General features: G+C 59.6%; 209 protein-coding genes, 2 tRNA genes, 2 other RNA genes, 3 pseudogenes and 2 riboswitches (1 of these 218 only partly in view). Of the genes and pseudogenes, 80 read left to right on the top strand and 136 right to left on the bottom strand.

All coding sequences use genetic code 11. The features are described from left to right. Window positions 1-56: 56 nt before the first annotated feature. The 3 genes from BLR72_RS03725 to BLR72_RS22180 form a co-directional block, all read right to left on the bottom strand. Window positions 57-320, bottom strand: a complete 264-nt coding sequence (locus BLR72_RS03725; protein ID WP_027231811.1) for a hypothetical protein — start codon at window positions 318-320, stop codon at window positions 57-59. Between the two features lie 119 nt (window positions 321-439). Then, the gene (locus tag BLR72_RS03720) at window positions 440-2842 is read right to left on the bottom strand and encodes a mechanosensitive ion channel family protein (protein ID WP_228019400.1); all 2403 of its coding nucleotides are present in this window, start codon (window positions 2840-2842) and stop codon (window positions 440-442) included. 44 nt (window positions 2843-2886) lie between these two features. Further along, window positions 2887-3219 carry a hypothetical protein gene (locus tag BLR72_RS22180; RefSeq protein ID WP_139202490.1) on the bottom strand — a complete coding sequence of 111 codons (333 nt, stop codon included), beginning with the start codon at window positions 3217-3219 and terminating at the stop codon, window positions 2887-2889. On the opposite strand from BLR72_RS22180, the gene BLR72_RS03715 reads away from it, so the two are divergent. The 3 genes from BLR72_RS03715 to BLR72_RS03705 are packed head-to-tail and all read left to right on the top strand — an operon-like array spanning window position 3212 to window position 7051. Beyond that, the gene (locus BLR72_RS03715; protein WP_091946545.1) at window positions 3212-3487 is read left to right on the top strand and encodes a sarcosine oxidase subunit delta; all 276 of its coding nucleotides are present in this window, start codon (window positions 3212-3214) and stop codon (window positions 3485-3487) included. The two genes, BLR72_RS22180 and BLR72_RS03715, sit on opposite strands and share 8 nt — an antisense overlap. Further along, window positions 3484-6471, top strand: a complete 2988-nt coding sequence (locus tag BLR72_RS03710; RefSeq protein WP_091945199.1) for a sarcosine oxidase subunit alpha family protein — start codon at window positions 3484-3486, stop codon at window positions 6469-6471. The genes BLR72_RS03715 and BLR72_RS03710 overlap by 4 nt, the downstream gene beginning before the upstream one ends. Continuing rightward, the gene (locus BLR72_RS03705) at window positions 6464-7051 is read left to right on the top strand and encodes a sarcosine oxidase subunit gamma (RefSeq protein WP_091945196.1); all 588 of its coding nucleotides are present in this window, start codon (window positions 6464-6466) and stop codon (window positions 7049-7051) included. The genes BLR72_RS03710 and BLR72_RS03705 overlap by 8 nt, the downstream gene beginning before the upstream one ends. Window positions 7052-7054: 3 nt before the next feature. On the opposite strand, the gene BLR72_RS03700 is transcribed toward BLR72_RS03705, so the two are convergent. From BLR72_RS03700 to BLR72_RS03685, 4 genes are all read right to left on the bottom strand, one after another. Beyond that, entirely contained in the window at window positions 7055-8266 is a 1212-nt protein-coding gene (locus tag BLR72_RS03700; RefSeq protein ID WP_091945192.1) for an NAD(P)/FAD-dependent oxidoreductase, read from the bottom strand. 62 nt (window positions 8267-8328) lie between these two features. Next, complete coding sequence (guaD, locus tag BLR72_RS03695; RefSeq protein WP_091945189.1) at window positions 8329-9639, bottom strand: guanine deaminase; 1311 nt, start codon at window positions 9637-9639, stop codon at window positions 8329-8331. Then, entirely contained in the window at window positions 9636-10865 is a 1230-nt protein-coding gene (locus BLR72_RS03690) for a urate hydroxylase PuuD (RefSeq protein ID WP_091945187.1), read from the bottom strand. Before BLR72_RS03690 ends, guaD begins: the two co-directional genes overlap by 4 nt. A 54-nt stretch (window positions 10866-10919) precedes the next feature. Further along, complete coding sequence (locus tag BLR72_RS03685; protein WP_091945184.1) at window positions 10920-11630, bottom strand: 2OG-Fe(II) oxygenase; 711 nt, start codon at window positions 11628-11630, stop codon at window positions 10920-10922. A gap of 202 nt (window positions 11631-11832) precedes the next feature. On the opposite strand from BLR72_RS03685, the gene BLR72_RS03680 reads away from it, so the two are divergent. The 5 genes from BLR72_RS03680 to BLR72_RS03660 all read left to right on the top strand — a co-directional run bounded on the left by BLR72_RS03680 (window position 11833) and on the right by BLR72_RS03660 (window position 18549). Continuing rightward, window positions 11833-12261 (top strand): hypothetical protein, encoded by a 429-nt coding sequence (locus tag BLR72_RS03680; RefSeq protein ID WP_091945182.1) that lies wholly within the window; start codon window positions 11833-11835, stop codon window positions 12259-12261. A 102-nt stretch (window positions 12262-12363) separates the two neighbouring features. Continuing rightward, window positions 12364-14892 carry a protein translocase subunit SecD gene (secD, locus tag BLR72_RS03675; RefSeq protein ID WP_091945179.1) on the top strand — a complete coding sequence of 843 codons (2529 nt, stop codon included), beginning with the start codon at window positions 12364-12366 and terminating at the stop codon, window positions 14890-14892. 185 nt (window positions 14893-15077) lie between these two features. Then, window positions 15078-16835 (top strand): YbaL family putative K(+) efflux transporter, encoded by a 1758-nt coding sequence (gene ybaL, locus BLR72_RS03670; protein ID WP_091945177.1) that lies wholly within the window; start codon window positions 15078-15080, stop codon window positions 16833-16835. 43 nt (window positions 16836-16878) lie between these two features. Beyond that, on the top strand, window positions 16879-17829 hold the full coding sequence (locus BLR72_RS03665; RefSeq protein WP_027231823.1) for a lysylphosphatidylglycerol synthase domain-containing protein: 951 nt from the start codon (window positions 16879-16881) through the stop codon (window positions 17827-17829). Window positions 17830-17988: 159 nt separating this feature from the next. Further along, complete coding sequence (locus BLR72_RS03660) at window positions 17989-18549, top strand: alpha/beta hydrolase (protein WP_091945175.1); 561 nt, start codon at window positions 17989-17991, stop codon at window positions 18547-18549. A gap of 11 nt (window positions 18550-18560) precedes the next feature. Here the strand turns inward: BLR72_RS03660 and cysW are convergent, their stop codons facing one another. The 4 genes from cysW to BLR72_RS03640 form a co-directional block, all read right to left on the bottom strand. Beyond that, entirely contained in the window at window positions 18561-19436 is an 876-nt protein-coding gene (gene cysW / locus BLR72_RS03655; RefSeq protein WP_091945172.1) for a sulfate ABC transporter permease subunit CysW, read from the bottom strand. Beyond that, the gene (cysT, locus tag BLR72_RS03650; protein ID WP_091945169.1) at window positions 19420-20262 is read right to left on the bottom strand and encodes a sulfate ABC transporter permease subunit CysT; all 843 of its coding nucleotides are present in this window, start codon (window positions 20260-20262) and stop codon (window positions 19420-19422) included. Before cysT ends, cysW begins: the two co-directional genes overlap by 17 nt. 99 nt (window positions 20263-20361) lie before the next feature. After that, window positions 20362-21369 (bottom strand): sulfate ABC transporter substrate-binding protein, encoded by a 1008-nt coding sequence (locus tag BLR72_RS03645; protein ID WP_091945166.1) that lies wholly within the window; start codon window positions 21367-21369, stop codon window positions 20362-20364. A gap of 214 nt (window positions 21370-21583) precedes the next feature. Next, window positions 21584-21775: a hypothetical protein gene (locus BLR72_RS03640; RefSeq protein WP_091945162.1), complete on the bottom strand. Its 192-nt coding sequence runs from the start codon at window positions 21773-21775 to the stop codon at window positions 21584-21586. A gap of 306 nt (window positions 21776-22081) precedes the next feature. Here BLR72_RS03640 and BLR72_RS03635 point away from each other — a divergent pair, with 306 nt between their 5' ends. Next, entirely contained in the window at window positions 22082-22531 is a 450-nt protein-coding gene (locus BLR72_RS03635; RefSeq protein ID WP_091945159.1) for an RrF2 family transcriptional regulator, read from the top strand. 16 nt (window positions 22532-22547) lie between these two features. On the opposite strand, the gene BLR72_RS03630 is transcribed toward BLR72_RS03635, so the two are convergent. From BLR72_RS03630 to BLR72_RS03580, 11 genes are all read right to left on the bottom strand, one after another. Then, on the bottom strand, window positions 22548-23321 hold the full coding sequence (locus tag BLR72_RS03630; protein ID WP_091945156.1) for a thiazole synthase: 774 nt from the start codon (window positions 23319-23321) through the stop codon (window positions 22548-22550). Window positions 23322-23323: 2 nt separating this feature from the next. Next, entirely contained in the window at window positions 23324-23521 is a 198-nt protein-coding gene (thiS, locus tag BLR72_RS03625) for a sulfur carrier protein ThiS (RefSeq protein ID WP_091945153.1), read from the bottom strand. Continuing rightward, the gene (thiO, locus tag BLR72_RS03620; protein ID WP_091945149.1) at window positions 23518-24477 is read right to left on the bottom strand and encodes a glycine oxidase ThiO; all 960 of its coding nucleotides are present in this window, start codon (window positions 24475-24477) and stop codon (window positions 23518-23520) included. Before thiO ends, thiS begins: the two co-directional genes overlap by 4 nt. Window positions 24478-24481: 4 nt before the next feature. Beyond that, window positions 24482-26284, bottom strand: a complete 1803-nt coding sequence (gene thiC / locus BLR72_RS03615; RefSeq protein ID WP_091946542.1) for a phosphomethylpyrimidine synthase ThiC — start codon at window positions 26282-26284, stop codon at window positions 24482-24484. A gap of 147 nt (window positions 26285-26431) precedes the next feature. Continuing rightward, a riboswitch (TPP riboswitch) is annotated at window positions 26432-26550 on the bottom strand. A gap of 50 nt (window positions 26551-26600) precedes the next feature. Beyond that, window positions 26601-27167 (bottom strand): NADPH-dependent FMN reductase, encoded by a 567-nt coding sequence (locus tag BLR72_RS03610; RefSeq protein ID WP_091945146.1) that lies wholly within the window; start codon window positions 27165-27167, stop codon window positions 26601-26603. 197 nt (window positions 27168-27364) lie between these two features. Continuing rightward, window positions 27365-27637 (bottom strand): 30S ribosomal protein S21, encoded by a 273-nt coding sequence (gene rpsU / locus BLR72_RS03605; protein ID WP_091945143.1) that lies wholly within the window; start codon window positions 27635-27637, stop codon window positions 27365-27367. 240 nt (window positions 27638-27877) lie between these two features. Next, a complete protein-coding gene (locus tag BLR72_RS03600) occupies window positions 27878-28222 on the bottom strand; it encodes a RidA family protein (protein WP_027231836.1) in 345 nt (114 codons plus the stop codon). A gap of 86 nt (window positions 28223-28308) precedes the next feature. Further along, window positions 28309-28384 (bottom strand) — tRNA-Lys (locus BLR72_RS03595). 115 nt (window positions 28385-28499) lie between these two features. Beyond that, window positions 28500-29417 (bottom strand): PhzF family phenazine biosynthesis protein, encoded by a 918-nt coding sequence (locus tag BLR72_RS03590; protein WP_091945140.1) that lies wholly within the window; start codon window positions 29415-29417, stop codon window positions 28500-28502. A 126-nt stretch (window positions 29418-29543) separates the two neighbouring features. Next, a complete protein-coding gene (locus BLR72_RS03585; protein ID WP_091945136.1) occupies window positions 29544-30257 on the bottom strand; it encodes an NUDIX hydrolase in 714 nt (237 codons plus the stop codon). A 3-nt stretch (window positions 30258-30260) separates the two neighbouring features. Further along, window positions 30261-31376, bottom strand: a complete 1116-nt coding sequence (locus BLR72_RS03580) for an endonuclease/exonuclease/phosphatase family protein (protein ID WP_091945133.1) — start codon at window positions 31374-31376, stop codon at window positions 30261-30263. Between the two features lie 352 nt (window positions 31377-31728). Here BLR72_RS03580 and BLR72_RS22660 point away from each other — a divergent pair. Continuing rightward, window positions 31729-31851, top strand: a pseudogene (locus tag BLR72_RS22660) (BA14K family protein); the annotation flags it as partial. Window positions 31852-32612: 761 nt separating this feature from the next. Next, entirely contained in the window at window positions 32613-36272 is a 3660-nt protein-coding gene (locus BLR72_RS03570) for an autotransporter domain-containing protein (protein WP_091945130.1), read from the top strand. A 72-nt stretch (window positions 36273-36344) separates the two neighbouring features. On the opposite strand, the gene ilvC is transcribed toward BLR72_RS03570, so the two are convergent. The 12 genes from ilvC to BLR72_RS03510 form a co-directional block, all read right to left on the bottom strand. Continuing rightward, window positions 36345-37364, bottom strand: a complete 1020-nt coding sequence (gene ilvC, locus BLR72_RS03565; RefSeq protein WP_091945127.1) for a ketol-acid reductoisomerase — start codon at window positions 37362-37364, stop codon at window positions 36345-36347. A 20-nt stretch (window positions 37365-37384) separates the two neighbouring features. Further along, window positions 37385-38044, bottom strand: coding sequence for a TetR/AcrR family transcriptional regulator (locus BLR72_RS03560; RefSeq protein WP_091945125.1), 660 nt, complete (start codon window positions 38042-38044; stop codon window positions 37385-37387). 178 nt (window positions 38045-38222) lie between these two features. Next, window positions 38223-40088, bottom strand: a complete 1866-nt coding sequence (locus tag BLR72_RS03555) for a potassium transporter Kup (RefSeq protein WP_228019398.1) — start codon at window positions 40086-40088, stop codon at window positions 38223-38225. A 205-nt stretch (window positions 40089-40293) separates the two neighbouring features. Further along, the gene (locus BLR72_RS03550) at window positions 40294-41034 is read right to left on the bottom strand and encodes a pyridoxine 5'-phosphate synthase (RefSeq protein ID WP_091945123.1); all 741 of its coding nucleotides are present in this window, start codon (window positions 41032-41034) and stop codon (window positions 40294-40296) included. Window positions 41035-41159: 125 nt separating this feature from the next. Further along, window positions 41160-42287, bottom strand: coding sequence for an ATP-dependent DNA helicase (locus tag BLR72_RS03545; protein WP_027231844.1), 1128 nt, complete (start codon window positions 42285-42287; stop codon window positions 41160-41162). Window positions 42288-42348: 61 nt separating this feature from the next. Beyond that, window positions 42349-42795, bottom strand: a complete 447-nt coding sequence (locus BLR72_RS03540; protein ID WP_091945120.1) for a hypothetical protein — start codon at window positions 42793-42795, stop codon at window positions 42349-42351. Window position 42796: 1 nt separating this feature from the next. Next, the gene (locus BLR72_RS03535) at window positions 42797-43153 is read right to left on the bottom strand and encodes a nitrile hydratase accessory protein (protein ID WP_280140116.1); all 357 of its coding nucleotides are present in this window, start codon (window positions 43151-43153) and stop codon (window positions 42797-42799) included. After that, a complete protein-coding gene (nthB, locus tag BLR72_RS03530; protein ID WP_091945115.1) occupies window positions 43146-43805 on the bottom strand; it encodes a nitrile hydratase subunit beta in 660 nt (219 codons plus the stop codon). The genes BLR72_RS03535 and nthB overlap by 8 nt, the downstream gene beginning before the upstream one ends. Further along, window positions 43802-44422, bottom strand: a complete 621-nt coding sequence (gene nthA, locus BLR72_RS03525) for a nitrile hydratase subunit alpha (protein WP_091945112.1) — start codon at window positions 44420-44422, stop codon at window positions 43802-43804. Before nthA ends, nthB begins: the two co-directional genes overlap by 4 nt. Window positions 44423-44460: 38 nt before the next feature. Next, entirely contained in the window at window positions 44461-45054 is a 594-nt protein-coding gene (locus BLR72_RS03520; RefSeq protein ID WP_027231849.1) for a LysE family translocator, read from the bottom strand. A 131-nt stretch (window positions 45055-45185) separates the two neighbouring features. Continuing rightward, window positions 45186-45758, bottom strand: coding sequence for an acetolactate synthase small subunit (ilvN, locus tag BLR72_RS03515; protein ID WP_027231850.1), 573 nt, complete (start codon window positions 45756-45758; stop codon window positions 45186-45188). A 22-nt stretch (window positions 45759-45780) separates the two neighbouring features. Then, entirely contained in the window at window positions 45781-47586 is a 1806-nt protein-coding gene (locus tag BLR72_RS03510; protein ID WP_091945109.1) for an acetolactate synthase 3 large subunit, read from the bottom strand. A 382-nt stretch (window positions 47587-47968) separates the two neighbouring features. On the opposite strand from BLR72_RS03510, the gene BLR72_RS03505 reads away from it, so the two are divergent. Next, window positions 47969-49867: an ATP-binding protein gene (locus tag BLR72_RS03505; protein ID WP_091945106.1), complete on the top strand. Its 1899-nt coding sequence runs from the start codon at window positions 47969-47971 to the stop codon at window positions 49865-49867. On the opposite strand, the gene miaA is transcribed toward BLR72_RS03505, so the two are convergent. Continuing rightward, window positions 49868-50749 (bottom strand): tRNA (adenosine(37)-N6)-dimethylallyltransferase MiaA, encoded by an 882-nt coding sequence (miaA, locus tag BLR72_RS03500; protein ID WP_091945103.1) that lies wholly within the window; start codon window positions 50747-50749, stop codon window positions 49868-49870. Between the two features lie 27 nt (window positions 50750-50776). Here miaA and serB point away from each other — a divergent pair, with 27 nt between their 5' ends. Next, window positions 50777-51664: a phosphoserine phosphatase SerB gene (gene serB / locus BLR72_RS03495; protein ID WP_091945100.1), complete on the top strand. Its 888-nt coding sequence runs from the start codon at window positions 50777-50779 to the stop codon at window positions 51662-51664. A gap of 27 nt (window positions 51665-51691) precedes the next feature. Here the strand turns inward: serB and BLR72_RS03490 are convergent, their stop codons facing one another. The 6 genes from BLR72_RS03490 to BLR72_RS03465 all read right to left on the bottom strand — a co-directional run bounded on the left by BLR72_RS03490 (window position 51692) and on the right by BLR72_RS03465 (window position 57126). Further along, complete coding sequence (locus BLR72_RS03490; RefSeq protein WP_091945097.1) at window positions 51692-53242, bottom strand: DegQ family serine endoprotease; 1551 nt, start codon at window positions 53240-53242, stop codon at window positions 51692-51694. 108 nt (window positions 53243-53350) lie between these two features. Then, a complete protein-coding gene (locus tag BLR72_RS03485; RefSeq protein ID WP_027231855.1) occupies window positions 53351-53536 on the bottom strand; it encodes a DUF2065 domain-containing protein in 186 nt (61 codons plus the stop codon). Between the two features lie 12 nt (window positions 53537-53548). After that, a complete protein-coding gene (locus BLR72_RS03480) occupies window positions 53549-54493 on the bottom strand; it encodes a protease modulator HflC (protein WP_091922229.1) in 945 nt (314 codons plus the stop codon). Further along, window positions 54490-55596 (bottom strand): FtsH protease activity modulator HflK, encoded by a 1107-nt coding sequence (gene hflK, locus BLR72_RS03475; protein ID WP_027231857.1) that lies wholly within the window; start codon window positions 55594-55596, stop codon window positions 54490-54492. The genes BLR72_RS03480 and hflK overlap by 4 nt, the downstream gene beginning before the upstream one ends. Before the next feature lie 191 nt (window positions 55597-55787). Beyond that, complete coding sequence (locus BLR72_RS03470) at window positions 55788-56288, bottom strand: dihydrofolate reductase (protein ID WP_091922233.1); 501 nt, start codon at window positions 56286-56288, stop codon at window positions 55788-55790. A 43-nt stretch (window positions 56289-56331) separates the two neighbouring features. Then, a complete protein-coding gene (locus BLR72_RS03465) occupies window positions 56332-57126 on the bottom strand; it encodes a thymidylate synthase (RefSeq protein WP_027231859.1) in 795 nt (264 codons plus the stop codon). A gap of 191 nt (window positions 57127-57317) precedes the next feature. Between BLR72_RS03465 and BLR72_RS22875 the strand changes: the two are divergent. Both BLR72_RS22875 and BLR72_RS03460 read left to right on the top strand, forming a co-directional pair. Then, window positions 57318-57461 (top strand): annotated as a pseudogene (locus BLR72_RS22875) (damage-inducible protein DinB); the annotation flags it as partial. Further along, a complete protein-coding gene (locus tag BLR72_RS03460; protein ID WP_091945095.1) occupies window positions 57458-58546 on the top strand; it encodes an NAD(P)/FAD-dependent oxidoreductase in 1089 nt (362 codons plus the stop codon). The pseudogene BLR72_RS22875 and the gene BLR72_RS03460, both read left to right, overlap by 4 nt. Before the next feature lie 54 nt (window positions 58547-58600). Here BLR72_RS03460 and BLR72_RS03455 read toward each other — a convergent pair whose 3' ends face one another. Continuing rightward, window positions 58601-58912, bottom strand: a complete 312-nt coding sequence (locus BLR72_RS03455) for a DUF2853 family protein (RefSeq protein WP_027231861.1) — start codon at window positions 58910-58912, stop codon at window positions 58601-58603. A 143-nt stretch (window positions 58913-59055) separates the two neighbouring features. On the opposite strand from BLR72_RS03455, the gene ssrA reads away from it, so the two are divergent. The 4 genes from ssrA (at window position 59056) to BLR72_RS03435 (ending at window position 61135) form a co-directional block, all read left to right on the top strand. Continuing rightward, window positions 59056-59412, top strand: a transfer-messenger RNA (tmRNA) gene (gene ssrA / locus BLR72_RS03450). Window positions 59413-59550: 138 nt separating this feature from the next. Further along, window positions 59551-59892 carry an ArsR/SmtB family transcription factor gene (locus BLR72_RS03445; RefSeq protein WP_027231862.1) on the top strand — a complete coding sequence of 114 codons (342 nt, stop codon included), beginning with the start codon at window positions 59551-59553 and terminating at the stop codon, window positions 59890-59892. Next, window positions 59885-60364 (top strand): SRPBCC family protein, encoded by a 480-nt coding sequence (locus BLR72_RS03440; protein WP_091945092.1) that lies wholly within the window; start codon window positions 59885-59887, stop codon window positions 60362-60364. Before BLR72_RS03445 ends, BLR72_RS03440 begins: the two co-directional genes overlap by 8 nt. 213 nt (window positions 60365-60577) lie before the next feature. Continuing rightward, entirely contained in the window at window positions 60578-61135 is a 558-nt protein-coding gene (locus tag BLR72_RS03435) for an AAA family ATPase (RefSeq protein ID WP_091945090.1), read from the top strand. A 63-nt stretch (window positions 61136-61198) separates the two neighbouring features. On the opposite strand, the gene BLR72_RS03430 is transcribed toward BLR72_RS03435, so the two are convergent. After that, the gene (locus BLR72_RS03430; RefSeq protein WP_091945088.1) at window positions 61199-62407 is read right to left on the bottom strand and encodes a multidrug effflux MFS transporter; all 1209 of its coding nucleotides are present in this window, start codon (window positions 62405-62407) and stop codon (window positions 61199-61201) included. Between the two features lie 199 nt (window positions 62408-62606). On the opposite strand from BLR72_RS03430, the gene BLR72_RS03425 reads away from it, so the two are divergent. The 5 genes from BLR72_RS03425 (at window position 62607) to BLR72_RS03405 (ending at window position 65094) form a co-directional block, all read left to right on the top strand. Next, on the top strand, window positions 62607-63305 hold the full coding sequence (locus tag BLR72_RS03425; RefSeq protein WP_091945085.1) for a TetR/AcrR family transcriptional regulator: 699 nt from the start codon (window positions 62607-62609) through the stop codon (window positions 63303-63305). Between the two features lie 184 nt (window positions 63306-63489). After that, entirely contained in the window at window positions 63490-64059 is a 570-nt protein-coding gene (locus BLR72_RS03420) for an SspB family protein (RefSeq protein WP_027231866.1), read from the top strand. A gap of 2 nt (window positions 64060-64061) precedes the next feature. After that, window positions 64062-64280 (top strand): DUF4169 family protein, encoded by a 219-nt coding sequence (locus BLR72_RS03415; RefSeq protein WP_036814435.1) that lies wholly within the window; start codon window positions 64062-64064, stop codon window positions 64278-64280. Then, window positions 64277-64507: a ribbon-helix-helix domain-containing protein gene (locus BLR72_RS03410; protein ID WP_091945084.1), complete on the top strand. Its 231-nt coding sequence runs from the start codon at window positions 64277-64279 to the stop codon at window positions 64505-64507. The genes BLR72_RS03415 and BLR72_RS03410 overlap by 4 nt, the downstream gene beginning before the upstream one ends. A gap of 101 nt (window positions 64508-64608) precedes the next feature. Beyond that, on the top strand, window positions 64609-65094 hold the full coding sequence (locus tag BLR72_RS03405) for a VOC family protein (RefSeq protein ID WP_091945082.1): 486 nt from the start codon (window positions 64609-64611) through the stop codon (window positions 65092-65094). Window positions 65095-65124: 30 nt separating this feature from the next. Here the strand turns inward: BLR72_RS03405 and BLR72_RS03400 are convergent, their stop codons facing one another. The 6 genes from BLR72_RS03400 to BLR72_RS03375 all read right to left on the bottom strand — a co-directional run bounded on the left by BLR72_RS03400 (window position 65125) and on the right by BLR72_RS03375 (window position 73923). Next, a complete protein-coding gene (locus BLR72_RS03400; RefSeq protein ID WP_280140115.1) occupies window positions 65125-68889 on the bottom strand; it encodes an AsmA family protein in 3765 nt (1254 codons plus the stop codon). A 145-nt stretch (window positions 68890-69034) separates the two neighbouring features. Next, window positions 69035-70444, bottom strand: a complete 1410-nt coding sequence (locus tag BLR72_RS03395; RefSeq protein ID WP_091945078.1) for an FAD-binding oxidoreductase — start codon at window positions 70442-70444, stop codon at window positions 69035-69037. Between the two features lie 223 nt (window positions 70445-70667). Further along, window positions 70668-71033: a DUF2185 domain-containing protein gene (locus BLR72_RS03390; protein WP_027231871.1), complete on the bottom strand. Its 366-nt coding sequence runs from the start codon at window positions 71031-71033 to the stop codon at window positions 70668-70670. Between the two features lie 8 nt (window positions 71034-71041). Then, window positions 71042-71995, bottom strand: coding sequence for a hypothetical protein (locus tag BLR72_RS03385; protein WP_027231872.1), 954 nt, complete (start codon window positions 71993-71995; stop codon window positions 71042-71044). 84 nt (window positions 71996-72079) lie between these two features. Next, window positions 72080-72967, bottom strand: a complete 888-nt coding sequence (locus BLR72_RS03380; RefSeq protein ID WP_027231873.1) for a dienelactone hydrolase family protein — start codon at window positions 72965-72967, stop codon at window positions 72080-72082. A 44-nt stretch (window positions 72968-73011) separates the two neighbouring features. Continuing rightward, window positions 73012-73923, bottom strand: a complete 912-nt coding sequence (locus BLR72_RS03375) for a DMT family transporter (protein ID WP_027231874.1) — start codon at window positions 73921-73923, stop codon at window positions 73012-73014. A gap of 146 nt (window positions 73924-74069) precedes the next feature. On the opposite strand from BLR72_RS03375, the gene BLR72_RS03370 reads away from it, so the two are divergent. Continuing rightward, the gene (locus BLR72_RS03370; protein WP_091945076.1) at window positions 74070-74540 is read left to right on the top strand and encodes an Lrp/AsnC family transcriptional regulator; all 471 of its coding nucleotides are present in this window, start codon (window positions 74070-74072) and stop codon (window positions 74538-74540) included. Between the two features lie 3 nt (window positions 74541-74543). Here BLR72_RS03370 and BLR72_RS03365 read toward each other — a convergent pair whose 3' ends face one another. Further along, complete coding sequence (locus tag BLR72_RS03365; RefSeq protein ID WP_091945074.1) at window positions 74544-76883, bottom strand: glucose/quinate/shikimate family membrane-bound PQQ-dependent dehydrogenase; 2340 nt, start codon at window positions 76881-76883, stop codon at window positions 74544-74546. Window positions 76884-77134: 251 nt separating this feature from the next. Between BLR72_RS03365 and BLR72_RS03360 the strand changes: the two genes are divergently transcribed. Then, the gene (locus BLR72_RS03360) at window positions 77135-79576 is read left to right on the top strand and encodes an ATP-dependent helicase (RefSeq protein ID WP_091945072.1); all 2442 of its coding nucleotides are present in this window, start codon (window positions 77135-77137) and stop codon (window positions 79574-79576) included. Window positions 79577-79585: 9 nt separating this feature from the next. Here BLR72_RS03360 and BLR72_RS03355 read toward each other — a convergent pair whose 3' ends face one another. The 3 genes from BLR72_RS03355 to BLR72_RS03345 all read right to left on the bottom strand — a co-directional run bounded on the left by BLR72_RS03355 (window position 79586) and on the right by BLR72_RS03345 (window position 81727). Continuing rightward, window positions 79586-80419 carry an N-acetylmuramoyl-L-alanine amidase gene (locus BLR72_RS03355; RefSeq protein ID WP_091945070.1) on the bottom strand — a complete coding sequence of 278 codons (834 nt, stop codon included), beginning with the start codon at window positions 80417-80419 and terminating at the stop codon, window positions 79586-79588. Between the two features lie 106 nt (window positions 80420-80525). Then, the gene (locus BLR72_RS03350; protein WP_091945069.1) at window positions 80526-81011 is read right to left on the bottom strand and encodes a CreA family protein; all 486 of its coding nucleotides are present in this window, start codon (window positions 81009-81011) and stop codon (window positions 80526-80528) included. A gap of 68 nt (window positions 81012-81079) precedes the next feature. Then, complete coding sequence (locus BLR72_RS03345; protein WP_091945067.1) at window positions 81080-81727, bottom strand: DapH/DapD/GlmU-related protein; 648 nt, start codon at window positions 81725-81727, stop codon at window positions 81080-81082. A 274-nt stretch (window positions 81728-82001) separates the two neighbouring features. Here BLR72_RS03345 and BLR72_RS03340 point away from each other — a divergent pair, with 274 nt between their 5' ends. Together BLR72_RS03340 and BLR72_RS03335 are read left to right on the top strand one after the other, a co-directional pair. Then, window positions 82002-82595 carry an SCO family protein gene (locus BLR72_RS03340; protein ID WP_091945065.1) on the top strand — a complete coding sequence of 198 codons (594 nt, stop codon included), beginning with the start codon at window positions 82002-82004 and terminating at the stop codon, window positions 82593-82595. 10 nt (window positions 82596-82605) lie between these two features. Next, window positions 82606-83490, top strand: a complete 885-nt coding sequence (locus BLR72_RS03335; RefSeq protein WP_091945063.1) for a 50S ribosomal protein L11 methyltransferase — start codon at window positions 82606-82608, stop codon at window positions 83488-83490. 4 nt (window positions 83491-83494) lie between these two features. Here the strand turns inward: BLR72_RS03335 and BLR72_RS22370 are convergent, their stop codons facing one another. Further along, on the bottom strand, window positions 83495-83635 hold the full coding sequence (locus BLR72_RS22370) for a hypothetical protein (RefSeq protein ID WP_153668675.1): 141 nt from the start codon (window positions 83633-83635) through the stop codon (window positions 83495-83497). Between the two features lie 249 nt (window positions 83636-83884). Between BLR72_RS22370 and BLR72_RS03330 the strand changes: the two genes are divergently transcribed. Further along, the gene (locus BLR72_RS03330) at window positions 83885-85729 is read left to right on the top strand and encodes an aminopeptidase P family protein (RefSeq protein WP_175492296.1); all 1845 of its coding nucleotides are present in this window, start codon (window positions 83885-83887) and stop codon (window positions 85727-85729) included. Between the two features lie 7 nt (window positions 85730-85736). Here the strand turns inward: BLR72_RS03330 and BLR72_RS03325 are convergent, their stop codons facing one another. From BLR72_RS03325 to BLR72_RS03285, 9 genes are all read right to left on the bottom strand, one after another. Beyond that, window positions 85737-86030 (bottom strand): AzlD family protein, encoded by a 294-nt coding sequence (locus tag BLR72_RS03325; RefSeq protein ID WP_027231884.1) that lies wholly within the window; start codon window positions 86028-86030, stop codon window positions 85737-85739. 1 nt (window position 86031) lies between these two features. Then, window positions 86032-86772: an AzlC family ABC transporter permease gene (locus tag BLR72_RS03320; RefSeq protein WP_091945060.1), complete on the bottom strand. Its 741-nt coding sequence runs from the start codon at window positions 86770-86772 to the stop codon at window positions 86032-86034. Between the two features lie 104 nt (window positions 86773-86876). After that, complete coding sequence (locus BLR72_RS03315; RefSeq protein ID WP_091945058.1) at window positions 86877-87596, bottom strand: DUF2461 domain-containing protein; 720 nt, start codon at window positions 87594-87596, stop codon at window positions 86877-86879. Further along, window positions 87593-89737 carry an NAD-dependent DNA ligase LigA gene (ligA, locus tag BLR72_RS03310; RefSeq protein ID WP_091945056.1) on the bottom strand — a complete coding sequence of 715 codons (2145 nt, stop codon included), beginning with the start codon at window positions 89735-89737 and terminating at the stop codon, window positions 87593-87595. Before ligA ends, BLR72_RS03315 begins: the two co-directional genes overlap by 4 nt. A 112-nt stretch (window positions 89738-89849) precedes the next feature. Beyond that, window positions 89850-91529 (bottom strand): DNA repair protein RecN, encoded by a 1680-nt coding sequence (recN, locus tag BLR72_RS03305; RefSeq protein WP_091945054.1) that lies wholly within the window; start codon window positions 91527-91529, stop codon window positions 89850-89852. Window positions 91530-91547: 18 nt separating this feature from the next. Continuing rightward, window positions 91548-92414 carry an outer membrane protein assembly factor BamD gene (locus tag BLR72_RS03300; RefSeq protein ID WP_091946539.1) on the bottom strand — a complete coding sequence of 289 codons (867 nt, stop codon included), beginning with the start codon at window positions 92412-92414 and terminating at the stop codon, window positions 91548-91550. A gap of 339 nt (window positions 92415-92753) precedes the next feature. Beyond that, on the bottom strand, window positions 92754-93959 hold the full coding sequence (locus BLR72_RS03295) for an MFS transporter (RefSeq protein ID WP_244506636.1): 1206 nt from the start codon (window positions 93957-93959) through the stop codon (window positions 92754-92756). A 149-nt stretch (window positions 93960-94108) separates the two neighbouring features. After that, window positions 94109-94672 (bottom strand): DUF4865 family protein, encoded by a 564-nt coding sequence (locus BLR72_RS03290; protein WP_091945052.1) that lies wholly within the window; start codon window positions 94670-94672, stop codon window positions 94109-94111. Continuing rightward, window positions 94669-95079, bottom strand: a complete 411-nt coding sequence (locus BLR72_RS03285) for a tautomerase family protein (protein WP_091945050.1) — start codon at window positions 95077-95079, stop codon at window positions 94669-94671. Before BLR72_RS03285 ends, BLR72_RS03290 begins: the two co-directional genes overlap by 4 nt. 118 nt (window positions 95080-95197) lie before the next feature. Here BLR72_RS03285 and BLR72_RS03280 point away from each other — a divergent pair, with 118 nt between their 5' ends. Continuing rightward, a complete protein-coding gene (locus tag BLR72_RS03280; protein WP_091945048.1) occupies window positions 95198-96091 on the top strand; it encodes a LysR substrate-binding domain-containing protein in 894 nt (297 codons plus the stop codon). A 137-nt stretch (window positions 96092-96228) separates the two neighbouring features. On the opposite strand, the gene lpxC is transcribed toward BLR72_RS03280, so the two are convergent. From lpxC to BLR72_RS03160, 24 genes are all read right to left on the bottom strand, one after another. Then, complete coding sequence (gene lpxC / locus BLR72_RS03275) at window positions 96229-97170, bottom strand: UDP-3-O-acyl-N-acetylglucosamine deacetylase (RefSeq protein WP_091946534.1); 942 nt, start codon at window positions 97168-97170, stop codon at window positions 96229-96231. 270 nt (window positions 97171-97440) lie between these two features. After that, the gene (gene ftsZ / locus BLR72_RS03270; RefSeq protein ID WP_091945045.1) at window positions 97441-99135 is read right to left on the bottom strand and encodes a cell division protein FtsZ; all 1695 of its coding nucleotides are present in this window, start codon (window positions 99133-99135) and stop codon (window positions 97441-97443) included. Between the two features lie 68 nt (window positions 99136-99203). Continuing rightward, entirely contained in the window at window positions 99204-100526 is a 1323-nt protein-coding gene (ftsA, locus tag BLR72_RS03265; protein WP_091945042.1) for a cell division protein FtsA, read from the bottom strand. After that, on the bottom strand, window positions 100523-101464 hold the full coding sequence (locus tag BLR72_RS03260) for a cell division protein FtsQ/DivIB (RefSeq protein ID WP_091945040.1): 942 nt from the start codon (window positions 101462-101464) through the stop codon (window positions 100523-100525). The genes ftsA and BLR72_RS03260 overlap by 4 nt, the downstream gene beginning before the upstream one ends. Further along, window positions 101452-102378 (bottom strand): D-alanine--D-alanine ligase, encoded by a 927-nt coding sequence (locus BLR72_RS03255; RefSeq protein ID WP_091945037.1) that lies wholly within the window; start codon window positions 102376-102378, stop codon window positions 101452-101454. Before BLR72_RS03255 ends, BLR72_RS03260 begins: the two co-directional genes overlap by 13 nt. A gap of 252 nt (window positions 102379-102630) precedes the next feature. Continuing rightward, window positions 102631-102936, bottom strand: a complete 306-nt coding sequence (locus BLR72_RS03250; RefSeq protein ID WP_091945035.1) for a type II toxin-antitoxin system RelE/ParE family toxin — start codon at window positions 102934-102936, stop codon at window positions 102631-102633. Then, entirely contained in the window at window positions 102933-103178 is a 246-nt protein-coding gene (locus BLR72_RS03245) for a type II toxin-antitoxin system ParD family antitoxin (protein WP_091945031.1), read from the bottom strand. Before BLR72_RS03245 ends, BLR72_RS03250 begins: the two co-directional genes overlap by 4 nt. A gap of 58 nt (window positions 103179-103236) precedes the next feature. Beyond that, on the bottom strand, window positions 103237-104211 hold the full coding sequence (gene murB / locus BLR72_RS03240; protein WP_091945028.1) for a UDP-N-acetylmuramate dehydrogenase: 975 nt from the start codon (window positions 104209-104211) through the stop codon (window positions 103237-103239). A gap of 58 nt (window positions 104212-104269) precedes the next feature. Further along, on the bottom strand, window positions 104270-105670 hold the full coding sequence (murC, locus tag BLR72_RS03235) for a UDP-N-acetylmuramate--L-alanine ligase (RefSeq protein WP_091945025.1): 1401 nt from the start codon (window positions 105668-105670) through the stop codon (window positions 104270-104272). Continuing rightward, window positions 105667-106794, bottom strand: coding sequence for an undecaprenyldiphospho-muramoylpentapeptide beta-N-acetylglucosaminyltransferase (gene murG / locus BLR72_RS03230; protein WP_091945022.1), 1128 nt, complete (start codon window positions 106792-106794; stop codon window positions 105667-105669). The genes murC and murG overlap by 4 nt, the downstream gene beginning before the upstream one ends. A 6-nt stretch (window positions 106795-106800) precedes the next feature. Beyond that, window positions 106801-107958: a putative lipid II flippase FtsW gene (gene ftsW / locus BLR72_RS03225; RefSeq protein ID WP_027231904.1), complete on the bottom strand. Its 1158-nt coding sequence runs from the start codon at window positions 107956-107958 to the stop codon at window positions 106801-106803. Further along, window positions 107951-109354, bottom strand: coding sequence for a UDP-N-acetylmuramoyl-L-alanine--D-glutamate ligase (gene murD, locus BLR72_RS03220; RefSeq protein ID WP_091945019.1), 1404 nt, complete (start codon window positions 109352-109354; stop codon window positions 107951-107953). The genes ftsW and murD overlap by 8 nt, the downstream gene beginning before the upstream one ends. Before the next feature lie 5 nt (window positions 109355-109359). Further along, window positions 109360-110442, bottom strand: coding sequence for a phospho-N-acetylmuramoyl-pentapeptide-transferase (gene mraY, locus BLR72_RS03215; protein ID WP_027231906.1), 1083 nt, complete (start codon window positions 110440-110442; stop codon window positions 109360-109362). A 31-nt stretch (window positions 110443-110473) separates the two neighbouring features. Further along, window positions 110474-111907, bottom strand: coding sequence for a UDP-N-acetylmuramoylalanyl-D-glutamyl-2,6-diaminopimelate--D-alanyl-D-alanine ligase (locus tag BLR72_RS03210; RefSeq protein ID WP_091945016.1), 1434 nt, complete (start codon window positions 111905-111907; stop codon window positions 110474-110476). Further along, on the bottom strand, window positions 111904-113373 hold the full coding sequence (locus tag BLR72_RS03205) for a UDP-N-acetylmuramoyl-L-alanyl-D-glutamate--2,6-diaminopimelate ligase (RefSeq protein WP_027231908.1): 1470 nt from the start codon (window positions 113371-113373) through the stop codon (window positions 111904-111906). The genes BLR72_RS03210 and BLR72_RS03205 overlap by 4 nt, the downstream gene beginning before the upstream one ends. A gap of 119 nt (window positions 113374-113492) precedes the next feature. Beyond that, window positions 113493-115235 (bottom strand): peptidoglycan D,D-transpeptidase FtsI family protein, encoded by a 1743-nt coding sequence (locus tag BLR72_RS03200; RefSeq protein ID WP_091945012.1) that lies wholly within the window; start codon window positions 115233-115235, stop codon window positions 113493-113495. Beyond that, window positions 115235-115663, bottom strand: a complete 429-nt coding sequence (locus tag BLR72_RS03195; protein ID WP_027231910.1) for a cell division protein FtsL — start codon at window positions 115661-115663, stop codon at window positions 115235-115237. Before BLR72_RS03195 ends, BLR72_RS03200 begins: the two co-directional genes overlap by 1 nt. Before the next feature lie 3 nt (window positions 115664-115666). Further along, on the bottom strand, window positions 115667-116665 hold the full coding sequence (rsmH, locus tag BLR72_RS03190; RefSeq protein ID WP_091945009.1) for a 16S rRNA (cytosine(1402)-N(4))-methyltransferase RsmH: 999 nt from the start codon (window positions 116663-116665) through the stop codon (window positions 115667-115669). Then, entirely contained in the window at window positions 116662-117120 is a 459-nt protein-coding gene (gene mraZ, locus BLR72_RS03185; protein WP_091945004.1) for a division/cell wall cluster transcriptional repressor MraZ, read from the bottom strand. The genes rsmH and mraZ overlap by 4 nt, the downstream gene beginning before the upstream one ends. 377 nt (window positions 117121-117497) lie before the next feature. Continuing rightward, window positions 117498-117935: RNase P RNA component class A (gene rnpB / locus BLR72_RS03180), an RNA gene on the bottom strand. A 100-nt stretch (window positions 117936-118035) separates the two neighbouring features. Continuing rightward, window positions 118036-118803: a lytic transglycosylase domain-containing protein gene (locus tag BLR72_RS22870; protein ID WP_091945001.1), complete on the bottom strand. Its 768-nt coding sequence runs from the start codon at window positions 118801-118803 to the stop codon at window positions 118036-118038. 211 nt (window positions 118804-119014) lie between these two features. Continuing rightward, window positions 119015-119779: a peptidoglycan recognition protein family protein gene (locus BLR72_RS03170; RefSeq protein ID WP_091944999.1), complete on the bottom strand. Its 765-nt coding sequence runs from the start codon at window positions 119777-119779 to the stop codon at window positions 119015-119017. After that, window positions 119766-120485: a J domain-containing protein gene (locus tag BLR72_RS03165; RefSeq protein WP_091944996.1), complete on the bottom strand. Its 720-nt coding sequence runs from the start codon at window positions 120483-120485 to the stop codon at window positions 119766-119768. The genes BLR72_RS03170 and BLR72_RS03165 overlap by 14 nt, the downstream gene beginning before the upstream one ends. A gap of 127 nt (window positions 120486-120612) precedes the next feature. After that, a complete protein-coding gene (locus BLR72_RS03160) occupies window positions 120613-121023 on the bottom strand; it encodes a hypothetical protein (RefSeq protein WP_139202489.1) in 411 nt (136 codons plus the stop codon). 233 nt (window positions 121024-121256) lie between these two features. On the opposite strand from BLR72_RS03160, the gene BLR72_RS03155 reads away from it, so the two are divergent. Together BLR72_RS03155 and BLR72_RS03150 are read left to right on the top strand one after the other, a co-directional pair. Continuing rightward, on the top strand, window positions 121257-124892 hold the full coding sequence (locus tag BLR72_RS03155) for a hydantoinase B/oxoprolinase family protein (protein ID WP_091944993.1): 3636 nt from the start codon (window positions 121257-121259) through the stop codon (window positions 124890-124892). Continuing rightward, a complete protein-coding gene (locus tag BLR72_RS03150) occupies window positions 124885-125397 on the top strand; it encodes a GNAT family N-acetyltransferase (RefSeq protein ID WP_175492262.1) in 513 nt (170 codons plus the stop codon). Before BLR72_RS03155 ends, BLR72_RS03150 begins: the two co-directional genes overlap by 8 nt. 390 nt (window positions 125398-125787) lie before the next feature. Here BLR72_RS03150 and aroA read toward each other — a convergent pair whose 3' ends face one another. Continuing rightward, a complete protein-coding gene (aroA, locus tag BLR72_RS03145; protein WP_091944987.1) occupies window positions 125788-127056 on the bottom strand; it encodes a 3-phosphoshikimate 1-carboxyvinyltransferase in 1269 nt (422 codons plus the stop codon). 383 nt (window positions 127057-127439) lie between these two features. On the opposite strand from aroA, the gene BLR72_RS03140 reads away from it, so the two are divergent. Further along, window positions 127440-128696, top strand: coding sequence for a BtaA family protein (locus tag BLR72_RS03140; RefSeq protein WP_091944983.1), 1257 nt, complete (start codon window positions 127440-127442; stop codon window positions 128694-128696). Next, on the top strand, window positions 128696-129352 hold the full coding sequence (locus tag BLR72_RS03135; protein WP_091944980.1) for a class I SAM-dependent methyltransferase: 657 nt from the start codon (window positions 128696-128698) through the stop codon (window positions 129350-129352). Before BLR72_RS03140 ends, BLR72_RS03135 begins: the two co-directional genes overlap by 1 nt. A gap of 1 nt (window position 129353) precedes the next feature. Here BLR72_RS03135 and BLR72_RS03130 read toward each other — a convergent pair whose 3' ends face one another. Next, window positions 129354-130373 carry a hypothetical protein gene (locus tag BLR72_RS03130; RefSeq protein ID WP_139202488.1) on the bottom strand — a complete coding sequence of 340 codons (1020 nt, stop codon included), beginning with the start codon at window positions 130371-130373 and terminating at the stop codon, window positions 129354-129356. A 191-nt stretch (window positions 130374-130564) separates the two neighbouring features. On the opposite strand from BLR72_RS03130, the gene BLR72_RS03125 reads away from it, so the two are divergent. Both BLR72_RS03125 and BLR72_RS03120 read left to right on the top strand, forming a co-directional pair. Next, on the top strand, window positions 130565-131383 hold the full coding sequence (locus tag BLR72_RS03125; RefSeq protein WP_027231922.1) for a glycoside hydrolase family 25 protein: 819 nt from the start codon (window positions 130565-130567) through the stop codon (window positions 131381-131383). Between the two features lie 114 nt (window positions 131384-131497). After that, window positions 131498-132715, top strand: a complete 1218-nt coding sequence (locus BLR72_RS03120; RefSeq protein WP_091944975.1) for a lytic murein transglycosylase — start codon at window positions 131498-131500, stop codon at window positions 132713-132715. 9 nt (window positions 132716-132724) lie between these two features. Here the strand turns inward: BLR72_RS03120 and BLR72_RS03115 are convergent, their stop codons facing one another. Beyond that, complete coding sequence (locus BLR72_RS03115) at window positions 132725-133951, bottom strand: alanine racemase (RefSeq protein ID WP_091946531.1); 1227 nt, start codon at window positions 133949-133951, stop codon at window positions 132725-132727. Window positions 133952-134131: 180 nt separating this feature from the next. On the opposite strand from BLR72_RS03115, the pseudogene BLR72_RS03110 reads away from it, so the two are divergent. Continuing rightward, window positions 134132-135021: pseudogene (locus tag BLR72_RS03110) on the top strand (DMT family transporter). A gap of 494 nt (window positions 135022-135515) precedes the next feature. Here the strand turns inward: BLR72_RS03110 and metF are convergent. After that, window positions 135516-136442 (bottom strand): methylenetetrahydrofolate reductase [NAD(P)H], encoded by a 927-nt coding sequence (gene metF / locus BLR72_RS03105; RefSeq protein ID WP_091944972.1) that lies wholly within the window; start codon window positions 136440-136442, stop codon window positions 135516-135518. Continuing rightward, complete coding sequence (locus tag BLR72_RS03100) at window positions 136442-137449, bottom strand: ArsR/SmtB family transcription factor (RefSeq protein WP_027231927.1); 1008 nt, start codon at window positions 137447-137449, stop codon at window positions 136442-136444. Before BLR72_RS03100 ends, metF begins: the two co-directional genes overlap by 1 nt. A gap of 127 nt (window positions 137450-137576) precedes the next feature. Here BLR72_RS03100 and BLR72_RS03095 point away from each other — a divergent pair, with 127 nt between their 5' ends. Beyond that, window positions 137577-137894, top strand: coding sequence for a DUF2293 domain-containing protein (locus tag BLR72_RS03095; protein WP_091944969.1), 318 nt, complete (start codon window positions 137577-137579; stop codon window positions 137892-137894). Here BLR72_RS03095 and bluB read toward each other — a convergent pair. Further along, entirely contained in the window at window positions 137827-138588 is a 762-nt protein-coding gene (gene bluB, locus BLR72_RS03090) for a 5,6-dimethylbenzimidazole synthase (protein ID WP_091944966.1), read from the bottom strand. The genes BLR72_RS03095 and bluB overlap by 68 nt on opposite strands. Before the next feature lie 45 nt (window positions 138589-138633). Further along, window positions 138634-138815: riboswitch (cobalamin riboswitch) on the bottom strand. 164 nt (window positions 138816-138979) lie between these two features. Between bluB and BLR72_RS22865 the strand changes: the two genes are divergently transcribed. Beyond that, window positions 138980-139342: a hypothetical protein gene (locus BLR72_RS22865; RefSeq protein ID WP_175492261.1), complete on the top strand. Its 363-nt coding sequence runs from the start codon at window positions 138980-138982 to the stop codon at window positions 139340-139342. Window positions 139343-139687: 345 nt separating this feature from the next. Beyond that, entirely contained in the window at window positions 139688-140332 is a 645-nt protein-coding gene (locus tag BLR72_RS03080) for an MT-A70 family methyltransferase (RefSeq protein ID WP_228017962.1), read from the top strand. Here BLR72_RS03080 and BLR72_RS03075 read toward each other — a convergent pair. Further along, a complete protein-coding gene (locus tag BLR72_RS03075) occupies window positions 140302-141084 on the bottom strand; it encodes a BglII/BstYI family type II restriction endonuclease (RefSeq protein WP_036814458.1) in 783 nt (260 codons plus the stop codon). The two genes, BLR72_RS03080 and BLR72_RS03075, sit on opposite strands and share 31 nt — an antisense overlap. A gap of 6 nt (window positions 141085-141090) precedes the next feature. Then, window positions 141091-142740: an energy-dependent translational throttle protein EttA gene (gene ettA, locus BLR72_RS03070; RefSeq protein ID WP_091944963.1), complete on the bottom strand. Its 1650-nt coding sequence runs from the start codon at window positions 142738-142740 to the stop codon at window positions 141091-141093. A gap of 484 nt (window positions 142741-143224) precedes the next feature. On the opposite strand from ettA, the gene BLR72_RS03060 reads away from it, so the two are divergent. The 9 genes from BLR72_RS03060 (at window position 143225) to BLR72_RS03020 (ending at window position 152427) form a co-directional block, all read left to right on the top strand. Beyond that, the gene (locus BLR72_RS03060) at window positions 143225-144181 is read left to right on the top strand and encodes an alpha/beta hydrolase (protein ID WP_091944960.1); all 957 of its coding nucleotides are present in this window, start codon (window positions 143225-143227) and stop codon (window positions 144179-144181) included. A gap of 2 nt (window positions 144182-144183) precedes the next feature. Next, complete coding sequence (locus BLR72_RS03055) at window positions 144184-145371, top strand: CaiB/BaiF CoA transferase family protein (RefSeq protein WP_091944957.1); 1188 nt, start codon at window positions 144184-144186, stop codon at window positions 145369-145371. Then, window positions 145355-147004, top strand: a complete 1650-nt coding sequence (locus BLR72_RS03050; RefSeq protein WP_091944955.1) for a thiamine pyrophosphate-binding protein — start codon at window positions 145355-145357, stop codon at window positions 147002-147004. The genes BLR72_RS03055 and BLR72_RS03050 overlap by 17 nt, the downstream gene beginning before the upstream one ends. A 92-nt stretch (window positions 147005-147096) precedes the next feature. After that, entirely contained in the window at window positions 147097-147828 is a 732-nt protein-coding gene (locus tag BLR72_RS03045) for a glycosyltransferase family 2 protein (RefSeq protein ID WP_091944953.1), read from the top strand. Next, on the top strand, window positions 147821-148141 hold the full coding sequence (locus BLR72_RS03040) for a lipid-A-disaccharide synthase N-terminal domain-containing protein (protein WP_027231938.1): 321 nt from the start codon (window positions 147821-147823) through the stop codon (window positions 148139-148141). The genes BLR72_RS03045 and BLR72_RS03040 overlap by 8 nt, the downstream gene beginning before the upstream one ends. Continuing rightward, the gene (locus BLR72_RS03035) at window positions 148138-149841 is read left to right on the top strand and encodes an ArnT family glycosyltransferase (RefSeq protein ID WP_244506608.1); all 1704 of its coding nucleotides are present in this window, start codon (window positions 148138-148140) and stop codon (window positions 149839-149841) included. The genes BLR72_RS03040 and BLR72_RS03035 overlap by 4 nt, the downstream gene beginning before the upstream one ends. A 121-nt stretch (window positions 149842-149962) precedes the next feature. Then, the gene (locus BLR72_RS03030) at window positions 149963-150619 is read left to right on the top strand and encodes a hypothetical protein (protein ID WP_091944950.1); all 657 of its coding nucleotides are present in this window, start codon (window positions 149963-149965) and stop codon (window positions 150617-150619) included. 357 nt (window positions 150620-150976) lie between these two features. Further along, window positions 150977-151759: a hypothetical protein gene (locus BLR72_RS03025; protein WP_027231941.1), complete on the top strand. Its 783-nt coding sequence runs from the start codon at window positions 150977-150979 to the stop codon at window positions 151757-151759. An 8-nt stretch (window positions 151760-151767) separates the two neighbouring features. Continuing rightward, window positions 151768-152427: a hypothetical protein gene (locus BLR72_RS03020; RefSeq protein ID WP_027231942.1), complete on the top strand. Its 660-nt coding sequence runs from the start codon at window positions 151768-151770 to the stop codon at window positions 152425-152427. Window positions 152428-152440: 13 nt separating this feature from the next. Here the strand turns inward: BLR72_RS03020 and BLR72_RS03015 are convergent, their stop codons facing one another. The 8 genes from BLR72_RS03015 to BLR72_RS02980 all read right to left on the bottom strand — a co-directional run bounded on the left by BLR72_RS03015 (window position 152441) and on the right by BLR72_RS02980 (window position 161336). Beyond that, entirely contained in the window at window positions 152441-153760 is a 1320-nt protein-coding gene (locus BLR72_RS03015; RefSeq protein WP_091944948.1) for a UDP-glucose dehydrogenase family protein, read from the bottom strand. Window positions 153761-153867: 107 nt separating this feature from the next. Then, entirely contained in the window at window positions 153868-154929 is a 1062-nt protein-coding gene (mgrA, locus tag BLR72_RS03010; protein WP_027231944.1) for an L-glyceraldehyde 3-phosphate reductase, read from the bottom strand. A gap of 147 nt (window positions 154930-155076) precedes the next feature. Continuing rightward, on the bottom strand, window positions 155077-156078 hold the full coding sequence (locus BLR72_RS03005; protein WP_091944946.1) for an ABC transporter ATP-binding protein: 1002 nt from the start codon (window positions 156076-156078) through the stop codon (window positions 155077-155079). Window positions 156079-156106: 28 nt separating this feature from the next. Further along, entirely contained in the window at window positions 156107-157168 is a 1062-nt protein-coding gene (locus BLR72_RS03000; protein ID WP_091944944.1) for a Gfo/Idh/MocA family protein, read from the bottom strand. Next, window positions 157165-158004 (bottom strand): carbohydrate ABC transporter permease, encoded by an 840-nt coding sequence (locus BLR72_RS02995; RefSeq protein WP_027231947.1) that lies wholly within the window; start codon window positions 158002-158004, stop codon window positions 157165-157167. The genes BLR72_RS03000 and BLR72_RS02995 overlap by 4 nt, the downstream gene beginning before the upstream one ends. 13 nt (window positions 158005-158017) lie before the next feature. Next, the gene (locus tag BLR72_RS02990; RefSeq protein WP_036814461.1) at window positions 158018-158968 is read right to left on the bottom strand and encodes a carbohydrate ABC transporter permease; all 951 of its coding nucleotides are present in this window, start codon (window positions 158966-158968) and stop codon (window positions 158018-158020) included. Between the two features lie 145 nt (window positions 158969-159113). Further along, the gene (locus BLR72_RS02985) at window positions 159114-160373 is read right to left on the bottom strand and encodes an ABC transporter substrate-binding protein (protein ID WP_027231949.1); all 1260 of its coding nucleotides are present in this window, start codon (window positions 160371-160373) and stop codon (window positions 159114-159116) included. Between the two features lie 36 nt (window positions 160374-160409). Beyond that, window positions 160410-161336 carry an N-acetylmuramic acid 6-phosphate etherase gene (locus tag BLR72_RS02980; protein WP_091944941.1) on the bottom strand — a complete coding sequence of 309 codons (927 nt, stop codon included), beginning with the start codon at window positions 161334-161336 and terminating at the stop codon, window positions 160410-160412. A gap of 198 nt (window positions 161337-161534) precedes the next feature. Between BLR72_RS02980 and BLR72_RS02975 the strand changes: the two genes are divergently transcribed. The 9 genes from BLR72_RS02975 (at window position 161535) to BLR72_RS02935 (ending at window position 170441) form a co-directional block, all read left to right on the top strand. Further along, on the top strand, window positions 161535-162422 hold the full coding sequence (locus tag BLR72_RS02975; protein WP_091944938.1) for a glucosamine kinase nucleotide-binding domain-containing protein: 888 nt from the start codon (window positions 161535-161537) through the stop codon (window positions 162420-162422). Then, window positions 162415-163200, top strand: coding sequence for a GntR family transcriptional regulator (locus tag BLR72_RS02970; protein WP_027231952.1), 786 nt, complete (start codon window positions 162415-162417; stop codon window positions 163198-163200). The genes BLR72_RS02975 and BLR72_RS02970 overlap by 8 nt, the downstream gene beginning before the upstream one ends. A gap of 20 nt (window positions 163201-163220) precedes the next feature. Further along, window positions 163221-164231: an SIS domain-containing protein gene (locus tag BLR72_RS02965; protein WP_091946525.1), complete on the top strand. Its 1011-nt coding sequence runs from the start codon at window positions 163221-163223 to the stop codon at window positions 164229-164231. Further along, the gene (gene nagA, locus BLR72_RS02960) at window positions 164228-165385 is read left to right on the top strand and encodes an N-acetylglucosamine-6-phosphate deacetylase (protein WP_091944935.1); all 1158 of its coding nucleotides are present in this window, start codon (window positions 164228-164230) and stop codon (window positions 165383-165385) included. Before BLR72_RS02965 ends, nagA begins: the two co-directional genes overlap by 4 nt. 54 nt (window positions 165386-165439) lie before the next feature. Continuing rightward, window positions 165440-166039, top strand: a complete 600-nt coding sequence (gene pncA / locus BLR72_RS02955; RefSeq protein WP_027231955.1) for a bifunctional nicotinamidase/pyrazinamidase — start codon at window positions 165440-165442, stop codon at window positions 166037-166039. Window positions 166040-166246: 207 nt separating this feature from the next. After that, the gene (gene ugpB, locus BLR72_RS02950; RefSeq protein WP_091944932.1) at window positions 166247-167557 is read left to right on the top strand and encodes a sn-glycerol-3-phosphate ABC transporter substrate-binding protein UgpB; all 1311 of its coding nucleotides are present in this window, start codon (window positions 166247-166249) and stop codon (window positions 167555-167557) included. A 65-nt stretch (window positions 167558-167622) separates the two neighbouring features. Next, window positions 167623-168513, top strand: coding sequence for a sn-glycerol-3-phosphate ABC transporter permease UgpA (ugpA, locus tag BLR72_RS02945; protein ID WP_027231957.1), 891 nt, complete (start codon window positions 167623-167625; stop codon window positions 168511-168513). 7 nt (window positions 168514-168520) lie between these two features. Further along, a complete protein-coding gene (gene ugpE, locus BLR72_RS02940) occupies window positions 168521-169369 on the top strand; it encodes a sn-glycerol-3-phosphate ABC transporter permease UgpE (protein WP_091944929.1) in 849 nt (282 codons plus the stop codon). 1 nt (window position 169370) lies between these two features. Then, window positions 169371-170441 (top strand): sn-glycerol-3-phosphate import ATP-binding protein UgpC, encoded by a 1071-nt coding sequence (locus BLR72_RS02935; protein WP_027231959.1) that lies wholly within the window; start codon window positions 169371-169373, stop codon window positions 170439-170441. Between the two features lie 41 nt (window positions 170442-170482). Here BLR72_RS02935 and BLR72_RS02930 read toward each other — a convergent pair whose 3' ends face one another. The 4 genes from BLR72_RS02930 to BLR72_RS02915 form a co-directional block, all read right to left on the bottom strand. Continuing rightward, window positions 170483-171265 (bottom strand): MetQ/NlpA family ABC transporter substrate-binding protein, encoded by a 783-nt coding sequence (locus BLR72_RS02930; RefSeq protein WP_091944926.1) that lies wholly within the window; start codon window positions 171263-171265, stop codon window positions 170483-170485. Between the two features lie 32 nt (window positions 171266-171297). After that, entirely contained in the window at window positions 171298-171963 is a 666-nt protein-coding gene (locus BLR72_RS02925) for a methionine ABC transporter permease (protein ID WP_091944923.1), read from the bottom strand. Next, entirely contained in the window at window positions 171953-172993 is a 1041-nt protein-coding gene (locus BLR72_RS02920) for a methionine ABC transporter ATP-binding protein (protein WP_175492295.1), read from the bottom strand. Before BLR72_RS02920 ends, BLR72_RS02925 begins: the two co-directional genes overlap by 11 nt. A gap of 592 nt (window positions 172994-173585) precedes the next feature. Further along, window positions 173586-174683, bottom strand: a complete 1098-nt coding sequence (locus BLR72_RS02915; protein ID WP_091944918.1) for an NADH:flavin oxidoreductase/NADH oxidase — start codon at window positions 174681-174683, stop codon at window positions 173586-173588. A gap of 95 nt (window positions 174684-174778) precedes the next feature. Here BLR72_RS02915 and BLR72_RS02910 point away from each other — a divergent pair, with 95 nt between their 5' ends. Continuing rightward, on the top strand, window positions 174779-175081 hold the full coding sequence (locus BLR72_RS02910) for an ArsR/SmtB family transcription factor (RefSeq protein ID WP_027231964.1): 303 nt from the start codon (window positions 174779-174781) through the stop codon (window positions 175079-175081). A 434-nt stretch (window positions 175082-175515) separates the two neighbouring features. Continuing rightward, a complete protein-coding gene (locus tag BLR72_RS02905) occupies window positions 175516-177855 on the top strand; it encodes a putative bifunctional diguanylate cyclase/phosphodiesterase (RefSeq protein ID WP_036814465.1) in 2340 nt (779 codons plus the stop codon). Between the two features lie 309 nt (window positions 177856-178164). Here BLR72_RS02905 and BLR72_RS02900 read toward each other — a convergent pair whose 3' ends face one another. From BLR72_RS02900 to BLR72_RS02880, 5 genes are all read right to left on the bottom strand, one after another. Further along, a complete protein-coding gene (locus BLR72_RS02900) occupies window positions 178165-179988 on the bottom strand; it encodes an acyl-CoA thioesterase (protein WP_091944915.1) in 1824 nt (607 codons plus the stop codon). A 259-nt stretch (window positions 179989-180247) separates the two neighbouring features. Beyond that, entirely contained in the window at window positions 180248-181048 is an 801-nt protein-coding gene (locus BLR72_RS02895) for an inositol monophosphatase family protein (protein ID WP_091944912.1), read from the bottom strand. 22 nt (window positions 181049-181070) lie between these two features. Beyond that, the gene (locus BLR72_RS02890; protein WP_027231968.1) at window positions 181071-182129 is read right to left on the bottom strand and encodes an ABC transporter ATP-binding protein; all 1059 of its coding nucleotides are present in this window, start codon (window positions 182127-182129) and stop codon (window positions 181071-181073) included. Continuing rightward, complete coding sequence (locus tag BLR72_RS02885) at window positions 182126-184354, bottom strand: ABC transporter permease (protein WP_091944909.1); 2229 nt, start codon at window positions 184352-184354, stop codon at window positions 182126-182128. Before BLR72_RS02885 ends, BLR72_RS02890 begins: the two co-directional genes overlap by 4 nt. 87 nt (window positions 184355-184441) lie before the next feature. Continuing rightward, window positions 184442-185470, bottom strand: a complete 1029-nt coding sequence (locus tag BLR72_RS02880) for an ABC transporter substrate-binding protein (RefSeq protein ID WP_091944906.1) — start codon at window positions 185468-185470, stop codon at window positions 184442-184444. Window positions 185471-185664: 194 nt separating this feature from the next. Between BLR72_RS02880 and BLR72_RS02875 the strand changes: the two genes are divergently transcribed. Next, on the top strand, window positions 185665-186678 hold the full coding sequence (locus BLR72_RS02875) for a LacI family DNA-binding transcriptional regulator (protein WP_091944903.1): 1014 nt from the start codon (window positions 185665-185667) through the stop codon (window positions 186676-186678). Between the two features lie 13 nt (window positions 186679-186691). Here BLR72_RS02875 and BLR72_RS02870 read toward each other — a convergent pair whose 3' ends face one another. Continuing rightward, window positions 186692-188086: a sensor domain-containing diguanylate cyclase gene (locus tag BLR72_RS02870; protein WP_091944900.1), complete on the bottom strand. Its 1395-nt coding sequence runs from the start codon at window positions 188084-188086 to the stop codon at window positions 186692-186694. A 171-nt stretch (window positions 188087-188257) separates the two neighbouring features. On the opposite strand from BLR72_RS02870, the gene BLR72_RS02865 reads away from it, so the two are divergent. Beyond that, window positions 188258-188740, top strand: coding sequence for a cupin domain-containing protein (locus BLR72_RS02865; protein WP_091944897.1), 483 nt, complete (start codon window positions 188258-188260; stop codon window positions 188738-188740). Window positions 188741-188749: 9 nt separating this feature from the next. Here BLR72_RS02865 and BLR72_RS02860 read toward each other — a convergent pair whose 3' ends face one another. Further along, complete coding sequence (locus tag BLR72_RS02860) at window positions 188750-189247, bottom strand: peptide deformylase (RefSeq protein ID WP_091944894.1); 498 nt, start codon at window positions 189245-189247, stop codon at window positions 188750-188752. Window positions 189248-189405: 158 nt separating this feature from the next. Between BLR72_RS02860 and BLR72_RS02855 the strand changes: the two genes are divergently transcribed. From BLR72_RS02855 to BLR72_RS02845, 4 genes are all read left to right on the top strand, one after another. After that, entirely contained in the window at window positions 189406-191595 is a 2190-nt protein-coding gene (locus BLR72_RS02855; RefSeq protein WP_091944891.1) for a sensor histidine kinase, read from the top strand. A 165-nt stretch (window positions 191596-191760) separates the two neighbouring features. Further along, the gene (locus BLR72_RS22175; RefSeq protein ID WP_139202487.1) at window positions 191761-191964 is read left to right on the top strand and encodes a hypothetical protein; all 204 of its coding nucleotides are present in this window, start codon (window positions 191761-191763) and stop codon (window positions 191962-191964) included. Window positions 191965-192250: 286 nt separating this feature from the next. Beyond that, a complete protein-coding gene (locus BLR72_RS02850; RefSeq protein WP_091944888.1) occupies window positions 192251-193648 on the top strand; it encodes a PAS domain S-box protein in 1398 nt (465 codons plus the stop codon). Window positions 193649-193751: 103 nt separating this feature from the next. Continuing rightward, window positions 193752-194147, top strand: a complete 396-nt coding sequence (locus BLR72_RS02845) for a hypothetical protein (RefSeq protein ID WP_091944885.1) — start codon at window positions 193752-193754, stop codon at window positions 194145-194147. A gap of 16 nt (window positions 194148-194163) precedes the next feature. Here BLR72_RS02845 and BLR72_RS02840 read toward each other — a convergent pair whose 3' ends face one another. Next, window positions 194164-194664: an arsenate-mycothiol transferase ArsC gene (locus BLR72_RS02840; protein WP_091944883.1), complete on the bottom strand. Its 501-nt coding sequence runs from the start codon at window positions 194662-194664 to the stop codon at window positions 194164-194166. A gap of 269 nt (window positions 194665-194933) precedes the next feature. Here BLR72_RS02840 and BLR72_RS02835 point away from each other — a divergent pair, with 269 nt between their 5' ends. The 10 genes from BLR72_RS02835 (at window position 194934) to BLR72_RS02795 (ending at window position 203574) form a co-directional block, all read left to right on the top strand. Beyond that, window positions 194934-196574: a phosphoethanolamine transferase gene (locus BLR72_RS02835; RefSeq protein ID WP_280140108.1), complete on the top strand. Its 1641-nt coding sequence runs from the start codon at window positions 194934-194936 to the stop codon at window positions 196572-196574. Between the two features lie 90 nt (window positions 196575-196664). Beyond that, complete coding sequence (locus tag BLR72_RS02830; protein ID WP_091946522.1) at window positions 196665-197327, top strand: response regulator; 663 nt, start codon at window positions 196665-196667, stop codon at window positions 197325-197327. Beyond that, window positions 197324-198673 carry a sensor histidine kinase gene (locus BLR72_RS02825; RefSeq protein WP_091944878.1) on the top strand — a complete coding sequence of 450 codons (1350 nt, stop codon included), beginning with the start codon at window positions 197324-197326 and terminating at the stop codon, window positions 198671-198673. The genes BLR72_RS02830 and BLR72_RS02825 overlap by 4 nt, the downstream gene beginning before the upstream one ends. A 124-nt stretch (window positions 198674-198797) precedes the next feature. Beyond that, window positions 198798-199382: a L,D-transpeptidase gene (locus BLR72_RS02820; RefSeq protein ID WP_091924000.1), complete on the top strand. Its 585-nt coding sequence runs from the start codon at window positions 198798-198800 to the stop codon at window positions 199380-199382. A 217-nt stretch (window positions 199383-199599) separates the two neighbouring features. Then, window positions 199600-199722 carry an ABC transporter gene (locus BLR72_RS22645; protein ID WP_113282376.1) on the top strand — a complete coding sequence of 41 codons (123 nt, stop codon included), beginning with the start codon at window positions 199600-199602 and terminating at the stop codon, window positions 199720-199722. Between the two features lie 159 nt (window positions 199723-199881). Further along, window positions 199882-200532 (top strand): hypothetical protein, encoded by a 651-nt coding sequence (locus tag BLR72_RS02815; protein ID WP_091944875.1) that lies wholly within the window; start codon window positions 199882-199884, stop codon window positions 200530-200532. Window positions 200533-200651: 119 nt separating this feature from the next. Further along, window positions 200652-201239, top strand: a complete 588-nt coding sequence (locus BLR72_RS02810) for a protein-S-isoprenylcysteine O-methyltransferase (protein ID WP_091944872.1) — start codon at window positions 200652-200654, stop codon at window positions 201237-201239. 10 nt (window positions 201240-201249) lie between these two features. Next, window positions 201250-202032, top strand: coding sequence for a lipoamide acyltransferase component of branched-chain alpha-keto acid dehydrogenase complex (locus tag BLR72_RS02805; protein WP_091944870.1), 783 nt, complete (start codon window positions 201250-201252; stop codon window positions 202030-202032). A 91-nt stretch (window positions 202033-202123) separates the two neighbouring features. Continuing rightward, the gene (locus tag BLR72_RS02800; protein WP_091944867.1) at window positions 202124-202981 is read left to right on the top strand and encodes an SDR family NAD(P)-dependent oxidoreductase; all 858 of its coding nucleotides are present in this window, start codon (window positions 202124-202126) and stop codon (window positions 202979-202981) included. A gap of 185 nt (window positions 202982-203166) precedes the next feature. Continuing rightward, the gene (locus BLR72_RS02795; RefSeq protein ID WP_244506607.1) at window positions 203167-203574 is read left to right on the top strand and encodes a DUF2147 domain-containing protein; all 408 of its coding nucleotides are present in this window, start codon (window positions 203167-203169) and stop codon (window positions 203572-203574) included. Window positions 203575-203588: 14 nt separating this feature from the next. On the opposite strand, the gene BLR72_RS02790 is transcribed toward BLR72_RS02795, so the two are convergent. The 3 genes from BLR72_RS02790 to BLR72_RS02780 form a co-directional block, all read right to left on the bottom strand. Then, window positions 203589-204545 (bottom strand): S1C family serine protease, encoded by a 957-nt coding sequence (locus BLR72_RS02790; RefSeq protein WP_027231986.1) that lies wholly within the window; start codon window positions 204543-204545, stop codon window positions 203589-203591. A 149-nt stretch (window positions 204546-204694) separates the two neighbouring features. Continuing rightward, window positions 204695-206197, bottom strand: a complete 1503-nt coding sequence (locus BLR72_RS02785) for a DUF1254 domain-containing protein (protein ID WP_244506606.1) — start codon at window positions 206195-206197, stop codon at window positions 204695-204697. A gap of 73 nt (window positions 206198-206270) precedes the next feature. Next, on the bottom strand, window positions 206271-207722 hold the full coding sequence (locus tag BLR72_RS02780; protein ID WP_244506605.1) for a DUF1254 domain-containing protein: 1452 nt from the start codon (window positions 207720-207722) through the stop codon (window positions 206271-206273). Between the two features lie 400 nt (window positions 207723-208122). Between BLR72_RS02780 and BLR72_RS02775 the strand changes: the two genes are divergently transcribed. Continuing rightward, complete coding sequence (locus BLR72_RS02775) at window positions 208123-208470, top strand: DUF1344 domain-containing protein (RefSeq protein WP_027231989.1); 348 nt, start codon at window positions 208123-208125, stop codon at window positions 208468-208470. Between the two features lie 83 nt (window positions 208471-208553). On the opposite strand, the gene BLR72_RS02770 is transcribed toward BLR72_RS02775, so the two are convergent. Both BLR72_RS02770 and BLR72_RS02765 read right to left on the bottom strand, forming a co-directional pair. After that, window positions 208554-208630, bottom strand: a tRNA-Ile gene (locus BLR72_RS02770). Between the two features lie 144 nt (window positions 208631-208774). After that, window positions 208775-209716, bottom strand: coding sequence for a sugar-binding transcriptional regulator (locus tag BLR72_RS02765; protein WP_091946519.1), 942 nt, complete (start codon window positions 209714-209716; stop codon window positions 208775-208777). 328 nt (window positions 209717-210044) lie between these two features. Here BLR72_RS02765 and BLR72_RS02760 point away from each other — a divergent pair, with 328 nt between their 5' ends. Further along, window positions 210045-210797: a hypothetical protein gene (locus BLR72_RS02760; RefSeq protein WP_027231991.1), complete on the top strand. Its 753-nt coding sequence runs from the start codon at window positions 210045-210047 to the stop codon at window positions 210795-210797. 24 nt (window positions 210798-210821) lie between these two features. Here the strand turns inward: BLR72_RS02760 and ptsP are convergent, their stop codons facing one another. Genes ptsP through BLR72_RS02735 form a run of 5 tightly spaced genes read right to left on the bottom strand, consistent with a single transcriptional unit; the run spans window position 210822 to window position 215538 of the window. Then, complete coding sequence (gene ptsP, locus BLR72_RS02755; RefSeq protein WP_091944857.1) at window positions 210822-212801, bottom strand: phosphoenolpyruvate--protein phosphotransferase; 1980 nt, start codon at window positions 212799-212801, stop codon at window positions 210822-210824. Between the two features lie 45 nt (window positions 212802-212846). Further along, the gene (locus BLR72_RS02750; RefSeq protein WP_091944854.1) at window positions 212847-213224 is read right to left on the bottom strand and encodes a PTS glucitol/sorbitol transporter subunit IIA; all 378 of its coding nucleotides are present in this window, start codon (window positions 213222-213224) and stop codon (window positions 212847-212849) included. Window positions 213225-213251: 27 nt separating this feature from the next. Continuing rightward, complete coding sequence (locus BLR72_RS02745) at window positions 213252-214283, bottom strand: PTS glucitol/sorbitol transporter subunit IIB (RefSeq protein WP_027231994.1); 1032 nt, start codon at window positions 214281-214283, stop codon at window positions 213252-213254. Between the two features lie 20 nt (window positions 214284-214303). Further along, on the bottom strand, window positions 214304-215062 hold the full coding sequence (locus BLR72_RS02740; RefSeq protein WP_027231995.1) for a PTS glucitol/sorbitol transporter subunit IIC: 759 nt from the start codon (window positions 215060-215062) through the stop codon (window positions 214304-214306). 41 nt (window positions 215063-215103) lie between these two features. After that, window positions 215104-215538, bottom strand: coding sequence for a transcriptional regulator GutM (locus BLR72_RS02735; protein ID WP_091944851.1), 435 nt, complete (start codon window positions 215536-215538; stop codon window positions 215104-215106). A gap of 172 nt (window positions 215539-215710) precedes the next feature. On the opposite strand from BLR72_RS02735, the gene BLR72_RS02730 reads away from it, so the two are divergent. Beyond that, a complete protein-coding gene (locus tag BLR72_RS02730; protein ID WP_027231997.1) occupies window positions 215711-216346 on the top strand; it encodes a hypothetical protein in 636 nt (211 codons plus the stop codon). Window positions 216347-216355: 9 nt separating this feature from the next. Here BLR72_RS02730 and BLR72_RS02725 read toward each other — a convergent pair whose 3' ends face one another. The 9 genes from BLR72_RS02725 to BLR72_RS02685 all read right to left on the bottom strand — a co-directional run bounded on the left by BLR72_RS02725 (window position 216356) and on the right by BLR72_RS02685 (window position 226779). Beyond that, the gene (locus BLR72_RS02725; RefSeq protein WP_091944848.1) at window positions 216356-217708 is read right to left on the bottom strand and encodes an acetoin dehydrogenase dihydrolipoyllysine-residue acetyltransferase subunit; all 1353 of its coding nucleotides are present in this window, start codon (window positions 217706-217708) and stop codon (window positions 216356-216358) included. Window positions 217709-217710: 2 nt separating this feature from the next. After that, a complete protein-coding gene (locus BLR72_RS02720) occupies window positions 217711-218709 on the bottom strand; it encodes an alpha-ketoacid dehydrogenase subunit beta (protein WP_091944846.1) in 999 nt (332 codons plus the stop codon). Then, window positions 218706-219746: a pyruvate dehydrogenase (acetyl-transferring) E1 component subunit alpha gene (gene pdhA / locus BLR72_RS02715; protein WP_027232000.1), complete on the bottom strand. Its 1041-nt coding sequence runs from the start codon at window positions 219744-219746 to the stop codon at window positions 218706-218708. Before pdhA ends, BLR72_RS02720 begins: the two co-directional genes overlap by 4 nt. Window positions 219747-219799: 53 nt before the next feature. After that, window positions 219800-221119 (bottom strand): NAD(P)H-dependent oxidoreductase, encoded by a 1320-nt coding sequence (locus BLR72_RS02710; protein WP_091944842.1) that lies wholly within the window; start codon window positions 221117-221119, stop codon window positions 219800-219802. 53 nt (window positions 221120-221172) lie between these two features. Next, on the bottom strand, window positions 221173-222192 hold the full coding sequence (locus BLR72_RS02705; protein WP_091944839.1) for an aldose epimerase family protein: 1020 nt from the start codon (window positions 222190-222192) through the stop codon (window positions 221173-221175). A gap of 2 nt (window positions 222193-222194) precedes the next feature. After that, window positions 222195-223172 (bottom strand): ABC transporter permease, encoded by a 978-nt coding sequence (locus BLR72_RS02700; RefSeq protein WP_091944835.1) that lies wholly within the window; start codon window positions 223170-223172, stop codon window positions 222195-222197. Then, complete coding sequence (locus tag BLR72_RS02695) at window positions 223169-224116, bottom strand: ABC transporter permease (protein WP_091946516.1); 948 nt, start codon at window positions 224114-224116, stop codon at window positions 223169-223171. The genes BLR72_RS02700 and BLR72_RS02695 overlap by 4 nt, the downstream gene beginning before the upstream one ends. A 44-nt stretch (window positions 224117-224160) precedes the next feature. After that, entirely contained in the window at window positions 224161-225699 is a 1539-nt protein-coding gene (locus BLR72_RS02690) for a sugar ABC transporter ATP-binding protein (protein WP_091944832.1), read from the bottom strand. Between the two features lie 99 nt (window positions 225700-225798). Beyond that, window positions 225799-226779 (bottom strand): ABC transporter substrate-binding protein, encoded by a 981-nt coding sequence (locus BLR72_RS02685; protein WP_027233156.1) that lies wholly within the window; start codon window positions 226777-226779, stop codon window positions 225799-225801. A 167-nt stretch (window positions 226780-226946) separates the two neighbouring features. Between BLR72_RS02685 and BLR72_RS02680 the strand changes: the two genes are divergently transcribed. Beyond that, the gene (locus BLR72_RS02680; RefSeq protein WP_036815189.1) at window positions 226947-228077 is read left to right on the top strand and encodes a LacI family DNA-binding transcriptional regulator; all 1131 of its coding nucleotides are present in this window, start codon (window positions 226947-226949) and stop codon (window positions 228075-228077) included. Here BLR72_RS02680 and BLR72_RS02675 read toward each other — a convergent pair. After that, window positions 228074-229432, bottom strand: coding sequence for a sigma-54-dependent transcriptional regulator (locus tag BLR72_RS02675; RefSeq protein ID WP_091944829.1), 1359 nt, complete (start codon window positions 229430-229432; stop codon window positions 228074-228076). The two genes, BLR72_RS02680 and BLR72_RS02675, sit on opposite strands and share 4 nt — an antisense overlap. Then, window positions 229429-230686: the 3' portion of a sensor histidine kinase gene (locus tag BLR72_RS02670; RefSeq protein WP_091944826.1), read on the bottom strand. The gene runs 593 nt beyond the window's last position; the window shows 1258 of its 1851 coding nt (coding positions 594-1851); its start codon lies off the right edge, out of view; it ends in the stop codon at window positions 229429-229431. The genes BLR72_RS02675 and BLR72_RS02670 overlap by 4 nt, the downstream gene beginning before the upstream one ends.

Here is a 230686-nt window from a genome sequence, read left to right as displayed (position 1 = left end):
ATGGCCGGCTGAAAATCAATCCAGCCAGCCACCGTTCCTTCAAGCTTTTCGTCAGGCTATTTGATCGAGATCTTGCCGCCGGTCATTTCGACGGTCTCGCCACCAGTCAGCGCCTCGCGGTCACCGTTCGGAAAGGTGACGAAGCAACCGCCGCTGCAGAACTCCACCGTCTCACCGGCGCCAACCTGCAATTGGGTCTTGGTCGAACCTTCGGTCACGACAAGCGTCTGCGCATTGGTGTCATTGTTCTTTACGCTCGCCGCATAAGCCGATCCGATCGAAATCGCACTCGCCACAACGGCAATCACAAACTTCTTCATTCCAAACCCGGTGGTAGCCACCGCCCCTGTTGCAAGGCCCCGCCAGGCCCTTTGTCACCCACATTTATAACGGCATCAACGTGAACGGCAACTGAACACTGGAGCCCGGGCGCAAGCGACTATTGTTTGAACTTCTTGCCATCTGCCGCAAGTTCGTCGCGCACGCGTTTGGTCAGGAGTTCGACGATCGAATCCGCATCCTCCAAATGCAGGTTCACGTCGCGCTGCGGATAGGGAATTTCAATTCCTTCTTCTGAGAAGCGATCGATGATGGCAAATCGGACATCGTTCTGGACCGAGCCGGAATTGGACAGATCGGCAAGGTGAACCCTTATTTCGAATTGCATGGTCGAATCGAGAATTGCCGAGAACGCCACGAAGGGTTCGGGGTTCTTGAGCACCAGAGGATGGCTGCGGGCGATCTCCATCAACAGGTCATGAACGCGACGAGGATCGACCTTGTGAGAAACGCCGATGGCAATATCAACGCGCCCAAGCTTGTTGCGATGCGTCCAATTGCCGACGCTGCCATTGATGAACGACGAGTTCGGAATGATGAGCGACTGGCGCTGGAAGGTTTCGACCTCCGTTGCGCGCACGCTGATTTTCTTGACGATGCCGCCGACGCCGCCGGTCTCGATCCAGTCGCCGACCTTGAATGGCCGTTCGGCGAGAAGAATGAGGCCAGAGACGAAGTTTGATACGATTGCCTGCATGCCGAAACCGATACCGAGCGAGAGACCGCCGGCAACGAGCGCAAGGCTGGAGAGGTTTATGCCCGCCGCGGAGACGCCGATGACGGCAGCAACGCCCAGGCCGAGATAACCGACGGCGGTTCTGATCGAGTTGCGCACGCCTGAATCGAGCTTGCCACGCGCCATGACGCGCGTGTCAAGCCAGCCCTGGAACCAGCGCGTGAAGAAATAGAACAGCGCGAACAGAAGGACGCCGGTGGCGATGGCGATCAGCGAAATGTTGAAGGAGCCAATCTGGAAGCCGGTGGCGATCGTCAGGAACCATGCCGACATCTCGCTCCACTGGAAGCCCCAGAGCAGCAGGATGACCGGGATGCCGAGGATGACGACAAAGACGTTGATGACGATGCTGGCAACGAGACCGAGCTGGTCCATTGTCGTCTCGTCAAGCCCGAACCGCTTCTGTATCGCCTGTCCGAGCTTGGTGCCTGCCAGCGCATTTTCGTCCGACACCGCCCGCGCCGTCAGGAAGCCGAGATACATCGTCACAAGGACGGCGCCGTTGATGATGATCTGCTGCGAAACGAAGCGGGCAAGCCCGATATAGCCGAAGAACGCCGCGATGATAGGAACGAGGCCAATCGTAAAAAGGAATATCCGCATGGCGCGCGGCCAAGGTTTGGTCGCCCCGCTCTCGGCGTCCTCGAGCGGCTTCAGGAAGGCCATTGCAATGATCAGCAGGCCGACAAGGACTGTGGCAAAGAGGCTCTTGGCAACGGTCAGCGACAGCGCCGATGCGGCGATCTGGTTGATCGTATCGGCAATGTAATCAAGTCCGGTGATCGTCGCCGTCGCCGTGATCAGCACCATGAGAATACGGCCGGGCCGCGGTGCGACCCGCACCAGCCGCCAGTTCGGCGCCCCGGGACAGATTACCGCCTGCGCCAGCGCATGCACAAAGAAGACGATGCCGATCACGCAGAAGAGCATGTAGATCAGCGACGCAATGTCCGGCCGCATCACATTGAAATAGCCCAGGAAAAGGTAAGTCGTCGCCAGGAACACGATCACGGTGAGCGAGCGCATCAGCGTCGACCAGAATGCCACCGCGAGGCGGCTGAGATAGGACGGCGCCTCGATGCCCGGATCGCGGAAATAGAGGTGGCCGATCGTACGCCGGCCGCCGATCAGCAGTACCAATGCGGCAATACCGGCAAAGAAGGTGGCAGCCAGCATCGATTGCCATTTGAAAGTGACAACAAACCTCCACCAGGACGAGACGAGCCGGTTCATCGTCTGAAGTTCCTGGCCATAGGCGGTGACGATCTCGCTGCCGAGCGAATAGTTGATATCGACCCGCTGCGACAAAGTGTTGGTGAAGAGCTCGCGCCGCGCCTCGCCAATGGCATCGATCATCCGGTTGACCTGGATCAGGAGATCCTCGGTCTCGCCGAGAACCGCATTGATTTCCGCCTTCTCCGTCGTCAGCCGTATACGCTCGTCGGTGACGATCTGGGCCTCGGGCGGTTGGCCCTGCGGCGGAGGAGGTCCGAGCTGATCGAGACGAGCGTTGATTTCGGTGATGCGCGGGCGAAACGACACGCCAATGTCGAGGAGTTTCTTCGATGTGCCTTCAAGGTTGAGGCGAAGGTCGGCGAGCGTGGCGTCCGTATCGGCCTTCAGCTTCTGCTGGTCGTAGTTCGAGATTTGCTTCTTCACGGCATCGATCGCAGGGCGCTGTTCGGCGACAACTGCCGACTCGACGTCCGGTACGGCGTCCGGCGCCTGCTGCGCGCTTGCATATGGAACCACGGCTGCCAGGAGCATTACCGCGACAATCATCGATACGAACTGCCGGATCATGCGGAAAATCACGATTTCATATCCACCTGTGAACTGTCTTCGTTGCGCATAAGCATACGGATCTCGGCACAATCAAGGCTGTTGTTGATTTCATTGCCTGAATGGTCGGCGCAGCGACAGTGCCCGCCGCAATCGTGGTGATCGAGCTTTGCTTCGGACAGTAGCATAATCTGGGGAATACCATGAAGAGCCGGAGCACAATTCGATCGTGCATTTTGCCCGAATAAAACCGGGCTCGTCTTGACCCGTCCCTTGAGTTTCTGCTGGATTGGGCTTCCCGATACCAACGCCGCCATCAACGTCCAAACGATTCGCCTTCGAGACAATGAGATCATGATCATCAAATGCCCCTATTGCGGACCGCGCGACGTCATCGAATTTACCTATCAGGGCGATGCGACGCGAAAGCGCCCGGAGCCCTTGTCCAACGATCCGGACGTCTGGAACGCCTATGTCTACGACCGCAGCAATCCATCGGGATTGCACCGTGAGTTCTGGCTGCACAGCGGCGGCTGCCGGCAGCATCTGGTCGTCACCCGCGACATGACCACCCATGCCATTTCATCCGTGGCTTTTGCGCGCGACATTGCGAGCGGTGGACAGGCATGACGAGTTCAAGGCTTCCCAGGGGTGGGCGCGTCGAGCGCTCGAAATCGGTTCGCTTCACCTTCGACGGCAAGGCCTACAGCTGCCATCCCGGCGATACGCTCGCTTCGGCGCTGCTTGCGAGCGGCATCACCCTGTTTGGCCGGTCGTTCAAGTATCACCGGCCGCGCGGCGTGTTTGCCGCGGGAAGCGACGAGCCGAATGCGCTTGTCACCGTGCTTTCCGGCGACGTCCGCGAACCGAACGTGCGCGCCACCGAGCTTGAGATCCATGACGGGCTGGTAACCCAGAGCCAGAACCGCTTCCCGTCGCTCGACCATGATTTCATGGCCATCAACCAGCTGGCCGGACCGCTGTTTTCCGCCGGATTTTACTACAAGACGTTCATGGGCCCGGCCATCGGCCCGCTGCGTGGCACGCGGTTCTGGATGTTCTGCGAAAAATTCATTCGCCGCGCAGCCGGCCTCGGCAAGGCCGGCACCGCGCCCGATCCGGATCGCTACGAACGCATGAACGCCTGGTGCGACGTGCTCGTCGTAGGCAGTGGTCCTGCTGGCCTCATTGCAGCGGAAGCAGCGGCCGGCACTGGCGCGCGCGTTATCATTGCCGAAGAAAGGCCGCTTCCGGGAGGTTCGCTGCTCGCCTCGGCCGAGACGATCGACGGCCGCGACCCGTCGGTTTGGGCACGTGAAAAGGCGGCGGCTCTGGCAGCCATGCCGAATGTGCGCTTTCTGACCCGGACGTCGGTTTGGGGCTATTACGACGGCAATGTGCTGACTGCAATCGAACACGTCTCCGACTTCAAGCCCAACCGCACCAAGGGACAGCCCCGCCAGCGCCACTGGATCATTCGTACCGGAAAGGTCATTCTTGCAACCGGTGCCTTCGAGCGGCCCATGGTCTTCCCGGGCAATGACTGTCCAGGCGTCATGCTCGCCGACGCAGTGCGCCGCTTTGCTTTGGAATATGGTGTCGCCGCCGGCAGCAACGTCACGCTCTTCACCAACAATGACAGCGCCTACGAAGCCGCGCGGGCGCTTTCCCTTGCGGGCGTCAACATCGCCGCCATCGTCGATGTTCGCGCAGATGTGTCGGGTGCCTGCCGCGATATCGCCACTGCGGCAAACGCCGAGCTTCTGACCGGCCATGCCGTGACTGGAACCCACGCCGGCAAGACGTTGAGTTCGATCACGGTCCAGCATTTCAATGCCGAAACAGGCCGGGTCTCAGGTGCGCCCCGCGAAATCCGCACCGACTGTCTTGGCGTTTCCGGCGGCTGGTCACCGGCCATTCACCTTGCGAGCCAGGCCGGCGGCAAGCCGGAATGGGACGAGGACCTGCAGGCATTCCTGCCGCCCGAACCGAACCAGAACTGGGTGGTGACGGGTGCTGCCGCCGGTTACATGGATACGATCAGCGTGCTCTCCGATGCGGCGACCAAGGGTTCGGCCAAGAGCCGGCTGATCTTGCCGCCGGTCGAAGCGCCCATGCTCGACGCCTCGCCTGCGCCTGTGTTCCAGATCGAGCCTTCGGCAAAATCGCAAAAGGCATTCGTCGACTTCCAGCATGATGTGACCGCCGACGATATTCGCCTCGCCTATCGGGAAGGCTTCCATTCCGTCGAGCATCTCAAGCGCTATACGACCCTCGGCATGGCGACGGATCAGGGCAAAACTTCGAATGTCCCCGGCCTCGCGATCATGGCGGATGCCCGCGGCATCTCGATACCGGAAGCTGGCACGACGCGATTCCGCCCACCGTTCACGCCGGTGTCGTTTGGCGCTCTTGCCGGCGAACGCTACGGCGACCTGCGTCCGCATCGGCTGACCCCGATGCATGACTGGCACCTCGCGAACGGCGCCAAGATGTACGAGGCCGGTCTTTGGCACCGTCCGATGATCTATGGCAGCCATGGCGAAACGGTCGAGCAGGCCTATGTGCGCGAGGCGCGCGCCGTGCGCCAGAGCGTCGGCATTGTCGATGTTTCAACACTTGGCAAGATCGATATTCAAGGCCCGGATGCGGCGGAGCTTCTCGACCGCGTCTACACCAACATGTTCTCGACCCTGCCGGTCGCCAAGGCGCGCTACGGCCTGATGTTGCGCGAGGACGGGCTTGCCTTCGACGACGGCACCACCTGGCGCCTCGGCGAGACGCAGTTCCTGATGACGACCACGACCGCGAATGCCGGCCCGGTGATGCAGCATCTGGAATATTACCTCGACTGCATCTGGCCGGAACTGCGCGTCCATCTGACCTCGGTCACCGACGTATGGGCGGGTACGGCCGTTGCCGGACCGAAGGCACGCGCGCTGCTGGAAGCCTGCGTCACCGGCACAAAGGTCGACAATGATACCCTGCCGTTCATGGGCATCGTCCATGGCAAGATCGAGGGCGTACCAGTCATGGTCTGCCGCCTCTCGTTCTCGGGCGAACTCGCCTATGAAGTCTACTGCGGTTCTGGCTACGGGACGAGAGTCTGGGAAGCCCTGCTCACGGCCGGTAAACCGTTCGACGTCATGCCCTACGGCCTTGAGGCGCTTGGAACGCTGCGCATCGAGAAGGGACACGTGACCGGCGCCGAGATCGACGGACGCGCCAGCGCCCATGATCTTCACCTCGACTGGATGCTGTCGAAGAAAAAGCCATTCATCGGCTCCGCCATGCTTGGCCGCGAGGGGCTCAAGGACGAGAACCGGCTTTCGCTCGTCGGCCTCGTCTCGCTCGACAATCAGGCGATCACCGGGGGCAGCCACATCGTCACCGATGCACGGCCGCGTGAGCCCGCCGACAGCTTCGGCCATGTCACCGCTGCCTGCTATTCGCCGGCGCTCGGCAAATATATCGCGCTGGCGCTGGTCAAGCACGGAACGTCGATGATCGGCAACCGCGCCTTCGCCACCGACCTTTTGCGCGGCAGGCACTGCCCGGTCGAGATCGTCAGCCACCATATGTATGATCCAGAAGGGAGCCGCATGCATGGCTGAGCTTCAATCGCCAATCGGCTCTGCCTACGTGACAGGCGATCATGGCAATGCCGCCGGCGGGGTCGGCGTGACGATCCGCGAGCGGACCGGACTTTCGATTATCCAGATCACCGCCTGGAGCGATACCATTCCCGAAGTACTGACCGCCATAGGCAGCGCGACGGGGCTCGTCTTGCAGAACAAGCCGGGGCTCGGCCGCGTTGCCGGCGAGAAGTCAGTGTTCGGCTTTGCGCCCGGACGCTATTTTGTCGTTGCCGCAACGCCGGAGCTCGAACTACGCCTGCGCTCCGTCATTTCCGCCGAGCTTGCGACGATCATCGACCTCACGCATGGGAGGACGGTGATCCGGGTCAGTGGCCCTCACGCCGAATGGGTGCTTTCCAAGCTCTTCGCCATCGATTTTTCGGAACACGCCTTTCCTATCGCCTATGGGCGGGCGACCCTGCATCACGACATCCACGCCAATATCCAGCGTATCGACGACGAGACCTTCGACCTTTATGTCTTCCGCACCTTTGCGCGGTCGTTCTGGAAGACGCTCGGCCATGCGGCAGAAGAGGTTGGGTACAAGGTCGAATGATCGCTATTTGAAGGCGAAGACGTCCGCGTCAGGATCACCAGTGCCGGTGATCTGTCCGCGAATGATCTGCGCGGCCACCATCGAGAACGTAATTCCGTTGCCGCCATAGCCGAGAACGGCATAACAGCGGTTCATGCCGGGTACCGGACCGATTGACGGCAGACCGGTCACACTCGCACCAAAGCTTCCGGTCCATGCATAGTCTGCCTCGGCGCTAACGTCGGGGAACAACTTCTTGAGCTTGGCGAGTATCGCTTTCGTTTTCGCCGGCAGCTTGCCGTCGCGTTTGTCCTCGTCCTCGAACTCCTCATCCTCGCCGCCGACGATGATGCGCCCGTCCGCCGTCGTGCGCATATAGAGGTAAGGGTCGGAGGCTTCCCAGATCAGGCAGCGTTGCGGCCACGGCGTCTGCTTTTGCGGAACCGTCGCAACGGCCCAGGTCGAGATGATCGAATGCCTCTTTTGCGGCACCTGCTTTGGTATTTCGTATCCGGTCGCGAAGATCAGGTGCTTGCAACGGATCGTCTGTCTGGTCGCAGTCATGGCCCGAACCGCGCGGTCGGCCGGTTCGACAGCCACGATGTCGGCGGGCGCGAAGACCTTCGCTCCGCGCCCTATCGCCGTTTTCAAATAGCCTGCTGCAAGCTTGCGCGGATTTGCCTCTATATTGTCGAAGCTCATCAATGCCGCTTCGCGGTCGATGTTGAACACCGTCTTCAGTTCTTCGCGGCCAAGCAACTGCGTTTCAAAACCGGCGCGGCGTCGCGCGGCAAGCTCCTTTTCCAGGCCGTCCTTGTCGAGGAGATTACCCGCGAGATAAAGCGAATCGCGATTTTCCATTTCGCAGTTTATCTGCAGTCGCCGCGTCCGCTCGCGCAGGGCATCGACGGCAAGCTTCGATCGGCGCCACGCACGCTCGGCATCATTGATGCCGATCTTGCGCGCGAGTTGATGCAGAGGCGTGTCAACTTCAAATTGCAAAAGGGCCGTGCTCGCCGGCGTGGACCCCGTAACCGGTTTGCGCCTGTCGAAGACGCAGACACTGAAACCAGCGTCCGTAAGGCTTTCGGCCATCAGCGCGCCGCTGATGCCCGCCCCGATGATCGCAACATCCGTTCGGATATCTTCGACCAGAAGTTGTGTTTCGATACGGGGTGCCCGTCGGGCGAGCCAGATCGGCTGGCCGGTTCGCAAATCGCGATGTTGTGTGATCATAAGGCTTTCGCAGGTGCGAGGAAGTGACTGCTGCCAAACGGTGCGAATGCTGTTGCGGTTCCCTACAGCGTCGATTTGGCCGGGCGGCCCGCGACATAGACCTCAACGATGGACCGGTCGTCGCCCATGGTCTGGAGAAGAAAGAGTTCCTCGACCAGCGTCTCGACCGTTTCCATGCGAAGCCGCATGGCCGGCGTGGCGCCCGCATCGAGAACGATGCAATCCGCTTCTGTTCCCACTTTAAGCGAACCGATGAGATCTTCCAGCGACAGCGCCCGGGCATTGCCAAGCGTCGCCTGATAGAAGGACCGCAGCGGATGATAGCGCTGCCCCTGGATATTGAGGATCTTGTAGCCTTCGTCGAGCGTGCGCAGCATGGAATAGGAAGTCCCGCCGCCGATATCCGTCGCAATGGCGTTGCGGACGGAGGGATCCGAAGCGCGCAGCCGGGCAAGATCGAACAAACCGCTGCCGATGAAGAGATTTGACGTTGGGCAGAAAACCGCAACGGAACGGCTCTCCGCAATAGCGCGGATTTCGGCGTCCGTCAGGTGAATGCAATGCCCAAGAAGCGTTTTCGGCCCCAGCAGCCCATAGTGTTCGTAGACGTGCGTATAGTCGCGGCTCCACGGGAAGAGTTCGGCGACGAAGGCGATTTCGGCAGTATTTTCGCATAGATGCGTCTGAATGTGCAGATCCGGATGTTCGCTGGCAAGCGCGCCGCTCATCTCCAGTTGCTCCGGCGTCGATGTCGGCGCAAAGCGTGGCGTGATGGCGTAGTGCTGCCGGCCCTTGCCATGCCATTCGGCGATGAGCGCCTTGCTATCGTTATAGCCCGACTGAGCCGTATCAAGGAGACCCGGCGGCGCATTGCGGTCCATCATCACCTTGCCCGCCACCATCCGCGTATTGCGCCGGTGCGATTCGGCGAAAAAGGCCTGGACCGATGCCTTGTGCACCGAACAATAGGCGGCCGCGGTCGTGGTTCCGTGGCGGATCAGTTCATCGAAAAATGCCGAGGCGATGCGTTCCGGGTGGCCCTGGTTCGAGAATTTCTGTTCCTCGACGAAGGTGTACTTGTTGAGCCACTCGAGCAACGCACCCGCATAGGAGCCGACGACCTGCATCTGCGGAAAATGGATATGGGTGTCGATGAACCCAGGCATAATCAGGTGCGGGCGATGATCGATGACCTCGACGTTGCGGCCCTCGGCCGCTCGCACCGCCGAAAACTCGTCCATTGCTGCAATCGTGCCGTCGCGCAGCAAGAGGCCGCCGTCCTCGATGTAAGTGAAGGCGTCAGCGCTCGCCTCGCCTGCTATCGGCTCATCATGGAAGGTCAGAAGGCGGCCGCGTAGCAGAACTTCGGTCATTGCACCGGCTTTCCAGCGGTCGCGCTGCGATACCAGGCGACGAGCAAGGCGCGTTCGGCGTCGGTCACCTGCGTGACATTGCCCGGCGGCATCGCATGACTGGCGCCGGCCTGGATATAGATCTCGCTGGCATGCGCGGCGATAAGGCCATCCGTGTCGAGCCTGACGCCCTTCGGCGGCAGCATGATACCCTCCCACGACGGCTCGGCGGAATGGCACATCGAGCAGCGCCCCAACACCGTGTCGCGCACCTGTTCGAAATGTGCCGCGGTCAGGAATGGTTCGGCTGCCCGCGAAACTTTTGCCTCCCCGGTCAAAACCCTGGGGACTGTCGAGAGCCAGATGATGACGATGAACAGTATGGCGCTCGCAAGCCAGGTCCAGTGTGGATTGCCCGTTCCGGCGTGGCGCGAATTGAAATAGTGGCGGATCAAAACACCGATGATGAACACGAGCGACGCGATGATCCAGTTGAACGCCGTGGACGTTGCCAGCGGATAATGGTTCGACAGCATCAGGAAAATGACAGGCAAAGTCAGGTAATTATTATGCGTCGAGCGTTGTTTTGCCTGCTTGCCCAGCTTGGGATCGGGCGATTTTCCGGCAATGAGGTCAGCGACGACCTTCTTCTGGTTGGGGATTATCAGCAGGAACACATTCGCCGACATGATGGTCGCCGTGAATGCACCGAGATGCAGGAAGGCGGCGCGGCTCGTGAAGAGATGCGTGTAGCCCCAGGCCATGAAGACGATGACACCATAGAGGATGAGCATCAGCGCCGTGTCATTCGCCGCGAGCGGTGATTTGCACAGGAGGTCGTAGATCAGCCAGCCGATCGAGATCGAGGCGAGTGAAATGAGGATCGCGACCCACGTCGAGACATCGAGCACATTGCGGTCGATGAGATAAAGGTCGGCGCCGGCATAGTAGACGATGCAAAGCAGCGCAAAGCCGGAGAGCCAGGTCGCATAGGATTCCCACTTGAACCAGATGAGGTGCTCGGGCATGTGCGCCGGCGCCACCATATATTTCTGAATGTGGTAGAAGCCGCCGCCGTGCACCTGCCACTCCTCGCCGTTGACACCTGCAGGCAGAGCGGCGTGGCGGCGCAGGCCGAGATCGAGCGCGATGAAATAGAAGGACGATCCGATCCAGGCGATTGCGGTGATGACATGTAGCCAGCGTGCGGCGAAGCTCAGCCATTCCCAGAAAATGAGATAATCCATCGACGCCCCACGAGATTGCCCTGCTACAATGCGGTCGTTCGCGGGTCGATGCAACTATTTCGAATCGTGAAAGATAATGCCGAGCGTGTGACGCTTGCCGCTGCGCAGGCGGCTGACACCGTGGCGCATATTCACCCGGTAATGGCCTCGCGAACCCTTAACCGGACGATTGCTTACCGGGAAGATCACGGCATCGCCTTGCCTGAGCGGCACAACTTCGACGCGCGACTGCATGCGGGGCCGCTGCTCGGTCAGAACGAATTCGCCGCCGCTGAAATCCTCGCCCGGACGCGACAGGAGAAAGGCGGCCTGCAGCGGGAAAACATGCTCGCCATAGATATCCTGGTGCAGGCAATTGTAGTCGCCTTCCTTGTATTCGAGCAGCAGCGGCGTCGGCCGGTTCTGGCCGGCCACATGGCAGCGTTCGATGAACGCTGCGTGCTCGTCCGGATAGCGTACATCGATGCCCATCAACGCATTCAACCGATTGGCAATGCCGGCGAGCGGCCCGTAGAGCGATTGGCGAAGATCGTTCACCAGCGGCGGCAGCGGATAGCTGAAATATTTGTATTCGCCGCGCCCGAAGCCATGTTTGGCCATGACGATCCGCTTGCGGAACTGGTCGTCGTCCCCATAACCCGCTGCCAGCTGTTCGCACGCCTGTCGCGACAGCACCCCTTTCAAGATCGCATAGCCGATATCGTCGAGACTTGTCGCAATGTCGTTCCACCGTGTGGTGGCAAGTGGCGTAACGCTGTCAGTCATGTCATGGCCTCCATGCAATTTCCTATCGGGCTTAGAGTGCGCTTAGCTTGACTGGGTTCCACCCGTTTCCTGCGCGCTGCGCGATTTTTCTTGGTCGAACCGGCCAAACACGTCGATTTTAAGTGACTCAGCCAACAAGACTTCATAATACAGGAACCAACGAGGCGCTTTGCGCCGCGGGAGATTGATATTGGGTAGCGGCATGGACAAGCATGGAAATAGCAGGACAGGAAAGCGCAGCGCTGCTCCGCTCCTGATCTCTATTTTCTGGCTTGTCTCCACGATCGGCGCGGCCCTTGGCGCCTCTTACATGTCGGGCCCGGACCGCAATCTGGCCGAACGGGCGATCGGCGCGGCCAAGTCGCACGAAACACGTGTCGCCCACGAAACCGACAACCACTCGACTCCGGTCGAGCGGCCCATGCGCGTCATCGCGCTTGAAGCGCTGCATCTGAAAATCAAGAGCGGGCTCGGCGCCGACAGCGGTCCCCAGGATGCATTGCTTCCGGACGGATCGCGGCTTACGCTCGCCGACCAGACCGGTATCCGGATTTTTGCGCCGAGCGCCACATTGCTTCTCGGCCACGATCCGCTATTCAGCGCCCGCGCGCCACCGCGCGCCCTTGGCTGATATCACCATTTCCGGCAGGAAATGACGAACAACTTCGGCGCTCGCCAGGCAGACGCGTAAGCAGTTCCCGGCAGTGCCCCCATCTCATAACGGAAAACGACCATGCGTACTTCGAGGTGGGTCCTCTGGACCTATATTTTCATCATTCTGGCGGGTATTACGCTCGCGCTACCCAATCTTTTCACCAAGGCACAGCTTGATGCGATGCCGGGCTGGTTCCCCAAGAAGCAGGTTGCACTCGGCCTTGACCTGCGCGGCGGTTCCTATCTCGTTCTCGAAGTTGATGCCGCGGCCCTGAAGAAGGACCGTATCCGCTCGATCCTCGATGATGCACGCGGCCATCTGCGCACGGCGAAGATCCAGCCGCAGTCGGTGCGTGTTGCCGGCGATTCCGTTATCGTGACGCTTTCCGATCCGTCGCAGCGCGATGCCGCGGTTGCTGCCTTGCGCGAATTGTCCTCGCAGGTTGCCCAAGTCGGTTTCGCCGCCCCCGTCAGCGATATTGACATCACCTCGACCGACAATCAGATCCGCCTGACGCTCACCGAGGCCGGCATGAAGGACAAGCTCGACAATGCCTTGCAGCAGAGTCTTGAAATCGTCCGCCGCCGCGTCGACCAGGTCGGTGTCGCCGAACCATCGATCCAGCGCGTCGGTTCCGACCGCATCGTGGTCCAGCTGCCCGGCCTCCAGGATCCGAGCCAGCTGCGTGCCCTGCTCGGCAGCACCGCCAAAATGACGTTCCATATGGTCGCCGACCATGATGCCGGCACCAACCCGCCTCCCGGCGTCTCGATCCTTCCCGACGCCAAGACTCCCGGCGTCACATTCCCGGTCGAGGATCGCGTTGCGATCAGCGGCGAACGGCTGACCGACGCCCGCGCCGCCTTCGACCAGCAGACCAACCAGCCGATCATCACCTTCCGCTTCGATAATGTCGGCGCACGTCAGTTCGCGGACATCACCAGCCAGAATGTCGGACGGCCGTTCGCCATCGTGCTCGACGGCAAGGTTTTGACCGCACCGGTCATCCAGGTGCCGATCACCGGCGGCTCGGGCCAGATCACCGGCAATTTCACGGTACAGGATACGGTGACGACGGCCGCGCTGCTGCGCGCCGGCGCGCTGCCGGCTCCGCTTACCGTCATCGAAGAGCGGACGGTCGGTCCTGATCTTGGCGGTGACGTCATCAAGATGGGCCTTTTGACCGGCTTCATCGGCTTCGCCCTCGTCGTTGCCTTTATCTTTATCCTCTATAGCGGCTGGGGACTCATCGCGAACCTTGCCCTTGCTCTCAACGTTGCCCTGACCTTCGGCATATTGAGCTTGCTCGGAGCGACGCTGACACTGCCCGGCATCGCCGCCATCATTCTCGGCATCGGCTTTGCGGTCGACGCGAATATTCTCATCAATGAACGTATCCGGGAAGAAGCGCGCAAGGGTATCGGCGCGATGGCCGCGGTCGATCGTGGTTTCAGGCTCGCCTATTCGACCATCGTCGACGCCAACGCCACGCACCTGATCGCGACGTTCCTGCTGTTCCTCTTCGGCACCGGCCCGGTACGCGGCTTCGCGATCACCATGATCATCGGCGCTCTCGTCTCGATGTTCACCGCCGTGACCGTCGTTCGCATCATCATGATGGCGATCGTGCGTCGCCGCAAGATGAAGACGATCCGCATCGAGCACCTGTTCAAGCTCGTTCCGGAGAACACGAACATCTCGTTCATGAATGCCCGCTTCTTCGGTATCGGCGTGTCGATCTTCCTGTCGATCGCATCGGTGATCCTGTTCATCCATCCGGGCCTCAACTACGGCATCGACTTCAAGGGCGGTATCCAGGTCGACGTGACGACATCGCAGCCGGCGGATCTGGCCACCATGCGCTCGACGCTCGAAGGTCTCGGCCTTGGCGAAGTCGCCCTGCAGCAGGGCGGCGGCGACAATCGCGTTCTCATCCGCGTCCAGCGTCAGGAAGGCGGCGAAGAGGCGCAGACCGTTGCTGTCACCAAGGTCAAGGATGCCGTGCAAAAGCTTGACCCCGCCGTCAAGTTCGAAAGCTCGGAAGTCGTCGGGCCTAAGGTCAGCGGCGAGCTTGCGCGGTCCGGCATCCTTGCCGTCGTCCTCGCCAGCCTTGCCATGCTGTTCTACATCTGGTGGCGGTTCGAGTGGCACTTCGCGCTGGGCGCCATTGCGACACTCATTCTCGATACCACCAAGACCGTCGGCTTCTTTGCGCTGATGGGCCTCGACTTCAACCTGACCGCCATCGCCGCACTGCTGACGATCATCGGCTACTCGGTCAACGACAAGGTCGTGGTCTATGACCGCATGCGCGAGAACCTGCGCATCCACAAGAAAATGCCGCTGCGCCAGATCATCGACCTCAGTATCAACCAGACGCTGGCGCGCTGTATCTACACCTCGTTGACCGTCTTCCTCGCCATGCTTCCCATGGCGATCTGGGGCGGCAAGGCGGTCGAGAACTTTGCGCTGCCGATGCTCTTCGGCGTCATTATCGCGACAAGTTCCTCGCTCTTTATCGCAGCACCCATCCTGCTCTTGCTTGGAACCTGGTGGGAGAAGAACCACCAGCACCGCATCGGCGAAAAGCCGGTCGCGCAAAGTTGATGCCGCGCGACCAGCACAAAGCCTAAATATTTGCGGCACATGGAAAAAATGCCTTCCATGTGCCGCAGAATTGACGAAAGCGGTTTGCAAGACTTCCCCGGTACGCAATACTGCTGCGACAGGACCCTGTTCGCAGGTTTATCAAATTTCATTTTTCAACGATCCCACGGAGGAGATGCCGACATATGCCTCATGAAACGCCGCTGATTGCGACAATCGTCATTGGTCTGGTTCTGGCCTTTATTTTTGGTGCGATTGCCAATCGGTTGCGAGTTCCTCCCCTTGTCGGATATCTCCTCGCCGGCGTGCTCGCCGGCTCCCATACCCCCGGTTTCGTCGCCGACCAAAAGCTCGCGGCGGAGCTTGCCGAAATCGGCGTGATCCTGCTTATGTTCGGCGTTGGCCTGCATTTTTCCCTGAAGGACCTTCTCTCAGTCCGCGCGATCGCCATTCCGGGCGCCGTCGTACAGATCGTGGCGGCTACAATCCTCGGCGCGGGTCTCGCCTGGATCCTTGGCTGGGGTCTGCAGGCAGGCCTTGTCTTCGGTCTGGCCCTGTCCGTAGCAAGTACGGTCGTGCTGCTTCGCGCCATGCAGGAGCGGCGCCTTATCGAGACCGAGCGCGGACGCATCGCCGTCGGCTGGCTGATTGTAGAAGACCTTGCCATGGTCCTCGCGCTCGTCCTGCTACCGGCAATTGCCGGTGCGCTCAATAGCGGCGGTGACGGCGAGCAGGCCATGCGCGCGCTCAGCGATCCGATCGTCAACTATTTCAACCTCGGCGTCCTCGGCGTCATCCTTTTGACCCTCGGCAAGGTAGCCGCCTTTGTGGCCGTCATGCTCATCGTCGGCCGACGCGTCATTCCCTGGACGCTGCACGCCATTGCGCATACGGGCTCCCGCGAACTGTTCCGCCTCGCCGTACTCGCCATCGCGCTTGGCGTCGCCTTCGGTGCGGCAAAGCTCTTCGGCGTATCGCTGGCGCTTGGCGCCTTCTTTGCCGGCATGATCATGAGCGAATCCGAGCTCAGCCACCGCGCTGCCGAAGAATCGCTGCCGCTGCGCGATGCTTTCGCGGTACTGTTCTTCGTTTCGGTTGGCATGCTGTTCGATCCGATGACAATCGTCCAGGATCCGCTGCCGCTACTGGCAACGCTGGCGATCATCGTCATCGGCAAGTCGCTCGCTGCTTTCTTCATCGTGCGCGCCTTCGGTTATCCGTCCGGCACGGCGCTCATTATTTCCGCAAGTCTGGCGCAGATTGGTGAATTCTCCTTCATTCTCGCCGAGCTTGGCGTCGATCTTGGCATGCTGCCGCAGGAGGGACGCGACCTCATCCTTGGCGGCGCCATCCTGTCGATCCTCGTCAATCCGCTGGTATTTGCCGCGGTGACATATCTCAAACCCCGGCTGGAAAAGCGGGCGGCAGCAACCGAGCCTGTTGCGGATGCGGCCGAACCTTCCGCTGTCGAGGCAGAGGCCGTGGAGGAAGTGCAACCCACTACGCTGACGGATCATGCGGTGCTCGTCGGCTACGGCCGGGTGGGCAGTCTCGTTGGCGAGGCGCTCAAGGAACGAGGCAAGCCGTTCCTCGTTATTGAAGATGCCGACAAGACCGTCGCCAGGTTGCGGGATGACAATATCGAGACCATCGTCGGCAACGCCGCCAATGGCGACGTACTTGCGGCGGCCAATCTGGTTGGAGCCCGGCAGTTGATTCTGGCGATCCCCAATGCTTTCGAGGCCGGGCAGGTCGTCGTCAAGGCACGCGCCGCGAACCCGACGATCAACATTCTGGCGCGCGCCCATTCGGACGCCGAAGTGCAGCACTTGCAGGACCTCGGCGCCGATACGGTGATCATGGGCGAACGCGAGATCGCGCGCGGTCTGGTTTCCCAGATTCTCGGTCTCGATGAGCCGTTGCCCGCACCATTGACTGAATAAAGACAACAACAAAAGCGACCGGCATGAGTGGGCAGGACCGAGTATGAAGCTGAAGGATTATGTATGGCCGGTTGTCGGACTGGCCGCCGTCGGGATTTCCGTATGGCTCCTCTACAAGGAGCTGCGGAGCATCTCGCTGGATGACGTAATCGACAGCATCTACGCGATTCCTCCGCATCGCTGGGTCCTCGCCGCGCTGTCCTCGCTTGCCGCCTACGCGGCTCTTGCCGGCTACGACCGCGTAGCGCTCCTGCATCTTCGCCGCAAGATTTCGTGGCTGTTCATCGCGCTTTGTTCGTTCACGACCTATGCGCTGTCCCACAATATCGGCGCGTCGGTGCTTTCGGGAGCCGTTGTTCGCTATCGCGCCTATTCCTCGCAAGGGATGAGCGGATCTGAAATCGCATTGCTGATTGCCTTCTGCTCCTTCACTTTCATGCTCGGCATACTGACGCTCAGTGCTTTCGTGCTTTTGATCGAGCCGGAACTACTTCAGCGCTTCAACGCGGATTTGCCGGTTTCCGTGGGCTATGTCCTCGGTTACGGCTCGCTGGCCATCGTCCTCCTCTATGTCTTTGGCAGCTGGCTGCAATTCAAACCCTTGCGGATTCGCCAGTTCACGCTCGAATATCCGCGTCTCTCGGTTGTCGCGCAGCAGCTGATCGTCGGACCGCTGGAGCTCATTGGCGCTGCGGCTATCATCTATTTCACGCTGCCCGCCGAAGGAAATCCCGGGTTTCTGATCATTCTCGGCATTTTTCTCGTGTCGTTTTCAGCAGCTCTCATCTCGCATGCGCCTGGCGGTCTCGGCGTTCTTGAACTCGTATTCCTGACCGGCCTGCCCGACATGAACCATGCCGACGTTCTCGCCGCGCTCATCATCTTCCGTCTGTTCTATCTCCTGATCCCGTTTGCCCTGTCGCTGCTGGTAGTGCTCTATTTCGAACGCTCCCAGCTTCTCATCCGCTGGTACAAGAAAGATGGAGAAACCTAAGGGGCGCTTTCCACACAAGCGCGGTTTTGCAGGGCCAGATTTTCCCATTATGCCGGCTCTTTAGTGGGCTGTTTCTTCAAGAATTGCCGCGGCAACCTTATTTTTGGGCCACATCAGAGTTCCTTCAGGCGATTTTGCATCAAGGGAGTTGTGGCAACGATGACGACATTGATCATTCCGGGATATCGCGGATCTGAAAGCGGCCATTGGCAAAGGCAATGGCTTGCCGAGGATGAAACCGCCCATCTCGTCGAGCAGGACGATTGGGAAAACCCGGTCCTGTCACAGTGGCTGCACGTGCTGGAAGCAAAGCTTGCCGAAACTCCGGATGCGATTCTCGTTGCGCACAGCCTCGGCTGCGTTCTCGTCTCTCATCTCGCAAGCCGGCCCTCGGCAGCTCACATCGCGGGAGCCGTCCTCGTTGCGCCTGCCGACGCGGAGCGCATGGCATCGCAGGATTCGAAGTTTGCGAGTTTCGCTCCGCTGCCCCGCTACAATCTCGGTTTCCCGTCGATCGTCGTCGCCAGCCGCAACGACCCCTACATGTCGTTCAAGAAGGCGGAAGCCCTTGCCGGCGTCTGGGGTTCGGGTTTTGTCGACCTGCAATATGCCGGCCACATCAACGTAGAAGCTGGGTTTGGCGCGTGGCCGGACGGCCATGTCCTTGCCAACTCGCTGCGACGCCCGCAGCGAGACTACCAGCCACAGCGCGCCGCCTGAGCCTGGCTTCCTTAGCCAGCCCGTTGCTTGCGTTCGAGCACGTACTTCAACACCAGCGTCACGATTGCGATCAACGCCAATGTCGATGAAGCGGCAAAGGCGCCGGTAACGTTGTAATCGTTGAACAGCAGTTCGATCTGCAGCGGCAATGTATTGGTCTGGCCGCGAATGGCGCCGGACACGACGGATACCGCGCCGAACTCGCCCATCACGCGGGCATTGCAAAGCACCGCGCCATAGAGCAGGGCCCACTTGATGTTCGGCAGCGTCACATAGCGGAACGTCTGCAATCCGGTGGCGCCCAGCGTGATGGCTGCCTCTTCGTCTTCGCTGCCCTGCGCCTGCATCAGCGGAATGAGTTCACGGGCGACGAAAGGGCTGGTCACGAACAGGCTGACGAGAAAGATCGCCGGCACGGTGAACATGATCTTGATGTCGTAACTTTCGAGTAGCGGCCCGAGCAGTCCCTGGCTGCCGTAGAGAAACAGATATGTCACGCCGGCAACGATCGGCGAGACCGAAAATGGAATCTCGATAAGGCTGATCAGAAGCTGGCGACCCGGGAAGCGATACCGTGTCACCAGCCACGCGGCGCAAATGCCGAACACCATGTTGATAGGCACGACCACGATCGCGGTAAGCACCGTCAGCCAGATGGCATGCAGCGTCGCCGGCTGCGTGATCTGCGAGAAATAGACGCCCATGCCTTCGCGGAACGCATAGGTGAAGATCACCAGCATCGGGACGCCGATAAAGAGCCCCGAAAGGATGAACGCGGCGCCGATGAGAACGCGATGCACTGCGCTCGCCGCGGGCTTGCCGCGCCGGTGCGAAGAATAGGCCGTGACGGCCGGCGCGGGCAGTGCGGATTCAGTTGCGTTCTGCATATCTCAAATGCCAGGCCTGGATCGAGTTGGTTATGACGAGCATGAGAAAGGCGGTGACCAGCATCACGGTCGCCAGCGCTGCGGCGGCCGGATAGTCATATTCATCCAGCCGGATGAAAACGAGCAACGACATCACCTCGGTTTCAAATGGCAGGTTGCCGGAGATGAAGACGATGGCTCCGAACTCGCCGAGGCTGCGGGCGAAAGACAGGCTACAACCCGCTATAAATGCGGGCAAAATTGCCGGCCAGACGACCCTCGTGAATATCTGCAAATTGGAGGCGCCGAGGGATCTTGCCGCCTCTTCCACGTCACTGGCAAGATCTTCCAGTACCGGCTGCACCGTACGGATGACGAAGGGGATGCTGGTGAACATCATGGCGAGCGCGATGCCGAGAGGCGCATAGGCGACCTTGATACCGAGCGGCTCGAGATAGCGGCCGAACCAGCCATTGGCCGAAAATACGGTGACCAGGGCAAGACCTGCGACCGCAGTCGGCAGCGCGAAAGGCAAATCGACAATGGCATCGAGCAACCGGCGACCCGGAAACTCATAACGCACCAGCACCCAGGCGAGCAGCATGCCGAACATCGCATTGAGAAGGGTTGCCAGCGCCGCCGTCGAGACCGTGATGCGATAGGTGGCAAGCGCTCTTTCAGAGGTGACGATCGCCCAGAAGTCCGCAAAGCCGAGATTGGCCGACTTATAAAGCATGGCGACAAGCGGCAGCGCTACGATGACCACGAAATAGAGCAAGGTCACACCAAGGGTGAGACCGAAGCCTGGCAGAATTCCGCGCGAAGAAGACCTTGAAAACAATGACATTCCAGCTTTCTAGCCTGTGCATGTCCGAATGCAAGTCGTGGTTGAAAATAGAATGGCGCAGCATCGCCGCTGCGCCATATGCCATGCTGGCCGGTCCGGTTAGCGCTTGGTGAAAACCTTGTCGAGAATGCCGCCTTCGGAGAAATGCTCCTTGGACAGCTTGTCCCAGCCGCCGAAGACATCTTCCACCGTCAGGAGCCGTGTTTCCGGAAACTGCGCGGCATATTTCGCCTTCACCGATGCGTCGTTCACACGGTTGAAGTTTTGGGCAAGGATGTCCTGGCCCTCGGGCGTATAAAGGAACTTCAGATAGTCCTCGGCGATGGCGCGCGAGCCGCGCTTGTCGACCACCTTGTCGACGACGGTCACCGGGAATTCGGCAAGGAGGCTGACCGGCGGCACGACGGCTTCATACTTGTCTTCGCCAAGCTGTTTGCGCGTTCCGAGCACTTCCGCCTCGAATGTGATCAGCACATCGCCAATGCCGCGCTCGGCAAAGGTTGTCGTTGCCGCGCGCCCGCCCGTGTCGAACACCGGGACATTGGCGAACAGTTTCTTGACGAACTCCTGAGCTTTCGCTTCATCCTTGTTGTTGGCTTCGAGCGCATAGGCGTAGGCAGCCAGATAGGTATAGCGCGCATTGCCCGATGTCTTGGGGTTGGGAAACACGACCTTGACGTCGTCGCGCACAAGATCATCCCAGTTCTTGATGTTCTTGGGATTTCCCGCCCGCACCAGGAAGGCGGGAAGCGAGTAATAGGGCGAGGAATTATTCGGCAGGCGGGACTGCCAGTCGGCAGGGATGAAGTTGCCCTTGTCGTGCAGGACCTGAACGTCGGTGACCTGGTTGAAGGTCACGACATCGGCGTCGAGCCCTTCAAGGATCGAGCGCGCCTGCTTGGACGAACCGGCATGCGACTGGTTGACGGTGATGTCCTTGCCCTTCTCGCTCTTGTAGGCAGCGGAAAACGCCTTGTCGATCTGCTCGTAGAGTTCGCGCGAAATATCGTAGGAAACGTTGAGGATTTCGCTCGGCTCGTCAGCCGCTTTCACCGCATTAAGGCTGAGGCCGAGCGCCACAGCCGTCAAAACCAATAGTCTTTTCATGGAAAACTCCCGCACAGGCCGGGAGCGAACGCACCGGCAATGATGACCATTGCCACTCTGGTTCAAGATGGGCAATTTTTGCCAGAATGGCCGGAGCGGGCCCGACGCGGAAGGACTTTTGTTCTATTGTTAATGCAATAAATGAAACCAAATTCTACAACTGTAGTGGCACGGAGCAACTGCCTGCAGCGCGTCGCTCCGGATATGCCCGCGATTACCAGAAACCGCGATGCTGCCAGCACCAGAGAAAGTCTTCCTCCTTCCAATTGCGATGGCGCTTGGCGGACGCTTCATCGCAGTCGCGCTTCTTGGCGTCGCCCGTATCCAGCTCCAGCGTTTCGGCTGTAAATACGTCGCGCCACAAGCGTTCGGCCCGATTGAAAATGCTCGATACTTCACTGTACATCGCGACCTCCGAGAATGGTTTCGGTTGCAGAGTGCAGTTGCCTTTTGGGGTCAACCGATAGTTGATGATGACCGCTTGAAATCATTTGTCAATAATCTCTACCGGATCAATCGTGTATCAAACACGTGAACCTATCTTCGACAAAGAGGCAAGTATCTTAATGAATTCTTATTTTTCAGCGCCTTACACGCCATTTTTAAGCCATTCCTCCGCCGCAAAAAAACTTAAGATTTTTAACACTTCTACACTGGAAAATGGTAAGCGACGGACTATGACTGCAGCTGAAACGGTGGTCAGGCAGAGAAAATGATATCGCAAAAAGCCAAATACGCACTGCGGGCTCTTGTCGTGCTCGCCAGGGCGGATGCCGAGAAAGCGCTCTTTATCTCCGACATCGCCGAAGAGCAGAACATCCCAAAGAAGTTCCTCGAGCAGATTCTTCTCGATCTGAAGCGTCAGGGCATCGTCATGAGCCGTCGCGGCAAGATGGGCGGGTATCTGCTACTAAAAGCCGCGGAGGACATCACATTCGGCGAAGTGCTGAGGCTCATCGACGGACCGATTGCGCCACTCCCCTGCCTCAGCAAGATCGCCTATCGCCGCTGCGAGGATTGCGCCAGCGAAGCGACCTGCGAGATTCGCCATGTCTTCAACGAGGTTGCCAATGTGACGCGAGGCGTCCTTGACAAGACAACCATTGCCGATTGCCTCGTCTACGGCGAAAACCACAACGTTGCAGCCCTGCTCGATAGCTGACTGGCCGAGGCGTTAGCTAGCCAAAAACTGCCTTGCCGATCACCGGCGTTGACGGCACGGCAACATCGCGCGGCTCGAGCATGCCGGCGCGAAATGCGGCGTAGCCGGCCTCCGTCGCCTTGGCGAAGGCGCCGGCCATCGCCACCGAATCACCTGCCTTCGCCACGGCCGTGTTGAGCAGAATCGCATCAAAGCCGAGTTCCATCACGGTCGCCGCATGCGACGGACGGCCGAGGCCGGCATCGACAATCAACGGGACATCCGGGAAATGACCGCGCAGCGAGCGAAGCGCATGCAGGTTGAGCGGGCCTTGCGCCGAGCCGATCGGAGCGCACCATGGCATCAGCACCTCGCAGCCGGCATCGATCAGCCTCCCGGCGACGACAAGGTCGTCGGTCGTATAGGGAAAGACCTTGAACCCCTCGTTGCTCAGGATACGCGCGGCCTCGACCAGCGTGAAAACATCCGGTTGCAGCGTGTCGTGATTGCCGATGACTTCGAGCTTGATCCAATCCGTGGCGAAGAGATCACGCGCCATCTGTGCCGTCAGCACCGCTTCCTTCGCCGAATGGCAGCCGGCCGTATTCGGCAGCACGCGCACGCCGGACGAGCGGATCAACGACCAGAACCTTTCGCCGGAACTTCCACCCGCCGTCTCCCGGCGCAAGGAAACCGTGACGACCCCGGTCCCTGAGGCCTTAATGGCGTCGAGCAGAATTGCCGGCGAGGGATATTGCGCGGTTCCGAGCAGCAAATGTGAATGAAGTTCGGTGCCGTAAAGCGTAAGCATGCTCAGCCTCCCTGCCGCGGCGTCAGAATTTCGACGCGGTCCCCCTCCCGGAGCGCGCAGTCTGTACGCTCGGCCGAGCGGACGAGTTCGCCATTCAGCGCTGTCGCCAGCCATTCGCCCTCGAACTCCAGCTCGCTCAGCAGCGCGTTGAGGAATTGCGCCGCGACCTCACGCGTTTCACCATTGACGATGAGTTTCATTGCGCCTTGTTCCTTTCATCGAAAATCATGTCCGCAGCCTGCAGCGCCATGGCGGGAGCAAGCAGGAAACCGTGGCGAAAAAGTCCATTGATGCTGATTGCATTGCCCTTGCGGACGACGCGCGGCAGGTTGTCGGCATAGGCCGGCCGGATACCGGTTCCAGTCTCCACGATCTCAGCCTCGCCAAAGGCGGGATGCAGGCTATAGGCGGCATTCAGCAGTTCCATCATCGAACGCGCTGTGATCGGCCCGGTCGCATCGCTTTCGATCATCGTTGCGCCGACCATGAAGGTCTGTCCTGCCCTTGGCACGATGTAGGCGGGAAAGCGGGGATGAATGAGCCGTATCGGCCGCGACAGGGCAACATCCGGCGTGCGCAACAGCAGCATTTCGCCGCGCACGCCGCGAATGTTCTCGTCCTGCGTCGCGCGACCGACACATTCTATGGTCCAGTCGAAGTCCGACGGGGCCGACAGATCGGTTTCGAAAGAAACACCGCAGGCTGCAAGCTTTGCGGCAAGGCCGACCAGCGCGTGGCGAGGATCAAGATGCGCTTCGCTGGGAAAATGAAGCCCCTTGCGAAAGCGGCCGGAAAGGTCGGGCTCAAGCGCCGCGATCCCTCCTTCATCGACCATTTCGAAGCCGGACGTGCGCGCGCCAAAGCGGTCGAGTTCCTTATGGTCGCGTGCCGGGGCGAGGACCAGCGTGCCGTTCCGGGTCACGCTGCCGGGCAGTGCTTCCTCCCACCAATCAGCTGCCGCTCGTCCAAGCTCGACGACGGCCTGCTCGGCGCTTTCCCTTTCGCAATAGGGCGCTAGCATACCGCCGGCATACCAGGATGCGGCCCTTAGGCCTCCGGGCGCTGGATCGACCACGGTCACCTCGATACCGCGCATCATCAGTTCGTGCGCAACCGCCAGGCCGGCAACGCCAGCGCCTTTGACAAGCACCGCCATGGGATCAGCCGCCATTTTCCAGCGGCATATAGAGATCGCCGCCCTCGCGGAATTTCGCCGCCATCGCCGCCATGCCTTCCTTCTGCGCCTCCGCCCTGATGTCGTGCGAAATACGCATCGAGCAGAATTTCGGCCCGCACATCGAGCAGAAATGCGCCACCTTGTGCGCTTCTTTCGGAAGTGTCTCATCGTGGTAGAGGCGCGCGGTTTCGGGATCGAGCGACAGGTTGAACTGGTCCTCCCAGCGGAACTCGAAACGTGCACGCGACAGCGCGTCGTCGCGCAGTTTCGCCGCCGGATGGCCCTTGGCAAGGTCGGCCGCATGGGCGGCGATCTTGTAGGTGATGACGCCGACCTTGACATCGTCCCGATTGGGCAGGCCGAGATGCTCCTTGGGTGTGACGTAGCAGAGCATTGCTGTGCCGAACCAGCCGATCATTGCCGCGCCGATACCGGAGGTGATGTGATCGTAGCCGGGTGCAATATCGGTCGTCAGCGGTCCTAGCGTATAAAATGGGGCCTCGCCGCAAACGGCGAGTTGCTTGTCCATGTTCTCCTTGATCTTGTGCATCGGCACATGGCCGGGCCCTTCGATCATCACCTGGCAATCCTTGGCCCACGCGATCCGGGTGAGTTCGCCCAGCGTCTCGAGTTCGGCAAATTGCGCCGCATCGTTGGCATCGGCGATTGAGCCAGGCCGCAGCCCGTCACCCAGGGAGAAGGAGACATCATAGGCGCGGCAAATATCGCAGATTTCCGCGAAATGCTCGTAAAGGAAGCTTTCCCTGTGGTGATGCAGGCACCACTTCGCCATGATCGAGCCGCCGCGCGAGACAATGCCGGTCACCCGGTTGACGGTGAGCGGGATGTAATGAAGCCGCACCCCGGCATGGATGGTGAAATAGTCGACGCCCTGTTCCGCCTGTTCGATCAGCGTATCGCGGAAAATCTCCCAGCTCAGGTCCTCGGCGATACCGCCCACCTTTTCCAGCGCCTGATAGAGCGGCACGGTGCCGATCGGCACTGGCGCGTTGCGGATGATCCACTCGCGGATATTGTGAATATTGCGCCCGGTCGAAAGGTCCATGACCGTATCCGCGCCCCACCGCGTCGCCCAGACCATTTTCTCGACCTCCTCGGCCATCGAAGAGGTGACAGCGGAATTGCCGATATTGGCATTGATCTTGACGAGGAAACTGCGGCCGATGATCATCGGCTCGAGTTCGGGGTGGTTGATATTGGCTGGGATGATCGCCCTGCCCCGCGCGATCTCGTCGCGCACGAATTCGGGCGTCACATAGTCCGGTATCGCCGCTCCGAAGGATTCGCCGTCGCGCGCCATCGCGCTCCTGGCCGCCTCGCGGCCAAGGTTTTCGCGAATGGCGACAAACTCCATCTCCGGCGTAACGATCCCTGCCCGCGCATAGGCGAGTTGGGTAACCGCACGGCCGTCCCTGGATCGGCGTGGCCTGCTGAGGCTGGAGAAAGCCGGCGTCAGGCGTTCGCCGGTCGCAAAGCCATTATCGGCGGGGAGAACGTGGCGGCCGTCATAAACAATCGTGTCGCCCCTCACCTCAAGCCAGGCCTCCCGCATGCGTGGCAGGCCCTGCGCAATATCGATCGTCACGAGCGGATCGCTATAGGGGCCGGACGCATCATAGACGGTGACATTGGGCTCGCCCGCCGTTGGATGCACGGCAATTTCGCGCATCGGTACGCGCAAATCCGCATATATGCGCCCGGGCTTGTAGACCTTGGTCGATGCAGGGAGCGCGCCGGTCGAAACGATTGGAGTAATTGCGGTCATCATCAGGTTCCTTTGCTCCGCGAACGCTCAAAAACGCCCGCCAGTTCAAATTGCCCGCATGCCATTATGGCCATGCAGGCGCGAAACCCAGTTCTGTGCCGGAAGGATGAAAGGCTTGTGCGAACTACAACAGGAGATCCCTGGCCCGCGCAGACTTTTGCACCGTCCCTACGCCAGTATGAACTGGATCAGGTTCAACGGGTCACTGCGCTTGCCGATGGCCAGCAGTATCTCAGCCCCTTGTCGGGACCCCCCTGGTGAATGTCTCTAAGAGACCCGCCTGCAACGCCGTTGTCAAGCGGGTCAATACGTCAGCTCAGGCGCGCAGCGGCTTCAGGGCCTCTGCCCACTTGGCAAGCTCCGCCAGCATTGTCGCCGCGCTGCCCGTCATCGATTCGGTGGCTTGGAAGACGCCTTCATCATCAATGAACTGCTGATACGAATGCACGGCAACGCCCTCGGGAATCGGCATCATGCGCAAGCCCGCAATCAGCCCTTTCACCGACTCGACCGAGCGCAAGCCGCCGGATACGCCGCCATAGCTGACGAATCCGGCCGGTTTGTAATTCCACTCCTTCGACAGGTAAATCAAAGCGTTGATGAGCGATGGCGGAGCGAAATAATCATATTCCGGCGTAACGAAAACGGTTGCGTCTGCCGCATCGACGAGGCTGCTCCAACGCTTGGTATGAGCCTTTTCATATTTCTGCATGCGGGGATGATGCGGTTCATCAAGGAGAGGCAGGTTTATCTCGGCAAGGTCGATCAGCGCGGTTTCGAACCGGGCATCCAAGCTAGCAAATTCATGAAACCACTTTGCGACTGCCGGACCGCCACGACCCGGGCGTGTGCTGGCAATGATAATGTTGAGGTTGAGCGCCATATGCTTGTCTCCATGATGCCTGACTGAATGCCCGCATGAATAGGCAGGCTGTGTGGCCGCGCAAGGAGGCACTTCCTGGAAACCGCCCAAGCGACGATCCCGGCCGACCATACAGGGCCAGGAAAAAACGAAACCCGCCCGGGCAAGGCCGTGCGGGTTTTCTCGCTATAAAAATGACCGGACGGGCCGGTCACCGACTATCGGTTGAAATCGCCACCGGCATTGCCATTCGGACGCGGCGGGCGTTCCTTCTTCTTCGGCCCTGGCAGAAGACCTTCGCGCTGTGCCTGCTTGCGCGCTGCCTTGCGGGCGCGGCTGACGGCTTCAGCTTTTTCACGGACACGGCGCTCGGACGGCTTTTCGAATGCCTGGCGCGCCTTCATTTCGCGGAAGAGACCCTCCCGCTGCATCTTTTTCTTCAGGACCCGGAGGGCCTGTTCAACATTGTTGTCTCGAACGAGTACTTGCAATCGTTTTCCTTACCCATGCTTGCCTCGTCTTGCGCAATAGCAATTGGCTACAATCAGACAAGCGTTTGAAGAATTGCCCCTGTGGCAATCCGGAGAAGCGCGGACTTTATGCATTTCCGCGCCAAAAATCCAGCCTGCCCGAGCAATTTACTCGGGCTTTGCTGCAAAGAAACCGCCTTTTACGGCAGGATGGTGACAACCGCTTCAAGAATAACGCACATTGACGTGCGCCAAACCGAATCAGAGAGCGGCGGTGACGATGATCTCGACCTTGTATTCGGGCGTTGCGAGCTTGGCTTCGCCGGTCGCGCGCGCGGGCGTATTGGCCGGATCGACCCAGCTATCCCACACGGCGTTCATCTCGCTGAAGTCCTTCATGTCGTCGAGCCAGATAATGGCCTGGAGCAGCTTGGACTTGTCGGTGCCGGCTTCCTTGAGCAGGCGATCGACGGCCGCAAGCACATCCTTGGTCTGCTCGGTAACACTCTTGCCCGGGCCACCCACCTGCCCGGCGAGATATACCGTGTTGCCATGGATAACGGCCTGGCTCATGCGTGGACCAACTTCAATACGACGGATGCTCATGGGAAGTCTCCTCTAGCGTTTGCCGGCAGGTTGAGCCTGCCTCGCGTGCATGAAAAAAGGGCCATGCGGCCCTTTTTTCGAAAGAATGGTGGGCACAGTAGGGATCGAACCTACGACCCGCTGATTAAGAGTCAGCTGCTCTACCAACTGAGCTATGTGCCCGTCAGCCGCTGTGACGACCGAAAGTGAGGGCTCTATAACGGGGCATTTCCTGCCTGTCCAGCCCTTCTTGAAAACTTTATGACGGCCGCGCACAGGAACAGCGCAAGGCAGCATATCAAGCAAAAAGACGGCCCTCCGCGACCTTGACCGCCGAACCGCCAATACGCGCGCCTAGGAGCTTCTCCTCGGCAATATCCAGCTCCAGTTGCAGGCGCGACGGCCTGCCCATCTCGTGGCCTTGTTCGATCGAGAGCCGCAGCACTCCGTCGAGCGGCCTGTCGAAGGCATGGATGGCGCCGGCAAAGGCCGCCGTCGCCGAGCCTGTCGCAGGATCCTCGTAGGTGCCGTCATCGCTGACGAACATGCGCGAATGAAAATGGCTGCCGTGCAGGATAGTTTCGCGGCAATAGCAGTAGACCGGCAACTGGCGATGCCCGATGGTCGGGGCAACATCCTTCATCGCCGTCTGGTTGATACGGATGCGGCCAGCCGATTCGAGACCATGGACCGGGACCATCATGAATGGCACGCCCGCGTCCCAGATGCTCGGCACATGGTTTTCGAAGCCGATCTCCCGCGGTTCGAGCCGCAGCGCGTTGGCAATTGCGATCCTGTCGTAGTTGTAGGGTATCTGCACGGGAAGCTTCGGCAGGTCGAACTCCGCAAAAGCACCGCTCGCGGTAAGGCGGACGCCGCAGCGCACCGGGCCAACCTGCTCCTCAAGAATGATCAGCGCGTCCTGATCCTCCTCGACGGCGCCAAAGCGTCGTTGCGCCAGCGAAATCGCCGTGCCCACGGTCGGATGACCGGCAAACGGCATCTCATAGTCCGGTGTGAAGATACGCGCCCAGGCCGTATGTGCCGGGTTCTTTGCCGCAAGCACGAACACCGTTTCGGAAAGGTTGAACTCCCGCGCAATCTTCTGCATTGCCTCGCTGTCGAGCCCATCGGTATCGTGGACGATGGCCAAGGGATTTCCCGCCAGTACCTTGTCCGTAAAGACGTCGTAGACTTCGTAGTTCCGACCAGCCATTTGCGTTCTCCCCGCGTGAATGCCGCAGAAATTAGTGGATGGTCCCGCCCATTCAAGCCAAAGCTTGTGACGGTTACATTCTGGGCGGGTCCGAGGCCTGAAAGCTTACGCTCTTGAGGCGCAAGCTCAAGACCGGCCGAAGTGCCAATCTGCAAAGGCGCGAAATGTCGGCGGCGTCGCCTCGCGCATTGCACCGGCGCCGGAAATCGCAACAATATCATCGAGTTCCGGATCGTTTTCCGAGGCAATGTGCGCGCGGATGCGATCGAGAATGGTCGCGGCGGTCAGATCGAAATAGTGGCGGCGGAACAGCGCGATGCTGCGGTTCACGGTTACGAGATATATGGCATCGTCCCTGCGTGCCGCCCGCGAAAGATCAATGCCCGTTTCCTCTTCGACTTCACGCATCATATTGCCGTCGATATCGATATGGTCGCCGGCGACATCGTCCTCGTCGAAGGATCCGGCTGGAAAATAGATGCGGCCCGCAGCCGAGGTCGAAGGCGCCATACGGCCAGCGATCAACCTGTTGTCGCTGGAAACGATGACGCCCACGCCAAAAATGTGCCAGGGCTTTTCGACGGACGCATTGCCCTTCCAGTGCATCATCGTTGCAAAGCGCGTGCGGTGATATCGCGCGCGGAAATCGCCACCCGCAACCGACGCCTCTTCCGCCATGAAGAACGGACCATTGAACAAGGCAGGGTTGTCGGCGGTCGCGCGCGACCAGTTTGCCGCAATATCCGCGCTGTTCTGCAATTCATAGGCCAGGGGCGCGCCGTCAATGCGCAGGGTCGCGCTCTTCAGCGGAATGACCGCGCCTTCCAGAATATCCAGCATTGTTCAAACCATATCGAGAGTGACTGCCACCGGGCAATGATCACTGGCCTTGGGCCGGTCCCAGCCAGTGCGTGGAAAGCGATCGACCTCTTGGCCGGGCGGAAAGATTGTCCGGTGCGGTTGGCCGTTGCGGATGATGTCGGGGAGAACCTTGCCGTTGGAACGGGCAAGCTCCGGCGAGGCCAGGATATAGTCGAGCTGGCAAAGATGCCGTTCCTGCGGGCCGCGTGTATGATAAAGCGTCCAGCGATCCATGATCGGTCGCCTCTCCACCAGGTTTTCGCAGAACCCGCCTTCGAGCAGGACATCGACGCAGCTGACCGGGTCGTTGACCGGAGCAAACGTATAGCCGCTCATGGAATCGCCGCCGATCACCACCCGCTCGCGATAATCGTTGAAATCGCCGCAGATCAACCAGTGCTTGTCCGCCGGGCCGCCGCTTGCCGCAAACTTTTCACTGATGATGCGCCGCACGGCCTTCGCCTCTGCAAGACGCACCGGCATGGTCGAGGTTCGCCCGTCGAGACCATTGCGCGGCGATCCCATCGACTTGAAATGGCAGACGAAGAGGCTGAGCGGCTTGCCGGCGATGCGCACATCGATCTCCAGGCAGTCCCGCTTGAAAATGCGCTCATTGGCGGTGATCCCGACGAGGCCGAGCTGCGGATCGTAAAGCCCGAAATCGTCATAGGTCACATGCGCGTGGCTGGTCATGGAAACGAATTCTATCGGTTCGCCATAGCGGGTCTGGTCGCGCAGGAGCACGGCGACATCGATGCCGCGGCTATCATTGCCTTCGACCATGTATTTGTGGCGGTAGCCCTCGCCCACCATCTTGAACAGGTAGCCGAACTCGAAAGCATTCAGCGCGCCGATATTGTCGACCTCCTGCAGGCACAATATGTCGGCATGGGTTTCGGCAATCGCCAGCGCCGTCAATTGGCGCGTATCGTCCGCATGGGCAATGGCGCGGGCCTGTTCGAGCTGCCTGAACTGCGCCTCGTCCTGAATCTGAAAGAGCTGGAGCGAACGATCCATGTTGAGATTGTTGCGGAAGCCGGAAAAATCGAACCGGCTCATCAGGTTCTCGACATTGAAGGTAGCGATGCGGACGGGCATGCGGAGGGGTCCAGGTTGAAACCATTCGGTACAAAGCAACGTTGCTTTTTAGGAAACCTAATCGGGTTCGGCGATGACCACCAGTGGCTATCGTGGCGCTTCGCTCCTATATTGTTATGCGAATGGAAAGACCGGACAAATGAAAAACCTCGCAATTGCCCTTGCCATCTGCCTCGCCGCGCCGATCTCGATGAGCGTCGCATCAGCACAGGAAGTGCAGACCTATCGCCCGGCGCCGCGTGGCCTCGACGTCATCCCGCGCCAGCCGATCATCCTCAAGAATGGTTCGCCTGCGAATATTGCCTCGCCTGATTGTACCGGTTCGTCGCGCTGCTACGATTTTCGCGTTCGCCGTCCGGTCGGGCCGTCCGGACCAAGCCAGGTCGAACGGTGCCGCGCGCGCTACCAGTCGTACCGCCCTTCCGACAACACGTTCCAGCCATATAACGCACCGCGGCGGCAATGCGATTTGTAATTGAAGATGGTAAAAGAGCTCTTTTGCTACTTTAGTACTACGACTATATTGCAATTATTATTCCGTTGCATTTGATTAACCAATGCCTAATAAGTAGCGTTACCCTTCGAAAGCATGCACAAACTATTATTCATACGAATGAAATTGCTACATATCGATTGACGACATCAATAATAAAAACTGGGAACTTGTCTTATGTCATTTCACTTGAGCATGCGGCTACTTACGTGGCCGCGGTCTGACGCGCACAGTTTCAAACATCGCTTGCAAGCCACGCGACAACGCGTTCGAGTTATCGGCTTTCCGTCAGCTATTTAACGCGCAGTAGTATTGTCAGGAGCGCTGTGGCGCCGAGGCTATACTTCAAATTTATCCCGATAGAGCAAATATTGGAGCAGGCTAAAATGCCGCCCAAAATCACAACCCGCGTGATCACGTGCGACAATTGCGATTCTGCTCTTTCGGCAAGTGTCAGATACGGCGCGTTCACCTACGTTGGTCAAATCCCGGAAGAAGCTGACTGTCTGGTTTGCGGAAAACTCCTTGTCAGAGTCAAATGCATTTCAGTTTCTGTCTCACTGCTCAATGAAGAGCCGCAGATTGTTAAGACTTGTTCCGGATTAATTCAAAATACTTTTGACTGATAATATCATTCATTTTATAGTTTAAAGTAGTTGTATTAAACTATCTTGTACTTTGTAAAAGTACTGCACGTATTCTATTTCAGCCCCCCCCCTGAGAAACAGGATGAAAATTACTCGATGATTTTTCATGTGATTAAATCGGCTTCAGCCCCACGAACAGATAATCTTTCCGCATTCCGCAAATACCTAACCGGCACTGCGCTTAGCGCGATGCTGCTCGCCGCCACATGCTCCGCCGGCTTGGCCCAGCAGACGGGGAAGTATTTTAACGCCGACGGGACCAAGACCGATGATCTTGAAGCGGCTAAGGAAAGCTGGCGCGCCGATCTGGAGTTCAATGGCAATTGGGGGCTGAAGGCGATCGGCGCCGATGCCGCCTACGCGCTGGGCTATACCGGGAAAGGCTCCATCGTCGGCGTGATTGATCAGCCCGTATGGCTCGCGCATCCCGAGTTTGCTGGAAATGGAAAGGCGAAATTCATCACCACCGAGGGCCTACGTACCTACACAGACCCCTACCTGCCGTTCAAGCAGGGCGATCATTTCATCTATGATGGCGGGATATGGGTCGGCGCCCACAACGCCTTGGCCTCTCACGGAACGCATGTCGCTGGTATCGCTGTCGGTGGACGGGGGCCCAATAAAGGGTCAACGATGCACGGCGTCGCATTCGACGCAGCACTCGTTGCCGTGGACAGCGGCGATCCGGGACCGGAAGATGGCATCGTGCCGGGCAATGACGGTGGCGTTTATGCCCAAGCCTGGCAAGCCATGATCGACAACCGGGTCGACATCATCACCAACAGCTGGGGAATCGGTATAAAGGCCGGAGGGTGGGGATTGCCTGAGTCCTTCGCGCAGTTTGGCGAAATCAAGCAGATACTAGGCAAGCCGGAAGGTGGTGCCTATGACGGGGCAATCAAGGCCGCGAAAAGCGGAATTGTCATCGAATTTTCAGCAGGCAACGACTACGGGGACAATCCGGACGCATTGGCGGGGCTCGCTACCTTCCTGCCTGAACTGGAGAAAAATTGGATCACGACGATGAGTCTGGAGGTTGATGCGGAAAGTCCGGCCGGCTTCAGGAAAAGTGAGTTTTCGAGCATATGCGGTTACACAAAGTATTATTGCGTTGCTGCACCTGGGACGGACATCAACAGTAGCGTTCCCAGCGCCGGTGATACAATTGCCGACATTTCGCCTGGCTATGAAAAATACAGTGGCACGTCAATGGCAGGTCCGTTCGTTACGGGCGCATTTGCCGTTCTCAAGGAGCGTTTTCCATATCTCGGCAATATTAATCTAACTGAGATTCTGAAGACGACTGCGACCGATCTAGGCGAACAAGGAGTCGATAGCATTTACGGATGGGGCCTGATCGACCTCAAAAAAGCAATGAATGGCCCCGGCCAGTTCCTCGGCCAGTTCAACGCGGCCCTGCCGGCGGGTACGAGCGATATCTGGAGCAACGATATTTCGGACGCGGCGCTGCAACAGCGTCGGAGCGAAGAACAGGCCGAGATTACTTCCTGGAAAGATAAAATTAACAATCCGGTGCCAGCGGAGAACCCGGCGGCTGCCGCCATCAGTACTGCTCTTGCCCAAGCTGCCCCGGAATTGTTCAAAAATCTCGAAGCGGCCATTCGAACAGGCGATTATGCCGATGCGCTGAAGGCGGTGCAGGACAATGCTATCGCCGCCAATATCTACAATCGTTTTTTCTACAAACTAGGGTTGGCAATATACCTAAAACCCGACTCTGATGAAGAGTTAAAAAAATATTTTGCAGAAGCTTTTCACGAATACGTCGGGAGTTTGACGCCTGATGACTATATGTCGCCGGCAGCAAAGGCCTACGCGGCCGATCAGTTTACTATACCTCTTGCCAAATATCGTCTCGCTATTCTTGAGACGAAGACCGATGCGGATTACGCAGGCGGCCTGACCAAATCCGGTGCAGGCAGCCTGTGGCTGACCGGGAAAAACACCTACTCCGGCGCCACGATCGTCGATGGCGGCCTGCTTGGCATCAGCAAGGAAGGCTCGATTACATCGGCCTCGATCGTCAATAATAGCGGCATGCTAAGGGTCGATGGCACGGCGGCCGGCGTCACGATCAATGCCGGCGGCACGCTCGGCGGCGCTGGCACGATCGCCAGCCTCGCCGCCCACAGCGGCGGCACCGTCTCCCCGGGCAACTCGATCGGTACGCTCAGCGTCGCCGGCGATGCGACCTTCGACAAGGGCAGCAATTTCGATGTCGAGATCGGCGCCGATGGCGCCAATGCCGACCTTCTTGCCGTCAACGGCAAGACGACGCTCCTGGGCGGCGTCGTTTCGGTGCGGCTCGAAGGCAGCCCCGCGCAGCTCAACGAAGCGGAAATGACTGATCTTCTCGGCAAATCGCATGTGATCCTGACCTCCGGTGGCGGCATCACCGGCGATTTCGAGGCGGCCAAACCCGAATACAAATATCTTGCCGCCGTCACCGGTTCCGATAGTGCTTATGACCGTACTGTCCGGTTCGTCGAGAAGCCGAAGCCCGAAATCACCCCGGATGTGCTGGTGCCGACAGTGCAGCCTGCGGTTCCCGAGGCGATAACGCTCAATCATCATATCGATGTCGGCTTCGACGCGGTCACCACGAACCAGAAGGCGGTAGCGGGTGCGATCAACGCCATGGACAAAGGCGACCCACTTTATAACCTTGTGCTGTTCACGGCGGCGAACGAAATCCCCGATTACGATGCCCTGTCCGGCGAGGTGCATGCAACACTCTCCGGCGTTCTTGCCAAGGATGCCGACTTTATCGGCAATGCCGCGACAAGCCGCGTGCGCGCCGCCTTCGGTGGCGTCAGCACCAAGGATCAGGCCGTGACCGCACCACCCCTGGCCTATGGCCCGGGCGAAAAGCGCGGGAGCAGCGAGGCGATTGTTGCGCCAATGCCAGGTCCTGCAACGACGGCGCTATGGGCCGAAGCCTATGGCAGTTGGGCCGATGCTGACGGTAATGGCAATGCCGATGGCTATGGCCGCAACATTGGCGGCTTCGTGAGCGGCCTTGACGGCATCGTCGCCGACAGCTGGCGGCTTGGCGTTCTTGCCGGCTATGGCAATACCGCGCTCGATGCGGCCTCCGGCTCGGCGGATGTCGACAGCTACCAGATCGGGCTCTACGGTGGAACGCAATGGGACCGGCTCGGTCTGCGATTGGGTGCAGCCTTCGCCCAGAATGAGATCGAGACCAGTCGTGACGCCCGCTTCATGGGACTTTCGAACGAGCACGACGCAGACTATGATGCGCAAACCTTCCTCGCCTTTGGCGAACTCGGTTATCGCCTCGATACCGCCCATGCATCGTTCGAGCCTTTTGCCGGGGCAAGCTATGTGCACGTGACCGGCGGCGATTTTGCCGAGGATGGCGACATCAGCGGCCTTTCCGGCGGGACCGACGCCACCGACATCGGCACGACGACGCTGGGTATCCGCGCCGCCCATGCCTTTGAATTGACCGGAACCACGGTTCTGACCGCCCGCGGCATGCTCGGCTGGAACCATGTCCTCGGCAATCTGACCCCGGAAGCAAGCCTTGCCTTTGCATCCGGGCAGGCGTTCAGCGTCGAGGGCCTGCCGATCGCCAAGGACACCGGCATCGTCGAAGCCGGCTTTGATGTCGGCATCGGTGACAACACCACGCTTGGCTTGAGCTATGTCGGTCAGTTCTCGAATGCGGCGAGCGACAATGCCGTCAAGGCCGATTTGACCGTCAGGTTCTAACCCGCACGTGCAGCAAGACAGAAAAGGCCGGCGGATCGCTCCGCCGGCCTTTCTGCTTCACACGATAACGTTTTAGTTCTTGGCCTTGTCGACCAGCTTGTTCTTGCCGATCCACGGCATCATGCCGCGCAGCTTTTCGCCGACTTCTTCGATCTGGTGGGCGTCGTTCATGCGGCGGATGCCCTTGAAGCGCGACGCGCCGGCCTTGTATTCCTGCATCCAGTCGGACGTGAACTTGCCGGTCTGGATATCCTTCAGAACACGCTTCATCTCGGCCTTGGTCTCGGCGGTGATGATGCGCGGACCTGAGACGTATTCGCCCCATTCGGCCGTATTCGAGATCGAATAGTTCATGTTGGCAATGCCGCCTTCATAGATGAGGTCGACGATGAGCTTCACTTCGTGCAGGCACTCGAAATAGGCCATTTCCGGCGCATAGCCAGCCTCGACCAGCGTTTCAAAGCCGGCGCGGATCAGTTCGACCAGACCGCCGCACAGAACGACCTGCTCGCCGAAGAGGTCGGTTTCGCACTCTTCGCGGAAATTGGTCTCGATGACGCCCGAACGCCCGCCGCCAACGCCGCAAGCATAGGAAAGCGCGAGATCATGCGCATTGCCGGAAGCATCCTGATGGATGGCGATGAGGCAGGGAACGCCGCCGCCCTTCTGGTATTCGCCGCGTACCGTGTGGCCCGGGCCCTTCGGGGCGATCATGACCACGTCGACGCTCTTCTTCGGCTCGATAAGGCCGAAATGCACGTTGAGGCCGTGCGCGAAGGCGATCGCAGCGCCGTCGCGGATATTGTCGGCGATATGTTCCTTGTAGATGTCGGCCTGGAGTTCGTCCGGCGTTGCCATCATCATCAGATCGGCCCATGTGGCAGCCTCGGCAACGCTGACGACCTGGAAGCCGTCAGCCTCGGCCTTCTTGGCGGTGGCGGAGCCGGGGCGAAGCGCAATGCGCACGTCCTTGGCGCCGGAGTCCTTGAGGTTCAGCGCATGGGCGCGGCCCTGCGAACCATAGCCAATAATGGCAACCTTCTTCGACTTGATGAGGTTGATGTCCGCATCGCGGTCATAATATACGCGCATCGATCTATTCCTTCCCTTGGTTAGGATTGGTGGCCGTTCCGGGCCTGGTTAATGTTAATTCCGTATAGAGCCAGAAACTGCTGTGTCGCTCGCCTTGCGTCACGGTCGATCGCCGTCTCGTTCAATCCGAGCCGGTCGCCGAGCAGCAACCGGATTTGCACATCCCGGACGACAAGTCCGAAGAAAGTGCGAAACGCCTCGTCCGTTTCCTGAAATTCCAAAAGGCCGGTCTCCCGCCCAAGCTGCAGCAGGGGCTTCAAGCGCCGCGCCATGGCGAATGGGCCGTTTTCGAGCACGATCGCGCCAAGATCGTGTTTGTCGCTGCCGGCATGGCCAACGGCGACCCGGTTGAGCGCGACCGAAATATTGCCCGACAACACACGCAGCCAATCGGCAGCGAAGCCTTCGAGCCCCGCGGTCAGCGAGGCTAGGTTGAAAGCTTCGGGATCGACCGGCACGCCCCTCACCTTCAGGGCCTGCCATTGCACCGTTGCGGTCAAGAGACCGTCGCGGTCGCCGAACCACTTGTAGAGGCTTTCCTTCGAGCAGCTGGCACGACGCGCGACGCTTGTCATCGTCAGCGTGTCGCCCGCCTCAACGAGAAGCGCGAGCGCCGCATCGAGCACGTCCTTCTGACGCTCGGTCAATCCGCTTTCGCTGACATCGACTGTGGGGTGCACGCGTTAACTCCCTGCCGTACCGTACCGTACGTTACGGCGGGTTTCTAATACGATGCAGGGAATTTGGCAAGCGCGATGGCGCAATTATTTTTCGATAAAGAATGTATCGGCGAGGCGTTGGCGGCCGGGGTGACCCCGGCCGGACTCCGCCTCGATCATGTCCTAGACTAAACAGGTTCTAAATATTCACCTGCGTACCGATTTCGACGACGCGCCCGGTCGGGATCTGGAAATACTCCGTCGCGTCGCTTGCGGTGCGAGCAAGGGCAATAAAAAGCCGATCCTGCCAGCGCGGCATTTCGGACCGCGCCGAAGCTTTCAGCGAACGCCGCGACAGGAAGAAGGACGTCGTCATGATGTCGAACTTCCAGCCCTGCTTGCGGCAGATGGCGAGGGTGCGCGGAATATTGGGACGCTCCATGTAGCCGAAGGTCAGCGTCACCCGCATGAACAGGTCGTTGATCGGCTCGATCCGCACGCGCTCGCTCTTCTTTACCAGCGGCGTCGGCGCGGTGATGACGGTGAGGATGACATTGTTCTGGTGCAGGACCTTGTAGTGCTTGAGGCTGTGCATCAGTGCCGTCGGCGTGCTCTTTGGATCGCCGGTGAGGAAGACGGCCGTACCAGGAACCAGCGTCGGCGGATTTTCGGCCATCTTGCGCGAAATCAGATCAAGCGGCACTTCGCCCTTGCGCGTCTTTTCGAAGAGCTGGCGGCTGCCGCGCACCCAGGTGAACATCACGAGGATGATCAGGAAGGCGACGACGAGCGAAGCCCAGCCGCCATCGACGACCTTGATCAGATTGGCGCTGACGAAGGTCAGATCGATGATAAGGAACGAAAGCGTCAGGCAGATTGCGACCCAAAGCCGCCACTTCCAGATGCGGAGCATGACGATGAACAGCAGGGTCGTCGTGACCAGCATGTTGCCGGTGACGGCAATGCCGTAGGCCGATGCAAGGTTGGACGAGCGCTCGAAGCCCAGAACCAGCAAGATGACGACGAGGCCGAGGAGTACATTGACCCGTGGCAGGTAGACCTGGCCCGACTGTTTCTCCGAGGTATGCTCGATATTCAGACGCGGCAGAAGATTGAGTTGCACGGCCTGGCGCGACAGCGAATAGGCACCCGAGATGACCGCCTGGCTGGCGATGACCGTCGCCATCGTGGCGAGAATGACCATGGGCAGAAGCGCCCAGTTCGGAAACATTTCAAAGAACGGATTCTTGGCCGCATCGCCGTGCGCGAGAATGAAGGCGCCCTGACCGAAATAGTTCAAGAGCAAGCACGGAAAAACGACCCACATCCACGCCGTGGCTATGGGTTTGCGACCGAAATGCCCGAGGTCGGCGTAAAGCGCCTCCGCACCGGTGACGGCCAGAAATACCGTACCGATGGTTGGGAAGGCGGTAGCCGGATTGTCGATGATGTATTCGAAGGCATAGACCGGATTGGCTGCGGCAAAGACGCTCAGATCATCGGCGAGATGCCAAAGGCCAAAGAAGCCGAGGGCAAGGAACCAGAGCAAGGTAATCGGACCGAAAACGGTCGCGACACGCGCCGTACCGAAGCGCTGGATGGAAAACAGCGTCAGCAGAATGACCAGCGTGATCGGGACGATGAACGGCTCCAACGTCGGCGTGACGATCTCAAGGCCTTCCACCGCCGAAAGCACGGAAATCGCCGGCGTGATTACCGCATCGCCGTAAAACAGCGACGCGCCGATAATCCCGAGGGCCAGAATAAGTTGCGGGCGAGTCTTGAAGCTCGCCCGTGCCAAGGCCATCAAGGAAAGAATGCCGCCTTCGCCGTCATTGTCGGCGCGCAGCACGAAAAGCACATATTTTATGGTGACGATGACCGTGAGGGCCCAGAAGATCATCGAGACGACGCCGAGCACGTCAGTCCGGCTCAGGCTTCCATCAAGGGAAGCAGCATGAAGCGCCTCGCGGAAAGCATAGATCGGGCTCGTGCCGATATCACCATAGACGACGCCGAGTGCCCCAAGCACAAGTACCGGAAACGTCTCTTTGTGGTGATGCATATCCGGGTCATGGGTGACGGGATCTTTGTAGTAGTTCTCGTCAGCCAATTGCTGGTCACTCATGCAATTTTTTCCTCGCTCTGACAGCGTGGGCGGACGAGTTAGCCGTGTTGCATCGCAATATCAATCGCCATTTCTTCATAGCTCTAGACTCACGGTATGCAAAAACGCATGGCAAATCAAATCGCTCACCCTTATCAAGGGGCTAAGCTCGTAGCGCATCGAGGAATCTTTCCACAGAGCGCGACATTCCGTGGGTCAAAGCGTCGGCGGTCAGGCCATGACCTATTGAAACTTCAACCAGATTTGGCACTTTCTTGACCAGAGGCGGCAGGTTGGCGACGGTCAGGTCATGTCCGGCATTGACCGCAATTCCCGCCTTCGCAGCCGCCGCAGCCGTGACTTCCAGCTTCGAAAGCTCTTCGGTCGCACGGCGCGGATCGTCGAAGGCACCGCCATAGGGACCGGTATAGAGTTCGACGCGGTCAGCCCCGAGTGCCTGCGCGCCGGCGGGCGCTTCCGGATCGGCATCGATGAACAGGGAAACGCGCGCGCCCCGCTCTTTCAGCCCGGCGATGATCGGGCGCAGATAATCTGCCTTCGCGACGACATCCCAACCGTGATCTGACGTAGCTTGCGATGGATCGTCGGGAACGAGGGTCACTTGTTCCGGCTCATTCCTGGCGACGAGTTCGAGAAACTCCGCCGTCGGATAACCTTCTATGTTGAACTCGGCGTCGGGGAACTCATCGTCGATGAGCGCACGAATTTCGGGCAGATCCGAGAAACGTATATGGCGCTCGTCCGGCCGGGGGTGAACCGTCAGGCCGGACGCTCCGGCCGCCAGCGCTATGCGCCCGAGGCCGGTCACGCTCGGCCACGGCAGGTCGCGGCGGTTGCGCAGCATCGCAATAGCGTTGAGGTTGACGGAAAGTTTTGCAGTCATCGTCGAATTTCCACGCAGGAACGTCTCACACAGTTCTATCTGAGAAATACGACATAAGACATTGGTAATTCGTTCAAGGCCCGATCGAAATTTGAACGATCCATGTCACGGACGCATGGTCGGCCCTACCGGACAACCGTCAACCGCTCGGCGGCGCGGGTGATGGCCGTATAGAGCCAGCGCTCGCGGGTATCGCGGAATGCAAAGCTTTCGTCGAAGAGCACGACATCGTCCCATTGCGAACCCTGTGCCTTGTGGGTCGTCAGCGCATAGCCATAGTCGAAGTCGTCGAAGCGCTTTTTCGTCTGCCATGGAATTTCGGCGTCGGGGTCATCGAACTGCGCCTTAAGGAGTTTGATCTTGGCAACGCCCCTGCCCGGTTCCTCGTCTTCGGGTGAAACGAGAAGGTTGATGCCCGGCTTCACTGTCTCGCGCGACGAGGTCATAACCTTCCACAGCGAGCCATTGAGCAATCCCTTGGCCGGGTCGTTGCGCAGGCAAACCAGTTTGTCGCCAGCCTGCGGAAAGGCGGCGGAAAAGCCCTTGAGTTCGCGCAGGCGCTGGTTGTAGCGGCGGCGCGTGCGGTTCGTTCCGACCAGCACCTGGTCGGCGCCAAGCACGAGGTCCTGGGTCACGTCGGTCTTGGAGATGACCTTGGCCGCGCCATAGTCGCCATAGCCGAATTCGCGACCTTCGCGCACGTCAAGTGCCAGCCGTATGATCGGATTATCGCGCGCCTGCCGGTGAATCTCGCTCAGGAGAAAATCCGGCTCGTGCTCGGTGAAGAACCCGCCGCCCGAGATCGGCGGCAACTGCCCGGGATCGCCGAGAACAAGAATGGGCGTGCCGAAACTCAGCAGATCCTTGCCAAGCTGTTCGTCAACCATTGAGCATTCGTCGACGACGATGAGCTTGGCCTTGGCGACGGGGCTTTGCCGGTTCAACGAAAAAGTCGGCGCGATACTGGTCTTACCCGTCGTCTGGTCTTCGACAGCCTCTTCGCCGCGCGGCCGGTAAATCAGCGAATGCAACGTCCGTGCATTGGCCGCGCCTTTCGAGCGCAGCACCTGCGCCGCTTTACCGGTAAAGGCTGCAAACTGGACATCGCCATCGATATGTTCGGCGAAGTAACGGGCGAGTGTTGTCTTGCCGGTGCCGGCATAGCCGAACAGGCGAAAGATCGGCCGTCGCCCTTCCTTCAGCCATGTCGAAACCGCTCGTAGCGCTTCGTCCTGTTGCGGAGATAATTGCATGGGTCTGACTGACAGGATTCGCCGCCAAAGGGCAAGGAAAATGCCGCGCTATCGGCTCATACTATAGATTATCGGGATTTCCCGCCCGGATCTGCCCCTCGCCGACCCGACCGAATTTCTGGTCGGTCATGCGAAACCGGTCGCCCTTCACCTGCAGGCGCCAGCAGATCTTGTCCGCTTCGCCTTCATAGGTAACGCACAGATTGTCCTTCTCCAGCGTCCACTCGCCGGCATAGGACATGCCGTTGCTGACGACCTGCTCCGGCTTGCAGCATTCGATCATCTTGCCGCGCGACTTTCCGTCGGAGGCAAGGAATTCACTGAAATTGAACGGCGGCTCGGCCTTCACTTCGCCTGTCAGCGTTGCCCCGGTGATAAGCTTGCGCAAATCGTCTTCGCTGGACGTTGGCCAATTGTCTTCCTGCGCCATGGCGGCGCCGCCAAGAACAAGCATTGCGCACGCAAGAAGGAGAAACGCCTTCCGGCGTACGTTCAGGGAAATCATCATTTCAGGATCGATCCGGGTCGTTTTCAAGTCTGATGGGCTCGCCGTGCGGCGTCGCGTGGGCGGCGCGTTGCCAGGATGCGGCAAGCGCTTCTACTTCGCTTCTTGCCGCAACATTCTTGGTGACGACAAGGGTTTCCAGGGCCTCAAGCCAGCAATGATAGTAATCGCTGGCGTCCTCCAGCGCGCCAGGGCGCTTCAATTCAGCCGAGAGCGCATGCGCCCATTCATCCCAGGTAAACAGGCCCCTGTCGTGCAAGGCAACGACCATGGCAAATGCCTCGGCCTGCCATGGCTCGGCGAAGACCGGACTGCCGTCCTGCGACGGCAGACCCTTGGAGTGCGTGATCAGGTCACGCAGGCTCAAGATAGCTCTCCCAGGCATCGATGCTAATTGTCAGCGTCGGGTCGGCCCCGTCGCCCCAGATTTCCGCAGCCGGAAAGGTCACCGTATAAACGAATTGCGGATTTTCACCCTTGCCGTGGGCGTTGGTATCCGGAAAGACGAAGCCCTCCCGCACAGCCTCGACGATTCCTGCCTTGCCGCGGGCGTAGCGCGGCAGCCGCGTATGCGTCTGGGGATTGAAATTATGTGTTCGCACCATGTCGCCTGCCGAAAAGCGCGGCTGCGCGGTCATCGGCCGGTCGCAGGGTCCACCCTTCGCCAGGGCCGCCGCAACGTTTTCCGCCTTGAGGACGCGTTTCGGCTCCGTGCCCTTGCCTGTGGCATGACCCTTGCCAAGTTCCTCGGGCGATACGAAACCATGACGCTGCAGCAATCGCTCGAGCGCCTTGATCCAGATTTCATAATAGGTGGACGAATAATAATCGGCAGGGTGCAGGCTTTCGCGCGTGTGCCGGCTTTCATCGATGTTCCAATGCCCCATTGCCCCGGCGGCTATGGTCAGGCCGAGCGCGCGCTTTTCCCACTCCGCATGAAACAGTGGCTCGTCCTTTTCCGGCGCAACCGGGCCGAATCCCATTTGCCCGCCGAGATCCTGCGGGCCGTTCATGCCGCCTCCGGGGTCAGCGCCAGCCCGGTGCCGATCATCGAATCCCTTGTGACGAGTTCCGCGAGCTGTTTCTCGCTGAAACCCTCGGTACCAGCCGGACGCAGGGGGACAACGAGGTAGCGCAGTTCGGCGGTCGAATCCCAAACGCGGATCTTCGTCGTCTCGGGCAGAATGACATCGAACTCCGCAAGCACGCCGCGCGGATCGATCACTGCCCGCGAGCGATAGGGCGGCGCCTTGTACCACACCGGCGGCAAGCCGAGCACCGACCACGGATAACAGGAGCACAGGGTGCAGACCACCAGGTTATGCGTATCGGGTGTGTTGAACACCGCTTGCATATGTTCGCCCTGGCGCCCGGCATAGCCGAGCGAAGCAATTGCTTCGGTGGCGTCGCGTTGCAGCCAACCGGCAAATTCCGGGTCGGACCATGCCTTCGCGACCACTCTCGCCCCATTGCGCGGGCCGACTTTCGTTTCGTAGGTATCAACGATCGCATCGATGGCCTTCGGATCGACGAGACCCTTCTCTGTCAGGATCGTCTCGAGCGCCCGCACGCGCGCGGCCATGGGATCGAGTTCGTTGTCGTGGTGATGCTCGGGGTGATCGTGTGCCATGGAAAAATCTTAAGACCTTTTCCTGCCCCGGTGCAAGCTCACTTCAGCATTGGCCAGAGGCTCGCAATGAGGAGAAGCGCCATCGTGATGTTGAACCATTTAAGCCGGACGGGATCGGCGAGCCATCCCCGCATCATCTGGCCGAACGCTGCCCAGCTCGACACCGAAGGGACGTTGACGATGGCAAAAGCGATACCGACGATGAGAACCGTCAGCAGATAGGCATCCGACGAGGTGTAGGTCGCCATGGCGGTAACGGCCATGACCCAGGCTTTAGGGTTGATCCATTGGAACGCAGCGGCTTCGAAAAACGTCATCGGCCGTGCATTGCTGTCGACCGTGCCAAGCGACCGCGATGTCGCGATCTTGTAGGCAAGGTAGACGAGGTAGGCCCCGCCGGCGAACTTGAGGGCAGTGTATACCAGCGGAAAATTGTGGATGAGCGCGCCGAGGCCCAGCCCCACCGCGATAAGCAGGGTGAAGAACCCGCTGCCGATCCCGAACATGTGCGGAATCGTCCGCCTGAAACCGAAATTCACACCCGATGTCAGCAGCATCAGATTGTTCGGACCGGGGGTTATGGAGGTGACAAAGGCAAAGACGAGCAGCGTCAGGAAAATTTCGAGCGTCATGATCTAACCATGTATAAATGGAGTATAAATGAATGGCCCAAACTATATGGCCGCTCGATATCCGGCTCAACGCCAATCTTGTCAGGGATACAATTGCGCATCCCTGACATTTGACGCCATTCCATTAAAGATTACATGCCTTGTGCGCCGCGATTCATCGCAGCCACGCCCGTGCGGCAGATCTCGACGAGGCCGATCGGCTTCATGATGGCGATGAACTGGTCAAGCTTCGAGCCTTTGCCAGTTATCTCAAAAATGAAATGCTCGACAGTCGCGTCCACGACCTTGGCGTGGAATGCCTCCGCGAGGCGCAGCGCCTCATTGCGGTTGTCGCCGAAACCGGCAACCTTCACCAGGGCGAGTTCGCGCTGGATCGGCTTTTCATTGCCAAGCTCGCCTGCACGTACCGACAGGTCGACGACACGATGCACCGGCACGATGCGCTCGAGCTGGTGGCGAATCTGGTCGAGGACATGCGGCGTGCCGCGCGTCACGATGGTGATGCGCGACAGGTGCTGCTCGTGCTCAGTCTCCGAAACCGTAAGGCTTTCAATGTTGTAGCCGCGTCCGGAAAAGAGTCCGATCACCCGGGCAAGGACGCCCGGCTCATTGTCGACGAGTACCGATAGGACCGTCGTTACCGGTAGTTCGGTCTCCTTGGCGATGAAGTAGGCCGAGCCGGAGGCAAGGTTTTGCGCGTTCATGATATTTCTTTCTCCGGTTCGGTTAAACGAGCTGCCTGCCCTTGGCATCGATGGCATTGGCGACCGCCTCGTCCGTTGCTTCATCGGGCAGCAGCATTTCATTGTGCGCCTTGCCGGACGGGATCATCGGGAAGCAGTTGGCAAGATTTGCAACGCGGCAATCGAAGAGAACCGGCTTCTTGACGTCGAGCATTTCCTGGATCGCATCGTCGAGGTCGCCCGGCTTCTCGCAGCGTATCCCGTGCCCGCCATAGGCCTCCGCCAGCTTGACGAAATCAGGCAAGGCTTCCGTGTAGGAATGCGACAAGCGGTTGCCGTGCAGCAGTTGCTGCCATTGACGCACCATGCCCATGTACTGGTTGTTGAGGATAAAGATCTTGATCGGCGCATTGTACTGCACCGCCGCGCTCATCTCCTGCATCGTCATCTGCACGGAAGCATCGCCGGCAATATCGATGACCAGCGAATTCGGATGCGCGATCTGCACGCCGAGCGCTGCCGGCAGGCCATAACCCATCGTCCCGAGCCCGCCGGACGTCATCCAGCGGTTGGGCTTTTCGAAGCCGTAAAACTGCGCCGCCCACATCTGGTGCTGGCCGACCTCGGTCGTGATGTAGGTGTCGTGATCCTTCGTCAGCGCGTAGAGACGCTCCAGCGCATGTTGCGGCATGATCACGTCCTTGTTTCGCGTATAAGACAGCGATTTGCGCGCGCGCCACTTGTCGATCTGTGACCACCATTCGCCGATCGCCTTCTTGTCCGGCTGGACCGACGAGGCGCGCATCAGGCGCACCATGTCTTCAAGGACGTTGGCGACATCGCCGATGATCGGAATATCCACGCGGACGGACTTGTTGATCGAAGACGGATCGATATCGATATGAATCTTCTTCGAGTTCGGCGAAAAGGCGTTGAGCCTGCCGGTGATGCGGTCGTCGAAACGCGCGCCGATATTCAGCATGACATCGCAATCGTGCATGACCATGTTGGCTTCGTAGGTGCCATGCATGCCGAGCATGCCGAGCCAGTTCTTGCCCGATGCCGGATAGGCGCCGAGGCCCATCAGCGTCGACGTGATCGGGAAATTGCTGATCTCCACGAGTTCGCGCAAAAGCCTGCTGGCTTCATCGCCGGAGTTGACGACGCCGCCGCCCGAATAGATGACTGGACGCTTCGCGGAAGCGAGCAGCGCAACCGCGTGCTTGATCGCCTCTATATCGCCCTGGACCTTAGGGTTGTAGCTGGTGCGCGGCGCGGTTTCCGGCGGCGTATACATGCCGGTCGCGAACTGGACGTCCTTCGGAATGTCGACGAGAACCGGACCGGGCCGCCCGGTCTTGGCGACGTGGAAGGCTTCGTGCAGTACGCGCGCCAGATCGTTGACGTCCTTGACCAGCCAATTGTGCTTGGTGCAGGGGCGCGTGATGCCGACCGTATCGCATTCCTGGAATGCGTCGGAGCCGATCAGGCTGGTTGGAACCTGGCCGCTGATGCAGACAAGCGGGATCGAGTCCATCAGCGCATCCTGCAGCGGCGTCACCGCATTCGTCGCGCCGGGACCCGAGGTTACCAGCATGACGCCGACCGTGCCCGTCGAGCGGGCGTAACCTTCGGCCGCATGGCCCGCGCCCTGCTCATGGCGCACGAGGATGTGATTGATCTTGTCCTGCTGGAAGAGCTCGTCATAGATCGGAAGGACAGCACCGCCCGGATAACCGAAAATATCCTTGACGCCCTGGTCGATAAGCGCCTGGACGACCATTTCGGCGCCGGTCATTTCGCGTCGTTGCGATGCGTGGCTGTCACTATCCTGTTTTTCTGCGGTCATCGGTCTCTTCCCGTTCGATCCTGTGGCTCTCGGCCCTTCAGAAGATGATTTCGTTTAACTGAGATGCTGGTAATAAAAAAGGCCCCCGAAGGAGCCTGTGTTTCGCGCATGGGAGCTTTCGCCGGGTGCTTACAACACCCTGCCCATGCGCGATCCCACGACGATAAGAACTGTTTTCATGGTCGCGGACGATAATTTGGCATTTTCCATCCGTCAACGGCAAAAATGCAGGAATTTGGCAAATGAATCGCGATTGAGGCAAGGCGCCTGCGCATATCGTTCAAATGCAAACTACCGGGCTAACATAATCTCAATGCGTCTCAGCTTAGGGTTGTTGTGAACGATATAAGTATTCCTCCTCGCCCAGGATTGAACGCCGCCAATGAGTTCAGAAGCTTTGCCTTCCCAGCAGCCCCGTCCCTTCCTTCGCAATCGAACCGACGGTCATGTCATCGAGTGCAACGGCGAAAAGGCGATCATCCATGCAAAGTCCGGACCATCCGTCTCTGCGTCGGAGGACTACTGGACGGTAGGCCAGCTCATCTCGATACAGGTCGCTCACAGCCGCGTTGTCGGCCTTGTCTACAAGGTCGATCTTCCCAACGCCCAATGGGAACCGGGCGAAGACCAGATCATTCACGTCCACATCGAACTCGTCGGGCAGGTCGATACGCTCAGCGACGGGACGCTGCGGTTCTCCTCCGGCATCGCGACCTATCCCTACATGGGAGCGGTGGGGCACCGTATTCGCTCGGAAGACCTCGCGGCAATCTACAACGCTACGATGACCAACACCGTGTCGGTCGGCCACCTGTCGCAAAATGCCGATATTCCCGCCCTGATCTCCATCGACAGCCTCGTATCGCGCCATTTTGCCGTCCTCGGCAGCACCGGCGTCGGCAAGTCTAGTGCAGTGTCGCTGCTGCTGCGCAAGATTATCGCCCAGCGTCCCGATCTGCGCGTCCTGGTCCTCGACCCGCACAATGAATTTTCAAGTGCGTTTCCAGAGCAGGCCATTTCGATCGATTACACAACATTCGACCTGCCCTACTGGCTGTTCCGGCTGGAGGAATTCGCCGAGGCAGTCTTCCGCGGGCGCCCATCGGTTGCGGCGGAAGTCGATATATTGCGTGATCTGATCCCGCTCGCCAAGGAGCGCTTTGCCAGTGCCGAAGGGACTACCAGCGCATCGCTCCTCAAAAAGGACCGCGATTATTCTTCCATGACGGCCGATACGCCTTCGCCGTACCGGATCACGGACCTGATAAAGCTCATTGATGAGCGTATCGGCCAACTAGAAGGCAAGCCCGACCGCCCGACGATGAAGGCATTGAAGCAGCGCTTGCAGGCGCTTGTCGCCGATCCGCGCTACCGCTTCATGTTCTCGGCGCCGACGACCATGGACACGATGCGCCAGACGATCGGCCACATATTCCGCATACCGAAGAACGACCGGCCGATCTGCGTCTTTCAATTGGCCGGCCTGCCATCCGAAGTCGTGAACTCCGTTGCGTCGGTGCTATGCCGCCTGGCCTTTGACCTCGCACTTTCGAGCGACGGTCGCGTGCAAACCCTTGTCGTCTGCGAGGAAGCACACCGCTATATTCCCGCCGATCCGAATGGCGGTTTCTGGCCGACGCGCCAGGCCGTTGCCCGCATTGCCAAGGAGGGACGCAAATACGGCGTCTATCTTGCCGTCATCACGCAGCGACCGGGCGAACTCGACCCGACAATCCTGTCTCAATGCAGCACGGTCTTCGCCATGCGGCTCGGCAATGAGCGCGACCAGGAAATCATCCGCGGCGCCATAACCGGCGCGTCGCAGAGTACGATCGGGTTTCTTTCATCCATCGCCAATCGCGAGGCCATAGCCTTTGGGGAAGCCGTTCCGACCCCGATGCGCATGATGTTCGAGACGATTGCGCCGGATCAATTGCCTGCCGCGCACATGGCAAGGACCCAGCAATCGTCCCGGCTTGGCGATACACATGTTTCGCTCGACATGATCCTGACGCGCATGCGCCAGCTCAACGCGGCGGAAAACAATAGCGGCGACGACAGCGACTTCGACGATCTGGATGGGATAATGGCTCACGCGACGCCGCAATCGTTTGCAGCGCCACGTCCTCAGCCGACTGTCGCGACGGATCCGGTCCGCGCGCAATGGCGGACGCTCGATGCGGCGATGCGCAATGACGAGCAAGCCAAGCCGCAGCAGGAAAGCAGCGAACGTTTCCGCGCCAGCGATCTCATCCGCACCTTCCGCAGTGACAAGCCCTGATCAGGGATAGGCCAGGCGCTCCCAATCGTCGCAGAGCTGGTTGCGAAACCACGTCATTTGCCGCTTGGCATATTGGCGCGTGGCGACAATGGCGCGATTGGCCGCTTCCTCGGCGCTCGACCGGCCTTCAATGACTTCCGCTATCTCCTTGACACCGATCGCCCGCATCGCAGGCAATTCGTTTGGCAGTTGCAGGGCCAGCAGTTGGGAGACCTCCTCGATCGCGCCCGATGTCATCATGGTTTGAAAGCGCATGGCAATGCGCTCGCCGAGCCACGCCCGGTCCGGATCGATGACGATCTTGCGCGTCGTCCGGGGATCGATCAGCGGGCGTCCGATCTCCTTTTGCCAATCGACGATAGAACGGCCCGATGCATCGATAACCTCCAGCGCACGCACAATCCTTTGGCTGTCCGAGGGCCGCAAGATCGATGCAGCCAGTGGGTCCTTCCCGGCAAGGATCGCATGCAATTTGTTGGCTCCGTGCTCCGTGTCCTGACGCCGCCAGTGCGCTCTGATTTCTGCGGGAATATCCGGCATGGCCGAGAGCCCGCCCAAAAGCGCCCGGAAATAAAGTCCTGTGCCGCCCACAAATACGACAGGCTTGTCTGACAGTTCCGCACGCCCCAGCAGCGCTTCGACATCTGCAAGCCAGCGGCCGGTCGAATAGGCAAATGCAGGCGGAACATGGCCGTAGAGATAATGTGGCGCGATCTCGAGATCGTGGACGCTAGGCCGCGCCGTCAGAAGGTTCAATACGTCGTAGACCTGCATTGAGTCGGTGTTGACGATCACCCCGCCCGCTTCCCTTGCCAAACGAAGCGCAAGCGCCGACTTGCCGCTTGCCGTCGGTCCAGCTATCAGGATCGCCTGTCTTGTCACGTCAACCGCCCGATCGGAAACTGTCTCATGCCTTTGATGGCCACCCTCATCGCAAATCCCGCCATGGCGGGCCTTTCGCCTTCGCTCGGGATTAAAGCCTCGGCGGCGGTCAATGCAACAGGTGTTTATTGGCTGGCCGATGGAATTGCCTGCGATATTGCGCTGAAAGATGGCACCGATCCGACTGAGGCCCATGTGCTGCTTGCGGATGCGCTCGGCGGCAGCCCCATCGATATCGTCGTGCAGGACCAGGATGCACGGCGGAAAAAGGTCCTGATTGCTGACATGGACTCCACCATGATCCAGCAGGAATGCATCGACGAACTCGCCGAGGAAGCAGGCCTGCGCGACAAGGTTGCGGCCATCACGGCAAGGGCAATGAACGGGGAGATCGCCTTCGAGCCAGCCTTGCGCGAACGTGTTTTGCTCTTGAAGGGCCTACCCTACAGTGTCATCGACAAGGTGATCGCCAGCCGCATCACGCTGATGCCGGGCGGTCCTGAACTGGTGCGGACGATGAAGAAATTCGGCGCATATACCGCCCTCGTTTCCGGCGGCTTCACGGTGTTCACCCAGCGCATAGCCGATATGATCGGCTTTCACGAAAACAGCGCCAATACATTGCTTGACGACGGAAAGATGCTGACCGGCGAAGTCCGGGAGCCAATTCTTGGCCGCGAGGCGAAGGTCGCCGCCTTGAAATCGATCTGCGACCGTTTCAACCTGTCGCCAAGTGAAGCGATTGCCGTGGGCGACGGGGCCAATGACCTCGGCATGCTGCAGCTTGCCGGAACCGGCGTGGCGCTTCACGCCAAGCCTGTCGTTGCCGAGCAGGCAGGTGTCCGCATCGACCACGGTGACCTGACAGCCCTGCTTTACGTGCAAGGTTACCGCAAGACAGATTTCGTAATTTGAGGCGGCGGGCTAGCCCGCCGCGCTCCATCAATCCATCTGCAGTGTAACGAACCGCAACTCGCCGGTTTTTGAAGCCAGCATGAGCAGCGCGTTCTTGCGGCCCTCGTCGCGCAGCTTTTCGATGCGTGCCGCGACGTCCTCAGGCGTCGAAACCGTTTCCTGCGCGATATCGACTATGACGTCGCCGGCTTCGATACGCTTGTTGGCGGCAATTGAGTCTTTCTGCACTTCGGTGACGAGAACACCCTGCACTTCCTTGGCGATGCCGAACGATTTCCTACTATCATCGTCGAGCGACCCGAGGGTCATGCCGAGGACATCGACGCCGTGCAGGGCATTGTTGTCCTCGCCCTGACTGGATTGGTCATCCTTCTTGGCCTGCTGATCGGTATCTTCGAGCCTGCCGAGCTTGACCTTGACGGTCTGCTCCTTGCCCTTGCGGATGACGACGACATCGACTTCCTTGCCAACCGGGCTCTCCGCGACCACGCGCGGCAGGTCCTTGACATTGTTGACGTCCCTGCCGTCGAAACGGGTGATCACGTCGCCTGCAAGTATCGAACCGTCGGCGACGGGACCGCCATCGATGATCCCGGCGACGAGCGCGCCCTTGCTTGAAGGCATGCCAAGGCTTTCGGCAATCTCGTCGGTAACCGGCTGAATGCGTACGCCGAGCCAGCCGCGGCGCGTTTCGCCGAACTCGCGCAACTGGGCGATGACGCCGGAGGCAAGCTCTGCCGGAATGGCAAAGCCGATGCCGATAGACCCGCCGGTCGGCGAAATGATCGCAGTGTTGATGCCGATCACCTCACCATACATGTCAAACAGCGGGCCACCGGAATTGCCCCGGTTGATGGCCGCATCCGTCTGAATGAAGTTGTCGTAGGGTCCGGAATTGATATCGCGATTGCGCGCCGAGACAATGCCGAGCGTAACCGTGCCACCGAGGCCGAACGGATTGCCGATGGCCATAACCCAGTCGCCGATCCGCGTCTTGGCGGAATCGCCGAACTTGACAGCAACGAGCTTGTGCTTCTTCGGATCGACCTTCAGCACGGCAAGATCAGTCTTCGTGTCCTTGCCGACGAGTTCTGCCTTGAGCTTCGAGCCGTCGTTGAAATTAACTTCAATCTCGTCGGCGTCGGCGATCACGTGGTTGTTGGTGACGACGATGCCTTGCGCTGCATCGACCACAAAGCCGGAGCCAAGCGACTGGACCTGATGCGAGGGATTGTTCTGTCCGGGCTTCTGCTTGCCGAAATACTCATCGAAGAATTCCTGGAAGGGCGAGCCTTCCGGAACCTTCGGCATGGGTACCGGACCTGACTCGCCATCCTGACCCTTGACGGTCTGAGACGTCGAAATGTTGACCACGGCGTCAAGAAGCCCTTCGGCAAGATCAGCGACGGAAGCTGGACCTTGAGCCCGCGGCTGCAGGCTGTTCGGCACCGGCGCCGCCTGCGCCTGCGCAAATGCGTGATTGACCGACAAGGGAGTAGCGCCCGCTGCAACCAATGCAATCAGCGCCGCTGCTGCCGTGGTGGAACGGAAGAAGGTGCGACCAGTGTTTAGAACCATGCGTTCGGTCCCCTATCGGTTAACGTGGAAATAATACAACAGAACGGTGAGAGTAGACAAAAATATGGCCGCCGACACAAAGGTTTGATGAACGGCGGCCTTGACCACTTATCCGCGTGCAAGCCAGACGATGGCAACGCCGATCGCCACCGCCGCCACGCCGGCGATCCGCAGGAACCCGTCAGGCTGCTCGCTGACGTCGCGTGCGACGCGCTTGGCTACCACGGGAAAACAGCCGTAGAGCACGCCCTCGAACACGAGGAACAGCCCTACGGCATCGAGAAAGTCTACCATGAGAGCCTGCCCCTATTGCGGGGCAGGCGCAGGAGCGGCCGGCGCCGGCGAGGTGGCGCCGCTCACCGGAGGAAGGTTTCCATTCGAGTCCTGGAAATAACGGAAGAACTCGGAATTGGGCGAAAGCACCATCGTCGTTCCAGTATTGTCGAGAGCGGTGCCATAGGCCGTCATCGACCGGTAGAACGAGAAGAAATCCGGATCCTTGGAGAACACTTCGGCAAAGACGCGGCTGCGCTCACCTTCGCCCTCGCCTCGCATGATTTCCGATTCCTTGCGGGCTTCGGCGATGATCTCGACCACCTGGCGGTCGGCGATGGCCTTGATGCGCTGGGCTGCTTCACGGCCGCGGGCACGCAGGCGTTCGGCTTCCGCAAGGCGCTCCGCCTTCATCCGGTCGAAGGTCTGCTGCGAGACTTCCTGGGTGAGATCAGTCCGGCGAATACGCACGTCGGTGATCTTCAGGCCCAGCGATTCTGCATCGGGACGCAGCTGTTCACGCACCTCATGCATCATGCCGGCGCGCTCATCGGACAGCGCAGCTTCGAAACCGCGCAAACCATAGACACCACGCAACGAGGCATCGAGACGGGTACGCAGCCGGGCTTCCGCCAGTGTAACGTCACCCGACACGGTCTGCCGGAACTTACGCGGGTCGGTGATCTGGTAAACGAGGAAGGCATCGACCTCGTAGAACTTGCCGCCGGAGACCTGCACGCGGATATTGTCGAGTTCGAAGCTCAGGAGACGATCCTCGATCATCTGGACATTGTCGGCCTCGAGGAAGCCGAACGGCAATTTGAAATAGATGCCAGGATCGGATTTCACATCGACGATCTGGCCGAAGCGCAGAACGATGGCTTGCTGACCGGCGCGAACGACGAAAATCGACGAATAGACCAGCAAGGCGACAAGGGCGATGAGGCCGACGATGATGGGGAGGCGGTTCTGGGTCATTGCTTCGCCCCCTCGGCTGCCGGACGCTGCTGCTGCTTGGTCAGTTCCGTCAGAGGCAGATAAGGAACGACGCCCTGGCCGCTCTGATCGACAATCACTTTATTGGAGTCCTTCAGGACACGCTCCATTGTTTCGAGGAAGAGACGCTTGCGGGTAACCTCCGGCGCCTTCACATATTGATCGTAGACTGAGGTAAAGCGCTGCGCCTCACCCTGGGCTTCCTGCACGATACGGTTCTTGTAAGCGGCCGCATCTTCGCGGATCTGTGCGCCCTCACCGCGGGCCTGACCGAGCTTCTGGTTGGAATACTGGTTCGATTCTTCGACAAAACGGTCTTCGTCCTGCTCGGCGCGCTGCACTTCATCGAAGGCATCGGCGACCTCGCGCGGCGGTGCCGCATCCTCGATCGATACGGCATTGATCTGCATGCCAGCGCCATAATCGTCGAGCGTCTTCTGGATAATACCGCGCACGTCGTTGGCAATGCCCGCACGATTGTCACGGAAAATGTCCTGCGCCGGACTGCGGCCGACGATCTCGCGCATGGCGCTCTCGGACACCTGCTGCACCAGATTCTCCGGGTTTTCGACATGGAAGAGATAGGCGACAGGATCGGAAACGCGATAGAGCACGGAGAACTGGACGTCCACGATATTCTGGTCGCCCGATAGCATCAGGCCTTCCTTGGCACCGCGCGCACCCTGACCGCCAATATTCTTCTGTTTTTCGACGATCTCGACCTTTTCATAGGATTCGATCGGCCAGAAATGGAAATGCAGGCCAGGTTCGGCGATATCGGGCTTCGGCTTGCCGAAGCGCAGTTCAACGGCGCGCTCATCCGGCTGCACCGTATAGACCGACTGGAAAAGCCAGAAAGCAACGAGAACGAGGGCTGCAATCCCCCAAAAAGCAGGGCTGCCGCCGGAACCGCCAGGCAGAGCCTGACGCAAACGATCCTGACCGCGACGGAGTATATCTTCGAGGTCCGGCGGATTACCGCCACCGCCCCCTTGCGGCTTCTGGCCCCATGGGCCCCCACCACCACTATTGTTACCGCCGCCACCCCATGGGCCGCCGCCGCCGTTCTGATTACTCCAGGGCATTCCTACCTCATATTTTGAAGGAAAACGCCAACCCCTTGGCTTCCTCCCACTGTCACGATGTCCCGTTTATAGGGATGGCAGGGCACGCTTTCAACGCGCGCGGCCGGATTTCGCGCGAATTTGGTAAAAAGCCGAACGATTATGGTTCCTTATCACGATATTTTCATATCGCGCGCAGTTTAGGCGTGCACTCAGCGGCGCTCGTAGACGGCAAACCGCGTCGGATAATTGTCCTTCTCGCCAGCCGGGAATTCCTCGCTGGAAACCTCGGCCCAGATCTTGGGATCGATCGGCGGAAAGTGCACGTCGCCATCGATGTCAGCGAGCACCCAGGTCACGTAGAGCCGGTCGACGCGGTTCAAGGTCTGGCGAAAGATTTCGCCCCCACCAATGATGCAGATCTCGTCGACCTTGTCGGCAGAGGCATGACTGCCGGCCACGACCAGCGCTTCATCGACGGAGCGAACCGCAATGACGCCATCGACTCCGAAGGCAGCGTCGCGCGTTACGACGATATTGGTGCGTCCGGGCAACGGGCGGCCGAGGGAATCCCAGGTCTTGCGGCCCATGATGATGGGCTTGCCCATTGTCGTCGCCTTGAAGCGCTTCAGATCCGAGGACAGCCGCCAAGGCAGGCCGTTCTCTCGTCCGATGACGCCATTTTCGGCAATTGCAACTACGAAACTGATCATGCTGACATCGTCCGTTCTTAATGAGCACCCGCGACGAAAAAGCCTAAACGGCGATCGGCGCCTTTATGCTGGATTCGGCGACGTAATCTATCAGACGGAAATCGTCATATTTGAAGGCAAAGAGGTCCGTTACCGCCGGATTGATGTGCATCTTCGGCAGGGGACCGGGAGTCCGGCCAAGCTGAAGCCTGGCCTGTTCGAAATGGTTCGAATAGAGATGCGCATCGCCAAGCGTGTGGACAAAATCGCCGGGCTTCAGGCCTGTTACCTGCGCCACCATCATCGTCAGCAGCGCGTAGGAGGCGATGTTGAAGGGTACGCCCAGGAAAATATCGGCCGAGCGCTGGTAGAGCTGGCAGGAAAGCTTTCCATCCGAAACGTAAAACTGGAACAGGCAATGGCATGGCGGCAGGGCCATCTCGTCGACAAGCGCCGGATTCCACGCCGAAACAATCAGGCGCCGCGAATGCGGGTTGGTCTTTATCGCCTCGACCACATTGGCAATCTGGTCGATGTGCCGCCCATCGGCGGCCGGCCAGGAACGCCACTGGTAGCCGTATACCGGCCCAAGGTCGCCGTTCTCATCGGCCCACTCATCCCAGATGGTGACACCGTGCTCATTCAAATAGGCGATGTTGGTATCGCCCTCGAGAAACCACAGCAACTCATGGATAATGGACTTGAGGTGGAGCTTCTTCGTCGTCAGCAGCGGGAAGCCTGCCGAAAGATCAAACCGCATCTGGTAGCCGAACACGGAGCGTGTCCCGGTACCGGTCCGGTCGCCGCGGTCGACGCCTGTGTCCAGGACATGCTGGAGAAGATCGAGATAAGTGCGCATGCCTCCTTCTTAGCAGATTCGACCGGCGAAAAACCATCGCTTTCGCCAATCCACAGTATCCCGGCTTCAGAGCGCATGAGGGCATAAGCCTCGCGTATGAGCATCAAGCTCTGATCGCTTCGATCTGTCTGAAGTCGTTCGACATTTGCCTTTTGATGACCCGCCATTTTGAATTTGATTGAATAGCAAGAGCGCATGTGATTACCCATGGCAGCTAACATCGCGGTGAAGTGGGCCGGCTGCTACCCCAAGTGTCGGATGCGGCATCCGGCGATGTCTTTGCCGGTTTTCTCCACAGGACGGATCCCGGCCGTCGCAATTTCGAGAGCAAATGAGGTCCATGAAAATTATCGTCGTCGGCGCCGGCATTATCGGCGCATCAATTGCCCGCTCGCTGGCGAAAGCCGGCGCTGAGGTCACCGTGCTCGCCGAGCACGCGGGCGGCGTTGCGACCACTGCTTCTTTTGCCTGGATCAACGCGAGCTGGGGCAATCCGGAACCCTATTTCCGGCTGCGACGTAGCGCGATGGCTGAGTGGCGGCAGCTTGCATCGCAATTGCCGGACATGCCGCTGCGCTGGTGCGGCAGCCTGTGCTGGGACCTCGCGCCTGATGAATTGCATGCCTATCTGACCGAGCACGGACGCTGGGGCTACGATATCAGGCACGTTGGCCGTGCTGAGGCTTCCAATCTGGAGCCAAACCTCGCAGAACATCCGGACTTCGCGGTTGCCGTTGCGGAGGAAGGCGCAGTCGAGCCGGTCGACGCCGCGCGCATACTGTTTGCTGATGCGCGAGCCCACGGCGCAACGTTGATCGACAATGTGACCGTCTCCGCCCTGCGCGAGGAAGGTGGGCGTATTACCGGCGTCCGGACCTCTTCCGGTGAAATGACGGCCGACATGGTGGTGCTCGCCGCCGGAGCCGCTGTTGCCAAGCTTGCGGCGTCTGTCGGCGTTACAGTGCCGCTTGAGACGCCGCCCGGTTTGATTGTTCATTCCAAGCCAACACGGCAGCGTTTGAATGGATTGGTGATTGCGCCCGAAGTCCACATGCGCCAGACGGCGGCCGGGCGTATCATTGCCGGCAGCGATTTCGCGGGAAGCGAGCCCGGCGACGATCCTGGCCAAACCGCGGAAGCTCTCTTCGCCAAGGTCAAGGCAATGTTTCGGGATGCGGACGATCTTGCCCTTGAGTTTCACACGATAGGATATCGCCCGACGCCTGCGGACGGATTTCCCGTCATTGGCCGGCCAGAAGGTTGCGACGGCCTTTACATTGCCGTCATGCATTCAGGTGTCACCCTCGCCCCCTTGGTAGGAACCATGGTCGGCGGCGAAATCATGACGCAGGCTGTCGATAAACGCCTGGCGCCTTATAGGCTGGAGCGGTTTGAAGTCGCCGGCCGCGCGGCCTCCTGACGCAAAATCCCCGGCGCACGGCCAGGGATTTCACATCGATCAGGAAAGCGTGGATCAGAGGCTTCCGAGGGCGCCGAGTGCTTTCGCCGTCAAATAGTAGAAGGTGACACGGCTCTTGGTGTTGTCAGCCTTCATGGCGGCACAAACCGACTCGATCGCGGCTTCCGCCTTGGCGGTGTCGGTGAGGCCGAGTTTCTTTTCCACCCAGTTGGTACGTACCCGCTTGAGTTCATCAGGGTCCGTGCAGGATACCAGCGACGAGTCGCGGTTGCGCAGGGCAATGCCGAGGTGCTTGACGATCTTGGCAACAGTCGCCTCATCGGCAGCTGCGTCGTAATGGCGTACATCCTTCAAATAGTCAGTCATGGAAATTCCCCTGCTTGCTGGGTGCAATGCCCCGCATTGCAGCCTCCCTGAAACCTGAAGACGCCTCGCGACTGGCCGACGCATGAGGCGGTGACTCTGTATACGAGTCGAAACATTCCCCAGCAACGATTTGAAGTCAATGCACTCTTTCAATTCAACAAATCAGGCCCTATATAAGTCGTGCCGGCTTCGGTCGGCTATGGTGATAAACGGACGATGCAATAAGCCCATTGGACCCGGGGGCAGTACCCGGCGCCTCCACCACAATGCAGCCGAGACGCTGCCTTGTGGCGGGGGCGACACAGGATCGACAAGGGTGTAAAGATCGCTCTTTTGCCCGGCATTGTACCACCGTTATCGGGCTAACTCAGTAGTTGCAAACGACAACTATGCGGAAGCACGTCTCGCCGCTTAATGCGGTGCGATAGCTTCAAATCAAGTCCTAGGGGTTCGCACTTCTAGGCGGGGTTCGGAGGCACCTGGCAACAGAAGCCTCCACTTCCCTCTCTGCTTCTTTTTAACAAAATTCGCCTCGGACCTCGCCCGATGGACGCTTGCGTTTGTCGACAACGGCTTGACCGCCGTTAACGCAGGATGTATTAAACTCTCAAGTTAAATAACCATTCGGTTCTGTTAAGATGACGCCTGATCGACTCGACACAATATTTTCAGCGCTCGCTGACCCGACGCGCCGCGCAATCCTGGCACGCTTGTCGCTTGGAACAACCTCAGTCACTGAACTTGCGCAGCCGTTCGACATGTCAGGACCTGCAATTACCAAACATCTGAAGGTGCTTGAACGCGCGGGCCTTGTAATCCGCAGCCGTGAAGCGCAGTGGCGCCCCTGCAGTCTCGATGCCAAGCCTTTGAAGGAAGCGACCGACTGGCTCGAACGCTACCGCCAGTTCTGGGAAAGCAGCTTCGACCGACTGGAAGACTATCTGCACGAAGTACAAAACAACGGAGAGCAAGATGGCTGATACCAATAGGGCCCACGTGACGAATGACACTGCGGGACGCGTCCTTACCATCACACGACTGTTCAATGCGCCCCCTGCCGTCGTCTTTGCGGCCTTCGCCAACCCGAAACGGATGATGCAGTGGCTCGGTCCGCGTGATTATCCGGCAACCCAGGTGGAAGCGGATTTTCGCGTTGGCGGCAAGTGGCGCGCGTGCCTCGATTCGGCCGCGACGGGCAAAAAACTCTGGCACGGCGGCGTCTACCAGCAGATTGTACCCAATCGAACGCTGGCCTTCACCTTTGCCTGGGACCAGGAGGACGGTCGGCCTGGAAACGAGACGCTTGTCCACATCACGTTTGAAGATCAGGCGGCGAAGACGCTGATGACATTCCGCCAGAGCGTCTTCGAGACGGCGGAAAGTTGCGACGGCCATGTCAGCGGCTGGAACAGCGCCTTCGATCGTCTCGAAGCTCTGCTCGCGCGCGAATAATTCGGACTTCGAATTTGGGTGGCGATGGTTTCGTCGCCGCCCTTATGACAGCAATGGCATTCGATTTCGGTGCTGGTGCACCCTCCCCCCCGCTTGCCCATGCGCGCTTTCCATATTTCCCAATTTCAAATCGGCCAGGACCTAGCAGTCTGTGCCTAACGTCAACGCGTGACGAGTTGCGATCTTTCCGCAACCGTCGAGCCGGACCAATTTATGCAGCAACACATTCAGAACAATTTCATCATTCTCACCGGCGGTCCGGGCTCGGGCAAGACGAGCCTGATCTCAGCCCTTGGCCAGCGCGGATACGCAACCTCGACCGAGGCCGGGCGTGCGATCATCCGCCATCATCAGATAGTGGATGGCCCTGCCCTGCCATGGAAGGACCCCGCCATCTTCGCGGAACTGATGTTGTCGTGGGAGATGCGTTCCTACGATAGCGCCGCTGAAAGCGCCGACCTCGTCTTCTTCGATCGCGGCGTGCCCGACATTGTCGGCTATCTGGAGCTTAGCGGCCTTGAAGTTCCAGCCCATGTCCGCAAGGCATCAGGGATATTCCGCTACAACCCGACGGTTTTCATTCTGCCGCCGTGGTCGGAGATATTCACACAGGATACAGAGCGCAAACAAACGCTTGAAGAGGCCGAGCGGACCTTTCACGCAATGGTTTCGGCCTACAGCGATTGCGGCTATGCGCTCGTCGAGGTTCCACGCGTGCCTATATCGGAGCGGGTCGCCTTCCTTATCGAAACCATAGGCGCCGTCACCTGACGACAAAGGCTCCCGGAACTCGCGTTCCGGGAGCCTTCGCATGCTTCTGACGGAGGATCAGAATTATTCGGCAGCGGCTCCCGCCTCAACGACGCGGCGCCTGCCGATTGTTGCCTGGGTAAGAACGAAAGCGCCAACCGCACAAAGAGCGATGCCTATGGCCATCGGCAGGGCCGTGCCGTCGAAAAACACGCCGGCAATGACCATCGCTATCGCCGAGGTAACGAAATGCAGCGTACCCATCAGCGCCGACGCCGTACCGGCGATTTCGCCGTGGTCCTCGAGCGCCAGAACCGAAGTTGTCGGGATGACGAGGCCGAGGAAGCCGTATCCAACAAAGAGGAACGCCGCCATCACCGGCAGTTGATTGATACCAAGGCTCATGACCACGACCATCGCCGCCATGGTGAGCGCGAACGCCGTGACCGCCATACGCATGACGCGGACGAGGCCAAAGCGGTCGCCGAGCCAGCCGGTCAATTGCGATACAGCAAAGAACGACACGGCATTGATCGAGAACGCTATGCTGTATTGGGTTGGCGTCAGCCCATAGTGATCGATCAGCACGAATGGCGAGTTCGCGAGATAGACAAGGAAACTGGAAATGCCGAGGCCGCCGATAAAAGTGAGCGTCAGGAAATTCCGGTCGCCAAGAAGCAGGCGGTAGGCCGACATGGCGCTGCCAAGGCCGCTTTCGGCACGCGCCTCGGATGGGCGCGTCTCCTTGAGCTGAGTCGATAGCAGGATAAGGCCGATGAAGGCGGCGATCATCACCGCCCAGAAAACACCGCGCCAACCGTAAAATTCGATGACGGCACTGCCCGTCAGCGGCGCCAGGATCGGCGAAATGCTGAAGACCAGCATCAGCAGCGACATCAGGCGGGCCGCCTGGACGCCCGTGTGCATGTCACGGACGATCGCCCGCGGAATGACCATCCCGGCGGCGCCGCCAATTCCCTGCAGGAAGCGGAAGGCGACGAGCGTCTCGATATCCTGCGCAAGGGCGCAGCCGATGCTGGCGACGGCAAAGAGGCCGATGCCTATGTAGAGGGGCGCCTTGCGGCCCCACATGTCGGACAAGGGACCGTACAACAACTGGAAAATAGCAAACGAAATAAAGAATGCCAGTAGGCTCAGCTGCACGGCGCTGTTTTCTGCCCCGAGTTCCCTGCCGATCGATGGCATGGCCGGCAAGTACATATCGATGGCAAATGGGCCGATCGCAGTGAGAAGACCGAGGATGAGAGCGTTGCGAAAGAAGGATGTCGTCATGATGCCAAATCTTTCAAAAGCTGCGGCGCAGAAACCGGATTGTTTCCGCGGTGCCTTGCGATCAGGATGAGGTTTGACGGAGCGCACAGTCTTGGGAGGAAGTACACGTACCGCGTTAATTGGCGTGTCAACAATTTTGGACACCAGTGTCAAAATAGACACCATTGTCTAAAACGTCAAGACGCCTTATCTTTCATTCATGACAAATCGTGACGTTGCCCTGAAATCCGCGGGGCCCACCGTGCGTGGCCAATGCGCCAAACGCCTTTCCATCCTCGACGCCGCTGCCAACGTGTTTTGCCGCGAAGGCTTTTCCGGAGCGACTATCGACGAAATTGCCGTCGAGGCCAACGTTTCCCGCCAGACCATCTACAATCACTACCGCGAGAAGGAAACGCTGTTTACGGCCGTCGTCGCCGACGTCATGGACCGGGCCAATGCCGCGCTCTTTTCGGTCCTTGCGACCTTTCCCGAGAAAAGTGAAAATCTCGAGAACGAACTTACGGGGTTTGCCATACGTTTGACCCAGAATTGCCTTTGCAATCAGGACGGGCGCTTTTTGCGCAAGCTTGTCCAAAGTGAGGGCGAACGTTATCCGCATCTGTTCGAGGCTTGGCGGCTGCATGGGCCGGGCAAGATTACCACGGCCCTCGCCGCGCTGTTCGCCCGCCTCAACCACAAAGCTATCCTCGACATCGACGATGTCGATGTCGCCGCGCGCCAGTTTCTTGCGCTCGTCAACGCCGACCTGCAGATGGTAACGCTGTTCGGAGAAACGCTGAGCCCGGAACAGATGGAGAGCGCGTCGCGCAATGCGGTCCGCACGTTCCTTCGCGCCTATGCTTGCCACGTCAACGATTCGAACCGCCCCAACCCGCCGCTTTCCATTGTCGGCTGATCATTATTGGCGCGCCATTTTCCCTCTCCGCTCACTGCGCTTAACGTTGCGCCCAGCCCATCACGTTAAATTTAAGCGCAGTGCTGACAAGCGGTCGCAATTCCTTTAGCCATGCGCCATAATGGTCGAAATTCGGTCACCCTTTCGCTTGACAGGCAGGGGTGAATCCATGGGATAAGAATGCATGCCACAAGATATGATCCGCTACGATATACTTGCCCAGGAAGCGCTTCGGGGCGTCATCCGCAAAGTGCTCGGCGAAGTTGCCAAGGCAGGTCTCCCGGGCAATCATCATTTCTTCGTCACCTTCCTGACTGGCGCGCCCGGCGTGCGAATCTCGACCCGGCTGCACGAGAAATATCCCGAGCAGATGACGATCGTGTTGCAGCATCAGTTCTGGGACATGCAGGTGACCGACACGCAGTTCGAGGTTGGCCTCTCCTTCGGCGACGTGCCGGAGCGCCTCGTCGTGCCGTTCTCGGCCATTCGCGGCTTTTATGATCCTTCGGTCAATTTCGAACTTGAATTCGATGTCGAGATTGCTGAAACGGTCGGGGACAATGATCAGGGCGTCACCAGCATCGCGCCTGCCCAGCCCGAAAAGCCCAAGGTCGCAACGCCGAGCGCCAAGCCGAAGCCGCCCGTCAAGGCAGCGAAGAAGCCTGCAAAGGCAGGCGGCGAAGCTGCTGAGGAAAACGGCGAAAAATCATCGGCTTCCGTCGTATCGCTGGACTCCTTCCGCAAGAAAAAATAGCTGTGGGCGAGATCGTCAACCTTCGCCTGGTCAAGAAGCGCAGGGCCAAGGACGCAAAGGACAAGCACGCCGCCGAGAACCGCATCCGGTACGGTCGGACCAAGGTCGAAAAGCAATTCGAGCGCGATGAGACCAACAAGGCCGCGCGCTTTCTCGACGTCAATAGGCTGGAAAAGCCCGACGCCGCCGACCCGGCCGACGTGCCTACGGACAAGACGTGAGCGCCGTCCGCAAGCGCTCGGTTTCCATTCATGGCCACCGCACGAGCTTTTCGCTCGAAGACGCCTTCTACGACCTTCTGCTCGACATCGCCAAAGCCCGCAATCTGACCATAGCGGGTCTTATTGCCGAAGTGGATGGGACGCGCGACCGCAATTCCAATCTTTCGTCGGCGCTAAGGCTTTATGTTCTCGACTGGGTGAGAAACGCCGGCAACAATCGGCCGTAAATAGCTGTTGCGACTCTGCAAAAAAATATCGGCCAAGTGTAGGCCCGGCCCATGCTCGTTCGTCCTCGGAGCGGTTGAATTCAAATCGAAAGGAAGGATAGATGCCAGCCAACCAGAAGATTACGCCATGCCTTTGGTTCGACGGAAATGCTGAGGACGCGATTGAGTTCTATTTGTCGGTTTTCAAGGATTCGAAGGTTCTTGAAATTACCCACTGGGGCAAGAGCGACCCGGAAAAGGAAGGCAAGGTATTGATCGCCAAGTTCCAGTTGGCAGGCGAGGAATATCTCGCCCTTAATGGCGGACCGCAGTTCAGATTCACCGAGGCCGTGTCCCTCACCGTCGACTGCGCCAACCAGGAAGAAATCGATTATTACTGGGAAAAACTGACAGCCGATGGCGGCGAACCCGGACCATGCGGCTGGCTCAAGGACAAGTTTGGCCTGTCATGGCAGATCGTTCCATCGCTGATCATGGAAATGCTGCAGGACAAGGACGTGGACCGGTCGACGCGCGTCATGAATGCATTGATGGATATGCACAAGCTTGAAATCGCCGAGCTGCAACGGACCTATGACGCAGGATAGACCGCGCTCATCGACGGAATTCTCCCCGACCTAAAATTTTGGTTCGAGCGTCTTCAAAAACTCGTCGACGGACTGCTTGTTTATCGTACCCGATCCCTGTGACGGGGCCACAGCTGCGCCGCCCTGCCCTTGCGCGGGCGGCGTTTGGCCCTGTTCAAGGGCCTTCTGGGCCGCAGCTTCGTCCGCCGCTCTCTTTGCTGCAGCCGCCCGCTCCTCGGCGGCGCGTTTTTCCGCCTCGGCGCGTTCAGCCGCTTCCCTTGCCTCTTGTTCAGCCTTCAACCGCGCCTCTTCGGCAAGACGCTGCCTTTCGTCCGCACGCGCCTGGAAGAGTTGAGCCTCGCGGCGCAGCCGCTGCTTTTCGACAAGCGCCGCCTGCATGGCGTCGACCCGCTGTTGCTCGCGCTCAAGCGCCCGCTGCGTCAGAAATTGCTCCAATGGCTGCTGGTTGAGCGTCACCTTCGGTGCTGCCCAAGGTCCATAGAGGCTGAACTCGACGACGGGATCGGCCCCGGCCACGATCGACTTTCCGGGATCGAAAACGAAACGTCCCTGCGACGCGACGGTGAGATCCGGAAAGTTGACCCTAAGATCGGCGCTAAGCGTTGCCCCTTCGCTCGCCAACTGGAACGTCGACGTGCGCGCCATGCCGCCGGCGATGGTGAAGGCGAATTCTGCAGCGCCGGCCTTGAACTCGCCAGTGTTGAGATATTTGCCGATCGTGGCGTCGATCATTGCCGGGGTAACCGGCCCGTCGGCCGCATCCGTATCCGTCACAATCGGCGTCAATGCCGCTGGGTTGAGGGCATTGATCGCAAGATCGGCGACAGAAATGACACCGGAACCCGCCACCGATTGCATCATCTCGGCCACTGACGTGCCGGTTGCATTGACCGATGCCGAAATTTTTGTCTTGCCGCGGAGCGGCACGAAGGGGATTACGTCCTCATCGGGCTTGTAAAGCGTATCGAGCGCCGTACCGTCCAGGGTGAACTGACCTGTTGCCAGTCCCGTTCCGCTGGTATTGCGCAGTTCGAACATGCCGTTGAAATTGCCGCCGAGAATATCCCCCTTCGCGTCATCGAAGCGTAGCGATCCGTCTTTCAGCGCCGTGTTTGCCTGAAATTTGCCGATCGTCCCGAGGAAACCGGCATCCGCCTCGTTTGCATTAAGCTTCAGCTTGAAATTCAGGGGAAAGAGCGGTGTGCCCGAAAACGTCGTCGTCGGCCATGGCCCGCGTGCCTCTGCTTGCAGCGCGCTGGTCCCGAGCATGAAGTCACCGAGAGTCGCAAGATCGAGATGCGCTACATTCAAATCGCCTTGAACGTCGGGGACCTGGTTGACGATTTCTATTCCGAGCCGCCCGCCGACCTTGGTGCCGCTCACCTGGCCCGCAAGATCGGGAAGGTTAAGCCTGCCCTTGCCCAGTTGAAAGCTGCTGGCGAGATCCACGGGCATGCCATCGCCAAAGCCGGGAAGCGTGTAGCCTGCCGTCGCGATGTAGGGTTCGAGATCCGCCGCCTTGATCGAGGCCCTTCCTTCGCCGCTGAGAACATCCCCGGTATTGCGAAACACGCCATCGACCAGCGCCTGTCCGTCCGATGCTTTAAGCGAAAGTTGCGTCTGCAGCCCGTCCTTCTCGTTGCCCTTCAAGGCAAGATCCGCTTCAAGCCCGCCAGCAAGCCCAAGAGGCAGCGCCGGCAGGCCGATGAACGCCATCAGGGCTTCCGCCTGTTCGCTGCGCGAATCCATGGTGAGTTCGAGGCTTCGCAAACCCTCGCTGTTCTTCGAGGTCGTACCTGAAAGCGTGACGTCCATCCCGCCGGTCTTGCCGGCCGCGCTCAAGGAGAACTCGTTGGTGCCGCTTTTTCCCTGCAGGCTATTTGCGAGAACGTTGAGCTTGGTTTCCTCGAAGAGGCCGGGATAGCTCGCCGCATGCTGGCTGAGCGACGTTATGAATGGGAAGTCGGGAAACCTTCGCGCCATGGCCGTCACGAAGGGAGCAAGGTTGTCGGAAAGCACGGTCGAATCGATTGAGCCGGATGGTTCCGCCTTGAAGGGTTCGAGCTTGCCGGTTGCGGTAATGGTTGCCCCGGCGACATTGCCGATCGTCAGGCGATCTATATCAAAGACGCCGTCGCGCAGGCGGAATGAGGTGTCGAGCGTTTCTGCGACAAGGCCGCCATGGGTAACCGGTCCGGCTTTGAGATGCACATCGAGGTCCTGCCCGCGCAATTGCGGTGAACCATCGTCTGAAGGCTGGCCATTATTGCCGAAGATCGCAGCGAATGCTTCAAGCGCATCCGCGTCAAGCGCGCCGCCCTCGAGCACCAATTGCGTCAGCGGCAGGGATTCGCCCTTGGCGCTTCGCAGAAGCGAACCCTTCAGCGAGGCCCCGCCAAGGGCAACCTCGAGATTGTCGATCTTCTGCAGGTCATCGCGCAGGCTTACATCGCCGGAAAAGCCCGCGCCCGGCAGACGCCGGATGGCTTCGTCGACCGAATTGGTCAGCCATGCTGCGAGCCCGGAGGGCTGCCGAGAAGCGACGAGCAACCGGCCGTCGAAGCCGAAATCATCGCCGACCCTTAAGGTACCCTTTGCCTCGAATTGCGTGCGTCCCGGCAGTTCGGCCCGCAACTGGTTGATCGTCCAGCCGGCTGCGGATGGCGCAGCGTCGATGGTGACGGAGCGGATGGTCGTATCGCCCGCAACGATCGCGGGCAGTTTGAGGTCGATCCTGCCCGGCACCGTTGGAATTGGCAGCTGGTCCATGAGGCGGCGGAACACCGCCAGACGCTCGGCCGCCGTTATCGGGGTCGGCGTTGCGCCTTTCGCCGGCTGAGCCTGCTCCGCGAAGGTGACCTGCTGCCCATCTGCCGTCACTTCGAAGTGGGGGTTCTTGCCATAATCGAACAAGGCGCTGCCATTGACCACATAAGGATCGTCCACGGGCCCCTGCTCCATGCGGAACTCGGGGATCGTCACCTTGGCGTGGTCGGCCTCGAAGCGGCCTGTCAACCGCAGGCTGGACAATAGCGGCTTTGCTTTTTTCTGCTCGACTTTGGCGCCCGTTGCCGCCGCGACTTCATCGGCCGAGCGAATGGCGATACTGCCGGTATATTTGAGGCCGCTGTTCTGAAGCGAAACGAGACCGTCGGTTTCGAACGAGGCCGGAACACTGTCAGGGGTGAGGCGGGTGCGCAGGTTCATCGTACCATCGGGTTTGACCGCGCCTGTGGATGCAGTAACGGCGGTCTTCTTGCCGTTGAAGAACAGCGTGCCATCGAAGCTCCAGGGTCCGGACAGATCGTTCGCTGCAAGCGTGGCATCCAGATTGGTAACCGTACGCGTGGTTCCCGTCGAAGCATCACGGATGATGATCGATCCGTCCGTGATGCGCATGTCTTCAAGCCGTACCTGCGCGGAATGAAACGGCGTACGCGGACGGATCGCCCAGTCGAACGCCCCGTCCTTGTCGATCCGAACGGTGGCCCGCGGATTCTCGATGCGCATGTCGAAAATCAGGATTTCGCCGCGTATGAAGGGCGCAAGCTCCGCATCCATTGAGAACTTGTCGATCGTCATGACAGGCTCGGTGCCGGGATCGCCGACCCGCACATCGGAGAATGTTACCGAAGGAAACGGCAGGAGACGCGCGCTCGCGCTGCCCGCAACCGTAACGGGGCGGCCCAGAAGCGCCGACGCCTCCCGCTCGAACGACGAACGATAACCGGCCCAGTCGACGAAATAAGGCACGATCAGCGCTGCAGTCAGCACCAGGACGAGGAGTCCACCAATGAAAACAAAAAGGCGTGCCAGGTTCCCGCTCCGATCACTCTATCTTGGGCGCTATAATAGAAGATTGCGCACGCGGGCGTGACGAGCGCCTCGCTCGCACGCAATCCTCAGAAAAAGGTTCAGCGCCCCGAATCAACTTGCAAGCTCAAAGCCGTAAGATCTTGCCGGGATTCATGATATTGCCCGGATCGATGGCACGCTTAATCGTTTCCATGACATCGACCGCACCGCCAAGCTCGGCTCTCAGGAACTTGATCTTGCCCTGCCCTATGCCGTGCTCGCCGGTGCAGGTACCATCCATTGCAATGGCCCGCAAATTGAGGCGCTCGACGAAGGCTTCGACCTTTTGTATCTCCTCGGGGTTCTTTTCATCGAAAAGCACCAGCACATGGAAGTTGCCGTCTCCAGCATGGCCGACTATCGGCGCGATCAGGCCGCTGTTCTCGATGTCGGTTTCCGTCTCTACAATGCATTCCGCCAATCGCGAGATCGGCACGCAGACATCCGTCGACAGAGACTGCTTGCCGGGAGCGAGCGTCATGCAGGCGAAGTAGGAGTTGTGCCGCGCCGACCAGAGTTTTTCCCGCTCCTCAACATTGGCGGTCCATTTGAACGCGCCGCCGCCATTGGCCGCAGCGATTTCGCCGAAGAGTTCCGCCTGTTCCGCCACCCCGGTTTCACTGCCGTGGAACTCGAGGAAGAGGTAGGGTGCCGGTTCGTAGTCGAGCTTTGAATAGGCGATCATTGCCTGCATTTCGAGCTGGTTGACGAGTTCGATACGCGCCACGGGAATGCCCATCTGGATGGTTTCGATCACTGTGTTGCAGGCGCTCTCGAGGTCGGGGAACGCACAGATGCCGCCAGAAATCGCCTGCGGAATGCCGTAGAGCTTGAGCGTGATTTCAACGATGATGCCAAGCGTGCCTTCGGAACCTATGAGAAGCCGCGTCAGGTCATAGCCCGCGGATGTCTTCTTCACCCGTTTCGACGTGGTGATGAGACGACCGTCGGGCATCACGGCTTTCACAGCCAGAACGTTCTCGCGCATTGTGCCGTAGCGCACTGCATTCGTTCCCGAGGCGCGCGTTGCCGCCATGCCGCCGAGGCTCGCATTGGCGCCGGGATCGATCGGGAAGAACAGCCCGGTATCGCGCAGATATTCGTTAAGCTCCTTACGCGTAACCCCAGGTTCGACAACGACATTCAGATCTTCGCTATAGACTTTCAAAATGCGGTTCATGCGCGACAGATCGATCGATATGCCGCCGGCCGGGGCGTTCACATGGCCTTCGAGGGAAGTGCCTGTTCCAAACGCGATGACCGGTACCTGCCACTCTCCGCAAAGGCGCACAACCTCCTGCACGTCCTCGACGGATTCGGCGAAGACGACGAGATCGGGAGCCTGGTTGGGAACGTAGCTTGTGGTGTGGGCATGCTGTTCGCGAATGGATTTGCCGGTTTGGGCATTATCGCCGAAGCGCTTCTTGAGAATCGATACGACAGTTGCAATTCCGTTCTCGTTGCGCAGCAATGCCTCTGCGTCTGCCAGTGCCATTTCAGTCTCCACCCTTCCGCGCATTGTTTATGGCCGAAACGGCCACAAACTCATGCACGCGCGTTCGCACACTCTTTTTGACCACCACCCGCGCACAAGAGTGGGCTGGGCACAACAATCGAGGATTCATCGATTATCGCCGCATTTTCGGGGAATGCACGTGACTTGTCCAGTTGTAACTCAGTGTGAAATTGGCCTGCCCAGCGCGTCGCAACGCCGCGTGTCAGTCTTCCTCGTCGTCATCGTCATCCGGATGCCAATCGGTCACCGCGACGAAGCGTTCCTGCTGACCGGTCTTCTCGAAGACACTGCCGACGGGGGCGTCCAGCAAGGGGATAATGCTCGGATCGTAATTGGCGATCGTATTGACGTCAAAGATGCCGCTGTTTTCCGGATCTTCCATGTAGTCGTCGCTCTCGAAGCCGGAAAGGAAGCGCCAGCCACTGTCGAACTCGTTGTCGGGGTCTTCGCGGTACATGAAACGCACCGGAAAACCATCGATCGTTATCGTGTCCGTAGCGATGCAGCCACCATAGTTGCGAATCAATGGCCGTATCTGGTCTTCACTGAGTCGATAGCTCTTTTCCATGACTAATTTTAATTGATCGTCATGGATTTGGCTAGTTTACGGAAGCGATCGGCGTATTTGGCCTTCTCACTGTCGCGAACGATCAGGATGGCGCGGACATAGCGGCTGGCCTCGAAACGGGCAATTTGAGCGACGTAGAGAGGATCGCCGCTCGCCGCATCCTTGGCGCTGCCGTCGATTTCCACCCATTCGGCGCCATCGGCTTCCGAACTCGATTCATTGTCGGAACTGACATCCTTGATGCCGGTCAGCGAGGCGAACGCTTGCCTGGCAAAGTCCATGCGCGTGGACGGCTCGGGCGCCGTATTGAGATTTGAGGCGATGATTACCATCGGCTGTGTGGAGTTCGTCGCAACGTCGTTTGCGCCTTCGGTCAAAAGAAACGTCGCGCCGGCAATGACGCGCACAGGACGAAAGCCTGCCATGTCGGTCAGCTTGAAGGGGAGCGATGCGATCTGTTCTTCGAGGCTTGGCGGCGCACGCACGACGATGCTGCGCAGCGCCTGATCGACATCGGCATCGGACAGGCCGCCTTCGACGCCATCGGGAATTTGCACCGTGACCATGGCCGTCGTCGATTGTGCGCCGACGAGCACGATCCATTTGCGATATTTTATGCCGGCCGCCATCTGGCTGCCGCGCATGAGCTTGGAGACGACCGCGCCCTGAACCGGCCAGTTTTCAGGCTGGCCCACAGTTTCGATGCCCGTCTCGCGCAGGCCCTCGGGATTGAATTTCGCCGCCAGTGCCGCATAGGCGTCGGCGGGCATTTCGGTGACGACGACGGAGGTACCTTTGGCTGCGTCTTCGAAACCGCTGAAATTGGTGGAAAGCACCAGCCCGGGCGGCGGGACAAGCCCTATGCTCGATCCGCCCGGAAATACGACATCATCAGCGCGGCTTGCCCCAATGCCGGCGAGCAGCAACATCAGAAAGCTTAGGGCAATTGTGACCAGGCGCATTGGCGGTTCCTTGCGTGAACGTCATCCAGAAGTAGTGCTCCGCGACGGTTCTCGCAAGCCGTTGGCCTCGTTCGCTGTTTCGCGCTAGCTCAGGTTCTTCTTGAAGAAGCCGATTGTCCTGCCCCAGGCAAGCTCGGCGGCCTTCTTGTCGTAACGTGCCTCTGAGGTATCATTGTTGAAAGCGTGATTGGCGCCATCATAGACAAAGATTTCGAAGGTCTTGCCATTCGCCTCGAGCGCCTTCTTGTAGGCGTCGATGCCCGCATTGATGCGCGTATCGAGCCCGGCATATTGCAGGAGGAGCGGCGCCTTGATCTTCGGCACGTCTTCAGCCTTGGGCTGGCGCCCGTAATAGGCGACACCTGCGCCAAGATCGGGCGCATTGACGGCAAGGTCATTGACAAGCCCGCCGCCCCAGCAGAAGCCGACGACCCCGACCTTGCCGTTGGTAGCCTTGTCATTCTTCAGATATTCGATGGTCGCGACACCTTCGGCAATCGCCATGCTGGCATCGAGCGCGCCGATCATGTCGCGGGCCTTGTCCTCATCCGGCGGCGTTCCTCCCGAAACGGACAACAGGTCAGGCGCGAGCGCCACAAAGCCTTCGAGCGCCACGCGCCGTGCGACATCGCGGATATGATCGTTCAAGCCACGATTTTCATGGATGACGACGACGCCGGGAAGCTTGCCGGACGCATCGGCAGGGCTTGCCCTATAGCCCTTGATCTCGCCTTTGGATCCGGGAAACACGACATCCTTCGTGAGCAGGCGCTTGTCGTCGGCAGCGACGATGGCCGCTCTCGCGGAATTTGCCGCCAGCAGCGGGGCGATCATGGCGGCAGCAGCACCCGAGCCGGCAAGCTTGGTCAATTTGTCCATGAAAGAGCGCCGGTCAAGCGTCAGGTGCGTATACTCGTCATAGGCATCGACCATGGCCTGCGTGATTTTCGGAGTAGCGTTAGGATCGTTCATGACAGCCTCACCCTTGTTGGGGGGCGAGGCGCCGACCTTTCACATCAGCGCTTGCAGCGGTGTGAAAGGATGCCGGTTGAGAGGGCAACGCCAAGCCCGGTTATCAATGCTGCCGCAATCTCCCAGACGCCGACCGGTTCGTCAAGGAAGATGGCACCGCCAAGCGCGGCAAGAACCGGCGTGAGGGCGCTGAAGGCCGCTGCCTGGCTGCCGCCCAGCACACGCACAGCGATCCCATAGGCGAGCATGGCGGCGAGGCCCGACAGGATGCCCTGGCTGAGAAACTGCAACGCGATCTCCGCCAGGGGAACGCTGGTGATGGCCGTACCGAAGACAAGCGCGAGGCCAATGTGGATGATGAAAGACCAGACCGCAATCAACGCGCCGCCTTCAAGCGCCGTGAGGCCGGAGCGCTTGAACGCATGCGTATAGCCGGCCCACAGGAGAGCTCCCAGCGGCAGAAATGTAAAGCTGATCCACCCGATCGCGTGGCTGCCGAGCGCGATGGTGAGAAGTATCGCAAGACCGGCCACGATTGCGGCAAGACCGAGCCAGCGGGTGAAATCCGGCCGCTCGCCGAAGACGACCACGCCGATCAGTGCGGCAGCAAGCGGCATCGATCCGCCGAGCAATACGCCCACCGCCGAAGCAGGCGTGGAATGGATGGCAAAGGTGGTGATCTGGAAGAAGAGTGCCCCTGCCCCGCAGACCATGATGGCGACAAGCTTGACTGGCACGCCGCGCGGAATGAGCCCGGTTCTGAGCCAGACCGGCGCAAGGACCAGCGCCGGAACACCATAGCGGATCAAGCCGAGATCGATGGTGCCAAGGTGTGTTGCGCTGCTGTGCCGGGTGGCGATGATCCACGTCGCCCAGATAAGGATGGTAATCAATGCGCCGGCGTAACCGGCTCCCAGTGAATTGGACTTCTTCATTTCGGGGGCAAGAGCAACCATCGGAATGTCCTTTCGTTTCGTCCGAAACATCGTTCGGTTGAGAGAACAATAGGGCAAACGGTCGAAGCATGTCCTTGCAAGTTGATGCCGCTCTACCTATGCTTTCAGCAACTTTCGGGAAGCTCGAACCCTGTAAAAGGTCATTTATGCCAAATATGGATAATTTCGATATCGGCATTCTTGAGGCGTTGCAGGAGGATGCGCGTGCAACCAACGTGGAGATCGCCGAGAAGGTGAACCTCTCCCCGTCCCCCTGCCTGCGGCGTATCCGCAACCTCGAGAAATCCGGCGTGATCCGCGGCTACCGCGCCGACATCGACCGCAAGGCCGTAGGCCTCGGCTTGACGGTTTTCGTGGAAATAAAGGTCGGGCACCACAGCCGCGAAAACTCGGAAGCGCAGCAGGCCGCGCTCCTGGCGATGCCTGAGGTTGCGGCCGCTTTCCTCATTTCAGGCACGGCAGATTTTCTGGCCGAAGTGGTGGTCGAAGACCTCAGCGCCTATGAACGCTTCCTCACCGACAAGTTGCTCCTTCTGCCCGGCGTCGCCGATATACGCTCCAACTTCGCCATCCGGACGGTGAAGACCGGCGCGCCGCTGAAATTGCCGCAGCGATGATGCTTACTTCGGCAATGTATAGGCCATGACGTAATCGCCGGGCTTGGTCCCGACCGAACCGTGACCGCCGGCGACGATGACGACATATTGCTTGCCGTCGGCGAGCGCATAGGTCATCGGCGTCGACTGGCCGCCGGCTGGCAACCGCGTCTGCCACAATTGCTTGCCGCTCGTTAGATCGTAGGCCCTGAGGTAATCATCGACGGCCGCACCGAGGAAGGCGACGCCGCCTGCCGTAATCATAGGCCCGCCGATGCCCGGCACCCCGACCTTGAAGGGCAAGGGCAGCGGCGAAGAATCGCGCACAGTGCCGTTGCGGCGCTTATAGGCGATTTTGCCGGTGCGCAGATCCGCGCCGGCGACATAGCCCCACGGCGGCGCCTGGCAAGGCAAGCCAAGCGGCGAGACGAACGGCCCCATATAGACCGCATAGGGGGCGCCTTCATTGCGGTTGAGGCCCTGCTCGCTGCCTTTCGTGCCCGCACCGGGCGGCGGCACTTCGGCACGCGGCACCAGCCGCGAGGTGAAGGCGAGATAGGTCGGCATGCCGAACATCACCTGGCGCGCCGGATCAACCGCCACACTGCCCCAGTTGAACACACCGAAATTGCCCGGATAGATCAGCGAGCCTTGCAGCGAGGGCGGCGTATAGCGCCCGTCATAGCGCAGGCGAAGAAACGCGACTCGGCAGGCGAGTTGGTCGAACATCGACACGCCCCACATGTCCTTGCCCGTCAGGCGCTGCGGCATGAACGTAAGGTCCGAAACCGGCTGCGTCGGTGACGTGAAATCGCCTTCGATGGCGCCCGTTGGCGCCGGCACTTCGTTGACCGGTATGATCGGTTCGCCCGTGCGCCGGTTAAGAACATAGATGTCGCCCTGCTTGGTGGGGCCGACCAGGGCTGGCACCGAGCCCGTAGCCGTATTGATGTCGACAAGCACCGGCTGGGCCGGAATGTCCATGTCCCAGAGGTCGTGATGCACGGTCTGGCGCACCCAGCGCAACTGCCCGGAGTTCAAATCGAGGGCAACGATGGACGAGGAGAATTTCTCGACATTCTCGCTTCGCCCCGCTCCCAGCTGGTCGGGCGTCTGGTTGCCGAGCGGCACGAAGAGGAGGCCAAGCTTCTCATCGACACTGGATACCGACCAGCTGTTCGGTGAGTTATGCGTATAGGTCTGTCCTTCGGGCAACGGCGTCGTTACGTCCGGATTGCCGGAATCCCAGATCCAGATCAGGGCGCCGTTATTGATGTCGAAGGCGCGGATGACCCCGGATTGTTCGTGGACCGAGTAATTGTCATTGACGGCGCCCCCGACAATGATCTTGCCAGCCGCTATGACCGGCGGCGATGTCGAATAGTAATAGCCGGCGGGATTGTAAGGCATGCCCTTTTCAAGATGGACTGTGCCTTTGTCGCCGAAGGATGGGCAGATTTGGCCATTGGCCGCATCGAGGGCAATCAGACGGGCGTCAGACGTCGGCAGATACACGCGCTCGGCGCAGGGTTGCCCCGCCGTCACATTCGGATCGGCATAATAGGAGACGCCGCGACACGTCTGATGCTGGCGATCCGGGTTGAGACCGACATTCGGATCGAACTTCCATTTCTCCTTGCCCGTCGCCGCATCGATAGCGATCGCCCAATTGTGCGGCGTGCACAGGTAGAGCGTATCGTGGACCTTGAGCGGCGTGACCTGATAGGTGGTTTCCCCAACGTCCTGCGGCAGCTTCACATCGCCGGTCTGATATTGCCAGGCGAGCTGCAGGTTGCCGACATTCTCGGTCGTGATTTGCTTCAGCGGCGAATAGCGCTGGCCATAGGGCGTGCGGCCATATTGGTGCCATTCATTGTCCGGCACATTGCCGCCAAGGTCAGGCGTGGCAACGATGACTTCCTTGCTGAGTTCGCCCACGATCTCAAGCGGATCGCCTGTCATCGCGTAGCCGGCAACGCCGAGCCCGACGATTGCCGCGATGGCCAATGGCAGTGCCGGCAGAAAATCAGAGGGCGACCTTCCCTCTTCCTCGTTGAGCTCACGCCGGATCCATGGGGTCAGCAACCAGAGCGCGAAAAGCATGATCACGCCGCCGCGCGGCGCAAGCTGCCACCAGTCGAACCCGATCTCCCAGATTGCCCAGGCCAGCGTGCCTATGACCAGGACGGCGTAGATGATGAGGGCGGAACTGCGCTTGCGAAAAAGCTGGATCGACGTGGCAAGGAAGAGGATGCCAGCGATAAGATAGTACCAGCTGCCGCCGAGAATAATGAGCCAGATCCCGCCGACGCCAAGCACCGCTGCAAATATGAAGAAGATGAGCGCCGTCAGAGTGATTGCCATGGTGGGGGTCCTTTCCAGGCTCAATCAGGTTCGGTTCGGTGGCCTTGGCATGCGGCTGCGAATGCGCCGGCGACTGCCAGAGTCGGCTCTGGTCAAAATGGGTAAGCCTTTAAATTGCTTGAAGCAATATCGACTAAGGAACAATTCAACTGGAGATATACACCGCCCGGGGCCGTCTCAGCGCGCGCCCGTTCTCTTTTTGTATCGCTTTTATCTGGTTTTTCGATCCCGAATCATTACATTGGGTTCAAATGGCCGGATTGCCTGACGATATTCCATTCTTCGATGAACCTGAGGCGCCGCGGCGTCCATCGGGCATAGCTGCGCGCGCCATGCAGGCGCGCGGCGCACCGCCTTACCTCAATGGCCTCAATCCCGAGCAACGCCTTGCCGTGGAGACGACGGAGGGACCGGTCCTCGTCCTCGCCGGTGCCGGCACGGGCAAGACCCGCGTTCTGACCTCCCGCATTGCGCATATCCTCTCACTTGGTAAAGCCTATCCGAGCCAGATACTCGCCGTGACCTTCACAAACAAGGCAGCGCGCGAGATGAAAGAGCGCATCGGGGTCCTTGTCGGCGGCGCCGTCGAAGGCATGCCCTGGCTTGGCACGTTTCACTCGATCGGTGTCAAGCTCCTGCGCCGGCACGCCGAACTTGTCGGGCTCAAATCCGATTTCACCATTCTCGATACGGACGATGTGATCCGCCTCATCAAGCAGATCATCCAGGCCGAGGGAATTGACGACAAGCGCTGGCCGGCCAAGCAATTCGCGCTGATGATCGACAGCTGGAAAAACAAGGGCCTCGGTCCGGCTGAGATACCGGAGGGCGATGCGCGGTCATTTGCCAACGGCAAGGGGCGCGAACTCTATACGGCCTATCAAAACCGCTTGAAGACGCTCAATGCCTGCGATTTCGGCGATCTTTTATGTCATCCGATCCGCATGTTCCGCGCCAATCCGGATGTCCTGAAGGAATATCACGCAAAGTTCCGATACATTCTGGTCGACGAGTATCAGGACACCAACACCGCCCAATATATGTGGCTGCGCCTGATTTCGCAGGGGTCGAAGAATGTCTGCTGCGTCGGCGACGACGACCAGTCCATCTATGGCTGGCGCGGCGCGGAGGTGGACAATATCCTGCGCTTCGAGAAGGATTTCCCCGGCGCCAAGGTCATCCGCCTCGAGCGCAACTATCGCTCGACCGCCCATATTCTCGGTGCTGCCTCCTACCTCATCTCGCACAATGAAGGCCGGCTCGGCAAAACGCTCTTCACCGATGCGGCAAATCCAGACGATGCCAAGGTCAATGTCCACGCCGCCTGGGATTCCGAAGAGGAAGCCCGCGCTGTCGGCGAAGAAATCGAGCAGGCGCAGCGTCGCGGCCACAATCTCAACGACATGGCGATCCTCGTGCGCGCCTCCCACCAGATGCGCGAATTCGAAGACCGCTTCGTCACGCTCGGACTGAACTACCGGGTTGTAGGCGGACCGCGTTTTTACGAACGCCTCGAGATACGCGATGCCCTCGCCTATCTGCGTGTCGTGGCGCAGACTTCCGACGATCTTGCCCTGGAGCGCATCGTCAACACGCCGAAGCGCGGGCTTGGCGAGGCAGCGATCCGCCAATTGCATGATTATGCCCGCGCCCGCGACATCAGCATGTTCGATGCCGCCGTCGACCTTGTCGAAACCGAAGAGCTGAAGCCGAAGCCGCGTTCAGCGTTGCGTGAAGTCATCGAGAACTTCAAGCGCTGGCAGGCGCTCATCGACAATACCCCGCATACGGAACTCGCCGAGCGGATCCTCGACGAATCCGGTTATACCGCGATGTGGCAGGCGGATCGGTCGGCCGAAGCGCCGGGCCGTCTAGAAAACCTCAAGGAATTGATTCGCTCGATGGAGGAATACGAGTCGCTGCGCTCGTTCCTAGAACATGTCGCGCTGGTCATGGATGCCGAGCGGAACGAGAACCTTGACTCCGTCAACATCATGACGCTGCATTCAGCCAAGGGACTGGAGTTCGAGACGGTATTTCTCCCCGGTTGGGAGGAAGGTCTCTTTCCGAACCAGCGGGCGCTTGACGAAGGCGGAAGGTCCGGCCTCGAAGAGGAGCGCCGCCTCGCCTATGTCGGGCTGACCCGCGCCAAGAAGAACCTTCACATCTGGTTCGTCTCCAACCGGCGCATCCATGGTCTGTGGCAATCGACGATCCCCTCGCGCTTCCTCGAAGAACTGCCGGAAGCGCATGTGGACGTCGTCGCGGGTGGCGATTCCTATGGGGGCTATGGCGGACGCGGCGGTTATGGCCAGTCGCGGTTCGACCGCGCCGACCCGTTCGAGAACAGCTATTCGACCCCAGGCTGGCAGCGGGCGCAGCAGCATCGCTCTGACGCCACGCGCAATAATTGGGGCTCACGCTCAGGCGCGAAGGTGGAGCGGATCGGCTATGGCGAGACGGATTCGGGCTTCGGCGCCGGACGCGGCTCAGTCAAGGGCCGCACCATAGATGGGGAACTCGTGGCAAAATCCGTCAGCGAAACGCCCTCCAACTTCGACGTGGGCGACCGCGTCTTCCATATCAAATTCGGCAACGGCAACGTCTCCTCGATCGAAGGCAACAAGCTGACGATCGATTTCGACAAGGCAGGCCAGAAGCGCGTGCTCGACAGTTTCGTTCAGGCGATTTGACTGGCTGGATTAAACCAGCCAATCGCCGTGAACCCAGCCCGAAAAGTCGGCCTTTCCTGAAGCCTCGAGCACCGAAACGTAGCGCCATTTGCCGCTGGCTTCGTGCACCAGAACCTTCGTACCATCGGGCAGCATATTATGAACCAGCGGGAACGACGCCCCGGCACCGGAGCGGATGTTGAGCCCGCTCTGGGAATGCACGACCATCACCGCATCGCCATCTTCGGCCTCGCCTTTCACCTTGGCCTTGAACGTCGCCATGTCCCAGGCCGGGCCGGGATCGGACTTGCGGCCGGGCGCGATATCGTCGTGGCCGAGAATATCCTCGATGGCATATTCGGCGCAGATCGCCTGGACCGCCGCAATCACGGTCTCGAGCTGCACCGTCGTGAAAACCTCCCACCCGCAATCGGGCGCGCCGAACTTGTGCCTTGCTTCGATAACCTTTTGACTTTCGACAGGCGCACCCGTCCACGATACCCAGCCGGCGCCGCTCTTGTTCAACGGTCCCCAGTTCTCGATCTCGATGCCGATCGCAGAATTGTTGAGGCCGGAATATTGCCGGCCGCCCTTGCCGGTCCAGCGGCTTTGACCTGCGTGCCATGCAACCTTGTCGAAGGGCACGCACTGACGGATCGAGCCATCGCGGCAAACGACGAGGTGAGCCGCGACGTTGGCGGACTTTTGCGAAAAATATCGGGCGATATCGGCGTCCGGCCCACTTGCAGTATAGTGAATGACGATGAATTTCGGGGCCAGCGCGCCGCCGACATTGGGAGAAGCAACGAACGGAAGCTGGGAACCGATCGAAGCAAGCTTATGATTTTTAATCGTGAATTTCATGACCAGTTTCCTCGATGCAGAACTGGTCCTACTCTAGACGTTATAAGAATAAATTCCTATTAGACGAATGGGCTACCATAATCCGCCATCGCAGGCCGCCCACCCTCTATTCGGGCTTGCCCTTGGTCCAGGTCACATTGCCGGCAAAAAGCGGGATGGTCGAGATCGAGGTCTTGGCCGAGCCGTCCTGAACCTGGGTCGCGTGCGCCAGATAGATCAGCGAATTGTTGGGTTTGTCGTAGATGCGGGTGATGACGAGCTTCTTCCAGATAAGGCTGGTGCGCTCGGAGAATACACGTTCGCCGCCTTCGCCAAGTTGGATATCGCCGATGGTCACGGGGCCTGTCTGCTGGCACGAAATCGAGGCATTAGACGGGTCTTCGAACCAGTTGCCCTTTTGCAGCCGATCGATAACCCCGCGGGAGAAAGAAGCAAGGTGACAGGTCACGCCCTCCACTTTCGGATCATGGACCGCATCGATGACGATATCATTGCCGAACCAGTCGACGCCCACCTTGCCGACCTCTTCGGCAGTTGCCGGCTGGAATGCCGCCGCGCCGAAAAGCATGAGTGCAATCAATGTCTTCTTCATTCAAATCTCCGGAGGTTCAAAACGTTCGCCAGAGACAGTTGGCGATTTAAGGCGGCGATTGCAAGCCATTATGAGCCGGGGCGATGCCCTTCCCACTTTGCCAGGAAGTCTTCGATGGAAAGCGACTGGATGTCGGGAATTGCCTCGAAGATGCTGTCGAGCGGCCAGTCCCACCACGCAAGTTCGAGGAGGCGTGTCGCGATAGCCTGCGGGAAACGCGGCCGTATCATCCTTGCCGGGCTGCCGGCTACGATCATATAGGGCTCGACATTGCGCGTGACCACGGCATTGGCGCCGATGACGGCGCCGTACCCGATCTCGACAGCGGGCATGATCACCGCGCCGTGGCCAATCCAGACATCGTGGCCGATGCGGACCCGCTTCGCCTGTCTGCGGGCGCGAAACCCGTTATCGATGCCCTGAAAGCGGAAATATTCATTCGGGCGATAGCTGACCTTGTGCATCGTCAGCCGCTCCATGGGATGTTCGAGCGCGTTGATGCGAACATTGGCGGCGATCGAACAGAAGCGCCCGATCTCGGCGTAGATACCCTCGCTGTGCCGTTCCAGATAGGAGAAATCGCCGACCGTCACGTCGCGCAGGATCACTCTTTCACCGACTTCCGCATATTTGCCGAGCTTGACGCCCTTGAGCTGCGCGGTCGGATGGATACGCGGCTGCTCGTTCATGAAACGGGGATCGTTGGTCTCAGCCATGGCATCTTCTCGAAACTGGTTGGCGGGCATCGGGCCCACGGCATTTCTTTTGCATAAACCGCGGGCAAATCCTATATTCGCGTCATGAAAACATCGCCGTCGGTCAGCACGCCCAGATTGATGCTCTACGCAGCGCTCGCGCTTGGCGCGTCAGTCGCAACGGGACTGACCTTTGCCGCATGGTTTAACAACAGCGATTCTATCTTTCTGTCTCTCATCAATGCGGGTCTTGCCTGGTGCATGTAGCCGCCACGCCGTCGCGGAGCCTTCATTCATGAACAAACGCCTGTTGCCTCTTCTTATCGCGGCGGCCTTGCTTGTTGTGGCCGCGGCCGGATGGGTCACTTTTGAGGCGTCGCGCAAGAGCGCAGGCGGGGCGCAAGGCGCGTTCGGTTCAGCGTTTCGACTGACGACGATGAATGGCGAGCCGATCACCGAAGCAGCTTTCCGGCAAAAGCCCTCGGCAATCTTCTTCGGCTTCACCCATTGCCCGGAGATCTGCCCGACGACCCTGTTCGAACTTGACGGCTGGCTGAAAAAGCTCGGACCCGAGGCGGATGGCGTCAACGCCTATTTCGTGACGGTCGATCCGGAGCGGGATGACGCGGCAACGCTGAAAGCCTATGTCGGCAATGTTTCCGATCGCATCGTCGGCGTCACCGGCGAGCCCGACAAGCTTGCCGCCATGCTCAAGGGCTACAGCGTCTACGCCCGCAAGGTTCCCGTAGAGGGTGGTGATGGCTACACGATGGACCACACTGCGTCGATCTATCTGCTCGACAGCAAGGGCGGCTTCTTCGGCACCATTGCCTATGGCGAAAATCCTGATACGGCTGTCGAGAAATTGCAACGCCTCGCCAAGAGCTGAAAGTTCCCTGATGACCACGCAGACCCGTCTTTTCCTCACCGCCGGCAAGATCGAGGCCGGCCGCGTCTTCGCCATGCTGGAGCGCGCATTCGAAGAGGACGGCCTGCCAATATCTTCCTCGGAAATCGATGAAGATCGCGAAATCTTCGAAGTCTCCGTCTATACGTTCGAGCCCGACGAGATCGAGGCGCGCATGCGCGACGCACTCGGAAGCGATATGTTCGGCCTTGAGCTCCAGCGCGAACAGGTGCCGGATATCGACTGGGTGGCGCATTCGCTCGAAGGACTGAAACCTGTGCGCGCCGGACGCTTCTTCGTCCATGGTTCGCATGATCGCGACAAGCGGCGGATCAACGATCTCGCCATCGAGATCGACGCTGGCCAGGCTTTCGGTACCGGCCACCACGGCACGACGTCCGGCTGTCTCGACATGATCGGCGAAGTGATCCGCAGGGATCATCCGCAAAACGCGCTTGATCTCGGCACAGGCAGTGCAGTCCTTGCCATCGGCATCGCCAAGCTCGCACCGATCCCGGTGCTCGCGACCGATATCGATCCTGTTGCGGTGGCGGTCGCCCGCGAAAATGTCGTCAAGAACGGTGTCGCCGCTCGCGTCAAAACCGAAACGGCGACCGGATTCCACCATCCGGCAATGCGTCTTGCGGCGCCATTCGATCTGATCGTTGCCAATATCCTGGCCCGGCCGCTGATGCAGCTCGCGCCCGAAATGCGCAGGCACCTCGCCTATGGCGGCTCGCTGATCCTTTCCGGAATACTGGATTCACAGCGCGAAAAGGTTTTGGCCGCCTATCGTATCCAGGGGCTATTCCACCAGAAGACGCTGCACCGCGAAGGCTGGGTGACGCTGCACCTCAAGTCCCGGGCAACCTACTGAAGCGTCAAACGGAATAGATCCTGTGCCGGTATCTTTCGCGCGGCGCGTCGATGGCGCGCACGGCATAGCGGCCCATTTGGGCCGTGCGACAGGAAACCAGGTTTTCAAGGGCTGTCTTGAAAAATCCGCGGATCTTCTGGGCCATGTCTCATCTCCGTGATTATGGTGGCAGACCGATCCTCCCGCTTCGAATCTAGCTGATTTTGCCCGCCTCCCGCTAGCGCGGTTCACGCATGGCAGTGATGCACCTCACACATGCGCCCCGCAATAATTCTGCAATCTTCCTGTGCGGCTGCTGATTCCCCCGGCAAAATTCGCTCTACGCATCGCCTCTTCCATTGCGCGAGCCCGGCCGTGGCGATAGGTTCGGCCTCCAACAAAAGAGGTCAGATTAATCATGTTCCAGTCGTTTGAGGTCGTCAGCAATCCAGCTACCGGCGGCCCCCGCGTTGCAAAACTGCGCGCCGAACTCGAATCCCTTGGTCTCGACGGATTTCTGGTACCGCGCGCCGACGAGCATCAGGGCGAATACGTGCCCGCGCGCGCGCGCCGGCTCGCATGGCTGACCGGCTTCACCGGATCGGCCGGCGTCGCCTTGATCATGAAGGACAAGGCCTATCTCTTTGTCGATGGCCGCTACACATTGCAGGCGGCCGAACAGACCGATCCGAACGTTTTCACCGTGGAAAGCCTGGTCGATACGCCGCCGCCGGTATGGTTGCGCAACGCCGAACGGAAATTCACGATCGGCTTCGACCCCTGGCTTCATACGATAAGCGAAACCAAGGCGCTGCGCGAGGCGCTCGAGAAAAATGGCGGCTCGCTCGTTGCGGTGAAGGATAATCTCGTTGATTTGATCTGGGACGACCAGCCTTCGGCGCCGCTCGAACAGGTCACGATCCAGCCCGAAAAATATGCGGGCAAGCTTGCCAGCGAGAAACTGCATGAGATGGCCGCGACGGTCGCCAAGGCCAAGGCCGATGCGACTATCCTCACCGATCCGTCATCGATCGCCTGGGCTTTCAACATTCGCGGCAACGATGTCAGCAATACGCCGCTCCCACTCGCCTTTGCCCTCATCCCGGCAAGCGGGGAGCCGCTTCTCTTCATCGACAAGCGCAAGCTGCCGATCGAGACCGAAGCATACCTCACCCAGCTTTCGACGCTGCGCGCGCCGTCGACCCTCGAAGGCGACGTTGCTGCCTTTGCCGCTGGAGGCAAGACGGTGATGCTCGACCCGGCGCTTGCAGCAGAAAAACTGCGCCTGATCATCGAGCAGGCAGGCGGCAAGGTGGCCGATGGACTTGATCCCGCACGCCTGCCACGAGCGTTGAAGAATGCTGTGGAACTTCAGGGCGCCCGCAAGTCGCATGAGCGCGACGGCGTCGCCATGGTGTCATTCCTGTCGTGGATCGACACGCAGGCACCCGGCACGATCGACGAGATCAAGGCGGCGACCAAGCTTGAAGAAACGCGGCGCAAGGTTGCCGAAGGTTTCCAGATGCCGCTCGAAAACCTGTCCTTCGACAGCATTTCCGGCGCTGGTCCGAACGGCGCTTTCGCCCACTACCGCGTCAGCACCCAGTCGAACCGCGTGCTCCAGGACGGCGAACTTTATCTGATCGATAGCGGCGGGCAATACCGCGACGGCACCACCGATATCACCCGCACCTTGCCGGTCGGCACGCCGACCGAGGACATGAAGCGCAAGTTCACCCTTGTGCTCAAGGGCATGATCGCTATTTCCACGGCGCGTTTTCCGAAGGGAACACGTGGCATGGATATCGACGTTCTCGCCCGTATTGCCTTGTGGAAGCAGGGTTACGACTATGGCCATGGCACCGGCCACGGCGTCGGCTCGTTCCTGTCCGTTCACGAGGGGCCGCAGAGCATCTCGAAGCGTGGCGTCCATGAGCTGCTTCCGGGCATGATCCTTTCGAACGAGCCCGGCTATTACAAGCCCGGCGGCTACGGTATCCGTACCGAGAACCTGCTGATCGTCACCGAGCCTTCGGTGCCGGAGGGCGGCGACTTGCCGATGATGGGTTTCGAGACGATCACCCTGTGCCCGATCGACAAGCGCCTCATCGACACCGATCTTCTCGTGCGCGATGAACTCGTCTGGCTTGACGATTATCACGCCCGCGTGCGCGAAACCCTGCTGCCGCATGCGAGCGGCGAGGAACGCGAGTGGCTTATCGCGGCGACGGAACCCTTCAGCCACGAACCGAAGGGCTGAGATCGGCTCAGGAAAACTGGCGCAGCAGGATGATCATTGCTGCGCCGGCAAGAAACATCGTCAGCGCATTGAAGCGCAGCGAAACCAGCCCGGCAAAGACGAGCGCAACCAGCCCGCGCCAATCGGCAGTGGCGATGGCAGGCGCGACAAGCGTCGTCAATACCGCCGCAGGAACGGCATTGAGGGCAACCTCGACGCGCGGGTGAATGCGCTCAAAGCGCGAGAGTACGAGGTGCCCGCCGATACGGGTGAGGAAAGTCAGGATCGCGCCGGCAACCGTAATCCAGAAGATCGACGACATCTCAGTCCTTCCCTTGCGCTTTTTCAGGTTTGGCGACGATGACGGCGACGAGGATGCCGGCGATTGCGCCAATGCTCACATGCCAAGGCGAGCCGATGGTCTTGTAGGCGATGATCGATACGACGCCACTGGCGATGACGATGGGCCCCCAATTATCGCGCTTGCGGAACCCCATGACGAGACCGAGAAAATAGATCGGCAGCAGCATGTCGATGCCAAGCGCATGCGGATCTGAAATGAGATTGCCGAAGAGGCCGCCGATCCAGGCCTCCAGCACCCACATGACATAGATCGGCGTCGCAACCCCGAGGTACCAGATAAAGGTTACAGGCTTGCCGGATTCAGCCCGCTTCTCGGTTTCCGCATATTGCGGATCGGTGAGCAGGAAATAGCTCAACAGGCCCTGCAGCGGCTTGAAATGGCCGATACGCCGTCCGACTGCTGCCGAATAGAGCACGTGCCGGAAATTGACCGCAAAGATCGAAAATACGATCAGCCAGGCAGGGACATTATGGCCAAAGAGTTCGATGCCGACCATCTGGCTGGCACCGCCGAAAATCGAGGCGCTCATGAACACCGCTTCGCCGACAGTAAAACCGTTGTCGATGGCAAGGGCGCCGAACAGCAGCCCGAACGGCGCCGACGCGACCATGATCGGCAGGCCCTTTACAAAGCCTTCCCAAAACTGCGTGCGGGAACTCGTCTCGCCGGTGGCCGTCCGCTGATATATTTGTTCGTCCATCGCCGTGCTCTAGGCTATACGCGCGAGTGTGTCACGCGAGATTTGTTGATCGATAAGATCAATGTTGCTGCAGTGAATCCTTTCCGGTGCCCCTGCTGATAGGTTCACAATGTAGCGACTTCAGTGACGAGCGTGCCCTCGATGGATCGACCCCAGTCGATCAGCGGTCTGGATCGCAAGGCGAAATCAAACAGATCATCGGCAAGCTCCGGCGCGGTAATGGCCCCAGGGTCAATCGCATGGCGCACGACGAAACTCCGGTTGCGCAACGCTTCGATCAGATCCGCATCCGTCACGTCGTCAAAGCCGCGCGGCGTTCGCTTCAACCGGTCGCTGTCGCGCAATTCAAGGCCGTTCCTGCGCAGGGCCTCGACCATCGCACGGTATTTCTCCGGCTTCGTGACAATCGATTTGCGCATGGCGGTGAGGAGCTCGCCCTTCGGCTGCCACCAGGCCACCGCCGCATAGCAGCCGCGATAATCTTCGAGCCCGACGCAAACGTAAAAGCATCCGGTTTCGGTCCATTTACTGCCGTCCGGAGAAAGCAATGCCGAAAGATGCCGGTTATAGGGGCTCTTGTCCTTGGCGAAGCGCGTGTCGCGCTTTATCCGAAACTGCGACTTCTTGCGATCACCTTTAAACGGGAGGCCTGCCTTTTCGAAGCGGGCGATCAGGTCTTCGACGAGATCGCCGAGCGGTTCGTAGAGATGGGCCTCGAAAAGATCCTTGTTTTCGAGGAACCATTCCCGATTCTGATGGAAATCCAGCGCTTTGAGGAAAGGCAACGCCTTGTCGCCAAAGCCCTTGAACAGCGGCTCGCTCATGCCCCCACCAACGTAAACCACGAATCCTCGTCGATGACCTCGATGCCGAGGGTCTGCGCCTGCGCGAGCTTCGAGCCGGCGCCTGGCCCGGCAACGACAAGATCGGTTTTCTTGGAGACTGACCCCGCGGTCTTAGCGCCGTAGCGTTCGGCCATCGCCTTTGCCTCATCACGTGACATGCGCTCGAGCGACCCTGTGAAGACGATCGTCTTGCCCGCCACGGGCGAGTCGTTGACTGTCTTTACTTCCTCGTCGAGCGGTGTGACTTCGGCAAGAAGCGCCGCAAGCGCCTCGCGATTATGTTCCTCCGCGTAAAAATCGACGAGCGCCTCGGCAACGATGCTGCCGATACCTTCAACATCGTTGAGTTCGCGCCAGGCATCGTTGCCCTTGTCGGATCTGTCCTTCGGCATCTCGGCGGCCATGGCTGTCTCGGCCAGCCGGGCATAGGAGCGAAAGGCTTTCGCCAGCCGCTTCGCATTGACTTCGCCGACATGGCGTATGCCAAGGCCGTAGATGAAGCGGCTCAATGACACTTCCCGCCTGTCGTCAATGGCGTCATAGAGCTTTTTGACCGACAAGGTGCCAAAGCCGTCGATATTTTCCAGCTTTGTCAACGAGTTGGCTTGCCGCTTCTTCAACGTGAAGATGTCGGCAGGCGTGCCGATATGGAGCGCAGGATCGTCCGATTTGAAGAAAAACTCGACCTGCTTTTCGCCAAGTCCCTCAATGTCGAACGCGTTGCGCGAGACGAAGTGCCGTATCCGCTCCACGGCCTGGGCCGGGCAGATCAGCCCGCCGGTGCAGCGACGCACCGCCTCGCCTTCCTCGCGCACGGCATGGGAGCCGCAAGCCGGGCATGTGTCGGGAAAGACGTAAGGAGCCGATCCGCGCGGCTTGTCGGCCACGATATCGACGATCTGCGGAATGACGTCGCCGGCGCGTTGCACGACGACCGTATCGCCGATACGCAGGTCGCGACCTTCCCTGATCGGCTGGCCGTTCTGACCAATACCCTTGATGTAATCTTCATTGTGCAGGGTGACGTTGGTGACGACAACGCCGCCTACCGTGACCGGCTCCAGCCGCGCAACCGGCGTCAGCGCACCCGTGCGGCCGACCTGGATATCGATGCCGCGCAATATGGTCATCGCCCGTTCCGCCGGGAACTTGTGGGCGATGGCCCAGCGCGGGCTGCGCGAAACGAAGCCGAGACGCCGCTGCAGGGCAAGCTCGTCGACCTTGTAGACCACCCCGTCGATGTCGTAGCCGAGAAGCGCGCGCTGTTCCTCGATCTCGTGGTAGTGCTTGACCAGCCCCTCCACCGTCTCGAAGCGCTTCATCAGCGGGTTGACGCGGAAACCATAGTCCTTGAAGGCCGCAACCATCCCCATCTGGGTCTTCGCCGGCATTTCGCTTATTTCGCCCCAGGCATAGGCAAAGAACTGCAGCGGGCGCGACGCCGTGATCGTGGCATCAAGCTGGCGCAGCGATCCTGCCGCGGCATTGCGCGGGTTGGCGAAGATTTGCTTGCCTTCCTTGGCCTGGCGTTCATTGAGTGCGGCGAAATCCGCATGGCTCATATAGACCTCGCCGCGCACCTCAAGCACCTCTGGCGGTTTGCCGCTGAGGACGTTCGGAATGCTCGCAACGGTACGGGCATTGAGCGTGACATTCTCGCCGGTCGCCCCGTCGCCGCGCGTCGCCGCCGTCACGAGCCGCCCGAGTTCGTAGCGCAGGGACAGCGACAGGCCATCGATCTTCGGCTCGGCAGTGATGGCTACCGGGGCGTCCGCACCAAGCTTGAGAAAGCGGCGGATACGGCCGACGAAATCCGCAACATCGCTGTCAGAAAAAGCGTTGTCCAACGACAGCATTGGAATGGCATGCGTAACCTTGCCGAACTTTTCCGAGACGCTGGCGCCGACCTTGTTGGAGGGCGAATCTTCGCGCTTCAGGTGCGGGAAGCGCTGCTCGATGGCAAGGTTGCGTCGGCGCAGGGCGTCATACTCGGCATCCGAGATGATCGGCGCGTCCTCCGTATTATAGCGATAGTCGTGCTGGGCGATCTCTGCCGCCAGACGGCCAAGTTCCTCGGCCGCTTCCGGCTCAGTCAGTTTTTCTACGGGGGTGTCTGCCATGGCCTGTCCGACGCTGAATATACGGATTCGGACGGGAGATTAGCCTAACACATTGCGAAAAGCATCGTGCAATCTGCGCGTTGGCGGCGCAGCCGCCACCTCCTGCCATAACTCAGGAAATGGCTGCGGCGTTCTCGCGCAAAAGCCGTACCGCCGCGGCGCGGGCCTCGTCGGTGACGCTGGCGCCAGCAAGCATGCGGGCGATTTCCTCCTGCCGGTCGTTCGTTTCCATCGCCCGGATGGATGTCGCAACCCGGTCATTTCCGGCTGCCGATTTCGCAATGAGAAAGTGTGTCTGCGCCCTCGCGGCCACCTGCGGCGCGTGCGTTACCGAAAGCACCTGCACCTGACCGGCAAGGCGACGCAGCCGCTGGCCGATCGCATCGGCAACTGCGCCGCCGACGCCCGTGTCGATTTCGTCAAAGACGAGGGTCGGGGCCGAACCACGATCGGCGAGCGCCACCTTGAGCGCCAGCAGAAAGCGCGAAAGTTCGCCCCCTGACGCCACCTTCATCATGGGCCCGGCACGCGTGCCGGGGTTTGTCCGCACCCAGTATTCGATCGTGTCGATGCCATCGGCGGTGCGGTTTGCCGTATCCGTCTTGATTTCGACGATGAACTCGGCGCGCTCGAGCTTGAGCGCCGGCAGTTCGGCCATCACCGCCTGCTTGAGATGATCAGCGGTTTCGCGCCGATCGGCCGAGAGCACAGCCGCCGCACGATCATAAGCATCGCGCGCTGCAGTTGCCTCGACTTCCAGCGCGGCAAGCCGCTCGGCGCCTGCGTCGATATCGGCGAGATCGGCATCCATCCGATCGCGCAGCGCGGCAAGATCATCGACCGCGACGGAATATTTACGCGCAGCCGCACGCAGAGCAAAAAGTCGCTCCTCCGTCTGTTCGAGCACGCGCGGGTCAAAATCAATGGCACGAATTGCATGTTCGACGCCATTTTGCGCTTCGGCGAGTGCATTGAGCGCTTCATCGATCGCCTTGACGACCGGTTCGAGCAGTTGCGGCGCTTCTGGAACCTTGCGTTCGAGCCGGCGCACGAGGCTCGCCAGCGAGGGCACTGGCGACCCGTTGCCCGAAAGCACCTCATTGGCATCGTTGACATCGCCCGAAATCTTTTCGGATCGCATCATATCCGTCCGCTTGATCGCCAGCGTCTCTTCTTCCTGTGGCTCAGGATCGAGCTTGGCGAGTTCTTCGACGGAGGCGCGCAAATAGTCGGCCTCGCGCGCGGCGGCCTCCACCTTGGCCCGGTGGCGCACGAGCGAATGCTCCGCGTCGCGCCATGCCTTGTACAGGTCGCGAACTTGCGCCGCCTTGACTTCCAGCGCCCCGAAGGCGTCGAGCAGCGTGCGATGAATGTCGATATCGACAAGAGCCCGATCATCGTGCTGTCCGTGAATTTCGACAAGCCGTTTCCCGAGCTCGCGCAGCAGGGTCACACTTGCCGCCTGATCATTGATGAACACGCGGCTGCGGCCGTCAGCGGTCTGGACGCGGCGCAGGATGATGTCGCCGTCGTCATCGATATCGTTGTCTCGCAGCAAGGCACGGGCCGGATGACCGCGTGTCACATCGAATATCGCCGTTACCTGGCCTTGGTCGGCACCATGGCGAACGAGCGAGGCGTCGCCGCGCGCGCCGAGAGCCAGCGACAGCGCGTCGAGAAGAATGGATTTGCCGGCACCGGTCTCGCCGGTCAGCACCGACAGGCCATCGCGAAACTCGATGTCGAGCCGTTCAATCAGAACAATATCGCGGATCGACAAATGCGAAAGCATGGATCGCTCAGGTTAGGGTCAGACGCCGTCTTTGCCACCAGTAATAGCCGCTGCGGCCTTGGAAAGCCACGATCCAGCGCTTTCACGCGGCTGCAATCCACCGCTTTGCAAGAGCTTGTAGCTGTCCTTGTACCACTGGCTGTCCGGATAGTTCTGGCCGAGCACAGCGGCCGCGGCCTGCGCTTCGTTGGTTACGCCCAAGGCATAGTAAGCCTCGGTCAGGCGCGCCAAAGCTTCTTCAACGTGGCGGGTGTTCGAATATTGCTCGACAACGCCGCGGAAGCGCTTGATGGCGGCGACATAATCCTTCCGCTCCAGATAGTAGCGGCCCACCTGCATTTCCTTGCCGGCGAGTTGATCGCGGCCGAAGCGGATCTTGGCACGCGAGTCTTCGACATATTCGGAATCCGGGAAACGCTCGACCACCTCGTTGAAGGCGGCGATCGAACGGCGCGTCATGCTCTGTTCGCGCGTCACGTCCGGGATCTGGCGATAGTAGGCAAGGCCGGTGATGTAATAGGCGTAAGCCGCTTCCGGCTGGTTCGGATAGAGCGCGATGTAGCGCTTGGTCATGTTGACCGCTTCGTCATACTTGCCGGCGCGGTAATTGGCGAAGGCGCCCATGACCAGCGACTTGCGCGCAAACTCCGAATAGGGATGCTGGCGGTCGACCGCGTCGAACTTCTTGGCGGCCTCGTCGAGACGGCCGGAATTCAGATTGGCGAGCGCCTGATTGTAAAGAACGTCGGCGGGCTCGATCGTGTCGACATAGGCGTTGAGATCGATATCGTCATCCTTGGATGCACAACCTGTAATTGCCAATGCGCCGGCGATCGGAACAAGGAGAAGGGTCAGTCTGGCCTTGCCGCCAAACCGCTTATTCATCGACATTCTGCAGTTCGCCATGCTCTCTCCGGCCCCACACATAATTCAAGAGCATCACTCGCAAACCTGTTGGCCACGCTTGCGACTCATGCTCAAACAAAGTCAATCTTACCGTCGGTTGGGCGTTCATAAACCACAAGCCGAAAGAATCAGCAATCTTATTGCCATCCAATCGTCCAATTTTGTGGCGGAGCTCAAAAAGGTGGCGGAATTGGCAGACAACATTACTTCGGAAACCGGATAATATGCTTCAAATCATAAGGTTGAGGCAGTTGTTGAATGCAGGTTCCGCAAAGCCTTGAAGCTCGGCAATTTCACCGCTCCGCCATCTATGAATGCCTAAGGCGATTCTGCAGCCGCTTTCGGCCCACGTACTCGCGTTATTGGGCTGTCCGGCGCAATGGAGTTTCTTGTGGCAAGAAACAGGAGAAGCGCCAGCACCGCTACGCCGCCATGCACCCAATAGGCCAGGCTGTAACCGCCTATTTGAGTGAGCCAACCGGCGACCGCATTGCTGAGTGAAGCGCCGATGCCCTGCACTGTCATGACTGCGGCCAGGCCGACATTGAAGCGTCCGGTTCCCGACAGAATCCGTTCCGCCGCGATCGGCGTCGCAATGCCGATCAGACCTGCGCCAACGCCGTCAAGGATCTGGACAGGGAAGATCGATACAAAACTTGTCAGCGTTCCGGCAATCGCGCCGCGTATGGGCAGCGCGGCAAGGGCGATAATGAACACGGAAGCGAGGCCAAAGCGCCTGATCAACATTGGCGTGGCGAGTGCGGCAACGATCATCGCCAGCTGCGCGACCCCTATCGTAATTGCCGTTGTCCGGAACGGCGTCCCAAGCTGGACCGAAAAATTCTGCGCTACTAACCGGGTGATGGGTGCATTGCCAAAATGAAAGATCAGCAGCGTCACGGCAAGAAAGATCAAGCCCTTATTGTCGAAGAGCACGGCAAAGCCGGACGGGCCGTTGTCATTATCGCGTTCAGGAACAAGGCCGCGCGCGACGTCATTGTCGATTTCATCCGGGTCGATTGCGAGTACGGCAACGATACTGGCGACGGCGGTGATCAGCATGAGCGCGACCACGCCACGTTCGCCGAACATAAGGATGGCCCCGAATGTTCCGGCCATGGAAACGACATTTCCGGCGTGGTTCCAGAATTCGTTGCTGGCCACCTGTCCCGGAAACTTCTTCTCGCCCACGAGGCCAAGCGTGAGGCCCATGAGCGCGGGGCCGATAATCGCGCCGACAATAGCGGTCGCAGACTGCCCACCGAACACCGACAGGTTGTCGGGGCTGACAAGTGTCCAAAGCGCACCGGCATTGACCAGCACGACGGGCACAATGATCAGCAGTCGCTTATGCCGCGACGCGTCCACCATGGCTCCAAACAAGGGCGTCGCGACCATTCCGAGTATGCCGCCAATCATCGCTATGAAGCCGAGCGTTACCGGCGTCCATCCGCGCGTTGCCAGAAACCCGTCAAGAAACGGACCAAGCCCATCGCGCGCATCGGCCAAGAAGAAGTTCAGCATGGCAAGTGCAATGAGCGAACGGCTGGCTAGCGATGTCTTTAATTCCGAATTCACGACCGGCTCCACGAGCGTCGGTCGCGCTGGACCTGCGGATGCCGACAGCGTTACTCGTTGCATGGACATACGGCCGTTAAAAGCCCTACGAAAGTCTAATCGGGTTGTGCCCCTCCCGGAAAGGAAACGTGCCCGACATCGAACGTCTCACCTGGTCTGGCTGAATTTCTCTCGCCCCATAGCTGAAAGCGCACGCGCGTCCAGGTCGTCGGCTCGAAAGCAGAAATCGACGCCAACGCGCCGTTCTGCTCGACATCCTCGAACACTTCGGCGCTCTCGCGCCTGCGCAAATCCGCAAGCGGTGCATAGGCCGGCGTTTCGCGAAGTTGCCGCGTTGCTGCGACTGCTTCCCGGACGTTCCGCGCGATCTGCGCCTCCCAGACGAACCAGGTCCGGACTGCGGGCCAGCCGAACGACTGTGTCAGGTTGGCGAAACCATTTCCGCAGATAAAGTCCATCATGCCGGATTCATCGTCCCAGACGTAGAAGGGCGCGTAGAGATTTTCGGTACTTCTGCTGCCTTTACGCGCTGTCAGGTAAGCTTTGAACTTAAGGCCGGGCAGGTTATCGAGAAGCGGCCCCTTTTCGGCGATCCGTCTGTCGATGATCGACATGTCGTAGTCGGCGGGCAGCGTGAAGCTATATTGCATGGCGATCATGTCCGGGCCTCCTCGATGGCAGCGCCATCCAGCATCTGGGTTTCGCCGTTGCTGAACGACCACTCGTCCCGGCTCGATGTGCTGACGATGATCATGACGTCCTCGGGTCTTACCCCCGGGGACTCTGCAAGCAATGCCACGAGCCGCTTGTAGAACGCTCTCTTGGTCGCCGTGTCCCGTGGCTTGCCCGTGGTGATGGTAAAGACGACAAAATCGTCGGAGCGCGGCCCGCCGAAATAGGTGCGATCGAATATGTGTTCGCCGGGGCGCAACTGGTGGATCGCCTGGAACCGATCTGCCGCCGGCACGTCGAATGTTTCCACCATTGCCTGATGCAGGCTGTCGGAAAGCCCCTTCAAATACTCCGGCGACTTTCCCTCCAGCAGTGTGATCCGAGTGAATGGCATCGTTATAGTCCTTGGATTCTTGCGCAACTTTGCTTGACCCAGCGACTATACGCGCTCATGATGGTCCTTAAAATTAGAATAATTTAAACAATTGATCCTAAAATATAGGATAGTTAAAATGCGGCAGATCACATTGGATCTCGAGGTGCTGAGGACATTCGTCGCTGGCGTCGAGCTTGGCAGCTTCGCAAAGGCTGCTGACAAGCTTGGGCGGTCGACCTCTGCCGTCAGTTCGCAATTGAGAAAATTGGAGCAGCAGGCCGGCACGGATATCTTCGTCAAGCAAGGTCGCGGTCTTGCGTTGACGGATGCCGGAGAAACCATGCTGGCTTATGCGCGCCGCCTGCTCGATCTCAATGACGAGGCTATTGTAGCGATCAACGGCAGCGAACTCGAAGGCTGGGTGCGGCTTGGCCTGCAGGAGGATTTCGGCGAGACCATTTTGCCACAGGTACTGGGCCAGTTTGCACGCGCCCATCCAAAGGTTCGCATCGAAGCCCGTGTTGCGCGCAACGCCGAATTGATCGATCGCGTCACCTCCGGGAAACTCGATCTCGCGCTCGCCTGGAGCGACGGGGCGGTTACGCCCTATTGCGAGCGCATTGCCGAGGTGCCGATGTGCTGGGTAGGTTCGGCCAATGCGTCAATTGAACGGCTGGCAGTTGCTGACGATCCTCTGCCCTTGGCATGCCTCGAAGCGCCTTGCCTGCTGCGCACTGCCGCCACCAACGCGCTCGATCGTGCCGGCATCGCCTGGCGCCTCGCCTTTACCAGCCCCAGCCTTGCCGGCCTGTGGGCGGCAACGGCGGCAGGACTGGGCGTAACTGTTCGAACACCGGTTGGACTGCCGGCCAGCGTCCAGCCTCTGGCGCCGGTTGTAAGCGGCCTGCCCGGGCTGCCGTCGCTCAGTCTCCTCCTGCATCGCTCGCAAGCGCATGCCGAACCGGCAACCCTTCGCCTCGCCGCCATCATGACCGAGGCAGTGCGCAGCGCTGTTTCTGTCGACCCATAGGAGCAGACCCCAGGGTAAGAATAGGGTTCCAGCGGCCGTGCTAGTGTTAGTCTGCCATCCGGCGACCGAATCCGATGAGCAATAGAAACGCTGTTTCTACGTGACGACGCCGGCGCAGCCGGTTTCAATTCATCGGACTACAGGACCCAGGGTGCGAATACCGGCGCGTTGACCGCAACAAGCGTCGCCCCGCGCGATTGGCTGCGCTTTCCGGCCATTTCCACGATTTCGAAAGCCGAATGATCCGACAGAAGCCCGCGCAGCATAGCCGCATTGAGCCGGTGCCCGCCCCGATAGGAACGGAAACAACCGATAAACGGCGCACCCGCAAGCGCAAGGTCGCCGATGGCATCGAGCGTCTTGTGACGCACGAATTCATCCTTGTAGCGCAGTCCGCCCGGATTGATCACCGAATTGTCGTCGCCGATGACGAGCGAGTTGTCGAGCGAGGAACCGAGCGCCAGCCCGGCGGCCCAGAGCTTTTCGACATCGCGCATGAACCCGAAGGTGCGCGCCCGTGCGATCTCCTTGCGGAAGGTCCTCTCGTCCATATCGGCGGCAAATTTCTGGCGGCCGATAATCGGCGTCTCGAAATCGATCTCAACCTCGTAGCGCGTGCCGTCATGGGGGCGAAACTCGGCCCAGGAAGCGCCCGACTCGATCCGCGTCGGCTTCAGAATGCGGATGAAACGGCGCTTGGCCGCCTGGCGCACAAATCCGGCCTCTTCGAAGGCATCGAGAAAGGCGAGCGACGTTCCGTCGAGGATCGGCACTTCCGGCCCATCGATTTCGATGGTCATGTTGTCGATGCCCGCGCCGGCAATCGCAGCCATGACATGTTCGACAGTGCTGATGGTGAGACCGGCGCCATTCGTCAGTGTCGTCGAAAGATCGGTCGTCCCGACTTGCGACACCAGCGCCTTGATCGGGTGCGTATCGCCCTTGCCGTCCACCCGGTGGAACACGATGCCGGTATCTGGATCGGCGGGCAGGAAGGTCAGGCTGACGGGGGCGCCGCTATGAACGCCCGCTCCTGAAAGCGTGATGCGTCCTGCAATCGTCGTCTGGAAATCGCGCATTGAACCCCTTGCCTGTGAACTTGCCGGATCGATATCCGGTCTGGACATCTGATTGACGCGCGGCGTTGCCGCGGAATCAACCACCCTGTCATATTGCAGCGCAAGATACAGATGGCGCCTTGCGAAGCAAAATCACGGTTTCGGGACATTTGTAACGAAACCGCCATGCGTGCAGCTAAGTCGTTTTCATGCCAATTCAATGGTTTTAAAGAGAAATTCCGCCACAATTTGAGTGGCGGAATTCATATTCGTTAACAATCCGTGATCAGATCAGTTGGCCTGTCGGCGCAGGAAGGCCGGGATTTCCAACTGGTCGTCTTCGGAAGCCTGACGCGACTGCGGCTGCACGCGGCCCTGATCGTCGAGCTGTCCACGGCGTGGCGCGTAGATCGACGCATCCTGTGACAGCGGGCGGCGTGGCTCGGCTGGGCGCATTGCCGGTTCGCGCGGCTGCGCCGGCTCGAGGCGTGCGGTCTCGTCTTCGCGGCGGGTCAAGCCAGCGGTCAGGCGCTTGAGGAGGCCCATCGGTCCGCGGTCTTCCTGCGGCTCGTAAGCGGCCTGCTCGCGGCCATGATCGCGCGACGCCATATCACGTGCGCTGAGTTCCGCCTGAACGACAGGCGGGAAATCGGCGACGTTGGGCATGCGCGGCGCAGCAGGCTGCACGGGAGCGGCCTGCATTTGCGGCTGCGGTGCCGGCTGATGCACGGGCTGAACCGGTGCGGCAGCGATCGGTGCATCGAAGACTTCCGGTGCAGGCGCCTGGAAGATCCGGCTTTGCGGACGGAACTCTTGCTCGATTGGCTGGGGTGCGCGCTGCGGAACGTCGTGTTCGGCGGCGCGGATCACATCGGCGACCGGATCGGCGGTGCGGGCGGCCGGCTGCTGTACAACCGGACGGGCTACGGTCTCGACCCGTGCTGCCGGCTGCGGCGCGGGCTTCGCCACAGGCTTCATGGGCTGGCGAAATTCGATCGGCGCAGGCGCCGATTCCCCAACCTGCTTGTCGATGCCGGTAGCGACGACCGAAACGCGGATGATGCCTTCGAGGCTTTCATCGAATGTGGCACCGAGGATGATGTTGGCATCCTGGTCGACTTCTTCGCGGATACGCGTTGCCGCCTCGTCCACCTCGAACAGCGTCATGTCACGGCCGCCGGTGATCGAGATCAGGAGGCCCTTGGCGCCGCGCATCGAGGTTTCGTCGAGGAGCGGGTTGGCGATCGCAGCCTCCGCGGCGGCCATTGCGCGGCCATCGCCCGAAGCTTCACCGGTGCCCATCATTGCCTTGCCCATCTCACGCATCACCGAGCGAACGTCGGCGAAATCGAGATTGATGAGGCCTTCCTTGACCATGAGGTCGGTAATGCAGGCAACGCCCGAATAGAGGACCTGATCGGCCATCGCGAAAGCGTCGGCAAAGGTCGTCTTGTCATTGGCGATGCGGAAGAGGTTCTGGTTCGGAATGACGATGAGCGTATCGACATTCTTCTGCAGGTCGGCAATGCCCATATCGGCGGTGCGCATGCGGCGCTGGCCTTCGAAATGGAACGGCTTGGTAACGACGCCGACGGTGAGGATGCCCTTTTCGCGCGCCGCACGGGCAACGACCGGAGCAGCGCCCGTACCCGTACCGCCGCCCATACCGGCGGTGACGAAGCACATATGCGTGCCCGACAGATGATCAATGATCTCGTCGATGCACTCTTCGGCGGCTGCGCGGCCAACTTCCGGCTGCGATCCAGCGCCGAGGCCTTCGGTAACGGCAGCGCCCAGCTGAATGAGGCGTTCCGCCTTCGATTGCGACAGCGCCTGTGCGTCGGTATTGGCCACAACAAACTCAACACCGCGCAAGCCGGCATTGATCATGTTATTGACCGCATTGCCACCGCCACCGCCAACACCGAACACGGTGATGCGGGGCTTAAGCTCGGTAATATCCGGCTTTTGCAGATTGATGCTCATGTGTCTCGTTCCTTTTCGTCCTTACCGCCTCGCCGCTGCGGCATTTTCTTTTGGGTTTCCCCGATTGATCAAAAACTCTCTCTCAGCCACTGGCCGATACGCTGAAAACGCCCACCTGTACCTGTCATCAGCGATGATGAACCGGCCTTTACAGAACGCTCCTCGATGCCTGCTACCTGCGGATAGATCAAAAGACCGACCGCTGCGGAGAAGGCCGGACCCTTGGCTGCTTCGGGAAGCCCCGTAACGCCGAGAGGACGACCTATGCGCACATTGCGAGCCAGGATGCGGCGGGCGACTTCCGGCAGCCCTGCCAACTGACTGGCTCCACCTGTAAGTACGACGCGCTTGCCAACGATCTGCCCATAACCGGACTGATTGAGACGATCGCGCGCAAGCTCCAGCGTCTCCTCGACGCGGGCGCGGATGATGCGCGTGAGCACGGCACGCGGATATTGGTTGGGGACATCCCGCGCGTCGTTGCCGAGCGGCGACACGCTGATGAGATCGCGATCGTCGGCCGCGCTCGGCAGGGCCGAACCGTGCATCACCTTGAGCCGCTCGGCATCGTCCATGTGCGCGGAGAGGCCGCGTGCGACGTCCATCGTCACGTGATTGCCGCCGATGGCGATGGCATCGGCATGAATGAACTTGCCCTCGGAGAAGACGGAGATGGTGGTCGTGCCGCCGCCCATGTCGATGCAGGCGGCACCCATCTCGGCTTCGTCATCGACGAGGGCCGAAAGGCCGCTGGCATAGGGTGTTGCGATGATCGCCTCGACCGAGAGATGGCAGCGATTGACACAAAGCTCGAGGTTGCGCAGCGGCGCAGCATCAGCTGTCAGCACATGCATATCGACACCGAGTGTATCGCCAATCATGCCGAGCGGATCGCGAATACCGCGCTCGCCATCGAGACCGTAGGCGACCGGCAGGGAGTGTACGAGATGCCGTTCGGTGGCAAGCGCCTGCTTGGCGCCGGCGGCAAGAACGCGGCGGATGTCGGCCTGGTCGACTTCATGACCACCAAGATTGATGCTGGCGGAGAACGTCTCGCTCTTGAGCCGTCCCGATGAAATATTGACGATCATCGAGTCGACCGTGAGGCCTGCCATGCGCTCCGCCGCATCGACGGCAAGGCGGATCGCCTGTTCAGCCGCATCGAGATTGACGATGACACCGGACTTGATGCCACGCGACTTCTGGTGACCGATGCCAAGCACTTCAATGCGATGGGTTCGGCCAGGCAGAAGCGCGCTTTCCTCGCGCGGACGCAACCGCGCAATAATGCAGCAGACCTTGCTCGATCCGATGTCGAGAACCGTCAAGGAGCGCGTCCGCTTGGCGGATGGCGCTCCATTCGAGGTGCTCTTTCCGTTCAGAATACTCATACACGCTTCTCCGAACGCTTTGGCGCCTTGTCCCGCGCCTTCAAATACTCAACACGCTGCATCATCGCGTCGGGCGTGAGCCGCACAACCACGCGGTCTGTCAAACGCATGTCCACCGAGGCGATGTCGCGCGACAGGATGCCGGACTTGTTGTCCATTTCGACGATGTCGGCGAGAGCCTGCTTGATCTGCCCCTCGGGCAGCATCACCGTCACGCCATTCTTCAAGAACAGGTCCCAGCGACGATCGCCAACGCGCGCATAGGCTTTTGCCTCAGCTGCGATCTGCGGGTACGCCGCCATCTGCGCAAACAGCAGCTTCGCCTGCTTTTCAGCACCGGCGCCGATAACCAGCGGCAGCGAGGCGCTGCGTCCGCCCGTATAGGGGACGATCACGCGGCCATCCGCATCGATCACCGAAAGCTCGGAGCCGTTTTGCCAGACCGCCAGCGCGGTGCGCTCGTGGATCGAGATCTGGATGGTGTTGGGATAGACCTTGAAAACATCGACGGATTCGACCCAGGGCAGCGTCGCAACGGCCTTTTGCGCATCCGCCGCGCTCAGCCCCACCAGCGAGGTCTCACCGTCGAGCCCGAGCGCGCCGAGGACATCGATCTCCGAGGTTTCGCTGTTGCCGACGACCTTCACGTCCTCGATGGCAAAGCCGAAAGTCGAAGTCGTTACTTTCACGACCTCCGGGGCATGCCCGCCGAGGATCGCACCATAGGCACCGGTCAAGGCAAAGAAGGCCACCGCACCGATGGTGCCAACATGATTGGGGATCGTGAGTTCGCCCTCGACGAGGCGCGAGAAGACGCGGACCGGCTTGCGCAGGAATTTCGGCAGGACGACGCGGAAGCGGCCAAAACCCGCCGTGCGGTCCGAACCGACCGTCACTGCAGCGCGCGGATGCGCATTTTTAGCCTTCAACGCAAACACGATGCGTCCTCCACCATCCAACTCAACAATTCACCGAAGGTATGCCCCGCAGCTTTGGCGATATCCGGTACAAGGGATGTTGGCGTCATGCCGGGCTGGGTATTCACTTCCAGCCAGATAAGCTCGCCATCTTCGGAAAAACGGTCGTCGTAACGGAAGTCCGACCGGCTAATTCCTTTACATCCAATTGCCTGATGCGCCTTGAGTGCCAGTGTTTGTACTTTTTGGTAAATTTTTAGTGAAATTTTAGCCGGAACCACATGATTTGATCCGCCGGCAACGTATTTTGAATCATAATCGTAGAACTGGTGGCCAACGGGGATGATTTCGCACACGCCGATGGCGACATCGCCCATGACAGCGCAGGTCAATTCGCGGCCGTGAATGTAGCGCTCGACCATGACCGTATCGCCATATTTCCAATCCGGCGATGTGATGACCTGCGGCGGATGCGACTGATCCTCCTTGACGATAACGACGCCAAAGCTCGAACCTTCATTGACCGGCTTAACGACATAGGGTGGCTTCATTGGATGCGCCGACGTGAAGTCAAACCGGTTCATCACCTTCGCTTCCGCGACAGGCACGCCTGCCGCCTTGGCGACGATTTTCGCCTGCTGCTTGTCCATGGCAAGCGCAGAGGCCAGCACGCCAGAATGGGTATAGGGAATTTCAAGAAATTCGAGGATGCCCTGGATCGTACCATCCTCGCCAAAGGGGCCGTGCAGAGCATTGAAGGCGACATCGGGCCGAAGGTCGTTCAGGACGCTGGCGATGTTGCGGTCGACGTCGACGCGGGTGACGGCATAGCCTTCGGCCTCCAAAGCATCGGCGCAGGAATTGCCGGAAGAAAGGCTCACCGGACGCTCCGATGAAAAGCCGCCCATCAGCACTGCAACATGCTTTTTCGCCATCAAGGCATCCCCTCGAATTTCCCCATCAACGCGAAAAAAGACATGAGTCCGGGTACGTCCGGCGGCCGGGACCGCAGACACCCAAGGCTGGCAAAAAAAGCAGCCGACTCAAATCAGTTAACGCTTGTCCCTAAAGAATCAGAGAGTTGATTCGCTGACAAGCCCTCAATGATTCAACAATGAAATTCGGCGTAAAAAAATGCGGGTATTCAGGCAGCGCGTGCGGCGGCTTCGACACCCGCAATGACGCGATTATTCGGGCTTGGGAAGATGCGCTGGTACGTCCATGCTTTGATGCAAGATACGCATGAGTTCCGTCACGCCGTCATCAGCAAGCCGAAAAAAGAGAAGGTGGGAGCCAACAGGCATCTTTCGATATCCGGCGCGGACATGTTCTGCTGAACTGCCTGAATTCCGTCTCGTAGAGATATCATCGCATGCTTTTTGGATTTTCCGCAAATATCGCTCGGCCTGGTCATCGCCCCAATTTGCGGCGGTGTAATCCCATATTCGATCTAGATCAGCGAGGGCAGCCGGGGAGATGCGCAATTGCTTCATGCGGGTTTTGTACGACGCTTGGAGTTGAGGAAATCTTCGAAGTTTAACTCAACAGGGGTACCGCTCGTTTCACCTTCATCGAGCGCCGCCCGCAGAGCCTGCAACCTCAGTTCCTGCTCCTCAAGCAAGCGCAACCCAGCGCGAACAACTTCGCTTACCGTAGCATAACGGCCTTGCGAAATCTCTTCGTCGATAAAATCGTTGAAGTGTTCGCCCAACGAAATGGACGTGTTCTTGCCCATGAAAGCCTCCTGCCTTTATACCAATATATGCCAACAATTGGTACAAATACAGAGAGACCTACAACAACTGCCCCATGAATTCCTGCACATCCTGGCCGGTACGGAACCGGCCCAACCGCTTGATCTCCCAATGGAGCCGGATGCCGGAATTCTTCAGGACATTGGCGCGGATCGTCTCGCCCAGGGTCTCGAGATCGTGTCCGCTCGCGGTGCCGGTGTTGATCATGAAATTGCAGTGCATGGGCGACATCTGGGCGCCGCCGATCATCAATCCACGTCCGCCGGCCTTGTCTATTTCCTTCCAGGCCGATGAACCTTCCGGGTTCTTGAAGGTCGAGCCGCCGGTTTTTTCGCGTATCGGCTGGACGGTCTCGCGATGGTGCTGAACCGCGTCCATCGCCGCCTGAATCTCAGCCCTGTCGCCGGGCGTGCCTTCGAATAGCGCCGAGGTGAAGATCAGATCGCTCGCCGCACCCGAATGGCGGTAGGCGTAGCCCATGTCGGCATTGGAAAGCACATGAAGCTCGCCCTTGCGGTCGAGCGCACGCACCTCGACGACGCGTTCGCGCGTTTCGACGCCGTTCGCACCCGCATTCATGCGCAAGGCTCCACCGATACCGCCGGGGATGCCATGGTAGAAATGAAAGCCGGCAATTCCGGCTTCAAGCGCTGCGGCAGCAACGCGCTTGTCTGGCGTTGCTGCGCCTGCGCGCAGTTGCACGTCACCGGCCCGCTCGACCTCGCCAAACCCTTTGGCGGAGAGGCGAACGACGAACCCAGGGATACCGCCATCGCGCACCAGAAGGTTGGAACCGATGCCGACCGTGAGGATAGGATACTCAGCAGGTACTGCTTTCAAGAATTCGGCAAGATCTTCTTCATCCGCTGGCTGGAACATGACCTCGGCCGGCCCCCCCGCGCGAAACCAGGTGACTTTCTCCATGCCCATATTGGGCGTCAAGCGGCCACGCAGCTTCGAAAATCGATCGCCCAGCTTCTTCAGCAGGGCCTCGCCGTCAACCAGTGAGTACATATTATCCTTCCAACGGTTCACAGCGCCGCACATCCCGCTGGCGGCGCAACCGCCAAATCTAGATCGCCGCCAGTTCCTTTGGCAAGGCATAGGCCCATTGCGTGATATTGCCGGCACCGAGAAAAATGACGAAATCGTCAGGCTTGGCAATCTGGGCAATCAGCGGCGCGATTTCCTGGGGCCCGCTGATATAGCGCGCGTCCCGGTGAGCGGCGGTGCGGATGCGCGAAACCAGAGCTTCGGAATTGACGCCCTCGATCGGATCCTCGCCCGCCGTATAGACCGGCGCCACGATAACCGTATCGGCATCGTTGAAGCAGGCGGCAAAGTCGTCAAAAAGGCTGGCGAGCCGGGTAAAGCGATGCGGCTGCATGATGGCGATGACCCTGCCCTTGGCGGAATCGCGCGCCGCCCGCAGCACGGCCTTTATCTCGACCGGGTGATGGCCGTAGTCGTCGAAAATCTCGACGCCCTGCCACGAGCCCGTATGGGTGAACCGACGCTTGACGCCGCCGAACGATGCGAGCCCCTTCTTGATGTCCTCGGCCGAAATGCCGAGCTCATTGGCGACGGCGATTGCAGCCGTGGCGTTCGACACATTGTGCCGGCCGGGCATTGGCAGATGCAGACCTTCGATCACCATTGTATCGCCGGTCTTGCGCTTGGCGATCTGGACATCGAATGTCGAGCTTGCGCCATTGACGGCAAGATTGACGAAGCGCACATCGGCCTGCGGATTTTCACCATAGGTGATGACCCGGCGGTCCTCGATGCGCGAGACCAGCGACTGCACCTCCGGATGGTCGAGGCACATGACGCCGAAGCCGTAGAACGGCACGTTTTCGACGAACTGGCGAAATGCCTCCCGCACGCGGTCGAAGGTCCCGTAATGGTCGAGATGTTCGGGATCGATATTCGTCACGACGGCAATGTCGGCAGGGAGCTTCAGAAACGTGCCGTCGCTTTCATCCGCCTCGACGACCATCCAGTCGCCCTCACCCATGCGTGCATTCGTACCATAGGCGTTGATGATGCCGCCATTGATCACCGTCGGATCGAGATTGCCGGCGTCGAGCAGCGTCGCCACCATCGAGGTCGTCGTGGTCTTGCCATGGGTGCCACCAATGGCAACCGCTTGACGGAAACGCATCAGTTCGGCGAGCATTTCAGCGCGGCGAACGACGGGCAGCAGCTTTTCGCGCGCCGCGACGAGTTCCGGGTTGGATTTCCGTATCGCCGTCGAGACGACCACCACTTCCGCGTCGCCGAGATTGTCGGCCGCGTGACCGACGAAGACCTCGATGCCTTTCTCGCGCAGACGCTGCACATTGGCGCTGTCGGACTGGTCCGACCCCTGCACCTTGTAGCCGAGATTATGCAGAACCTCGGCAATGCCGCTCATGCCGATACCGCCGATACCGATGAAATGAACGAGACCTATGTTGAGCGGCATCTTCATGGACGCACTCCTTTTTTGAATTTTTCGACGCTTTGGCCGGTTGCAATAGCCTCTGCGAGGTCGGCAAGCAACCATGTCGCCTCCGGCTTGCCGGTGCTTCGGGCTTTCTCGGCGGTCATGGCCAGCCGGTCGGGCTCGTTCATGGCATTGGCAAGGATCGAGGCGATGCGTTCCGGCGACAGTTCCGACTGCTTGATCACTTCGGCGCCGCCGGCCGCCGCGAGCGCCGCGGCATTGGCCGCCTGGTCATGGTCGAGCGCATGCGGAAACGGCACGAGCACGGCCGGCCGTCCAATGGCTGCGATCTCCGAAACCGTCGACGCCCCCGACCGCGAGAGGACGAAATGCGCCTCGGCGATGCGGTGCGGCATATCCTTGAAGAACGGAGCGACGTCCGCCCTGATGCCGAGCGCATCATAGGCGGCGCGGACCTTGGCTTCGTCTTCGGGGCGGGCTTGCTGCGTCACCACCAGACGCGCCCGGTTCTCGCGCGACAGCAGTTCGATCGCCGCGGGGACCGCCGCCGAGAAATATTGCGCGCCCTGACTACCGCCAAAGACGAGGAAACGGAACGGCCCCGATACCTGCGCTGGCTCATAGGTTTTCCCGACCTCGGCCAGAACCTCGGGGCGCACGGGATTGCCCGTCAACACCGTCTTCTGCGCGAATGGGCCGCCATTGTCGGGCAGGAAGCCACCGGCAATTGCGGTCACGCGCGCCGCAAGCGCCTTGTTGGCGCGGCCCATGACCGCATTCTGCTCGTGAATGAGCGTCGGAATATGCAGCGAGGTTGCCGCATAGAGCGGCGGCAGCGTCGGGTAGCCGCCAAAGCCGGCGACGAGCTTCGGCTTCATCGCCCGAAACAGCTTGCGTGAATCGAGATTGCCCTGCCACAGGGTCCAGAAAGTCCTGGCGAGCGAAAAGGGATTGCGCCCGCCAATCGTAGCCGAGCGTACGACGTGAATAGCTTTTGCCGGGAATGCACCGGTAAACCGCTCCGCCCGGTCGTCCGTGGCAAGATGCACTTCCCAATCGCGGGCGATCAACTCATGTGCGAGCGCCTGAGCCGGGAAAAGATGACCGCCGGTTCCGCCGGCGGCAAGAAAGATAATCCCCTTTGCCATGACCCCTCAGCGTGCGCCGGCCATGGAAGGCATGTTCGCGCTGCCGAGCGTGGCCGACCGCCGCGCTTCAGGCCTGCGCCGCGTCAGAGCAAGCAGCAGCCCTGTGGATATGGCGACCGAGATAAGCGACGAGCCGCCATAGGAAATGAATGGCAGGGTCATGCCCTTGGCCGGCATCAGGTGGAGATTGACGGAGATATTGATGATCGACTGGAAGCCGAAGAGAATGACGAGACCCGACACTGCAAGGCGGGTAAAGTCATCCCGCTCCTTGAGTGCGATCGTCAGGCCGCGAATGACGATGAAGGCGAAGATCGCGACAATGAGCAGGCAGAGGGCAATGCCGTACTCTTCGGCCGTCACCGAGAAGATGAAGTCCGTATGGCTGTCGGGGATTATGCGCTTGATCGTGCCCTCGCCCGGTCCCTGCCCGAACCAGCCGCCGCGTATGATCGCCTCGCGGCCGGCATCGACCTGGAACGTGTCGCCTTCACCGGTCAAAAATCGGTCGATACGACCGGCGACGTGCGGAAACACCGTATAGGCGCCGAAGAACCCGACCATGCCGAGCACGCCGAGGCTGATGATCCAAAGCCACGGGACCCCTGCCATGAAGAACATGGCGCCCCAGGTGCCTGCCGTAAGGATCGTTTGTCCAAGATCGGGCTGCGCCACCAGAAGCGCGGCCACCACGCCGAAGAGCATCATGGAGAAGAGATTGCCGGGAATATCCTTGTGGCGCTCGTTCTCGGCGAAGAGCCAGGCACAGACGATGACGAAGGCCGGCTTCATGAATTCCGACGGCTGGATCGAAACGCCGGCAAGCGAAACCCAGCGCCGCGCGCCCTTGACCTCGATGCCGAAGAACAGCGCCCCTACCATCGCGACGAGTGAAACGCCGAGCAGGATGATGGCAAAGCGGCGAATGGTGCGCGGCGCCATGAATGACACGGCGAACATCACGACAACTGCCGGCACCATGAACATCGACTGGTGCTTGACGAAGTAGAAGCTCTCAAGGCCGATGCGTTCGGCAACGGCGGGGCTTGCGGCAAAAGACAGAAGAATCCCCAGGCCCATCAGCGCCAGGCAGGCCGCCAGCAGAAATCGGTCTATTGTCCACCACCAGTCGGCGACGGGACCACGGTCAATACGACTAACCATCTATGCCTCCAATTGGTGATGCGCCCGCAAGCGCGAGGACGGCGGAGCGAAATGCCTCGCCGCGTTTTTCAAAGTTCTGAAACTGGTCGAAGCTGGCGCAGGCAGGCGAAAGCAGCACGACAGGTTCGCCGGAACTGTCGCTTGCGGCATCGCGGGCCGCATGTTCGACGGCAGCGGCGATGGTGCCGGAAATCTCGAAGGGCGCTGCATCGCCGAGCGTCGCGGCAAATTGCGGAGCGGCTTCTCCGATCAGATAGGCCTTGGCAATGCGCGGAAAGAAGCCGGCAAGCGAGGCAATGCCGCCCTCCTTGGGCAGGCCGCCGGCGATCCAGTAGATGCGTGGAAACGACGACAGCGCCGGCGCCGCCGCGTCGGCATTGGTGGCCTTGGAATCATTGACGAACAGGGTATTGCCGAGCTTGGCTACCTGCTCCATGCGGTGCGCAAGACCCGGGAACGTGCGCAGGCCCGCATTGATCTCTTCCATCGACAGCCCGACTGAGAGGCAGGCGGCAAGCGCGGCAAGCGCATTCTGCGCATTGTGCTCGCCCCTGAGCGAACCGATGCCGGCAAGAGAGGCGACGACCGACGCATCGCCGTTCTTGGCGCGGACGAGATCGGAGCCCTTGGCGAAATAGCCGTTCTCGATGGGCATGCGCTTGGAGATACGAATAACATGCTTGCCGGTCCGCTCCAGCCGCTCCGCTATCGCCGCGCAGTAGCTGTCATCGACACCGACAATCGCCGTTTCGCTTCCTGCCACCAGACGTTCCTTGATCTCGGCGTAATGCTGCATCGTGCCGTGCCGGTCGAGGTGGTCCGGGGTCAGATTGAGAAGTATGCCTGCCGTCGGGTTGAGGGATGGCGCAAGGTCGATCTGGTAGGACGAACATTCGACGACATAGAAGCGATTATCCGCCGGCGGCTCCAGCGTCATGACCGCCGTGCCGATGTTGCCGCCAAGTTGTACGTCCCGGCCCGAAGCCTTGATGATATGGGCGATGAGGGCAGTTGTCGTCGACTTGCCGTTGGTGCCGGTGATGGCGATAAACGGGCTTTTCTTGCCGGCGCGATTGCGCTCGCGCACGAAAAGCTCGACGTCGCCGATGATCTCAACGCCGGCTGCTCTCGCAAGATCGACGCTCCAGTGCGGGCGCGGATGGGTCAGCGGTACGCCGGGCGACAGGACGAAGGAGGAAAACTGCTTCCAGTCGACGTTCCGAAGATCGCCGGTTTCGATGCCGGCGCTTTGCGCCTTCCTGACGCTTTCCGGGTTGTCGTCCCATGCAACAATTCTGGCGCCGCCTGCGGCGATCGCCTGCGCGGTCGCAATGCCCGACCCGCCGAGCCCGAAGAGCGCGATGGTCTTGTCCTTCATGGAATGGGCGGGGATCATGCGGCCTACCGGAGCTTGAGCGTCGAAAGGCCGATCAGCGCGAGAATGACGGCGATGATCCAGAAGCGGATCACGACCTGGCTCTCGGTCCAGCCCTTCTTTTCGAAATGATGGTGGATCGGCGCCATCAAGAAAACGCGCTTGCCGGTCATCTTGAACGACGCCACCTGGATGATCACGGACATGGCTTCCATGACGAAGACGCCGCCGATGATGGCAAGAACGATCTCGTGCTTGGTTGCGACGGCAACAGCCCCGATGAGACCGCCAAGCGCCAGCGAGCCGGTGTCGCCCATGAAGATGGCGGCGGGAGGCGCGTTGAACCAGAGGAACCCAAGGCCCGCGCCGATGACGGAGCCAAGGACGACGGCGAGCTCGCCGGTGCCGGGCACGAAGTGAATTTGCAGATAGTCGGCGAAAATCGCGTTACCGGAAAGGTACGCAATGACGCCGAAGGAAGCTGCTGCGATCATTACCGGGACGGTTGCAAGACCATCGAGACCATCGGTGAAATTGACGGCGTTACCCGCGCCGACCATCACAAAGGCAGCAAACGGGATGAAGAAGATGCCGAGATTGATGATAAACTGCTTGGCAAAGGGGAAGGTCAGCGACGACGAAAACGGTTCCTGTCCCGCCCACATGATGCCGAGACCGGCCAGCCCCGCGATCAGGAACTCGATGCCGAGACGCCCGCGGGCCGAAAACCCCTTGAACGATTGTTTGCTGACCTTGAGGTAATCGTCGTAGAAGCCGATGGCGCCGAAGCACAGCGCGACGAGCAAAACAATCCACACATAGACATTCGACCAGTTGGCCCAGAGCAGCGACGACAGGAGAATCCCGGTCATGATCATGAGGCCGCCCATGGTGGGCGTGCCGGCCTTCTTGAAGTGTGTCTGCGGGCCGTCGGCGCGGATCGGCTGGCCGCGGCCCTGCCTGATGCGCAGCGAGTCGATGATGCGGGGTCCGAACAGAAAAACGATGAGCGCCGAGGTAATCAGCGCACCGCCGGTCCGAAACGTAATATAGCGGAACACGTTCAGCGCCTGGATATGTTCCGCCAGACCGGCGAGATAATAAAGCATGTGGCTAGAGCCCTTTCCCCATCCCCGCAGCTTACTCGGCTGGACCGGCAGGCTCGATGGAATTGTATTTCTGCAAGAGCGTTTTAACGATCTGGGAGAATCCCGTCCCCTTGGATGACTTGATCATGATCACGTCACCAGCCCGGATCGTCTTCAGCAATTGCGGTTGCAGTTCCTCTACGCTCTGCCTGTATTCGGCATGAAATTCAACCGGCATAGCCGCCTTGAGCGCCTCCATTTCAGGACCGCCGAGAAAAACCATGTTGATGTGGTTGTCGGCAATCACTGAAGCGAGTTCCGCGTGAAGTTTCGGCGCCTGCTTGCCGAGTTCGAGCATGTCGCCGAGCACGGCTATGCGCCGCCCGCGTCCAGTCGGCGTTGCCGCCGCAAGCAGTTCGATCGCGGCGCGCATGGACGCCGGGTTGGCATTGTAGCTCTCGTCGATCAGCGTGAACGTACCCTTTGCAACTTCCAGCGTATGGCGCGCCCCGCGCCCGCTTTCCGGGCGCAGCGAGGCAAGAGCAAGCGTTGCCTTGGCCATGTCTGCACCGGCAAGATGCGCCGCGCCGAGGACGCCAAGAACGTTCTGCACAATATGTCGGCCGGGCGCTCCGATCTTGACGACGGCTTCTTCGCCGGCGAGCCGCGCTGTCATGCAGGAACAATCGCCAAGGAGTTTCAATTTGACGAGTCTGTAATCCGCCCGGGCGTTCTCACCAAAGGTCTTGATGTGCTCGACGCCCGCATCCTTTGCCATTTTCTCGAGCGGTTTGAAATGCTTGTCGTCACGGTTGAGAAGGGCGTAGCCGCCGGGAACGACGCCTTCGAAAATCTCCGCCTTGGCGGCGGCGATTTCCTGAAGATTCTTGAAATGACCAAGATGCGCCGCCGCAATGAGCGTGATCAGCGCGACGTGGGGGCGCACCATCTTGACCAGCGGGCGGATTTCGTCGGGATGGTTCATGCCGATCTCGAACACACCGTAATCGGTATCGGCCGGCATGCGGGCAAGCGTCAGCGGTACACCCCAGTGGTTGTTGAAGGACGCCGCCGAGGCATGAACCTTCCCGCTGGTGGCAAGCACATGCCGCAGCGCTTCCTTGGTCGTAGTCTTTCCAACCGAACCGGTCACCGCGATAATCTGCGCATTGGAGCGCGCGCGTGAAGCAATGCCGAGCCGGGTCATGGCCGCGAGCACGTCATCGACGACGATCATCGGCGCCTTCAACTTGCCGAGCGCCGGCAGTTTCGCTTCCGCAACGACAAGCAGCGCCGCGCCCGCAGCGACCGCCGCGGTGGCGAAATCGTGTCCGTCGAGCGCGTCACCCTTGATGGCGAAGAAAGCCTCGCCCTGCTTCAGGGTACGGGTATCGATGGAAATGCCGGTGATGCCCTCCGGCAACTTGCCGACGGGCCGCCCGTTCATCGCTTCAATCATGGCATCGGAGGTCCAGAGCGGGCTCATGCTCCGCTCTCCCGTGCCAGACGGTCTTTCAGCGCCGAGCCGACTTCGGCATGATCGGAGAACGGCAGAACGACATCGCCGACGGTCTGGCCTTCTTCATGGCCCTTGCCGGCCACGATCAGCGTGTCGCCGGATTTCATCATCGAAACCGCATGGCGGATTGCTTCGCGGCGGTCGGCGATTTCTATGGCGCCCGGCGCTGCCGCAAGGATTTCGGCGCGAATGGTGGCGGGCACTTCTGAACGCGGGTTGTCGTCGGTGACGATGACCACGTCGGCGAGGCGCGTCGCGATCTCGCCCATCATCGGGCGCTTGCCTTTGTCGCGGTCGCCGCCGCAGCCAAAGACGACGATGACGCGGCCGGTCGTGAACGGACGCACCGACGCGAGGACGTTTTCCAACGCGTCGGGCTTGTGGGCGTAATCGACATAGGCGGGCGCACCCTCCTCTGTCGCACCGACGAGGTCGAGCCGCCCCGGCGCGCCCTTCAGGCGCTCGAGGCCGCGCACGGCCGCTGCGGGCGGAACGCCGGTGGCAATAGCGAGGCCCGCCGCGACGAGGCCGTTCGCCACCTGAAAGTCGCCGGCGAGCGGCAGGGTAATCTCGAAGATTTCCCCGGCGATGTGCATCTCGACGTGCTGGCGGAAGCGCTCGTGCTCGACGCGTTTCAAGGTGATGAAATCGCCCTTGCGGCCGACGGTGAGCACCTTGCAGCCAGCGTCAGTGGCAGCAGCGATCGTCGGCTTGGAAAAGGCGTCATCGGCAAAAATGACCGCCGGCGCACCCTTCGGCAGCAGTTCCGTGAAGAGCCGCAGCTTGGCGGCGTGATATTCCTCGACCGTCGCATGGTAGTCCATGTGGTCGCGGCCGAGATTGGTGAAGGCGCCGGCCGAGAGACGCACGCCGTCGAGGCGGCGCTGGTCGAGACCATGCGAGGATGCCTCCATGGCGGCATGGGTAACGCCCTCATCGACGAGCTCGCTGAGCAGCTTGTGGAGTTCGACCGGGTCGGGCGTCGTCAGCGAACCATAATCGTCGCGCTTGGGCGATACGACACCGGTGGTGCCGATGCTGGCGGAGGCAAAGCCCGCCTGCGCCCAGATCTGGCGGGTGAAGGATGCGACCGACGTCTTGCCGCTCGTGCCGGTGATCGCCACCATCACATCCGGTTGAAGCTTGTAAAAGCTTGCCGCAGCAAGCGCGAGCGTGCGGCGTGGATCGTCGACATAAACGATCGGAACGGCAATCTTGCCAAGCTTCGCACCCTTGGAGGTAACAATGATCGCGGCCCCGCGCGACGCCGCGTCCGCCGCATAGGTTGCGCCATCGGCTTTGGAGCCTTTCAGCGCGGCAAACAGAAAACCGCGTTCCACTTTGCGCGAATCCGACGTCAATCCGGTTATCGTCTTATCGCCGAGTTCGGAGATAGCGATTTCAGGAATTCCGTTCAGATCTTTAAGTTGCATGGCCGCAGTGGAACCCATTTTCAAAAACTTTTCATCTCATAAGGTCAAGAATCGCCGATTCTGCTCGCAAAACGCATCGTTTTGAGTCGTTTCTGGGGCATTCGCGAGCGAAGCTGTGGCTATTCATCGAACGACACCATCGTTGGCGCTGCCATGTTCTCTTCCTTGAAATCCGGCTTGACGCCGAGGAACGATGCCGAACGGCGAATAATGTCCGCAACCATCGGCGCCGCGTTCAAGCCGGCAGTTGCCGCAACCTTGCCTTCTTCTGGCTTCGGCTCGTCGATGATGGTCAACACCACATATTCAGGCTTGTCGATCGGGAACGCCGCCACAAACGCATTGAACCTGACATCACTCGAATAGCGGCCGTTGACGACTTTTTCCGCCGTTCCGGTTTTGCCGCCGACGCGATAGCCCGGAACGTTCGCCCGCGCGCCTGAACCGCCGGAGCCCTTCTCGCTGTTCAGGCGATAGAGATAGCGCATGTCCTCGCTCGTCTTTTCGCTGACGACCTGCTTGGCAACCTTGGTGGCCTCCTCCTCTGTGCGCGGCAGGAATGTCGGCTCTATCAGTTTGCCGCCGTTCATCAGGGCTGCGGCGCCGACGGCCGTCTGCAACGGGGTTGTCGCCATGCCGTGACCGAACGCGATGGTGATCGAGTGAACCTTCTTCCAGACTTTCGGTTCCATCGGGCGCGCTACTTCCGGCAACTCCGTCTGCATGCGGTCGAGAAGACCGAGACGGTGCAGAAACGCCCTGTGACCCTCGATGCCGACGACGTCGGCTTCCTTTGCCGAACCGATGTTCGACGAATAAATGAAGACTTCAGGCAGGGTCAGGACGCGATGCTTGCCGTGAAAGTCGCGAATGGTCTGGTGGCCAATCGTGATCGGGCGGCTGGCATCGAAGGTACTGTTGATATTGACCTTGCCGGAATCGAGCGCCATCGCCGTCGTGAAGCTCTTGATCGTCGAGCCCATTTCGAAGGTGCCGGCGGACATGCGGTTGAGCCTGTCCTTGTCGAGCGCATTGAACGGGTTGTTCGGATCGAAATCCGGAGCGGAGGCCATCGCCAGGACTTCGCCCGTATGAACGTTAAGGACGACGGCGCCCGCGGCAATGGCGCGGTAGCGCTGCATCGCATTGACTACGACATCGCGGACGACGTGCTGGACGCGAAGATCGATCGACAGCTTCACCGGCTCGAGCGAACGGCTGTCCGCAAGCCCGACATCGCGCAGGTCCGAAAGACCCTGCTCGTCGATGTATTTCTCCATACCGGCAATGCCCTGATTGTCGATATTGACGAGGCCGAGAATATGCGAAGCGGTCGGCCCGCCCGGGTAGAAGCGTGATTTCTCGGTCCTGAAGCCAATGCCGGGGATGCCAAGCGCCATGATCTGGCTCTTCTGTTGCGGCGTCAAACCGCGCTTCAGCCAGGCGAAGCCCGCATTGCTCTTCAGGCGATTATAGGTCTGCTCGAAGTTCAAATCCGGCAGCACGGTCGATAGAAGTTCGATCGCCTCGTCGGGATCGATGATCTTGCGCGGCTCGGCGTAGAGGGACGCGGTCTTGATGTCGGTCGCCAGTACCTCGCCATTGCGGTCGAGAATATCGGGACGCGAGGCCAGCACGGCGCCAGTCGGTCCATTATAACCGGTCGTATCTTCCTGCATGCCGTAATAGATCAGGCGGCCGCTGATAATGCCGTATATGCCCATGAAACCGGCAATGGCCATGACGACACGATTGCGCGCACGATTGCCGGATTTCTTCTTCTTCGCGTCAAGCGCGAAGGCCGGCGCAACGCCCGCTTCGAGAAGGTTCTTTTTCCGTTTGATCCACAGCGCTGCCATCATCAATGCCCCTTCGGCTTTGCGCCTGGAACGGCTGCGCTGCTTTTCTTGACGCTGCCGGTCAGCGTCGCGTCCGTCTTTATCGTATTGCCTGCATTCGCCTCGGTGATGATGTTGGCGACATCATCAAGCCCGTCCGATGCCGGCTTTGGCTGCGGCAGTTCGTCGATGTTGACGATCTGCTGCGCTTCCATCTGCTGCAGGTCGAGCTGGCCCTGGAAGGTTTCCACCAGCTTCTGCAGGCGATTGGGCTGGGTGAGCAGGCTCCAGTCTGCCTTGAGCAGGTCGATCGTGTCGCGCTCATCGGCAATCATGCGTTCGAGCTTGCTGACCTGCGCCATCTGCTTTTCCGCATCGTGCTTTATCTTGTAGGTCACGGCGGCCGCCGCGATCATCAGTCCTATCAATATGATATCGAAGGTGCGCAGCACGGATCAGTTCCTCGCCTTATCTTGGAATGCGGGCAGGTTGGGCAGGCCGTAAATGGAATGGTCCTCGGCAAGCGGTGGATTGGTTGTGCGGACTCCGCCACGCAGCTTTGCGGACCGGGCGCGCGGATTGCGCTCGGCCTCAGCCTCACTCGGCGCAACAATGCCCTTGCCGATCGGCGTGAAGCTTGCCAGCCGCTGTTCGACCTGCGGCAGATGCCTCGATCCGCCGCCACTTGCCGAACGATCGGCGAAGAATCGCTTGACGATACGGTCTTCCAGCGAATGAAACGTGACAACGACAAGTCGCCCGCTCGGCTTCAACACTCTTTCGGCCGCGTGGAGCGCGCGCACGAGCTCGCCCAGCTCGTCATTGACGAAGATGCGCAGCGCCTGGAACACGCGCGTCGCCGGATGGATCGGCACCTTCGGATTGCGCCCGACCAGCGCTTCGATCGCATTGGCGAGATCGCGGGTGCGGATGAACGGCTCGCTCGCGCGGCGCTTTTCGATCATGCGCGCAATACGTCCGGCATGGCGCTCCTCGCCAAGGAAATTGAAGATGCGCGCAAGGTCGCCCGCTTTCAGACGATTGACGACATCGGCGGCGCTTGGTCCGGAACTTGACATGCGCATGTCGAGCGGCCCGTCCTTTTGGAAGGAAAAACCGCGCTCCGCTTCGTCGATCTGCATGGAGGAGACGCCGATATCGAGAACGACACCATCGGGCGCGCCGCCCAGCAAGGCAACCTGATCGAGCGTCGAGAACGTGCCTTGGACAAGCGTGAGACGCCCGGCAAATTCCTTCTCCATGGCGCGGCCTGCCTCGATCGCGGAGGGATCGCGATCGATTGCCGTAACCGACGCGCCTGTTTCGAGAATGCGGCGCGTATAGCCGCCCGCGCCGAACGTGCCGTCGATGATCAAGTCGCCCGGCTGCGGCTGCAACGCCGTGATGACTTCCTCGAGCAGGACGGGAATGTGCCGGTCGTCGGATGCCGTCATCGACTGCCCCCGTTCAGCGTCTCGAGTTGACGCTTTTCCGCGAGGCGTTCCCGCACCGTTGTCCGATGCGCTTCGAAACGATCCGGATGCCACATCTGAAAGTGGGTGTTGGCGCCCGCAAAGGTCACATCCGACGAGACGCCCGTATGCTCCCGGATGAAATCCGTGATCGTAATCCGCCCGTCCCCGTCGAGCTTCAGAAAGCCGCCGTCGGCGTGCAGGTAGAAGGACATGTCGTCCGCCGTCTCCGCGAAAGGATCCTCGCTCTCCAGACGCTTGTCGAACCGGCTCAGAAGCTCCGGCCCGCCCACATCGAGGGCAGGCAGATGCAGAGAACGCAGCGCATAGAGCTCCGCGTGACCGGCCTTCTGGATAATCGAGCGGAAGTGCGCCGGCACCGAGACCCGCCCCTTGGCGTCGATCTTGTTCGTTATATTTCCGAGGAACCGGTTCAAGACGTAACACCGCCGTTTCCGCCCCGTCCGCATTTCTCGGGGTGCCAATGGTTTTAACTTCCGATGGTTCGGACAAGGCATCGGCATGGTCAGCCCATGGCCAGCCCTGGCATGCGTGTTCGTAATGCGGGGGACACCGTGTCGAATGAACGCTACTGATGAAATCAATCGGTATCATGGGGCACTATGGGCGTCAATGGGACCAGCGGACACGGATAGGGAATGAGCCGTCAATTCGGCGCACTACCGGCGATTCTGAAATTTATCGCTCATTAAGCTTAATGAAGCGTTAGGAAAGGCCACATTTACGCGTTCGCACCACTGCGAAGTCGCTCGCCGAGCGGCTTCACAGTGATCGATCATCCCATGGAAATTGAAGTGCCAGCTGGCCTGTAAGCCGGGTTCTGTATGGCCGGGCTCGCGCCCGACGCGGCAGCCATTCATCTTGGACGGACGTTGCCGCCCGCCTCCTGCAACCCACCCGGACGACTGACCCGGAAACTGATCGCCAGGCTTGCGCCCGGCACGCCGTCCCTATTCGGTTTTGCTCCCGGTGGGGTTTGCCATGCCGCCCCTGTTACCAGTTGCGCGGTGGGCTCTTACCCCACCCTTTCACCCTTACCCCGCCAGTATTTGGGCTCGGACCGCTTTGCGCGGTCGCAGCCGAAATACAGGCGGGGCGGTTTCCTTTCTGTGGCACTTTCCCTGGGGTCGCCCCCGCCGGATGTTATCCGGCACCGTGTTTCCCTGGAGCCCGGACTTTCCTCACATGCCGCCTTTCGGCTTTTGACATGCGCGGCTGCCCGGCCAGCTGGCGACGCGTATAAAGGCGTTTCGCGCGAAAAACGCAAACGAAAAAAGGCCGGGCGTCCGGCCCGGCCTTTCAAATCATGCGGTGGTGATTATACCCAAAGCCTAGTTGGATGCCATCTCCAGCTTCACCTTGGCGCAGTAATTGGCCGAAACCGGGTTCATGCGCGTCGCGCCATGACCGGCATTGTAGCGCAGGATCGTACCGCAGGTGGTGCCGTTGCCAAGCTTATGGGCGCCGGCAAGATATTTCATGCCCCAGCGGATATTTTCCTCCGGGTTGTAGAGCGCCTGGCGCGTGCCGGTATAGCCGAGGCCGCGGGCCGTCTCATACTTGATCTGCATCAGACCGATTTCGCCGGCGCTGCCCGTCATGTTCGGCTGGTAATTGCTTTCAACGCGAATGACGGCATTGGCAAGCGCGACCGGTACGCCATAGGAGGCGGCGTAGGAATTGATGATCGTCGAATACTTGGTCCCGCCGATCGCCGAAGCGCCGGCAGACGCGATGCTCCCCGTCGTCATCGTATCGACGCTGGCAATGGTCTCGTTGACGACAGTGGTCTTGATGCGGGCCTTGGCCTGAACGACCGGCCGCTTGTGCGAGGCGGATTTCTTGCTGACGCGCTGCTGCTTGGCAGCTGCCTTTTTCGTTGCCGGCGCCTTGGCGACGACGCGTTTACCCTTTTCCTTCGACTGGGTGATTTTTGCGGCCGGAGCTGCCTTGGCCTTTGCCTGGGCTTCCCGTTCACGCTTCAACTTGATGTAATCAGCGATACTGTTCGGCTCTGCCGGGCTGCTGAGTGCTGAATTTGAGCCATAGAAGGCCATCGCCCCGAAAAGGGCGAGAATCATACCAAATTTTTTGTTCATCGTTTTCCGTCTAGAAGCTTGGGCGACACGAATGTGCACACCGGGATCGTTCCGTGCCAAAAATCAAAAGGGCAGAGCCGGAACACTGGCCAAGGATTTGACGGTCCAATGCAGCCGAATATTGATCGGCCAAATAACAAAATGTAACCCATTGATATATATAGGTTGCAGTGCACAAAATGAGCCGGAAAAGGTTTTTTAGTTCAAACGCTTACGCCGACAGGGCAGGCAGCGAATAAAGTAGTCGATGCAGGGTCTCGATGGTTGACATATCGGCGACTCCATCGACCTTTTCGGCGCGAAAATGGCGCTGGAACGCTAAAATGCCCAATTGTGTCGCGTTTCCGAAGACCCCGTCGATGGGGACGCCATAGCCGTAAAGTGCCAGCATGGACTGCAAAGCCTCGACTGGCTGGCCCTGATCGCCGAGCGTGAAGAAACGCCCGCCTCTGATCGGCGACGCTTTCACCCAGTGACCGACGCCGGCATCGTAGAGGACAGGCCAGGGAAACTTCTCGCCGGGATCGATCTTGCGCGCCGGAGCGATGTCGGAATGGGCAAGTACCGCCTCGGGCCGGATGCCATGGCGGGATATGATGCCCTTGCAAAGGTCTATGACGGCATCGATCTGGACGGGTTCGAAATCGGGAAAACCGAGAAGCGGACCACCGTTCACGATCTCGATACCGACCGAGCAGGAGTTGATGTCTGTCTCGCCCTTCCAGAAGCTCTGGCCTGCATGCCAGGCCCGTTCGCTCTCGGGCACCATCTGCACGATCCGCCCATCCTCATGAACGACGTAGTGCGCGGAGACTTCGCTTTGGGGATTGGCGAGCCAATTCTGGGCGGCTTCTCCGGTCTCCATGCCGGTATAGTGCAATATGAGATATGACGGTCGCTTGCCGTCCTTGCGCGGCCCGAAATTTGGCGAGGCATGGACTTCGGCGGAAAGGTGGTCCGGCTTAAACCCGCTCATACGCCTTCAGGTCTTTTTCAACCCGGTCCCAGGCGGCATTGATCGCTGCGATGCGCTGGTTGGCAATGGCGATGAATTCTTCCGGCACGCCGCGGGCGATCAGCACGTCCGGGTGGTTCTCACGCACCAGCGCGCGGTACTGCTTGCGGGCCTCTTCGAAACTGACGCCGTGTGAAAGGCCGAGGACCCGGTAGGGATCCGTTTGGCCAACACCCACGTGGCGCGCGAGTATCCGGTCGAACTGTTCTTCGTCGAGCTGAAAGATTTCGGCCACGGTTCCAAGGAAGACGAGTTCCTTGTCATGCAGGGCGCCGTCAGCCTTCGCGATGTGAAAGAGCCCATCCAGAATGTCTTCGAGCATCTTGCAATTGGGCTTGCCGGTCCCGCAAAGCCCGGACAATTGCGTCGCATAGGCCTCATAGCCGGCTACGTCCTGCTTGGCGAGATTGTAGAGGCTCGTCACCTGCTCCTGATATTGCGGAGGGACGTGGAATATCTCGTGAAACGCATTCACCTCGGCCTGCGTCACGACGCCGTCAGCCTTTGCCATCTTGGCCGAAAGCGCAATCATCGCAATGGAGAAAGCCACGCGCCGGCGCGTCTCCGGATCGCCCTCAAACGTGGTTCGGACGGCTTCGATGATGCTCGAGAATGCATCGATCGCAGTGCTGGTAATGAAATCGCTGATGCGGCGCCAAATCGACATGACTTCGTTTTATTCAAATTCATTCGCAAATGCGAGAGCCATATCAATGTCGCGGCGGTGGACGCGTTGCCGCATGGCGCGCACCACCGTCGGCCGGACGGCGGAGCGCCCGGCCTAAAGGCAAGCGCTATTGCATGCCGAGGGCGTCCTTGATCGCCTTCTCCGCCTCGTCGGCAGCAACCTTGGCCTGGTCGTCGGTCTGACCAGCCGATTTGGCAGCGTCTTCGGCAGCCTTGCGCGCCGTCGCGACCGCTGACTGCTTCTGCTCAGGCGTCATCGTCGCTGCCTGCTCTTTCAGCTTGTTCAACGTGTCTTGAGCATTCATCGGCGTTGCTGGTGTCGCAGCTGGTGCAGCGGGAGCCGCAGGCGTCTCCGTTGCTGCGGGGGCAGCAGGCGCAGGCGCTGGTGCCGGGGCGGGAGCCGGAGCTGGCGCTTCGGTTTTCGCCGGAGCCTGTTCCGATTTCTGTTCGCTCTCGCCGCAACCGGCAAGCACGAGAAGTGAGGCTGTCGCCATCGCTACAAAAAGTCTGTTCTTCATCGTTTCCTCTCCATCGCTAAAACTGGCCCCTCGCCTTACCTTAAAACGAATTGGTGGCTGGCGGCGGTTTGTTTGCGCATTCAGTTAATTTTCCCGTGGATATCAACGGTTTCGCGCGAATCTTAACGTAGAATCTTCCATGATTGCGCTTGTTGCCATTTGGCTTATTCTCACTTGGGGCATGTGCGAGGTTTTTTCCGCGCCGCCGAATCACCTGTAGACGGAGGCTGCCCGTGAAGGACAGATGGGATTTCTGGATCGATCGCGGTGGCACGTTCACCGACGTGATTGCGTGCGATCCGTCTGGGCAGCTTCATGCCCATAAGCTCCTCTCGGAGAATCCCGAAGCCTATAAGGACGCAGCCATCCAGGGCATTCGCGAACTCCTCGGCGTCGAGCCAGGCGATCACATTCCGTCCGAACGTATCGGCGAGGTGAAGATGGGGACGACTGTCGCAACCAATGCGCTGCTTGAGCGCAGGGGCGACCGGACCTTGCTCGTCATAACACGCGGTTTCCGCGATGCCCTGAGGATTGCCTATCAGGCGCGGCCCGACATCTTTGCGAAGGAGATCATTCTTCCCGAACAGCTCTACGAGCGCGTGGTCGAAATCGATGAGCGGGTGCGAACGGACGGCACAGTGGAAGTTGCGCCGGATGCCGCGCAGATACGCGACTTGTTGAGCGAGGCCAAGGCGGAAGGGATCGATGCCGTCGCCATCGTTTTCATGCATGCCTGGAACTATCCGGCACACGAACAGCTTGCAGCCAGGGTGGCGCGGGACCTCGGGTTCGGACAGGTGTCGGTCAGCCATGAAGTTTCGCCGCTCGCCAAGCTCGTCGGGCGCGGCGACACCACCGTCGTCGACGCCTATCTTTCTCCAATCCTGCGCCGCTACGTCGATCGGGTTGCCGGTGAGCTTGGCGCGGGCGACGGGGCGGAACAGGGGCCGCACCTCTCCTTCATGATGTCATCAGGCGGGCTGACGGCGGCCGATCTTTTCCAGGGCAAGGACGCCATTTTGTCCGGTCCCGCGGGCGGCGTCGTCGGCATGGTCGAGACGGCACGGCTTGCGGGGTTCGACCGGGTGATCGGCTTCGACATGGGCGGGACCAGCACCGATGTCGCCCACTACGATGGGGATTATGAGCGCGCCTTCGATACGGAAGTCGCCGGCGTGCGCATCCGTGCGCCGATGATGCGCATTCATACGGTCGCCGCAGGCGGCGGTTCCATACTTCATTACAGCGCGGGGCGCTTCCAGGCCGGTCCCGATTCGGCCGGTGCCAATCCAGGCCCCGCCTGCTACCGGCGCGGTGGGCCGCTTGCGGTTACGGACGCCAATGTCATGCTCGGCAAGTTGCGGCCCGAATATTTTCCGGCGATCTTCGGTCCTAATCAAGACAAGCGGCTCGATGCTGAGATCGTTGGGAGAAAGTTTGCGCAGCTTGCGGCAGAAATCGGCGACGGCAAGACGCCGGAAGAGGTTGCCGAAGGTTTCGTGACGATCGCAGTCGAGAATATGGCGAATGCGATCAAGAAAATATCGGTGCAGCGCGGCTACGACGTCACCGGCTATCTCCTGAATTGCTTCGGCGGCGCGGGCGGGCAACATGCCTGCCTTGTTGCCGACGCGCTCGGCATGGAAGCGGTGCTTATCCATCCCTTCTCCGGCCTGCTCTCAGCCTATGGTATCGGCCTTTCCTCGATATTCGCGTCACGCCAACAGGCGCTCGTCAAACCGCTTTCTTCCGAAAACCTTGAGGAAATCCGCGAACTCGTTGCGCGCCTGTCGGCTGCCGTGACGACCGAACTTGCAGGCCAGAGTGTTCCGGCCGAGGCAATTGCGGCGCGTCCCATGGTGCATCTGCGCTATGACGGAACCGATACGACGATCCCCATCGATTTCAGCGCCTTTGCGATTGATGGAGCGCGCGCTGCCTTCGAAGCTGCTCACAAGGCCCAGTTCGGCTTCATATACGACAACAAGGGCATCGTGGTTGAAGCCGTCGGCGTCGAGGGCATGGACTCCCGCGAGCGGACGCAAGTCGAAAAGAAGCAGGCTCCGGTTGCGGCAGAACCGCAGCACGAAAACACGTGCCGGATTTTCTCCGGCGGTGCGTTTCACGACGCTCCGGCGTTCCGGCGCGAAAGCCTCGCGACTGGGCATGAGATCAAGGGCCCGGCCCTGATAATCGAGCCGCATCAGACCATCGTCGTCGAGCCAGGCTGGCGTGCGCAGATCACCGACTTGAACCATGTCCTCATGCGCCGCGCCGAAAAGAAGCTTCGCACGGCCGCGCTCGGCACCGAAGCCGATCCGATCATGCTCGAGGTTTTCAATAATCTCTTCATGTCGATCGCCGAACAGATGGGCGTGACGCTGCAGAACACCGCCTATTCGGTCAACATCAAGGAACGTCTCGATTTTTCCTGCGCCGTGTTCGACGGCAGCGGCGCGCTCGTCGCCAACGCACCGCACATGCCCGTTCACCTCGGCTCCATGGACCGCTCGGTCGAGACGATCATCAAGCTCAACGCCGGCGATATTCATCCGGGCGATGTCTTTGCCCTCAATGCTCCGTATAATGGCGGCACGCACCTCCCGGATATTACTGTGGTGACACCGGTCTTCGATGATGCGGGAAAAAACATTCTCTTCTACGCCGCCTCACGCGGCCACCATGCCGATATTGGCGGTTCCGCGCCGGGATCGATGACCCCGCTCGCGACGACCGTCGATGAAGAAGGCGTTCTCATCGACAATTTCCGTCTCGTCGAGCGTGGCCGCTTTCGTGAACGGGAATTGACTGCGCTTCTCACCGATCACCCTTTCCCTGTGCGCAATGTCCATCAGAACATCGCCGACCTGAAGGCGCAGATCGCCGCTAACGAAAAGGGCGTTGCTGAGCTTAAGAAGATGATCGGCCAGTTCGGGCTCGGCGTGGTCGAAGCCTATATGGGCCATGTCCAGGACAATGCGGCGGAGAGCGTGCGGGCCGTGCTCGACCGGCTGCCCGAGCAATCCGAATACAGCTACAAGACCGACACCGGCCAGACGATTGCGGTGAAGATTACCGTCGATCGCAACGAGCGCCGGGCAACGGTGGATTTTACCGGCACGTCGCCGGTCATGAAAAACAACTTCAATGCGCCGGAGCCTGTGGCGCGCGCTGCAGTGCTCTACGTATTCCGTGTCATGGTCGAAGGCGCGATACCGATGAATGCCGGCTGTCTGCGTCCTATCGACATCATCATCCCAGATGGGTCGATGCTGAAGCCCACCTACCCGGCGGCCGTCGTTGCCGGCAATGTTGAAACATCGCAGCATGTCACCAACGCCCTGTTTGGCGCCTTGGGCGCGATGGCGAATTCGCAAGGGACGATGAACAATCTGACGTTCGGCAACGAGCGCTATCAATATTACGAGACGATCTGCTCGGGATCGCCCGCCGGCCATTTCAACGACGGCACCGGCTTTGCCGGAACCGCCGCCGTCCACACGCACATGACCAATTCACGCCTCACGGATCCCGAAATCCTCGAAATGCGCTTCCCGGTCCTGCTCGAGGATTTTCATATCCGCGATGGTTCCGGCGGCACCGGGACGTTCCCGGGCGGCAACGGCACGCAGCGGACGATCCGTTTCCTCGAACGGATGGATTGCGCCATCCTGTCGTCGCATCGCAGCCGCCCTCCCGAAGGCCTCGACGGCGGGGGCGATGGCGAGACAGGCAAGACGCAAGTGCGTCGCAACAATAGAACAACCGAAACGCTCAAAGCTTGCGACCAGACCGTCCTCGACGTCGGTGAAGCCGTGATACTCACCACACCCACCCCCGGCGGTTATGGAAAGACTGATGGTTGAACCGATGCAGATTGCGGTCAGGCGCTTGAGCAGCGACGATGCGGAGCGTTTCCAGGCCCTGCGGCTGCATTGCCTGCAGACTGCACCCGAAGCATTCGGTTCGAGCTATGAGGAAGAGTGCGGCCGCGACATCGCCGAAATACGCTCGATGCTGGAGGCGCAGCCCAATGCGGTGTTTGGCGCCTTCGCCGGTGACTTGCTCATAGGCCTAGCCGGCTTTGCCGTCAGTCCCAAAGCCAAGAAGCGCCACGTAGGTCTGCTATGGGGTGTCTTCGTCCATCCCGCCTGGCGAGGTCATGACTTAGGCAGACGATTGACTGCGGCCGTGATCGAACATGCGAGGCAGCATGTAGACGTTCTTCATGCGACGGTGATGGCAACCAACCTCTCCGCGCGCAATATATATCTTGGTCTCGGATTTACAGTTTTTGGTTTTGAGAAGGATGCATTGCGCTACGACGGCAAGTCCTATGACGACGAGCACCTGCGCCTGGATTTACGCTGAAACTGTGGCGCAGCAGCGGCAACGAAACGTCGATAAAACACGAAACGAACGACACCTGTTAAATTGCCTTTGTACGGTCGTCACACTTCCACGCCGTGCAAGCTCAATTACTTGCCCGCCCCTCATCATCGAGGCATTTGGCGCGAACAAAATAACGGTCGAAGGCGCTGCGAGTCCTTGGCGGACTGATGCGGCCGACGAATTTCGCGCATGTCCGCCAGAGGCTGACGCTCGCCGATGAAATGAGTTCACCTTTGCAAAAAGCTTTCACTCAAGGTACACGTCGACGACGCCGCGCTGGCATCGCGAAAGCCAAGCGCGCTCGACACCGGCGGTCCAGATGCCCAGATACCCGAGAATCCGGTCTCCTGAACGATACTCGCCAAGATACTATGAAGGGGACGTTTCCTTGACCGCGACCCCTAGCGAACGCAGGCCGTTCCAGTAACCTGGATAGGTTTTCGCCACGCAGCCGGAATCAAGGATGTTGATGCCTGGCAGTTTGAGGCCGGCCAGCGCGAAGCTCATCGCGATGCGGTGGTCAGAATGGGTATCGATGTCGACCTCGGAAAAGCTTGACTGCAAACCCGGGTCCGAGGCGACAAGCAGATCGTCTCCCTCCTCAATGCCGAGGCCTGGGCGAATTGCGTTGAGCCCCGCAGCTAGCGCCGACACGCGGTCGCATTCCTTGACGCGCAGATTGGATAGCCCGCTGAATCGCACCGGTGTTTCGTTGAACGCCGCCAAGACCGCGATCGTAGGTATCGCGTCTTGCATCTGCGCGCCGTTGATGACAGCCGGCAACCGCGGAAACTGTCGGATGGTGGCCATTGCTCTGGCATCGGGTTGGGTGAATGCCTCCACCGGCATGCCTAGGTCAATTGAACCATTCGTGATCGCTTCCGCCGCCCACAGATAAGTAGCTGCAGACGCATCAGGTTCGACTATGAAATCGGTGGCGATATAGCCGGTCGGCTGGACGCGCCAACTTGCATCTGATGTCTGCTCCACCATTGCGCCGAACTTCTCCATTGCCGCAAGTGTCAGATCGACATAGCCGCGCGCCCCGATAGCGGGGCCAGATAGTATGATGTCGATCGGCCCCTCGCCAAACGGCGCGATCATCAGCACAGCTGAGACATATTGGCTCGATAGCGCGCCATCGATTTCGATCCGGCTGGTTTTCAGGCGGCCAGTGCCGCGCACGGTCACTGGCGGATAGCCAGCTTGGCTGAAGATGTCGATGCCCGCAGCGCGCAGCGCTACAACGAGCGGTTCGATCGGTGGGAGGCGCATATAATCGTCGCCATCGACGATGACCGTTCCGTCCACGACCGCCGCCGCTGCCGTGATAAAGCGGGTAGCGGTGCCGGCATTCCCTAGAAATAGCGGAACCGCAGGTGAAGAAAGGCGGCCGCTGCTGGTCAATGCAAAACTGGTTTCGTCAGGCTCGCTGACCATCACGCCCATGTCGCGCATAGCCGCGGACATATAGCGTGTGTCGTCGCTCTTCAGCGCGCCGCGGATAAGGCTATTGCCAGGCGCCATTGCCGCCAGCAGCAGAGCCCTGTTTGTGATCGACTTCGAGCCAGGAGGAGTAATCTGGCCGATCAGCCTGCGACCGGGCGGAGTAATCGTGGCAACCAAACGCTGGCTCATTCTACGTCACTTCCGGATACAATGCGGGCCGACCGGGCAGCCACGAATCGGTGAATTTGCATATAATTTCTTTAGGCCAGTCGGCACGCACCGACAAGCGCGATCCTGATGTCTACGTGCCCTGTTAGGCGTCATGGGCGCCTGGATTTGCGCTGAAACTGGCTTGGCGCAGCGGCGTCAACGAAACGTTGATAAAACACGGAAATGACGGCACTTGTTAAATTGCCTTTGCACGGCTGTCACACTTCCTGGCCGTGCAAGCTCAATTAGTTGCCCGCTTAAGTTGAATCAACTTGGCAAGTCGCTATAAGGGCGTGCGTCACCCATTTGTTACATCGGGATGCTAGGCGGGCAGGAATTTCCAATAAAGGGGATTCGATTAGATGCCGCTTGCTAGACAATCCAACGAACTGTCCCCGCGCAACGAGAAGCTCAACAAGGCGGTCCGGCAAAACAGGCTCCTTTCGAAAGCCGGCCTTTCGGAACGCCTCTTCGCCCATGTCTTCAAGGGGCTGGTCTATCCGCAAATCTGGGAAGACCCGGAAGTGGACATGGAGGCACTGCAGATTCTGCCTGGCCACCGGATTGTCACCATTGCCTCTGGCGGCTGCAACGCCATGTCCTATCTGACGGCCGATCCGGCCAGCGTCGAAGCCGTCGACCTCAACACCGCTCATGTCGCCTTCAACCGGCTTAAGCTCGCAGCAGTTGCCCGCCTGCCCAATTACGACGCCTTTTACCGCTTCTATGGGACGGCTGACGACAGGGCCAACCTTGCTGCCTATGAGCGTTTCATCCAGCCGCATCTCGACGCGACGAGCCGCGCCTATTGGGAAAAGCGCATGCTTTCCGGCCGGCGTCGGATCACCATCTTCTCACGCGACCTCTATCGGCACGGGCTGCTCGGGCTCTTCATCGGCATGGGGCATCGAATTGCCAGGCTGTACGGCATCGACCCGCGCGATCTGCTCAAGGCATCCACCATGGAGGAGCAGCGCGCCTATTTCGATACGGCCCTCGCCCCGCTCTTCGACAAGCGCATGATCCGCTGGGCGACGAAGCGGAAGTCGTCGCTGTTCGGACTAGGCATTCCTCCGCAGCAATATGATGCGCTCGCCACCGCCGGCGATGGCAATATGGCGCAGGTGCTACGCGGCAGGCTGGAAAAGCTCGCTTGCGGCTTTCCGCTCTCGGAAAACTATTTTGCCTGGCAGGCCTTTGGCCGCGGCTACAGCGACAATGCCGAGACCGGCCCGTTGCCGCCCTACCTTTCTCGCAGCAATTTTGCCACCGTGCGCGACCGCGCCAGCCGGATGAACGTCGTCAATGCCTCCTTCACCGAATTCCTCGCGGCAAAACCCGACGCCTCGGTCGATCGCTTCATTCTTCTGGATGCGCAGGACTGGATGAACGACACCCAGCTCAATGAACTATGGGCGGAGATCACCCGCACTGCCGCGCCGGGCGCACGCGTCATCTTCCGCACGGCGGCCGAGCCTACCATCCTGCCCGGACGCATCGACGATACGTTGCTTGATAGCTGGGACTATCAGGAAGAACTTTCCCGCGCGCTGCACGAGCGCGATCGCTCGTCGATCTATGGCGGCTTTCACCTCTACCTTCGCAAGGACCGCGCCTGATGTTTGCCAAGATTGAACACGGCCCGCTGATGGACCGGGTGTACCGGCATCAGCGTCACTTCTATGACGCTACCCGCAAATACTACCTGCTTGGCCGCGACCCGGTGCTTGCCGGGCTCACCCCGCCAACGAGTGGCAGCATCCTAGAGATCGGCTGCGGTACGGGCCGCAACCTCGTGCTTGCCGGGCGGGCTTATCCAAAGACTTCGCTCTACGGCATTGATATTTCGAATGAAATGCTGGCAACAGCACGCAAGAAGATAGCTGCTGCAGGAATTGGTGATCGCGCCACGCTCGCCTACGCCGACGCGGCAAAGTTCGAGCCTGAAGCGATCCTTGGGCGGCGCGCGTTCGACCGGATTTTCATCTCCTATGCCGTATCGATGATCCCGCAATGGCAGGCGGTGATGCGCGAAGCAATCAACCATCTCACGCCGGGTGGTGCGCTGCATGTTGTCGATTTCGGCGATCTGCGCGATCTGCCTGCCTTCGCGCGGCGCGGGCTTTATAAATGGCTCGAATGGTACCACGTGACGCCTCGCAACGACCTGTTCGATGTTGCAGGCGAGATTGCCCTGGCCGCCAATGCGCAGGCCGAAATCCATAGGCTATATCGCGGCTTTGCCTGGATTTCAGTAATCCGCCGTCACGCCTGACCTACTGGCAAAGGTCGGCTTTGGGGCCGGCCGAACCCGGGCCCGCGAGGCAAAAGAGCATCGACATTTCCGCGGCCGAACGCCCGCTTTGCGGGTTCTCTTCGCCGCTATCGCCGCTTGTCGGTCGCTTCAACTCGCAATCATCGCGCAGCAGGCACATGACCGGGATGCGTGCCATCGCAACGGCCGCCCTCTGCATGCCGGCGGGACCGGAGAAATCTCCGGCATTGCGCACGCGGTACCACTGGTGGACCCGCGAAATGCGAAAGAAGGCGCGCGGGTTTGGCAGAACTGCGAGCCGCGAGCGCAAATCATTGTCGGCGAAGAGATCTACGACCTGGCCGTCATAGGGCTCGGCCAGGCGCCGATTGTTGGAAACGAAGGTGGAATCGAAGGTAATCGCCGCAGTACATGGAAACGCTGCCGCAAGGTGGCGCGCAAGTCCGCCGCCCAGCCCATGCCCGACAACGATATATTCGACCGGCAGGCCCGCCGATCCGCTTTGCGCCTCACGGCGGATACGCGAAAACTCCTTGCGCACAGTCCGGTATTGATCCCACGGATTGATCATCTGGGTAAACAAGGTGTTCTCGCTGATCAGATCCGGCAGGTTGAACGCGCTGTCCTTGCCTCTGATGACGAGCATTACCGAAAGCCGCACCGGGCTGCGCTTGTAGAAAAGCTCAGCGTAGAACCCACCCGGCCGGATAATCGGCCCGCCCTGCGGAGCCCAGCCGAATATTTCTGCTTTGAGATTGAAACGGTCTCGGTTCGATGGCGCGTAGACGTTGGAAGCGTAAGCGGCATAGATGCCGAAATAGTCGGAAATCAGCTCGTTATCGTAATCGGGGTACCCTCTATAGTTGCGCCAGAAGCTCGGTATTGCCGGACGAACGCAACTGCCGGACTGGCTGACGGCTATCGCCAGATCATCCCTGTTGATGGTAACCCACGATGCGAAAAAGGCATTGGCCAGCGCAACCAGCGCGACAAGAAAAACCAGCAAACCAAGTTTTCTCATCGTCCCGCCCCTCGCACCAAACGCTGTTTGCAACGAGTAACACGGCTTAAGATTCGATGCAGCATGCAAAAATATGCAATGGGAACAGCATCGACGAGGGGCGCTTATGCTCATCATCTGTTAAGCATAATCGCGCATCTCTAGTGCATGAGCACTGATCCCGCCACGATTCGATGATGGACCGTAAATATATGAAACGACTTGCAGCAGGTTTGCTGACTGTTCTTCTGACCGGCTGCACGACCGTCGACTATGATTTTTCCGATGCCAAGCAGACAAGGCCGGTCCAGCAGATCGCCGCGCCGACCGGCAATGTAAAGGCGCCGCGCTTCGGCGACCGCGATCCGCACGACTGGACCGGGAAGACGCCCTGGCACTATCCGATCCACGGGACGGACATATCGAAATATCAATCTACGGTTGATTGGCAGACCGTCCGGGCCAATGGCATTTCGTTCGCCTTCATCAAGGCAACGGAAGGCGGCGACCGGGTGGATGATCGCTTCGCCCAGAATTGGGCCGCGACGCGCGCGGCCGGCGTTCCGCGCGGCGCCTATCACTTCTATTATTTCTGCCGCACGGCCAAGGATCAGGCCAAGTGGTATATCCAGCACGTCCCAAAGGACCCAAGCGCCTTGCCGCCGGTCCTCGACATGGAGTGGAACGCGGCCTCGCCAACCTGCAAGCTCCGGCCCAATGCCGCGATCGTGCGCAGCGAGATGAAGACGTTCATGGATATCGTCGAACGCTACTACGGCAAGCGTCCGATCATTTATACGACGGTCGATTTCTTTGACGACAATGACCTGCGCCAATTCGTGGGCTATCCTTTCTGGTTGCGCTCGGTAGCCGGGCATCCCGACGAGAAATACGGGTCACACCCCTGGACCTTCTGGCAGTATACCGGCACCGGCTCCATCCCCGGAATGCGCGGCGATGCGGACATCAACGTCTTTGCCGGAAGCGAAAAATCCTGGAAAGAGTGGCTGGTGCGCAACAAGGTGCAATAAAGGGCAAGACCCCCACCCTGTTTCGCGATTCTTTGACTTCACCTCAACTGCATATTCGTGCATTAGCAGGGCATCTGCGCGCTTGGGCGTGCCCGTTAGAACGAGATTTCCCTGATGAAAAGACTTTCGACTGCCCTTGCCGCTGCCGGCCTTCTTCTGACATCGAGCGCGTCCTATGCGCTGGATCAGGTAGCGCCTGCGCAGACACCGGCTGAAAAGCCTGCTTGCGGCGGCGAACTCGAACCCTGGTTCAACGGCCTTATTGCCGAAGCCCGCAGTGCCGGCGTCGGGGAACGTGGGCTGAACGAGCTGTTGAAGGCTTCGCTCGATGACAAGGTCCTGGAGCGCGATCGCGCACAGGGTGTCTTCAGCCAGACATTCCTGACTTTCTCCTCGCGCATGGTCTCCGATTACCGGTTGAAGCAGGGCGCAGCCAACCTCAAGAAATATGCCTCGACTTTCGCCGAGGCCGAGCAGGAATACGGCGTGCCCGGTCCGGTCATCGCCGCATTCTGGGGTCTCGAGACGGATTTCGGGGCAGTCCAGGGCGATTTCGACACACTGAATGCACTGCTTACGCTCTCGTTCGATTGCCGCAGGCCGGAGCTCTTCCGGCCGCAACTGATTGCGCTGTTGAAGCTCTTCGACAACGGCGTCGTCGATGCCAAGACAACCGGCGCCTGGGCCGGCGAAATCGGGCAGATGCAAATGCTCCCCACCGACTATCTGGAACGCGGCGTCGATGGCGACGACGACGGCAAGATCGATCTGAAGCACAGTGCGCCGGACGCGATCATGACCGCGGCCCGCGTCCTGCGCGATCTCGGCTGGAAGCACGGTGAACCCTGGCTCGAAGAGGTCAAGCTTACCAAGGATCTGCCCTGGGAAAACGCCATCCGCACCAACCGGCTGCCGCATTCCAAATGGTCGGAGTGGGGCGTGACAGGCATGAACGGCCCTCTCGGGCCGGATGATGGCGATGCTTCCCTTCTGCTGCCGATGGGCCGCAAGGGACCAGCATTCCTTTCCTATTCCAATTTCGACGTGTTCGTCGAATGGAACAAATCCATCATCTACGCGACCACGGCGGCCTATTTCGCCACGCGCCTGGCCGGAGCCGGACCGCTGCAGGCGACGACACCTGAAGTCGGGCTCAACCCCGACCAGATGAAGGAACTGCAGAACAAGCTTGCGGCGCGCGGCCACGACATGGGGCCGAAGATCGACGGCGTCTTTGGCATCCTGACTCGCGATGCGGTGAGAGATGAGCAGATCCGCCTCGGCATGCCCGCCGATTCATGGCCTACGCCGGAATTGCTCGGCAAGCTCTAAAACGAAGCGCTATTGCGGCGGAGCCATCGTTTCGAGGGATGCGAAGCCTTCCGGCTCGCTGCCTTCATCGAAAGCCGTATCGACTTCGACAAACGTGTCCGGATAAAATCCGTTGAAGCGCGTGCGAAGCGATAGGGAATAGGCGCCGATATGGCCGATCTCGATCCAGTCGCCCGTTTCGACGGTTGCCGGCAACCAGAATGGCCGCGACAGGATATCGACGGAATCGCACGTAGCACCGCAGACGCGGAACGGTACGATCTCCTCCACATCCCCGTGCCGCAGCTTCTTGGCAGGATCGGGGATGAAGCGCGCCGGCAGCGTGATCTTGCCCGTCCATGAATCCGACAGCGATGCCCAGATACCATCATTGATATAGAGGCGCCTGCCCTTGCGCAGGAGAACCCGCACGATGAGCGAGAAGGCGCGAGCGACAATGACGCGGCCGGGTTCGGCCACAAGCGGCAGATCGCCGAAGCCGTATTCCTTGATGTCGCCGCGCAGGCGCGACATCAGTTGCCCGAGCGAGGGCATTTCCACATGTTTGCGCTTCGGATCGTGGCCATATTCGGCCGGAAACCCGCCGCCAATATCCAGCCCCGCGAGTGGTACGCCGGCGCGATTGCGCACCCAGTCAGCGGAGCGCAACGCATTCTCATAGGTATCGGGATCCTCGATCTGGCTGCCGACGTGAAAACACAAGCCGACCTTGTAGCCGATTTTGTCCGAGCGCTGCAGGAGTTCGATGGCATGTGCCGGCGCCGCGCCGAACTTCTTCGAGAGTTCATAGGCGGCATGGCCCTTGGTTTGCAGACGAACATAAAGCGTAATACTGGCCGGATCGATATCGAGCGCGCGGACGATGCGCGTGATCTTGGCGATCTCGTCCTCATGATCGACGGCAAGGACGCGGATGCCATAGGTTTCGAGAGCAAGGCGAATGTCAGATTGCGCCTTGATCGGATGCATGTAGAGCATCTGCGCATTCGGGGCGACCTTGCGAACGGCCTCGAATTCCCCGGGGGAAGCCACATCGAATGTGCTGACGCCATTGCGCGCCAGCGTATCGAGAACGAGATCTTCGCCATTTGTCTTGACCGCATAGGCTGTCTCGCCCGGAAACATTTTCATGAACCGGTCCGCATCCTTGATGAGGACATGGGGACGAAAGCAGTAGACGGGTTGATCGGGCCGTAAGGTAAGCGCTGCTTCACGGGCCGAGGCGAATCGTTGCATCTTGTCGTTCTGCGTCATACGAAACTCTTAGCAAGCGAACGTGACGGACGAAAGTCGCTTCTTGTCCGGCAGGAATCGGGTGGCCTTGATCCTGTTTTGCCGTGAATGTGGAACGCCGGGCAGGCTTCTGGAGGAATTGAAACCTTGTCATCCCAAACCATCGCACCAAGACCCCTTGCCATGACAGGCTTCGCCTGGGCGCAATTGTTTCTTCTCGGCGCTATCTGGGGCGCCTCGTTTTTCTTCGCCCGCATCGCAGTTCAGGTCGTCCCGCCGCTTACCCTTGTGCTCTTTCGCGTCGCCATAGCCGCCCTTGCTCTTCATCTCTATTGCTTGCACGCTGCATCAATTTCTGGAGCTACCGGCAACACGCGTTCAAATTTGCCGGGCTCGGCCTGCTGATGAACGTCATACCGTTTTCATTGTTGTTCATCGGCCAGACGGCCCTTGGCGCTGGAGTGGAGGCAATCCTCAACGCAACGACTCCGATCTGGACTGTCGTTGTTGCCGCATTTCTGACCGTCGATGAAAAGGTCACCGTCAACAAGATCGCCGGCATCCTGCTCGGCATTGCCGGCATCGTTACTCTCATTGGTCCAGGGGCGCTGACCGGGTTGGGCGGACCGCTATGGGCGGAAATGCTGGTGATCGCGGCAACGCTGTCCTACGCCTTTGCGGGCATTCTCGCCAAGCGCTTCAAAGGCGTTCCGCCAACCGTCACCTCGACCGGCCAGATGACCGCGGCGACATTGATCATGATACCTATTGTCCTGTTCTGGGACGGCGTCCCGCAGGTCGCTACGATCGATGGCGGAGTTTGGGCCGCGATCCTCGGCCTTGGTCTCCTGTCCACTGCCTATGCCTATATCCTTTATTTTTCCATCGTGCAGACGGCAGGCGCGACCAACGCTTCGCTCGTGACGCTGATCGTCCCCGTCAGCGCCATCCTGCTTGGAACAATTTTTCTTGGCGAACGGCTGGCCGCGCATGATTTTCTCGGGATGGGGCTCATCGCGCTCGGCCTGTTGACTATCGACGGCCGCCTGATAACCGCAATGCGAAAACGGTAAAAAACCTAAAGTTTTCAATAAAGCGACATATCCGCGAACGGGCCAATTATGGCGCAATTGTGGCTGAAACGGGCCTCGGCGCCCGTTAGTGGCAAAAATGCTGCAGTGCAAATATATGCCTCATTTCGGTACATTTTATCGTGATCTCGAAATTTTTTGCCCTGTCAAATGTGTTTCATTTCAGAAACTTAGGTTTATAAGGCAAAAATTTTCTCACCCCGGCGTCATGAGACCGTAATATTTGGGCTTTTTCTGTGGCAAATTTGCGCTATGCTAAATCGGTTAACTGCAGGAGACAAACGATGGGACTAACTCGATCGATGAATGTCCTTATGATCTGTGCAGCGTTCGCATTTATCGGTGCAATGGTCGTAGGACTCATCCCCTGAGTAAATACAAGAGCGCTACGTAGATGGTCTCTGACCGTTAAGTAGGTGAAACATGGAGCGGCCCGATCATGGCAGTCGGGCCGTTTCCCATTTCAGAGCCCGGTCTTATGCCGCGGCCCCGGCCAAATTGGCCTCAACGACATTGCTGCCCGGCCGAATTCCGATGAGATGGCAGATGGCAAAAGCAAGGTCGGCCCGGTTCATCGTATAGAAGTGGAAATCCTGCGCACCCCTTTCGACGAGGTCGAGCACCTGTTCGGCAGCGACTGCCGAAGCGACGAGCTGGTGCGTCTGCGGGTCGTTCTCGAGACCCTCGAAGCGCTCGGCCAGCCAGTTGGGAATGTGCGTGCCCGCCTTCGAGCAGAAATTCGTCACCTGCGTGAAATTGTGGATCGGCAGGATGCCCGGAAGGATCGGAATATAGATACCGGCACGGCGAACCTTTTCGACATAGCGCTCGTAGAGATCGTTCTCGAAGAAGAACTGGGTGATCGCCCGTGTCGCGCCATTGTCGACCTTGCGCTTGAGCATGTCGATGTCGGTGGCGAAGTCCGGGCTTTCCGGATGCTTTTCCGGATAGGCCGAAACCGAGATATCGAAATCGGCAAAGGCTTTCAGCCCGGCAACGAGATCAGCGCCGTTCTCATAGCCGCCGGGTGTCGGCTTGTAGTGGGAACCGACGCCGCTTGCCGGATCGCCCCGCAGGGCAACGAAGCGCTTGACGCCCATGGCGGCAAACTCGCGCACCACCGTATCGACTTCCTCCTTCGTCGCATCGACGCAGGTAAGATGCGCAGCGGCATTGACGTCTGTTTCGGTCAGGATGCGGTTGATCGTGCGGGCGGTCCGCTCGCGCGTCGACCCGCCGGCACCGTAGGTCACCGAGACGAATTCGGGATTGAGCGGCGCAAGGCGCGTCACCGTCTCCCAAAGCCGTTCCTCCATGACTTCCGTCTTCGGCGGGAAGAACTCGAAGGACACACGGATATTGTGACCGATATCGGGGCGGCGCGATTGGCGAAAGAAACTCATCAGACACTCTCCGTGACGCGGGAGGTTAAATCGGGATCTGCAATCAGCAGGCGCGGGTCGCGTGCCAGCCACAGTTTGACGGTTAGTTTGTTCTTGTCTTTCGGTTCAAGTTCCGTGCTCTCTTCGAGCATCAAACCGGCTTCCGTAAGCCATTCGCGCATCTGCGCATCGCTGAAGCCGAGACGCATATGGGCATGGTTGTCGCGCAGGAACTCAAGTTCGTGCGGAGCAAAATCGACGATGAGCATGCGCCCGCCTGCCCGCAATGCACGTGCCGCTTCGCGGATTGCTTCGGCGGGGTTATCGAGGAAGTGCAGAACCTGGTGGACGGTAACAAGATCGAAGGATTCGCGATCCACCGGCAGGGAATAGACATCGCCATGGCGTACCTGCGCATTGGTAATCCCGTCGCGATCGAGATTGGAGCGAGCAACCGTCAGCATATCGCGGTTTATGTCGATGCCGACGCCGCGAATATAGAGTGGCGAAAAGAGTTCAAGCAGGCGGCCCGTCCCCGTGCCGACATCGAGCATCGCCTGAAACGGCTTGCGGCCGACGATCTTGAGGAGCGCTGCTTCCACCGCGCCATCCGGCGCATGCAACGACCGGATCATATCCCAGCTCGTTGCATTGGCGCTGAAATAGGCGGCTGCGCGTTCGCGCCGCTGCAACTTCACAGACGAAAGCCGCTCGAGGTCGCGTTCGAGCAAAGGATCGGAAAAATCGAGGCGGTCGAGCAGCGAACGGGCGATATCACCGACGATCAGCGAGTCGGCCAGGCGGAAATAAGCCCAGGAACCCTCTTGGTATCGATTGATGAGGCTGGCCTCGAACAGCAGCTTCAAATGCCGCGACACGCGCGGCTGCGACTGGCCAAGGATTGAGGTGAGATCGGAAACGGTAAGGTCGCCGCGTGACAGGAGCGCGAGGATGCGCAGGCGGCTCGGCTCAGCTGCCGCTTTCAGCGTATCGACCATCAGGTCCAGGTTAAGATCACGCTTGTCCATGCTTCCAATCCTCAAAAGACATAAAGATATGTTTATGTGACAAACGTCGCATAAGCAAGTTGTTTTTGCCGTTGACGACATTTTTTGCCGCGCCTGAAATAGGACGAGAATCGGCTAGGATAGTGGCATGAGCATCGGAACGAACCGCCAGCGCGCCATCAATAAGGCTTTGACACTTCTGCTACCGGCCGTACCCTATTCCGATTCCGAGCCGATCCGCGCCGCCGCGAATGCCCCGCACATGAAGACGCTGCCGCCGCCGATTGCGGTGTGGCTGGCGGCGGTAGCCCATGTCCGGCATCAGCATACGGATTACGACGTGCTTCGCGACGACGGTTACGACAAGGAGTCGGCGCGTTTCTTCGTTCTGGAAGCGATCAACCGGAAACTGACGGAGTGGCGGGCGACACGCCTGCTTGATCCGGATGAGGATGATCCGAGCTGAGCGTTCCTGGATCATCGCATCCACTCCAACGGTCCCGGAAAATGAGTTCATCCAGGGGCAGTCGCTTGCGCCAGCCGCGCTGCTCAAGCTCGGGCGCCTGGTAGAGCTCATCCACGTAACCGACGCAGAGATAGGCGACGATCTCGACATGCGCGGGAATGCCGAGAATTCGGCGCATGTCGGCATCGTGGTAAATACTGACCCAGCCGACACCGATGCCCTCGGCGCGCGCTGCAAGCCAGAGATTCTGCACTGCGCAGACGGTACTGTAGAGGTCCATCTGACGGTTATGGGTGCGGCCAAGGACGACGCGCCCGCCACGGGTGCGATCGCAGGTGATGCAGATGTTGAGCGGCGCCTTGAGAATGCCTTCGAGTTTCAGCGCAGCATAAAGCGCCTGGCGATCGTCAGTGAACATTGCCCTCGCTTCCTCATTGGCGCGGGTGAAGGCCTGGTGCACCTCCTGCTTGCGCTCGGGATCGCTGATCAGGATGAAATTCCAGGGCTGCATAAAGCCGACCGAAGGCGCATGGTGGGCCGCATCGAGCAGGCGCATGAGCACCTCGTCGGGTATGGGCTTGGGAAGAAACTGGTCGCGCACATCGCGGCGCGTATGGATGGCTTTGTAGACCGCCGCGCGTTCATCTTTGGAAAAACTGTCGGCGGCAGTCGGACCATGGCATTTATCGTGCATTGTTTGCTCCCAACAACGCTTGAAACTCTCGCCGCCGTCCACGCGGTTCGAGCTATGAGGTCCGGCCGGTCTTCTGACTGAGGTTCAACTGAGCCGCGCGCCTTCCGGAAGTTCCGTGGCAAATGCGCGTCCATCCCCCTTACAGCGTTGGGCACGTGCCGGATTTGCACCGGCTTCCCGATTCTCCCGCAACGCTTGCCGCAGGCACCGGACCTGCCTGATCATTCGCCACAATTCCCGGGCGCGCGCAAGCCTCAGGGGCGATAAATCCAATGTCGGGAATGCGCACATCCACCTTTTCGCCATTGCCGATCGTTCCAGGCTTTTCGACCCAGGCGACGATGCCGCGCATCCGCCGCGAGACCCGAACGAAATCGAGCGCAGTCGCGGTATGGTCGGCCGTTCCCGCATGTTCGCCGATCGAGCGCCCGGCAATCTTGCAGGGCGCGTTCTGACCGTCAACCTTCAACGTGACACCGTTCTCGAAAAATATCAGCGTCCGCGGCGGGAGCATCGAAAGCGACGGGATCCCGTCGATCAGCATGTTGCCGCCGATCCACTCGGCCCTGAGTTCGGCAAGCCCCATGCCCGCTGCAACTTGTACGAGTTCGTCCGGCGCAAGAATCGAGAGTTGCCGTTCGTTGCGCATTTCGGTGCCGCGCGGATACCAGGGCTCGCGACCGCCGGATTTCCGCGTCGGGCCAGCATGGAAATCACCGACAATTCCGTCGAAAGTGACGTTGAGTTCCGCTGACGGCGCCGTGACAAAATCGCCGGCGCGTGCCTCGAATAGGCCGCTCACACGCCCGCTGAGCTTGCGCGCGGGCAATATCTCGGGGCCGGTTGAAAAAAGGTCGTTCATAAACGCTCCTGAAAATATGCGCCGTGAAAGCCGCCGCATTTTATGAAAAACTGCGGGCAACACCAGCAAATATCCCTGATGAATCTGTCAAAAAGAGTCATGAGAATTCGGTGAACTATTGCGGCTCGGCAATACCTTGCGCCTATGGCATGCTACAACCCACTGGAAAGGCGAATCGTCTCCGATTGACAATCGTTATGTGTTCTGCTTTCGTTCTTTTCTCACCGGAGGTTTGTCGTGAACGCTGAAGTTATGGACGCAGCCATAGATTTGGCGAAACGAACCGCAGGAAAGCGTTATCACACCGTCCTTGCCGATCCGCCGTGGCGCTTCACCAATCGCACCGGAAAGGTCGCTCCGGAGCACAAGCGCCTGTCGCGCTACGGCACGATGACGACCGACGATATCTGCGCCCTGCCGATCGCCGACCTGACGGCGCAACCCGCGCATCTCTACCTGTGGGTGCCGAATGCGCTGCTGCCGGAAGGGCTGCGGGTGATGCAATCCTGGGGATTCGAGTACAAGTCGAACATCATCTGGCACAAGGTGCGCAAGGATGGCGGCTCTGACGGGCGCGGCGTCGGCTTCTATTTCCGCAACGTCACCGAAGTCTTGCTCTTCGGGGTTCGCGGCAAGAACGCCCGCACACTGGCGCCAGGCCGCAGCCAGGTGAACTATCTTTCGTCGCGCAAGCGCGAACACTCGCGCAAGCCCGACGAGCAGTACGATCTGATCGAAAGCTGCTCGAAGGGTCCCTATCTCGAACTTTTTGCGCGCGGGACGCGGCCAAACTGGACCTATTGGGGCAATCAGGCCGACGAAGACTACAAGCCGACCTGGAAGACCTACGCCTATAATTCGGCGGCGGAAGCCGCGGAGTGATCGAACGTCACCACCGATGAAGGTATGCCAATAAGGACAAGCGGGCATGGGTTGCCGACGCCGCGCAAGACGCGGTCGCGCAGCTTGCGCCAATGGGTCGTCGCCTCGCCGAACTTGTCGCCGACAAATGCATCGACCCATGCTTGCCGGAAGTCGCCGGTCCGCTCGGCCCTTGTCAGGATCATTTCCCGCTGACGCCGCGTCGGAACATAATTGAAGCTGTCGAGCTGACCGAGCTCATCGACAGCCCTCTCATCTGCAAAGCGGCGCAGGATCGTCCGCATATCGTTCTGAAGGCTCTCGCCGCGGGTAATGAGCCCGCCGACGGAAACGGCGCCCTCGGCGTGCAGCCGCTTGAAGCTTTCAAGGTCGCGGTCGAAGAAGGGGTCCTTGTTGTTCCACTCGATTTCGAGTGCGAACACCGAGCCTTGCGGCCCGAAGGCCTTCACGTGGTCGATTTCATGGGAGAGGGAGGCGACCTCCCTCTCCTCATCGAATTCGGACCAGCGCACGGTCTTGCGGACGCGGATATTGCGCTTGCTCCAGCCCCGTTCGGCGAGACCACGGCGCAGGCGCTGCGTCAGTCGCGCCTCGCCTCCCCCGCCCGCGACAATTTCGGTGACGGGGATCGTCAGATCGAGCAGCACCGTTTCGAGGTCGTTCTCCGCGCCGGCCATGTCCATGGTGACGATGGCTTCGGCGTGGTGAAGCGCCAGTATATCAAAACCGCGTTCCTTCAGCCGCTCGAACATGCGGCCTTACCGCGTCAGGCGCTTGTAGGTGGGACGCTTCGGATTGACGCTGTCCGGGCCGAGGCGGCGGATCTTGTCGTTCTCATATTCCTCGAAGTTTCCTTCGAACCATTCGACGTGGCTGTCACCTTCGAAGGCAAGGATATGCGTAGCAAGGCGGTCGAGGAACATGCGATCGTGGCTGATGATCACGGCGCAGCCCGCATACTTTTCGAGCGCATCCTCGAGCGCCGAAAGCGTTTCGGTGTCGAGATCATTGGTCGGCTCGTCGAGAAGCAGGACGTTGCCGCCAGACTGCAGCATTTTGGCAAGGTGCACGCGATTGCGCTGACCGCCCGATAGATTGCCGACTTTCTGCTGCTGGTCGCCACCCTTGAAGTTGAAGGCAGAGACATAGGCACGCGAATTCATCTCGTGCTTGCCAAGCTTGATGATGTCGTTGCCGCCCGAAATCTCCTCCCAGACGTTCTTGTCGCCCTTGAGGTGATCGCGGCTCTGATCGACATAGCCGAGATGGACTGTGTCACCGATGCGGATCGATCCGGAGTCCGGCTTCTCCTGGCCAGTAATCATCTTGAACAGTGTCGTCTTGCCGGCGCCGTTCGGACCGATGACGCCGACGATGCCACCCGGAGGCAGCTTGAAGGTTAGGTCCTCGATCAGAACCCGGTCGCCGAAGGACTTGGTGAGATTCTCAGCCTCGATCACCACCTGCCCAAGGCGCTCGCCTGCTGGAATGATGATCTGGGCGTCGCCCGGACGCTGGTCATTGGCCGCATCGACCAGTTCGTCATAGGCCTTGATACGGGCCTTGGACTTGGCCTGGCGTGCCTTCGGGCTTGCGGCGATCCACTCGCGCTCGCGCTCAAGTGCCTTCTGGCGCGAAGCCTCTTCGCGGCCTTCCTGCTGCATGCGCTTCGATTTGGATTCGAGATAGGCCGAGTAGTTGCCCTCGTATGGGATGCCGCGGCCGCGATCGAGTTCGAGGATCCAGCCGGTCACATTGTCGAGGAAGTAGCGATCGTGGGTGATGAGGAGGACGGCGCCGGGATATTCGCGCAGGTGCTTTTCAAGCCATGCAGTCGTTTCGGCATCGAGATGGTTGGTCGGTTCGTCGAGAAGCAACAGGTCAGGTTGCGACAGCAAAAGCCGGCACAGCGCGACGCGGCGGCGTTCACCGCCGGATAGCTTGGTGACATCGGCGTCGCCAGGCGGGCAGCGCAAGGCTTCCATCGCCATCTCGACCTGCGATTCCAGATCCCAGAGGTTCTTTGCGTCGATGATGTCCTGGAGCTTGGCACCTTCATCGGCGGTCTCGTCGGAATAGTTCATCATCAGTTCGTTATAGCGGTCGAGGATCGCCTTCTTGTCGGCGACACCCTCCATCACATTGCCCATGACGTCCTTGCTGGCGTCGAGGGCAGGCTCCTGGGCGAGATAGCCAACGGTTGCTCCATCGGCAAGCCAGGCTTCCCCGGTGAACTCCTTGTCCGTTCCCGCCATTATCTTGAGGATCGTCGACTTGCCGGCGCCGTTCGGGCCGAGAATGCCGATCTTGGCGTCGGGATAGAAGGAGAGGTGAATATTCTCGAGAACTTTCTTGGTGCCATAGGCCTTATTGAGACCGGCCATATGATAAATGAATTGGCGTGCCATAACGCGCGTCACTCCGATGTTCGTATTCGTGTGAATGAAGTTGCGCCGTATTTAGGGGAAAGGCGCTCCGGTGGCAATGCGCGGGCGTTTTATTTCGCGGCCCCGCCCGCCACCCAACACTGGTTTCAGATAAAACCTGTCCCAAAATGAGCGAAACCGGGCGCGGATATTTCCGTCACCCGGTTTCCCCTCTGGTGCCGCATTCGGGGAGCGTCCTCTTCTCCCTTGAACGGCCATGTAACTGGCAAGATGGGCAGCTCGATCATCTGCAACAGCGACGAAAGGTCAGAACCCGTTTCTTTCGGAGTGAAGTTCTGCGGCATGTTTTTATCGATTGCAAGTGGTTTTGCAAAAGAAAGTTGCACAAAGATTTATCTGTTTATTTAATAGGCAGCACCGCGATAATTTGGGCGATATTGATATGGACTTATTCCGCATTGACTAATCGCGCGCCACCCTTTCAATTGCGGGCGGGAGGCTGCGAATGGCATTTAAAGAGGTTGAGACAGTACGCACTGCGACGGGGGCCGCGCTTGCCGTTCGGGTCTCGCAGGCAGAAGCGGAGCCATGCGGCATTGTCCAGATTTGCCACGGCGTCAGCGAGCACTCCCTGCGCTATGCCCGTTTTGCGCAGTTTCTAAGCGAAAGGGGCTTTCACGTTTATGCCCATGACCATCGCGGCCATGGCCTGACCAAAGCGCCGGGAGCCCCGGCAGGACGCTTTGCCCAACAAGCCGGGCGCCAGCACGTGCTCGACGATGTCGACGTCGTCAACCACCTCGCCCGTAACCGGAATCCCGGACTGCCACTCATCCTTTTCGGCCATTCGATGGGCGGGCTGGTTGCGCTCAACTATGTTCTGAAGCATCCCGAGAATGTCAGCGGGGCGGCAATCTGGAACGCCAACTTTTCAACGGCGTCCGTCAACCGCCTTGCGCTCGGTATCTTACGGGCAGAACGGATGCTCCTCGGTTCCGACGTCCCCAGCATGATCCTGCCGAAGCTTACCTTTCGCGACTGGGGCCGCAGGGTCAAGAATGCCCGCACGGCTTCCGACTGGCTGTCGCGCGATCCTGACGAGGTGGATGCCTATCTCGCCGATCCGCTTTCGGGCTGGGACCCGACGGTCAGCATGTGGCGCGACATTTTCGATTTCATGAACGTCGGTACCAACGATGCTCTTCTCGCCACGTTGCGCCGCAACCTGCCATTCAATCTTGTCGGCGGCGCCGAGGATCCGGCCACGGCGAAAGGCAAGTCGATCAAGGACCTCCAAGAGCGCCTCCTGCGCCTCGGTTTCACCGATGTCGAAAGCCGGATCTATCAAGGCACGCGCCATGAGGGCCTCAACGAAATCAACCGTGACGAGATCATGCAGGATTTTGCGTCCTGGGCGCTGCGCGTCGCCCAACATCCAACGAAAGAACTGGTACAAAACTGATCATGCCTGATGCACCCCTCAAAGGTATCCGTGTCATCGAACTTGCCCGCGTACTGGCGGGACCCTGGGCCGGACAAATCCTCGCGGACCTCGGCGCCGATGTGATCAAGGTGGAAAACCCTGCCGGCGGCGATGAGACGCGCGGCTGGGGACCACCCTTTCTCACCAGCAGCGAAGGGGAGAACCTCTCCGCCGCCTATTTCCACGCCTGCAATCGCGGCAAGCGTTCGATTACCGCCGATTTCGCAACGCCTGAAGGACAGGAGACGGTGCGCGCGCTTTGCCAGACGGCAGATGTCGTCCTTGAGAATTTCAAAGTGGGTGGGCTACGCAAATACGGGCTCGACTATGAAAGTCTCAGCGCCGACAACCCCAAGCTGGTCTACTGTTCGATCACCGGCTTTGGGCAAACCGGTCCCTACGCGGCGCAGGCTGGCTATGATTTCATCATCCAGGGCATGTCCGGGCTGATGTCAGTCACCGGCGAGCCGGACCGCGAACCGCAGAAAGTAGGTCTTGCCGTCGCCGACGTCTTCACCGGACTTTATTCGGTGATCGCCATTCAGGCGGCGCTGGCGCATGTCGCCAAAACCGGCGAAGGCCAGATGATCGACATGGCGCTGTTTGACGTCCAGTCAGCCGTCATGGCCAACCAGGCGATGAACTACCTTGCGACCGGCAAGAGCCCGCACCGGATGGGAAATGCCCATCCGAATATTTCGCCCTACGAGGTGGTGCCGACATCGGATGGGCATTTGATCCTTGCCGTCGGCAATGACGGCCAATTTGCCCGCTTCTGCTCGATCGTCGGCCTGGATGCGCTCGCAAGCGATCCGCGGTTTCTGACCAACCGCGCCCGCCTCGAACACCGGGCGGAGTTGACCGCATTGATACGCGCCGAAACGGCAAAGCGCAGCCGGGCGGAACTGCTCGAGGCTTGCGCCGGCAATGCCGTCCCCGCCGGCCCCATCAACGGCATTGGCGAAATGTTCGACGACCCGCAGATCATCGCGCGCCAGTTGCGCCTTGACCTTGAAGACAGCCACGGCAGCACTATCCCTTCCGTGCGCACGCCTATCGTCATGTCCAAGACCCCCTTGCAGTACGAGCGTCCCTCGCCCCGCCTCGGCGAACACAGCGCCGACATATTGAACGAATTGAAGGATATTACCGATGAAAACCGGCGGTGAACTGATCGTTGAAGCTCTGGTCGCCAATGGCGCCGAGCGGCTCTTCTGCGTTCCGGGCGAGAGCTACCTTGCGGTGCTCGACGCGCTCTACGACGCCAATATCGGGGTGACGGTGTGCCGCGCCGAGGGCGGCGCCGCGATGATGACGGACGCCTGGGGCAAGCTCACGGGCAAGCCCGGCATCTGCTTCGTCACCCGTGGTCCAGGTGCAACCAACGCATCACCCGGCATCCACATCGCCATGCAGGATTCAACGCCGCTCATCCTCTTCATCGGCCAGGTACAGCGCGACGCCCGTGAACGTGAGGCCTTTCAGGAGGTCGAATACCGCCGCTTTTTTGCTGACACGGCAAAATGGGTTGCCGAGATCGACGATGCCCGCCGTATCCCCGAGTTTGTCACCCGCGCCTTCGCCGTCGCGACTTCCGGCCGTCCGGGGCCCGTCGTACTTGCGCTGCCCGAAGATATGCTCACCGACAAGGTGGAAGCCGTCGCGGCGCAAGGCTGGCAGCCGGTTGAAACCGGCCCGTCCGCTGCCGTCATCGAGAAACTCGCCGATCTTTTGCAAGGCGCGCGGAAGCCATTCATGATCCTTGGCGGCTCGCGCTGGAGCGAACAAGCGGTTCATTCAATCACGCGTTTTGCCGAGAAATGGCAGCTTCCGGTTGGTTGCTCGTTTCGTCGCCAGATGCTGTTTGATCATCTCCATCCCAATTATGCCGGCGATGTCGGGATCGGCATCAATCCGGCGCTGGGCGCGCGGGTCAAGGAGGCCGACGTTCTGCTCCTCGTCGGCGGCCGTTTCGGTGAAATGCCGTCCTCAGGCTATACGCTGATGGACAGTCCGTACCCAAAACAGACGCTGATCCACGTTCATCCTGATGCGGAGGAACTCGGACGGGTCTATCGCCCAAGCCTTGCCATAAATGCCGCGGCCGATGCCTTCGCGGCCGTGGTTGAGCACCTTGCGCCACCATCGCACATCAACTGGCCGGGCGAGGCGGAAACGGCGCACCAATCCTATCTCGCCTGGTCGACGCCGCCGCAGACAGGCCCGGGCAAGGTTGCGATGGGGCCGATCATGGCCTACCTCGAAAGCGTCCTTCCGGAAGATGCGATCATGACCAACGGCGCCGGCAACTACGCCACCTGGCTGCATCGCTTTCATCGTTTTCGCCGCTTCGGCACGCAAGCTGCCCCGACTTCCGGCTCGATGGGATACGGCTTGCCCGCCGCAGTCGCCGCCAAGCAGCTTCACCCGGACCGCATGGTGGTGTGCTTTGCCGGCGACGGATGTTTCCTGATGAACGGCCAGGATTTCGCGACAGCGGTGAAGTATGACCTGCCGATCATTGTTCTCGTCATCAACAACAGCATTTACGGCACGATCCGCATGCACCAGGAGCGCGAATATCCGGGGCGCGTCTCGGCGACCGAACTCACCAATCCCGATTTCGCGATGCTTGCCCGTGCCTTTGGCGGCCATGGCGAGACAGTCGAAACGACGGATGCTTTCGAAGCGGCATGGCAACGGGCAGTTGCCAGCGGCAAGCCCGCCATCATCGAAATCCGCCTCGATCCGGAAGCAATCACACCGACAAGGACACTGTCAGACATTCGCGATAAGCGGTGATCAGCCCGGGCGATGCGTGAATTGAGGTATGGCAAGCCGGTGCGTTCAATGTTATGGAGCGCGCCTGATGAGACAATACGAAAGCGTCTGACTTGAGCAATCCGGCAATCACAATCGTTATTCCCTGCCGCAACGAGGCCGCCAATCTAGCCTTTCTCCTCGATGAAGTGGATGCCGCCATGGATGGCCGCAGCTACGAGGTCATCGTCGTGGATGACGGCTCGACGGATACCACCGGCGACGTGCTCGCCGGCCGCATCATGGCAGGCAAGCCGCTGCGCCATGTGCGCCATGACAAATCCGCCGGCCAGAGCGCTGCGGTTCGTTCAGGCGTCTTCGCCGCCAAGGGCACTGTCGTCGTGACCATGGATGGCGACGGCCAGAACAACCCTGCCTATCTGCCGCAGCTCGCCGATGCCCTTCTTGAAGCCGGTCCAAGGACAGGCATCGCTGCGGGCCAGCGCCTGAAGCGCACCGACACCAAGCTCAAGCAATTCGCCTCGAAATATGCCAATCGCTTGCGCGGTGCGATCCTCAAGGACAATACGCGCGATTCCGGTTGCGGCCTCAAAGCGCTGCACACGCAGATCTTTCGCGAACTGCCCTTCTTCGACGGCTGGCACCGCTATCTGCCCGCCCTCGTCATTCGCGAAGGCTATGGCGTCGTCCATGTCGACGTCGTCGATCGCGAACGGCGGCACGGCAAGTCCAACTACGGCATTCTCGACCGCGGCCTGCGCGGCATTCTCGATCTATATGGTGTCTGGTGGCTGAGAAAACGCCGCAAGACCGTCCCAACTATCACGGAGATCAGCCATGGCTGACGCTATAACAAATTGGCTGCACTCGGTATTCGTCGCGCAGTTCGATGCCTGGGTCGTGCTCGGCTTCTTTGCGCAGGCGTGCTTTACCATGCGCTTCGTCCTGCAATGGCTGGCATCGGAACGGGCAAAGCGCAGCGTCGTGCCTGTCACGTTCTGGTTCTTCTCGCTGTTCGGCGGCGCCCTGCTGTTCGTCTATGCCATCGTGCGCAAGGACCCCGTCTTCATCGCCGGACAAGGCCTCGGACTTGTCGTTTACGTTCGCAATCTCTGGCTGATCGCAAATGAGAAGAAAGCGATGACGCAAGACTCGTGAGCGCATTGGCGAGCCACATAGAGACAACGCCTGCCGCCACAACGCCGCGGCGGTTACGCCTGAGCCACTATCTGCTGCTGGTCTTCATCTGCATCGTTTCGTTCGTGCCGGGCATCGCCTCGATCCCCCCGCTCGACCGCGACGAGTCGCGCTATATCCAGGCCACTCACCAGATGGCGGAAAGCGGCGACTATGTCGATATCCGCTTTCAGGATGCCTCGCGCTACAAAAAGCCGATCGGCATCTACTGGCTGCAAAGCGCTGCCTTGAAGCTGACCGGCTTTGACGACAAGGCGCCCGCCTGGGCCTACCGCCTCGTCTCGGTGGCTGGCGCGACCGTAGCCGTGCTGGCAACCGCAACGCTCGGCGCTTTCCTTTTCGGGCAAAGCGCCGGTCTTCTCGCCGGGATTGCCCTCGCCTCGATCGTCATGCTCGGCTTTGAAGCACGCGTCGCCAAGACGGACGCGACAGTGCTCGCAACGGTCGTCATTGCACAGGCGGCGCTTGCCTTCATGTGGATGGCGAGCCGCAGGCAGGCGGCCGAGACCTGGGCGCCCGCGCTCACCTTCTGGGTGGCGACGGCTGTCGGCGTATTGATCAAGGGACCCATTACGCCTTTCGTCAGCCTGCTCACAATGGCGTCGCTCAGCCTCTACTACCGCGAATGGCGCTGGCTGAAGCGGTTGAAGCCCATTGCCGGTATCCTCATTCTGCTTGCGATCGTCCTGCCCTGGCTGATCATGATCACCATGAAAAGCGGCGGCGCCTTCTTCAACGAATCGGTCAACAAGGATTTCCTTTCCAAGGTGGGTGACGCGCAGGAAAGCCACGGCGCACCGCCTGGCTATTTCGCCTTGATCTTCGTTTTCTTCATCTGGCCGTTCGGCGTACTGGCGGTCCGCGGCGGCCTGCAGGCGCTCGGGCGCTTGCGTGAGGATCCGCGCCTCGCGTTTCTGGTCGCCTGGTACGTGCCGTTCTGGCTGGTAACGGAAATGATCCCCACCAAACTGCCGCACTATGTCCTGCCCGCCTACCCCGCGCTCCTCCTGATCATGGCCTGGGCCGTCGACACCGGGGTCGCATCGGGGCCCTATCAGGGCAAATGGCAGATCTGGATCGAGCGGCTGACCCTGCTCGGCCTTGCCGCCGCCACGCTGGCGCTGATGGGCGCAGGCCTCGTCCTGCCTTACGTGATGACCGGCTCCTTCTCGCTTCCCGGCATCATCGCCTGCTTTACAGCATTCGCCGCAGGGCTCTTCGCCAGCGGGCTCATCCTGAATCACAACGTGAAGGGTGCACTGCAAGCTTCTGCAACCTTTGCTATAATTACCCTCGGATTGCTCACCTGGGGCGTCGTTCCTGCTCTGACGCCAATGTGGCTTAGCCCGGCCATCGCCGATGCCTACAAGGCAGCAAAGCCCTGCCCGGACAGCGTTCTGGCCTCCGCCAGCTATGCTGAACCCAGCCTCGTCTTCCTTGCCGGCACGAATACAGTGCTGACCGACGGCGCCGGAGCCGCCCAGCATATTAAGGCCGATCCGAAATGCGCGATCGCAGCAGTCGATGAAGGACAGCGCAACGGCTTCATCGCCAGCCTGCCGGGGGGCGAGAAATCCGTCGCCGCCATCGCCACCGTCTCCGGCATCAACTACAGCAAGGGCCGCCGGACCACGGTGACGTTGTATAGGGCCGCGCGCTAGTCATAGGGCTTATCCGGGGATTCGCTTAGCCATGTCCCAGAGCCTGCGACTAGAGTCGAATTGATTTTCTGGCCCGATTTATAGGAACCTATTCCCCGGTTCGCGGAGGGGGAATAAGACCATGACCACAATACGCGATGTACGAAATGCCGTGCGCCCGCTCATCGAGCGCCGCGACGACCTTTTCTCGATGGGGCGCTTTGTGTTCATCAAGCCCGTGCGGCACATCCTGCGCGGTGTCCACTTCGAAAGCCGCCGTGACCCGAAAATATTCGGATCGCGTTTGTCCGTTCAGTCGCTGGTGCCGGCACTCCCGGAGTTCCGGCTGGGCTGGGGGGAGCGATTTTTTCCAACCGACCAGGAAGGACGAGCACTCGATAGTGGTTGGGACGCTCGTAATCCGAAGATAGTCGCGCAAATGCTCGATACGGCCGAAGTGGTACTGGCGCAATTGCACGGTATCGACACCCTCGACGATTATCATTCATATCTTTCGGGCCTTCAGGTTCCGTGGATAGCGTCGCCAACAATAGAACTCAGCGAAGTCATGAACCACGCAATGAAGGGTGAATTCGCCTCTGCCTGCGAAAAGCTCGAAAGCAGTGATCGCTCGCTCAAACATTTGAACACGCTAACCCCGCGTTTCCATAAGGCGCTTCAGGCCGAAGACCGCGCCGAGGTCGCACAAATCCTGCATGACTGGGAGGCCGCGACGGTCAAAACGTACAAGATCGGCAAGTTCTGGGAGAGAACACCGTTTCCGCTAGAGCTTAGGTAGGTCCAAAAGCCTACGACTAGAGTCGAATTGATTTCCTTGATGCGTTTGTAGGAATATATTCCCATATTAACGGGGTTTCTTTAAATGCATCGGTCGCCGCGAAACAATTCCAAAGACCTGGATTTACAATGGCAGTTACACGCGAATGACGTTCTCTTAAAAGCCGCACGGCTCGCCTCTCAGGACGGGCGTCATGACGCTCTTTGCCAACGGGTCGCAACAGAACAACGCGTTCTCCGTGCAGAGCTTCTGGAGTACCAGCACCTCTGTCGCAAGTACGACCCCGACCAGCCCCGCGCTCCCGCCGGGACTTCCGGGGGCGGGCAATGGGTAAGCGAGGGCGGAAGTGGATCCGCCGTGGCGGACAAGCAACCTCCGAAAGATCAAGAAACTACGACCTTTCAGGGTATTGCGGCCACCGCCTCGAGCGCAGTTCACGAAGCACAAAAGATCGGAGGCAAAATCGGCCGCGAACTTCCGATTCGCAAACTTCCCTTGATCGGTTCTGCGGTGACACTGCTGTCGGCTTTAAAAGAGCCCGCCATCGAGTATCCGGTTGAAGAAGCACTTCGGCTGTACAATGCGATTGTCGCTGCCGGCGATCCGCACACCATTGCGATAGTATCGGCGCGTGCACGTCAATACGTTAAGGGAGAGTCGGAAGAACGGCTTTGGGCAAGCGTGCTCCAAGCCGACATGGAGACGGTGAAGCAATATTGCCCACGATATCTGGACGTTCAGAATATCGCCAATGATGTAGCAGCCACTATGGGTCCTATCGCTCAATATGGATCGCAACAGAACTATGGAAATCAGTTTCACCTGCTGGCTGCGGGCGAAGTTCAAAAACGTTGGCAGGGCCAATTGTTGCCGGAACTCTTCATGATGGCGCCGCTCGCGGGAGCTTCTGATGAATATTACAAAGTAGGCGTGGGTACCCGCGAAACAGATTCTATCGGTCTGGATGTTTATGAACGCGTGGATGATGAGACAGCTTGTATCTATGACTTCAAGACCGGTGCCCGCAGGTTGCGAACGAGACGGATGAATGATTTTTCTTATTCAAGCGCCAAAACCTTTCCGAAAGTAAAGCGGTTCTTCGTCATTGAGATCAGGCCTTCCGTTGGACCCTTCAGTTAGGAACGACCATGACCACAATTCGCGATGTACGAAATGCCGTGCGCCCGCTGATCGAGCGTCGTGACGACCTTTTCTCGATGGGGCGCTTTGTCTTCATCAAGCCCGTGCGGCATATCCTGCGCGGTGTCCACTTCGAGAGGCGGCTTGACCCGAAAATATTCGGATCGCGCTTGTCCGTTCGGTTACTCGTCCCTGCAACCGCGGAGGTCCGGCAGGGCTGGGGGGACCAATTCTTTCCTACGGATCACCAAGGACAAGTGCTCGATAGCGGTTGGGACGCCGGGGTTCCGGAGATAGTCGCGCAAATGCTCGATACGACCGAAGAGATGCTGGCGCAATTATATGCTATCGAAACGCTCGACGACTATCATTCATATCTTTCGGGCCCTTTATTCCCTTGGGTCGCATCGCCCTCAATTGAGCTCAGCGCAATCATGAATCACGCAATGAAGGGTGAATTCGCCTCCGCCTGTGAAAAGCTCGAAAGCAGTGACCGCTGGCTCGATCACGTAAATGGTCTAACCCCGCGTTTCTATAAGGCGCTTCAGGCCGAAGACCGCGTCGAGGTCGCACAAATCCTGCATGACTGGGAAGCAGCGACGGTCAAAACGTACAAGATCGGCAAGTTCTGGGAGAGAACACCGTTTCCGCTGGAGCTTCAAGGCTGAAACCTTAAGTGGCTCAACTTGGTCTCCCGATCAGCGGCCGGCCCACGGAATGGTACTCGAGTCCGGTGCCATCGAGGTCCTGCCCGCTATAGACGTTGCGCAGGTCAAACAGGATGTTCCCATCCATCAGGCTTGCGACTCGCTTCAAATCGAGGGCCCGGTAGACGTTCCATTCGGTGAGGAGCAGCGTAATCCCCGCCCCTTCCACCGCCTCATAGGCCGACTTGCACCAGTTGACGCCGCTCAGCACCTGTTCGGCGGCGGTGCGCGCCTCTGGATCATGCGCCCGAACTGTCAGCCCCGCTTTCTGCAATAGCGGAATGATATCGAGTGCCGGTGACTCGCGAATATCGTCGGTATTCGGCTTGAAGGCGATGCCGAGGACCGCGACGCTCTTCACGCCATGCTTCTGCGCGGCCTCTATCACCCGCTCCGCCATGGAGCGCTTGCGCTGCTCATTGATCGAGACCACCTGCTCGATCAGCGTTTGTGGCGCGTCAAGCTTGCGGCCCGTGGCGGCATAGGCACGCGTATCCTTCGGGAAGCAGGAACCGCCGAAGCCCGGGCCGGCATGCAGGAATTTCGAGCCGATGCGATTGTCCATACCGATGGCCCGGGCGACGTCCTGAACATTGCCGCCCGCCTTCTCGCAAAGGTCGGCGACCTCGTTGATGAAGGTCACCTTCATGGCAAGGAAAGCGTTCGCGGCATATTTGATGATCTCGGCGTTTTCGAGCGTCGTAACGATCATCGGCGTCTCACGCAGGTAAAGCGGGCGGTAGACCCGCCTCATAGCGATCGCACCCGCCTCATCATGCACGCCGACGACCACACGGTCCGGCCGAAGGAAGTCTTCTACGGCAGAGCCTTCGCGCAGGAATTCAGGGTTCGATACCATCGAGAACGCAACCCCCGGCCTTGCCTTGGCGATGCGCGCCCGCACATCGGCATTGGTGCCGACGACGACCGTCGACTTGATGACGATCACGGCATCGGGTTTCATCGCCGCCGCGATCTCGTCTGCGGCTGCATGGATATATTGGAGGTCAGCCTCGCCATCGCCGCGGCGCGACGGCGTGCCCACGGCGATGAAGATGACATCCGCATCGGCAACAGTCGTCGCAAGATCAGTGGTGAATACGAGACGTCCGTCCTTGGCATTGCGGTCGAGCAGATCGTCGAGCCCCGGTTCGAAGATCGTGACTTCGCCGGCCTGCAGCCGCTCCATGATCGCGGGGTTCTTGTCGACGCAGGTCACCTGGAAGCCGAATTCGGCAAAGCAAACACCCGATACCAGACCGACATATCCGGTCCCGATCATCGCAATCTTCATTGAAAGGCTCCAATCAGCATAACTCTGGCGCAGACATTTCGCATATTAGCGCTGCGCTGCCAATCGCCTGTGACGCTGCCGGCCCAGGCGATTGCATATGGCGGGCATCAATCCATTTTCACGGGCTTGCGCTCAGGACCCTTGCGCTCGGCCGAAGCTGCCCAGAGATTGATATTGGCGTCGTTGGCGTAGCTGTCGATTTCCGCGAGCTCCGCATCGCTGAATTCGAGATTGTCCAGCGCCTTGACGCAATCGACGACCTGCTGCGGCTTGCTCGCCCCGATCAGCGCCGTGGTGATACGTCCCTTGCGCAGAACCCACGCAAGCGCCATCTGCGCCAGCGTTTGCCCGCGCTTTGAAGCAATGGCGTTGAGCGCGCTTATATTCTTGAGGTTGCGGTCACTCAAAAATTCTGGATTGAGGGATTTGCCCTGCGCAGCGCGGCTCTCTTCAGGAACGCCCTTCAGATATTTGTCAGTCAGCATGCCCTGCGCCAGCGGCGAAAAGACGATGGACCCGATGCCCAGTTCTTCAAGCGTGTCGATCAGGCCGTCATCTTCGATCCAGCGGTTGATCATCGAATAGCTCGGCTGATGGATGAGGCACGGCGTGCCAAGCTCTTCGAGGATGGCCTCCGCCTCGCGCGTGCGCTTCGAATTGTACGAGGAAAGACCGACATATTGCGCGCGCCCGGACCGGACAATGTGATCGAGCGCCATCATCGTTTCTTCGAGCGGCGTATCCGGATCGAAACGGTGCGAATAGAAGATATCGACATAGTCGAGACCGAGGCGCTTGAGGCTCTGGTCGCAGCTCGCGATGATATATTTGCGGCTGCCCCACTCGCCGTAGGGACCGGGCCACATGTTGTAGCCGGCCTTCGAGGAAATGATCAGCTCGTCCCGGTATCCCTTGAAATCGGTTCGCAAGATTTCGCCGAACGCTTCCTCAGCCGAGCCCGGAGGCGGTCCGTAATTATTGGCGAGGTCGAAATGGGTGATGCCGAGATCGAAGGCCTGACGACAGATCGCCTGCTTGAGCTGATGCGGGGTGTCGTTGCCGAAATTGTGCCACAGGCCGAGCGAAATGGCCGGCAGCCGCAGACCGCTCTTGCCGCAGCGATTATATTTCATCGTGTCGTAGCGCTTGGTATCCGGTGTCCAGCCCATCGTCGTCGTCCTGCCCTGAAGTATTGCAACTCGCGCGTGATTCCGCGCGAGCCGGACTATGGCGCAATACCTCATCGATGTCATGGCCGGATTTGGTGCCCCTACCGCCCAAAGCGAAATTTTCGGGCTACGGCCCGGCCCGGAGTCTCAGCCCTTGATGGCCTGCCCGTCATTGTCGAAACGATAGGTGCGGCCCGGCATCGGCGTCGCAAACAACGTGCTATCGACCTCATACTGGTGCTCGCCGAAGAGGCGTACCGTCAGTGGACTGAAATCGGTCTGAAGGTAGATGATCGTATCGGCGCCGAGATGCTCGACATGGATGACCGAGCCTTTCCATTCGCCGGATGTCTTGCTGACATCGATATGTTCCGGCCTTACGCCAATTGTCCTGGCGCCGCTCTGTCCGAGTTTCGTGGCATCGATAAGGTTCATCTGCGGCGAACCTATGAAGCCGGCAACGAAAATCGTCTGCGGCGCATTGTAGAGTTCCATCGGGGAGCCGACCTGCTCGATCCTGCCCTTGTTGAGGACCACGATCTTGTCGGCGAGGGTCATCGCCTCAACCTGATCATGCGTCACATAGATCATGGTTGCCTTGAGCTGGCGATGCAGGCGCGCGATTTCGAGGCGCGTGTTCACCCGGAGCGCCGCATCGAGGTTGGAAAGCGGCTCATCGAAGAGGAAGAGTTCCGGCTCGCGAACGATCGCGCGGCCGATGGCGACGCGCTGGCGCTGACCGCCCGAAAGCTCTGCCGGGCGCCGCTCGAGATAGTCGTCGAGGGACAGCATCGACGACGCGATCTTGGTGCGCTCCTTGATCTCTTCGGCCGGTTTGCCTGCCTGCTTCAGCCCGAGACCCATATTGTCGCGTACCGAAAGGTGTGGATAGAGCGCGTAGGTCTGAAACACCATGGCAATGCCGCGCTTGGCGGGCGGCGTGTTGTTGACCTTCTTGCCGTCGATCAGAATATCGCCGGAGGTCGCGTCTTCGAGGCCGGCGATGACCCGCAGCAATGTGGACTTGCCGCAGCCCGAGGGGCCGACAAATATGACGAACTCACCGTCCGCAACCTCAAGGTCGATGCCCTTAAGGACGTCGACTTGGCCGAACGACTTGCGGATATTCTCAATCTTCAAAGAACCCAATGTCTTGTTCCCGTTCGTTGATTCTAAATTATAGCTTTACCGGCCTGCCGGTCCGCACGCTCTCATCCGCAGCAAGGCAGACGCTCAGCGACCGCACGGCGTCACGCATGTGCCGGTCGAGGTCGAGATTTTCGCGGATTGCTTTCAGCACGAAGGCCTGCTCCAGATCGCAGAGTTCCTGGTGCCCGGGTTCCCCGGCCATGTTCAGAAGCTCGTCGGGCGCCGCAAAGCGGCCGTCCTTGCCGGTCTTGGCCGAATGCAGCTTGATGGTCGAAGTCTTCGTATGCGAGTCGATATCGTCGGACTTGGCGTTCTGGTCCATGACGATCGAAACACAGCCATTCGGCGAGATCACATCCTTCACGAAGAAGGCGGTTTCCGACATCATCGGACCCCACCCGGCCTCGTACCAGCCCACCGACCTGTCATCAAACAGCACTTGCAGATGGCCGTAATTATACATGCCGGCATCGATCTCATCGGAGAGCCGCACGCCCATGCCGCGCACCTCCGTCGGCGTTGCATCGGTTATTTGCAGCATCACGTCGAGATAGTGCACGCCGCAATCGACGATGGGCGATGTCGTCTTCATCAGCGACTTATGGGTTTCCCACGTCGTGCCCGACGATTGCTGGTTGAGGTTCATGCGAAAAACGTAGGGCCCGCCAAGCTTGCGTGCCTCGCCGATCAATCGCATCCATGACGGATGGTGGCGCAGGATATAGCCGATCACCAGCTTGCGGCCGTATTGTTTCGCCGCTGCTACGACCCGTTCCGCGTCAGCTACCGTTGTCGCGAGCGGCTTTTCGACAAAGACGTCAGCTCCTGCCGCCATCGCCGCAACCGCATAGTCGGCATGGCTGTCGGAATAGGTATTGATCGATACGAGGTCTGGCTTGAGGTCGGCTAGAGCAGTCTCGAAGGACGGATTGATCGCGTAGGAAGCGAGTTCCTCCGGCAAGGGGACCACAGACCTGTTCACCAGACCGACGATCTCGAAGCCGGGATTGTTGTGATAAGCGAGCGCATGGCTGCGGCCCATATTGCCGAGGCCGGCAACAAGCACACGGATAGGCTTTTCTGTCGTCATTTGACGGCTCCCGACGTGATGCCGCGGATCAGCTGCCGCGAGAAGATGAGATAGAGGACGAGCACCGGCACGATCGCCAGCGTAAGGGCGGCAAGAACGGCGTTCCAGTTGGTCACGAACTGGCCGATGAACACCTGCGATCCAAGCGTGACGGTCTTCGTCGCATCGCTTGGCGCCAGGATGAGCGGGAACCAGAGATCGTTCCAGATCGGGATCATCGTGAAGACGGCCACCGTTGCCATGGCGGGCTTAACCAGCGGCAACACCAGGCGAAAGAAGATCGAATACTCCGAAAGACCGTCGATACGGCCGGCATTTTTCAGATCGTCGGAGACGGTACGCATGAACTCGTTGAGGATGAACACTGCAAGCGGCAGGCCCTGGGCGGTATAGACAAGTATGAGCGCTGTCAGCGTGTTGACGAGGCCCGCCGCGACCATGCCCTGCAGGATCGCGACCGTTCCAAGGCGGATCGGGATCATGATTCCGAGTGCAAGGTATAGGCCCATCAGCGTATTGCCCTTGAAGCGATACTCGGAAAGGGCGAACGCCGCCATCGCGCCAAAGAGCAGCACGAAGAAGATCGATACGGCGGTAACGATGAAGCTGTTCTGGAAATACAGGACGAAGTCGCCCTGGGTCAGCACGGTATTATAACCGATGAGACTGAACGTTGACGGTGTCGGGATCGCAAGCGGGTCGCGGAAGATCGAGGCCCGGTCCTTGAAGGAATTGATGACGACAAGGAACACCGGAAACAGCGCGATGAGCGTATAGGCTCCGAGTGCGAGATGGACGAGGCCCGTGCGAAGCGGCGATGCGGTTGGTTTTGCCATTTTGGTGCCTCACTTAGAACTGGTACCGGCGCATGCGCCGCTGGATGGCAAAGAGGTAGAGGCAAACGCCCGTGAGGATGATGAGGAACATCACTGTCGCAATCGTCGCGCCCATGGACTTGTCACCGATCTGCAGCTGGAAGCCGAAGAAAGTGCGGTAAAGCAGAGTGCCCAGAATATCCGTCGAACCGTCAGGACCCGCCAGCGCGCCCTGAACCGTGTAGACGAGATCGAACGCATTGAAATTGCCGACAAAGGTCAGGATCGAAATGATGCCGATCGACGGCAGGATCAACGGCAGCTTGATCTTCCAGAACTGGCTCCAGCCGGTGACGCCATCGCATTCCGCAGCTTCGAGAACTTCATCGGGAATATTCAGCATCGCCGCGTAGATCAGCATCATCGGTATGCCGACATATTGCCAGACGGAGATCAGCGAGACGGCGATAAGCGCCGTGCCGGGCTTGCCGAGCCAGGGCGAGAAGATCGACTTCAAACCGACGAGATCGAGGAGAAATGGCGATACGCCCCAGATTGGCGACAGGATTAGCTTCCAGATAAAACCGACGATGACGAAGGAGAGCAGCGTCGGCAGGAACATTGCCGTTCGGTAGAAAGCGCCAAAACGCAGCTTCGGCACCGAGAGCAGTGCCGCAAGGGCAACGCCGATCGGATTTTGCACGATCATGTGTATGAGGAAGAAGACGAAATTGTTGCGCAGCGCGTTCCAAAAGCTCGCAGCCCAGCGCGGGTCGCCGAAAAGCACATTGAAATTGCCGAGACCGACGAAAACGCTCTGACCATCTTTCACATTGAAGAGCGACAGCCGGAGCGTCTCGATGAGCGGCAGGATCATGATGGCGGTATAGACGAGCACCGCCGGCGCCAGGAACACCAGAATGTGCCAACGCCGCGGCCTCCTGTCGGCGCCCCGATCAACGATTGCTTGTTCGACTGTGCTCATTAAATCAGAGTCCCCTGATATTCTTGGTCACGACTTTTGCGGCGCATGACGGCCGTTCAAACGGATGATAGCGCAAGAAGCGCCCAATGTTCCGATAAAGAAATAGCCGGAGCCTCCCTCACGGACGCTCCGGCTATCGTTTGTTTTACTTGGCCGGCTTGTACCAGCTGTCGAGACCGTCCTGCAGCTTCTTGGCGGCAGCTTCCGGCGTATCGGTGCCGTTGATCACGTTGGCTGATTCAACCCAGGTTTCGTTTTCGAGGTTCGGCGTGCCGCGCGACAGGATCTGATAGGTCGAGCGGATCGTCGGCTTGCACTTCTCGCGCCAGGATACGAACTCCTGCGCCAGCGGGTCCTGCATCTTCACCGCAGTCGAGTTCAGGCTGAAGAAGCCCGGCAGCGCATTGGCGTAGATTTCAGCGAATTCCGGCGAAGCAACCCATTCGAGGAACTTCTTGGATTCTTCCGGATGTGCGCTCTTGGCGTTGAGGCCGACACCGATATCGTTGTGGTCGGAGATGTAGCAAGCATCGCCGGCGTTCTTAACCGGCGGCGGGAATGCCCCCATCTTGAACTGGGCCTGCGTGTTGAACAGGCCGATTTCCCACGAGCCGGCCGGATAGATCGCAGCGCGGCCGAGCGTGAAGAGGTTCTGACTGTCCGGATAGGTCTGGGCTTCGAAACCGTCGCCGAGATAATCCTTCCACTTGGCAAGTACCTTGTAGGGCTCGACCCAATCCGCATCGGTCAGCTTTTCCTCGCCCTTGATCAGTTTGGCGCGGCCTTCTTCACCCTTCCAGTAGGTCGGTCCGATGTTCTGGTAGCCCATGGTCGCAGCTTCCCAGAGGTCCTTGGTGCCCATGGCCATTGGGATATACGTGCCGTCAGCCTTGATCTTGTCGAGCGCGGCGAAGAACTCTGCCTCGGTGGTCGGGATCGCAATGCCGAGCTTGTCGAATGCATCCTTGTTGTAGATAAAACCATGGATAACCGAAGCCATCGGCACGCAGAAAGCGTCCTTGCCGTCATCGGTGGTCCATGCGGCCTTGGCGACATCCGAGAAGTTCTTCATGCCCGAGAGGTCGTTGAGGCTGGCAAGGTTGCCGCGCTTGAACTGCTCGAGCGACTTGTCGAACGGACGGCAGGTGATGATGTCGCCGGCGCTACCCGCATCGAAACGTGCACCGAGAGCCGCGTCATATTCCGTCGGCGGCGTTGGCGCGAACTTGACCTTGATGCCGGGGTTCTTGGCTTCAAATGCCGGGATCAGTTTCTCCTGCCAGATGGCAAGATCGTCGGTGCGCCAGCTTTCGATCGTCAGCGTGGTGTCTGCGGCGTGGGCAAAACCGGCCGTAGCCAGGATGCTCGTCGCCATAAGCAGTGATTTTAAAGTCGTGCTTCCCATTTTAGTCTCCTGTTGCACCCCTTGCGAGCTGTGCCGTTAACGAGAGCCGAAGCTCTCCTTGAGGTCTTTACGACCAATTTCCGAAAGCGACGGGCGAAGCCTCTGTTGATTGCTTTCGAGAATTTCCAATGCTTTTTGCGGGCCTTCCGCACCGGCGGCGAGCAGAATTGCCGCCTTGACGGAGCCGCCGCTCGCTTCGAGCAGCCTGACCGCGTCGCCGCGTTCGCATCCCCCCACCGCAGCGACGATTGCGGCCGCGCGGTCGCGCAGCTTGAGGTTGTCGGCGGTAAGATTGACCATATAGCCGTCATGGACATGGCCGAGATGGATCGCCATCAGGGTCGACAGTAGGTTGAGCGCAATCTTCTGTGCCGTGCCTGCGCCCATGCGCGTCGATCCGGCAACCATTTCCGGCGGGGTCTCCAGCGTGATCGCAATATCGGCCTTGTCGAACAGCGGTACGGCCGGATTGTTGGCAATGGCGATGACCTTCATCCCGCGCTGTTTGCCAGCTTCGATGGCGGCGAGCGCATAGGGCGTGGTACCGCTGGCCGAAACCGCAATCAGGCAGTCGCCGGCGCCAAGTCCGGCGGCGGCGATGTCCGCGGTCGCCTGGTTGGTATCGTCCTCATAGGAACCGGCAAGACGACCAAGGCTGGCAATGCCGCCGGCGATAAGGATGACGATGCGTTCAGGGGATATCCCGTAGGTCCCGGGGATTTCGAGTGCATCCGCAAGTGCCATCAGGCCGGAACTGCCGGCGGCGGCATATGCCAGACGACCACCCGATGCGAGTGTATGAGCGGCCAGGGTGGCGGCTTCGGCAACGGAGCCAAGCGCTTGCGATACCGAGGCGGCCGCCTCGATTTGCGCTTCATGCAGCAATTCCAGAACATCTTCCGGCGAACGTTCGTCCAGCCCGAATGCCCTCTCATTGCGCTCCTCTGTGCGGGAAACTGCCACCACTCTCTCCTCGTTGCGATAAATAATGCCAAAAAAATACCACTTGTCCAGTAAATCTTAAAAAATTTCTGTTCAGTCAAGTTTTTCGAGGTTTTTGTTCAGTTTATTCAATGATATATGGGAAATGTACAAAATGCGCGAATTAACACTTGGCTATTGGTATTTTATTGGTATTCTACTCGTGGAGGACGGTGAAACGTGAATTATCTCGTGGGAATCGATGGTGGTGGAACGAGCTGCAGGGCGGCGCTGGCCGATGCGGGCGGCCGGATTCTGGCCACGGGCAAAAGCGGTTCCGCCAATATCATGACCGACATGAAGACCGCGCGGCTTAATATACTCGACGCAACCGAAGCTGCCTTCACGGCGGCCGGAGTGTCCACGTCGCTTGTCGCTTCTGCGTCTGCTGTCCTGGGGCTCGCCGGTGCAAATGTCGGCGGCAATGGCGCGCAGCTCCAGGCAATGCTCCCCTTCAAGAACGCGCTGGTCTATTCCGACGGTGTCATTGCCCTGCAGGGCGCGCTCGGCGATGCGGATGGGACGGTGGTCATTGTCGGCACCGGCTCCGTCTATGTCACCCGATCGGGAGAAGAGATACGTTTTGCTGGCGGATGGGGCTTCAAGGTCAGCGATCTTGGCGGTGGCGCGCGCCTCGGGCGCGACCTGCTGGAAGAGACATTGCTCGCCTATGACGGGTTTCACCCCTCCTCGGCGTTGACCGACGCAGTCATGCGGCGCTTCGGCGGCAATCCGCACCAGATTGTCCAGTTCGCTCATTCTGCAAGTCCGGGCGATTTCGGTACATTTGCACCGATGCTGTTCGAATATGCTTCGCTAGAGGATCCGGTTGCCGTCGCGCTGATCGGGCGCTCAGTCCGAAACATCGAAGAAGGTCTTGATGCAGTGATGCCATCGGATGAGAGCCGCCTTTCCCTCCTCGGCGGGCTTGGCTCGCTCTACGGCCCCCTGCTTTCACCACGTTACAAGGCCCGGCTGCAGGAGCCGCTCAACGATCCCCTCACGGGCGCGGTCCAGCTCGCCGTGCATCACTTTTCCGGCGCAGGCGTGGAGCATATGCATGGCTGACGGTCTGATTGACATTCTTCCTTCGCTCAACGAGCAGGCAAGTGGCGGCCCACTTTATGTAAAGCTGCAGCGGCTCATCGAGAATGCGGTGCGCGACGGCATGCTGCGGCCCGGCGACGCCTTGCCGCCTGAGCGCGAACTTGCGGCGATGGCCGAGATTTCACGCGTCACGGTGCGCAAAGCCGTACAGGGCCTCGTCAACAGCGGCCTGCTCGTGCAGCGGCATGGCTCGGGCACCTTCGTTGCACCGCGCTCGGCCCGTGTCGAGCAATCGCTGTCGCACCTTACCTCGTTCACAGAAGACATGGCCCGGCGCGGCATGGTGGTGCGCTCTACCTGGCTTGATCGCGGTATCTATGCGCCCTCGCCCGAAGAGATGGTCACGCTTGGGCTTTCCTCGGGGGAAAAGGTGGCGCGGATCAGCCGCCTGCGCGTCGCCAACGACACGCCCATGGCCATCGAACGCGCTGCACTGTCCATCAACGTGCTGCCGAATCCCGAGTTGGTCACAGTCTCGCTCTATGCGGTGCTAGCCGAAGGGGGCAACCGCCCGGTGCGCGCCATCCAGCGCATTTCTGCGGCCATCTTGAAGGAAAATGATGCTACATTGCTCCAGGTTCCGGCCGGCTCCGCCAGCCTGAATATAGAGCGCATATCCTATCTGGAATCGGGCAAGGTCATCGAGTTCACCCGATCGATCTACCGTGCGGATGCCTATGAATTTGTGGCCGAGCTGAAGCTTGGCGACTCTTCCGAAATATCAGGAGCAGTGCTTTGACGACCAAAACGACCACCCTCATGCGGGAGGAAATTCTTTCCATTCCCGCGGTGACAGAACGGTTCCTCAAAAGTTCCCGCGAAACCCTTGCCGCTGCCGGCGCGAAGCTGCGCGAGAAGAACCCGCCATTCCTCGCCTCGATTGCTCGCGGCTCGTCGGACCATGTCTGTTCGTTTCTCAAATATTCGAGCGAGTTGACCGCCGGGGTTCCCGTCGCTTCGCTCGGGCCATCCGTCGCCTCGATCTATGGCGTGACGCTGAAGCTCGCCAAAGCAGCGACGCTCTCTATATCGCAATCGGGCAAGAGCCCGGACATCGTCAGCATGACGCGCGCGGCAAGCGAGAGCGGAGCGCTTACCATCGCAATCACCAACGTCATCAATTCCGACCTTGCCAACGCGAGCGATTTCCCCATCGATATTCTTGCAGGTCCCGAGCGCAGCGTGGCGGCGACCAAATCCTTCGTCAGTTCCGCCGTCGCCGGTCTGGCGCTCATTGGCCACTGGACCGAGGACAAAAAGCTGCTGACGGCTATCGATGCCCTGCCCGACGCGCTGGCCAAAGCCGTCGAATGTGATTGGTCGCCCTTTGCCGGTGCACTCAAGGACGAAAACTCGCTGTTCGTGCTTGGTCGCGGGCCTTCCCTTGCTATCTCCAATGAGGTGGCATTGAAGTTCAAGGAGACGAGCGGGGTCCACGCCGAGTCCTATAGCGGCGCGGAAGTGATGCACGGGCCGAAGGCCATTGTCGGCAAGGGCTTCCCCGTGCTGGTCCTGGCGGCGCGCGATGCTGCCGAAGATTCGCTTGTTGAAGCAGCCGATCGCCTCGCCGAGCAGGGCGCGGCGGTGTTCCTCACCTCGTCAAAGCCGTCGAAGGCAACTGCGTTGCCTTTCGTCGCCACATCACACCCACTCACCGATCCGCTCGCCCTGCTTGTTTCGTTCTATGCCTTCGTGGAAGGATTTGCCCGCAGCCGCGGCCTCAATCCCGATGAGCCGCCGCATCTGCGCAAGGTGACGGAAACGATATGAGCACCGCCTACGCATTGACGGGCGCCGAGATCTTCGACGGCGCGAACTGGCATAGCGACGCGGCGCTCGTCATCGACAAGGGCGTTGTCTCGAGCATTTCCGACGCCGCCCTGCCGGACGATATCCGCCGTGTCGAACTTGACGGCGGCAAGCTGGTGCCAGGGTTTATCGATATCCAGGTGAATGGCGGCGGCGGCGTCCTTCTCAACGACGGTCCGAGTGTCGACGTCATCCGGACGATCTGCGATGCGCATTTCGCCTTCGGGACGACTGCCCTGCTGCCGACGCTGATTACCGACACGCCCGAAATCACCGCGGCGGCGCTGAATGCCGGCAAGGCTGCCGCGCTCGACAAGGTGACGGGCTTCATCGGACTTCATATCGAAGGGCCCCACCTTTCGGTATCCCACAAGGGGACGCACGACCCTGAGCTCATCCGGCCCATGGAGGATGCCGACCTTGTCGCGCTTATCGAGGCGGCACAACAATTGCCCGTGCTCCTGACCACGGTGGCGCCTGAGACGGTACCCGCCGACAAGATCAAGGCTTTGACCGATGCCGGCGTCATTGTCAGCCTCGGCCATAGCGGCGCGTCCTACGAAGTCGCCCTCGCCGCCACGGAAGCCGGCGCGACCATGGCGACACATTTGTTCAACGCCATGAGCCAGCTTGGACATCGCAGTCCCGGGGTCGTCGGTGCTGTGTTGCAGTCGGGCGAGCTTTCAGCCGGTCTTATCGCCGACGGGTTCCACGTCGACAAGGCATCGATGGCAATTGCCATCAGAGCCAAGCAAGGGCCGTCGCGCATTTTCCTCGTCACCGACGCTATGTCGACCATCGGCACCGACATCACCTCGTTCACGCTGAACGGGCGCCGGATAACCCGCGCCGGCGGACGCCTCACACTCGACGACGGAACGCTTGCGGGCGCCGACCTCGACATGATCTCAGCGGTGCGCTTCGTGCACAACGAGCTTGGTCTGCCACTGGAAGAAGCCTTGCGGATGGCCTCGCTCTATCCGGCGGAGAGCCTGCGCATCGACCATCATTACGGTCGCCTTCTGCCCGGTTACATCGCCAACATCGTGCATCTTGACGATCGGCTCGACGTCAATCAGGTATGGATCGACGGCGATCTGCATTACGCGCGTTGACGCGGCTCGCCGATTGGTCATACTTGAATTCTTCACGAGACATTGGAGATGGATATGGCCAAGGACGCGTTGATCGTCGTTGATGTTCAGAATGATTTTTGCCCCGGCGGCGCCCTTGCCGTTGAAGGTGGCCACGAGATCATTCCGATCATCAACAAGCTGATCATGCGCTTCGACCATGTCATCCTGACGCAGGACTGGCATCCCGGCGGTCACTCGAGTTTCGCTTCGACCCATCCGGGGAAGGCACCTTTCGAGACGGTCCCGATGTTTTACGGCAATCAGACGCTGTGGCCCGATCACTGCATCCAGGGCAGCGTCGGGGCCGAATTTCATGCCGAGCTGGAATGGACCAAGGCCGAACTCGTCATCCGCAAGGGTTTCCGCCATCATATCGACAGCTACTCGGCCTTTTACGAGAACGATCGCCAGACCCCAACTGGCCTCGCCGGCTATTTGCGTGACCGGGGGATCACCAATGTGACCTTTGCCGGACTTGCCACGGACTACTGCGTGGCCTATTCCGCGCTCGACGCCGTGGAGCACGGCTTTGCCGCCGATGTTCTGCTCGATGCTTGCCGCGGCATCAATCTCGGCGGTTCGCTGGCCGCCATGCTCGGTGAAATGCGCAAGGCCGGCGTCACCCTCGTCTGACCATAGCCGGCAAATAAAATCATCGGCAGACGCGCCCCGATCCCGGGACCGCCCCGCAGCCTCGACTATCGCCAGCGAATGAACAGCTGCGCATTTTTTCCACAGGCGGAACCGGACAAGGCACATTACTGTTGTCTGTCTGTCACATAATGGAGATACTGGCATCAAGCGCACTATAGATGACGCCTTCGTCCATGGGAGATTGAGATGACCTATCGTATTACCTCGTTGAGCCTTGCATTTGGCCTTGTCCTTGCCTCCTCCACCGCATCCTTCGCCGTTACCGAAATCAGCTGGTGGCATGCAATGACCGGCGCCAACAATGAAGTTGTCGAGACGCTGGCTAAGGAATTCAACGCGAGCCAGGGCGGCTACAAAGTTGTTCCAGTTTTCAAGGGAACCTACCCTGAAGCATTGAATGCCGGCATCGCCGCATTCCGGGCCAAGCAGGCCCCCGACATTCTTCAAGTATTTGACGCCGGTACTGGCGTGATGATGGGCGCGGAAGGCGCGGTCAAGCCGGTTGCCGACATTCTTTCGATGGGTGGCTCGAAGTTCGACAAGACCCTCTATCTGCCGGGCATCGTCGCCTATTATTCCAAGCCTGACGGCACCATGCTGTCCTTCCCCTACAACAGCTCCTCGCCCATCCTTTACTACAACAAGGACGCCTTCAAGAAGGCTGGCCTCGATGAGAACAATCCGCCAAAAACCTGGACGGAAGTGTGGGACGCCGCCAAGAAGATCAAGTCCAGCGGTGCAGCATCGTGCGGGTTCACCTCGACCTGGCTCACATGGATCCAGACCGAAAATTACGCGGCCTGGAATAATCTGCAGTGGGGCACCAACGAAAACGGCATCGCTGCCACCGATGTCGAGTTGAAGATAAACACGCCGACCTTCGTCAAGCACTTCCAGGAGATTGCCGACCTCGCCAAGGATGGCACCTTCCGTTATGGCGGTCGTACCTCCGAGGCAAAACAGCTGTTCACCTCGGGCGAATGCGCCATCTTCACTGAATCGTCAGGCGGCCTTGGCGACGTCGTGAAGTCCGGCCTCAATTTCGGCACCGGCCAGCTTCCCTACGAAGCAGGTGCGCAAGGTGCGCCGCAGAACACGATTCCGGGGGGAGCCTCGCTTTGGGTCTTCGCCGGCAAGTCGGACGAGCAATATAAGGGTGTAGCCGCTTTCTTCAATTTCCTGTCGAAGACCGATATCCAGGCTCGCCTGCATCAGGTCTCGGGTTATCTGCCGGTTACGATGGCGGCCTATGAGGCAACCAAGAAATCCGGTTTCTACGACAAGAACCCGGCGCGCGAGATCCCGATCAAGCAGATGCTGGGCAAGGCTCCTACGGAAAATTCCAAGGGCGTGCGCCTCGTCAACCTGCCGCAGGTACGCGATATCGAGAATGAAGAGTTCGAGAACATGCTAGCCGGCAAACAGACGGCGCAGCAGGCGCTGGACAATGCCGTCAAGCGCGGCAATGCAGCGATCAAGCAGGCGCTCGGCCAATAAGCCCTTCCGTCTGAAACCCGGCCGCAAGCCCTTGCGGCCGGGATTTCCTTTAATGTGAGGCATTCATGGCATCGTCCAACAACGTGACGTTTCCCAACAAGCTCCTGCCCTATTTGCTGCTGGCGCCCCAGCTTGCCATCACGCTCATCTTTTTCTACTGGCCGGCATCGCAGGCGATCTATCAGTCCGTCCTGCGCGAAGACCCCTTCGGCCTGTCGACACAATTCGTCGGCCTTGGCAATTTCAGGCGGGTCATCAGCGATCCCAACTATCTGAATTCGCTGCAGGTCACGATCGTCTTTTCGGTCGCGACGACGCTGATCGCCATGACGATCGCGTTGCTTCTCGCCGTCATGGCCGACAAGGTCATCCGTGGCAAGAACATCTACCGCACGCTGCTCATCTGGCCCTACGCCGTTGCGCCCGCCATCGCCGGCATGTTGTGGCTGTTCCTGTTTAACCCATCGATGGGGACGCTCGCCTATCTCGCCCGCTCCGCCGGCTATAACTGGGACCCGCTGCTTAACGGCAACCAGGCGATGGTTCTGGTTGTTTCCGCCGCGGCATGGAAGCAGATCAGCTACAATTTCCTGTTCTTCGTCGCCGGGCTGCAATCTATTCCAAAATCGCTGATCGAGGCTGCCGCCATCGACGGTGCCGGCGAGAACAAGCGGTTCTGGACCATCGTCTTTCCGCTCCTTGCGCCAACGACGTTCTTTCTTCTCGTCGTCAACACGGTCTACGCCTTCTTCGACACGTTCGGCATCATTCACGCCGTGACCGGCGGCGGTCCGGGCAAGGCAACCGAGACCCTCGTCTACAAGGTTTACAATGACGGCTTCGTCAATCTCATCCTCGGCGATTCGGCAGCGCAGTCGGTAATCCTCATGATCATCGTGATCGCCTTGACGGCGATCCAGTTCCGCTATGTCGAACGCAAAGTCCATTACGGCTGAGGTGACCATGATCCAGAACAACCCCATTGGCCGCCTGATTGCACACTTCGTTCTCATCCTTGGGATCGTCGTCGTCGCTTTCCCGATCTACTATACATTCGTCGCCTCGACGCAGACGCTGCAGGAAATCATCCGGCCGCCGCTTTCGCTGCTGCCGGGCGGCCATTTCTGGGAGAATTATTCTTCGGCCCTGTTCGGCGGGGTCGGGCGCATCGGCGGCGTCGGCGTTGACCGCCTCCTCTGGAACACGGTGGTCATGGCGCTTGGCATCGCCATCGGCAAGATCATCATCTCGCTTCTTTCGGCATATGCCATCGTGTTCTTCCGCTTCCCCGGCCGCATGTTCTTCTTCTGGCTTATCTTCATCACACTGATGCTGCCGGTCGAAGTGCGCATCCTTCCGACCTACAAAGTAATGGTCGATCTTGGCCTCATCGATACCTATACGGGGCTTACTTTGCCGCTTATGGCCTCGGCGACCGCGACGCTCCTCTTTCGCCAGTTCTTCATGACCATTCCAGGCGAACTCGTCGAGGCGGCGCGCGTTGATGGCGCCGGCCCCTGGCGATTCTTCAAGGACATTCTGCTGCCGCTATCGAAAACCAACATTGCGGCGCTGTTCGTTATTCTTTTCATCTATGGCTGGACGCAGTACCTCTGGCCGCTTCTCATGACAAATCGCAACGACATGTCGACCATCGTCGTCGGCCTGCGCAAGATGATCTCCTTCGCCGACGCCGACACCGAGTGGCATCTGGTGATGGTTACCTGCATTCTCGCCATTCTCCCCCCGATCCTCGTCGTCGTCCTGATGCAACGCTGGTTCGTGCGCGGATTGGTCGAAACGGAGAAATGAAATGGCAAGCGTGGAATTGACCAACATCCGCAAGGTCTATGGCGGCGGCGTCGAGGCGGTGAAGGGCATCAATATCGCCATCGACGACGGCGCGCTCTGCGTCCTGGTTGGGCCGTCAGGCTGCGGGAAATCGACCTTGCTCCGGATGATCGCGGGTCTTGAAACGATCACCGAAGGCGTGCTCAAGATTGAAAATTCCGTGGTCAACGACCTTGGCCCGGCGGAACGCGACATCGCCATGGTGTTCCAGAACTACGCGCTTTATCCGCACATGAAGGTCTACGACAATATGGCGTACGGCCTGCGCAATCGCGGCATGCCGAAGGGTGAGATCGACAAGCGCGTGCGGGAAGCAGCGCAGACGCTCGAACTCGGGCACCTGCTTGAGCGCCGCCCGCGCGAACTTTCCGGTGGCCAGCGCCAGCGCGTCGCCATGGGCCGCGCGATCGTCCGCAATCCGAAAGTGTTCCTGTTTGACGAGCCGCTTTCCAACCTCGACGCGAAGCTGCGTGGCCAGATGCGCGTCGAGATCAAGAACCTGCAGCGGCAACTCGGCGTGACCAGCGTTTATGTCACCCATGACCAGCTCGAAGCGATGACGCTCGCCGATATTCTCGTCGTGATGAATGGCGGTGTCGTCGAACAGATCGGGGCGCCGCTCGACATCTATGAAAAGCCGGCCAGCACTTTCGTTGCGAGCTTCATCGGTGCGCCGCCGATGAACCTTGTTCATGTTACAGCAAACAGTGCCGGTCTTCTCCTCAAGGATGGCACCCATATCGGCGCTGAGGGCCTCGCAATTCCAGCCGAGGGAGCGCAGATCGGCTTCCGGCCGGAAGATCTCGAGGTTGCGGCCGGAAGCCAGCAACATATCGGCGGGTTGCTATTGGACCTGACCGTTCGCGGTGTCGAGCCGGTCGGTGCGGAGAGCTATGTTTACGGCAATATAGGCGGTGACAAAGTGGTCGTGCGGGTGGCCGGGCGATCCATCGTCGAGCCAGGCGATCATTTGCGGGTGATCGTCCCGAAGGAAAAGCTCCACCTGTTCGACGCCAAGGGGAAGCGCATCTGAGGCGAGGCACCTCCTTTTGGGAGATGCCTCTGTTTGGTAGATTACCAGCTGGGGACAGCTGCACCCTTGTACTTGTCGAGGATGAACTGCTTGACCGGATCGGAGTGGTAGGATTCGATCAGCGTCTTCACCCAGGGCTTGTCCTTGTCGGCCGTGCGAACCGCGATCAGGTTGACGTAAGGCGCCTTTTCACCTTCCTTCAGGATGGTGCCGTTCATTGGATCGAGGCCAGCCTCCAGCGCGTAATTGGTGTTGATCGCGGCCGCATCCACGTCGTCGATCGAGCGCGGCAATTGCGCGGCGTCGAGCTCGACGAACTTGAAGTTTTTCGGGTTCTCGGCGATGTCGTTGACGGTGACCTTCAGACCGACGCCTTCCTTCAGCTTGATCGCGCCCTTGTCGGCGAGGATCAGCAGAGCCCGGCCGCCATTGGTCGGATCGTTCGGAATGGCGATCGTCGCACCATCAGCGAGTTCATCGAAGCTTTTGACCTTCTTCGAATAAACGCCCATCGGGAAATTGACCGTGTAGGCGACATCGACAATGTCAAACTTGCGATCGGCGATCTGGTTGTCGAGATAGGGCTTATGCTGGAAGGAATTGGCATCGAGTTCGCCGTCGTTCAGCGCCTGGTTCGGCACGACATAGTCGGAAAACTCGAAGATTTCGATATCGAGACCCTTCGGCTTGGCGATCTCCTTGACCTTTTCCATGATTTGCGCGTGCTCGCCCGGCGTGACGCCGATCTTGATCGTTTCGGCCCAGGCGCTGGATGCACCCAGAACAGCCGCGAAAGCAGCAGTGGCAAGGAATCTCTTCAACATTTCTAACTCCTGTCTTTTGAAGAATAACAAGCTCAACGCGGACGCGTGCGCTTGTCGAACTGGCGCGCCAGCCTGTCGCCAGCGCTTTGGACGAGTTGCACGAGGACGATGAGAACCACGACGACAACGGCCATCACATCGGGCATGAAACGCTGGTAGCCATAGCGGATGCCGAGGTCGCCAAGTCCGCCGCCGCCCACAGCCCCGACCATGGCCGAATAGCCGATCAGGCTGACGATGGTGAGCGTCAAGGCCGAGGCGATACCGGGGCGCGCTTCTGCCAGCAGAACCTTGAATACGATCTGTATCGGACTTGCGCCCATGGCGCGGGCAGCTTCCGTCAGTCCGGGATCGACTTCGCGGATCGCCGTCTCAACGAGGCGGGCAACAAAGGGGATGGTCGCAATAGTCAGGGGAACGATCGCGGCGCTGGTGCCGATGGAAGTCCCCGCCACAAGGCGCGTGAACGGAATGATCGCGACGACTAGAATGATGAACGGCGTCGAGCGGGTCGCGTTGACGATCGCGCCCAGTACCTTGTTGACCGAGGGCGCGGGAAAGAGTTCGCCGCGCCCGCTCGTTGCCAGAAATACGCCGAGCGGAATGCCAAACAACGAGCCGATTAGACCGGCAACCGCAACCATGTAGAGCGTCTGGCCCGTCGCCTTGATGATAAGCGCGATAATATCAGGAGACATAGCCAACCACCTCCGAAGCCAGGCCATGTTCGGCAAGGAATTGCCGCGCCTCGGCGATCTTCGCCTCATCGGCACGCAGCGAAACGACGAGCATGCCGAACGGACGCCCGGCGATTTCGTCCACGGCCCCAGCCAGAATGTTGACTTCGATGCCAAGGTCGCTGCCGAGCCTCGCCAACATTGGCTCGGTGGCATTTTCGCCCTTGAAGATAACGCGCAATATCGTGCGCGAACCATCATGCGGTTCGCTCGACATCCGCTTGGTCAGAAATTCGGGCAAGCGCATGCCGGCAAGACCACCAAGCAATGCCCGGGTCGTTGCATGGGTATGGCCGGTAAAGACGTCGAATGTCGGCCCTGACTCGACGATACGGCCGCCGTCGATCACTGCGACATGGTCGGCAATCGTCTTCACGACTTCCATCTCATGAGTGATCAGCAGGATGGTCAGGCCGAGTTCCTTGTTGATCTTCCGCAGGAGGTCGAGAATCGAGCGCGTCGTTTCCGGATCGAGCGCCGAGGTCGCCTCGTCGGAGAGTAACAGCTTCGGCTCGGTCGCAAGCGCTCTGGCAATGCCGACGCGCTGCTTCTGCCCGCCGGAAAGTTCCGATGGATAACGGTCGCGCTTGTCGGAGAGTCCCACGAGCTCAAGGAGCGGCGTCACCCGCTTCTCGATGGCTTGCCTGTCCACACCCGCGATTTCAAGCGGCAACGCGATGTTGTCGAAGGCAGTGCGCGACGACAGCAGATTGAAATGCTGGAAGACCATGCCGATGGCGCGGCGCACGGAACGCAGGTCCTTCTCGCCTAACCCCGCAACATCAACGCCGTCGACAAGCACGCGGCCGGCGGTCGGCCTTTCCAGCCCATTGACGAGGCGTATCAAGGTCGACTTGCCAGCGCCGGAACGACCGATGATTCCGGTCACCGACCCGCGTGGCACGACAAGGTCAACATTGTCGAGCGCGACCACTTCGTTGCTGCTGCGGCCGGCCGCGAAGCGTTTGGAGACCTGCTCGAATGCGACCATCGGTTTGGTGGCTTGCGTGGCCGGCTCATCATTCGCCGCCACGGCAACCGGGCCCTTAGCCCTGTTTTTCACAATTGCCATGTTCATTTGCGGTGCTCGCACACCCGCCCTGTTGCCTGTTTGCGACCGTCTATACAGACCATCTGCAATTTTCGATAGAGGTTGGACACGGGCATGAACATTTCAGGTTGAGCGACCGGGCAGGTTGGAATGAGATGGCGCGGCATTTGCCGGTGCCCGAACATAAGCAAAGGCCGCCTCAGGCGACACGAAGCCTGTTTCATATTTTGGCAGGTTTCAGGATTCGCATTCTAAAACAACCGAAGAGCTTATGGTTTTCAATGCGCAAGCGCAGAGCCAGCAGCTGCGTCGGGGGAGAGCCCCCCGACCGTGGCAACGGCCTTGCTCTCAAACCTGGGGGCATCGCTTCGGTTTTCGCCGTTCGGCGTCACTCTAACCCGGACGAGTCGGCATGCCACAATCCGGGCAACTCCAGAAAGAGAGGGCGGACGAAAGCCCGATCCTCCCTCCGAAGCTGGCTCACGACACTGCGTTTCCAAGTATCCCAGGAGTCGCGGTGCGCGCAACGCGCCTATGCCGCCCGATAGCGATTGAGCCAATGCGCATAGGGCGCTGGCAGAATCCAGGCAGGCTTTTCTACGCCGAGTTCCGTCGCTGCCTTGTATGGCCAGTGCGGATCGGCGAGCAATGGACGCGCCAGCATGACGAGATCGACCGAACCATCGCGCACAAGCCCCTCGGCCTGTTGTGGCGTGCTGATGTACCAGGAGGTCGAAGCCGGCAACGCCGTTTCGCGGCGCACGCGCGCTGCAATCGGACCGAGGAACGCCGGTCCCCAGGGAATATCGGCCTTGCCGAGGGAGAAGCCGATGCTGACATCGATGAAATCGAGCCCTTCCGCCTTCATCTGCTTGATCAACTCAATTGCCTCGCCCAGGGTTTCCTCGTCATTGCCGTCAAACTCGATGACGCCAAGACGCGCGGCAAGCGGCAGGTTTTCCGGCCAGACGGCGCGCACTGCCTTCAGTGTCTCAAGCAGGAAGCGGCTGCGGTTTTCAAAACTGCCGCCATATTCGTCGGTGCGCTGGTTCGAGTGCCTGGAAAGGAAGCTCTGCGCCAGATAGCCGTGGGCGAAATGCAGCACCAGCCATTGAAAGCCGCTGGCCAACGCGCGTTTTGCACTATCGACGAATGCCTGCTTGACGCGTTCGATATCGGCTTTGGTCATCTCGTGCGGAACCTTGCTGAGGCCTCCGCCATAGGCGATCGCCGACGGCGCGATTGTTTCCCAGCCACGCGGATCGCCGGCCGGGATATGGTCGTCGCCTTCCCAGGGCCGGTTCGCACTGGCCTTGCGCCCTGCATGACCGATCTGGATTCCCGGAACTGCGCCAGCATCCTTGATCAACTGCACATTCGGTGCAAGGGCAGCGGCTTGTTCGTCATTCCACAGACCCACGCAATTCGGGGTGATCCGCCCTTCAGGCGAGACGCCGGTTGCCTCGACCACAACGAGACCTGCGCCACCGCGCGCGAGCGACCCGAGATGCACGCTGTGCCAATCGTTGACGAGACCGTCATTGGCGGAATACTGGCACATGGGCGATGCAGCGATGCGATTGCGCAGCGTGACGTCCTTGAGGGTGAACGGGTCAAAAAGCGATGCCATATATTATTCTCCAATCTGGCTTACCGAATTTATTTGATAGTTCGATAATATTCGAACAATAGCAATACACAAAATTTTGTGGTACTTTATCGGCCATGAGACAGTTCCGTCATCCATCCGTTTCCGAATTGCAGGTCGAGTCAGTTCTATATGCCCTGAGCGACCCGGTGCGCCTCTCCATAGTGCGGCAACTTGCGCGCGAGGGTGAGGCGACATGCGCGGCCCTTGACGGCGGGCGCCCCAAGTCCAGCATGTCGCACCATTTCCGGGTGCTGCGCGAGTCGGGCATCGTCCACACCCGCAATGATGGAACGTCACACATGAATACCCTGCGCCGAGACGATCTGGACAGCGCTTTTCCCGGACTGCTGGGGGCCATTCTCTCCGTCCCGCGCTGAACAAAATGATATTTCTGCGAACAAAGGTCTACAATTTATCAGGCCTTGGCGCGGCCGAACTTCATCAGCGATCAAATGACTAGTTATTAATTAAGTACACGCGAATGCTTACAGCTAGTTGTGTTATCTCACTATCGCGACGCCAGCCACCCATCGACGCCCTTCGAAAATACAAATCCATTCAAATAGAACACTCTACAATGTTATACTTATATATCTAATAGATATACCAAATCAATATGAAATAGTACTTTTTATAACTGGAACCACGTGTTTTATCATACATGACTTGAAAAAATCATCTTAATGAAAATGTACTATGAGGCGATAAAGACATTGGTAACTATTAAAAAAAATGCTAAGTACATTAACGAATGCCGAACGTAAAAAATCTAACATGGGGAATTACGAACTCACGTATTTGAGGGCTTTGCGTGTCGTCCAAGTTCCACACAGTTGACGCGATCCGATCGATCTTCGGAATGCGCGGCGCCATAAATCCGGCAGTTAAACGCCGTGTTTATGCCGAGCAGATGGACGTCGCCCTGCGACTGGCGCCATTCACGGTGCTTGTTGCGATGTGCGTGGTATTTGTCGTTGCCTATGTCTTCTGGAATCTCGGACCCCGCCCGTATCTCGCCGGTGTCGCGACGGTGGTGGCGCTGCTGACCGTCGGTTCGCTGTTCGCGTGCACACAATGGTACAAGCTGCCGAAGGTGAAAGAGCTTGGCTTCGATGCCATCAAATACCTTATTATCGTCTCTGCGCTCTACGGTATTTGCCTCGCCAGCATACCGCTTATGCTGTTCCTCGACGCCGACCCATATCACCGGTTGTTGATTGCCTGTACTGCGGCGGGTCTCATGGCCACGGGTATCGGTGTCGCGGTCGTGCCACTTGCCGCAATCGCCTATTCCGGCACGATCATCACGGGATCCTTCTTTGCCCTCGCCTCTACCGGCGAAGATTTCTTTCTTTTCATTGCAATCCTGCTCGCGTTCTACGCGCTTTTTATCCTGTTCACGATCGTGCACATGAGCAACCTCATCGTCATGCGCACGCTGGATCAGATCAAGGTTGAACAGCAGAAGGAAGTGATCAGCCTCCTGCTCTACGATTTCGAAGAGAACGCCAGCGACTGGATCTGGGAAACGGATGCTGACCTCAAGCTGCAGCACACCTCCCCCCGCCTTGCCCAGATCGCCGCCAAGACGACGAAGGAATTGCAGGGCATGCCCTTCGCGCAACTTTTCAAGGTCGATCAGTCGCATGCGGAAGAAGCGACGCAGGTCGGTTCCATCTGGCAGGCCATCGAAAACCGCACCACATTCCGCAACCATATTCTCCCGGTTAATATTCGCGGCGAGACACGCTGGTGGTCACTGACTGGCAAGGCCATATTCGACAATGCCGGCAAGTTTGTCGGCTACCGCGGCGTTGGTTCCGATGTGACGGCTGCCAAGCAGTCCGACGACCAGCTTTCCTATCTTGCCCGCTACGATGTGCTGACCGACCTGCCGAACCGCACGCTGTTTACCGATCAGCTCGGCCAAGCGACCAAGGACCTCGAGAAAGGCCTGCGGAGCTTTGCCGTATTCTGCATTGATCTCGACGAGTTCAAGACTGTCAATGACAGTTTCGGTCACGGCATTGGCGACCAGTTGCTCAAACAGGTGGCCGACCGGCTGCGAGGCACCTCGCCAGCCACCTATACGGTGGCACGCCTTTCCGGAGATGAATTCGCGCTGCTTGCGCGCGGAGCGGACCAGGCCGCGGCGACTGAACTTGCCGAACAATTGGTGCAGAGCATCTCCCAGCCCTTCTGGATCGATGGTATTCAGATAAACATTCACATCAGCATCGGTATCGCGATAGCGCCGACCGACAGCGTCAACGACATCATGCGCTGTGCTGACCTTGCGCTCTATCGCACCAAGAACGAGGGCCGCAACAGCTACCGGTTCTACGAAGTCGAAATGGATGCACGCATCGAGGCAAAACGCGCCCTGGCCATGGATCTGCGCGGGGCGTTGGCCCGGCAGGAATTTATCCTGCATTTCCAGCCCATCGTTTCGGCCCAGACGCTGAAGACAGTCGGCTTCGAGACACTCTTGCGCTGGAAACACCCGGTTCATGGCTTCATCTCGCCAACGATCTTCATTCCGATCGCGGAAGAATCGGGCAATATCATCCCGCTTGGCGAATGGATCATCCAGGAAGCGTGCCGCATCGCCGCCGGTTGGCCACAGGATATCCACGTGGCCGTCAATATTTCAGCGATCCAGTTTCGCCATTCCGATCTCGCCTCGATCGTTCGCGACGCGCTCAGCAAGAACAACCTCAAGCCGAACCGTCTTGAGCTCGAAATTACGGAATCGGTCTTTCTCGAAGCCAATGTCGCCGCGATCTCGCTGCTGCGCCAGTTCCGCGCCATGGGCGTCAGCATCGCGCTCGACGATTTCGGTACCGGCTATTCCAGCTTGAGCTATCTGCGCAAGATGCCGTTCGACAAGATCAAGATCGACCAGTCCTTCGTGCGCGATCTGCCGCACAATCGCGGAAGTCTCGCCATCATCCGGGCGGTGATGGGCCTTGGCGCCAGCATGGGCATGAAGATCACCGCCGAGGGCGTTGAAACCCGCGAGCAGCTCGCCTGCCTGCAAAAGGAAGGTTGCGACCAGGTACAGGGCTTCCTCTTCAGCCCCGCCGAGCCCGTGGAAAAGACCTTCGAGCTCCTGACGTTCGACAGCGAGCGCTACCAGGTCGCAAGCTGAGCAACGCGATCGTTGAGCTTCCCGCTAAGCATTCCCTGTTTAGATAGAAACAGTTCTGTTTCCCGGATGGTGAGACAATCCACGCGGAAGGCAGCAAAGCCGATGTTCACGCATCGGACAAAGCCGCCTGGGAAGGCCAGCCGGAAGCCCGAAGGCCGAAATGGACCTCTCTCCCCCCGGTTGAATAGAGACAACCCCACCCGACGCCTATATGCGGACAAGGTCATTGCGTTTCGGGACTTGCATCCTCAGCTGGAACGGACATTGCCGGCAATGGGACCCCTGGGGGGCAATCCCAGGATGGTAGCGTTAAGCCTGCCGCTTTGCCTTGACGTCCGCGATATTCGGCCGGTGGTTGGGTGACAGGCGCGAGTCTTTGGGCCAATAGGCAAGGAAGCCCTTGATCACTTCGCCCGGAATATCCAGTGGGCTGTAGTTCTCCCGATCGACGAACATCAGCGATTGCTCGCCATGGCCGAGCAGGCCCTGTGTTGCGCTGTGGATCTCATGTTCGAGCGTGACGAACTTGCGATTGTGTCTGGCGATCTTGATGCGCACGCTGATCTGCTCGAACTCCTTCGATTCACGCCGGTAATCATGGGTGAACGAGCGCGTCAGGATATAGAAGCGTGTCGTCCCCAGGTCGAAATCCGGCATGCAAACATTGAAGAAAAGTTCGCGGGCCTTGCCAACCCAGCGCACATAGTTGGCGAAGTAGACGTTGCCGACCGAATTCGTATCGTCATAGGTGGGAATGAGCTGCATGACGAACCATTCGCCGTCGAACCCATGAGAAGGCGACATCTCATCGCCCTGAGCGACAGGCGCGCCAATCGGTGACGGTGACATCATGCGGATTGGCTGGTCGACAATCTCGACTGGTATTGCCTTCGAGCCCGGACCGAATATTTCGATGATGACGGGGAGCGCGCCGATCAAGCCGATCAACGGCGAAAGGGCGAGGAATTCCGGTATCGGCTGGACATAACCGATGACGAAGATAACCGCCGATCCGCAGCCGATCAGAAAGCTCAAAACCGGATCGAACTTCGGCTTCGCGCCCAATGCCTCACAGGCGAGATTTGCCGCTGCGCTCACGAAAAGCGTGGCGAAGGGCATCATGAAATACATCAGCGAGAAGTTCGCGGGTACTGCCGTAAAGGCAACCCAGACAGCACCGATCAGCAGCCAGAGGGGCGAGGAAGCAATCCCGTCGGGGATTAGGGCCAGCAACGGACTGTTGCTGCGCATGTTCTTTCCCTTCAAGAACCATGCCGTCGCGCAGTAGTAGCTGTCGACAGTCGAGGCGAGAGCGATTGTCGTCCAGATGACAAAGGCTATGGCGAGATAGGACTGGCCGTTTTCGGCGGCGAGTACCGTCGCTGCCGATACAGCGCCCTGCGCGCTCGGCAAGCCGTCGATGGAAAGAATGCTGCCGATCGGACCGACAGCCGATGCCGTCAGGGCGTTCAGAAACAGAAAGCCGAAGAATATGAGGGCGCCGACGCTATAGGCGAGGCCGACGTTCCCGCCTTCACGCTTGATTGTGACTGCACGCTGCCAATGCTGGATATCGAGCCAAGGCCCGAGCAGGAAGCCAATGATCGTGGGCAGGACCAAGCCGTAAAAGCGGCTATCGAACTGGGCAAGCGGCACGCCGGGATAGGTGGAGGTTTCACGCAGGCCAACAAGAAGAACGATCCCAGCGGAAACACCGACAACCGTATAAACGATGTGCAAGAGTTTGATCTGCTGCAACGTCAGCGCATGGCCGATGGCGCAGGCAAAGAGCAGCAGCATCGCAACTCCGATCGACGAGCCCTCGCCGACGATCGGCTGCCAGAGATAGGCCACGAACCCGAAAATGGTGACCACCAGCGCCGCCATCTGGAACAGCAGGAAAACGCCCGCGTAGCGGCCCTCTATGTCCTTCATGATCTGGTCTGGCGAGCGCTTGGTGCGCCCCAGGATAAAGCCGAACAGCCAAAGGCCCGCGACATTGGAGATGGCAAAGCCGAAGAATCCGAGCCAGCCATAGGTGAGGGTCACGTGGATCGAATAAAAGAACCCCAGACCCCATAGCCAGGACAAGCCAATTGTTGGCGCCCACAAAAGATTCCGCACGACTGTCATGACTATCCAGCTTTAAAAACGCAACTCTACAGCTTCAAACTTTAGTCGATGTTATTCGCTCGGATAAGTCAATGATCGTGCTTGTTGTGGCAACTTGGAGAACCAGAATTTCTTGTCCTGTTCAGCGAAGCACCATCAACGACCCGGCGGTAATGTCGACCGGGTACAGCATAGGATCCATTAGTGTCAAAATCGTTGCAATCGATCTCGGCGGAATTCGCGTGTGGGCTGCAGTGCCTCGCGGGATTTTGAGCGAGGGCTAAAGCCCGGCGATTGCCCGCAGGTCGTCCACGGCGCCCTCGGCGGCGGCAAGCACCGGCGATCCCTTGGTCAACGCCTCGCCTTGAACCGGGAAGGGGTGATGCCAGCCCCCCGCCTCCTTGACGAGGCAATAACCCGCCATGCAATCCCACGCGTGCATATAGGGCTCATAGTAGCCGACGAGGCGTCCGGCCGCGACATAGGCGAGCATCAGCGCACCCGAACCGTTGCGGATGAAATTTCCCCCGGCATCAAGCAGGCGCTCCACGATCCCCGCCAGCGCTGCTGGCGCAACGTGACTGTTGGCTCCGATGCCCGTCACCGCATTGCGGACGGTCCGGTCGGAGCCGAGTTTCAACGGCCGGCCGTTGAGGGTAGCGCCGAGCCCTTGAGCCGCAGCGTATAATTCGTCGTTGCACGGGACATGAATGACGCCTATCGCGATCTCTTCTCCTGCAAGGACGGCGATGGAGACGCACCAGGTCGGCATGCCGTTGACGAACGGGCTCGTGCCGTCGATCGGATCGACGACCCAGGTGAAACCGGAGACTCCCGCGCTCAGGCCATGTTCCTCGCCGAGGATCGCATCTTGCGGAAAAGCGGCTGCGATTTTTTGGCGGATGAGATCTTCAACCTCGCGATCGGCGATCGAAACAACGTCATGCGGATCGGCCTTGGTCTCGATCACGAGCCGTTCCCGCGCATTGAAGTAGGCAAGAGCCTTTGCTCCGGCCTCTGCGGCCATTATCTTGGCAAGGGCAAAGCGAGCCTCAAGCTCCGCTTGGGTATGCGATGTCATGTCTTTTCCTCGGTACGAGCGATCAGTTGTTGATAATGGCGATGCCGCGATGATGGAAGCCGATGCTAACATTGGTCGCCGGTGCAAGATTCCTGTCGATTGCCGGATCGACGACGAAAAGCGTTCCGGCTTCGGTTTCAACCTCATACTCGACGTGGTCGCCGAGATAGGCAGCATGGCGGATGCTGCCCGGAAATGCCGCCTCCTCCGCCGCTTCAAGGGTAATGGCATTGGGGCGTACGGCAATCCTGGCCGGCCCGGGACGCGCGCTGCGCGCCGGCACCCTGTGTTCCAACCTGGCGACACGGATGATCGCCTCTGTCCCGTCATTGCCCAGCACCTCGCAAGGCACCACATTGGCCTCGCCGATGAAATCGGCGATGAACGACGACGCCGGCGCCTCGTAGAGTTCGCGTGGCGATCCCTGCTGCGCGATGACGCCATCCTGCATCACGATGATACGATCGGAGACCGCGAGCGCTTCTTCCTGATCGTGCGTCACGTAGACGGCAGTGAATCCAAGCCTCTGCTGAAGCTCGCGAATCTCCGTCCGCACGCGGCGGCGAAGGCGCGCATCGAGGTTGGACAGCGGCTCGTCAAGCAACAGGACCTGTGGCTCGAGCACCAGGGCGCGGGCAACGGCGACGCGCTGCTGCTGTCCGCCCGAAAGCTCTGCCGGCAGGCGCTGGCCGTAGCCGGCGAGGCCGACCTGCGTCAGCCCCTCTTCCGCCCGTTGCCGCGCTTCGCTCTTCTTCATCCCGGATGACTCGAGCCCGTAGGCGACGTTCTCGAGCACCGACATATGCGGGAACAAGGCATAGGATTGGAAGACCATGGAGACGTCGCGCTCATTGGCGGGGAGCATCGTTACGTCCTTGCCGCCGATGAGAATGCGCCCCGAAGTCGGGTGCTCGAGACCGGCCAGCATGCGAAGCGTCGTCGTCTTGCCACAACCTGACGGTCCCAGCAGCGTCACAAGGGTTCCCGGCTCGATATCGAGCGACAGGTCGTGAATGGCAGTGAAGCTGCCAAACTGCTTCTTGACGTTGGTAAAGACGACTGACCCGGTACGATTGTTCATGGCGTGGCCTTTTCTTGCGGCACGGCGGCAGGAACGAAGGCGGTGGCGACACGATTCTCGCGCCGCAGCCGGCGTTCCCCGACGAGAAGTTGGAAACCGGTGATTATGACGATCATCACCACGATAAGCATAGACGAATAGGCGACGGCCACGCCGTACTCGCCGTTTTCCACGAGGCCGACGATATAGGACGTAGCCATATTGTACTGTGCACTTACCAGGAAGATGACCGCGCTGATCGAGGTAATGGCCCTCACGAACGAATAGACGAGAGCGGCTACGATTGCCGGGCGCAGCAGCGGCAGGATGACCTTGCGGATGGTGCGGAAGCTCGTCGCCCGCAGGGTCAGCGACGCCTCGTCGAGGCTCTTGTCGAGCTGGCTCATCGCGGCAACCCCGCCGCGTACGCCCACCGGCATGTTGCGGAAGACGAAACAGGCTATCAGGATCAGGGCGGTGCCCGTCATCTCAAGCGGCGGCAAATTGTAGGCCATAACATAGCTGATGCCGATGACGGTTCCGGGGATGGCAAAGCTCATCATTAGGGCAAATTCAAAGACGCTGCGTCCGAAAAAGCGCTGGCGAACGATAAGATAGGCCGTGAGCAAGCCGACAGCTGCCGTGAGCGGCGCGGAAATCAGCGCGATCTCCATCGTCGTCCAGAACGAATTCCAGGCAACGCCGGTCCAGGCGATGGCGCCATTCTCGAAAGCGAACGAAAAGGCGCGCTGGTAATGTTCGAAGGTCAAGGTGTTGTCGAGACCCCAGGTCCGGACAAAGCCGCCAACAAGGATCATGCCATAGACGACAAGGGTGAACAGCGCCCATGGGATGACGATGGCGTGGACCCCGATCGACAGGGAACGCGGCAGCGCGATGTGCGCACCGGAGTCGGCCTTGCCGGTAACAGTGGCGAAACTCTTGCCCGCGAGCCAGAGACGCTGTGCCAGGAATGCCGACAGCGTAAAGACCAGCAAGATGATCGCGAGGACAGCGGCGCGTGAAGGATCGTTTTGAGAGCCGACGACGGCGAAGAAGATTTCCGTCGAAAGCACGCCGTGGCTGCCGCCGAGAACGAGCGGGTTGCCGAAATCCGCCATGCTCTCGATGAAGCCAATGAGGAAGGCATTGGCGAGGCCCGGCTTCATAAGCGGCAGCGAAATCCGCCAGAAGGTGCGCCAGCGGTCGGCGCGCAATGTCTGCGACGCCTCTTCCATGGAAGGACTGACCCCTTCGACGACGCCGATGAGGACGAGGAAGGAGATCGGCGTAAACGAAAGGACCTGCGCGATCCAGATGCCAGTCAGGCCGTAGAGCCAGCGGCCGGGCTCAACACCGAAGATATGCGAGATTTGCTGGGTCACGACCCCGGCACGGCCGAACAGAAGGATGAGCGCGAGGCCGATAACGAACGGCGGTGTGATAATCGGCAGAATCGTCAACAGGCGCAGGCCCTTCTTGAAGGGAAAGCGGGTGCGCGTTGCGACAAGTGCGAAGCACAGTCCGAGAATGGTGGATCCCGACGCGGTGAGGACCGCCAGAAAAAAAGTGCGCCAGGCAATGCCGCACCGATTTCCGCCCACGAGGCAATCGAGGCTCCATATCGATGGATCCTGGATGTTTCGGACAAAGCCCGAAGGATCGAACGACCCGTCAAAGCTCTGGAAAGCGCCGACAAACATGCTGCCGACCGGATAGAACACAAAAATCGCGACAAGGAACACGAGCAGCGTAATCGACGCGACCACGAAGGCATCGCCGCGAAGAACGCCGCGTTCGGCAAGGCCAAAGGCGAAAAAGAGAACAAGGGCCAAAGCCGTCAACCCGGCGCCGGCGCCCATGGATGGCTGACCGTCCGCCAGCGGCCCGAACAGCGTCTCGTTGATGGTCCACGACCAGCCCGTATATCCAATCGCTAGGCCTTGCCAGACGAGGAAAAGGATGCCGGCACCGCCCGCTGCAATCAACAGGTTCGAACGAAGCGCCGAGACCCTCAAAAACCTCGCGGCAATAGCCACGGCGAAGATCAAGGCAATCAGCGCCAGGTTCCACCGACCGAATTCGAAGGCCTGCAGGATGCCGGGTGCTTCGGCGGAGCCTGTCGGAAAATTCTTGAGCCAACTCAGCCCATAGAATCCCGCCTCGATCCTGTACCAGGGCACGAGGACAAGCCCTGCGAGCCCTATGCCGAGCGCAATGTTCAGTCTCCGGTCGCTACGCTCCATCACGCCACCCGCTCATCCCAGACTCATGCTTTCATGGACCATATGTCCGGATAAGGCCGGACATATGGTTGACAAGGCGAAGGTAGATCAGTTCGCGCTTGCGCCGATCTCCTTATCCCAGCGATCCAGCAGTTCCTTGCGCTTGGCCGGGTCACCATAGGTCTTGAAGTCGTAATCGATGAGCTTGATGTCCTCGAATTTCGGTGCTTCGGGTGGCACCGTCGCCGATTTGTTGGATGGCAACTGGAAGGACTTGGCATCCTTCATGTGCGACTGCACATCGGCCGTCAGCGCCCAGTCATACCACTTCTTGGCGGCGTCGAGATTTCGTGCGCCCTTGATGATCGACATCGAGCCGATTTCGTAGCCCGTACCCTCGCAGGGAGCCACGGCCTTCACCGGGAAGCCCTCGGCGATCTGCGCGACGGCATCGTGCATGAAGACAACGCCGAGCGCTGTCTCGCCGCGTGCCGCCGCTTTCACCGGAGCCGAACCCGACTTGGTATATTGGGAAACATTGGCGTTGAGTTTCTTCAGATATTCGTATGCCTGGTCCTCGCCCATTATCTGCACGAGCGACGCAAGCGCGGTGTATGCCGTGCCTGACGAGTTGGGATTGGCGATCTGAATTTCGCCCTTGTAAGCAGGGTCGATCAGGTCGGACCAGCACTTTGCTTCCTTGAGGCCCTTCTTCTTGACGATATCGGTGTTGTAGCCCCAGCCGAGCGCGCCAGCATAAACGCCGACTGTCCTGTATCCCGAGCTCTCCGCCTGTTTCTTAGCCCAATCCTGCAATTGATCGAGCATGGGCGACTTGTACTCCATCGTCAGCCCTTCGGATGCCGCCTGCAAATGCGGATCTCCGGTTCCAGCCCACCATATGTCGGTCTTGGGATTTCGGGCTTCGGCACGAATTTTGGCATAGGTCTCGCCCGATGACAGGCGCACCATATTGACCTGGATACCGGTTTCTTTTTCGAACATGCCCTTCATCAATTCGCAGATGACGACGTCGGCAGAGCAGATCAGGTTGAGATTATCTGCGGCGCGCACTTCGGTTGGCATGACTTGCAGGCCCACGGCGAATGCAGCAGCAATGGCGAATACAGAACGCATATCTTTCCTCCCTAGAAAGCGGCACCTCCATGCCGCACGCCATTTTGCAAGCGTGTGCAAAACTTTCACGAGCGCGTCCAATCTGTCAAGCCGGCTCATCAACTATAACTTTTAAATGTTTTGAATGAGGGAGATTGCGAAGGCGCGCAATCGCGTGCAAACTGCGCCGCAGAACTGAAATATGGGTCCTTTGCTTGAACAAGACGTTCGTCAGCGCCGACGATGTGGCAAAACGCGCGGGCGTGTCCCGCTCGGCTGTATCACGCACCTTTACCCCTGGGGCAAGCGTCTCAGAAGAAACGCGTCAGCGTGTCATGCAAGCAGCCGAGGCGCTCGGTTACCACGTCAACCAGTTGGCGCGCGGCCTCATGCGCAGCGAGAGCGGCATCGTCTGCCTCGTCGTCTCCGAAATGGATACGCCCTATCGTGCCCGCCTCGTACGCGCCCTCACCCACGAATTGCAGTTGGCCGGCAAGATCTCGATGCTCATCAACACCGACCGGTCGGACGGAAGCGTCGATACCGCCCTGCGCCAGACACTTCATTATCGTGCGGATGCATCGATCCTGCTGTCCGGGCTGCCCGACAAGGCGATCACCAAACTCTGCCTCGATAGCGGCCAACGCATCGTCCTGATAAACCGCGACGATGAGATCGAGGGGCCGTTTCGGATCAACCTCGATGATGGAGGGGCGGCGCGGGTCGCGGTCAGTGCCTTCCTGCGCGCTGGCTGCCGCCGATTGGCTTTTGCAAACTCGGCCGTAGGAACACCAAGCCTCATGGCGCGCGAACAGGGCTTCGTGGCAGCGGCGAGGGACTTTGGCCTTGATGTAACTGTCGTTCGGCACGGCAACACCGTTTACGAAAGCGGAAGGACGATCGGCAGGACGCTGTTTTCCGGCCTTGAGCCTCCCGATGCGGTGTTCTGCGTCAACGACCTCATGGCGTTTGGCTTGATGGACGCGGCGCGCCACGAATTTGGACGGCGCATTCCTGACGATCTTTGCGTTGTCGGCTTTGACGATATCGAGCAGTCAGGATGGTCATCCTACGCCCTGACGACCTTCACCCAGCCCGTCGACGAGATCGTCAGAAACAGCATTGCCTGGCTGGTCAACGGCGACGGCGCCGCAAGCAGCCGCTCTGCTTCCCTCCATGCCCCGCTGATCTGGCGGAAAACCATCAGGGGCACGCGTAGAAACGGATAGAGCCAACGCCAGGCTAGCTGTCGGACGTCCCGGCGATGGTCAATCGCGCGCGGCCACGATGTTTGGATTGGTAGAGCGCACCGTCGGCAAGATTTAGCAACTCTTCCGGCCCCTGCGGCTTTAGTCCCATTGGGGGATCGAACATCGCCATGCCTATGCTGACGGAAATTGCGCCCTGAGGACTTGCGGCGTGTTCGAGTTTCATGGCCGCCACGGCGTCGAGCATGGCGCCGGCGATTTCGGCGGAAGGTTGAAGCGCCCGTCCGGGAATAAGCGTCGCAAACTCCTCGCCGCCGAAACGGGCGACCGAGCCGCCGTTCTGCTTGGCGACCTTGTTCAAGGCGCGCCCAACCTGAATGAGGCATTTGTCGCCGGCAAGGTGCCCGTAGAAATCATTGTAGGCTTTGAAATGGTCGATATCGACCATAAGAACTGCCAATTGTTCACCAGTCTCGCTGGCGCGCTGAAATGCACGCCTCAACACGTGGTTGAATTTGCGCCGATTCGGCAGATTGGTGAGGTGATCGCGCTCGGACTGGTTACGGAGCTTGCGGTTTGCTTCGAGGAGTTTCTGCTCCAGCGCCATGCGTTCGCGGACCATGGCCGAGAGTTCCTCCTCGACCCGCTTTTGCGCCGTAATATCGACGCTCGTTGCCAGCAGTCGCAGCGGCGAACCGTCGGGCCCATATTCGACGATCTTGCCCCGGCTCAATATCCAGATGTCGCCGCCATCCGGACGCGATACCCGATAGGTTGCTTCGAAGCGCGCCTTGCGGCCGCTGAGGACGTCTTCAAACGCCTCGATCGCCCGCTCCTTGTCGTCGGGATGAACGATATCCCACGCCACGCTTTCGCTCTCGCGGCCGGCAGGATCAAGGCCGAGCAGCGCCCGATACTGCGGCGAGCGCCACACCCGCATCGTCGCAATATTCAAATCCCATATCCATTGCCCCGCACTCTCAAGAGCGTAGGAGGTGCGCAACTCCACCTGTTGCAGCCGTTCCGCAATATCCTTCAGATGGGTGATGTTGGTGTAAGCGACCGAAATGCCGGCGAATTCGCCAAGATCATTGGTGACGGTCGCCGCAGCAACCATGAACGATTCGCCGGTGACTTCGATCTGAGCTTCGGAAATCGAACCGCCGGAGAGCGCAGTGCTGATAGCCTCGCGCAGCAGTGATGCGTGGTCCGGAACGACGTCTTCCACGGACCGGCCCACGGCATTTTCGCCGGCAATGCCGAAGATACGGGAAAACCGGTCGTTGACCGTGACCAGAAAACCCTGACGATTGACATAGCAGAGCCCGACGGGAACCTTGTCATAGACTGCTTCGATCTGCAGCAGACGGTCGCTTCCGCGCTCATCGCCTCGGTCAAATGGTGCGTTTCGCGATTTGCTGATTGGCATCACTCAGGTATCCGACCACTACGAGATTGCCTCGCAGCACCTCTACCTTGGCGAGCGGAAGGCCCGACCGTCAAGGCAATTACTGCAATTTGAGGTTAATTAATTGTACCGTGCAACGGCTGGTGCACCGCTGCCAAGATGACTAAACTCGCCCGCGAGCGGAGAAGAACCATGCCGACAGATCACACCCACGAACATGATCACCCCATCGATTGGCGCGAGCACGGCGTCAAGGTTATCCCCGGCGATTCTCTCGACCCGAACACCGCTCAGACGCCTGGCATGAACCGCGCTGCAGCGATCGATCGGGCCCGGGCCGGGGCAGAGAAAATCTGGGCGGGCACCGTCACCATTCACGCCAATGCCAAGACCGGTGCACATCATCACGGCGACCTTGAAAGCATTATCTACGTGGTCAAAGGTCGTGCGCGCATGCGCTGGGGCGAGCGGCTGGAATATGTCGCCGAAGCCGGTCCAGGCGATTTCATTTTCGTGCCGCCTTACGTGCCGCATCAGGAAATCAATGCGAACGCGGAGGAAACGCTGGAGTGCGTGGTGGTCCGCTCCGGTCAGGAGCCGATCGTGGTCAATCTCGACATCGATCCGGTGGAAAAACCGGAAGGGGTTGCATGGATCGATCCCATCCATCGCTGAGCGGCTGAATCAGCCAAGCCGCTGCAACTTCTCGAACCGCTTGACGAGCCGCTCGCGTTTCAATCGCGACAGGCGGAAAATCCAGAACATGCCGTCCAACTGATCGATCTCATGCTGCAGGCAAGTGGCAAGCAGACCACTCGCCTCTTCGCTCAACATGTTCCCGGCGAGATCCTGATAGCGCACGCGGATCGTGGCTGGTCGCTCGATCTCGTCGGAGATGCTCGGCATCGACACACTGCCCTCCTCCCGCCTCGCAAGATCGCCTGACGACCATTCGATTTCCGGATTTATGTAGAAGCGCGGCGCACTGGGCTCGATCTCGATCACGACGAGACGCAGCGGCACGCCGACATGCGGCGCCGTGATCCCAATGCCCGGGGCAGCACGCATTGTAGCGAGAAGGTCCTGCGCCAATTCTTGCGTTGCCTCGCCGAAATCTGCAATGCGGTCGGCGGGCCTTCGCAAGGCTGGATCAGGGAATGTCAGGATTGGCCGAATCGCCATGAACATGCTCCAATGTGCGAACGCGACAGCGCGTCCATCCTGTTGCCTCAATTCCCGCCGAGGAAGCAAGCTTTACAAGCGTCGTCGCTACCGATAATCGACAAGGAAACCATGCGGCCATCCCTGCACTGTCGCGGAGGGCCCAACGAGGCGATTGAATGCCCGCCAGCAAGACGATAACCAAGCCGCAGGTGCTGCCGCGAGGAGCCGTGATCATGACGCTCCTCGTCCTTGCGACGATGATCGTCTCGTTCCTCGTCATGATGGGCATAACCAATATTTCGCCCACCAAACAGACGACCCAGCTGATCATTGCGGCCAATGCGGTATCGATTCTCGTCCTGATCTATTTGTCCTACGCGACGCTTAAGAAGCTCTTTCTGTTCAAGAGCAAGGCAAAGCACAACGACCTTCACACCAATGTCGCGATGATCTTCGCCTTGATCGCCTCGATACCGTCGATCATCGTGGCCTGTTTCTCGCTCATCGTCCTCGACCAGCGAATGGATTCATGGATCAACAACCAGAACAACCAGATCATCGACATGTCCATCAAGGCGGCGCAATCCTATACCGAGGACAACGCCCAAAGCCTGCTGACGACGACGCTTTCCATGGTGATTGATCTCGACCAGCGCCGCATGCTCTACAGTCTCGACCGCGGCGCCTTTTCGGACTGGCTCACCTACGACGCCGGCCGCAACAATCTGCTCGGCGCGTCCCTGGTCAAATCGGATGGGGAGGTTGTGGTCGCGGCCAACCTCATCAACGATCATTCCCTGCCGGACGCCCCGATCGAGGCCCTGCGAAGTGCCGCGGGCGACAAGCCGGTTCTGATACCGCCGGGCGACACCAATCTTGTCGGCGCGGTGATCAAGACGCAGGCCCTGCCCGATCTTTACCTCTACACCATTCGCTCGGTCGATCGCTCTGCGCTCGAAAATATGCGGGTGATGACAGACAATAATGCCGAATACCAGGCGCTGGCGAGCAACCGGTCCACTACCCAGATCGCCTATGCCTTGCTGTACATCGAACTCACCCTGCTCTTGCTGCTCACCGCCGTGTGGAGCGGCATTGCTGTGGCCAATCGCGTCGTCCTGCCGATCCGCCAGCTGATCGGCGCTGCCGAAGACGTCGCGACCGGCAATTTCGACGTTTCCGTCCCCGTACGCGGTTCGGATGGCGATATCGGCTCTCTGTCGCACACATTCAACAAGATGGTCGAGCAGTTGAAAACGCAACACAGCGACCTGATTTCGGCCAAGGACGAGATTGACGAGCGGCGGCGCTTTACGGAAGCGGTCCTATCGGGCGTTACCGCAGGCGTCATCAGCGTCAACAGCGAGGGGATCATCGCGGGTCTTAACCGTCCGGCCGAACAGATGTTGGCGGTCGACGCATCGCAGGCCGTTGGCCAGAGCCTCGGCCTTATCCTGCCGGAAATCGGCGCCGTCTTCGACGTGGCGCGGGATAATGGACGTTCATCCAGCCGCAAGCAGATCAGCATTACCCGCAGCGGTGTCGCGCGTTCATTGAACGTACAGATCACGCGCGAAGACGCCGACATCAAGAACACCTCCTATGTGGTGACGGTCGATGACATTACCGATCTCGTCGCCGCGCACCGCTCGTCCGCCTGGGCGGATGTAGCCCGCCGGATCGCCCACGAGATCAAGAATCCGCTGACGCCCATCCAGCTTTCGGCGGAACGCATCCGCCGTCGCTACGGCAAAGTCATTGTCGAGGATCGCGCGGTATTCGACCAATGCACCGAGACGATCATTCGCCAGGTTGGCGATATTGGTCGGATGGTCGACGAATTCTCCGAGTTCGCTCGTATGCCCAAGCCGCAGCTGGCGGCAACAGATATTCGCACTGTATTGCGCGACGCCTCGTTTCTCGTCGAGATCAGCAACAATCAGATCAAGTTCGAACATGAGATAGCCGACGAACCGCTGGTCGGCAATTTCGACAGCCGCCTGCTCGGCCAGGCATTCGGCAACATCATCAAGAATGCATCCGAGTCCATCGAGGCGGCGTTGCAGTCCGGCGCTGTCGAGACCGGCTATATTCTCGTTCGCGCAAAGAGTGCAGGCGCTTCCATCACCGTCGAGGTGCTCGACAATGGCAAGGGCCTGCCCAGCGAAAACCGCCACCAGCTTTTGGAACCCTATGTGACGACGCGCGAAAAAGGGACCGGCCTCGGGCTCGCCATCGTCAAGAAGATCGTCGAGGACCATGGTGGGCATCTCGAAATGCTCGATGCGCCGGCTAATTTCCACGGCGGTCGGGGCGCTCTCGTTCGCATGGTTTTTCCGCGCCTGGCCGAGGCAGCTGCCGCCTGAAGACCGCCAATGTCGGAATCTTTTCATTCGCTATCAAAATGTGATTATCGCCATTGCAACACAAATTGAACGCCTAGATTGAAAGCGCTATAATCCAAAGCGTTGAGACCGGAATGACGGATTTAAGCCTTCTGCCACGCCGGTTTGGACAATGATCATGACAATTTGAAATACAAGCTGGAAGCCAAATCAGCGGCGGTTGTTCGTGATTTTTTTGAGAACGGGCCGGTTTACCGGTTTTGCTCAGGAGGATACAGGGCGATGATGTTGCGGCATACAAAGGAAAACGGCGATATCGCCAATTGGATGACCTGCTCGATCTGCCTGTTCGGCGCTTTGGCAGTTGCAGCGATCATCCTGGCGATTTGATCCGGATAACATCCGGTTGGCTATGGTTTGCGGCGCAAGTCGATTGCGCCTATCATTTTGTGCGGGTCAGGTTTCCTTGGAGACCTGGCCCGTATGGCTTTGTAGGCCCCGGCGCATATGAATCTCGGGCGATTTCGCTGCCCTCCAGACGAGGGATAAACCATTTTGATCGGTACGATTGATGGAACCAATGCAACCATAAATAGTTTAATGTGCGCGATTGACCGGAAGTCTGCTCTCCAGCATGCCCTTTCGCGACGAGACATAATGTTGAATTGGGGAAATCGTGGACATTCCACAAAGCAATTTTGCGGCTTCTCTAGAAGCACTGCACGGATTGGACAGCTACAGCCGGGACTCGATCATCATGGAGTTGCCGGTGGCCGTGTATACGACGGACAAGTCCGGCATCCTTACATTCTATAACAAGGCGGCGGCGGAACTTTGGGGCCGCATGCCGGAAATCGGCAAGGAACGCTGGTCTGGAGCGCTCCGCTTGTATTGGCCGGATGGAACGGCAATGCAGCACGATGAATGCCCCTTGGCGACTACCTTGCGCGAGGAGCGCGAGGTGCGCGACGTCGATGCCATCGCCGAGAGGCCCGATGGAAGCCGCATCGCTTTCATGCCGTTCCCTGTGCTGCTGCGCAACAAGCAAGGGGAGATTGTCGGCGCGCTCAATATGTTGCGCGATATCACTGAACAGAGACGCGACGAAGCGATGGCCGAACGCCTCGCCGCTATTGTTGAATCGTCCGACGATGCGATTATCAGCAAGGATCTGTCGGGCATGGTCACGACGTGGAACAAGGCGGCCGAGAGGATATTCGGCTACACCGCCGAAGACATGATCGGGCGATCTATCACGACAGTTATCCCCCCCGATCGGCTTTACGAAGAACCCGGCATCGTAGAGCGCGTACGCAACGGCCAGAGGATCGATCACTATGAGACAGTCCGGCAGCGCAAGGACGGCACGCGCATCCATGTCTCACTGACTGTATCACCTGTAAAGAACGCTTCCGGACGCGTGGTCGGTGCATCGAAAATCGCCCGCGATATTACCGACAAAAAGGAGAGCGAAGAGCGGATTTTGATGTTGATGCGGGAGGTAAATCACCGCGTCAAGAACCAGTACGCCGTCATTCTTTCGATGATTCGCGAAACCAGCAGCCGGACCACCGATATCGTCGAATTCGAACAGCAGATCCGCGAGCGGATCATGGCACTCGCCCGGTCTCACGATTTGCTGGTTCACGCGACGTGGCGCGGAGCGACACTTTCCGATCTTTTGCTTGAGCAGATCAAGCCTTTTGGCGACGAAAATCGGCTTACCATGACTGGACCGTCCATGGTCCTGCAACCCAACGCCGTCCAGTATCTCGGGATTGCATTCCACGAACTGGCGACCAATTCTGCGAAATACGGCGTCTTCTCATCGGAAACCGGTGAGATCAATGTGGACTGGTTCGTTGGCGACGAGGGCAAGACCTTCTACCTCGCCTGGACCGAAACAGGCGGGCCACCGGTCAAGCTCGGCCGCACGCGCGGCTTTGGCAAGACGGTACTCGAGCGGATAACGCCCTTGTCGCTGGGGGGCGAAGGCATGCTCGAACAGTCGGTCAATCGCATTGTCTGGACCGTGCGTGCGCCCATGGAGAATATCCGGGCAGCTTCCGTCTAACGACGCAAGTCCCACGCGTCTTCACCCCTTTTGATTAGGTCGGCACGCTGGAAAGAGGTTGTGGGCGCGTGTATCCTCCGCTGCACAAAAATGGGGGACTACAATGCCTAATATTTCTCAACTCTTCTTCAAGTCTGCCGTCATTTGGTTGCTGATTGGCATAGCCGTCGGCCTGCAGATGGGAATGTCGGGCAATCACACGGTGATAGCGGCCCACGCCCACATCAACCTGCTCGGATGGGTCACGAGCGCCATTTTCGGCGGCTACTACGCGCTCAATCCGGCCAAGGCAGCCAAGCGATTGGCCTTCGTCCACTATGGCGTTTACATGCTCGGCCTTATCGTGATGCTGCCGTCCCTTTACTTCATGGAGCGTGGCAACATGCAGCTTGAGCCGTTGGTCGGGATAGGTTCGATGGTTACTTTCCTTGGTGTCCTGATCTTCGCGGTCGTGATGTTCTCGCGCGAGAGCGTGGCGGTCCGCCAGGCCCGCGCTTGAGAAAAGTCGGATCGGCTCAGGCCGGCCCGACGGATTTGCCGATCTCATCGGCATGATGCTGGATGCTGAGCCGATCCAGTGACGCAAGCGGAAGATTGACGAATATCTTCAGGCGCCGGTCGAGTTCGCTCATCATGCGGCTGAACGCCTGCTTGCGCTCCCAGGGTTCGCCCTCGGACAGGAGCGGGTCCGGGCATTCCCAGTGCGCAGTCACGGGGACGCCCGGCCATTCGGGCATGGCTTCGCCATGGGCGCCATCATGCAGGGTGAAAACGAAATCGAGTTCACGGGCCCCGAATTCGCTATAATGCTTGGGACGCAGGCCTTCGACCGAAAAGCCGGTCTGCTCGAGCAATTCGCGCGCTTCAGGGTTTATTTCTCCATCAGGATCCGTTCCGGCGCTGTAGGCGACGAAATGCGGCTTGCCCAGCCGGTTGAGCAGTGTCTCGGCAACGACGCCCCTGACCGAATCGCGATGCGAAAGAAACAAGACATGAAATACTTTATCGTCGCCCATCGCTCACTCTCTCCAAATAAAATGCGCGTAGTGCGCATAATGCTGCAGTAATGTGACAGCCGTTCAACAACGGCCAGCGCTGCGATCGCACTCACCAGAGCCATGTTTGTAGCCCCAAACCGCCTGATCGGATCGGACAACGGCCCAACGCCGCGGTCTTTTAATTGCTGCGTTCAGGTTGGTGTCAGGAAACCAGTGAATGCCCCTCCTTTCGAAGAGCCTGGACAGAACCGGCTCGCGCATCAACCAGGAGTGCGGGGTAGTTCACCTTGTCAGTTACAACGCGTCAATTCGACAGACGTCTTGCACGTCCGAAAATCGGAAGCGTTCCGCTCACTATCATAACCGCAATGTTTATTCTCGCGTCCGCCAACTGGACGTTCTGGGAGAAATCAGCTGCCTATTTGCACGGTCAGCCCGCCGCCCTCGCATTTCTGGTCGTTGGCATCGCTTGTGGTTATGTAGCGCTCTTTCTCGCCTTCTCGGTCAAGTTCGTCATCAAGCCTGCCCTGATCTTCTTCGTGGTCGTCAGCGCGCTTGGCGCCTGGTTCATGGATCACTACGGCGTCATAATTGACGTCGAAATGCTGCAAAGCGCTGTGGATACCACCAATGCGGAGGCCGGCCATTTTCTGAACATTCCGTTTGTCGTTCATATGATCACATGTGCGTTGATCCCCTCGGCCATCATCGCCTGGCCGCGTATTGTACATCGACCCTATCTTCAGAAATTGAAGTGGAACCTTGCGGTCATCGTGCCCGCGCTCCTCGTTCTGGGCGTCGCGGCCCTGATCAATGCCAGCACCTACATGTCGCTGATACGTGAACACCGGGATTGGTTCGGAACGCTCAATCCGCTCGCCCCGATCGTGAACACCGTGAAGCTTGCGATCCGGGAGACCAAGGACAACAACATTATTGTCAAGCCGCTTGGCCAGGACGCGCACGTGGTTGGGCCGGCGGCGGGCACGCGCAAGCCGCGCGTCACCATAGTCATTGCCGGCGAAACCGCGCGTGCCGAGAGCTTTTCGCTTGGCGGCTATGGCCCAGATACCAATCCGGAACTCGCCAGGCAGGACATCACCTATTTCAGCGATACGTCGAGCTGTGGCACGATTACGTCGGTTTCGCTGCCCTGCATGTTCTCGCAATTTACCCGTAAGGAATATACGCATCAGAAGGGCCTTGAGAACGAGAACCTTGTCGACGTACTGACGCACGCTGGCATCAATGTCGAATGGTGGGACAATAATACGGGCGACAAGGGCGTGGCGGCCCGTATGAAATCCCAACAATTGTTCAAGTCGGATGATCCGAAATTCTGCAAGGGCGGCGAATGCCTCGACGCGATCTTCCTCGACCGCCTCGATGCATGGCTCGACAGCGTCAAGACCGACTCGGTGCTCGTCATGCACCAGTTGGGGAGCCACGGCCCCGCCTACTATCTCCGCTATCCGGATGAGTTCCGGCGCTTCACGCCGGACTGCAGGACCGCCGAATTTGCCAAATGCTCGCGCGAAGAAATCATCAATGCCTATGACAACTCCATCCTCTACACCGATCATTTGCTGTCGACAGTGATCGACCGGCTCAAGGCGCGGGAGACACAAATTTCGCCGTCCATGATCTACATGTCCGACCATGGCGAATCGACCGGCGAGTTCGGCCTCTATTTGCATGGCGCACCCTATATCGTCGCGCCGTCGCAGCAGACCCATGTTCCCTACGTATTGTGGCTCGGCAAGGACGAGAAGGCGCAGATCGACGGCGCGTGCCTGCACAGCGAGGCGGTGAAGAAGCAATCGCACGACAACCTCTTCCACACGCTGCTCGGGATGATGCATGTCGAGACGTCGGTCCATGACAACAACCTCGATACGCTCTTCCCCTGTCGCAGCGGAACGAGTTGACCGAGGGCAGCAGCCCAAAACTTGACTTGAAAAGGTCTCCCGCGCGGTCGATCCTGTGAACAGGAAAAATCGCAGAAGGGAATGAGGCATTTGCGGGTCCTTCTTGTTGAAGACGACGCGACTCTCGGGGCAGCAGTGCGCGACCACGTGATGCACGGCAATCACGCCGTCGACTGGATGCAGCATCTGGAAGACGCAAAGGTGTCGATGCGCGTGACGAACTACGATCTCGTGCTCCTGGACATCAGACTGCCGGACGGGAACGGGGTCGATTTCCTGACAGAGCTCAGGGCCAGCGGCGACGCGACGCCGGTGATCATCCTCACGGCGCACGACCAGATTTCCGAACGTATCCGGGGACTCAACGCCGGGGCAGACGACTATCTCGTCAAACCCTTCGATCTCGATGAATTGACGGCGCGCATGTATGCCGTGGCGCGGCGCCATTCCGGACGCCCCGACGAGGTCATACGGCTCGGCTCGCTGCACATTCACATCGCCGACCGCAGGGTGACCTCGGCCAACCAGGAGATTACGCTTTCAGGGCGGGAATGGGCAGTGCTCGAACGGCTGCTTGCCCGAATTGGCGCTATCGTTTCGAAAGCACAGATCGAAGAGACGCTCTATGCGTTCGGCTGGGAAATCGAAAGCAATACCGTGGAAGTCTATATCAGCCGTCTACGCAAGAAGCTCGGGCGGCAGTATGTGGCAACGGTGCGGGGCGTCGGCTACCGGATTGAAGGTCGCACATGAAACCCTATGGCATGACGCGCCGCCTGATCCTGTCCCTTACGGCTACGCTCATCGCGTTCTGGCTCATTGCGGTAACGGCCGGCGTCCTCGTCATGCAGGATGAATTCGGTGAAATATTCGACAGTTCCTTGAAGGAAACCGCGGAAAGACTGACGCCGCTCGTCGTCGACGATATCCTGCAGAGCGATACGACCGCGGTGCCGAGGCGTTTGCAGAATCTGACGGCATCTCCAGAATCGAGTTATCTCACCTACCAGGTCAGGGACGCGAAGGGGGGCGTCATTCTGCACTCGGAAGACATCCCGCCAACGCCATTTGCGGCCCCGCTCAAGCGAGGATTCTGGGAAAACGACGCAGCCCGCTTCTATACGGTACCGGCAGTCAACGATACGATCTTCGTTCAGGTAGCGGATGACAATGCGCATCGCGAAGAAGCGGCGCTCGAGGGCGGGCTTGCCCTGTTGCTCCCCCTCCTCGTGCTTATTCCGGTCGGCATATTCGTCGTCTGGTTCGTCGTTCGCCTGTCGTTGCGGCCAGTCAACGAGTTGCGCCAGGCCATTGCCAGCAAGGATGGCGGCAATCTTGCTCCGATTGCCCCGATCGCCCTTCCCCGCGAACTGCAACCGATCATCCATTCCGTTAACCGGCTGCTGGCGCGATTGCGTTCGACACTCGCGGCCGAACGGGAATTTACCGCCAATAGCGCGCATGAACTGCGAACCCCCCTCGCCGGCGCCCTCGCGCAGACGCAGCTCTTGAAGAAACATGTGCGCGGCGAAGAAGCCAAATCACGCACGGTGCACATCGAACAGTCGCTCCAGAAATTGAGCGGACTTGTCGAAAAGCTCATGCAGCTGGCCCGGGCCGAGGCGGGGCTTGGCTCCGCGGACGAGGTGGTTGATCTCGCAAAGGTCCTTGACGTGGTGGTCGGTGATTTCCAGCGCGCAAGCACCGCGCCAGATCGCATCAACTATGTGCGCGACGCGGGCGCTAAGCTCAAGCGCCGGATAAACGAGGATATCTTTGCCATTGCGCTGCGTAACCTGATTGAAAACGCGCTTCATCATGGAAACCAGAACGAGCCTGTGCTTGTGCATTTGGAAAGGGGCGGCAAGATTCGCATTGCCAATGGCAGCCCCACATTGGGCAGGGAAGAGATTGTACGAATCCAGAAGCGCTTCAGTCGGGGCGAAACCTCCCGCGGTTCAGGGCTTGGCCTCGCTATTGTTATTGCTCTCGCAGCACAGATGAACGCGACCTTGAACCTGTTGTCGCCGGCAACGGGTCGCAGCGACGGGTTCGAAGCGGTTCTGACGTTCAACGGCGACAGGGCGGAAGTTGGCTAGACCTGTTGATTCTCGGCATCAGGAGCCGGCTATTCTTATCAGCCACAACCAAGGTGACTTTGCCGCCCGTTTCTGGAATGCTAGGTTGCAGAAGTGGCGTCGACTCCTTTCGAAGCAGGTGGACATGAACGATGTGAAGATTGCTCGCCGGGGACTGTTAATGTCCGGCCTCGCACTGATGGCTGCGGGTTGCACACCCATTTCCTTTGCCTACCCAGTCGGCGGAGGCGGCTCCTACTATCTCGAGCCCCGTCTCCGGCGCCAGCGCGTTGCTTATACGGGAGGCGAAGCGCCAGGTTCGCTGGTCATCAATACGGATGAGCGCTACCTCTATGCTGTCGAGGGCGACGGATCTGCAATGCGCTACGGCATTGCCGTCGGCCAGGAAGGGCTCACCCTCAAGGGACGGGCAGAGGTGGGCCGCAAGCAGGAGTGGCCCTCATGGACGCCGACGGCCAGCATGATCCAGCGCAAGCCGCGCCTCGCCCAATATGCTGGCGGTGTTCCTGGGGGCCCCGAAAACCCGCTCGGCTCGCGCGCCCTCTATCTCTACCAGAACGGCAAGGACACGCTCTTCCGCGTGCATGGGACCAACGAGCCGTGGTTGATCGGACAGGCCGTTTCGAACGGCTGCATAAGATTGACCAATGAGGACGTTGAGTATCTCTACGATGCCACGCCCGTTGGTACGCCGGTACTCATCATCTAGCGGCTTCCACCAGGGTTTTGACATGGACAGCATAAGTTTGGGACTGCATGCTTTGCTGTCCCAAACGCTGCGGAATGTCGACAATCGGCAAATTAACCCTGATGTGGCAAATCGGACACTATGCCAGTGATTCCGGCACCTTACCCTAGCGTTCATTACTATTTATGGTAGCATGACATTGTTGGCCTACTCGCCTTTGAGGAGAAAGGATTGTCACATGAAGAGAATTCTGATCACTGCAGTTGCCGTGATGACGGTCGCCAGTTTGAGTGCCTGCGGGTCAATCGGTAAGGGCAAAGCCCCGCCGCCTGAGCCAGCTCCGGCTGTAATTACCAAGTAATTGATTCGCTCGTCCGCATGGGGGAAGTTTCACGCGATTCTTTCCCCATCGGCACGTGATTCGGGCTGAACGCGTCTCACGGTTCCAGGCGGTCATACATAGAATTATAGCAGGCATGTTTTGCCTTCATGCCTACGCTCTTCGGAGTTCAGGAAAGATATGACGCTGTACAGTGGTCGTCTGTCGGTTGCGGTTCTGTTTGCTATCGCAGTAGCAGGATGTGCGCCGGATGCTGCAATTAAGCCGAATGTCGTGTCCTATAATAATACGGGTTCCGTGGGTGCTCCGCCTTCCACGTCCGCCCAGGGCACTACAACACGAACGTTACCGCAGGCCCAAGGGCCTTATTACATCGAGTTCCGTTCTCGTTACGCACTTAGCTACGGTCATACCTACGTAATCTTCGGGCGGCTCGACAAGTCGGGACGCGTGCTTGATCGCGAGGTTGCGGGCCTTCATCCGGCCTCCAACAGTGCTGTTCCCTACGTGCTTGGTCACTATATTCCCGTGCCGGCGGAAACAGGGGCAAGCGATGGCGACCTTGACGACAGATACAGGTCCGCTAGCTGGCGTGTCACGCTGAGCGAGGCCGAATACACCAAGGTGGTTGCGTTTATACACGATCTCCAAAAGCGCTCCCATTACTGGCAAGCGACAGTGTATAACTGCAACGCATTCGTTGGTGAAATCGCCCGGTCCATGGGTTACAAGACGCCCGGCATCTGGCTACGCCCCCAACAGTTCGTGACGCGGCTGCGCGAGATGAACGGCGGACCAAATGCCGTCGGATATACAGGACCGGCAGGTTAGATTTTGAGAGGAGCGCATTGTTCGAGGGTCTGGCGGCCAGCAAAAGTCGTGGCTGTTGCCATTCTTGCGGCTTATGTTGGCCGGGATCGCAGAGAAGGCGCCAGTGACCTAGCGTGAACATGTCCATTGCCTCAATCGGCGAAATCATATGGGTGCTCGGCATCGTTGCCTGGTACGTGATTCGCTATCCGTTCGAGCGCCGGGCGCGGCGGGTTCAAGTCACGCGCAATGCGCGCACCCTCACCGACAGGATGGGGCTTGGCATCGCATTCTTTGGCCTTGCCATAGTCCCCGGCTTCTACGTGGCGACAGGCATTCCCAAATCCGCCGATTATAACCCCTACGCCTTCGCGATCGTCCTTGGAGCGGTCACAATGCTGCTTGCATTGTGGGTGTTCCGTAGGTCGCACAAGGAGCTCGGCCGCAACTGGTCGATCACGCTGGAGATACGCGAAAAGCACAAGCTCGTCTCATCGGGGCCCTATGCTTTCGTCCGCCACCCCATGTATACGTCATTCCTTCTCATAGCGCTTGGTCAAGCGTTCCTGCTGGCAAACTGGGTTGCGGGCCTTGCCGGCCTCGTTGGCTTTTCGATCCTGTTTTTTCTGAGGGTAACCAAGGAAGAGCGTATGATGCTGGAGAATTTCGGCCCAGAATACCGCGACTACATGGAAAGGACGAAGCGACTTATCCCTTATCTCTATTAGAGGTCACAATATGCGAGGCCGAGCCCTCAAGCTTTCAGCGCCCCGGCGCCTGGTCAACGACCTCATGCGGTTCTCGATCGCTGTACCAAGGGTGACAGTACAGCGACATATGAATCTTGGTCCGCTGTTGCGGGCGAGGATGTCGCAAAGCGCCAAGCCTTCCTGGACCGTTCTTTTCCTGAAGGGCTATGCGCTTCTGTCACAGGAAACGCCGGACCTGCGTCGTGCCTATGTCAAATTGCCATGGCCGCAACTTTATGAATATCCGGTCAGCGTCGCATCCATTGCGCATGAGCGCGACTTTAATGGCGAACAGGCAGTCCTGCTCAGCCGGATCAAGGACCCGGAGCACCGCTCGATCCCCGAGCTCGACGCCTCGATCAGGGACGTGCGCTCGCGGCCGGTGCTTGAAGTCAAGGAGTTTCGGCGTGCCTTGAAGATTGCACGTTTGCCGGGCCTTATCCGCTGGCCGATGATGTGGCTCGGCCTTAATATCGGCCGGCAGCGGCCGAATTACTTTGGCACGTTTCAACTCTCCGTCTATTCCGGCCTCGGCGCCGAATCGCTCAATCCGCTGACCCCCCTGACGACGATCTTCAACTACGGCCTGATCGGCGAGGACGGTTCGGTGACCGTGCGTATTCATTACGACCACCGTGTCATGGACGGAGCCAACGTCGCCCGTGCGCTGGAGCGGTTCGAAGCCATCCTCAACGGGGCTGTGGCTGACGAGGTAAAGCAGCTTGCGCAGGGTGGCGTCGTTAAAGTACTGCGGGAGGACCGAAGCCAGTGACATCGACGCACTGGCTTCTCGATGAAGCGATGAAAAGAATGAGTTGGGAAGGTGCCGAAGCTGCCCCAAGGGTGGTTTCGCGGGCAATGACATGAATTCACAGGCAGATTTGAGACCCGCCGTTGTCGTCATCGGGGCGTCTGGCGGCATAGGCCGCGCCATAGCGCGCGTGGCAGCCCGCGATGGCGGACCGGTTGTCCTCACTGCGCGTTCGATCGAGGGATTGAACGCGGCCGCGGCAGAGGTGCGCGATGCGGGCGGCGAACCCTTTACCCTGGCGTTGGACGTGCTCGCCATCGACTCGACCACGCAGGTTGCGGAATTCCTGGCGAGGAACGGGCTTTATTGCGATGTACTCGTCAACAGCGCCGGTTACGGCCTGCGCGGCGCAGCGATTGGTCTCCCCATGGACGATCAACTCGGTATCGTCGACCTGAATATTCGTGCCCTTACCGAGCTCACCCTGTATTTCCTGCCGCAGATGGTGGCCCGCAAGCGTGGCGGCGTGATCAATCTGAGTTCTGTGGCAAGCTTCACGGCCGGGCCCTATATGGCGCTGTATTATGCCAGCAAGGGTTTCGTGCGATCGTTCTCGCAGGGGGTGCATCAGGAAGTGCGCCGGTCCGGCGTTACCGTCATGTGCCTTGCGCCTGGTCCGGTGTCGACGGAATTCTATGCAACGGCCGGGGCAAGACATGCCTCGATCTTCACGCTCCTGCCCATGCTCGACGCCCAGTACGTCGCCGAACAGGCGTGGCGCGGCTTCAGGTCGGGTCGTCGGATCGTCATTCCAGGGCTGTCGGCCAAGCTCGCCGTCTATGCGGCAAGGCTATTGCCTGCAAGCTTGCTCTTGCCGCTGATTGCCCGCCTGCAGCGCAGCGGCAATGATCCATGCCCCTGCGGATCGGGCAAGAAATACAAGAAATGCCACGGCGCGCGCCGTAAATAGCGGCCGAAACCGGCGACCAAGGCTACCGTAGACCTGCGACAATAAAGTTAGCCCGCGAATAGTTTTTCGCGTTGCCGTGCCCATTCTTGCCGAAATTCTGGTGTAACGGCTGGCTCAACACGAAAACAGAGTGCGCGTCATTCAACGCGCTTTACATGACAATTTTTGGACTGGAGAGACCCTTGTTGAACGCAAGACAAGCCCTTTGCACCCTTCTCATGGCCGGTGCGCTGACGACTGCGGCGATGGCGGAAGCACAGGAAATCGCAGGGACCTATGTGAATGAAACCGGCCGCACGAAAGTGAAGATCAGCGACTGCAACAGCGGCGTTTGCGGGACGATCGTGTGGATGAACCAGCCGGTCAACGACATCAATAACCCTGATGCGTCCAAGCGTGACCGCCCGGTTGTCGGCCTGCAGGCGGTGTCGATGAAAGCCACCGGTCCCGGAACCTATGCCGGAACGCTCTACGATCCGGAAACCGGCAAAACCTATTCCGGCAAGGCAAAGGTTGCCGGCAACGCTGTGGAGCTCTCCGGCTGTGTTCTGGGTGGCCTCATCTGCAAGTCAGCTACCTGGCGTCGCGACTAGCACTTCAGCCGCCGTTACGGCCGGGCAAGCGGTACTAGAGTGCGCTTTTCCAAGCGACCCGCGACGTTAAAGATCAGAACCTCGGTCTCTCTGCCGATCGTCTCGCTATGCATCAGGCGGACGATGTCATCGACGCCGCCGACAGGCTTGCCGTCGATCGCGAGAACGAAATCGCCTTCCTTGAGGCCGCCGAGTTCGGCGGGCCCTGCAGGCTCGATGCGCCGGATGCGCACCGACGTTGCGAGGCTCGTCCCCGCTTCAAGCGCAATCCTACGCGGAAGTTCGATCGTATCGCCGGCGATGCCGATATAGGCGCGCCTGACGCGTCCGTAGCGAAGTATCTCCGACACCACGAAGTTTGCGGTATTCGAGGCGACGGCAAAGGCAATGCTCTGCGCGCCCTGAATGACCGCCGTATTCACCCCGATCACTTCACCTTGTGATGAAACCAGCGGCCCACCGGAATTGCCCGGATTGAGCGCAGCATCCGTCTGGATGACGTCATCCATCAGCCTGCCGCTCGCGGCTCGCATCGACCGGCCCAGCGCCGATACAATGCCGGCCGTCACCGTCCATTCGAAGCCGAGCGGATTGCCGATGGCAATCGCAATATGGCCCCGGCGCAGCAGCTTCGAATTGCCAAGGCGCGCCCAGGCTTCGCCGCTCGTATTGGCCCGAATCAGCGCGATATCCGTGTCGACGTCGCTGCCGAGCACGGTGCCCTCGGTAACGAACCCGTCCGGCCGCGTGATACGAACGTGCCCAGTATCGCCGACGACGTGATTATTGGTGATGATCAGCCCGTCGGGCGAAATGGCAAAGCCCGAACCATGGCCAGCGCGACCGCCTATACGCTCGATGCGATTGACTGCAGGCCCGACGATATCGACCGCCCGCGCTATCGATTGTGAATATGCATCCGTCAGCGCGCCGTCATCGACGGGCGCAATGTCCTTGTCTATGTAACCCATCATTGGATCCTCGAGCAGCGGCGACCATCGCCCCTGCCGCCAGCGGATCCATCGCATCGGATGGACCCGTCAAGGCATCGTTGTAATCCAATAAATGGATAGGCCGCACGGAACGTTCAAGGTTTGGATATCCGCGCGGCTCGCCCGCCTTACAATGGAACCAGATCGTCAGGCTTCCACGTCTGGTCGTAGAACGTCTGGTCTGTTCCGTAGAGCCGCACGGCGACAAGAAACGCACGCTTTTCCAGGGTCTGGATCCAGTTGCGTTCCGGCGCCTGCGCCGGTTTCGTCGGTCCAAGATAGAGTTCGACCGACCCATCGGGATTGGTCTCCACCTTGTCGAACTGGTTGCGCGATGGAAAGGCCTGGCTCGTTTCAGGCATGGTGCCATCATGCGGGTTATAGACTGTCACCGCCCAATAGAGATGCGCCGGGATCTTCGGCGGCAACCGCAGGCGATAACTGCGGCTACCCTCCAAAAGCTCGCCCTTCGCGTCGCGGAACGCGATCGGATATTTCGAGCCGAGCCCGACAATGTCCGCCACCATCGCCGGCGCCGAGGAATAGGCCGCCTGGAAATAGGCGGCGCGGCTATCGAGCGATTGATAGCTCGAGCCGAAGAAGGCGTCATCGACGCCGCCCCAGCCATTCACATAATGCCGGTCCGAGTAGTAGGGCGCATTGGGGAGCCCTTCAGGCGTGATGCGCAGCGCAAAAATCGTGCGCGCCGCGGTCTCGACCGCGTTGGTCAATATTTCCTTGCGCCGTGCATCCGGCGCGAAGGGCTGGCCCTTGATGATGCCGATGCTTGCGAGCATACCGCGCGTCACCGGATCGAGGCTTTCGGCCGGCTCGTAATCGATGAAGGCCTTCAGTTTTTCCCAATAGGCGAAATCGGTCGGATACATCATGTTGACGCGTAGCGGCGACGCATTCGGAAACTCCATGTGCGGACGGTTGCGCTCGAGACTGTAGAGCGGGTAGACCCGGGTTCTCTCGGCCGTCGCCACCGCGACGGTCGTGTCCGGACCATCAGGGCCAGGCGCAAGCACCGTGCGGAAGAACAAGAATACATTGTACGTGCGTGATCGGAAGGCGAAATAGCCTCCCGGAACCTGGTCGTTGTAATCGGGCGGCAGGAGCAGATAGAGCCCGCCCCCGGCCTTGTCCGGTCCCGCCGCACCGACATCGGTCAACGTCCGCTGGAAGAAATCCGTGAACATGCCGATGACATTTGGCGGCGCATAGACAACGAGCGGACCTGTCTCCTTCAGGTTGAGATAGCTCATCGAATAGACGACATCGCAGTTCGGCGTCGGCACCAGCGTCTTGGCGTTCATGCGATCCTTCCAGATCGGCAGCACGTTATAACCCTTGCCGAACGTCGCCTCCGAACCATCGCGCATGCCGATCACGTTGAGTGTCGGCAAAGTGAGCATATAGGACTGGATGGCACGCTGCGTGAGCAGATCCTCGTAGAGCTTCTTGACCGTTGCGTCACTCGGCCAGGCGCCGTGATCGAGCTGTTCGACGAGGGGGGAAACAACCTCTGCTTCCGCCGATTGCGGCAGCGCCTGCAGCGCCGCGAGCGCGCCGCTGCCGAGCATGAGGTTGCGGCGGGATATTAAATGTAGGCCCTGTTTTGAAACCATGGTCGTACCTCAAATTATGCCGTTCAATATGTTCTTGCCCGGCGATGTTGTAATCTTGGTCCTGTCTTCAAATTCATTTTGCCTTGAGCACCGGTGGCGGCGACCAGCTATTGTCCATGATTTCGGCCTTCGGCGAATAGGCGCGGATAAACAGTTCGAAATCGCCCTTCGGCGCCGGCAACCAATTGGCGGCCTTGTCGCCAGCAGGCTTGCCGTGCTGGACATAGATCGTCAGCGAACCATCTTCGCCATAGACGAGATCCTTGTTCTTGGTGCCGAGCGAGAAGCGGTTGATCTCGTTGGGTGCGAAGAAGTGCTCGGCATCGTAGAGCGTCAGCGACCAGAACCCGTCAACGGGCGGGAGCTTCCCCTTAGGGAATGTAACGGTGTAGGCATGCTCGCCGTTGAGACGTTTCTTCTGCGAATCGTATTCCTGGCCGAAATAGGCGGATTCGCGCCGGGGATTGACGAAGATATTGGCCTTGGCAGCCGCAGCGCGGCTGAAGTAGTCGGTGCCGAACTCGGCGCCGTTCATCGGCGCGACCCAGTCATTGCCAACCGGAACGCCGGCATAGGAATAGCTGTGGATCTGCTTCATCAATTCCTTTTCGGTCTCGATCGCCGTTTCCTTCAGCGTGGCTGCCACCTCCGGATTCTTCGACGCGGCCTCGAGCAACGAACCGAACCATGCGTAAAGCGCCTCTTCGCCTGGCTGCGGCGGCACTTCCTTGAGGATCAGCGGTAACTCCTCGAAGAAGAGCTCGGGCTTGACCCACTGGGTCTCGCCGCCGGCTCCCGCCTTGCCACCGGCAGGATCGGCAAGCACCGGTATCTTGCTCCAGTCCTTGGTCTTCATCTTGCCGTCGAATTCGCTGAGCGGATAGGTCATGATCTGGCTGATGAGAGGCTGGATCGCGGCACGATCTTCCTGGGTGTCATCGAGAAACGCGCGCGGAATGATGTAGGCGAGATTCGTCGGCGAGCGGAAGACGCCGGAAATTCCTGAAGGCACGTCGCCTTTCCATTCCGGCCCGACGATCATGTAGAAGCCGGGCTTGCTGCCATAGAGCTTGCCCATGCCGCCAATCGTGTCGGTGCGTTGGTTTCCGAGCTGGTAGACCCAAAAGCGGTCGCCGAAATCCGGCACCTGAAAGACGATCGGTTCCTTTTCAAGCGCAAATATACCGAAGCCGTAGACGACGTCCTGGTTGGGCGTGGCGACGCCGCGTTCCTCGGGCTTGATGTAATCGGTCAGCATGGTCACGCGGCCGATCGGTCCGACAGGCAGGATGCCATCGCCCAGGCCATTCTCCGGCACTTTGGAAAATACCATCTGGCGATTGTGCATGTTGACCATCGGCCAGCCCCAGAGATAGGCGATGCGCGCCATGTCCCGCACATAGGCTTTCGGAAGGGTTGTGCCGGATATCGGGCCCTTGGGGATTTCCTGGCTGATCTCCGGAACAGCCGGCGACTGGGCGAAGGAGGAGACCGGAAAGACTGCAATCGATGAAGCTAAAATCAAAGTGCGTAATGAAATAGACCTGGTTGAAACCTGCATCTTGCTACCCTTTTTCCAACGTTTCCTGTCCGCGCCGAAACCGGCGCAGATAACATGCCGAACCTAACGATCCCCGACGATAACCAAAGTACGTAACAGTAACAAAATGCTGCAAAAGCGCATTTTCGCCCCGCATGCACGCTCCGGCAGACAGCCTCATCGGACCGTGAACTTTGGTCATATTTTTCTCAAGAGAAGTTGAACAACATTACACGTAATTCATTGTTTTCATGAAGTTTTATGGCGTAACGTCCTCTAGCCGGCACGGGGTGCCGGTATGGGGACGGGACGGAACGGGTCCTTGTCTTGAACAATTGGCAACGGCTCTTCTCGGTCTCGTCCGGCATAGATCAGGAGGAGATAAATGATGAAGAAATTGCTTCTGGTAATCTCTGCGCTGGCATTGACAACAGGCCTAGCCTCAGCCCAGGGACAACGCACCTACACCTCCACGGTAAAATCGGTTAGGGCCATGCACAGCCCCGATATGTTCAGCACGACAGGGACGATCGAATGGGTCAGTCCGCAATCCAGGACGGTGCAGCTGACGACGGGTACAAAGTACCAGTTGCCGGCAAATGCCGATTTCCGCGGCATCGCCGCCGGCGAGAAGGTGCGCATCACCTGGAAGGGCCAGGACCCCTATAATACGTCCTTCGGCAACGGTGAATCGGATGAATTCCACGCTGCGAAGATGGTGGTGGTGCACTGATCAATGGACAGGGCTAGGCGGTGGTCGGAGGCCCGCGAGGCCAACGGCCACCGGTCGATCTGGGCGTTATAACGGGAAGAGAATGGTGGGCCCGGAGGGACTCGAACCCCCAACCAAGCGGTTATGAGCCGCCGGCTCTAACCAATTGAGCTACAGGCCCCACCTGAAAATACGAACGAGCCGGGCAATGCCAGCGTTCGGTCCCGCGATCAATAACGGGAAAAATTGACAATGCAATCCCCGAAAGACCTTAAGTCCATGGCGCAACACAAAATTCCCCGGAAAATGCCATGGGGTCCGAAGCTCAGCGCTTCTGCGTCTCCTGTTCGGCCAAGATCAGGAGCCGCCGCGCACTCTCTTCGTCGGTGATGAAGACCGTCGGGCGAATGAGCGACATCGCGCCATAAAGCGCCCTCACCTTCTCCTTGCCGCCGGAGGTCAGCACCCGCACCGGCACCCGCTGCACCGTATCGATGCCGACAGACATGACGAGATCATGGATCGGATGATCGACGAGCTTGCCTTCCTTGTTATAGAAATGAAAGAGCAAGTCGCCCACCGCGCCGCGCTCGGCGAGCGAGGCCTGGTGGCCGGCGTTGAGAAAGCCGATGTGATAGGGCGTGCTCGATGCTGTTTCGATGGCGCCGACGCTGAGGAGCACAAGGTCCACATCCTCGGCCATCTCGAAGACGTTCCTCAGCCCGCAGCGCTCGATAAGGGCCGTCTTGGTTTCGATGCTGTCAACCATGGCGGGGGCCGGAATAAGATAGCCATCGCCTTGAAAAAGCTGGGCAAACTGCCAGGCGAATTCCGCCGGGTTGAAGCGGCGCGGCTGGCTGATGCCGCCGAGCAGCGAGATCACGGTGAAATCTTCGAGCGCCTTGGCTTCGAGGTAGGACAGCGTGTTGAGGAGCGTGCGTCCCCAACCGACGCCTACCCGCATGCCATTGGCAACGACGCCCGACAAATAGTCGCCCGTGGCTGCTGCAATCGACGGGATCGGGTCATTGTCCGGATGAGACAGCGGCGCGATGATGACGCGTTCGAGGCCAAACTGCTTCTCGACCTGCCGCTCCAGCGAAATCAGATCGGAAAGATAGCCTTGAATGCCGATCTTGACTTCGTTGCGGGCACGCGCTTCGGCCAGCATGCGCACGATGGTGACGCGTCCGACGCCGAGAATTTCGGCAATCTCGTTTTGCGTCATCTGCTCGATATAGTACATCCAGGCGGCGCGCATACGCATCCGGCTGATCTTGGTGTCGGGCTGCCCGAAATCCACCGGCGCCTTCTGGGGGTTCGCAGGCGCACCATTTGTTCGTTTGCGTCGATCGGCCACTCGTCCCCCTTTTAACCTACGATTGTCCTGCCGCTTCCGCGACAGAAATCTGCATTCTCTACATAAGCGCCCCGCTGCCGCTTTTTAAGCCGAAGCACGGCATAACACCTTGAATCTGCGCATAGTGCTTGCCAAAAATCGATACAGATTTTGGGGTTATGCGCTAGAATGTCATTTAGCAAGGCATCAAAAACGGATAGGAACTCTTATCCACGTGCGAGCAGAGGCTGCGATCATGATTCGTGATATCTCGAGCGACATCGTCGTCAACCTGAAAGACCGGTTGCGGGACGTACGCCACCTGATCCGGTCGAGCCGCCTCGATGCGAAGCCGCATGCGCAGGACCTGCCGGATATGTTGTTCGGCCAGGCCGCCCGCGTCATGGACAAGGCCTTCACCACGGCCGAAACGATTTCCATTTCTCTGGTCTCGCAGGATCCCGCGGCGCACAGGGCGACGATCGAAGCCCGCAGCCTTGATGCATATTTTCCGGCCAGTGCCGGCAAGGGCGAGGCGCTGTTCCGGCGCGATGTCTATTACCTGACCAAGCGTATCTTCAGCATATTGGGCTCGGACAATCCGCTTATTCACGAGGCGACGTTCGCCGCCGTCCACGCGACGATGAGCCGCCGGCATGCCCATCTGCTGCTCGTCGCGCGCGAGGGGGGACTTGCCGAAATTGCCGCTGCCTGCGCCGTGATGACCGTCGAACTGCAGACGCAATATGACGCCGCTCCCACTGCCTTTCCGGCGCATGTTTCCGCCAAGCCCGACCGGCGCACGCAATATCTGTGCTTTGCCGCAATCGCGCTCGCCATAGGTGTTGCGACCTATGTCGAAGTGGAGCCCTGTGACGAAAAACTGGTCGAAAGTACCCTCCTTGCTTTGCAGGCGCGGCAGGAAAAGTTTGGCGCGGCCATTGCAAATGGCAACCCCGAAGCGGCCCTGTCGAGCCTTTATGCGTTTCTCATGCCGCATCTTCCGTAAGCCTGTACTTACGGAAAATGTTGGTCAGGCCGCCGCGCCAAGATCGAGCACGCATTTTTTTGCACGCTGGATCGAAGACGGGCTCATGCTGAGCTCGGTCAGGCCCATGTCGAGGAAAGCCGGAATAAGGTCGGCGCGCCCGGCAGCCTCGCCGCACATGCCGACCATGATCCCGGCCTCCACTGCCGCCTTGGCCGTAAGCGCGATCGCAGCCATGACCGCCGGGTGAGTGACGTCGTTGAGCTTGGCCACCGTCGGGTTAAGCCGGTCGGCGGCCATGATATATTGCGTCAGATCATTGGTGCCGATGGAAAAGAATGCAACCTCGCTGGCCAGCATCGGCGCTACGAGGACGGCTGCAGGCGTCTCGACCATGATGCCGAGATCGAAAACGGCATGGTCCCTGCCTTCGGCCTTGAGTTCTGCCGCGCACTCGTCAATCAGAAGGCGCGTCGCGCGCACCTCGTCGACACCCGAAACCATCGGCAGCATTACCTTGATATTGCCATGGACGGCCGCCCTGAGCAGCGCGCGCAACTGCGGCTTGAACACGTCCGGGCGATCGAGGCACATGCGGATGCCGCGCCAACCGAGGAAGGGATTCTCCTCGACAGGAAAATCGATCCCTGAAATGGGCTTGTCGCCGCCGATATCGAGCGTGCGCACGATCACCGGATAGGGTGCGAAGGCCTTGGCGAGCGTGGCATAGGTTTCGGCCTGGAGGTCTTCGGACGGCAGATGGATATGGCGCATGAACAGTAGCTCGGTGCGGAAGAGGCCGACGCCCATCGCTCCCGCTTCCTGCGCGGCCTCGATTTCCTCGAGCGAGCCGAGATTGGCCGCGATCTCGATGACAGTGCCGTCGGCACGCTTTGGCGTTACGTCCTTATAGGCCTTTAATGATTGCTTCACGGCCTCGGCCTTGGCAATCTCGTCGTGAAACCGCCTGGCGGTCGTTTCATCGGGGTTGGCGAAAATCAGTCCACTATTGGCGTCGAGCGCGACTGTGTTCACGGTTTCGAGCTCGTGCACGGCCTGGCCAAGGCCAAGAACGGCCGGAATGCCATGAGCGCGGGCAATGATCGCGACATGCGACGTCGCGCCGCCATGACCGCAGATCACGCCGGCAATGCGCTTGAGCGGGGCACGCGCAAGATCCCAGGCGCCAATATCCTCGGCGATAAGAATGGCGCCCTCCGGAATTGCTTCGAGATTGGCGTCATCCTGGCCGAGAAGCGCCAGGCAGATTTGACGGCCAACCGCATTCACGTCGTCGGCGCGGGCGTTGAGATAAGGATCGTCCATGGCAGCAAAATCGTCGGCGATCTTCGACGTCGCGCCGATCGCAGCCGAGACGGCATCGATGCCGCCAGCGACGAGGGCCGCGGCTGCCTCGGTCAATTCTTCATCGCTGGCAATGTCCTTGAGCGCAGCGATGATACCACGGTCGCTCTCGGCGAGATTGGATGCAGCGAGCGAGCGTTCCATGCGCTCCTGAACCGTGGCAAAGGCCTGCCGCAGCCTCGCCACCTCGGCGGGGATTTCGTCGTGGCCCAGCATCCGGTTTTCCTGCTTGATCTCCTGCGGGAAAAAGCCGAAGGCGGGACCGATGGCAAAGCCTTCGCTGGCAGCAACGCCGCGAATTCCGCCCTGGATGGAAACGGGAGCCTGCACGGCAACCGGTTCCTTACGCGGGACAACGTCCACGGGCTTGGCCTCGGCGGGCGCTGCGCCCTCCTCGCCCGTACCCGACAACGGGTTTTCGAGGTACCCGATCAGCGCTTCGATCGCTTCGATCGCATCGGCGCCGGTCGCACGAACGGTCACCTCCTCGTTTTCCTTGACGCCGAGCAGCATCAACTTGACCGAACTCTTGGCGCTGACCGATTTCTCCGCCTTGACGAGCTCTATGTCCGCCTCGAAACTCTTTGCGAGTTTGACAAAGCGGGTGGCTGGCCGTGCATGCAGTCCGTCATGCACTCTGACGATTGTCGAGCGTTCCATTCGTTCGTATCTCTCTGTTACTCGTTTTTGGTCGTGCCCTTGCAATTACCCGATGGTAATCGTCGTACCGACTGTCAGGGCTGAAACCAGTTCTTCCGTATCGATTTCCGAAGCACAGATCTCGCCAGGTCGCTCGACCCGGTCCGATCCGTTGAATGTAATAACGACGTGCCCGATGTCCTTCACCTTCTGCCAGGCATAGTCGCCGATGCCGGTGATGGTGGCGGAGACATTGCCGATCTTGATGGGCGCACCTACGGGTGGCGTCTCTTCGGAGGGCGGCGTCTCGACACTGTGCAGGATCGAAACTTCGGCGAGTTCGGGCGGCGCGCCATCGGCAAACAGAATGACGACGCCTCCTTCCGCGAGGTCCGCCGCCTCAGGCCCAACGGCTGTTACCCGTGTTTTCAATAGGACTGACATATGGCGAACCTCTTCTGTTGGTCGATCTTAGAATACGATCAGGCTGACAACCCAGGCGATCAGCACCGAGACGGGACCCATGATCTGACGGCTGATCAAGACCGCAGGCACACCGATTTCGATGGTTTTAGGCTTGGCCTCACCGAGAGCAAGACCAACGGGAACGAAGTCGCAGCCTACCTGCGTATTATAGGCAAACAGCGCCGGCAGGGCCATGGCGGGTGAAATCGTGCCATTGGCGATCTGCGGACCGATGATCGCCACGCCGATCACCTGCGCAATGACCGCGCCCGGCCCGAGAATGGGCGAGAGGAACGGCAGGCCGCAGATGGCGGAGATGATCAGAAGACCGATGATGTTGTTGGCGAGCGGTCCCATGGGCTGGGCAAGAATGTCACCGATGCCCGTGTAGAGAATGAGACCAATGAGCATGGTGACGAATGCCATGAACGGCAGGACGTTGCGAACGACCTGATCGATGGTGCGGCGGCCGGCATTGAAGAAAATGCCGACGACACGTCCCATGGCGCGGCCGATCGTGCTGATGAAGCCGATGAGGCCACCCTCGCTCGATTCGCTTGCACCGGTGCGGCTCGACATCGAAGCGGCGAGTTCCGCCGGTGTGGGCGGCGATGCCGGTCCCGATGTGGAGGCAGCACCGGCAACGGCGGCTGGCTGCGAACCATCGGCGAGCTCGATATTGCCTTCCTTCACGCCGGAGACATAGATGTCTTCCGTGATGAACTGGGCGAGCGGACCCGCCTGTCCGACCGGTGTCAGGTTGACGGTGGGGATGCGCTTGCGCGGATAGACGCCGCAGCGGGCGGTGCCGCCGCAATCGACCACGACCACGCCCATTTCGCCTTCGACCGGCGGTGCCTTGAAGCCGTCGACCGCTTCGCCACCGGTGAGTTCGGCAATGCGACGCGCAACGGGATGAATGCCGCCACCCGTAACCGAGACCACCTTGTTGCGTTGGGGCGTCAGCTGGATGACGAGCGGGCCGCCCCAGCCGTTCGATCCCCTGGAAATCTTTACTGCCTTGTATGTCTTTGACATTTTCCTGCTCCCACCCCGAATTAAAGCTCGATGCCCTGGCGACGCGCCATAATGGCGGTGATGCGCTCAGTGAGCATGCCCTTGAGCAGGATGACGATCAGACCAACAAGCGCGTACCAGATAGCAACGTTGATGTGATAGCCCGTGGGAACCGCGCCCTTCTTCTCCAGTTCGAGAAGCGCGACGAGAATGCCGCCCCAGACGAAATATTCACCAGGATTGATATGCGGGAAGAGGCCCAGCGGCGGATGCACGTAAGAAACCGCGGCGTCGTAGAATGCGGGCTTGTACTTTTCCTCGAGGAACGAGCCGAAGGTATAGGCCATCGGATTGGTGAGGAAGAAGACCGAAAGCACCGGAAGAACCGTATAGCGGGTCAGGGCAATCTTGCCCGCGCCGCGCGCGATACCATGGACCCGTTCTTCGCCGACGAGTTCGGTCAGCGCGTAGAAGGCGGTCATCAGCACGACCAGGGTCGGAATGATGCCGGTAACGAAACCGGCAAAGACCTCGCCGCCCTTCTGGAAAATACCGATGAAGTATTTGCCGATATTGGCAAGCCAGCCAAGCTGCTCTTCCTGCTGGACGTTCTTGAGCCTGTCCTTGAACTGCTCGACCGAGATATCGCCCGTCGACTGCGCGAGAACGACGAGGTCGTTGCCCGCATGCTCGACGGCGTGCTTGCCGTGCAGCGCCGCGTCCGAGACCATCGTCCCCGCCACAGAAATGTGGTGCGCGGCGATGTCGGCATGTTGCGCCAACATTGTTAGAATTGACATGTTCCCTCTCCTCCTTACCGACCGCGACAAGCGGCCGTCCCTTAAGCGTTGACTGTCCTGATTCCCGATAGGCCCGGCTTGGGCGGATCCGCCCTCGCCCGATCTATTTGTTCAATTGCCCGCTCTGCCGCCTTGGCCAAAGCCGGATCACCCAGGCCGGACATTACCGGGTCTGTACGCAGCGCACTGAGCGAGATGCCCTCGAACTCTTCACGCCGCTTGAACTTCGCAAAAACCGAACGGCCGCTCATGACGAGAAAGCGCTGGATCCTCAGGTCGCGCGTGACAACGATGAGGACGATCACGCCCTTGCCAAGGCGGCCGCGCACATTGCCGGCGCCAACGAATCCATCATTGTACTTGGAGGAGATTCCCTTCATGACATCAGTGTAATGCCGCATCTGATACCAGACGCCTAACGACTGCAACGCCCACAAGAATCCGAGGGCCAGCAATCCCCATTGCCACATCGCCATGTAATCAACCTCCCTACGCCCGACCGCCAACATATGCCATGATCGAACGAAAAAATATAGAACATTTGTTTTTCGTAATGTCAATATGTATGATTTTCACACCCACCAAAATCTTGGCTGGGGATGCATGAAAACCTGCAACGTGGTAGCATCGTCGCGAAAGTGAGAGCACATGGATTTTCTGTTTCGGGATGAACTCGTCCACACGCCGGATCTGCGGCATCGGCTGCGGCGGCTGCGGTGGTTTCGCATGGCTTTCCGCAAGAATGCCGCATTGATCGCCGACCACTACGGCTACCAGTTCAGCATCGACGAGACCAAGCTCACCCGCGCCTTCCTCAACTGGATCGAGACGGTCGAGCAGCAGAAGTCGTTTGCGCGTATCGACCGCAAGGATTTCATTATCTTTGCTGCAGGACTGGTCCTCAAGGAACTGATCACCGAAGCGCCCGCATCGGTGTCAGCCAAGGCTCAAGGCGGCGCTGCGGCAAAAACCGAAATGCAGGATATCATCGCGTTCTGGCCCGAAGGTTTTCTATATACCAACTTCTGCGTCGGTGCGATCGCGGCCATCCATGAGCAGGAATTTGGAACCGCTGCACGCATCGACGATTGTGCCGACGATCTGCGCACCTGGTGGTCTTATCGCGAGAACGTCGAGGAGATGCCGGGCTATGCCATCGCCTTCCTCGACAAGTTCCTTGGAGCCGAGCCCAACTGGGTGATGCCCAATCTCGCCTCCGCCCGCGGCGCTATCCGCCGGGCGATGGTCGCATCAAGAAACGATCGCCACGCGATCAGCGAGTGAGACCCGAAATCAGCCGGCTGACCGGCTGACCTCGGCGAGAATGCGCATGACCTTCTCGCGCTGTTCGAGCTGCGGCATGTGGCCGGTGCCGGCAAAAACATGCACCGCAATCTCGCCCGGCAGCCCCGCTGCATGGCTTGCCGGTATGACACGGTCGGCCGCGCCGAAGATCACACGCACCGGGATGAGCAGACTGGCGAGGGTTTGCCTCGTGTCGATCACCTGCGTTCCGTCGGCAAAGAAGCGATCCGCCACCTGCTGCTGCGCCTCACGCAGCGCCGTGTCCTGCGACTGTGCCAGTGTGGCATTGACGAAAGGCTTGGTCAGCAGGCTTTCATCCTGGACAAGCTGCTTCATCCACGCGACGAGGCTCGCCTCGCTGCGCGCCCGAACGAAACCGGAAAGGAAGCCGCCATTGATCTCCGGTCCGAGCCCCGCAGGCGATATAAGTGTCAGCGCACGCACATCGAGATTGTTGCGTGCTGCGACCTCCGTTGCGACGGCGCTGCCGAACGAATGTGCCATGAGGATGACGGGGCCCGAATGATACGCAGCAACGGTCTGCTCGACGAGATCGGCGATGCCGTCGAGATCGTCCGGTATGGCGCGGGTCGAACCGCCATGTCCCGGCAGATCGATGGCGAGGACCGGATTGTCGAGCGTGCCGCCGCCAAGCATCGGCCGCCAGCTATTCAGATCGGAGCCAAAGCCATGGATGAGAACCACCGGTGCATGTCCAGCACCCTTGCCTTCACGCAGCCAGACCGCGTTGAGCGGGGCTTCGCCTGTTGCCTGCGCAGTCCGCGCCGGTGCAGGCACTGGCGATGGTGAAGGCACCTTGGCCGACGCTCCATCCAATTTGAGCGTACTTGCCTCGACATCCTTCTTCTGGATACGGCCTTTGGGGCCCGATCCCTTGAGCGAGGCGAGGTCGATCCCGGCCTCGCGGGCAACACGGCGCGCCAGCGGCGTGGCGCGGACGCCATTGGTTTCGGCAACAGCAGGCGTCGCCGCAATGGGTGCAGCCTGAACCGGTGCGGTTTGGGCGGGTGCGGCTGCCGGCTTTTCAGACGTATCAGGTTTGCCTGCATCGGCTTTTGCGGGGGTAGCCGCGTAGGCTTCACCCTCGCCATAGATCCAGGCGACTGCCTGCCCGACCGGCACGGTCGTGCCCTCCTCGGCCTTTACGTCACGCAGTATCCCGGTTGTGGGAGCGTCGACTTCCATGGCTGCCTTGTCAGTTTCGATCTCGAACAGAAGCTGGCCCTTGGAAACGTTGTCGCCTTCCTTGGCATACCAACGCGAAATCTGGCCGCTTTCCATATCCATGTCGACCTTGGGCAGGATCACTTCGACGGGCATGACTAGCGTACCCCTTTGGCGAGATCGCGGGCGCTCGCAATGATGCCGGGCACTTGCGGCACCGTCGCTTTTTCAAGGTCGGGATTGTACGGAATCGGCGTTTCGGCGCCACCGAGACGCACGATCGGCGCATCGAGATAATCGAAGGCTTCGCTCTCGGCGATCATGGCGCTGATCTCGGCGCCGACGCCCAGCGTCTTGACGCCCTCGTAAACGCACATCAGCTTCGACGTCTTCTTGACGCTGGCGATGATTGTCGCCTTGTCCATCGGCCGCACGGTGCGCAGGTCGATTACTTCAATGTTGATGCCTTCCTTGGCCAGCGCCTCGGCAGCTTCCAGCGCCTTGTGCACCATGATCGCCGTAGCAACGATGGTCAGGTCCGTACCTTCGCGCACGATAGCGGCCTTGCCGATCGGTACGGTATAGTGACCCTCAGGAACCGGCCCCTTCATCTTGTAGAGAAGCTTGTGCTCGAAGATCATGACCGGGTCCGGATCCTCGATCGCAGCGAGCAGCATGCCCTTTGCGTCGTATGGTGTAGCCGGCTGGATCACTTTCAGGCCTGGAACGTGGCCAAGCCATGCCTCGAGGCTCTGGCTGTGCTGCGCGGCAGCGCCGGTGCCGGACCCCGCTGGAAACCGCATGACCAGCGGCACCGAAACCGCGCCGCCGAGCATGTACCTGATTTTTGCCGCCTGGTTGACGATCTGCTCCATGGCGAGCGCGGCAAAATCGGAAAACTGGAATTCGAAGATCGGGCGCATGCCGGTCAGCGCCGCACCGACCGCGACGCCGGCGCCGCCAAGCTCCGAGATCGGCGTATCCATGACCCGGTCTTCACCAAAGCGATGAACGAGATCGCCGGTCACCTGGAAGGCGCCGCCATAGACGCCGATATCCTCGCCCATGAGGAAAACACGCTCATCCGCCTCCATGGCAATCGCCATGGCTTCCTGGATGGCCTGCGAATAGCTGACTTCGCGAATGATCTCGTTCATTGAATATCAACCGTATAAACGTCGCGGGTGAGATTGTTCAAATCGGGCGACGGACTGTTCTTGGCAAATTCGATGGCTTCGGCGATTTCCTTCTCGGCGTCGGCGCGGATCGCCTCGATTTCGCCGTCGGTAACGAAGCCGAACTCCTTCAACTGTTCCTGGAAGAGCAGGATTGGATCGCGGTTGGTGATCCAGTCCTCAATCTCCTCCTTGGTACGGTAACGGTTGCGGTCGCTCTTGGAATGGCCGCGATGCCGGTAGGTCTTGCACTCGATCAGCGTCGGGCCTTCGCCGCGGCGCGCCCGCTCGACAGCCTCATGCGAGGCCTCGGCAACCTCGGAAAGGTTGTTGCCGTCGACAATGACGCCCGGCATGTTGTAGGCCACAGCCCGGTCAGCAACATTTGCAACCGCTGTTGAACGCTTGGTTGAAGTGGACATACCATAGCCGTTGTTTTCGCAGACGAAAACGACAGGCAGTTTCCAGACGGCAGCCATGTTGAGCGCTTCGTGGAAGGCACCCTCATTATTGGCGCCATCGCCGAAATAGGAGATGACGACCTTGCCGTTCTTCTGCTTCTTGGCGGAAAGAGCGGCGCCGACGGCGATCGGAATCCCGCCGCCGACGATCCCGTTGGCGCCGAGGTTGCCCTTGGATACGTCGGCAATATGCATGGAGCCGCCACGGCCCTTGCAGTAGCCCGTTTCCTTCCCGAAGAACTCGGCGAACATTTTCGAGACTTCTGCGCCCTTGGCGATGCAATGCCCGTGGCCGCGATGCGTCGAGGTGATCATGTCGTCATCGGAAAGCGGCAGCGAGATGCCGACGGCGCTTGCTTCCTGGCCGATGGAGAGGTGCATCGTGCCGTGGATCAGGCCGCGTGTATAGGATTCTTCGGCCCCCTCCTCGAAACGGCGGATGAGGTACATCTTGCGCAGCGCCTCCTTCAGCTGTTCCGGCGGATAATGCCGGAACGCAAACGGAAGATTGCTGCCATCGTCCTTCAGTTTGGCATTTGAACTTCTGGCGGAAGCCATTTCGGCGCTCCTTGTCTGATAGTGGCTGTCGTACGAATCTTGTTGCTTCTCGCTCATGCGCCGTAGACGAGCTTGTCCTGGCGGGCGCGCAGTTCGACGATCTTCGAGCCTGGCACCGGCGCGGCATTGGCGCTGGTGATGAGTTCGCCCTTGCGGATCGGTGCCGTGACGCTGCCGCCCTGCAGAAGCCCGCACGCGATTGCCCCGGCCTCGCGCGCTTCCGCCGCGGTCATGATCCAGGCGCGGTAGCAATATTCGCCGATGGCATCGAGCTTCTCTCCGGGCTGCATGTCCTTCTTGGCGACGGCGCAGACCTCGGCCACGGGCTTGGCCAGCGGCACCATGTCGGGCTTGCCGTAAAGGACGACGCGGGCGCAGGTCAGCGGTACTTCGAGCGAAGTCAGGTGATAGGGCCGGTGGAAGGTGAAGTACGGGCCCTTGCCCATCTTCAGATCTTCCATGCGCTCGGAAATGCGCGGATGCGACATGTCGGCAACGACGAAGACGCCGGGGGCAACGCCCTTGCCGATCGAATAGTCGACGACGCCGACCCGTGAGAGCACGCCGCCATCCTTTTCCGGGATCAGCGTCTTCGACAGCTGGTCGAGCGTTGCCGCCGGACCGTGCATGCCGGGCTTGTCGGGCACGAGCCCGGTGGCATTGGCGATCGCCGCCATCTCCACCATGGTCTTCGAGCCGTCGACGAACTCGACCAGCATGCGCACGTTCATGTGCCGGCGTTCGGCTTCCTCGGCATAGTCGTCGGGAATGGCGTCGATGTTGAGCGGGTTGTTCTTGCCCTTGCCGGCGGCGACGATCGGATGGCCCATGGCCGAGACGAATTCGATGAGTTCCATGCACGACGACGGCTCGTCGCCGGCGCCGAGCGAATAGGTGACGCCGAGCCGGTCGGCCTCGCTCTTCAGGTAGGCGCCGATGGTCACGTCCGCCTCGACATTCATCATCACGAGGTGCTTGCCGTGCTCCATTGCCCGCAGGCCGATCTCGGCTCCGACCGCCGGGACCCCGGTCGCATCGATGACGACGTCGATGAGGTCGTTTTCAAGGATGAGATTGGCATCGTCGGTGACGGCAACCTTGCCGGCCTCCATCGCCGCCGTCAGCGCCGCGGCATTGGCGACCTCGCGGCCATGGCCGCTCTCCTGATAGGCGATGTCGACGGCTTTCAGCGCATTCGGCAGCTTCAGTTCCGAGATCGCGCCGATCTCGATGCCCGGCATGTGCGCAACGCGCGTTACGATATCGGTGCCCATCTCGCCCGAACCGATCAGCCCGATGCGGATCGGCCGCCCGGCATCCGCCCGCGCCTGCATGTCTCGCGCCAGTCCCGTCAGTGCAACATTGGTGCTCATCTGATTGTCCTCCGGTTTTATGGGACCGGAATAGGACGGCAAGACGCGATTGTCTAGGAACTGTGGAAGCGAAATTCCGTGCGCTGCCGGTAGGTTTCGCCCGGCACGAGGATCGTGCTTGGAAAATGTGGCTGGTTGGGACTGTCAGGGAAATGCTGCGCCTCAAGACACAGCCCGGCGAACCGCCCGTAGTTTCTGCCGCCAAGACCGACAAGCGAAGGAATCATCGCGCCGTCGTAGAACTGCAGGCCGGGCTCGCTGGTATGAACTTGCATGGCAAGGCCATTGCCGCCGGCAAGCGACGCGGCAAATCGCATGCCCTGGCTCAACGGTTCGGAGAGGACGAAATTGTGGTCATAGGGCGTCGATCCCTCGACGGCAATGCGGCGCGGCAAGCGGAAATCGTAAGGCGAACCGGCGACCGGAGCGATCTCCCCGGTGGGAATGAGACCCGCATCGACCGGTGTATAGGCGTCGGCGAGGATGCGCAGGCGGTGATCGCGAATGTCGTTCGAACCGTCGAGGTTGAAATAGCTGTGCTGCGCGAAATTCGCGACCGTCGGCGCATCGGCCGTCGCTTCGATATCGACGCGCAGCGTCGCATCTTCCACGAATCGATACGTGCAGCGCACATCGAGATTGCCTGGGAAACCCTGATCGCCGTCCGGAAGGTGGAGGGTGAGGGTTACCGCACTTTCGTCGTGGTCGAAGATTTTCCAGAGACGCTGGGAAACGCCGCCGCTGCCCCCATGGAGGGTTTGGACACCTCGTTCATTGCGGTCGAGAACGATGGTCTTGCCGTCGAGCACGAAGCTGCCATTGGCGATGCGATTGGCATAACGCCCAACGAGCGCGCCGAAATAGGGTGAGCGCTGGGGGTAGGGGGCGAATTCATCGAAACCGAGCACCACGCGCTGGAGCCTGCCGTCGGCAAGCGGGACTTCCAGATCACGGATAACGGCGCCCCAATTCAATATGCGGGCAATCGCGCCCGCTGCAGAGCGAATGATGACTTCCGATACTGGGTCGCCCTCGAACTCACCAAAGTCTTTCGTATTTGTGACGCCACGCAAAATCAGTGTTCTCCTGCAACGGTTCGGCTGCGCGCGGCAAGCTTTGCCTGCAGCATGACGACGACGAGCAGGAAGAGCCCGCGGATGACCGACTGCCAGTAAGCCGAAAGCGATATCCAGCCCTTGCCGTTCTCGAAATTGAGGACATTGAACAGGATGCCCAAAAGGAGCACGCCGGCAAGTGTCGCCCCGACCGAGCCGACGCCGCCAGTCAGCAACGTGCCGCCGACAACGACTGCGGCAATGGCAAAAAGCTCCCAGCCGACACCCTCGATAGGCTGGCCGGCGCCGAATTGCGAGGCCAGGATCACACCGGCAAGCCCGGCAAGCCCGCCGCTTCCGAGGTACACGAGGAACTTGATCCGGTCGGCCGGCAGACCCATAAGGCGCGTCGCGTCCTCATTGCCGCCGACGGCGAGGACGCCGCGACCCGTTCCCGTGAAGTTCAGGACGATCCAGCCGATGATATAGGCGAGAATCGCGATCCAAGCGGGAATGGGAAAACCGAGGAAATTGTCTTGTCCGATCGACGTGAAGCCGCTGTCATAGGATACGGATACCGACTGATTGTCGGCAAGCAGCAACGCCGTACCGCTCGCGGCGAGCATCATGGCGAGTGTGGCGACAAAAGGCATTATCCGCAGACGCGTCACGAGGATCGCATTGACGAGACCGACGCAGAGGCCAGCACCGACGCCGGAACCTAGTCCGATCCAGACGCCATAGGGACTGGCAAGCGCCGCAACGACACTGCCGAGCGCCGCAGTCGAACCAACCGAAAGATCGATGCCACCGGTCATGATGACGAAACACATGCCGAGGGCGACAAGCGCAAACATGGAGTTGTAGCGGAGCACGCTGGTGATGTTGAAGAAGCCGAGAAAATAGTCGTAGCGCGCCCAGCCAAACAGGACGAGCAAAAGCAACGCAACCACGACGCCATAACTTCCAAGCAGGGAGATCAATCTGGTTCTGGTCATGCGCGCCTGCCCTGTTGCTGTATCCAGACCGCGAGCACGATTATGCCAGCCTTGACGACGAGGGCCGCTGCGTCCGGCACACCATTGGCGAGCAGCGTATAGCGAACGAGCTGGATAGTCATCGCGCCGAGAAGCGTGCCGATGATGGTTGCCTTCCCGCCGCTGAGAAGCGTTCCGCCGACCGCGACGGCCGCGATCGCGTCGAGCTCCATGCCGAGCCCCACGAGGTTGGCGTCGCTCGACGAGTTGATGGCGATGACGATGAGTCCCGCTATCCCCGCGCACAGTCCGCTGATGGCGTAAACCGCCAGCTTCACCTTCGACACCGCGATGCCCGCAAGTTCCGCCGCCCGTTCATTGCCGCCAATTGCGATAATCTGCCTGCCGAAGACGGTCCGTCTCAGCACCCAGGCGGCGGCGACGACCAAAAGCGCCATGAGCACCACCTGGACAGGAATGCCGAAGATGCGGCCGAGACCGATGAACTGAAATTCCGGCACGCGGAAGGTCTGCAAATTACCGTTGGTCAACACCTGGGCAATGCCGCGCCCGGCGATGAAAAGCACGAGTGTCGCGACAATCGGCTGAATGCGGAACTTGGCGATTAGCCAGCCATTAAAAAGGCCGAGCAGCCCGGCAATGCCGACCGAGACGATCATGGCCGCAGCAACTGCCAGGCCGACATTGTCGATCGGAACGATCTTGCCCAGGAAGATCATCGGTGCCAGCGCACCTGAAATCGCCATCAGCGAGCCGACGGAAAGATCGATGCCGCCGGTTGCGATGACAAGCGTCATTCCCACTGCAACGATGACGATGGTGCAGACCTGCGTAAGGTTGACGTTGAGCGTCTGCATCGTCGCAAAATTACGGGTAAAAGCAAAATTGAAGAGAAGGAGCGCAACGAGCGCAATCAGGGTACCGTAGCGCGCCATGAAATCCATGGGGACGAAGGGTCGCGAAACGCTCTGCTGCCGGGTCGTGTCGGTCAAGACAGGGCCTCCGCAATCGTCGGCGGGCTGCCATGCGCCATGGCCGACATCACCGCATCCTCCGTCGCCTCACTGCGGTCAAACGTGGCAACGCTCAAGCCCTCCCGCAGGACGAAGACCCTGTCGGCGCCCTCGGTGACTTCTTCGAGCTCGGATGAGATCATCAATACCGCGAGGCCTTCATCGGCGAGCGATTTGATCAATGACTGGATCTCGCCTTTGGCGCCGACATCGATGCCACGCGTCGGTTCGTCGAGGATGAGCAGGCGCGGGTTCATGGCGAGCCACCGTCCCAGAAGGACCTTCTGCTGGTTACCGCCGGAAAGTTCGCGCACTTTCTGGTCAGGTCCCGAACATTTTACGCCGAGTTGCTTGATGAAACGTTCGACGATTTCGCGCTGCGCCTTCTCGTCGATGACACCGGATTTGCTGAGTTTCGGCATCAAGGCCAGCATCATGTTTTCGGCCACGCTCATTTCAGGCACGATGCCTTCGCTCTTGCGGTCCTCGGTGCAAAATCCCATCCCTGCGGCAATTGCTTCTGCGGGGCCGCGTGGTGCGAATTTTTGCCCGTCGAGTTGCATCGTACCGGCGCGTGGCCGGTCGATGCCGAAGACAAGCCGCGCCGTCTCGGTGCGCCCCGCACCGAGGAGACCAGCAAACCCCGCAATTTCGCCCTGCCGTACGTCGAAGGAAACATCCTGGACCGCCTGGTTGATTGCGAGATTTTCGGCCGACAACAGAACATCGCCAATCTTGCGTCGATCCCGCTCGCTGAAGGCGGTCGCATGCCCTTCGGCGCGGTCTATCGTGCGTCCAAGCATGGAAGAGACAAGCCCGATCTTGTCGATCTCGATCATCCGCGCAGATTTGATGGTCCGCCCATCGCGCATGATCGTGACGCGATCGCAAACTTCGTAAAGTTCATCGAGCTTGTGGCTGACGAAAATGACCGAGACGCCCTCTTGCTTCAATTGGCGGATAACGTCGAAGAGCACGCTCACCTCGCGTTCGTCGAGCGACGAGGTTGGCTCGTCCATAATGACCAGCTTGGCAGAAAAACCGATGGCGCGGGCAATGGCGACCATCTGCTGGGTCGCCGTGTTGAATTCCATCAACGGGCGGCGCACGTCGATACGCACGTTGAATCGCTGCAGCAATGTTTCGGCTTCCTGGTGCATGCGCTTCCAGTCGAGAAAGCCGAAGCGCCGTGCCTCCCGGCCAAGACAGATGTTTTCCGTGATGGAGCGATAGGGGACGAGGTTGATCTCCTGGTAGATCGTGCTGATGCCGCTCGCCTGGGCCTGATGTGGCGAAAAGACCTCGAACGGCCGGCCGTCAAACGTCACTTCGCCGGCATCGCGGCGATGATAACCGGTCAGCACCTTGATCAGGGTTGATTTCCCGGCACCGTTCTGGCCGATCAGGGCATGGACCTCACCGCGCCCCACTTCGAATGAAGCGCCGGACAGAGCCGAAATGCCGGCAAACCGCTTGTCGATCCCCGTCATCGATAGAAGTGTACCGGTGTTCATTACCAAGCCGTTTCTGCAGAACGTGGAAAAGCTTCGACGCCGAATAGAATACGTCGAAGGAGGGCCAGCGCCCTATTGAGCGCTGGCATGTTGATAAAATCAATAGGCGGTGCTCAGCAGGTCCTTGGCGTTGCTCGCGTCATAGAACTGGTCCGGATTGATGAGCTTGGCAGGTATCTTTTCGCCGTTTGCGTAGGCGACAGCCGTATCAAACGCTTTTGGACCAAACCGCGGATTGCATTCGACGACTGCCGCGATCTTGCCATCGACAACGCCTTGCACGGCTTCCTTGCCGCCATCGATCGAAAGCACGAGAATATCCTTGCCCGGCACCTTGCCCGCAGCCTCGATAGCCGAAATGGCACCAATGGCCATTTCGTCATTGTGGGCATAGACGACATTGGCGTCGGGATGGGCCTGGAGCAGAGTTTCCGCAACCTGACGGCCCTTGTCGCGCGCGAAGTCGCCGGTCTGCGAGGCTACGATCTTGAAGTCCGAGTTCTTGGCGATGACGTCGTCAAAACCTTTTTTGCGGTCGTTGGCGGGCGACGAACCGGTGGTGCCTTCAAGTTCGATGATCGTCGTCTTGCCATTTGCATTCTTGACGAGCCAATCGGCGACGCGCTGTCCTTCCTCGATGAAGTTGGAACCGATGAAGGTAACGTAGTCCTCACCCGGCTTGGCAAGCGAGGCATCGACATTACGGTCGAGCAGAATGACCGGAATGCCGGCATTCTTGGCGGCCTTGATGGCCGGGATCAGCGGTTTTTCTTCCCGCGGGGCCAGGAAGATGAGGTCTACGCCCTGGGCGATCATCGAATTGACGTCAGCGACCTGCTTGGCGGCGGAACTTGCGGCGTCGGTGTAGACGAGCTGCCAGCCGCGCTTTTTGGCTTCGTCCTGCATGCTGGCGGTCTGAGCGAGACGCCACGGGTTGTTGCTCTCGGTCTGGGCAAAGCCAACCTTGTAGGTATCTTTCTTCTTCAGCGGCGGCGATTCCGCAAAGGCGTTGGCGGCAAACACGGCAGCAGCAAATCCCGCGGCCGAAGTTAAAAGCAGAGTGCGGCGAGTGATGGTCATAAAAATTCCCTCCCAGAAATCTAGCGGGGTCGTCCCACTAAGCAATCATCGCTGCTTATAAAAATTAGTCAATAATTATTTATATTGATTAGTCGGATCAACTGCTCCTAATATCGCCAGAGGTTCGGGGCGAGTCGTTGCGCCGGGCAGGAGGGTGAACAACGCAAATGAGCGAAACAGTGGAAAAAGACCCCACTGAGAAACCCAAAAGGGCTCGCGTGACCACCCGCCGCAAGCGGGTAAGCAAACGCGTGACCATGACGGATATCGCCCGCGCAGCGGGATGTTCGCAGGCGACCGTCTCATTCGTTCTCAACAAGACTCCGGGCATCAAGCTCGCCGCCGAGACGCGCGAGCGCGTCATCGAAGCTGCGCGCACCCTCGGGTATGCCGCGCCGAGCTTTGCTCACATGGAACCTGGCGAAGCGCATATTCCTCGCATTGAAGGCAAGATCGGCTTCGTGGTCGATCAGCTCGCCACAAGCCCCGAGGCCGTTGTCGCCATAGAGGGTGCGCGGCAGGCGTCATGGAACGCCGGCAATATCATCCTTGTAGCGCAGACGCTGAATGATCCGGAAATGGAGCCACGCACCATCCATGCCCTGCGCGAGCAAGGCATATCGGCGCTCATCTACATGGCGATCTTCACCCGCGAGGTGGTGCTTCCCAAGGCGGTCTATGAACTCGACGTGCCGGTCATACTCTTGAACTGCTACTCGGCCGATCACGCCTTTCCCGCCGTTGTGCCGAGCGAAATTGCCGGCGGCCAGCATTCGACCCGCCACCTCATTCACCATGGCCACCGCCGCATTGGCACGATCACTGGCGAACCGTGGATGGAAGCGGCCAAGGATCGCCTGAAAGGTTACAGGCGCGCCCTTGCCACGGCCGACATTCCCTTCGACCCGCAACTCGTCATCGAAGGCGACTGGTCGGCAAGTGCGGGCTATGCCGCGACGCGAAAACTGCTTGAGCTCGACGACAGGCCGACCGCCATTTTTTGCCAGAACGATCGAACCGCCATTGGCTGCTATGAAGCATTGAAGGAAGCCGGCTTGCGTATTCCCGAGGATATTTCCGTCATCGGCTATGACGACGAGGAAATTTCACGGCATCTGCATCCGCAGCTTTCCACCTCTGTTCTGCCGCATCGCGCCATGGGCCGTTGGGCAATCGAGCAACTCGACAGCTATCTTCACAACCCGGCCAAGCGCTATCCGGTGACGAAGCTCGAATGTCCGCTCGTTGAGCGACTGTCAGTGACCGATTGTGCTGAGCGGAAAGCCGCATATCGCTAGGCCTCGGATTTTCTCTTCACATAGTCGCTTCGATCGATGCCGTGCCGTTGCAGTTTGTCGTAAAACGTCTTGCGGGGTATGCCGAGCGCTTCGATTGTCGTTCGCACATCACCCTGATTTGCTGCAAGGGCATCGCGAATAAGTTTCGCCTCGTACTTTTCCATGGTCTCCGGCAAGCTTTTCGGGTTCGTCGCCTGACTGGTTTTGACGTCGGCAATATCGTGGAGGCCAAGCGCCATCCGCTCAGCAAAATGCGCAAGCTCGCGCACATTCCCCGGCCAGTCGTGCTCCATAAGCCGCGAGCGAATCGCAGTTGTAAATTCCGGCGGTTCCGATTTGAAACGAGCGGCCGCGCGGTTGAGAAAGTGCGTGAAGAGAAGCGGGATATCGTCCTTGCGCTCGCGCAAAGGCGGAATAGAGACTGTGACGACGTTCAAACGATAGAACAGGTCCTCACGAAAATTGGCGCGCTGCTCGGGACTGCCAAGATCGACCTTCGCGGCAGCGACGACCCTCAGATCAACGGAGCGGTGCTCGTTGGTTCCGAGCGGCGCAACTTCGCGCGTCTCCAGAACCCGCAGCAATTTAACCTGTGTTGCAAGCGGCATGCTTTCGATCTCGTCGAGGAATAGCGTGCCGCCGCTCGCATGTTCGATACGCCCAACGCGTTTCTTCTGAGCCCCCGTAAACGCTCCCGCCTCATGGCCAAACAATTCACTTTCAATGACCGTGTCCGGTAGCGCCCCGCAATTGAGCGCGACGAAATTTCCTTGCTTGCGGCGGCTCCATTCGTGCAAGAGGCCGGCGGCCACATCCTTGCCGGTACCAGTTTCGCCGGCGATCAGTACATCGACATCGGCATTGGCGACATGGCGTAACGTCTTGCGCAAATTCTGCATGACCGGGGTCTGGCCGAGCAGAGGCATCGCCTCGTCGGACGATTCGAGTGCCAGGCGCAATTGGCGGTTCTCGATCACCAGCCGCCGTTTCTCCAACGCACGCCCTATGCTCTGCACCAGGCGCTCGGCGGCAAAAGGTTTCGCGATGAAGTCATAGGCTCCTTGGTGCATGGCCTCGACCGCCATTTCGATATCTCCATGCCCCGTGATGAGGATAACCGGCAGATCCGGATCGACTGCGCCCAACCGGCGGAACAGTTCGAAGCCGTCCATATGCGGCATGCGCACATCCGTGACGACGATACCCGGGAAATCCGGCGTCAGAAACCGCAGCGCGCTCATCGCATCGGCAAAGGGAGCGACATTGAAACCGGCAAGTTCCAGCGTCTGGCGATTGGCGTTGCGCAACTCGTCATCATCATCGACAAAAGCAACAATTGGCTGGATATCCGTCATGCGACCCTCGGCAAATGCACCGTGAACGTCGTCCCGCCCGAACTCGATACGATTTCGATACGGCCTCCATATTCGGCGACGATGTCATGACAGATGACCAGCCCCAGGCCGAGGCCGCGCTCCTTCGACGTGTTGAACGGCGTGAACATCGCCTGCATGATGACGTCCGGAATACCGGGGCCATTGTCAGAAACAATGAGCGCAACTTCGTCTTCGTTCACCGCATAGCGCAGATTGATACGGCTTTTTGGCCCACCTTCCGTCGCCTCGAGGGCGTTCTGCATGAGGTTGATAAGTACCTGTTCGAGCCGGATGCGATTGCCGTTCACCTTGATTTCGGGAGGCGGGATGTCGGTCATGATGTGTCCTACCGTCTGGCGAAACCGGCTACCGAGCAGAAGCATGGCACCATCGATGATGTCGCAGACGGCGATTCGACCGGTGTCGCCCGTGCCCTTGCGTGAAAATGTACGCAGTTCATCCGTGATGCTGCCGATCCGTTCGGTGAGCCCGGCAATCGATGCGAGATTTGCCTTGGCGGAATCGAACTGCGTGCGGTCAAGAAAGATCTGGGCGTTATCGGCATAGGCGCGGATCGCGGCGACAGGCTGGTTGATCTCATGGGCGACGCCGGCTGTGACCTGCCCGAGGATGGCGAGGCGGTTTGCCTGTACAAGTTCCTGCTGAACCGTTTGGAGCTTTGCTTCCGTCTTCTGCCGCTCTTCCGATTCCATGACGAGTTCCGCGTGGGCGGCGCTGAGATCGGCCGTGCGTGCGGCCACCCGGCGTTCAAGCTCGATCCGGGCCGCGTCCTGCTCGCGGGCCCGGCGCAGTGCAAGGCCCCGACGCCGCATGACAAATGCCGCCAGTCCGGCCAACGGGGCGAGCACGAGCAGTGCGAGAGAAAGCGCCGTGCGGGTTGCTTCTGCCACGGCGGCTGTCGATGGCGTTAACAGCTGCAACGTCCAGTTGGTGGTTGGCACCGCAGCTTCGACACGCACGAACTCCGCGCTCTTGGTCGCGCCGGGCAAGCGCGCCGCCACGATATCAGGCTGACTTTGCGGCAAAGCAGGAATGACATTAAGGGGCTCCAGCGGCGCATCGCCAAACTGGAGACTTTCGCGCAGCGGCCGCTTCTGGTCGGCGGGAACCGCCTCGCGAGTCATGAAGCGCCATTCAGGGAAACTGGTGATCAGGACGATGCCGCGCTGGTCGGTGACGAAGGTCGGGTCGCTGTTTTTGCGCCAATCGGTT

Origin of the sequence: Phyllobacterium sp. YR620, assembly GCF_900104165.1 — a bacterium.
GTDB classification, from domain to species: domain Bacteria; phylum Pseudomonadota; class Alphaproteobacteria; order Rhizobiales; family Rhizobiaceae; genus Phyllobacterium; species Phyllobacterium pellucidum.
This window is presented reverse-complemented; position numbering and strand designations above follow the sequence as displayed.

Coding starts and splice junctions, on each gene's coding strand:
- BLR72_RS02910 (WP_027231964.1), top strand. CDS start 174,779: ATGAGACAGTTCCGTCATCCATCCGTTTCCGAATTGCAGGTCGAGTCA.
- ugpB (WP_091944932.1), top strand. CDS start 166,247: ATGACCTATCGTATTACCTCGTTGAGCCTTGCATTTGGCCTTGTCCTT.
- BLR72_RS02745 (WP_027231994.1), bottom strand. CDS start 214,283: ATGTCAAAGACATACAAGGCAGTAAAGATTTCCAGGGGATCGAACGGC.
- BLR72_RS02750 (WP_091944854.1), bottom strand. CDS start 213,224: ATGTCAGTCCTATTGAAAACACGGGTAACAGCCGTTGGGCCTGAGGCG.
- murD (WP_091945019.1), bottom strand. CDS start 109,354: ATGATCCCCGCCCATTCCATGAAGGACAAGACCATCGCGCTCTTCGGG.
- BLR72_RS02915 (WP_091944918.1), bottom strand. CDS start 174,683: ATGGCATCGCTTTTTGACCCGTTCACCCTCAAGGACGTCACGCTGCGC.
- BLR72_RS03250 (WP_091945035.1), bottom strand. CDS start 102,936: ATGAAGCAATTGCGCATCTCCCCGGCTGCCCTCGCTGATCTAGATCGA.
- BLR72_RS03320 (WP_091945060.1), bottom strand. CDS start 86,772: ATGGACGAACAAATATATCAGCGGACGGCCACCGGCGAGACGAGTTCC.
- BLR72_RS02790 (WP_027231986.1), bottom strand. CDS start 204,545: ATGGGTTACATAGACAAGGACATTGCGCCCGTCGATGACGGCGCGCTG.
- BLR72_RS22865 (WP_175492261.1), top strand. CDS start 138,980: ATGGTCGGCCGTTCCCGCATGTTCGCCGATCGAGCGCCCGGCAATCTT.
- BLR72_RS02690 (WP_091944832.1), bottom strand. CDS start 225,699: ATGAACACCGGTACACTTCTATCGATGACGGGGATCGACAAGCGGTTT.
- BLR72_RS03720 (WP_228019400.1), bottom strand. CDS start 2,842: ATGCTCCTGGCAGCCGTGGTTCCATATGCAAGCGCGCAGCAGGCGCCG.
- BLR72_RS03205 (WP_027231908.1), bottom strand. CDS start 113,373: ATGCAACTTAAAGATCTGAACGGAATTCCTGAAATCGCTATCTCCGAA.
- BLR72_RS03405 (WP_091945082.1), top strand. CDS start 64,609: ATGCCAGCCAACCAGAAGATTACGCCATGCCTTTGGTTCGACGGAAAT.
- BLR72_RS03285 (WP_091945050.1), bottom strand. CDS start 95,079: ATGCCATTCACTCGGATCACACTGCTGGAGGGAAAGTCGCCGGAGTAT.
- mraY (WP_027231906.1), bottom strand. CDS start 110,442: ATGCTTTATTATCTCGCCGGTCTGGCGGAACATATCCAGGCGCTGAAC.
- BLR72_RS03350 (WP_091945069.1), bottom strand. CDS start 81,011: ATGAAGAAGACATTGATTGCACTCATGCTTTTCGGCGCGGCGGCATTC.
- BLR72_RS03390 (WP_027231871.1), bottom strand. CDS start 71,033: ATGGAAAAGAGCTATCGACTCAGTGAAGACCAGATACGGCCATTGATT.
- BLR72_RS03680 (WP_091945182.1), top strand. CDS start 11,833: ATGGACAAGCATGGAAATAGCAGGACAGGAAAGCGCAGCGCTGCTCCG.
- BLR72_RS03325 (WP_027231884.1), bottom strand. CDS start 86,030: ATGTCGTCGATCTTCTGGATTACGGTTGCCGGCGCGATCCTGACTTTC.
- BLR72_RS02730 (WP_027231997.1), top strand. CDS start 215,711: ATGGATTTTCTGTTTCGGGATGAACTCGTCCACACGCCGGATCTGCGG.
- BLR72_RS02885 (WP_091944909.1), bottom strand. CDS start 184,354: ATGGAGCGTAGCGACCGGAGACTGAACATTGCGCTCGGCATAGGGCTC.
- BLR72_RS02890 (WP_027231968.1), bottom strand. CDS start 182,129: ATGAACAATCGTACCGGGTCAGTCGTCTTTACCAACGTCAAGAAGCAG.
- ftsW (WP_027231904.1), bottom strand. CDS start 107,958: ATGGTTAGTCGTATTGACCGTGGTCCCGTCGCCGACTGGTGGTGGACA.
- BLR72_RS03360 (WP_091945072.1), top strand. CDS start 77,135: ATGGCCGGATTGCCTGACGATATTCCATTCTTCGATGAACCTGAGGCG.
- BLR72_RS03245 (WP_091945031.1), bottom strand. CDS start 103,178: ATGGGCAAGAACACGTCCATTTCGTTGGGCGAACACTTCAACGATTTT.
- secD (WP_091945179.1), top strand. CDS start 12,364: ATGCGTACTTCGAGGTGGGTCCTCTGGACCTATATTTTCATCATTCTG.
- BLR72_RS03715 (WP_091946545.1), top strand. CDS start 3,212: ATGATCATCAAATGCCCCTATTGCGGACCGCGCGACGTCATCGAATTT.
- BLR72_RS03440 (WP_091945092.1), top strand. CDS start 59,885: ATGGCTGATACCAATAGGGCCCACGTGACGAATGACACTGCGGGACGC.
- BLR72_RS03000 (WP_091944944.1), bottom strand. CDS start 157,168: ATGACGACAGAAAAGCCTATCCGTGTGCTTGTTGCCGGCCTCGGCAAT.
- BLR72_RS03725 (WP_027231811.1), bottom strand. CDS start 320: ATGAAGAAGTTTGTGATTGCCGTTGTGGCGAGTGCGATTTCGATCGGA.
- BLR72_RS03140 (WP_091944983.1), top strand. CDS start 127,440: ATGCCGCTTGCTAGACAATCCAACGAACTGTCCCCGCGCAACGAGAAG.
- BLR72_RS03150 (WP_175492262.1), top strand. CDS start 124,885: ATGGTTGAACCGATGCAGATTGCGGTCAGGCGCTTGAGCAGCGACGAT.
- BLR72_RS02725 (WP_091944848.1), bottom strand. CDS start 217,708: ATGCCCGTCGAAGTGATCCTGCCCAAGGTCGACATGGATATGGAAAGC.
- ybaL (WP_091945177.1), top strand. CDS start 15,078: ATGCCTCATGAAACGCCGCTGATTGCGACAATCGTCATTGGTCTGGTT.
- pncA (WP_027231955.1), top strand. CDS start 165,440: ATGGCCAAGGACGCGTTGATCGTCGTTGATGTTCAGAATGATTTTTGC.
- BLR72_RS03710 (WP_091945199.1), top strand. CDS start 3,484: ATGACGAGTTCAAGGCTTCCCAGGGGTGGGCGCGTCGAGCGCTCGAAA.
- BLR72_RS02675 (WP_091944829.1), bottom strand. CDS start 229,432: ATGACGGATATCCAGCCAATTGTTGCTTTTGTCGATGATGATGACGAG.
- BLR72_RS03370 (WP_091945076.1), top strand. CDS start 74,070: ATGCCAAATATGGATAATTTCGATATCGGCATTCTTGAGGCGTTGCAG.
- BLR72_RS03295 (WP_244506636.1), bottom strand. CDS start 93,959: ATGCTGAACTTCTTCTTGGCCGATGCGCGCGATGGGCTTGGTCCGTTT.
- BLR72_RS02920 (WP_175492295.1), bottom strand. CDS start 172,993: ATGGTCGCATTCGAGCAGGTCTCCAAACGCTTCGCGGCCGGCCGCAGC.
- BLR72_RS03640 (WP_091945162.1), bottom strand. CDS start 21,775: ATGTACAGTGAAGTATCGAGCATTTTCAATCGGGCCGAACGCTTGTGG.
- BLR72_RS03375 (WP_027231874.1), bottom strand. CDS start 73,923: ATGGTTGCTCTTGCCCCCGAAATGAAGAAGTCCAATTCACTGGGAGCC.
- BLR72_RS03520 (WP_027231849.1), bottom strand. CDS start 45,054: ATGACGCTCGAAATTTTCCTGACGCTGCTCGTCTTTGCCTTTGTCACC.
- BLR72_RS02845 (WP_091944885.1), top strand. CDS start 193,752: ATGCCTAATATTTCTCAACTCTTCTTCAAGTCTGCCGTCATTTGGTTG.
- BLR72_RS02990 (WP_036814461.1), bottom strand. CDS start 158,968: ATGAGCACAGTCGAACAAGCAATCGTTGATCGGGGCGCCGACAGGAGG.
- BLR72_RS03340 (WP_091945065.1), top strand. CDS start 82,002: ATGAACAAACGCCTGTTGCCTCTTCTTATCGCGGCGGCCTTGCTTGTT.
- BLR72_RS03540 (WP_091945120.1), bottom strand. CDS start 42,795: ATGATGATTTCCCTGAACGTACGCCGGAAGGCGTTTCTCCTTCTTGCG.
- nthA (WP_091945112.1), bottom strand. CDS start 44,422: ATGGCACACGATCACCCCGAGCATCACCACGACAACGAACTCGATCCC.
- BLR72_RS02710 (WP_091944842.1), bottom strand. CDS start 221,119: ATGAGCACCAATGTTGCACTGACGGGACTGGCGCGAGACATGCAGGCG.
- BLR72_RS03075 (WP_036814458.1), bottom strand. CDS start 141,084: ATGTTCGAGCGGCTGAAGGAACGCGGTTTTGATATACTGGCGCTTCAC.
- BLR72_RS03600 (WP_027231836.1), bottom strand. CDS start 28,222: ATGAGCATCCGTCGTATTGAAGTTGGTCCACGCATGAGCCAGGCCGTT.
- BLR72_RS02865 (WP_091944897.1), top strand. CDS start 188,258: ATGCCGACAGATCACACCCACGAACATGATCACCCCATCGATTGGCGC.
- BLR72_RS03385 (WP_027231872.1), bottom strand. CDS start 71,995: ATGCGCCTGGTCACAATTGCCCTAAGCTTTCTGATGTTGCTGCTCGCC.
- BLR72_RS02735 (WP_091944851.1), bottom strand. CDS start 215,538: ATGGCGATGTGGCAATGGGGATTGCTGGCCCTCGGATTCTTGTGGGCG.
- BLR72_RS03060 (WP_091944960.1), top strand. CDS start 143,225: ATGGCATTTAAAGAGGTTGAGACAGTACGCACTGCGACGGGGGCCGCG.
- BLR72_RS03290 (WP_091945052.1), bottom strand. CDS start 94,672: ATGATCGCCATGCAATATAGCTTCACGCTGCCCGCCGACTACGACATG.
- cysT (WP_091945169.1), bottom strand. CDS start 20,262: ATGTCATTGTTTTCAAGGTCTTCTTCGCGCGGAATTCTGCCAGGCTTC.
- BLR72_RS03505 (WP_091945106.1), top strand. CDS start 47,969: ATGAGTTCAGAAGCTTTGCCTTCCCAGCAGCCCCGTCCCTTCCTTCGC.
- BLR72_RS02840 (WP_091944883.1), bottom strand. CDS start 194,664: ATGGGCGACGATAAAGTATTTCATGTCTTGTTTCTTTCGCATCGCGAT.
- BLR72_RS03095 (WP_091944969.1), top strand. CDS start 137,577: ATGAGCATCGGAACGAACCGCCAGCGCGCCATCAATAAGGCTTTGACA.
- BLR72_RS03425 (WP_091945085.1), top strand. CDS start 62,607: ATGACAAATCGTGACGTTGCCCTGAAATCCGCGGGGCCCACCGTGCGT.
- BLR72_RS03160 (WP_139202489.1), bottom strand. CDS start 121,023: ATGAAGAACAGACTTTTTGTAGCGATGGCGACAGCCTCACTTCTCGTG.
- BLR72_RS03660 (WP_091945175.1), top strand. CDS start 17,989: ATGACGACATTGATCATTCCGGGATATCGCGGATCTGAAAGCGGCCAT.
- BLR72_RS02685 (WP_027233156.1), bottom strand. CDS start 226,779: ATGACCATCACTCGCCGCACTCTGCTTTTAACTTCGGCCGCGGGATTT.
- BLR72_RS02900 (WP_091944915.1), bottom strand. CDS start 179,988: ATGACAGTCGTGCGGAATCTTTTGTGGGCGCCAACAATTGGCTTGTCC.
- BLR72_RS02985 (WP_027231949.1), bottom strand. CDS start 160,373: ATGGGAAGCACGACTTTAAAATCACTGCTTATGGCGACGAGCATCCTG.
- cysW (WP_091945172.1), bottom strand. CDS start 19,436: ATGCAGAACGCAACTGAATCCGCACTGCCCGCGCCGGCCGTCACGGCC.
- BLR72_RS22645 (WP_113282376.1), top strand. CDS start 199,600: ATGAAGAGAATTCTGATCACTGCAGTTGCCGTGATGACGGTCGCCAGT.
- BLR72_RS03555 (WP_228019398.1), bottom strand. CDS start 40,088: ATGCATCACCACAAAGAGACGTTTCCGGTACTTGTGCTTGGGGCACTC.
- thiS (WP_091945153.1), bottom strand. CDS start 23,521: ATGAAACTCATCGTCAATGGTGAAACGCGTGAGGTCGCGGCGCAATTC.
- BLR72_RS02995 (WP_027231947.1), bottom strand. CDS start 158,004: ATGGCAAAACCAACCGCATCGCCGCTTCGCACGGGCCTCGTCCATCTC.
- BLR72_RS03645 (WP_091945166.1), bottom strand. CDS start 21,369: ATGAAAAGACTATTGGTTTTGACGGCTGTGGCGCTCGGCCTCAGCCTT.
- serB (WP_091945100.1), top strand. CDS start 50,777: ATGCCTTTGATGGCCACCCTCATCGCAAATCCCGCCATGGCGGGCCTT.
- BLR72_RS03630 (WP_091945156.1), bottom strand. CDS start 23,321: ATGCTTACGCTTTACGGCACCGAACTTCATTCACATTTGCTGCTCGGA.
- ilvN (WP_027231850.1), bottom strand. CDS start 45,758: ATGAACGCGCAAAACCTTGCCTCCGGCTCGGCCTACTTCATCGCCAAG.
- ugpE (WP_091944929.1), top strand. CDS start 168,521: ATGATCCAGAACAACCCCATTGGCCGCCTGATTGCACACTTCGTTCTC.
- ugpA (WP_027231957.1), top strand. CDS start 167,623: ATGGCATCGTCCAACAACGTGACGTTTCCCAACAAGCTCCTGCCCTAT.
- BLR72_RS03055 (WP_091944957.1), top strand. CDS start 144,184: ATGCCTGATGCACCCCTCAAAGGTATCCGTGTCATCGAACTTGCCCGC.
- murC (WP_091945025.1), bottom strand. CDS start 105,670: ATGAAGATGCCGCTCAACATAGGTCTCGTTCATTTCATCGGTATCGGC.
- BLR72_RS02785 (WP_244506606.1), bottom strand. CDS start 206,197: ATGGTTTCAAAACAGGGCCTACATTTAATATCCCGCCGCAACCTCATG.
- BLR72_RS02880 (WP_091944906.1), bottom strand. CDS start 185,470: ATGCGTTCTGTATTCGCCATTGCTGCTGCATTCGCCGTGGGCCTGCAA.
- BLR72_RS02680 (WP_036815189.1), top strand. CDS start 226,947: ATGAGCGAAACAGTGGAAAAAGACCCCACTGAGAAACCCAAAAGGGCT.
- BLR72_RS03395 (WP_091945078.1), bottom strand. CDS start 70,444: ATGGCACTGGCAGACGCAGAGGCATTGCTGCGCAACGAGAACGGAATT.
- murG (WP_091945022.1), bottom strand. CDS start 106,794: ATGGCAAAGGGGATTATCTTTCTTGCCGCCGGCGGAACCGGCGGTCAT.
- BLR72_RS02695 (WP_091946516.1), bottom strand. CDS start 224,116: ATGGATTTCATGGCGCGCTACGGTACCCTGATTGCGCTCGTTGCGCTC.
- BLR72_RS03200 (WP_091945012.1), bottom strand. CDS start 115,235: ATGATGGCAGCGCTGTGGATCAAACGGAAAAAGAACCTTCTCGAAGCG.
- recN (WP_091945054.1), bottom strand. CDS start 91,529: ATGCTTTCGCATTTGTCGATCCGCGATATTGTTCTGATTGAACGGCTC.
- guaD (WP_091945189.1), bottom strand. CDS start 9,639: ATGACCGAAGTTCTGCTACGCGGCCGCCTTCTGACCTTCCATGATGAG.
- BLR72_RS03300 (WP_091946539.1), bottom strand. CDS start 92,414: ATGAATAAGCGGTTTGGCGGCAAGGCCAGACTGACCCTTCTCCTTGTT.
- BLR72_RS03030 (WP_091944950.1), top strand. CDS start 149,963: ATGACCACAATACGCGATGTACGAAATGCCGTGCGCCCGCTCATCGAG.
- BLR72_RS02700 (WP_091944835.1), bottom strand. CDS start 223,172: ATGACCAGAACCAGATTGATCTCCCTGCTTGGAAGTTATGGCGTCGTG.
- ligA (WP_091945056.1), bottom strand. CDS start 89,737: ATGGCAGACACCCCCGTAGAAAAACTGACTGAGCCGGAAGCGGCCGAG.
- lpxC (WP_091946534.1), bottom strand. CDS start 97,170: ATGCGCGATTTCCAGACGACGATTGCAGGACGCATCACGCTTTCAGGA.
- BLR72_RS02800 (WP_091944867.1), top strand. CDS start 202,124: ATGAATTCACAGGCAGATTTGAGACCCGCCGTTGTCGTCATCGGGGCG.
- BLR72_RS03280 (WP_091945048.1), top strand. CDS start 95,198: ATGCGGCAGATCACATTGGATCTCGAGGTGCTGAGGACATTCGTCGCT.
- BLR72_RS03380 (WP_027231873.1), bottom strand. CDS start 72,967: ATGAACGATCCTAACGCTACTCCGAAAATCACGCAGGCCATGGTCGAT.
- nthB (WP_091945115.1), bottom strand. CDS start 43,805: ATGAACGGCCCGCAGGATCTCGGCGGGCAAATGGGATTCGGCCCGGTT.
- BLR72_RS22370 (WP_153668675.1), bottom strand. CDS start 83,635: ATGGCCCAGAAGATCCGCGGATTTTTCAAGACAGCCCTTGAAAACCTG.
- BLR72_RS03635 (WP_091945159.1), top strand. CDS start 22,082: ATGATATCGCAAAAAGCCAAATACGCACTGCGGGCTCTTGTCGTGCTC.
- BLR72_RS03100 (WP_027231927.1), bottom strand. CDS start 137,449: ATGGACAAGCGTGATCTTAACCTGGACCTGATGGTCGATACGCTGAAA.
- BLR72_RS02815 (WP_091944875.1), top strand. CDS start 199,882: ATGACGCTGTACAGTGGTCGTCTGTCGGTTGCGGTTCTGTTTGCTATC.
- BLR72_RS02870 (WP_091944900.1), bottom strand. CDS start 188,086: ATGCCAATCAGCAAATCGCGAAACGCACCATTTGACCGAGGCGATGAG.
- BLR72_RS02860 (WP_091944894.1), bottom strand. CDS start 189,247: ATGGCGATTCGGCCAATCCTGACATTCCCTGATCCAGCCTTGCGAAGG.
- ftsA (WP_091945042.1), bottom strand. CDS start 100,526: ATGAGTATTCTGAACGGAAAGAGCACCTCGAATGGAGCGCCATCCGCC.
- ptsP (WP_091944857.1), bottom strand. CDS start 212,801: ATGGAACGCTCGACAATCGTCAGAGTGCATGACGGACTGCATGCACGG.
- mgrA (WP_027231944.1), bottom strand. CDS start 154,929: ATGGGCTGGACACCGGATACCAAGCGCTACGACACGATGAAATATAAT.
- BLR72_RS03685 (WP_091945184.1), bottom strand. CDS start 11,630: ATGACTGACAGCGTTACGCCACTTGCCACCACACGGTGGAACGACATT.
- BLR72_RS03015 (WP_091944948.1), bottom strand. CDS start 153,760: ATGAAGATTGCGATGATCGGGACCGGATATGTCGGTCTGGTATCGGGT.
- BLR72_RS03165 (WP_091944996.1), bottom strand. CDS start 120,485: ATGTCGATTTGGCGCCGCATCAGCGATTTCATTACCAGCACTGCGATC.
- thiO (WP_091945149.1), bottom strand. CDS start 24,477: ATGGCGGTGCTTGTCAAAGGCGCTGGCGTTGCCGGCCTGGCGGTTGCG.
- BLR72_RS02775 (WP_027231989.1), top strand. CDS start 208,123: ATGATGAAGAAATTGCTTCTGGTAATCTCTGCGCTGGCATTGACAACA.
- BLR72_RS03115 (WP_091946531.1), bottom strand. CDS start 133,951: ATGCAACGATTCGCCTCGGCCCGTGAAGCAGCGCTTACCTTACGGCCC.
- ftsZ (WP_091945045.1), bottom strand. CDS start 99,135: ATGAGCATCAATCTGCAAAAGCCGGATATTACCGAGCTTAAGCCCCGC.
- nagA (WP_091944935.1), top strand. CDS start 164,228: ATGAGCACCGCCTACGCATTGACGGGCGCCGAGATCTTCGACGGCGCG.
- BLR72_RS03345 (WP_091945067.1), bottom strand. CDS start 81,727: ATGGCTGAGACCAACGATCCCCGTTTCATGAACGAGCAGCCGCGTATC.
- BLR72_RS22180 (WP_139202490.1), bottom strand. CDS start 3,219: ATGATCATGATCTCATTGTCTCGAAGGCGAATCGTTTGGACGTTGATG.
- BLR72_RS03470 (WP_091922233.1), bottom strand. CDS start 56,288: ATGATCAGTTTCGTAGTTGCAATTGCCGAAAATGGCGTCATCGGACGA.
- pdhA (WP_027232000.1), bottom strand. CDS start 219,746: ATGGCTTCCGCCAGAAGTTCAAATGCCAAACTGAAGGACGATGGCAGC.
- hflK (WP_027231857.1), bottom strand. CDS start 55,596: ATGCCCTGGAGTAATCAGAACGGCGGCGGCGGCCCATGGGGTGGCGGC.
- aroA (WP_091944987.1), bottom strand. CDS start 127,056: ATGAGCCAGCGTTTGGTTGCCACGATTACTCCGCCCGGTCGCAGGCTG.
- rsmH (WP_091945009.1), bottom strand. CDS start 116,665: ATGACGGCATCCGACGACCGGCACATTCCCGTCCTGCTCGAGGAAGTC.
- BLR72_RS03430 (WP_091945088.1), bottom strand. CDS start 62,407: ATGACGACATCCTTCTTTCGCAACGCTCTCATCCTCGGTCTTCTCACT.
- BLR72_RS03255 (WP_091945037.1), bottom strand. CDS start 102,378: ATGGCGAAAAAGCATGTTGCAGTGCTGATGGGCGGCTTTTCATCGGAG.
- BLR72_RS03120 (WP_091944975.1), top strand. CDS start 131,498: ATGAAAAGACTTTCGACTGCCCTTGCCGCTGCCGGCCTTCTTCTGACA.
- BLR72_RS03700 (WP_091945192.1), bottom strand. CDS start 8,266: ATGATCACACAACATCGCGATTTGCGAACCGGCCAGCCGATCTGGCTC.
- BLR72_RS03445 (WP_027231862.1), top strand. CDS start 59,551: ATGACGCCTGATCGACTCGACACAATATTTTCAGCGCTCGCTGACCCG.
- ettA (WP_091944963.1), bottom strand. CDS start 142,740: ATGGCACGCCAATTCATTTATCATATGGCCGGTCTCAATAAGGCCTAT.
- bluB (WP_091944966.1), bottom strand. CDS start 138,588: ATGCACGATAAATGCCATGGTCCGACTGCCGCCGACAGTTTTTCCAAA.
- BLR72_RS02935 (WP_027231959.1), top strand. CDS start 169,371: ATGGCAAGCGTGGAATTGACCAACATCCGCAAGGTCTATGGCGGCGGC.
- BLR72_RS02965 (WP_091946525.1), top strand. CDS start 163,221: ATGCGGGAGGAAATTCTTTCCATTCCCGCGGTGACAGAACGGTTCCTC.
- ilvC (WP_091945127.1), bottom strand. CDS start 37,364: ATGCGCGTATATTATGACCGCGATGCGGACATCAACCTCATCAAGTCG.
- BLR72_RS03335 (WP_091945063.1), top strand. CDS start 82,606: ATGACCACGCAGACCCGTCTTTTCCTCACCGCCGGCAAGATCGAGGCC.
- BLR72_RS02820 (WP_091924000.1), top strand. CDS start 198,798: ATGAACGATGTGAAGATTGCTCGCCGGGGACTGTTAATGTCCGGCCTC.
- BLR72_RS02720 (WP_091944846.1), bottom strand. CDS start 218,709: ATGAACGAGATCATTCGCGAAGTCAGCTATTCGCAGGCCATCCAGGAA.
- BLR72_RS03130 (WP_139202488.1), bottom strand. CDS start 130,373: ATGAGAAAACTTGGTTTGCTGGTTTTTCTTGTCGCGCTGGTTGCGCTG.
- BLR72_RS03355 (WP_091945070.1), bottom strand. CDS start 80,419: ATGAAATTCACGATTAAAAATCATAAGCTTGCTTCGATCGGTTCCCAG.
- BLR72_RS03420 (WP_027231866.1), top strand. CDS start 63,490: ATGCCACAAGATATGATCCGCTACGATATACTTGCCCAGGAAGCGCTT.
- BLR72_RS03610 (WP_091945146.1), bottom strand. CDS start 27,167: ATGGCGCTCAACCTCAACATTATCATTGCCAGCACACGCCCGGGTCGT.
- metF (WP_091944972.1), bottom strand. CDS start 136,442: ATGAGTTTCTTTCGCCAATCGCGCCGCCCCGATATCGGTCACAATATC.
- BLR72_RS03480 (WP_091922229.1), bottom strand. CDS start 54,493: ATGACCCAGAACCGCCTCCCCATCATCGTCGGCCTCATCGCCCTTGTC.
- BLR72_RS03040 (WP_027231938.1), top strand. CDS start 147,821: ATGGCTGACGCTATAACAAATTGGCTGCACTCGGTATTCGTCGCGCAG.
- BLR72_RS02765 (WP_091946519.1), bottom strand. CDS start 209,716: ATGCGTATGCGCGCCGCCTGGATGTACTATATCGAGCAGATGACGCAA.
- BLR72_RS02855 (WP_091944891.1), top strand. CDS start 189,406: ATGCCCGCCAGCAAGACGATAACCAAGCCGCAGGTGCTGCCGCGAGGA.
- BLR72_RS03020 (WP_027231942.1), top strand. CDS start 151,768: ATGACCACAATTCGCGATGTACGAAATGCCGTGCGCCCGCTGATCGAG.
- BLR72_RS03455 (WP_027231861.1), bottom strand. CDS start 58,912: ATGACTGACTATTTGAAGGATGTACGCCATTACGACGCAGCTGCCGAT.
- BLR72_RS02805 (WP_091944870.1), top strand. CDS start 201,250: ATGCGAGGCCGAGCCCTCAAGCTTTCAGCGCCCCGGCGCCTGGTCAAC.
- BLR72_RS02810 (WP_091944872.1), top strand. CDS start 200,652: ATGTCCATTGCCTCAATCGGCGAAATCATATGGGTGCTCGGCATCGTT.
- BLR72_RS03050 (WP_091944955.1), top strand. CDS start 145,355: ATGAAAACCGGCGGTGAACTGATCGTTGAAGCTCTGGTCGCCAATGGC.
- BLR72_RS03490 (WP_091945097.1), bottom strand. CDS start 53,242: ATGGTTCTAAACACTGGTCGCACCTTCTTCCGTTCCACCACGGCAGCA.
- BLR72_RS03435 (WP_091945090.1), top strand. CDS start 60,578: ATGCAGCAACACATTCAGAACAATTTCATCATTCTCACCGGCGGTCCG.
- BLR72_RS03465 (WP_027231859.1), bottom strand. CDS start 57,126: ATGCGCACTTATCTCGATCTTCTCCAGCATGTCCTGGACACAGGCGTC.
- BLR72_RS03210 (WP_091945016.1), bottom strand. CDS start 111,907: ATGAGCCCGCTCTGGACCTCCGATGCCATGATTGAAGCGATGAACGGG.
- BLR72_RS03545 (WP_027231844.1), bottom strand. CDS start 42,287: ATGCAATTATCTCCGCAACAGGACGAAGCGCTACGAGCGGTTTCGACA.
- BLR72_RS03510 (WP_091945109.1), bottom strand. CDS start 47,586: ATGACCGCAGAAAAACAGGATAGTGACAGCCACGCATCGCAACGACGC.
- BLR72_RS03315 (WP_091945058.1), bottom strand. CDS start 87,596: ATGAGCGAGCCGCTGTTCAAGGGCTTTGGCGACAAGGCGTTGCCTTTC.
- BLR72_RS03580 (WP_091945133.1), bottom strand. CDS start 31,376: ATGCCCGTCCGCATCGCTACCTTCAATGTCGAGAACCTGATGAGCCGG.
- BLR72_RS02740 (WP_027231995.1), bottom strand. CDS start 215,062: ATGTCAATTCTAACAATGTTGGCGCAACATGCCGACATCGCCGCGCAC.
- BLR72_RS03170 (WP_091944999.1), bottom strand. CDS start 119,779: ATGAGCGGGTTTAAGCCGGACCACCTTTCCGCCGAAGTCCATGCCTCG.
- BLR72_RS02925 (WP_091944923.1), bottom strand. CDS start 171,963: ATGTCTCCTGATATTATCGCGCTTATCATCAAGGCGACGGGCCAGACG.
- BLR72_RS03705 (WP_091945196.1), top strand. CDS start 6,464: ATGGCTGAGCTTCAATCGCCAATCGGCTCTGCCTACGTGACAGGCGAT.
- BLR72_RS03690 (WP_091945187.1), bottom strand. CDS start 10,865: ATGGATTATCTCATTTTCTGGGAATGGCTGAGCTTCGCCGCACGCTGG.
- thiC (WP_091946542.1), bottom strand. CDS start 26,284: ATGACCGCAATTACTCCAATCGTTTCGACCGGCGCGCTCCCTGCATCG.
- BLR72_RS03135 (WP_091944980.1), top strand. CDS start 128,696: ATGTTTGCCAAGATTGAACACGGCCCGCTGATGGACCGGGTGTACCGG.
- BLR72_RS03665 (WP_027231823.1), top strand. CDS start 16,879: ATGAAGCTGAAGGATTATGTATGGCCGGTTGTCGGACTGGCCGCCGTC.
- BLR72_RS02895 (WP_091944912.1), bottom strand. CDS start 181,048: ATGACATCGCATACCCAAGCGGAGCTTGAGGCTCGCTTTGCCCTTGCC.
- BLR72_RS03590 (WP_091945140.1), bottom strand. CDS start 29,417: ATGGCTGGTCGGAACTACGAAGTCTACGACGTCTTTACGGACAAGGTA.
- BLR72_RS03365 (WP_091945074.1), bottom strand. CDS start 76,883: ATGGCAATCACTCTGACGGCGCTCATCTTCTTCATATTTGCAGCGGTG.
- BLR72_RS02930 (WP_091944926.1), bottom strand. CDS start 171,265: ATGTTGAAGAGATTCCTTGCCACTGCTGCTTTCGCGGCTGTTCTGGGT.
- BLR72_RS03570 (WP_091945130.1), top strand. CDS start 32,613: ATGATTTTTCATGTGATTAAATCGGCTTCAGCCCCACGAACAGATAAT.
- BLR72_RS03460 (WP_091945095.1), top strand. CDS start 57,458: ATGAGGTCCATGAAAATTATCGTCGTCGGCGCCGGCATTATCGGCGCA.
- BLR72_RS03485 (WP_027231855.1), bottom strand. CDS start 53,536: ATGGTAGACTTTCTCGATGCCGTAGGGCTGTTCCTCGTGTTCGAGGGC.
- BLR72_RS02825 (WP_091944878.1), top strand. CDS start 197,324: ATGAAACCCTATGGCATGACGCGCCGCCTGATCCTGTCCCTTACGGCT.
- BLR72_RS22870 (WP_091945001.1), bottom strand. CDS start 118,803: ATGAACAAAAAATTTGGTATGATTCTCGCCCTTTTCGGGGCGATGGCC.
- BLR72_RS03125 (WP_027231922.1), top strand. CDS start 130,565: ATGAAACGACTTGCAGCAGGTTTGCTGACTGTTCTTCTGACCGGCTGC.
- murB (WP_091945028.1), bottom strand. CDS start 104,211: ATGTACTCACTGGTTGACGGCGAGGCCCTGCTGAAGAAGCTGGGCGAT.
- BLR72_RS02760 (WP_027231991.1), top strand. CDS start 210,045: ATGATTCGTGATATCTCGAGCGACATCGTCGTCAACCTGAAAGACCGG.
- BLR72_RS03585 (WP_091945136.1), bottom strand. CDS start 30,257: ATGCTGGATATTCTGGAAGGCGCGGTCATTCCGCTGAAGAGCGCGACC.
- BLR72_RS03550 (WP_091945123.1), bottom strand. CDS start 41,034: ATGACTGCAAAACTTTCCGTCAACCTCAACGCTATTGCGATGCTGCGC.
- BLR72_RS02970 (WP_027231952.1), top strand. CDS start 162,415: ATGGCTGACGGTCTGATTGACATTCTTCCTTCGCTCAACGAGCAGGCA.